This window comes from Dentiradicibacter hellwigii (assembly GCF_041770905.1).
In the GTDB taxonomy this organism is placed as follows: domain Bacteria; phylum Pseudomonadota; class Gammaproteobacteria; order Burkholderiales; family Rhodocyclaceae; genus Propionivibrio; species Propionivibrio hellwigii.
The window spans coordinates 514,553-745,238 of the sequence record NZ_JBEUWX010000002.1 but is presented as its reverse complement, the minus strand read 5'-3'; the positions used below and the strand labels follow the sequence as shown (position 1 = coordinate 745,238).

The 230,686-nt window shown below is 57.9% G+C and carries 199 protein-coding genes, 6 tRNA genes, 3 rRNA genes, 1 other RNA gene, 2 pseudogenes and 2 riboswitches; of the genes and pseudogenes, 132 read left to right on the top strand and 79 right to left on the bottom strand.

Annotated features, from left to right (window positions below; translation table 11 throughout):
* The first annotated feature begins 278 nt into the window (after window positions 1-278).
* From ABCS64_RS05720 to ABCS64_RS05695, 6 genes are all read left to right on the top strand, one after another.
* Window positions 279-1,816, top strand: a 16S ribosomal RNA gene (locus tag ABCS64_RS05720).
* A 59-nt stretch (window positions 1,817-1,875) separates the two neighbouring features.
* Window positions 1,876-1,952: transfer RNA gene (locus ABCS64_RS05715), tRNA-Ile, on the top strand.
* 17 nt (window positions 1,953-1,969) lie between these two features.
* Window positions 1,970-2,045, top strand: a tRNA-Ala gene (locus tag ABCS64_RS05710).
* A gap of 247 nt (window positions 2,046-2,292) precedes the next feature.
* Window positions 2,293-5,178: ribosomal RNA gene (locus tag ABCS64_RS05705) — 23S ribosomal RNA — on the top strand.
* A 97-nt stretch (window positions 5,179-5,275) separates the two neighbouring features.
* A 5S ribosomal RNA gene (rrf, locus tag ABCS64_RS05700) occupies window positions 5,276-5,389 on the top strand.
* The 16S, 23S and 5S rRNA genes sit together here with 2 tRNA genes alongside, the layout of an rRNA operon.
* A 188-nt stretch (window positions 5,390-5,577) precedes the next feature.
* Window positions 5,578-6,540, top strand: a complete 963-nt coding sequence (locus tag ABCS64_RS05695) for an MBL fold metallo-hydrolase (RefSeq protein ID WP_418890929.1) — start codon at window positions 5,578-5,580, stop codon at window positions 6,538-6,540.
* Here ABCS64_RS05695 and ABCS64_RS05690 read toward each other — a convergent pair.
* Window positions 6,492-7,313 carry a tRNA threonylcarbamoyladenosine dehydratase gene (locus tag ABCS64_RS05690; protein ID WP_418891891.1) on the bottom strand — a complete coding sequence of 274 codons (822 nt, stop codon included), beginning with the start codon at window positions 7,311-7,313 and terminating at the stop codon, window positions 6,492-6,494. The genes ABCS64_RS05695 and ABCS64_RS05690 overlap by 49 nt on opposite strands.
* A gap of 192 nt (window positions 7,314-7,505) precedes the next feature.
* On the opposite strand from ABCS64_RS05690, the gene ndk reads away from it, so the two are divergent.
* From ndk to recN, 20 genes are all read left to right on the top strand, one after another.
* Window positions 7,506-7,934, top strand: a complete 429-nt coding sequence (gene ndk / locus ABCS64_RS05685) for a nucleoside-diphosphate kinase (RefSeq protein ID WP_418890928.1) — start codon at window positions 7,506-7,508, stop codon at window positions 7,932-7,934.
* Between the two features lie 31 nt (window positions 7,935-7,965).
* A complete protein-coding gene (gene rlmN / locus ABCS64_RS05680; RefSeq protein ID WP_418891890.1) occupies window positions 7,966-9,066 on the top strand; it encodes a dual-specificity RNA methyltransferase RlmN in 1,101 nt (366 codons plus the stop codon).
* A gap of 8 nt (window positions 9,067-9,074) precedes the next feature.
* A complete protein-coding gene (gene pilW / locus ABCS64_RS05675; RefSeq protein ID WP_418890927.1) occupies window positions 9,075-9,881 on the top strand; it encodes a type IV pilus biogenesis/stability protein PilW in 807 nt (268 codons plus the stop codon).
* The gene (locus tag ABCS64_RS05670; RefSeq protein ID WP_418890926.1) at window positions 9,878-10,858 is read left to right on the top strand and encodes a RodZ domain-containing protein; all 981 of its coding nucleotides are present in this window, start codon (window positions 9,878-9,880) and stop codon (window positions 10,856-10,858) included. The genes pilW and ABCS64_RS05670 overlap by 4 nt, the downstream gene beginning before the upstream one ends.
* A complete protein-coding gene (ispG, locus tag ABCS64_RS05665) occupies window positions 10,855-12,108 on the top strand; it encodes a flavodoxin-dependent (E)-4-hydroxy-3-methylbut-2-enyl-diphosphate synthase (protein WP_418890925.1) in 1,254 nt (417 codons plus the stop codon). The genes ABCS64_RS05670 and ispG overlap by 4 nt, the downstream gene beginning before the upstream one ends.
* 8 nt (window positions 12,109-12,116) lie before the next feature.
* Window positions 12,117-13,430: a histidine--tRNA ligase gene (gene hisS, locus ABCS64_RS05660; protein ID WP_418890924.1), complete on the top strand. Its 1,314-nt coding sequence runs from the start codon at window positions 12,117-12,119 to the stop codon at window positions 13,428-13,430.
* Entirely contained in the window at window positions 13,417-14,097 is a 681-nt protein-coding gene (locus ABCS64_RS05655; RefSeq protein ID WP_418890923.1) for a YfgM family protein, read from the top strand. The genes hisS and ABCS64_RS05655 overlap by 14 nt, the downstream gene beginning before the upstream one ends.
* Window positions 14,098-14,099: 2 nt before the next feature.
* A complete protein-coding gene (bamB, locus tag ABCS64_RS05650; RefSeq protein WP_418890922.1) occupies window positions 14,100-15,233 on the top strand; it encodes an outer membrane protein assembly factor BamB in 1,134 nt (377 codons plus the stop codon).
* Window positions 15,230-16,759, top strand: coding sequence for a ribosome biogenesis GTPase Der (gene der, locus ABCS64_RS05645; protein WP_418890921.1), 1,530 nt, complete (start codon window positions 15,230-15,232; stop codon window positions 16,757-16,759). The genes bamB and der overlap by 4 nt, the downstream gene beginning before the upstream one ends.
* 160 nt (window positions 16,760-16,919) lie before the next feature.
* Entirely contained in the window at window positions 16,920-17,168 is a 249-nt protein-coding gene (gene hfq / locus ABCS64_RS05640) for an RNA chaperone Hfq (protein ID WP_418890920.1), read from the top strand.
* A 109-nt stretch (window positions 17,169-17,277) separates the two neighbouring features.
* Entirely contained in the window at window positions 17,278-18,525 is a 1,248-nt protein-coding gene (gene hflX / locus ABCS64_RS05635; RefSeq protein WP_418890919.1) for a GTPase HflX, read from the top strand.
* Window positions 18,526-18,548: 23 nt separating this feature from the next.
* Window positions 18,549-19,862, top strand: a complete 1,314-nt coding sequence (gene hflK / locus ABCS64_RS05630; protein ID WP_418891889.1) for an FtsH protease activity modulator HflK — start codon at window positions 18,549-18,551, stop codon at window positions 19,860-19,862.
* A 62-nt stretch (window positions 19,863-19,924) separates the two neighbouring features.
* Window positions 19,925-20,755: a protease modulator HflC gene (hflC, locus tag ABCS64_RS05625; RefSeq protein WP_418891888.1), complete on the top strand. Its 831-nt coding sequence runs from the start codon at window positions 19,925-19,927 to the stop codon at window positions 20,753-20,755.
* A complete protein-coding gene (locus ABCS64_RS05620; protein WP_418890918.1) occupies window positions 20,745-20,930 on the top strand; it encodes a DUF2065 domain-containing protein in 186 nt (61 codons plus the stop codon). The genes hflC and ABCS64_RS05620 overlap by 11 nt, the downstream gene beginning before the upstream one ends.
* Window positions 20,927-22,075, top strand: a complete 1,149-nt coding sequence (locus tag ABCS64_RS05615) for an ATP phosphoribosyltransferase regulatory subunit (RefSeq protein ID WP_418890917.1) — start codon at window positions 20,927-20,929, stop codon at window positions 22,073-22,075. Before ABCS64_RS05620 ends, ABCS64_RS05615 begins: the two co-directional genes overlap by 4 nt.
* A gap of 111 nt (window positions 22,076-22,186) precedes the next feature.
* Window positions 22,187-23,494, top strand: a complete 1,308-nt coding sequence (locus ABCS64_RS05610; protein WP_418890916.1) for an adenylosuccinate synthase — start codon at window positions 22,187-22,189, stop codon at window positions 23,492-23,494.
* A gap of 56 nt (window positions 23,495-23,550) precedes the next feature.
* A complete protein-coding gene (locus ABCS64_RS05605; RefSeq protein ID WP_418890915.1) occupies window positions 23,551-23,922 on the top strand; it encodes a hypothetical protein in 372 nt (123 codons plus the stop codon).
* 121 nt (window positions 23,923-24,043) lie between these two features.
* Complete coding sequence (locus tag ABCS64_RS05600) at window positions 24,044-25,078, top strand: hypothetical protein (RefSeq protein WP_418890914.1); 1,035 nt, start codon at window positions 24,044-24,046, stop codon at window positions 25,076-25,078.
* Window positions 25,079-25,137: 59 nt separating this feature from the next.
* Window positions 25,138-26,106, top strand: coding sequence for an NAD(+)/NADH kinase (locus ABCS64_RS05595; protein WP_418890913.1), 969 nt, complete (start codon window positions 25,138-25,140; stop codon window positions 26,104-26,106).
* 2 nt (window positions 26,107-26,108) lie between these two features.
* Entirely contained in the window at window positions 26,109-27,776 is a 1,668-nt protein-coding gene (gene recN, locus ABCS64_RS05590; protein WP_418890912.1) for a DNA repair protein RecN, read from the top strand.
* A gap of 110 nt (window positions 27,777-27,886) precedes the next feature.
* Here the strand turns inward: recN and ABCS64_RS05585 are convergent.
* The 5 genes from ABCS64_RS05585 to ABCS64_RS05565 form a co-directional block, all read right to left on the bottom strand.
* Window positions 27,887-27,961: transfer RNA gene (locus tag ABCS64_RS05585), tRNA-Arg, on the bottom strand.
* 164 nt (window positions 27,962-28,125) lie between these two features.
* Complete coding sequence (gene folE2 / locus ABCS64_RS05580) at window positions 28,126-28,935, bottom strand: GTP cyclohydrolase FolE2 (protein WP_418890911.1); 810 nt, start codon at window positions 28,933-28,935, stop codon at window positions 28,126-28,128.
* Between the two features lie 11 nt (window positions 28,936-28,946).
* The gene (gene dxs, locus ABCS64_RS05575) at window positions 28,947-30,806 is read right to left on the bottom strand and encodes a 1-deoxy-D-xylulose-5-phosphate synthase (RefSeq protein WP_418890910.1); all 1,860 of its coding nucleotides are present in this window, start codon (window positions 30,804-30,806) and stop codon (window positions 28,947-28,949) included.
* A gap of 107 nt (window positions 30,807-30,913) precedes the next feature.
* Window positions 30,914-31,843 carry a polyprenyl synthetase family protein gene (locus ABCS64_RS05570; RefSeq protein ID WP_418890909.1) on the bottom strand — a complete coding sequence of 310 codons (930 nt, stop codon included), beginning with the start codon at window positions 31,841-31,843 and terminating at the stop codon, window positions 30,914-30,916.
* On the bottom strand, window positions 31,843-32,130 hold the full coding sequence (locus ABCS64_RS05565; protein WP_418890908.1) for an exodeoxyribonuclease VII small subunit: 288 nt from the start codon (window positions 32,128-32,130) through the stop codon (window positions 31,843-31,845). Before ABCS64_RS05565 ends, ABCS64_RS05570 begins: the two co-directional genes overlap by 1 nt.
* A gap of 289 nt (window positions 32,131-32,419) precedes the next feature.
* Between ABCS64_RS05565 and ABCS64_RS05560 the strand changes: the two genes are divergently transcribed.
* Together ABCS64_RS05560 and ABCS64_RS05555 are read left to right on the top strand one after the other, a co-directional pair.
* Entirely contained in the window at window positions 32,420-32,767 is a 348-nt protein-coding gene (locus ABCS64_RS05560; protein WP_418890907.1) for a SpoIIAA family protein, read from the top strand.
* A 1-nt stretch (window position 32,768) separates the two neighbouring features.
* The gene (locus tag ABCS64_RS05555) at window positions 32,769-33,707 is read left to right on the top strand and encodes a sulfurtransferase (RefSeq protein WP_418890906.1); all 939 of its coding nucleotides are present in this window, start codon (window positions 32,769-32,771) and stop codon (window positions 33,705-33,707) included.
* Window positions 33,708-33,791: 84 nt separating this feature from the next.
* Here the strand turns inward: ABCS64_RS05555 and queG are convergent, their stop codons facing one another.
* The gene (gene queG, locus ABCS64_RS05550) at window positions 33,792-35,132 is read right to left on the bottom strand and encodes a tRNA epoxyqueuosine(34) reductase QueG (protein ID WP_418890905.1); all 1,341 of its coding nucleotides are present in this window, start codon (window positions 35,130-35,132) and stop codon (window positions 33,792-33,794) included.
* A gap of 472 nt (window positions 35,133-35,604) precedes the next feature.
* On the opposite strand from queG, the gene tsaE reads away from it, so the two are divergent.
* Together tsaE and ABCS64_RS05540 are read left to right on the top strand one after the other, a co-directional pair.
* Window positions 35,605-36,156: a tRNA (adenosine(37)-N6)-threonylcarbamoyltransferase complex ATPase subunit type 1 TsaE gene (gene tsaE / locus ABCS64_RS05545; RefSeq protein ID WP_418890904.1), complete on the top strand. Its 552-nt coding sequence runs from the start codon at window positions 35,605-35,607 to the stop codon at window positions 36,154-36,156.
* Window positions 36,111-37,511, top strand: a complete 1,401-nt coding sequence (locus tag ABCS64_RS05540) for an N-acetylmuramoyl-L-alanine amidase (protein ID WP_418890903.1) — start codon at window positions 36,111-36,113, stop codon at window positions 37,509-37,511. The genes tsaE and ABCS64_RS05540 overlap by 46 nt, the downstream gene beginning before the upstream one ends.
* Before the next feature lie 93 nt (window positions 37,512-37,604).
* Here ABCS64_RS05540 and ABCS64_RS05535 read toward each other — a convergent pair whose 3' ends face one another.
* Window positions 37,605-38,294 (bottom strand): RluA family pseudouridine synthase, encoded by a 690-nt coding sequence (locus ABCS64_RS05535; protein WP_418890902.1) that lies wholly within the window; start codon window positions 38,292-38,294, stop codon window positions 37,605-37,607.
* On the opposite strand from ABCS64_RS05535, the gene ABCS64_RS05530 reads away from it, so the two are divergent.
* The gene (locus tag ABCS64_RS05530; RefSeq protein WP_418890901.1) at window positions 38,269-39,483 is read left to right on the top strand and encodes a DUF6892 domain-containing protein; all 1,215 of its coding nucleotides are present in this window, start codon (window positions 38,269-38,271) and stop codon (window positions 39,481-39,483) included. The genes ABCS64_RS05535 and ABCS64_RS05530 overlap by 26 nt on opposite strands.
* A gap of 467 nt (window positions 39,484-39,950) precedes the next feature.
* Here the strand turns inward: ABCS64_RS05530 and ABCS64_RS05525 are convergent, their stop codons facing one another.
* On the bottom strand, window positions 39,951-42,059 hold the full coding sequence (locus ABCS64_RS05525) for a TonB-dependent siderophore receptor (protein ID WP_418890900.1): 2,109 nt from the start codon (window positions 42,057-42,059) through the stop codon (window positions 39,951-39,953).
* A 38-nt stretch (window positions 42,060-42,097) separates the two neighbouring features.
* Window positions 42,098-43,732, bottom strand: a complete 1,635-nt coding sequence (locus ABCS64_RS05520) for a PepSY-associated TM helix domain-containing protein (protein ID WP_418890899.1) — start codon at window positions 43,730-43,732, stop codon at window positions 42,098-42,100.
* 463 nt (window positions 43,733-44,195) lie between these two features.
* Between ABCS64_RS05520 and greB the strand changes: the two genes are divergently transcribed.
* The 3 genes from greB to htpG all read left to right on the top strand — a co-directional run bounded on the left by greB (window position 44,196) and on the right by htpG (window position 47,817).
* Window positions 44,196-44,774 (top strand): transcription elongation factor GreB, encoded by a 579-nt coding sequence (gene greB / locus ABCS64_RS05515; protein WP_418890898.1) that lies wholly within the window; start codon window positions 44,196-44,198, stop codon window positions 44,772-44,774.
* Window positions 44,775-44,783: 9 nt separating this feature from the next.
* Complete coding sequence (locus ABCS64_RS05510; RefSeq protein WP_418890897.1) at window positions 44,784-45,671, top strand: DMT family transporter; 888 nt, start codon at window positions 44,784-44,786, stop codon at window positions 45,669-45,671.
* Between the two features lie 217 nt (window positions 45,672-45,888).
* Window positions 45,889-47,817, top strand: coding sequence for a molecular chaperone HtpG (gene htpG, locus ABCS64_RS05505; RefSeq protein ID WP_418890896.1), 1,929 nt, complete (start codon window positions 45,889-45,891; stop codon window positions 47,815-47,817).
* Between the two features lie 154 nt (window positions 47,818-47,971).
* On the opposite strand, the gene ABCS64_RS05500 is transcribed toward htpG, so the two are convergent.
* Window positions 47,972-48,316, bottom strand: a complete 345-nt coding sequence (locus ABCS64_RS05500) for a hypothetical protein (RefSeq protein WP_418890895.1) — start codon at window positions 48,314-48,316, stop codon at window positions 47,972-47,974.
* Between the two features lie 274 nt (window positions 48,317-48,590).
* Here ABCS64_RS05500 and tfpB point away from each other — a divergent pair, with 274 nt between their 5' ends.
* Complete coding sequence (tfpB, locus tag ABCS64_RS05495; protein WP_418890894.1) at window positions 48,591-50,420, top strand: type IV pilus assembly ATPase TfpB; 1,830 nt, start codon at window positions 48,591-48,593, stop codon at window positions 50,418-50,420.
* A 1,547-nt stretch (window positions 50,421-51,967) separates the two neighbouring features.
* Here the strand turns inward: tfpB and ABCS64_RS05490 are convergent.
* Complete coding sequence (locus ABCS64_RS05490) at window positions 51,968-53,389, bottom strand: ATP-binding protein (RefSeq protein ID WP_418890893.1); 1,422 nt, start codon at window positions 53,387-53,389, stop codon at window positions 51,968-51,970.
* Window positions 53,386-54,171 (bottom strand): response regulator, encoded by a 786-nt coding sequence (locus ABCS64_RS05485; RefSeq protein ID WP_418890892.1) that lies wholly within the window; start codon window positions 54,169-54,171, stop codon window positions 53,386-53,388. The genes ABCS64_RS05490 and ABCS64_RS05485 overlap by 4 nt, the downstream gene beginning before the upstream one ends.
* 250 nt (window positions 54,172-54,421) lie before the next feature.
* On the opposite strand from ABCS64_RS05485, the gene ABCS64_RS05480 reads away from it, so the two are divergent.
* From ABCS64_RS05480 to lipA, 6 genes are all read left to right on the top strand, one after another.
* Complete coding sequence (locus tag ABCS64_RS05480; RefSeq protein ID WP_418890891.1) at window positions 54,422-55,054, top strand: Spy/CpxP family protein refolding chaperone; 633 nt, start codon at window positions 54,422-54,424, stop codon at window positions 55,052-55,054.
* A 347-nt stretch (window positions 55,055-55,401) separates the two neighbouring features.
* Window positions 55,402-56,532: a D-alanyl-D-alanine carboxypeptidase family protein gene (locus ABCS64_RS05475; protein ID WP_418890890.1), complete on the top strand. Its 1,131-nt coding sequence runs from the start codon at window positions 55,402-55,404 to the stop codon at window positions 56,530-56,532.
* Window position 56,533: 1 nt separating this feature from the next.
* Window positions 56,534-57,439 (top strand): D-amino acid aminotransferase, encoded by a 906-nt coding sequence (locus ABCS64_RS05470; RefSeq protein ID WP_418890889.1) that lies wholly within the window; start codon window positions 56,534-56,536, stop codon window positions 57,437-57,439.
* Window positions 57,440-57,464: 25 nt separating this feature from the next.
* The gene (locus ABCS64_RS05465; protein WP_418891887.1) at window positions 57,465-57,785 is read left to right on the top strand and encodes a YbeD family protein; all 321 of its coding nucleotides are present in this window, start codon (window positions 57,465-57,467) and stop codon (window positions 57,783-57,785) included.
* Window positions 57,786-57,859: 74 nt separating this feature from the next.
* Window positions 57,860-58,519 (top strand): lipoyl(octanoyl) transferase LipB, encoded by a 660-nt coding sequence (gene lipB / locus ABCS64_RS05460; RefSeq protein WP_418890888.1) that lies wholly within the window; start codon window positions 57,860-57,862, stop codon window positions 58,517-58,519.
* A 332-nt stretch (window positions 58,520-58,851) separates the two neighbouring features.
* Window positions 58,852-59,817: a lipoyl synthase gene (gene lipA / locus ABCS64_RS05455; RefSeq protein ID WP_418890887.1), complete on the top strand. Its 966-nt coding sequence runs from the start codon at window positions 58,852-58,854 to the stop codon at window positions 59,815-59,817.
* A gap of 189 nt (window positions 59,818-60,006) precedes the next feature.
* Here lipA and ABCS64_RS05450 read toward each other — a convergent pair whose 3' ends face one another.
* Window positions 60,007-61,029, bottom strand: a complete 1,023-nt coding sequence (locus ABCS64_RS05450; protein ID WP_418890886.1) for a TRAP transporter substrate-binding protein — start codon at window positions 61,027-61,029, stop codon at window positions 60,007-60,009.
* Between the two features lie 151 nt (window positions 61,030-61,180).
* Here ABCS64_RS05450 and ABCS64_RS05445 point away from each other — a divergent pair, with 151 nt between their 5' ends.
* A complete protein-coding gene (locus ABCS64_RS05445; protein ID WP_418890885.1) occupies window positions 61,181-63,403 on the top strand; it encodes a RelA/SpoT family protein in 2,223 nt (740 codons plus the stop codon).
* Window positions 63,404-63,734: 331 nt separating this feature from the next.
* Here the strand turns inward: ABCS64_RS05445 and arsC are convergent, their stop codons facing one another.
* Window positions 63,735-64,100, bottom strand: a complete 366-nt coding sequence (arsC, locus tag ABCS64_RS05440; protein WP_418890884.1) for an arsenate reductase (glutaredoxin) — start codon at window positions 64,098-64,100, stop codon at window positions 63,735-63,737.
* 167 nt (window positions 64,101-64,267) lie between these two features.
* Window positions 64,268-64,903: a TetR family transcriptional regulator gene (locus ABCS64_RS05435; RefSeq protein ID WP_418890883.1), complete on the bottom strand. Its 636-nt coding sequence runs from the start codon at window positions 64,901-64,903 to the stop codon at window positions 64,268-64,270.
* A gap of 289 nt (window positions 64,904-65,192) precedes the next feature.
* On the opposite strand from ABCS64_RS05435, the gene ABCS64_RS05430 reads away from it, so the two are divergent.
* From ABCS64_RS05430 to trmB, 7 genes are all read left to right on the top strand, one after another.
* Window positions 65,193-66,473, top strand: a complete 1,281-nt coding sequence (locus tag ABCS64_RS05430; protein WP_418890882.1) for an efflux RND transporter periplasmic adaptor subunit — start codon at window positions 65,193-65,195, stop codon at window positions 66,471-66,473.
* A 29-nt stretch (window positions 66,474-66,502) separates the two neighbouring features.
* Window positions 66,503-69,736 (top strand): efflux RND transporter permease subunit, encoded by a 3,234-nt coding sequence (locus tag ABCS64_RS05425; RefSeq protein WP_418890881.1) that lies wholly within the window; start codon window positions 66,503-66,505, stop codon window positions 69,734-69,736.
* A 28-nt stretch (window positions 69,737-69,764) separates the two neighbouring features.
* Window positions 69,765-71,327: an efflux transporter outer membrane subunit gene (locus tag ABCS64_RS05420; RefSeq protein ID WP_418890880.1), complete on the top strand. Its 1,563-nt coding sequence runs from the start codon at window positions 69,765-69,767 to the stop codon at window positions 71,325-71,327.
* Window positions 71,328-71,413: 86 nt separating this feature from the next.
* Window positions 71,414-71,764 (top strand): DUF3147 family protein, encoded by a 351-nt coding sequence (locus tag ABCS64_RS05415; protein WP_418890879.1) that lies wholly within the window; start codon window positions 71,414-71,416, stop codon window positions 71,762-71,764.
* 75 nt (window positions 71,765-71,839) lie between these two features.
* Entirely contained in the window at window positions 71,840-72,040 is a 201-nt protein-coding gene (gene thiS / locus ABCS64_RS05410; protein WP_418890878.1) for a sulfur carrier protein ThiS, read from the top strand.
* A gap of 44 nt (window positions 72,041-72,084) precedes the next feature.
* Entirely contained in the window at window positions 72,085-72,879 is a 795-nt protein-coding gene (locus ABCS64_RS05405; protein ID WP_418890877.1) for a thiazole synthase, read from the top strand.
* On the top strand, window positions 72,880-73,686 hold the full coding sequence (gene trmB / locus ABCS64_RS05400; protein WP_418890876.1) for a tRNA (guanosine(46)-N7)-methyltransferase TrmB: 807 nt from the start codon (window positions 72,880-72,882) through the stop codon (window positions 73,684-73,686).
* A gap of 91 nt (window positions 73,687-73,777) precedes the next feature.
* Here trmB and ABCS64_RS05395 read toward each other — a convergent pair.
* The 6 genes and pseudogenes from ABCS64_RS05395 to ABCS64_RS05370 form a co-directional block, all read right to left on the bottom strand.
* Window positions 73,778-73,945 (bottom strand): annotated as a pseudogene (locus tag ABCS64_RS05395) (IS1595 family transposase); the annotation flags it as partial.
* 49 nt (window positions 73,946-73,994) lie between these two features.
* Window positions 73,995-75,071: a TolB family protein gene (locus ABCS64_RS05390; RefSeq protein WP_418890875.1), complete on the bottom strand. Its 1,077-nt coding sequence runs from the start codon at window positions 75,069-75,071 to the stop codon at window positions 73,995-73,997.
* Between the two features lie 939 nt (window positions 75,072-76,010).
* Window positions 76,011-76,430, bottom strand: a complete 420-nt coding sequence (locus ABCS64_RS05385; protein ID WP_418890874.1) for a hypothetical protein — start codon at window positions 76,428-76,430, stop codon at window positions 76,011-76,013.
* Window positions 76,427-76,615 carry a hypothetical protein gene (locus ABCS64_RS05380; protein ID WP_418890873.1) on the bottom strand — a complete coding sequence of 63 codons (189 nt, stop codon included), beginning with the start codon at window positions 76,613-76,615 and terminating at the stop codon, window positions 76,427-76,429. Before ABCS64_RS05380 ends, ABCS64_RS05385 begins: the two co-directional genes overlap by 4 nt.
* On the bottom strand, window positions 76,612-77,271 hold the full coding sequence (locus ABCS64_RS05375) for an SEL1-like repeat protein (protein WP_418890872.1): 660 nt from the start codon (window positions 77,269-77,271) through the stop codon (window positions 76,612-76,614). The genes ABCS64_RS05380 and ABCS64_RS05375 overlap by 4 nt, the downstream gene beginning before the upstream one ends.
* Before the next feature lie 1,050 nt (window positions 77,272-78,321).
* Window positions 78,322-79,017, bottom strand: coding sequence for an energy transducer TonB (locus tag ABCS64_RS05370; RefSeq protein ID WP_418890871.1), 696 nt, complete (start codon window positions 79,015-79,017; stop codon window positions 78,322-78,324).
* A 130-nt stretch (window positions 79,018-79,147) separates the two neighbouring features.
* Here ABCS64_RS05370 and ABCS64_RS05365 point away from each other — a divergent pair, with 130 nt between their 5' ends.
* Window positions 79,148-80,407, top strand: coding sequence for an ankyrin repeat domain-containing protein (locus ABCS64_RS05365; protein ID WP_418890870.1), 1,260 nt, complete (start codon window positions 79,148-79,150; stop codon window positions 80,405-80,407).
* A 147-nt stretch (window positions 80,408-80,554) separates the two neighbouring features.
* On the opposite strand, the gene hemW is transcribed toward ABCS64_RS05365, so the two are convergent.
* From hemW to ABCS64_RS05340, 5 genes are all read right to left on the bottom strand, one after another.
* The gene (gene hemW, locus ABCS64_RS05360) at window positions 80,555-81,856 is read right to left on the bottom strand and encodes a radical SAM family heme chaperone HemW (protein WP_418890869.1); all 1,302 of its coding nucleotides are present in this window, start codon (window positions 81,854-81,856) and stop codon (window positions 80,555-80,557) included.
* Window positions 81,857-81,999: 143 nt separating this feature from the next.
* Window positions 82,000-82,590, bottom strand: a complete 591-nt coding sequence (gene rdgB, locus ABCS64_RS05355; protein ID WP_418890868.1) for an RdgB/HAM1 family non-canonical purine NTP pyrophosphatase — start codon at window positions 82,588-82,590, stop codon at window positions 82,000-82,002.
* Window positions 82,587-83,303: a ribonuclease PH gene (gene rph, locus ABCS64_RS05350; RefSeq protein WP_418890867.1), complete on the bottom strand. Its 717-nt coding sequence runs from the start codon at window positions 83,301-83,303 to the stop codon at window positions 82,587-82,589. The genes rdgB and rph overlap by 4 nt, the downstream gene beginning before the upstream one ends.
* 31 nt (window positions 83,304-83,334) lie before the next feature.
* The gene (locus ABCS64_RS05345) at window positions 83,335-84,252 is read right to left on the bottom strand and encodes a PP2C family protein-serine/threonine phosphatase (protein ID WP_418890866.1); all 918 of its coding nucleotides are present in this window, start codon (window positions 84,250-84,252) and stop codon (window positions 83,335-83,337) included.
* A gap of 6 nt (window positions 84,253-84,258) precedes the next feature.
* Entirely contained in the window at window positions 84,259-85,206 is a 948-nt protein-coding gene (locus tag ABCS64_RS05340) for a serine/threonine protein kinase (RefSeq protein ID WP_418890865.1), read from the bottom strand.
* 105 nt (window positions 85,207-85,311) lie between these two features.
* On the opposite strand from ABCS64_RS05340, the gene ABCS64_RS05335 reads away from it, so the two are divergent.
* The 15 genes from ABCS64_RS05335 (at window position 85,312) to ABCS64_RS05265 (ending at window position 103,295) form a co-directional block, all read left to right on the top strand.
* Window positions 85,312-86,178: a YicC/YloC family endoribonuclease gene (locus ABCS64_RS05335; protein WP_418890864.1), complete on the top strand. Its 867-nt coding sequence runs from the start codon at window positions 85,312-85,314 to the stop codon at window positions 86,176-86,178.
* Window positions 86,179-86,359: 181 nt separating this feature from the next.
* Window positions 86,360-86,606, top strand: a riboswitch (cobalamin riboswitch).
* Between the two features lie 643 nt (window positions 86,607-87,249).
* Entirely contained in the window at window positions 87,250-89,583 is a 2,334-nt protein-coding gene (locus ABCS64_RS05330) for a TonB-dependent receptor plug domain-containing protein (protein WP_418890863.1), read from the top strand.
* The gene (locus tag ABCS64_RS05325; RefSeq protein WP_418890862.1) at window positions 89,583-90,353 is read left to right on the top strand and encodes a cytochrome C assembly family protein; all 771 of its coding nucleotides are present in this window, start codon (window positions 89,583-89,585) and stop codon (window positions 90,351-90,353) included. The genes ABCS64_RS05330 and ABCS64_RS05325 overlap by 1 nt, the downstream gene beginning before the upstream one ends.
* The gene (locus tag ABCS64_RS05320) at window positions 90,350-91,141 is read left to right on the top strand and encodes a hypothetical protein (protein ID WP_418890861.1); all 792 of its coding nucleotides are present in this window, start codon (window positions 90,350-90,352) and stop codon (window positions 91,139-91,141) included. The genes ABCS64_RS05325 and ABCS64_RS05320 overlap by 4 nt, the downstream gene beginning before the upstream one ends.
* 13 nt (window positions 91,142-91,154) lie before the next feature.
* Window positions 91,155-92,339 carry an ABC transporter substrate-binding protein gene (locus ABCS64_RS05315; protein ID WP_418890860.1) on the top strand — a complete coding sequence of 395 codons (1,185 nt, stop codon included), beginning with the start codon at window positions 91,155-91,157 and terminating at the stop codon, window positions 92,337-92,339.
* Window positions 92,336-93,385, top strand: a complete 1,050-nt coding sequence (locus ABCS64_RS05310; protein WP_418890859.1) for a FecCD family ABC transporter permease — start codon at window positions 92,336-92,338, stop codon at window positions 93,383-93,385. The genes ABCS64_RS05315 and ABCS64_RS05310 overlap by 4 nt, the downstream gene beginning before the upstream one ends.
* Entirely contained in the window at window positions 93,382-94,575 is a 1,194-nt protein-coding gene (locus ABCS64_RS05305) for an ABC transporter ATP-binding protein (RefSeq protein WP_418890858.1), read from the top strand. Before ABCS64_RS05310 ends, ABCS64_RS05305 begins: the two co-directional genes overlap by 4 nt.
* Window positions 94,572-96,635 carry an ATP-binding protein gene (locus ABCS64_RS05300; RefSeq protein WP_418890857.1) on the top strand — a complete coding sequence of 688 codons (2,064 nt, stop codon included), beginning with the start codon at window positions 94,572-94,574 and terminating at the stop codon, window positions 96,633-96,635. The genes ABCS64_RS05305 and ABCS64_RS05300 overlap by 4 nt, the downstream gene beginning before the upstream one ends.
* Entirely contained in the window at window positions 96,632-97,651 is a 1,020-nt protein-coding gene (locus ABCS64_RS05295; protein ID WP_418890856.1) for a magnesium chelatase ATPase subunit I, read from the top strand. The genes ABCS64_RS05300 and ABCS64_RS05295 overlap by 4 nt, the downstream gene beginning before the upstream one ends.
* Window positions 97,652-97,812: 161 nt before the next feature.
* Entirely contained in the window at window positions 97,813-98,652 is an 840-nt protein-coding gene (locus tag ABCS64_RS05290; RefSeq protein ID WP_418890855.1) for an ABC transporter ATP-binding protein, read from the top strand.
* Window positions 98,649-99,395 (top strand): ABC transporter permease, encoded by a 747-nt coding sequence (locus ABCS64_RS05285; RefSeq protein ID WP_418890854.1) that lies wholly within the window; start codon window positions 98,649-98,651, stop codon window positions 99,393-99,395. Before ABCS64_RS05290 ends, ABCS64_RS05285 begins: the two co-directional genes overlap by 4 nt.
* Window positions 99,396-99,420: 25 nt before the next feature.
* On the top strand, window positions 99,421-100,521 hold the full coding sequence (locus ABCS64_RS05280; RefSeq protein WP_418890853.1) for a radical SAM protein: 1,101 nt from the start codon (window positions 99,421-99,423) through the stop codon (window positions 100,519-100,521).
* Between the two features lie 49 nt (window positions 100,522-100,570).
* Window positions 100,571-101,791, top strand: a complete 1,221-nt coding sequence (locus ABCS64_RS05275; RefSeq protein WP_418890852.1) for an adenosylcobinamide amidohydrolase — start codon at window positions 100,571-100,573, stop codon at window positions 101,789-101,791.
* The gene (locus tag ABCS64_RS05270; RefSeq protein ID WP_418890851.1) at window positions 101,788-102,534 is read left to right on the top strand and encodes an ABC transporter ATP-binding protein; all 747 of its coding nucleotides are present in this window, start codon (window positions 101,788-101,790) and stop codon (window positions 102,532-102,534) included. Before ABCS64_RS05275 ends, ABCS64_RS05270 begins: the two co-directional genes overlap by 4 nt.
* Window positions 102,535-102,536: 2 nt before the next feature.
* On the top strand, window positions 102,537-103,295 hold the full coding sequence (locus ABCS64_RS05265; RefSeq protein ID WP_418890850.1) for an ABC transporter permease: 759 nt from the start codon (window positions 102,537-102,539) through the stop codon (window positions 103,293-103,295).
* Between the two features lie 19 nt (window positions 103,296-103,314).
* Here the strand turns inward: ABCS64_RS05265 and ABCS64_RS05260 are convergent, their stop codons facing one another.
* Complete coding sequence (locus ABCS64_RS05260) at window positions 103,315-104,202, bottom strand: LysR family transcriptional regulator (RefSeq protein ID WP_418890849.1); 888 nt, start codon at window positions 104,200-104,202, stop codon at window positions 103,315-103,317.
* A 131-nt stretch (window positions 104,203-104,333) separates the two neighbouring features.
* On the opposite strand from ABCS64_RS05260, the gene ABCS64_RS05255 reads away from it, so the two are divergent.
* A complete protein-coding gene (locus ABCS64_RS05255) occupies window positions 104,334-104,558 on the top strand; it encodes a hypothetical protein (protein ID WP_418890848.1) in 225 nt (74 codons plus the stop codon).
* A 246-nt stretch (window positions 104,559-104,804) separates the two neighbouring features.
* Here the strand turns inward: ABCS64_RS05255 and cobN are convergent, their stop codons facing one another.
* The 3 genes from cobN to ABCS64_RS05240 form a co-directional block, all read right to left on the bottom strand.
* Complete coding sequence (cobN, locus tag ABCS64_RS05250) at window positions 104,805-108,626, bottom strand: cobaltochelatase subunit CobN (protein WP_418890847.1); 3,822 nt, start codon at window positions 108,624-108,626, stop codon at window positions 104,805-104,807.
* Window positions 108,627-108,716: 90 nt separating this feature from the next.
* Window positions 108,717-112,343 (bottom strand): cobaltochelatase subunit CobN, encoded by a 3,627-nt coding sequence (locus ABCS64_RS05245; RefSeq protein ID WP_418890846.1) that lies wholly within the window; start codon window positions 112,341-112,343, stop codon window positions 108,717-108,719.
* A 113-nt stretch (window positions 112,344-112,456) separates the two neighbouring features.
* A complete protein-coding gene (locus ABCS64_RS05240; RefSeq protein WP_418890845.1) occupies window positions 112,457-114,466 on the bottom strand; it encodes a TonB-dependent receptor plug domain-containing protein in 2,010 nt (669 codons plus the stop codon).
* Between the two features lie 78 nt (window positions 114,467-114,544).
* On the opposite strand from ABCS64_RS05240, the gene ABCS64_RS05235 reads away from it, so the two are divergent.
* The 5 genes from ABCS64_RS05235 (at window position 114,545) to ABCS64_RS05215 (ending at window position 119,418) form a co-directional block, all read left to right on the top strand.
* Entirely contained in the window at window positions 114,545-114,910 is a 366-nt protein-coding gene (locus ABCS64_RS05235; RefSeq protein ID WP_418890844.1) for a hypothetical protein, read from the top strand.
* Between the two features lie 312 nt (window positions 114,911-115,222).
* Window positions 115,223-115,470, bottom strand: a riboswitch (cobalamin riboswitch).
* Between the two features lie 279 nt (window positions 115,471-115,749).
* Window positions 115,750-116,058, top strand: coding sequence for a hypothetical protein (locus ABCS64_RS05230; RefSeq protein ID WP_418890843.1), 309 nt, complete (start codon window positions 115,750-115,752; stop codon window positions 116,056-116,058).
* Between the two features lie 288 nt (window positions 116,059-116,346).
* An RNA gene (gene ffs / locus ABCS64_RS05225) (signal recognition particle sRNA small type) lies at window positions 116,347-116,444 on the top strand.
* 154 nt (window positions 116,445-116,598) lie between these two features.
* The gene (gene rimO, locus ABCS64_RS05220; protein ID WP_418890842.1) at window positions 116,599-117,954 is read left to right on the top strand and encodes a 30S ribosomal protein S12 methylthiotransferase RimO; all 1,356 of its coding nucleotides are present in this window, start codon (window positions 116,599-116,601) and stop codon (window positions 117,952-117,954) included.
* 30 nt (window positions 117,955-117,984) lie between these two features.
* The gene (locus ABCS64_RS05215; protein ID WP_418890841.1) at window positions 117,985-119,418 is read left to right on the top strand and encodes an FAD-binding oxidoreductase; all 1,434 of its coding nucleotides are present in this window, start codon (window positions 117,985-117,987) and stop codon (window positions 119,416-119,418) included.
* On the opposite strand, the gene ABCS64_RS05210 is transcribed toward ABCS64_RS05215, so the two are convergent.
* Both ABCS64_RS05210 and ABCS64_RS05205 read right to left on the bottom strand, forming a co-directional pair.
* Complete coding sequence (locus ABCS64_RS05210) at window positions 119,366-120,241, bottom strand: M90 family metallopeptidase (protein ID WP_418890840.1); 876 nt, start codon at window positions 120,239-120,241, stop codon at window positions 119,366-119,368. The genes ABCS64_RS05215 and ABCS64_RS05210 overlap by 53 nt on opposite strands.
* 142 nt (window positions 120,242-120,383) lie before the next feature.
* Window positions 120,384-121,160 (bottom strand): SDR family oxidoreductase, encoded by a 777-nt coding sequence (locus tag ABCS64_RS05205; RefSeq protein WP_418890839.1) that lies wholly within the window; start codon window positions 121,158-121,160, stop codon window positions 120,384-120,386.
* A 128-nt stretch (window positions 121,161-121,288) separates the two neighbouring features.
* On the opposite strand from ABCS64_RS05205, the gene ABCS64_RS05200 reads away from it, so the two are divergent.
* Entirely contained in the window at window positions 121,289-121,465 is a 177-nt protein-coding gene (locus ABCS64_RS05200; protein WP_418890838.1) for a hypothetical protein, read from the top strand.
* A 19-nt stretch (window positions 121,466-121,484) separates the two neighbouring features.
* Window positions 121,485-122,465 (top strand): YihY/virulence factor BrkB family protein, encoded by a 981-nt coding sequence (locus tag ABCS64_RS05195; protein ID WP_418891886.1) that lies wholly within the window; start codon window positions 121,485-121,487, stop codon window positions 122,463-122,465.
* A gap of 628 nt (window positions 122,466-123,093) precedes the next feature.
* On the opposite strand, the gene ABCS64_RS05190 is transcribed toward ABCS64_RS05195, so the two are convergent.
* From ABCS64_RS05190 to ABCS64_RS05160, 7 genes are read right to left on the bottom strand one after another with little or no spacing between them, the layout of a single operon-like run.
* A complete protein-coding gene (locus tag ABCS64_RS05190; RefSeq protein WP_418890837.1) occupies window positions 123,094-124,017 on the bottom strand; it encodes a dihydroorotate dehydrogenase in 924 nt (307 codons plus the stop codon).
* 12 nt (window positions 124,018-124,029) lie between these two features.
* Window positions 124,030-124,854 (bottom strand): dihydroorotate dehydrogenase electron transfer subunit, encoded by an 825-nt coding sequence (locus ABCS64_RS05185; RefSeq protein WP_418890836.1) that lies wholly within the window; start codon window positions 124,852-124,854, stop codon window positions 124,030-124,032.
* Between the two features lie 17 nt (window positions 124,855-124,871).
* Entirely contained in the window at window positions 124,872-125,198 is a 327-nt protein-coding gene (locus ABCS64_RS05180; protein WP_418890835.1) for a hypothetical protein, read from the bottom strand.
* A complete protein-coding gene (locus ABCS64_RS05175; RefSeq protein ID WP_418890834.1) occupies window positions 125,195-125,914 on the bottom strand; it encodes an orotate phosphoribosyltransferase in 720 nt (239 codons plus the stop codon). Before ABCS64_RS05175 ends, ABCS64_RS05180 begins: the two co-directional genes overlap by 4 nt.
* Window positions 125,915-125,974: 60 nt before the next feature.
* On the bottom strand, window positions 125,975-126,214 hold the full coding sequence (locus ABCS64_RS05170; RefSeq protein ID WP_418890833.1) for a M20/M25/M40 family metallo-hydrolase: 240 nt from the start codon (window positions 126,212-126,214) through the stop codon (window positions 125,975-125,977).
* Window positions 126,199-127,233 (bottom strand): M20/M25/M40 family metallo-hydrolase, encoded by a 1,035-nt coding sequence (locus ABCS64_RS05165; RefSeq protein ID WP_418890832.1) that lies wholly within the window; start codon window positions 127,231-127,233, stop codon window positions 126,199-126,201. Before ABCS64_RS05165 ends, ABCS64_RS05170 begins: the two co-directional genes overlap by 16 nt.
* 11 nt (window positions 127,234-127,244) lie before the next feature.
* Window positions 127,245-128,495, bottom strand: a complete 1,251-nt coding sequence (locus ABCS64_RS05160) for an MFS transporter (RefSeq protein WP_418890831.1) — start codon at window positions 128,493-128,495, stop codon at window positions 127,245-127,247.
* A gap of 681 nt (window positions 128,496-129,176) precedes the next feature.
* On the opposite strand from ABCS64_RS05160, the gene ABCS64_RS05155 reads away from it, so the two are divergent.
* Window positions 129,177-129,608 carry a hypothetical protein gene (locus ABCS64_RS05155; RefSeq protein WP_418890830.1) on the top strand — a complete coding sequence of 144 codons (432 nt, stop codon included), beginning with the start codon at window positions 129,177-129,179 and terminating at the stop codon, window positions 129,606-129,608.
* Between the two features lie 29 nt (window positions 129,609-129,637).
* On the opposite strand, the gene ABCS64_RS05150 is transcribed toward ABCS64_RS05155, so the two are convergent.
* Window positions 129,638-130,576 (bottom strand): DMT family transporter, encoded by a 939-nt coding sequence (locus ABCS64_RS05150; RefSeq protein WP_418890829.1) that lies wholly within the window; start codon window positions 130,574-130,576, stop codon window positions 129,638-129,640.
* A 236-nt stretch (window positions 130,577-130,812) separates the two neighbouring features.
* Here ABCS64_RS05150 and ABCS64_RS05145 point away from each other — a divergent pair, with 236 nt between their 5' ends.
* A complete protein-coding gene (locus ABCS64_RS05145) occupies window positions 130,813-130,995 on the top strand; it encodes a hypothetical protein (RefSeq protein ID WP_418890828.1) in 183 nt (60 codons plus the stop codon).
* A gap of 273 nt (window positions 130,996-131,268) precedes the next feature.
* On the opposite strand, the gene tpx is transcribed toward ABCS64_RS05145, so the two are convergent.
* The 3 genes from tpx to ABCS64_RS05130 form a co-directional block, all read right to left on the bottom strand.
* A complete protein-coding gene (gene tpx, locus ABCS64_RS05140) occupies window positions 131,269-131,772 on the bottom strand; it encodes a thiol peroxidase (RefSeq protein ID WP_418890827.1) in 504 nt (167 codons plus the stop codon).
* 1,591 nt (window positions 131,773-133,363) lie between these two features.
* On the bottom strand, window positions 133,364-133,627 hold the full coding sequence (locus ABCS64_RS05135; RefSeq protein ID WP_418890826.1) for a hypothetical protein: 264 nt from the start codon (window positions 133,625-133,627) through the stop codon (window positions 133,364-133,366).
* Window positions 133,628-133,980: 353 nt separating this feature from the next.
* Complete coding sequence (locus ABCS64_RS05130) at window positions 133,981-134,376, bottom strand: hypothetical protein (protein ID WP_418890825.1); 396 nt, start codon at window positions 134,374-134,376, stop codon at window positions 133,981-133,983.
* A gap of 1,805 nt (window positions 134,377-136,181) precedes the next feature.
* Here ABCS64_RS05130 and ABCS64_RS05125 point away from each other — a divergent pair.
* Entirely contained in the window at window positions 136,182-137,696 is a 1,515-nt protein-coding gene (locus ABCS64_RS05125; protein WP_418890824.1) for a BCCT family transporter, read from the top strand.
* 475 nt (window positions 137,697-138,171) lie between these two features.
* On the opposite strand, the gene ABCS64_RS05120 is transcribed toward ABCS64_RS05125, so the two are convergent.
* The 6 genes from ABCS64_RS05120 to ABCS64_RS05095 form a co-directional block, all read right to left on the bottom strand.
* Window positions 138,172-140,472: a CHASE2 domain-containing protein gene (locus ABCS64_RS05120; protein ID WP_418890823.1), complete on the bottom strand. Its 2,301-nt coding sequence runs from the start codon at window positions 140,470-140,472 to the stop codon at window positions 138,172-138,174.
* Window positions 140,473-140,675: 203 nt separating this feature from the next.
* The gene (locus tag ABCS64_RS05115) at window positions 140,676-141,269 is read right to left on the bottom strand and encodes an OmpA family protein (protein WP_418890822.1); all 594 of its coding nucleotides are present in this window, start codon (window positions 141,267-141,269) and stop codon (window positions 140,676-140,678) included.
* A 3-nt stretch (window positions 141,270-141,272) separates the two neighbouring features.
* The gene (locus ABCS64_RS05110; protein ID WP_418890821.1) at window positions 141,273-141,746 is read right to left on the bottom strand and encodes a FecR family protein; all 474 of its coding nucleotides are present in this window, start codon (window positions 141,744-141,746) and stop codon (window positions 141,273-141,275) included.
* Between the two features lie 129 nt (window positions 141,747-141,875).
* Window positions 141,876-142,805 (bottom strand): hypothetical protein, encoded by a 930-nt coding sequence (locus ABCS64_RS05105; protein ID WP_418890820.1) that lies wholly within the window; start codon window positions 142,803-142,805, stop codon window positions 141,876-141,878.
* Window positions 142,805-143,230, bottom strand: coding sequence for a DNA polymerase III subunit chi (locus ABCS64_RS05100; RefSeq protein WP_418890819.1), 426 nt, complete (start codon window positions 143,228-143,230; stop codon window positions 142,805-142,807). The genes ABCS64_RS05105 and ABCS64_RS05100 overlap by 1 nt, the downstream gene beginning before the upstream one ends.
* Entirely contained in the window at window positions 143,227-144,792 is a 1,566-nt protein-coding gene (locus tag ABCS64_RS05095) for a leucyl aminopeptidase (RefSeq protein WP_418890818.1), read from the bottom strand. The genes ABCS64_RS05100 and ABCS64_RS05095 overlap by 4 nt, the downstream gene beginning before the upstream one ends.
* 176 nt (window positions 144,793-144,968) lie before the next feature.
* Between ABCS64_RS05095 and lptF the strand changes: the two genes are divergently transcribed.
* The 3 genes from lptF (at window position 144,969) to ABCS64_RS05080 (ending at window position 149,234) form a co-directional block, all read left to right on the top strand.
* Window positions 144,969-146,051: an LPS export ABC transporter permease LptF gene (lptF, locus tag ABCS64_RS05090; RefSeq protein ID WP_418890817.1), complete on the top strand. Its 1,083-nt coding sequence runs from the start codon at window positions 144,969-144,971 to the stop codon at window positions 146,049-146,051.
* On the top strand, window positions 146,048-147,121 hold the full coding sequence (gene lptG, locus ABCS64_RS05085) for an LPS export ABC transporter permease LptG (RefSeq protein WP_418890816.1): 1,074 nt from the start codon (window positions 146,048-146,050) through the stop codon (window positions 147,119-147,121). Before lptF ends, lptG begins: the two co-directional genes overlap by 4 nt.
* Before the next feature lie 268 nt (window positions 147,122-147,389).
* Window positions 147,390-149,234 carry an assimilatory sulfite reductase (NADPH) flavoprotein subunit gene (locus ABCS64_RS05080; protein ID WP_418890815.1) on the top strand — a complete coding sequence of 615 codons (1,845 nt, stop codon included), beginning with the start codon at window positions 147,390-147,392 and terminating at the stop codon, window positions 149,232-149,234.
* A 589-nt stretch (window positions 149,235-149,823) separates the two neighbouring features.
* Here ABCS64_RS05080 and ABCS64_RS05075 read toward each other — a convergent pair.
* The 3 genes from ABCS64_RS05075 to ABCS64_RS05065 all read right to left on the bottom strand — a co-directional run bounded on the left by ABCS64_RS05075 (window position 149,824) and on the right by ABCS64_RS05065 (window position 153,992).
* Entirely contained in the window at window positions 149,824-150,933 is a 1,110-nt protein-coding gene (locus ABCS64_RS05075) for a transaldolase family protein (protein WP_418890814.1), read from the bottom strand.
* A gap of 206 nt (window positions 150,934-151,139) precedes the next feature.
* Window positions 151,140-153,092 (bottom strand): bifunctional 5-dehydro-2-deoxygluconokinase/5-dehydro-2-deoxyphosphogluconate aldolase, encoded by a 1,953-nt coding sequence (locus tag ABCS64_RS05070; RefSeq protein ID WP_418890813.1) that lies wholly within the window; start codon window positions 153,090-153,092, stop codon window positions 151,140-151,142.
* A 30-nt stretch (window positions 153,093-153,122) separates the two neighbouring features.
* Window positions 153,123-153,992, bottom strand: a complete 870-nt coding sequence (locus ABCS64_RS05065) for a MurR/RpiR family transcriptional regulator (protein ID WP_418890812.1) — start codon at window positions 153,990-153,992, stop codon at window positions 153,123-153,125.
* A 342-nt stretch (window positions 153,993-154,334) separates the two neighbouring features.
* On the opposite strand from ABCS64_RS05065, the gene ABCS64_RS05060 reads away from it, so the two are divergent.
* Entirely contained in the window at window positions 154,335-155,852 is a 1,518-nt protein-coding gene (locus ABCS64_RS05060; RefSeq protein ID WP_418890811.1) for a CoA-acylating methylmalonate-semialdehyde dehydrogenase, read from the top strand.
* A 296-nt stretch (window positions 155,853-156,148) separates the two neighbouring features.
* Here ABCS64_RS05060 and ABCS64_RS05055 read toward each other — a convergent pair whose 3' ends face one another.
* From ABCS64_RS05055 to ABCS64_RS05045, 3 genes are all read right to left on the bottom strand, one after another.
* Window positions 156,149-157,444 carry a TRAP transporter large permease gene (locus ABCS64_RS05055; RefSeq protein WP_418890810.1) on the bottom strand — a complete coding sequence of 432 codons (1,296 nt, stop codon included), beginning with the start codon at window positions 157,442-157,444 and terminating at the stop codon, window positions 156,149-156,151.
* Window positions 157,441-157,974: a TRAP transporter small permease gene (locus ABCS64_RS05050; RefSeq protein ID WP_418890809.1), complete on the bottom strand. Its 534-nt coding sequence runs from the start codon at window positions 157,972-157,974 to the stop codon at window positions 157,441-157,443. Before ABCS64_RS05050 ends, ABCS64_RS05055 begins: the two co-directional genes overlap by 4 nt.
* Before the next feature lie 89 nt (window positions 157,975-158,063).
* Window positions 158,064-158,984: a TRAP transporter substrate-binding protein gene (locus tag ABCS64_RS05045; protein WP_418890808.1), complete on the bottom strand. Its 921-nt coding sequence runs from the start codon at window positions 158,982-158,984 to the stop codon at window positions 158,064-158,066.
* Here ABCS64_RS05045 and ABCS64_RS05040 point away from each other — a divergent pair.
* Both ABCS64_RS05040 and ABCS64_RS05035 read left to right on the top strand, forming a co-directional pair.
* Window positions 158,983-159,210, top strand: coding sequence for a hypothetical protein (locus tag ABCS64_RS05040; RefSeq protein ID WP_418890807.1), 228 nt, complete (start codon window positions 158,983-158,985; stop codon window positions 159,208-159,210). The genes ABCS64_RS05045 and ABCS64_RS05040 overlap by 2 nt on opposite strands.
* A 435-nt stretch (window positions 159,211-159,645) precedes the next feature.
* Window positions 159,646-160,089 (top strand): LapA family protein, encoded by a 444-nt coding sequence (locus ABCS64_RS05035; protein WP_418890806.1) that lies wholly within the window; start codon window positions 159,646-159,648, stop codon window positions 160,087-160,089.
* 83 nt (window positions 160,090-160,172) lie between these two features.
* Here ABCS64_RS05035 and ABCS64_RS05030 read toward each other — a convergent pair whose 3' ends face one another.
* The 3 genes from ABCS64_RS05030 to earP all read right to left on the bottom strand — a co-directional run bounded on the left by ABCS64_RS05030 (window position 160,173) and on the right by earP (window position 162,691).
* Entirely contained in the window at window positions 160,173-160,565 is a 393-nt protein-coding gene (locus ABCS64_RS05030) for a lysozyme inhibitor LprI family protein (protein ID WP_418890805.1), read from the bottom strand.
* A 357-nt stretch (window positions 160,566-160,922) separates the two neighbouring features.
* Entirely contained in the window at window positions 160,923-161,480 is a 558-nt protein-coding gene (gene efp / locus ABCS64_RS05025; protein ID WP_418890804.1) for an elongation factor P, read from the bottom strand.
* A 47-nt stretch (window positions 161,481-161,527) separates the two neighbouring features.
* Complete coding sequence (gene earP / locus ABCS64_RS05020; RefSeq protein ID WP_418890803.1) at window positions 161,528-162,691, bottom strand: elongation factor P maturation arginine rhamnosyltransferase EarP; 1,164 nt, start codon at window positions 162,689-162,691, stop codon at window positions 161,528-161,530.
* A gap of 151 nt (window positions 162,692-162,842) precedes the next feature.
* Between earP and uvrC the strand changes: the two genes are divergently transcribed.
* From uvrC to ABCS64_RS04910, 22 genes are all read left to right on the top strand, one after another.
* Complete coding sequence (uvrC, locus tag ABCS64_RS05015; protein ID WP_418890802.1) at window positions 162,843-164,705, top strand: excinuclease ABC subunit UvrC; 1,863 nt, start codon at window positions 162,843-162,845, stop codon at window positions 164,703-164,705.
* A complete protein-coding gene (pgsA, locus tag ABCS64_RS05010; RefSeq protein ID WP_418890801.1) occupies window positions 164,705-165,289 on the top strand; it encodes a CDP-diacylglycerol--glycerol-3-phosphate 3-phosphatidyltransferase in 585 nt (194 codons plus the stop codon). Before uvrC ends, pgsA begins: the two co-directional genes overlap by 1 nt.
* A gap of 66 nt (window positions 165,290-165,355) precedes the next feature.
* Window positions 165,356-165,431 (top strand) — tRNA-Gly (locus ABCS64_RS05005).
* A gap of 47 nt (window positions 165,432-165,478) precedes the next feature.
* Window positions 165,479-165,552: transfer RNA gene (locus ABCS64_RS05000), tRNA-Cys, on the top strand.
* A 4-nt stretch (window positions 165,553-165,556) separates the two neighbouring features.
* Window positions 165,557-165,632: transfer RNA gene (locus ABCS64_RS04995), tRNA-Gly, on the top strand.
* Window positions 165,633-165,778: 146 nt separating this feature from the next.
* On the top strand, window positions 165,779-166,381 hold the full coding sequence (locus ABCS64_RS04990) for a restriction endonuclease (RefSeq protein WP_418890800.1): 603 nt from the start codon (window positions 165,779-165,781) through the stop codon (window positions 166,379-166,381).
* A 102-nt stretch (window positions 166,382-166,483) separates the two neighbouring features.
* The gene (locus ABCS64_RS04985; RefSeq protein ID WP_418890799.1) at window positions 166,484-167,311 is read left to right on the top strand and encodes a mechanosensitive ion channel family protein; all 828 of its coding nucleotides are present in this window, start codon (window positions 166,484-166,486) and stop codon (window positions 167,309-167,311) included.
* Between the two features lie 259 nt (window positions 167,312-167,570).
* On the top strand, window positions 167,571-170,291 hold the full coding sequence (gene ppdK / locus ABCS64_RS04980) for a pyruvate, phosphate dikinase (protein ID WP_418890798.1): 2,721 nt from the start codon (window positions 167,571-167,573) through the stop codon (window positions 170,289-170,291).
* 211 nt (window positions 170,292-170,502) lie between these two features.
* Entirely contained in the window at window positions 170,503-171,819 is a 1,317-nt protein-coding gene (locus ABCS64_RS04975; protein ID WP_418890797.1) for a putative DNA modification/repair radical SAM protein, read from the top strand.
* Window positions 171,816-172,805 carry a TIGR03915 family putative DNA repair protein gene (locus ABCS64_RS04970; RefSeq protein ID WP_418890796.1) on the top strand — a complete coding sequence of 330 codons (990 nt, stop codon included), beginning with the start codon at window positions 171,816-171,818 and terminating at the stop codon, window positions 172,803-172,805. Before ABCS64_RS04975 ends, ABCS64_RS04970 begins: the two co-directional genes overlap by 4 nt.
* A gap of 326 nt (window positions 172,806-173,131) precedes the next feature.
* Window positions 173,132-173,359, top strand: coding sequence for a phage virion morphogenesis family protein (locus ABCS64_RS04965; RefSeq protein ID WP_418890795.1), 228 nt, complete (start codon window positions 173,132-173,134; stop codon window positions 173,357-173,359).
* Window positions 173,360-173,429: 70 nt separating this feature from the next.
* Window positions 173,430-173,642 (top strand): hypothetical protein, encoded by a 213-nt coding sequence (locus ABCS64_RS04960; RefSeq protein ID WP_418890794.1) that lies wholly within the window; start codon window positions 173,430-173,432, stop codon window positions 173,640-173,642.
* Between the two features lie 451 nt (window positions 173,643-174,093).
* Window positions 174,094-174,561, top strand: a complete 468-nt coding sequence (locus ABCS64_RS04955) for a hypothetical protein (RefSeq protein ID WP_418890793.1) — start codon at window positions 174,094-174,096, stop codon at window positions 174,559-174,561.
* Between the two features lie 224 nt (window positions 174,562-174,785).
* A complete protein-coding gene (locus ABCS64_RS04950; RefSeq protein ID WP_418890792.1) occupies window positions 174,786-175,871 on the top strand; it encodes a hypothetical protein in 1,086 nt (361 codons plus the stop codon).
* Window positions 175,868-176,428, top strand: coding sequence for a GTP-binding protein (locus ABCS64_RS04945; protein WP_418890791.1), 561 nt, complete (start codon window positions 175,868-175,870; stop codon window positions 176,426-176,428). The genes ABCS64_RS04950 and ABCS64_RS04945 overlap by 4 nt, the downstream gene beginning before the upstream one ends.
* Window positions 176,425-177,066 carry a hypothetical protein gene (locus ABCS64_RS04940; protein ID WP_418890790.1) on the top strand — a complete coding sequence of 214 codons (642 nt, stop codon included), beginning with the start codon at window positions 176,425-176,427 and terminating at the stop codon, window positions 177,064-177,066. Before ABCS64_RS04945 ends, ABCS64_RS04940 begins: the two co-directional genes overlap by 4 nt.
* 37 nt (window positions 177,067-177,103) lie before the next feature.
* Entirely contained in the window at window positions 177,104-177,466 is a 363-nt protein-coding gene (locus ABCS64_RS04935) for a roadblock/LC7 domain-containing protein (protein ID WP_418890789.1), read from the top strand.
* Between the two features lie 109 nt (window positions 177,467-177,575).
* Window positions 177,576-178,064 carry a PAS domain-containing protein gene (locus ABCS64_RS04930; RefSeq protein WP_418890788.1) on the top strand — a complete coding sequence of 163 codons (489 nt, stop codon included), beginning with the start codon at window positions 177,576-177,578 and terminating at the stop codon, window positions 178,062-178,064.
* The gene (locus ABCS64_RS04925; protein WP_418890787.1) at window positions 178,061-178,807 is read left to right on the top strand and encodes a PhnD/SsuA/transferrin family substrate-binding protein; all 747 of its coding nucleotides are present in this window, start codon (window positions 178,061-178,063) and stop codon (window positions 178,805-178,807) included. The genes ABCS64_RS04930 and ABCS64_RS04925 overlap by 4 nt, the downstream gene beginning before the upstream one ends.
* 437 nt (window positions 178,808-179,244) lie before the next feature.
* Window positions 179,245-179,961 carry an osmolarity response regulator transcription factor OmpR gene (ompR, locus tag ABCS64_RS04920; RefSeq protein WP_418890786.1) on the top strand — a complete coding sequence of 239 codons (717 nt, stop codon included), beginning with the start codon at window positions 179,245-179,247 and terminating at the stop codon, window positions 179,959-179,961.
* Window positions 179,962-179,978: 17 nt separating this feature from the next.
* The gene (locus ABCS64_RS04915) at window positions 179,979-181,349 is read left to right on the top strand and encodes an ATP-binding protein (RefSeq protein WP_418890785.1); all 1,371 of its coding nucleotides are present in this window, start codon (window positions 179,979-179,981) and stop codon (window positions 181,347-181,349) included.
* A gap of 346 nt (window positions 181,350-181,695) precedes the next feature.
* Complete coding sequence (locus ABCS64_RS04910) at window positions 181,696-181,998, top strand: hypothetical protein (RefSeq protein ID WP_418890784.1); 303 nt, start codon at window positions 181,696-181,698, stop codon at window positions 181,996-181,998.
* Between the two features lie 276 nt (window positions 181,999-182,274).
* Here ABCS64_RS04910 and ABCS64_RS04905 read toward each other — a convergent pair whose 3' ends face one another.
* Complete coding sequence (locus ABCS64_RS04905; RefSeq protein WP_418890783.1) at window positions 182,275-182,943, bottom strand: trimeric intracellular cation channel family protein; 669 nt, start codon at window positions 182,941-182,943, stop codon at window positions 182,275-182,277.
* Window positions 182,944-183,286: 343 nt separating this feature from the next.
* A complete protein-coding gene (locus ABCS64_RS04900) occupies window positions 183,287-186,169 on the bottom strand; it encodes an adenosylcobalamin-dependent ribonucleoside-diphosphate reductase (protein ID WP_418890782.1) in 2,883 nt (960 codons plus the stop codon).
* 351 nt (window positions 186,170-186,520) lie between these two features.
* Here ABCS64_RS04900 and ABCS64_RS04895 point away from each other — a divergent pair, with 351 nt between their 5' ends.
* From ABCS64_RS04895 to lexA, 3 genes are all read left to right on the top strand, one after another.
* Window positions 186,521-186,724, top strand: coding sequence for a hypothetical protein (locus tag ABCS64_RS04895; protein ID WP_418890781.1), 204 nt, complete (start codon window positions 186,521-186,523; stop codon window positions 186,722-186,724).
* Window positions 186,684-187,892 (top strand): acetate kinase, encoded by a 1,209-nt coding sequence (locus ABCS64_RS04890; RefSeq protein WP_418890780.1) that lies wholly within the window; start codon window positions 186,684-186,686, stop codon window positions 187,890-187,892. The genes ABCS64_RS04895 and ABCS64_RS04890 overlap by 41 nt, the downstream gene beginning before the upstream one ends.
* Window positions 187,893-188,164: 272 nt before the next feature.
* Complete coding sequence (gene lexA, locus ABCS64_RS04885) at window positions 188,165-188,770, top strand: transcriptional repressor LexA (RefSeq protein ID WP_418890779.1); 606 nt, start codon at window positions 188,165-188,167, stop codon at window positions 188,768-188,770.
* Window positions 188,771-190,156: 1,386 nt separating this feature from the next.
* On the opposite strand, the gene ABCS64_RS04880 is transcribed toward lexA, so the two are convergent.
* The 7 genes from ABCS64_RS04880 to ABCS64_RS04850 all read right to left on the bottom strand — a co-directional run bounded on the left by ABCS64_RS04880 (window position 190,157) and on the right by ABCS64_RS04850 (window position 197,593).
* Entirely contained in the window at window positions 190,157-191,410 is a 1,254-nt protein-coding gene (locus ABCS64_RS04880; RefSeq protein ID WP_418890778.1) for an MFS transporter, read from the bottom strand.
* Window positions 191,411-191,500: 90 nt separating this feature from the next.
* Window positions 191,501-191,824: a YnfA family protein gene (locus ABCS64_RS04875; RefSeq protein WP_418890777.1), complete on the bottom strand. Its 324-nt coding sequence runs from the start codon at window positions 191,822-191,824 to the stop codon at window positions 191,501-191,503.
* Between the two features lie 2 nt (window positions 191,825-191,826).
* Window positions 191,827-192,567, bottom strand: a complete 741-nt coding sequence (locus tag ABCS64_RS04870) for a DUF4184 family protein (RefSeq protein ID WP_418890776.1) — start codon at window positions 192,565-192,567, stop codon at window positions 191,827-191,829.
* Between the two features lie 51 nt (window positions 192,568-192,618).
* Window positions 192,619-193,464 (bottom strand): DUF817 domain-containing protein, encoded by an 846-nt coding sequence (locus ABCS64_RS04865; protein ID WP_418890775.1) that lies wholly within the window; start codon window positions 193,462-193,464, stop codon window positions 192,619-192,621.
* 92 nt (window positions 193,465-193,556) lie between these two features.
* A complete protein-coding gene (locus ABCS64_RS04860) occupies window positions 193,557-195,233 on the bottom strand; it encodes a formate--tetrahydrofolate ligase (RefSeq protein WP_479686650.1) in 1,677 nt (558 codons plus the stop codon).
* Window positions 195,223-196,368 carry a lipopolysaccharide heptosyltransferase II gene (waaF, locus tag ABCS64_RS04855; RefSeq protein ID WP_418890773.1) on the bottom strand — a complete coding sequence of 382 codons (1,146 nt, stop codon included), beginning with the start codon at window positions 196,366-196,368 and terminating at the stop codon, window positions 195,223-195,225. The genes ABCS64_RS04860 and waaF overlap by 11 nt, the downstream gene beginning before the upstream one ends.
* Before the next feature lie 304 nt (window positions 196,369-196,672).
* Window positions 196,673-197,593 (bottom strand): branched-chain amino acid transaminase, encoded by a 921-nt coding sequence (locus ABCS64_RS04850; RefSeq protein WP_418890772.1) that lies wholly within the window; start codon window positions 197,591-197,593, stop codon window positions 196,673-196,675.
* 173 nt (window positions 197,594-197,766) lie between these two features.
* Between ABCS64_RS04850 and ABCS64_RS04845 the strand changes: the two genes are divergently transcribed.
* The 9 genes from ABCS64_RS04845 to corA all read left to right on the top strand — a co-directional run bounded on the left by ABCS64_RS04845 (window position 197,767) and on the right by corA (window position 205,555).
* Complete coding sequence (locus tag ABCS64_RS04845; RefSeq protein WP_418890771.1) at window positions 197,767-198,219, top strand: NUDIX hydrolase; 453 nt, start codon at window positions 197,767-197,769, stop codon at window positions 198,217-198,219.
* 159 nt (window positions 198,220-198,378) lie between these two features.
* Window positions 198,379-199,575 carry a tRNA 2-thiouridine(34) synthase MnmA gene (gene mnmA / locus ABCS64_RS04840; RefSeq protein ID WP_418890770.1) on the top strand — a complete coding sequence of 399 codons (1,197 nt, stop codon included), beginning with the start codon at window positions 198,379-198,381 and terminating at the stop codon, window positions 199,573-199,575.
* Window positions 199,576-199,642: 67 nt separating this feature from the next.
* Window positions 199,643-199,843, top strand: coding sequence for a hypothetical protein (locus tag ABCS64_RS04835; protein WP_418890769.1), 201 nt, complete (start codon window positions 199,643-199,645; stop codon window positions 199,841-199,843).
* Window positions 199,844-200,056: 213 nt separating this feature from the next.
* Window positions 200,057-200,284 carry a hypothetical protein gene (locus ABCS64_RS04830; RefSeq protein WP_418890768.1) on the top strand — a complete coding sequence of 76 codons (228 nt, stop codon included), beginning with the start codon at window positions 200,057-200,059 and terminating at the stop codon, window positions 200,282-200,284.
* A 43-nt stretch (window positions 200,285-200,327) separates the two neighbouring features.
* The gene (locus ABCS64_RS04825; protein ID WP_418890767.1) at window positions 200,328-201,623 is read left to right on the top strand and encodes an FAD-binding oxidoreductase; all 1,296 of its coding nucleotides are present in this window, start codon (window positions 200,328-200,330) and stop codon (window positions 201,621-201,623) included.
* 28 nt (window positions 201,624-201,651) lie between these two features.
* The gene (locus tag ABCS64_RS04820) at window positions 201,652-202,392 is read left to right on the top strand and encodes an SDR family oxidoreductase (protein WP_418890766.1); all 741 of its coding nucleotides are present in this window, start codon (window positions 201,652-201,654) and stop codon (window positions 202,390-202,392) included.
* Window positions 202,393-202,495: 103 nt separating this feature from the next.
* Window positions 202,496-203,761: a chloride channel protein gene (locus ABCS64_RS04815; RefSeq protein ID WP_418890765.1), complete on the top strand. Its 1,266-nt coding sequence runs from the start codon at window positions 202,496-202,498 to the stop codon at window positions 203,759-203,761.
* Between the two features lie 87 nt (window positions 203,762-203,848).
* Window positions 203,849-204,487 carry an FABP family protein gene (locus tag ABCS64_RS04810; RefSeq protein WP_418890764.1) on the top strand — a complete coding sequence of 213 codons (639 nt, stop codon included), beginning with the start codon at window positions 203,849-203,851 and terminating at the stop codon, window positions 204,485-204,487.
* Between the two features lie 102 nt (window positions 204,488-204,589).
* Window positions 204,590-205,555 (top strand): magnesium/cobalt transporter CorA, encoded by a 966-nt coding sequence (gene corA / locus ABCS64_RS04805; protein ID WP_418890763.1) that lies wholly within the window; start codon window positions 204,590-204,592, stop codon window positions 205,553-205,555.
* 361 nt (window positions 205,556-205,916) lie between these two features.
* On the opposite strand, the gene ABCS64_RS04800 is transcribed toward corA, so the two are convergent.
* Window positions 205,917-206,525, bottom strand: a complete 609-nt coding sequence (locus tag ABCS64_RS04800) for a glutathione S-transferase (RefSeq protein WP_418890762.1) — start codon at window positions 206,523-206,525, stop codon at window positions 205,917-205,919.
* A 285-nt stretch (window positions 206,526-206,810) separates the two neighbouring features.
* On the opposite strand from ABCS64_RS04800, the gene purB reads away from it, so the two are divergent.
* From purB to ABCS64_RS04780, 4 genes are all read left to right on the top strand, one after another.
* Entirely contained in the window at window positions 206,811-208,178 is a 1,368-nt protein-coding gene (purB, locus tag ABCS64_RS04795; RefSeq protein WP_418891885.1) for an adenylosuccinate lyase, read from the top strand.
* A gap of 95 nt (window positions 208,179-208,273) precedes the next feature.
* Complete coding sequence (locus tag ABCS64_RS04790) at window positions 208,274-208,621, top strand: DUF2322 family protein (RefSeq protein ID WP_418891884.1); 348 nt, start codon at window positions 208,274-208,276, stop codon at window positions 208,619-208,621.
* A gap of 39 nt (window positions 208,622-208,660) precedes the next feature.
* Window positions 208,661-209,302, top strand: a complete 642-nt coding sequence (locus ABCS64_RS04785) for a GDSL-type esterase/lipase family protein (RefSeq protein ID WP_418890761.1) — start codon at window positions 208,661-208,663, stop codon at window positions 209,300-209,302.
* A gap of 109 nt (window positions 209,303-209,411) precedes the next feature.
* Window positions 209,412-210,167 (top strand): SDR family NAD(P)-dependent oxidoreductase, encoded by a 756-nt coding sequence (locus ABCS64_RS04780; RefSeq protein WP_418890760.1) that lies wholly within the window; start codon window positions 209,412-209,414, stop codon window positions 210,165-210,167.
* Between the two features lie 27 nt (window positions 210,168-210,194).
* On the opposite strand, the gene ABCS64_RS04775 is transcribed toward ABCS64_RS04780, so the two are convergent.
* The 3 genes from ABCS64_RS04775 to ABCS64_RS04765 form a co-directional block, all read right to left on the bottom strand.
* Window positions 210,195-210,419, bottom strand: a complete 225-nt coding sequence (locus ABCS64_RS04775) for a hypothetical protein (RefSeq protein ID WP_418890759.1) — start codon at window positions 210,417-210,419, stop codon at window positions 210,195-210,197.
* Between the two features lie 391 nt (window positions 210,420-210,810).
* Window positions 210,811-211,638 (bottom strand): ankyrin repeat domain-containing protein, encoded by an 828-nt coding sequence (locus tag ABCS64_RS04770; RefSeq protein ID WP_418890758.1) that lies wholly within the window; start codon window positions 211,636-211,638, stop codon window positions 210,811-210,813.
* Window positions 211,639-211,674: 36 nt separating this feature from the next.
* Complete coding sequence (locus ABCS64_RS04765; RefSeq protein ID WP_418890757.1) at window positions 211,675-211,839, bottom strand: hypothetical protein; 165 nt, start codon at window positions 211,837-211,839, stop codon at window positions 211,675-211,677.
* A gap of 172 nt (window positions 211,840-212,011) precedes the next feature.
* On the opposite strand from ABCS64_RS04765, the gene rpsD reads away from it, so the two are divergent.
* The 9 genes from rpsD to ABCS64_RS04720 all read left to right on the top strand — a co-directional run bounded on the left by rpsD (window position 212,012) and on the right by ABCS64_RS04720 (window position 220,484).
* Window positions 212,012-212,623, top strand: coding sequence for a 30S ribosomal protein S4 (gene rpsD, locus ABCS64_RS04760; protein ID WP_418890756.1), 612 nt, complete (start codon window positions 212,012-212,014; stop codon window positions 212,621-212,623).
* A gap of 226 nt (window positions 212,624-212,849) precedes the next feature.
* A complete protein-coding gene (locus ABCS64_RS04755) occupies window positions 212,850-214,493 on the top strand; it encodes a CTP synthase (protein WP_418890755.1) in 1,644 nt (547 codons plus the stop codon).
* A complete protein-coding gene (gene kdsA / locus ABCS64_RS04750) occupies window positions 214,490-215,326 on the top strand; it encodes a 3-deoxy-8-phosphooctulonate synthase (protein ID WP_418890754.1) in 837 nt (278 codons plus the stop codon). The genes ABCS64_RS04755 and kdsA overlap by 4 nt, the downstream gene beginning before the upstream one ends.
* Window positions 215,327-215,435: 109 nt before the next feature.
* The gene (gene eno, locus ABCS64_RS04745) at window positions 215,436-216,719 is read left to right on the top strand and encodes a phosphopyruvate hydratase (RefSeq protein WP_418890753.1); all 1,284 of its coding nucleotides are present in this window, start codon (window positions 215,436-215,438) and stop codon (window positions 216,717-216,719) included.
* A gap of 61 nt (window positions 216,720-216,780) precedes the next feature.
* Window positions 216,781-217,152, top strand: coding sequence for a cell division protein FtsB (gene ftsB / locus ABCS64_RS04740; RefSeq protein WP_418890752.1), 372 nt, complete (start codon window positions 216,781-216,783; stop codon window positions 217,150-217,152).
* A 233-nt stretch (window positions 217,153-217,385) separates the two neighbouring features.
* The gene (locus ABCS64_RS04735; RefSeq protein ID WP_418890751.1) at window positions 217,386-217,877 is read left to right on the top strand and encodes a peroxiredoxin; all 492 of its coding nucleotides are present in this window, start codon (window positions 217,386-217,388) and stop codon (window positions 217,875-217,877) included.
* Window positions 217,874-218,365, top strand: coding sequence for an FKBP-type peptidyl-prolyl cis-trans isomerase (locus ABCS64_RS04730; RefSeq protein ID WP_418890750.1), 492 nt, complete (start codon window positions 217,874-217,876; stop codon window positions 218,363-218,365). The genes ABCS64_RS04735 and ABCS64_RS04730 overlap by 4 nt, the downstream gene beginning before the upstream one ends.
* Before the next feature lie 265 nt (window positions 218,366-218,630).
* A complete protein-coding gene (locus ABCS64_RS04725; RefSeq protein ID WP_418890749.1) occupies window positions 218,631-218,891 on the top strand; it encodes a hypothetical protein in 261 nt (86 codons plus the stop codon).
* A gap of 321 nt (window positions 218,892-219,212) precedes the next feature.
* A complete protein-coding gene (locus tag ABCS64_RS04720) occupies window positions 219,213-220,484 on the top strand; it encodes a putative Na+/H+ antiporter (protein ID WP_418890748.1) in 1,272 nt (423 codons plus the stop codon).
* A gap of 328 nt (window positions 220,485-220,812) precedes the next feature.
* On the opposite strand, the gene ABCS64_RS04715 is transcribed toward ABCS64_RS04720, so the two are convergent.
* From ABCS64_RS04715 to ABCS64_RS04700, 4 genes are all read right to left on the bottom strand, one after another.
* Window positions 220,813-221,817: a metal ABC transporter substrate-binding protein gene (locus tag ABCS64_RS04715; RefSeq protein WP_418890747.1), complete on the bottom strand. Its 1,005-nt coding sequence runs from the start codon at window positions 221,815-221,817 to the stop codon at window positions 220,813-220,815.
* 95 nt (window positions 221,818-221,912) lie between these two features.
* The gene (locus ABCS64_RS04710; RefSeq protein WP_418890746.1) at window positions 221,913-222,788 is read right to left on the bottom strand and encodes a metal ABC transporter permease; all 876 of its coding nucleotides are present in this window, start codon (window positions 222,786-222,788) and stop codon (window positions 221,913-221,915) included.
* The gene (locus ABCS64_RS04705) at window positions 222,775-223,614 is read right to left on the bottom strand and encodes a metal ABC transporter ATP-binding protein (RefSeq protein ID WP_418890745.1); all 840 of its coding nucleotides are present in this window, start codon (window positions 223,612-223,614) and stop codon (window positions 222,775-222,777) included. The genes ABCS64_RS04710 and ABCS64_RS04705 overlap by 14 nt, the downstream gene beginning before the upstream one ends.
* A 9-nt stretch (window positions 223,615-223,623) precedes the next feature.
* Window positions 223,624-223,776, bottom strand: a complete 153-nt coding sequence (locus ABCS64_RS04700) for a hypothetical protein (protein WP_418890744.1) — start codon at window positions 223,774-223,776, stop codon at window positions 223,624-223,626.
* Window positions 223,777-224,415: 639 nt separating this feature from the next.
* On the opposite strand from ABCS64_RS04700, the pseudogene tadA reads away from it, so the two are divergent.
* The 3 genes and pseudogenes from tadA to ABCS64_RS04685 all read left to right on the top strand — a co-directional run.
* Window positions 224,416-224,859, top strand: a pseudogene (gene tadA, locus ABCS64_RS04695) (tRNA adenosine(34) deaminase TadA); the annotation flags it as partial.
* Window positions 224,860-224,960: 101 nt separating this feature from the next.
* The gene (locus ABCS64_RS04690; RefSeq protein ID WP_418890743.1) at window positions 224,961-225,467 is read left to right on the top strand and encodes a L,D-transpeptidase family protein; all 507 of its coding nucleotides are present in this window, start codon (window positions 224,961-224,963) and stop codon (window positions 225,465-225,467) included.
* 30 nt (window positions 225,468-225,497) lie between these two features.
* Entirely contained in the window at window positions 225,498-226,994 is a 1,497-nt protein-coding gene (locus ABCS64_RS04685; protein WP_418890742.1) for a chloride channel protein, read from the top strand.
* Between the two features lie 159 nt (window positions 226,995-227,153).
* Here ABCS64_RS04685 and ABCS64_RS04680 read toward each other — a convergent pair whose 3' ends face one another.
* The 3 genes from ABCS64_RS04680 to ABCS64_RS04670 are packed head-to-tail and all read right to left on the bottom strand — an operon-like array spanning window position 227,154 to window position 230,340.
* Complete coding sequence (locus tag ABCS64_RS04680; RefSeq protein WP_418890741.1) at window positions 227,154-227,534, bottom strand: DUF2784 family protein; 381 nt, start codon at window positions 227,532-227,534, stop codon at window positions 227,154-227,156.
* Window positions 227,531-228,808, bottom strand: coding sequence for a DegT/DnrJ/EryC1/StrS family aminotransferase (locus ABCS64_RS04675; protein WP_418890740.1), 1,278 nt, complete (start codon window positions 228,806-228,808; stop codon window positions 227,531-227,533). Before ABCS64_RS04675 ends, ABCS64_RS04680 begins: the two co-directional genes overlap by 4 nt.
* Entirely contained in the window at window positions 228,805-230,340 is a 1,536-nt protein-coding gene (locus tag ABCS64_RS04670; protein WP_418890739.1) for an FAD-dependent oxidoreductase, read from the bottom strand. The genes ABCS64_RS04675 and ABCS64_RS04670 overlap by 4 nt, the downstream gene beginning before the upstream one ends.
* Between the last annotated feature and the right edge of the window lie 346 nt (window positions 230,341-230,686).

Sequence of the window (230,686 nt, the reverse complement as noted above, 5' to 3'; positions counted from 1 at the left end):
CGGCGTGAAAAAATGTTCTTCACTAGTTGACACATTTTTTTCTTGATGTAGAATTCGCTTTCTCACTTTTTGGTGGGATAAGCAGGTAGTCAGGCGGTAGTTTTTCTGGCGAAGCTCTTTAAAAACAGGACGATTGATAGGTGTGGGTTCTTGGTCTTTGGGCTGGTTGCTGCGCGGTTTGCAGTGCTGGCTAAAAAAGATGAAGCAACTCGCACGATGTATAAAAACATAAAGTTTTTAACTTTATGTCACGTCAAGCGAGAGTTTAAGCAGGAGTTAAACTGAAGAGTTTGATCCTGGCTCAGATTGAACGCTGGCGGCATGCCTTACACATGCAAGTCGGACGGCAGCACGGGTGCTTGCACCTGGTGGCGAGTGGCGAACGGGTGAGTAAAGCATCGGAACGTACCCGGGAGTGGGGGATAACGTAGCGAAAGTTACGCTAATACCGCATACCCTGTGAGCAGGAAAGCGGGGGCTCGCAAGACCTCGCGCTTTCGGAGCGGCCGATGTCGGATTAGCTAGTTGGTGGGGTAAAGGCCTACCAAGGCAACGATCCGTAGCGGGTCTGAGAGGATGATCCGCCACACTGGGACTGAGACACGGCCCAGACTCCTACGGGAGGCAGCAGTGGGGAATTTTGGACAATGGGCGCAAGCCTGATCCAGCCATGCCGCGTGAGTGAAGAAGGCCTTCGGGTTGTAAAGCTCTTTTGTTGGGAAAGAAAAGATTCGGGCTAATACCCTGGATTAATGACGGTACCCAAAGAATAAGCACCGGCTAACTACGTGCCAGCAGCCGCGGTAATACGTAGGGTGCAAGCGTTAATCGGAATTACTGGGCGTAAAGCGTGCGCAGGCGGTTGTGTAAGTCAGAGGTGAAATCCCCGGGCTCAACCTGGGAACTGCCTTTGAGACTGTGCAACTAGAGGATGGCAGAGGGGGGTAGAATTCCACGTGTAGCAGTGAAATGCGTAGAGATGTGGAGGAATACCGATGGCGAAGGCAGCCCCCTGGGCTATAACTGACGCTCATGCACGAAAGCGTGGGGAGCAAACAGGATTAGATACCCTGGTAGTCCACGCCCTAAACGATGTCAACTAGATGTTGGGCGGGTTAAACCGCTTAGTGTCGTAGCTAACGCGTGAAGTTGACCGCCTGGGGAGTACGGCCGCAAGGCTAAAACTCAAAGGAATTGACGGGGACCCGCACAAGCGGTGGATGATGTGGATTAATTCGATGCAACGCGAAAAACCTTACCTGGTCTTGACATGTACGGAACCTTCCAGAGACGGAAGGGTGCCTTCGGGAACCGTAACACAGGTGCTGCATGGCTGTCGTCAGCTCGTGTCGTGAGATGTTGGGTTAAGTCCCGCAACGAGCGCAACCCTTGCCACTAATTGCCATCATTTAGTTGGGCACTTTAGTGGGACTGCCGGTGACAAACCGGAGGAAGGTGGGGATGACGTCAAGTCCTCATGGCCCTTATGACCAGGGCTTCACACGTCATACAATGGTCGGTTCAGAGGGTAGCCAAGTCGCGAGGCGGAGCCAATCCCAGAAAGCCGATCGTAGTCCGGATTGCAGTCTGCAACTCGACTGCATGAAGTCGGAATCGCTAGTAATCGCGGATCAGCATGTCGCGGTGAATACGTTCCCGGGTCTTGTACACACCGCCCGTCACACCATGGGAGCGGGTTCTGCCAGAAGTGGGTAGCTTAACCGAAAGGAGAGCGCTTACCACGGCGGGGTTCGTGACTGGGGTGAAGTCGTAACAAGGTAGCCGTAGGGGAACCTGCGGCTGGATCACCTCCTTTCTAGAGAAACAAAGCCTAGAACCCACAACCTATCAGTTGTCCGAAGCCATAACAGACAAGGGTCTGTAGCTCAGTCGGTTAGAGCATCGTCTTGATAAGGCGGGGGTCGTTGGTTCGATTCCAACCAGACCCACCAGTCTCATATTATTTCAAGGGGGATTAGCTCAGCTGGGAGAGCACCTGCTTTGCAAGCAGGGGGTCGTCGGTTCGATCCCGTCATCCTCCACCAAATAATTTTATTTCTGATCAGGTTTTAGAAGAAAACGCCTGTTCTGGCGCTTTCTTCTGATTTTTTGTTCAGAAAAAGTCTGTTAGCTCTTTAACAAAATGGAAGAAGGTTGTATCGCTGGTTGCCGAGAAACCAAAGCCAGCGATACGGTTGTGATTGCATCGAATTCTTGTTACAGCTAGCAAGAATTCAAACACATGAGTTGCCTGTAATTACTGGGTTCTTGATCAAGAGCTCAAGGTTATAGGATCAAGCGACTAAGTGCATGTGGTGGATGCCTTGGCGATGTCAGGCGAAGAAGGACGTGCAAGCCTGCGATAAGCTCCGGGGAGCTGGCAATGAAGCTTTGATCCGGAGGTTTCCGAATGGGGAAACCCACTCCGTAAGGAGTATCGTTATCTGAATCCATAGGGTAACGAAGCGAACCGGGTGAACTGAAACATCTAAGTAGCCCGAGGAAAAGAAATCAACCGAGATTCCCAAAGTAGTGGCGAGCGAAATGGGAAGAGCCTGCAAGTGATAATGACTACGTTAGTGGAAGCGTCTGGAAAGTCGTGCCGTAGAGGGTGAAAGCCCCGTACACGAAAACCTGGTCATGGTACTAAGCTTGCGACAAGTAGGGCGGGGCACGTGAAACCCTGTCTGAACATGGGGGGACCATCCTCCAAGGCTAAATACTCGACATCGACCGATAGTGAACCAGTACCGTGAGGGAAAGGCGAAAAGAACCCCGGGAGGGGAGTGAAATAGATCCTGAAACCGCATGCATACAAACAGTGGGAGCCTCTTAATGGGGTGACTGCGTACCTTTTGTATAATGGGTCAGCGACTTACGTTCAGTAGCGAGCTTAACCGAATAGGGGAGGCGTAGGGAAACCGAGTCTTAATAGGGCGATTAGTTGCTGGGCGTAGACCCGAAACCGGATGATCTATCCATGGCCAGGATGAAGGTGCGGTAACACGCACTGGAGGTCCGAACCCACTAGTGTTGAAAAACTAGGGGATGAGCTGTGGATAGGGGTGAAAGGCTAAACAAATCCGGAGATAGCTGGTTCTCTCCGAAAGCTATTTAGGTAGTGCCTCACGTATCACCTTCGGGGGTAGAGCACTGTTTAGGCTAGGGGGTCATCGCGACTTACCAAACCTATGCAAACTCCGAATACCGAAGAGTGCGAGCGTGGGAGACAGACATCGGGTGCTAACGTTCGGTGTCGAGAGGGAAACAACCCAGACCGCCGATTAAGGTCCCCAAGCCATAGTTAAGTGGGAAACGAGGTGGGAAGGCTCAGACAGCCAGGAGGTTGGCTTAGAAGCAGCCATCCTTTAAAGAAAGCGTAACAGCTCACTGGTCGAGTCGTCCTGCGCGGAAGATGTAACGGGGCTTAAACTATGCACCGAAATCGCGGATATGTACTTGTACATATGGTAGGAGAGCGTTCCGTAGGCCGTTGAAGGTGGCTTGTAAAGGCTGCTGGAGGTATCGGAAGTGCGAATGCTGACATGAGTAGCGATAAAGCGGGTGAAAGGCCCGCTCGCCGAAAGCCCAAGGTTTCCTGCGCAACGTTCATCGGCGCAGGGTGAGTCGGCCCCTAAGGCGAGGCTGAAAAGCGTAGTCGATGGGAAACTGGTTAATATTCCAGTACCTCTATGTAATGCGATGGGGGGACGGAGAAGGTTAGGTCAGCCGGGTGTTGGACGTCCCGGTTCAAGCGTGTAGTCGTGCCTGGTAGGCAAATCCGCTAGGCTAAGATGAGGCGTGATAACGAGTGGTCTTGTACCGCGAAGTGATTGATACCCTGCTTCCAAGAAAAGCCTCTAAGCTTCAGTTACATAGAGACCGTACCGCAAACCGACACAGGTGGGCAGGATGAGAATTCTCAGGCGCTTGAGAGAACTCGGGAGAAGGAACTCGGCAAATTAGCACCGTAACTTCGGGAAAAGGTGCGCCCCGGTAGGTTGTAGCAACTTGCTTGCGAAGGCCGATGGGGTTGCAGTGAAAAGGTGGCTGCGACTGTTTAACAAAAACACAGCACTCTGCCAACACGAAAGTGGACGTATAGGGTGTGACGCCTGCCCGGTGCCGGAAGGTTAAGTGATGGGGTGCAAGCTCTTGATCGAAGCCCCGGTAAACGGCGGCCGTAACTATAACGGTCCTAAGGTAGCGAAATTCCTTGTCGGGTAAGTTCCGACCTGCACGAATGGCGTAACGATGGCCACACTGTCTCCTCCCGAGACTCAGCGAAGTTGAAATGTTTGTGAAGATGCAATCTCCCCGCGGCTAGACGGAAAGACCCCATGAACCTTTACTGTAGCTTTGCATTGGACTTTGAACCGATCTGTGTAGGATAGGTGGGAGGCTTTGAAGCGAGGACGCTAGTTCTCGTGGAGCCATCCTTGAAATACCACCCTGGTTTGTTTGAGGTTCTAACCATGACCCGTGAATCCGGGTCTGGGACCGTGCATGGTAGGCAGTTTGACTGGGGCGGTCTCCTCCCAAAGTGTAACGGAGGAGTACGAAGGTACGCTAGGTACGGTCGGACATCGTGCTAATAGTGCAATGGCAAAAGCGTGCTTAACTGCGAGACCCACAAGTCGAGCAGATACGAAAGTAGGTCATAGTGATCCGGTGGTTCTGTATGGAAGGGCCATCGCTCAACGGATAAAAGGTACTCTGGGGATAACAGGCTGATACCGCCCAAGAGTTCATATCGACGGCGGTGTTTGGCACCTCGATGTCGGCTCATCACATCCTGGGGCTGTAGTCGGTCCCAAGGGTATGGCTGTTCGCCATTTAAAGTGGTACGCGAGCTGGGTTCAAAACGTCGTGAGACAGTTTGGTCCCTATCTGCCGTGGGCGTTGGAAATTTGAGGGGGGCTGCTCCTAGTACGAGAGGACCGGAGTGGACATTCCTCTGGTGTACCGGTTATGACGCCAGTCGTATCGCCGGGTAGCTAAGAATGGAAGAGATAAGCGCTGAAAGCATCTAAGCGCGAAACTCGCCTCAAGATAAGATTTCCCGGGGACTCGATCCCCCTAAAGGGTCGTCGAAGACTACGACGTTGATAGGTCGGGTGTGGAAGCGCAGCAATGCGTTAAGCTAACCGATACTAATTGCCCGTGCGGCTTGATCCTATAACCTTGAGTCATCTATGTGTGTGTCACAACCTCAACCTTCTTCTCATTTTATGTTGCAGCGTAAATCTCATTTGGCTGTAACAGACAAGTTATGCTTGGCGGCCATAGCGCTTTGGACCCACCCCTTCCCATCCCGAACAGGACCGTGAAACGAAGTTGCGCCAATGATAGTGCACCCCGCGTGTGCGAAAGTAGGTCACCGCCAGGCCCCTTATTTACGCCCCTTCTACATGATCTCCGTGGAAGGGGCGTTTCCCTTTGTAAAATTAAAAAATAAACTTAATCATTAAAGGGAAGTTTAAAATACACTACACACTCAACTTCAACCCCTCCTCTATTTATATTTAACCTCACTTGGTATCTTCGTAACACCTAAAATAAGTTGAATAGACAGTTATGAGCGCATATCTTCAGTATGAGTCAGGTATAACACAGATTGATGCACGCTATATCCGTCCCGGACTTGCGGCCATTTTTTTGCTTGTCGAAAACGGTCGGGCCGCTTTGATTGAGACGGGATGTAATGCTTCCTTGCCATTCGTATTGAATGTACTTGCGCAACAAAATATTTCACCTGAGTGCATCGATTATGTAATTCCAACACACGTACATCTTGACCATGCTGGTGGTGTAGGAAGCATGATGCGTGCATTTCCTAATGCCAGGCTCGTCGTCCATCCGCGCGGGGCGCGCCATATGATCGACCCCTCAAAACTGGTCGAAGGGGCAACTGCCGTTTATGGGGAAGAGCAAATGGGGCTGTTGTATGGTGAAATACTACCTGTCGATGTAAATCGCGTCATCGAGGCGACGGATAATTTGGTATTGCATTTGTCTGACAGGCCATTGCTTTTTCTGGACGTGCCTGGTCATGCTAGGCATCATGTGGCGATTGTAGATGAAAAGTCTGATCATATTTTTACGGGCGACTCTTTTGGTTTGACATTTTCTGAATTGGATGGAGAACGAGGGCGTTTTGTTTATCTGACAACGACGCCGGTTCAGTTTGAACCTGATGCCATGCACACATCAATAGATCGGCTACTCAGTTACCAACCCTCAGGGATGTTTGTGACCCACTTTGGTGAATTGCGTGACGTTGAACGATACGGAGATGTTCTACATCATCAGATTGACGTCTTTGTAGATATTGCGCGTCAACATCGTGGCCAGCAAAGCCGCACTGAGCGGCACCGCGCGATTCGTAATGCCCTAGGTCAATTTGCTGTTGCGCAAGCACGCGCTCTGGGATGTACATTGGCCGAAGAGAAAATTCTCGAGATCTTGGCGCACGATCTTGAGCTCAATACTCAAGGACTGGGTGTATGGCTTGATACTCGGGATGTGGTGGCGAGCTGACGCAAGGCTTCTGCTGCAGCAAAAAAACCAAAAGATGCTGTAACGCAAACAGATGAACCATATCCTGCGCAATGCAGGCCGCTCAGCGTCGGCGTATTTTCACACGCCATACTATTTTCTGGATGTCTTACTGGTTCTGTTGAAAAAATGGCTCGTACGCCAAATTTTTTCTTGACTTCGCGTGGGAAACCGTATTCTTTGCGCAATCTTGCACGTACTTTTGATAGCAGCGGATCCTGAATCGTGCGTGACAGATCGGCGATCTGGATGCGTGTCGGGTCTGTTTGTCCGCCTGCACCGCCTGCCGTTATGATGGATATCCCCCGATTCAGGCACCAGGCGATCATCGCGGCTTTCATGCGTACTTGGTCAATGGCATCGATAACACAATTGAAACCTTTGTCTAGAACAGTGTTGAAGTTGTCCTGAGTAATGAAATCCTCAATTTCATGGATCTGGCACGCGGGATTGATGGCGCGAATGCGCTTGGCCATGGCCGAGGTTTTTGCCTGACCAAATATGCCGGTGAGTGCGTGGATTTGCCGGTTAACGTTTGATTCGGCCACCATGTCGAGATCGATTAAGGTGATTCTCCCAACTGCCGAACGCGCCAAGGCTTCGGCTGCCCAAGAGCCGACGCCGCCGATGCCGATGATGCAAACATGCGCATTTTCCAGGTGCTTGAACGCCGTGTCGCCATAAAGCCGCCGAATGCCGCCAAAACGGCGTGAACGATCTATATCTTCCGCATCGTTCAAAGAATCATTGCTCATTACTGTTGGGTGTTTCCAAGTTAATTGCCGCTTATCTTCAAATGCGGCTTTAGGAGAGTTAGGCATGGAGCCTTGGTTAAGGGTTTGATACAATAAAAAATTATCCGCAAGCCTGTTGGCGGGTGAATTTTGCCCGGACATTTTATCCGGATTACGATTCAAAACCGAATGGTTCTATAAGGAGATTATGACATGGCTGTTGAGCGTACCTTATCCATTATCAAACCGGACGCTGTCGCTAAAAATGTGATTGGTCAGATTTATGCCCGCTTTGAAAATGCCGGCCTCAAAATCGTTGCTGCCAAAATGGCCTGGCTGTCGGCGCAGGAAGCCGGAGAGTTCTATGCGGTGCACAAAGAACGTCCTTTCTATGCCGAGCTTGTCAAATTTATGACATCTGGCCCGGTAATGATCCAGGTGTTGGAAGGCGAAAACGCAATCGCCAAAAACCGCGACCTGATGGGCGCGACGGATCCTAAGAAAGCAGCGCCGGGGACGATTCGCGCTGACTTTGCCGAATCGATCGATGCTAACGCTGTACATGGCTCGGATGGCCAAGACACCGCTAAAGCCGAAGTGGCTTTTTTCTTTCCGGCAATGGCTGTTTACGCGGGGCGTTGATAGGCATCATACGTCTCCTACACATCAGATGATGACTGCTCAGGTCAATCTGCTTGATTACGACGCGGCCGCACTGACGGCGTTTTTTGCCGATCTTGGTGAAAAACCGTTTCGCGCCAGGCAATTATTGCGTTGGATACATCGTTTCGGGCAGAACGATTTTGCTGCCATGACGGATATCGCCAGGAGTTTGCGTGAACAACTGGTCAGCATTGCCAAAGTTGTACCGCCGGAGATTATTTCCGACAAACTTTCGGATGATGGTACACGCAAATTTCTCTTTGACGTCGGCGGTGGTAATGCTATCGAGACGGTATTTATTCCTGAAGACGATCGCGGCACACTCTGCGTGTCGACCCAGGCTGGGTGTGCGCTGGATTGCGCATTTTGTTCGACGGGAAAACAAGGGTTCAACCGTAATTTGACGGCGGGAGAAATCATTGGCCAGCTCTGGCAAGCCAATTGTTTACTTGGCGCCGACCCCAGGGGCGAGCGCATCATCAGTAATGTGGTGCTGATGGGCATGGGCGAACCATTGGCCAACTTCGACAATACGGTGATAGCGCTGCGACTGATGTTGGATGATCATGCCTATGGGCTATCACGGCGGCGCGTAACCGTATCGACCTCCGGGCTGACGCCGATGATGGACCGCCTGGCAGACGAATGTGCCGTTGCCTTGGCCGTTTCGCTACATGCTGCTGATGACGCCCTGCGCGATAAACTGGTGCCGATTAACCAAAAGTATCCGCTACGGGCGCTGATGACGGCTTGCCGCCGTTATCTGAATAAGGCGCCGCGTGACTTTATTACTTTTGAATACGTGATGCTTGATGGCGTTAACGATAGCGAGGCGGATGCGTACCGTCTGCTTGCATTGGTGCGTGATGTTCCGTGTAAATTCAACTTGATTCCATTCAACTATTTTCCCGGATCCCCTTATCATTGCTCTCCGACACATCGTATCCGGCGTTTTTCCGATATTCTGATGCGTGCTGGTGTGGTCACGACAACACGCAAGACACGCGGTGACGACATTGATGCCGCCTGCGGTCAGCTTGCCGGGAAGGTCAGAGATAAAACACGGCGTAGTCAGCGCCGTATCATTCAATTTCGTGAGGCCAGATTATGATGATTTCCATGAGTCGGCGTATCGTAGCTCGCTTGCTGACAGCGCTTTGCCTGGCGTTGCTGGGTACGGTTTCCCCGGCGATAGCGCAGGAGAATGACTCTTCTCAGTCGTCTGGCGGATTTGGTACGCCGGCCAGGCCCAAAGATGCCTTGACGCGGGCCAAGGCGCATACTGAACTGGCCTCACTTTATTTCCAGAGCGGAAACCTGATTGTTGCGCTTGAAGAGCTGACGCTGGCGACCTCGATCGACCCCGAATATGCGCCCGCTTTTGGCATGCGCGGCTTGGTGCTGTTTTACATCAAAGAATACGATTCTGCGGAAAAAGACTTTAACCGCGCCCTGAGCCTAAATGACCGGGATCCGGAACTGAACAACAACTATGGCTGGTATTTGTGCCAGACGGGAAAAGTGAGCGAATCAATCGCCTATTTCCAGAAAGCGATCAACAATCCTCTGTATCAGACGCCTGAAGTCGCTCACCTCAATGCGGGCGCATGTTATGCAAAACTTGGCGAACTTGATCAGGCCCAGGAATATATCCAGCGTGTGTTGCGATTTGACCCAGACAATCTCCAGGCCAAATTTCAGATGGCTGAAATTAATTATCGGCGTGGGAACTACGATGCCGTGCGTACACAAATGAGCAATCTGATACGTCAGACGGAACCAACTGCTGAAATGCTATGGTTACTGTTGCGTACCGAGCGACGCCTGGGTAATCGTTCAGAGGAAGAAAGCCTGACTGCGCAGCTGCGCCGCCAATATCCAGACTCTCCGGAATATCAGGCTTTGCGGAAAGGAAACTACGAATGAGCCCATCCTCAGAGATTCAATCAGTCGCTTCGGATCGGGCGAATGACTCCGACCAGGCCATGGAGGAATCAGATGGAATGCAGGACACCGGGCCCAGTGCCGGTCAGCGTTTGCGGGAAGCGCGCGAGGCCAGAGGGCTGACGATTGGTGATGTTGCCAGCCGGCTCAAGCTGAGTCCGGGTCAGGTTGCCGCTCTGGAGAATGATGAGCTTTCCCGCATGCACTGCAATACCATTGCCCGCGGTTTCATTCGCAACTATGCACGCCTGCTTGGGCTGGATGCAGCAGAACTGATGGGTGCGCTTGGTCAAAATGTGACTTTGCGGCAAAACGTTCTTACCGTACCTGGCAGTACCAATATTCCGATTCTCGTAGGTGACCAGCTCGTCAGTCACCGCAATCACATATGGATTGCCGCCGGCTTCGGCTTGCTCTTTGCGATGTTGCTCATCTATCTGTTTTTACCTGCGGATTTTGTTCAGACGATGACCTCATCGCTCAAAGGCGTTTTTGGCGCTACGGCTGTTCAGACGGAAACCGCACAGACGCTTACCATACCAGAGTCGTCGTCCTCGTCTTCACCTACACCGGCAACGTCCGCCGTTGCGGCGAATGGGGCGGTTATCAGCCCGCCCGTGATCATTGCGCCCGGCATCGCGCCGTCTGCTCCCGCTGCACCTGTGGATGGCGGTGAAGCAACGCCGGCTGCCCCGGCTGCCAGTGTTGCCGCCAATGTGGAAGACAATGTGCTCAGGTTTTCGTTTTCCCAATCATCTTGGGTGGAGGTCAAGGATCGTAGCGGAAAAGTCATTTTTTCTCAGCTCAATCCCCCGAACAGCCAGCGCGAAGTCAGCGGTCAACCGCCGTTTTCATTATTGATCGGTAACGCCGGCAGTGTCAGCCTGAGTTACCGGGGCAAGCCAGTCGATCTTTCCAAACGCAGCAAGGATGATGTGGCCAGGATAACGCTGGAATGAGTTCAGCGCGCGTAATTCGCCTCATCCGCCGCCGGTTGACACGAGCGGTCGACGTCGGCGGTATTGTCGTCGGCGGCGATGCGCCCATTGTCGTACAGTCAATGACCAACACCGATACGGCTGACGTGTCGCGCACTGCGGCGCAGTGCGCCGAATTGGCGCGCGCTGGGTCGGAGCTTGTCCGTATTACCGTCAATACGCCGGAAGCTGCGGCTGCTGTGCCGGCAATTCGCGCGCGGCTCGATGAACTAGGCGTCAGCGTCCCCTTGATTGGCGATTTTCATTTTAACGGTCACCGCCTGTTGTCCGAATTTCCCGACTGCGCGGCCACTCTGGCCAAGTACCGTATCAATCCGGGCAATGTCGGCCGCGGCAAAAAGCACGACGAGCAGTTTGCACAGATGATCGAGGTTGCCTGCAAATATGAAAAACCGATTCGTATCGGCGTCAATTGGGGTAGTCTCGATCCAGACATCATGACGCGCCTGATGGATGAGAACGCCCGTCGCCCGCAGCCGCGCGATACGGCGATCATCATGCGCGAGGCGATGGTTGCCTCGGCGCTTGAATCGGCCGCCAAGGCCGAAGCGTACGGCCTGCCGGGCGATCGCATCATCCTTTCCTGCAAGGTTTCTGGCGTACAGGACCTGATTGCCGTCTATCGTGAATTGTCGCGCCGCGCCAACTATCCACTGCATCTCGGGCTGACTGAGGCAGGTATCGGTTCAAAAGGCATCGTCGCTTCAACGGCCGCGATGGCTGTCCTGCTTCAGGAAGGTATCGGCGACACCATTCGTGTATCGCTGACGCCGGAGCCTGGTGGCGCGCGTACGCAGGAAGTCGTCGTTGCTCAGGAAATGCTGCAAACCATGGGGCTGCGCGCTTTTACCCCCATGGTAACAGCATGTCCGGGCTGCGGACGCACAACCAGTACTTTCTTCCAGGATCTGGCGCTCACCGTCCAGAACCATGTGCGCGAGTGCATGCCGCGCTGGCGTGAGATGTTTGAAGGGGTCGAAAACATGACGCTGGCGGTCATGGGCTGTGTCGTCAATGGCCCTGGCGAAAGCAAGCATGCCAACATCGGCATCAGCCTGCCGGGCAACGGTGAGGCGCCTGCCGCTCCTGTATTCGAGGACGGTGTGAAGACTGTCACCCTGCGCGGCGAAAACATTGCCGCAGAATTCGTCGCTATCGTCGATCGTTACGTAGCGCGCACTTATCCCAAAAAGCACCAGGCAACTTCATAGGCAAGCTCATGAGCAAAACTATCCAGTCCGTTCGCGGGATGAACGACATCCTGCCCGGCGAATCTGAATTGTGGGAACTGTTCGAGGAAACGATCCGTTGCTGGCTGAAAAGCTACGGCTACCGGCCGATTCGTATGCCCATCGTCGAGCCGACTTCTTTGTTTCGGCGCGCCATCGGTGAAGTGACTGACATCGTCGAAAAGGAAATGTATTCCTTTGAAGACACTCTTAACGGTGAGAACCTGACACTGCGTCCGGAAGGTACGGCTGGTTGCGTGCGTGCCTTGATTCAGCACAACCTTGCGGCACAACGTCCCCAGCGCCTGTACTACATGGGGCCGATGTTTCGCCATGAACGCCCGCAAAAAGGGCGTTACCGCCAGTTCAACCAGGTCGGCGTCGAAGCCTTTGGTTTCCCTGGGCCGGATATCGATGCCGAACTCATCCTCATGGGCGCGCGCCTGTGGGACGACCTTGGGCTGGACGGCATCCGCCTCGAAATCAATTCGCTCGGCCAAAGCGAAGAGCGTGCACAGTATCGCGCCAACCTGATTGCTTATTTCGAGAAATACCGCGATGCGCTGGATGAGGATGCGAGGCGCAGACTCTACACCAACCCTTTACGCATACTCGATAGCAAAAATCCAGACATGCAAGCGCTGATCGCCGAAGCGCCGAAACTCATGGCGCATTTGGGAGCAGAATCCATGGCGCATTTTGAAGGCGTGCAGCAGACGCTACGCGACGTCGGCGTGCCTTATACGATCAATCCCAGGCTGGTGCGCGGCCTGGATTACTACAATCTGACCGTATTCGAGTGGGTGACTGACAGGTTGGGTGCGCAAGGCACCGTCTGTGCCGGCGGACGTTACGATGGTTTAGTCGAACAACTCGGCGGTAAACCGACGCCAGGCTGTGGCTATGCCATGGGCGTCGAGCGGCTGATTGCGCTGATTCGCGATATGGGCGGCAATCCCGCACCGGCGGGCGTCGACGTCTATTTTGTTCACCAGGGTGAAGCTGCTTCGCGGTTGGCGCCGCGCGTGGCCGAGCGTCTGCGTGACCAAAGCATCGACGTACTTTTTCACTGCGGCGGCGGCAGTTTCAAGGCGCAGATGAAAAAGGCCGATGCGTCCGGCGCGCATTTTGCGGTCATCATCGGTGACGACGAAGCCGCAGCTGGTGAAGTGACATTGAAATACTTGCGCGAAACCTCGGCAGACGGTGAAACAGGGCGGCAACAGCGCGTTGCTGTCGACCGTTTGGGTGAAGAAATCATGAATGCACTTTTTGAAGGAGAGGAAACGGATGGCAGCTTATGATCTTGAAGAACAGGAACAGATTGCCGAATTTAAAGCCTGGTGGAAACAGTACGGCTCGCTGCTGACTTTTGTGGTCATGGCTGCGGCGGTTGTCGTGCTCGCCTGGCGCGGCTGGAACTGGTACCAGCGTAGCCAAGCCGAGCAGGCCTCGGATATCTATCAGGCGCTCCAGCAGGCGGTGCAGATTGGAGATACGCAGCGCGTCAAGGCAGCCAGCGGCGAGCTGACCGAGAAATTCAGCGGTACTCGCTACGCAACGCTTGGCGCGCTGGTAGCGGCCAAAGCCACGAAGGATGCGGGAGATACCAAAACAGCCAAGGCTCAATTGCAATGGGCCGTCGATAACGGCGAGGACGAAATCCGCGATCTGGCGCGTTTGCATTTGGTGACGCTGTTGATCGACGAGAAGGCTTACGACGAAGCGCTCAAGCTGCTTGAGGGCAGCGTGACGCCGGCGTTCTCGGCACGTTTTATCGATAGCCGTGGCGATGTTCTTAGCGCACAGGGCAAGAAGGATGAAGCGCGCAAAGCCTATCAGTTGGCGCTGGATACGCTGTCGGGGGCGCAAAATGGTGGTGCCAACTCGCAAAACTGGCAGCTACAGTCCAGCGCCGTATATCGTGAAATCATCCAGCAGAAACTTGATGCACTGGGCACAAAGGGATAAACATGAAGATGCGTGTACTGGCTATTGCGCTTACCGTATTGTCAGGGTGTTCGTCACTGAGTGCGCTCAATCCGTTCTCGTCGGACGACAAACCGCCCAAACTGCAGCCGATTACGGCATCGGCCACTGTCCGTGTTCTCTGGCAGGGAAGTGTTGGTAAAGCTGGGCTGTATGTCTTTACTCCGGCAGTCGTAGGCTCGACGGTTTATGCCGCCGCTGGCAACGGCAGCATTCTGCGTATCGACGCTGGCAAAGTGGCATGGAAAATCAATGCCGACCAGCCCTTGTCCGGCGGCGTTGGCGCCGATGACAATCTGGTTGTCGTCGGTACGCCCAAGGGCGAGATTTTGGCTTTTGCCGCCGCCGATGGGGCATTGCGCTGGAAGGCGCACGCCACGAGCGCGGTTCTGGCGCCGCCGGCTTTGGGCGATGGTCTCGTGGTCGTGCGCAGTGCCGACAATCGCCTGACAGCTTACGATGCCGCCGACGGCAAGCGCAAATGGATTTATCAGCGCCCGATGCCCGCTCTGGCGCTGCGTTCGACGGCTGGGGTGTTGATTGACGGGCCGTATGTATTTGCCGGCTTTCCCGGTGGCAAACTGGTAGCCGTCAGCACCAGTAATGGCGCTGCCGTCTGGGAAGGTACGGTGGCGGTGCCCAAGGGCGTGACCGAGCTGGATCGTATCGCCGATATCACCAGCCTGCCTGTGATCTCCAACGGTACGGTGTGCGCCGTTGCTTTCCAGGGACGTGTTGCCTGTTTTGAGCTCGGTAATGGCTCGCAGATGTGGACGCGCGATGTCTCCAGTGCGGTAGGACTGACGATCAATGACCGGCAGCTTTACGTTACCGACGATAAAGATACCGTGCATGCCTTCGACTTAAGCAGCGGCAGCAGCCTCTGGAAACAGAGTCGGCTGGCCAAGCGTCGCCTGTCGGCGCCTATTGCGCGCGGCGACAAGGTGGCCGTGGCCGATGCGGAAGGCGTTGTGCATTTCCTCTCGCGGGCGGATGGCGCGTTTTCGGCGCGCCTGGCGACGGACGGCAGTGCGGTCATCGCCGCGCCGCAGGCGCTGGGTGCGAATATGGTGGTGCAAACCCGTGGCGGCGGTGTGTTTGCCGTTGAGGTCGAATGAAGCCGACGCTCGTACTCGTCGGCCGTCCCAATGTTGGCAAGTCGACGCTGTTCAACCGTCTGACGCGAACGCGCGATGCCCTCGTCGCCGATATGCCGGGGCTGACGCGGGATCGCCACTATGGTCACGGCAAGCTTGGCGATCGCCCGTATCTCGTCGTCGATACCGGCGGCTTCGAACCGCTCGCCAAGGACGGCATCCTGCATGAAATGGCGCGCCAGACCGAGCAGGCTGTCGCCGAAGCGGATGCCATCGTTTTCATGGTCGACGGACGTGCTGGCATTACGCCGCAGGATAAGGAAATCGCCAAAAAACTACGCAGAAACCCGCGCCCGGTCGTCGTTGCTGTCAACAAGGCCGAAGGCATGGAGCGTGGTGTGGCTGCCGCTGAATTCCATACGCTGGGGCTGGGGGAACCGCTGGCGATTTCCGCTGCGCATGGCGACGGCGTGCGTGCGCTGCTTGAGCAGGCACTGGCGCATTTCCCTGAAGAGGAGGCCGCAGAGGCGGAAGATGAACGGGCGGCTTCACTCAAAGTAGCGATCGTCGGCCGACCGAATGTTGGTAAAAGCACGATGATCAATGCCTTGCTGGGCGAAGAGCGCATGATTGCCTTCGATCAGCCTGGGACGACGCGCGATGCTATCGGCGTCGATTTTGAACGCGGCGGCCGGCGTTATATGCTGATCGATACCGCCGGCTTGCGGCGCAAGGGGCGTGTGTTCGAAGCCATCGAAAAATTTTCCGTCATCAAGACGCTACAGTCGATCGAAGGCGCCAATGTCGTCGTGCTCGTACTGGATGCCCGTCAGGATATTTCCGATCAGGATGCGCATATTGCCGGTTTCGTCATTGAATCGGGACGTGCGCTCGTCATCGCCGTGAATAAATGGGATGGGCTGGATGCCTACCGGCGCAGCCAGATCAAATCGGCGCTCGAAGCCCGTCTGCGTTTTCTGGACTTTGCTGATTTCCACTATGTTTCAGCGCTCAAAGGGCTGGGACTGAACCTCGTCTTCCGCTCGGTCGATGCCGCCTATCGGGCAGCAACGGCCGATCTGTCGACACCGCGTCTGACACGGGTGCTGATTGATGCGGCAGCGCGCCAAACACCGCCGCGCAACGGCATCTTCCGCCCTAAACTGCGCTATGCCCATCAGGGCGGACGCAATCCGCCGGTGATCGTCATTCACGGCAATGCGCTCGATAAGCTCTCTGATGCGTATTCGCGCTATCTGGAGCGCGCTTTCCGTGATGCATTCCGGCTTAAGGGAACACCTTTGCGCATCCAGTACAACACGTCCGATAACCCGTTTGCCGAGCGCAAACCGGCGGAGCGCTCGCGCCGCCGCCCACGGGGCGAAGCGGCGCGTGGAGCGGTCGGGCGGCAGGGAGCGCCAAAGACGGACAGCGCGAAGGCAGGAAAAGTGGTAAAAGTGGCGGCAAAAGCGGTCAGTGGCGAATCCGGAAAATTTGCAAAATCCCCGGAGTCCGGTATCGGCAAGCCGCGGCGGGCGCATAGATAGCGTGTCTGTGATGGCCAGAATACAAGGCTGTATTTAGAAGGCTTGCAGGCAGTTTGCCAGAGAGAGTTGTTCGGAATAATTTTTCGTTTTCTGGCAAATCACTGAGAAATCCATTAAGCTAAGGCATCCCAAAACCAACAACGAGATGTGGAGTTAGACCATGAGCACTAATAAAGGGCAACAGTTACAAGACCCGTTCCTCAACGTTCTGCGCCGAGAACACGTACCCGTGTCGATCTATCTGGTCAATGGCATCAAGTTGCAAGGCCAGATTGAATCATTTGATCAGTACGTTGTTCTGTTGCGCAATACCGTGACTCAGATGGTCTATAAACATGCAATTTCGACAGTCGTACCATCGCGTCCGGTCAATTTCCATTTTCATTCGGAAGGCGACAACGGTTTCTGATCCATTGCATATCCGTTCGTACAAAACCCGTTCCTAGTCGCGGCCTATCTTTTGACCGCAGTGTTCTTTCTGCCCATGCTTTCTATCTGCTTCTACCTGCGGCATACCGATGTTTGAGCGTCCTGCGGCCGGGGGTGAGCGCACTGTCATCGTCCAACTCGATTTCGGTTCCGGTGATTTTGCCGATAGGCTGGAAGAGATCCGTCTGCTGGCCGAGTCGGCGGGTGCGCGTCTATGCGCCGAAGTACAGGGTAAACGCCATAGTCCGGATGCCGCCACCTTTGCGGGTAAGGGTAAGGTACAGGAGATTGCTGCGGAAGTGGCCGCGCATCAGGCCGATCTGGTCATTTTCAACCACGACCTTTCGCCGGCGCAGGAGCGTAACCTCGAACGCCTGTTGCAATGCCGCGTCATTGATCGCACCAGCCTGATTCTTGATATTTTTGCCCTGCGCGCACAAAGTTCAGAAGGCAAGTTACAGGTCGAATTGGCACAGCTCGACCATCTGGCGACGCGGCTGGTGCGCGGCTGGACACACCTTGAGCGGCAAAAAGGTGGGATCGGCCTGCGTGGCCCGGGGGAAACTCAGCTGGAAACCGACCGACGTCTGCTGGGCAAGCGAGTGCGACTGTTGCGCGAGCGGCTCGGACGCCTGGAGCGGCAGCGGGGTGTCCAGCGGCGGGCGCGGATGCGCGGCGACGTATTCAATATTTCACTCGTCGGTTATACGAATGCTGGAAAATCGACGCTGTTCAATGCGCTGACGCATGCCAGTTCGTATGCTGCCGACCAGCTTTTCGCAACGCTCGACACCACTTCGCGCAAACTTTGGCTGCCAGAGGCCGGTAACATCGTTTTGTCGGATACGGTTGGCTTCATCAGCGACCTGCCGCATGCGCTGGTTGCTGCTTTTCATGCGACGCTAGAAGCGACGGCGCAGGCCGACCTGCTGCTGCATGTCGTCGATTCCGCCAGCCCGGCGCGTGACCGGCAAATCGCCGAAGTCGACAAGGTGCTGGATGAAATCGGTGCCGGTCAGGTCCGTCGGCTGGTTATCCTGAACAAGCTGGATCTGACGGGGTTGCCGCCGTCTGTTGAGCGGGATGAGTATGATAGAATCGACCGCGTTCGGGTCAGCGCAAAATGTGGCGCTGGCTTGGATTTATTGCGCTGCGCACTGGCTGAAATTGCGCTTGAGAAACCCCGAACGCCGATGCGGATCGGAGCGCAGGCAGAGGGGGGCTCGCTACGGGTTTGCATACGGAGCGATCATAAAAATGACTGCGGTGCCATTCCTGCGGTCCATGCTCCGATGACAACGGATATAAATGATACCAACACGGATGCTTCCGCATGATTTCATCCACAATCGGACTTCTCATGTCGCTGAATGACCCGCAATGGGGTAAGCGCGGTAATAATAATCAGGGCGACGAAGGGCGCCAGAACCCGCACCAGAACTCAGGCCCCCCCGATCTCGAAGACCTATGGCGCGATTTCAATCGCCGCCTGAACAATGCGCTGGGTAAACGAAATTCGCGCAGTAATAACGATCAGGGCGGTGGCAATGGTGGCGGCCGTCCTCCTGTTGAAATCAGTCCACGCTTTCTCGGCGGTGGTATTACGCTGTTGCTGGCGCTTGGCGTACTAGTCTGGCTGGCCAGCGGGTTTTATATCGTCGATGCTTCGCAGCGCGGCATCCTGCTCCAGTTCGGTCGTTACAAGGAAAGTACAGAACCAGGGTTGCGCTGGCGTTTACCCTATCCGATCCAGTCGCACGAACTGGTCAACGTCTCGGGCGTGCGCACAGTAGAAGTTGGCTATCGCGGCAGCGAACGCAACAAGGAATTGCGCGAGGCACTGATGCTGACCGACGATGAGAACATCATCAACATCCAGTTTGCCGTGCAATATATTCTTAAAAATCCGGCCGATTATATATTTAACAACCGTAATCCCGACGAAACGGTGAAGCAGGCGGCGGAAACGGCGATTCGTGAGATTGTCGGCAAGAGTCGCATGGATTTCGTCCTATATGAAGGGCGTGAGCAGATTGCCGTCAACGCGTCGAATCTGATGCAGAGTATTCTCGATCGTTATAAAACCGGCATCTTGATTTCCAAGGTGACGATGCAGAATGCGCAGCCCCCGGAGCAGGTACAAGCGGCGTTTGACGATGCCGTGAAGGCCAGCCAGGATCGGGAACGCCAGAAAAATGAAGGCCAGGCCTACGCCAACGATGTCATTCCACGGGCACGTGGCACGGCGGCGCGGCTGGCGCAGGAGGCGGAAGGTTACCGGCAGCGCCTGATTGCCACGGCAGAAGGCGACGCCAGCCGTTTCCAGCAGATCCTCAGCGAATATGCCAAGGCGCCGGCAGTGACGCGCCAGCGTATTTATCTGGAAACCATGCAGCAGGTTTATGCCAATACCGGGAAAGTGCTGCTGGACGCCAAGGGGCAGGGCAATTTGCTCTATCTGCCGCTCGACAAGCTGATGCAGGCCGCGGGTGCAGTACCCGGCGGGCAGACGGATGAAACGACGAGTACCGCCGCATCGCCGGTTGAACACGCTTCCCAGCCTGCACCGTTACCACGCCTTACGCGTAGCACCAATAGCGGGAATAGTGCTGGAAATTATTCTGCGTCGCGTGACCGCGACGCCTTGCGCCTGCGCGATCGGGAGGGCAGATAATGCGCCAGGGAATCAATGCCGTTGCCAGTATTCTGGTTGTTGTGCTGGTGGTTGCCGCGTCGATGATTTTTACGGTCGATCAGCGCCAATACGCTATCGTTTTCCAGCTTGGTGAAGTCAAGAAAGTAATCGCCGATCCGGGGCTGTATTTCAAGTGGCCGCTGATCCAGAATGTACGCTTTTTCGACAAACGCATTCTGACGCTCGATTCACCCGAGCCCGAGCGTTTTATTACGTCGGAGAAAAAGAACGTTCTCGTCGACTCCTTCGTCAAATGGAAAATTGTCGATCCCAAGCTGTACTACGTGTCTGTGGGCGATGAAGCGGGTGCCAGGACGCGGTTGTCGCAGACGGTCAACGCCGGTCTGCGCGAAGAATTCGGCAAACGCACGGTGCATGAGGTCGTTTCCGGCGAGCGCGACAAGATCATGGAAGAAATGCGCGACAAGGCGGATCTCGATGCCCGCAAGATCGGCGTTCAAATTATTGATGTCCGCCTCAAGCGCGTCGATTTGCCAACCGAAGTCAGCGAGTCCGTTTATAGCCGTATGGAAGCGGAACGCAAGCGTGTTGCCAATGAATTGCGTTCGGAAGGTGCGGCCGAGGCCGAAAAGATTCGTGCGGATGCTGACAGGCAACGCGAGGTGATTGTTGCCGAAGCTTATCGCGACGCTCAGAAGGTCAAGGGTGAAGGCGATGCCAAGGCGGCGGCGATTTATGCGCAGGCATTCAGCCAGTCGCCGGAGTTTTATGCCTTTTACCGGAGCATGGAGGCGTACCGCGGTAGCTTTGGAAACAAGAGTGACGTGATCGTCGTCGAGCCGAATTCCGAGTTTTTCAAATACATGAAGAATGCCGGAGGTGCGGTGAAAAACCCTGCCAATGACCGATAGTCTGCTTACTGCCTGCGCCCTAATGTTGGTGCTCGAAGGCATCCTGCCGTTTCTTGCACCGACAACCTGGCGCGAGATGTTTCGCCAGCTGACTCAGATGCGCGACGGACAGATTCGTTTTATTGGACTGACCTCAATGCTGGTTGGCATTGTTTTGCTGATGGTGTTGCAATGAACTGGCTGCTTCCTGATTACATTGCCGATGTGCTGCCCAATGAAGCAGCCGCGATTGAACGGTTGCGCCGAGCGCTTTTTGATCTATTTCGCGGGCACGGTTATGAGCTGGTGCAACCCCCTTTGCTCGAATACCTTGATTCACTGCTGACCGGCACGGGGTCCGATCTCCGTCTGCGCACTTTCAAGCTCGTCGATCAGCTTTCCGGGCGTACACTGGGACTGCGCGCCGATATGACACCGCAAATGGCGCGTATCGATGCGCATTTGCTTAACCGGCAGGGCGTGACCCGGCTGTGTTATTGCGGCAGTGTCTTGCATACCTTGCCGGCATCGCAGGCAGCCAGTCGTGAGGTTATCCAGCTTGGCGCCGAGTTGTTCGGTTATGCCGGCATTGAGGCTGATCTGGAAATCATTCGTCTGCTTGACGCGGCGCTGGCCACTGCCGGCATTGCCGGGTCGCATATTGACATTGGCCACGTCGGTGTTTTTCAGGCACTGGCGGAGGCAGCCCGCCTTGACCATGTTGCCGAACATACATTGCTGCACCTGCTGCAAGCCAAGGATGTCCCCGGTCTGCACGATTATTGCGCACAGTTTGCTGAACCCTGGCGGTCGGCATTGATTCGTCTGCCCGAGCTTTACGGTGGCGACGAATTACTCGACCAGGCAGCCGGGCAGCTGCCGCCACTACCTGCGATCGGCGAAGCGCTGGCAACATTAAAGCGGCTTCGCACCGCATTGCCGTCGTTGGCGTTTTCGTTCGATCTCGCTGAGCTGCACGGCTACTATTATCACAACGGAACTGTGTTTACCGTGTATGCCCCTGCACACGCCGAAGTCATCGCGCGTGGCGGCCGGTATGACGGTGTCGGTGCGAGTTTCGGGCGCGCCCGACCGGCGACCGGGTTTTCGCTCGATCTGCGCCGGATCGCCCAGCTTTCCGATTTGCCGCGGCAGGCCGAGCCGGCGATCCTCGCCCCCCGGAGGCCGACGGATGCGGCGCTGGCGGCCAGCATTGCTGCCTTGCGGGCGCAGGGCGAAATCGTCATCGAATTATTGCCGGGGGAGCGTGCTGATGAGAGCCGCTCGTGCGATCGCCGGCTAGTCGAAGATGCCGACGAGTGGAGGGTAGTAGGGCTGTAGTAAAGTGTTAGTGGAAAAGTCGTTGGACTGTATGGTTCGGACGGTGGGTGGCTACACAGGGCAAATGACTCACCAGGCACAACTTAAGGCTTACGAATGGCGAGGAATGACATGGCAAAAAATGTAGTGGTCGTCGGTACTCAGTGGGGCGATGAAGGCAAGGGGAAAATTGTCGACTGGTTGACTGATCGTGCCAGTGGCGTCGTACGCTTCCAAGGCGGACATAACGCGGGTCATACCCTGGTCGTCGGCGACAAGGTATATAAGCTCAATCTCGTACCTTCCGGCATTGCCCGCGCAGGCATCACCTGTTATATCGGCAATGGCGTCGTTCTCGATATCCATCATCTGCTGAGTGAAATTGCCCAGTTGGAGGCGGGCGGCATCGAAGTGCGCTCGCGCCTGAAAATCAGCCCCGGATGCCCGCTGGTGTTGCCATATCACATCGCACTTGACCGGGCGCGCGAAGCCGCCAAAAGTGCCGACAAAAAAATCGGCACGACCGGCAAAGGTATTGGCCCCACGTTTGAGGACAAGGTTGCGCGGCGTGCATTGCGCGTATACGACCTTTTCCATCCTGAACGCTTTGCCGAAAAACTCAAAGAAAATCTCGAGTATTACAACTTCGTTCTGACACACTATCTGCATGCAGAAGCCGTTGATGGCGAAGCCGTTCTTAAACAGACTTTGCTCGATGCCGAGCAGATTCGCCCCATGGTGACTGACGTATCGGCTGCACTAAATGCCGCTTACAAGGCGGGTCACAACATGCTGTTTGAAGGAGCGCAGGGTTCACTGCTCGATATCGACCATGGCACCTATCCTTTCGTCACCTCGTCCAACTGTGTTGCCGGCCAGGCAGCGGCGGGCGCAGGCATTGGACCGGGCATGCTCAACTACATTCTCGGCATCACCAAAGCCTACTGTACGCGGGTTGGCGGCGGTCCTTTTCCAAGCGAGCTTGATATTGACACGGAAGGTACGCCGGGCTGGCAGATGTCGACCAAAGGAATGGAATTCGGTACCGTGACCGGGCGCAAGCGCCGCTGCGGCTGGTTTGACGTGCCGGCTCTGCGGCGTTCGGCCCAGATCAACGGTGTGACGGGGCTGTGCATCACCAAACTCGATGTGCTCGATGGCCTGACGGAACTGAAGATCTGCACCGGCTACCGGAAGGATGGCAAGATGCTTGCTATGCTGCCGATAGGTTCTGATGAAGTGGCAGGGTGTGAGCCGATATTCGAAACCCTGCCCGGTTGGAGCGAATCGACCTTCGGCGCCACCTCTTACGCGGCGCTGCCGAAAGCTGCTCAGGCGTATCTGGCGCGTATTGAAACTCTATGCGACATTCCGATCGATATCATCTCGACGGGGCCGGAGCGCAGCGAAACCATTCTGCGTCGCCACCCATTCGACTGAGCAATAGAATAGGCGGCATAGCGCAGGCGATTGTATGGCGCAGAGCCGGCCAGATTTTGGCGAACGACAACAAGATCTCGTGGAGAAGCAGGGGCGTTCAAATGGCGCGGGAGCGTGGGTGGAGTGGACGTTTTTTCACTTTAAACTGCTGGCAGATGCTCGGGCTTGTCGTATATGCCCTGCTTTTCCCTCTTTCGCAGAAACTTGGCGGACGTTTCGCCGATATTGGCCTTTTTGTTACGTTTCCATTTATACCTGTCGGCTATGTGATTGGCGGCCTTTTTGCACAATTATTGGCGACATCCAAAGCCTTTCTGCCTGGAATGGTTGCCGGTATATTTTTTCAAGCCTGGCTGTTGCTGATTCATGTGCTTGGCGGTAAGCGGTGTGAAAAAGCCGAAGACCCGCCGCTGATCGACCGGCGCTGAATAGGGTGATACTCCGTATATAAGGGGGGTGTCTGAACCAGCCTCGCTTTTTTCTGCGCATCGTGTGGGCAGCGTGACAAAAATCTGTTTTTATTACCGGCATCCGTATTGGTGAGTTGTGATGGGTACTTTTAGCTGGCTCAAGGGGCTTTTGGGACATCCGACAGATTCCCGTACTGGCGCCTCATTCGATGAGCGCCTGGCGCGCAATGTCGCAAAAACAGTAGATTTTGCTATTGCGCAGACCAATCCCCGCCTGAAATCAGTGGAAGCCTGTCGTGACCGACTGGATGCACCAGTGCGGCAGGCCGTCGATTATCTGGATGCGCAGATGCGTTTTCTCCCCGCCTGCATTGACGTGGTCGCAGCCGATTGGGCGGAAACGCCGCTATTGCGTGCATTTTTTGCGACGGCCGAGGATATGCCGCGTACGCTGGGTGCTTCCGGCAGCCTGCGCACCCTGTTCGACAAACACCCGGATCTGGATACGGCCTATTTCGCGCTCGGCGTGACCTATCGGGAGCGCAGTGCTGAGGGCATGTCGCCGCATGGTATAGAAACGCAGACCGATCTTTCCCGCCGGATTGCCTGTTTCGATTCACCCTGGGTGATGTCTTGCGGAGCCGGAGAACATGAGGTGCGGCAGCAGGTGTACGACGAGTGGCTGAATTATCTGATTGCACAGTCGATGACGGGAATTGGCGAACTGCGAAAAACGCGGCAGATACTGGAAGATCAGCACGCCTTGCTGCGCGAGCATTTGAAGCGCCAGCACAGCCAGCAGACAGACGATACCGATTCTGCGGCGGAGAACGTGTCGGATACTGCGCTGACGGCGCAATTTCAGGAGAGCGAGCAGCAGCTTGCAGGTTTGGGTGATGTGCAAGCACAGCTGGAAGCGGAGCTGACCTGTTTGTGTGAGGCATTTTCTTCGGTACAAAGCTACCTGGATTTTGAGCACAAACGCCTGCGCTTGAGTCATCTCAATGAAATTCTGGCCGAAGACAGCTTAACGGTCGGTCACAAAGTCGCCTTTACACAGGTGACTTTTAACGGCGTGCCCAATACTTCGCGCGCTTTTTTCATCGGCCGCGTCGCACGTTCAGAACTGCCCACAACGAGAATTAATTTTTCAGGCGCAGAACGCCTGCTGTAAATCTACCGCGTCGCTTGGGAGGGCCTTATTGCCGGCGGATTTGTGGTTTAATTGATCTCATGAATGCCAGCGCTATTTTTCCTCCAAACGGTGTGCGGACGATCGCCCTGATCGGCAAATACAACAGCCGGGATATCAGCGATTCCCTGTGTTTACTCGCCAACGATCTGCAACGGCGAGGCATGACCGTGCTGATTGAAAAAGCGACCGCGGAAAATTCCGGCAGCCCACAGATTTTGGCCTGGGCCTGTGGCGATTTCATCGCCATTGGCGAGCGTGCCGATCTGGCCATCGTACTGGGTGGCGATGGTACGATGCTCAATGCGGCCCGCCAGTTGGCGCGCTTCGGCGTGCCGCTGGTCGGTGTCAACCAGGGACGGCTCGGTTTCATGACCGATATTGCGCGCAGCGATATGCTGGCAGTGCTGGATGATCTTCTGGCGGGTCATTTCATCCCGGAAAGCCGCCAGCTGCTCGTCGCCAGCATTTTCCGGAATGGGCAGAAACTCAGCGAGCATCTAGCGCTCAACGAAGTCGTCATTGATAAAGGCGCATTTGGCCGGCTGATCGAACTGCAGCTTTTCATCGACGGTGAATTTGTCTTTAACCTGCGTGCAGACGGATTGATCGTCTCCACGCCGACCGGCTCGACCGCCTATTCACTCTCGGCCAACGGGCCGATTCAACATCCGCAGGTTTCCAGCATTGCGTTGGTACCGCTGTGCCCGCATGCACTGTCTAACCGCCCCATCGTGGTGAGCGATGCCTGCCAGATCGAAGTTCGCATCCTGCGCGCCATTGACTCACGGGTGCATTGCGATGGACAGATGGCCGTTGATCTACGCGTTGGCGACATCATATGTATCCGCCGGGCGGAATTTTCCGCCTGTCTACTGCATCCGCCCGGCTATAGCTATTTCACCATGTTGCGCGAAAAACTGCACTGGAGCGCGCAGCCCGACGTGCTGCCGCTGATGTCGGTTGAGGATCAGGATGATCTGATGGGCGGGGCGGACTGTTCCGGCTGATCATGCTGAATCGTTTGAGTATCCGGAATTTCGTCCTGGTCGATCGCCTCGAACTGGATTTTCAGCCTGGTTTCAGCGTGCTGACGGGGGAAACGGGTGCCGGTAAATCGATTCTCGTTGATGCGCTGGCCTGCGTGCTGGGTGAACGTGCGGACAGCGGACTGGTGCGTGTTGGCTGCGATCGCGCCGAAGTCAGCGCTGAATTTTCCATGCCGCAAGCCGGACTTCTCGACTGGTTGCGCGAAAATGATATTGCCGTTGAGGCAGAGGAGGGACTGTTGCTGCGGCGCGTCGTCGAAGCTGGCGGCCGTTCACGCGCCTACCTCAACGGTTCGCCGGTAACGCTCCAGCAATTGCGTCGAGCGGCGGAATTTCTTGTTGATATTCATGGTCAGCATGCCCACCAGTCGTTGCTGCGCGGCGATGCACAGCGCGATCTGCTCGATACGCATGCGCGCCTGCGTCCATTGGCTGATGAAGTGGCCACCAGCTGGCGAGCCTGGCGTAAAGCGCAGGAGCGGCTGGAAGCTGTACAGCATGGCGCGGAAACGGCGGCGCAGGAGCGCGATCTGCTCGCCCTGCAAATCCGCGAACTCGATATGCTGGGTTTTTCCGCGGGTGAATGGGAGGCGCTTAATCACGAACATCAACGCCTGATGCACGCAGCCCGCCTGATCGAAGGTGCGCGCCAGATTGTTGACCTGTTGGCCGAGGGTGATTCGGCCTGTTCGGCGCAGCTCGGCGCGGCGGCGCATACGCTTGATGAACTGACTGGTTATGACCCTGCGCTGACCGAAACGGCAGCGCTCGTTACCTCGGCACAAGCCGATCTGGACGAAGCGGCATCCGCGCTGCGCCGCTATGCCGAGCGGATCGACCTTGATCCACAGCGTTTATCCGAAGCGGAAAAGCGGCTCGAGGCTATTTTCAGTTGCGCCCGCAAGTTCCGGGTTTCGCCGGAAGCATTGCCCGGACTGCTTGCTGATTGGCGGCGACGCTTCGATGAAATTGCCGCCGACGCCGATATCGACGCGCTACGCATACAAACCGAGGCTGCCAGGGCGGCCTATCTGAAAACGGCCAAACGCCTGTCAGCGGAGCGCGCCAAGGCAGCCAAGACACTGGCCGGTGAAGTGAGCCGGCTTATGGGGCAGTTGGCGCTTGGCAGTGGGCGTTTTGAGATCGGCCTGATACCGCTTGACGTCGATACGACGCATGGTCTGCACGGCCTTGAGCAGGTCGAATTTCGCGTTTCCGGCTTGGCAGGCAACGAAACGCGCCCGCTTGCCAAGGTCGTTTCCGGCGGTGAGCTTTCGCGTATCAGTCTGGCCATCCAGGTCGTAACCAGCCAGGCGGCAAGCGTGCCGACGCTGATTTTCGATGAGGTGGATGTTGGCATCGGCGGCGGTGTTGCCGAAGTCGTCGGACGCCTACTGCACGAACTCGGGCGTGAGCGACAGGTATTGTGTGTGACCCATTTGCCGCAGGTAGCGGCCTGCGCCGAATGGCAATGGCAGGTGACCAAGCATCTTGAGGGCGATAGCGTCCGCAGCAGTGTTGATGCGCTTGATGAAAACGCGCGTATCGAGGAAATTGCCCGTATGCTTGGTGGTGTGGAGATTACCGATATCACCCGCCGGCACGCCAGAGAGATGCTCACTGGCTCCTGAAAAAGACAGAATGCGCGACATCGGCAATGCATTCTCATTGCCGCCTTACTGCCAGGGCGAGGGCGGCGCGTTCGAGCGGCGGAAAGCTGAAATCAAAAAGAAAAAGGCGTTGGCCTCCTCGACAGGAATCGAACCTGTATCGCACGCTTAGGAGGCGTGTGCACTATCCGTTATGCTACGAGGAGATGTCAGGCTGGCCAGAAGACGCCGTACTGCGGGCGCTATTCTAGCGTGATTGCACGTACTGCGCGTAGTTTGTGTAGCGCGCGACAATCGTTCGGTCCGTGCAGCGTTCAGTATTCCGATGGACGTGGATGCAGGCGGATCGTCGAGCGGTTTCATTTATGATTTATGCAGTCTGGTTTTTATCGTTCTCGATCATGGCGTAGGCCGAGTGGTTGTGGATCGATTCGAAATTTTCCGATTCGACGGTGTAGGCGTAGATGCGCGGCTCGGCGTTGAGGCGGGCGGCAACGTCGCGCACCATGTCCTCGACGAATTTCGGGTTGTCGTAGGCATGTTCAGTCACATATTTTTCATCCGGCCGCTTGAGCAGGCTGTACAGTTCGCAGGAAGCGACTTCCTCGACGAGGCGGACGATTTCCTCGATCCAGACAAGCTGGTCGATGCTGGCGGTGACGGTGACGTGCGATCGCTGGTTGTGCGCACCGCGCTCCGAGATTTTTTTGGAGCAGGGGCACAAGCTGGTGACGGGAACAACGACCTTGACCTGTGAGACGATCTTGCCCTGACTGATCTCGCCGATCAGCGTGACATCGTAATCCATCAGGCTCTGAACGCCGGAAACCGGCGCCGCTTTGCGGATGAAATACGGAAAATTCATTTCGATGTGGCCAGTTTCGGCTTCGAGCTTTTCCGCCATTTGATGCAGCATTGCCGGGAAATTCTCAATGGAAATTTCGCGTTCGTTGGTGTTGAGAATCTCGACGAAGCGCGACATGTGCGTGCCCTTGAAATTGTGCGGCAGATTGACGTACATGTTGAAGACGGCTACCGTGTGCTGCACGCCGCCCGAGCGGTCGCGTACGCGCACGGGATGGCGGATGGATTTGATGCCGACGCGGTTGATGGCGATATGCCGTGTATCGGCGAGATTCTGTACATCGGCGATCTTGTCTTTATTTTGTGCTGCGTTCATTGCGTGTCCTATTATTGGGAAGGTTGGAAATGCGCATTAACCGTGCGGATGATGCCGTCTGCGTCGAGACCGGCGTCGGCTAGTAGCTGCGCCTGGTCGCCGTGTTCAATGAAGCGGTCGGGCAGGCCGAGACGGAAGAAGCGGACTGCACATTCCGCATTTTCAAGCGTGCGTGCAACTTCGGCGCCGGCGCCGCCGATCAGCGCGTTCTCTTCGATGCTGACAAGCAGAGAATGTTCCCGCGCCAGTTCGATAATCAGCGCCTGATCGATGGGTTTGACGAAACGCATGTCGGCAACGGTGGCATCGAGCGTTTCTGCGGCCGTGAGCGCCGATGCCAGTACGCTGCCGAAAGCCAGCAGGGCGAACTTGTGCCCCTTACGGCGGATGAGTCCCTTGCCGAGCGGCAGTTCTCCGAGCGATTGGTCAATCGGCGCGCCGGTGCCGGCACCGCGCGGATAGCGCACAGCGCAGGGCGCATCCTGCCGATAGGCGGTGGTCAGCATGCGGCGGCATTCATTTTCATCGGACGGCGTCATGATGACCATATTTGGGATGCAGGTCAGATAGGAGAGGTCGAATGCGCCATGATGCGTTGGTCCGTCGGCGCCGACGAGACCGCCGCGATCGATGGCAAAGACGACCGGCAGGTTTTGCAGGGCCACATCGTGCAGCAGTTGGTCGTAGCCGCGCTGGAGAAAAGTCGAATAAATAGCGACGACCGGTTTTAGTCCTTCACAGGCCAGGCCGGCGGCAAAAGTCACGGCATGCTGCTCAGCAATGCCGACATCGTAGAAGCGTTCTGGATAACGGTCTGCAAAAGCCGTCATGCCCGAACCTTCGCACATAGCCGGCGTGATGGCGACGAGTCTCGAATCGGCTGCAGCCATGTCGCATAACCAGTCGCCAAAAATCCGGGCGAAACTCGGTTTAGCCTCTGCGGCGTTATCGACGATGCCGACCTCGGGCTGGAAGCGGGAAACGCCGTGATACAGAATTGGGTCGGATTCGGCCAGCTTGTAGCCTTGTCCCTTGCGCGTAAGCACATGCAGAAACTGCCGTCCCTTGAGCTTTTGCAGGTTTTGCAGCGTGGGAATGAGGGAGTCGAGATCATGCCCGTCAATCGGGCCGATATAGTTGAATCCGAGTTCCTCAAATAGCGTGCCCGGCGTCAGCAGGCCTTTGACGTGGCCTTCGACGCGATTGGCAAATTCGAGCAGCGAGGGTGAAACTGACAAGACCTTTTCGCCGGCGCGGCGGGCGGCGTTGAAGGCGTTGCCCGACAGGATGCGTGCCAGATACTTGTTGAGCGCACCGACCGGGCGGGAGATCGACATATCGTTGTCGTTGAGGACGACGAGCATGTCCACGTTGGCAATGCCAGCGTTATTGAGCGCCTCGAAAGCTTGTCCGGCGGACATGGCGCCGTCGCCGATAACGGCGATGGTGTGCCGTTCCTCACCTTTGAGCCTGGCGGCGATCGCCATGCCGAGCGCCGCTGAAATCGACGTAGAGGAATGGCCGACACCAAAGGCATCGAACTCGCTTTCGCTGCGCTTGGGAAATCCCGATACGCCGCCGTACATGCGCAGCCTGGCCATGCCTTCGCGGCGGCCGGTCAGCACTTTGTGCGCGTAAGTCTGGTGGCCGACATCCCAGACTAAGCGATCTTCCGGCGTGTTGAAGACGTAATGCAGCGCGATCGTCAGCTCGACAGTGCCGAGATTCGACGACAGATGCCCGCCGGTGCGCGAGACCGAGTCGACGAGAAAATTACGCAGCTCTTCAGCTAGCTGCGGTAGCTGCTTGCGATCCAGCGCACGCAGTTGCGCGGGGTGCCGGATGGTGTCGAGCAATGGATAGGCGGTCATGGAATCGATATCGGGCTGAAGGTAGGTCGTTAGTCAATCGGGTGATAGGGCAATGACGACTCGGTTTTGACGTAGGAAAGATGTTGGTCTGCCAGAAATTTAGAATTCTAGAATTCCCGGCGGACGAAAAAATCGGTCAGTTCGGTCAGCCGGCGTGCCTTTTCGCCAAAGGGCTTCAGCGCCGACACCGCTTGCGTTTGGAGTTGTTCCGCCAGATCGCGCGCGCCTGCCAGACCGAGTAGGCTGACGTAGGTCGGTTTGTCGGCGGCGGCATCCTTGCCGGCGGTTTTGCCCAGAGTCGTCGTATTGGCCGTACAGTCGAGCATGTCATCAATCACCTGGAACAGCAGGCCGGCCGAGGCGGCAAAACGATCGAGCCTCGCCAGCGCCGTTTCATCGGGCGGATCACCGCACAGTGCCCCCAGCAGGACGGCGGCGCGTATCAAAGCGCCCGTTTTGAGCGTATGCATCTGTTCCAGTTCCTGCGGGTTCAACGCCTTGCCTACTGCGTCCAGATCGATGGCCTGTCCGCCGGCCATGCCGCGCGAACCGCTGGCCTGCGCCAGAAGAAACGTCTGACGAAGCTGGATTTGCGGATCGTCGGACAGGGGGTGTGCCAGCAGTTCAAAAGCCAATGATTGCAGGCTGTCGCCGACAAGCAGTGCCGTTGCCTCACCGAATTTGACATGGCAGGTCGGCTGACCGCGGCGCAGTACGTCATCGTCCATGCAGGGCAGGTCGTCGTGTACGAGCGAGTAAGCGTGAATGCATTCGACAGCGCAGGCAACGGTTTCCAGCCGCGTTACCGGCGCGGCGGACAATTCGCCGGCGGCAAAGGCGAGCAACGGGCGAATCCGTTTGCCGCCGCCCAGGCAGGCGTAGCGCATGGCCTGATGAAGATGTGCGGGCGTTGTATCGGCCGTGGGCAGCAGGCGGTCGAGCGCGACCTCCGTCTGCGCCTGCACATACCGCATCCAGTCAGGAAAAGAAAGGTCGGAGAAAGAAAGATGGCCGGACGTGTTCACGGACGTATTCATTATGCCTCTCCGCGCGCATCGAAGTCGCGCAGCGCTCCGTTTTCAAGCACCTGGATTTTGTGTTCGGCATCCTGCAGAAGATGCTGGCAGTGATTGAGCAGTGTGCTGCCGCGCCGGTAAGCGGCGATGGATTCTTCGAGTGGCAGGCGGCCGTCTTCCATACTGCGCACCAGTTGTTCCAGTTCGGCAAGCGCTGCCTCGAATTTCAGCCCGGTGATGTCCGGTAAATCGTTGGCATCGTGCGTATCCTGGGGTTCTCTGGCGGATGCCGAAGTATTTTTTGCCATAAGCACACTCGAATGAATCAACACAAGGTCGTAGAAAAGCAGTGTTTATTGGCGCTGCCGTCCCTTTGTAAAATTGTATGGATATGCCGGTAAAACCAACGGAAAACGGGTGAAGTTTACACGCTTTGCGCGCTTTTTCCTCACGCATGTCTCATGATTCCGCGCGCTATCCCCCAAGCGCACCGTTTGCGTACTGTACGGCGATGCAATATGGCGCAAAGTGAGCAATCGGGAGGGTGCTAAACTTGATTCTGGATACGCAAGAAAATATGCGATGAAGGAGATCGCCATGATTGTGGTTCAGCATTCGCCAAGGTTGGTGCAAGTCAACATTTACGGAGAATTCACGCTGGCTGACTATCAGGAGTTCGAGGCGGCGGCACTGGCGGCCGTTCATGCTGAGGGGCCGCCCGATCTGCTTTTCGATCTGCGTGAAATGACCAGCGTGACGCTCGATGTGGCGTGGGAAGACATCGTTTTTGCGCGCGCCCACTCTGGTGATTTTCGGCGGATTGCTGTCGTGACGGACAGCCAGTGGGTTGCCTGGAGCGCCTGGCTGATAGATGTTTTTGTAGGTGCCGAAATGCGCGTTTGCAACGATGATGCAGAGGCTTCGGCCTGGTTGCAGGGGCTCTGAGATGACCGATTTCAAGAATGGTTTCCGCGAGGTCTCCGGTGCACATGGACAATGCCGGCCGGCGCCGGACTCGCCGCTGGTCGACTGCGCCACGCTGGCCGCGCATCTGAACGATACCGGCTGGCGCATCATTGACTGCCGCCATCAGCTTTCCGATCCCGACTATGGTGAGCGGGCGTATGCCGAGGGGCATCTGCCGGGTGCATTTTTCATGCATCTTGACCGTGATCTGTCCGGCGCGAAAAATGGCCACAATGGCCGCCATCCTCTGCCGGAACCGCAAACACTGGCGGCGAAGCTCGGTGCTATTGGGATTACGCGGCAGACGCAGGTTGTTGTTTATGACGATGCGGAAGGCATGGTCGCCGGCCGCTTGTGGTGGATGCTGCGCTGGCTTGGGCACGAGAAGGTCGCGCTGCTCGACGGCGGGTTCAAGGCCTGGATGGGCGAGGGGCTGCCGCTGACACGCACGCTTCCCGAGGCTGAGTCTGTGCGGTTCGAGTATGTGCAGCCTGAACCTAGCCGGTGGACGGTGAGTGCCGATGAGGTGCTGAGCAATATCAAGCGGCGGGATTTTCTGGTGGTCGATGCACGCAGCGCTGACCGCTTTCGTGGTGAGAATGAAACGATGGATCCCGTCGGTGGCCATATCCCTGGCGCACGCAATCGCTGCTTCAAGGAGAACCTCAATGCTTCCGGGCGCTTTCGCCCGGCCGCCGAATTACGCTGTGAATTTCTTGCCCTGTTTGCCAGTATGCCGCCCGAACAGGTCGTCATGCAATGTGGTTCGGGCGTTTCTGCCTGCCACAATCTGCTGGCGCTTGAAATTGCCGGTTTGCATGGCGCCCGCCTGTATCCCGGCTCGTGGAGCGAATGGTGCAGCGATCCGGCGCGGCCTGTCGCCACGATTGCGACAGATTCTGTTTCGATCAGCGCTTGAAGTTCTTTGCTCCGAGGGTAGTCGGGGCGTCTGCCCGTGGCTTCTACGGGCATCAGCTAGGCACGCGGGTCAGGGCGTCATTCCCTATCCTGAATTTTTTGTGCACTGCTGTCGCGCCAGCGCCCAAGCGACGTGTTCGCGGACCAACGGCGAAGGGTCGTTCTGCCGGCTGCGCAGGGCGGCTTGCAGGTTCGGATTGGGCGGCGCGTTGCCCATCGCGACGGCGAGGTTGCGCAGCCAGCGCTCGTGGCCTATACGGCGGATCGGGCTGCCGGCCAGCCGGGCTTCAAAGATTTCCCGGGTCCAGGCAAATAATGCCTCAAGCGGCGCGTCCGTCAGGCCTGTGCGCGCGGCAAAGGCCGGGTCGCCCTGGCGGGCAAAGCGGTTCCAGGGGCAAACGGTTTGGCAGTCGTCGCAACCATAGATGCGGTTGCCGATCAGCGGCCGCAGCTCGGGCGGAATAGCGCCGGAAAGCTCAATGGTCAGGTAAGAGATGCAGCGGCGCGCGTCGAGTTCATACGGTGCGGTAATGGCACCCGTCGGACAGGCGTCGAGACAGCGCCGGCAGTCGCCGCAGTGGTCGGCCGCAGGCGGGTCGGCCGGTAGCGGCAGGTTAGTATAGAGTTCGCCGAGAAAATGCCAGGAGCCGGTGCGCGTTAAAGTCAGCGTATGTTTGCCGCGCCAGCCAATGCCGGCGCGTTGGGCAAATTCGGTTTCCATGACCGGTGCGGAATCGGAAAAAACGCGGTAGATGAATGGGAATTCCGGCATCTCGGTGTGCAGCGCGGTGGCAATGAAGTTGGCCAGTTTTTGCAGACGCGCGCGCACGATCTTGTGGTAGTCGCGGCCGCGGGCGTAGCGGGAAATCCAGGCTGTTCGGGCAACCGGGTCGTTCGGAGCGTCTTCCGGGAAGTTCACTGGCGCGTTTCCCGACAGGTTCTTCCGTTCGCCTTGCGGGGGGAGGCATAGGGCGTTTCTTAGGCTGCCATTTGCATCGCCATCCATGCTTTCGCTTGTACCCTCGGGCTCGCCGGCATTACCGCGCCCGGTGGCTGCGCCTGGGTCGTTTTCCGTGAGTGCGCCGGATTGCGGCCAGTAAGGCAGGCGTAGGGAAATAACGGTCAGCGTGCCGGGTAGCAGTGCATTTGGATCGCCACGTAGCCCGGTGTGTCTGGCCATATAATCCATGCCGCCGTGGTGACCGCGCGCCAGCCAGTGCGCCAGTTGTTCCCGCGCCTGTTCCGGAAGGGAAGCGGGGGCGATGCCGACGCCGCTAAAACCCAGTACTTGCGCCTGTTTTTTGATGGCCTGCGCCAGAGCATCCCAACAAAATGCCGTGCGGATTTTGGCCGGTGCTGTGGCCGCTGGGTTTGCGCGGCGTGCGGCGTGCGGAACATCTGCGGGTGAGGCGTCGTTTTCATGCATAGGCGGCATCATAGCCCGGAAATGCTGAAAAAATAGAGGGCAATTTCTGAGAAAGACGATGAGGCAGCAATCCGGTCATTTGCGTGAAGGGACTTCGTTCCAGGCGGTACAAACTTGCGTGCAAAATGCTTGGGCATATGGCGTGCCGATTCATCTGTTGAACGAGATGATCGTTAGGTGATTAATGGCGCGCGCGGCTCAAAAATAACTTATCACCCAATGGTCGGCATGGCTGGCAAAATGGTTCTGCTTGGATCTGCTTAAAATACGCGGTTGCTGAAGGGGGAAGCGTCTGTTTGCTTTGATGGCATCGTCGATCTCAATGAATCGTCCCTTTACTGCCGAAACTCCGAAAAAACTCGTGCGGCTTCGTGTGACAATGGTGAGAATGGTAACAATGGGCTAAAAAGCCGATCATGTAATACCCGTGAGAATGGATAAAACCAGAAGGCAGGCGAAACGGTAAAAACAAATGAACGCAGAAACCAAGAGTGTGGAAAATGGACAGACGCCGGCAGCAGCATTAACGCTGCCTCTGCCGGATGAAGCGGCGACGCAGGCGTTCGGATGGGCATTGGGGCCGTTATTGACGCCGGGCATGGTGGTCTGGTTCGACGGCGATCTCGGCGCTGGCAAAACGACGCTGGCACGCGCCGTGTTACGTAGCCTGGGATACGAAGGACCGGTCAAAAGCCCCACTTACACATTGGTTGAATTTTATGTTGTTTCGAGATTATACTTGTACCACTTTGATTTTTATAGATTCAATGATCCAAGTGAGTTTGAAGATGCCGGCTTGGGTGAATATTTCCGCGACGATACCGTCTGTCTGGTCGAATGGCCGGACAAGGCGGCTGCTTACGTGCCTGCGGCTGATCTGCGCATTGCTTTCCATTTTGCCGGAGAAACCGTGCCGGAAAGCCGCCCGGCGGATGGGCGCCGGCTTGTGCTGCATGCCTATAGTACAGCGGGGCGGCAATGTCTGAGCAGCCTCCGTGCCGGTTACTCAAGCGCCGCGAGCTGATCAGTGAACTGCTGCATGTCGGCGGCGCGGCGCTCCTTTTTTCCGTGACGCCATTCGGCCGTGCGGCGGTTTCGCGCGGTTTCGGCGTCGTGGCTGTGCGCGTGTGGCCGGCGGCCGACTATACGCGGGTGACGATCGAACATCGTGCACCGCTTAAATTCACGCATTTCACGATCAAAGACCCGCACCGTCTGGTTGTCGATCTGGAGAATGTCGAGTTCAACAGTGTGCTGGAAAGCATGGCGGGCAAGATTTCACCGGATGACCCCAATATCAAACTGCTGCGTGCCGGCCGTTTTAAACCGGGCGTCGTGCGTCTGGTCATGGAACTGAAGAATGAGGTCAAGCCGCAGGTGTTCGTGCTGCCGCCGGTGGGTCAGTACGGCTACCGGCTGGTGCTCGACGTGTATCCCCTGGAACCGCCCGATCTCCTGTCGCAACTGATCAAGAAGCATGACACGCCGGATGATCTGGCGCCGGCGGAGAACACGGCAGGAGACGAAACGCTCGCCAGCGCCGGAACTGCGGGCGATTCCGCGACAGGGGAGAGAAAACCGGGCGTTCCGACCGATAAGGCCGGCGCATCGGGTGATGCGCCAAAAACCGTACGCCGCAAGAAAGGCGGCGGGCGGATGTTGACGATAATGATCGATCCCGGTCATGGTGGCGAAGACCCCGGCGCCGTAGGCAGTCGGGGCAGCTATGAAAAGCATGTGACGCTGGCCATCGCCAAGCGGCTTAAGTCGAAAATCGACGATGAGCCGAATATGCGCGCCATGCTCACGCGCGATACCGATTACTTTGTACCGCTGAATGTGCGTGTGCAGAAGGCGCGGCGTATTCGTGCCGATTTGTTTCTTTCCATTCATGCCGATGCTTTTATCCGTCCCGACGCCAACGGCTCGTCGGTTTTCGCCTTGTCTGAGCATGGGGCATCGAGTTCGGCTGCGCGCTGGCTGGCGCAAAAGGAAAATGAGGCCGATTTGATCGGTGGCGTCAACATTGCTGCCAACAGGGATCCAATGCTGGCGCGCACGCTGCTGGATCTTTCGCAGACGGCAACGATCAGTGACAGTCTCAAATTCGGCGGTGTTGTCCTCAAGGAAATTGGTCAGATTAACCGGCTGCACAAAAATCACGTCGAGCAGGCCGGTTTTGCCGTGCTCAAGGCGCCTGATATTCCGTCGATCCTCGTCGAAACGGCCTTTATTTCCAATCCGGAAGAAGAAAAGCGACTGAACGACAGCGCTTATCAGGAAAAAATGGCGCAGTCGATTTTCAACGGTATCCGCAAATATTTCGCCCAAAATCCGCCGCTGGCCAGATTGCCGGCAGCGCTTGCCGCGTTGGATTAGCCGGCGTTTGTTGATGGCGCCGGGGGCATCGCCTGGACTGGGTTAGATTGGACGGATGTGCCCCTGCCTCTACCGGCCCTGACGTTTAGGGCGTCAGAATCCTGCCGGACAATGAAAGCGCATCGGTTTATGCGTAACCGGATGCGTAAAAGCCAGAAACTCGGCGTGCAGCAACAGGCGGCTCGCCTTGGCTAGCGCGGCTGGGCCGGCATAGAGCGGGTCGCCGAGAATCGGATGGCCGATCGCCTGCATATGCACGCGCAGCTGGTGCGTGCGGCCAGTTTCCGGCGTCAGCACAAGGCGTGTAGCGTTGCCTTGCGCATCGTAGGCAAGCGTCTGGTAGTACGTCAGCGCGGCCTTGCCATTGACCGGATCGACGATGTGTCGTGGGCGGTTGGGCCAGTCAACGCAAAGCGGCAAATCGATGCGGCCATTTGCCGGGGTGGGACGGCCCTTGACGAGGGCGATGTAACGCTTTTCGACCTTGCGATCCTGGAACAGCCGGCTGAGCCGGCGATGCATATCGGCGCCGCGCGCCAGAACAAGGACGCCGGAAGTGTCGTAATCGAGGCGGTGGACGATCAGGGCGTCGGAAAATTCCTGCTGCACGCGGCGGATGAGGCAGTCCTGCTTGTCTTCGCCGCGCCCGGGTACCGACAGCAGGCGCGGCGGTTTGCTGACTGCGAGCAACGAACGGTCGGCGTAAAGGAGGGTAAAGCCCGAAGCGGGCGTGGCGTCGGCGGGGCAAATCGGCGGAGTGGGTAAGGGCGGCGTTGCTGGCATCGGCGGAGTGGTGGCGTTGACGTGTTGCGCGTATTGTCGCAAAGAAGCGCTGGAGAAAAAACCGTGCACTGCCCAAATGCCCCGCCAGAATTCAGATTTAGAATGCGGGCTTGGGAGCCAAATCGGACCCGGCGCCATTGACGAAATAGCTAAAAAAGGAAACCGCATGCTTTTTTTCAAGAACCTATTCAGCACCCAAAAGCGCAGCCAAAAAACCATTTTTGACTTCGATATCCGCAAAAACGGGATTTACATCAACGATGTCAAGTGTAAGTTCGATATAGAAAAACTGTGCGAAATCCTGGGCGAGCCGCGCATTATTGTTAATGATGCGGAGAACAGCCGCTATTTATGGGATGCAGCGGGAGTCGCCGCCTTTGTCAAAAATGAAAAACTCACCCAGATTGATTTGTTTATCGAAATTCCCCCGGATATTCGCTTTGAAATACCTGAAAACACATTTACCAGCCGGTTTATGCTCAATGGCGATGCGCCGCTCAAAGCGGTGAAAGAAAAAGATTTACGCAGTGCCTATATTTTTCTTGACGTAACTGTTGGCGGCTATGAGGTGAGTCTGAGGCTGAGCGAAGCCGTGCAGGCGCCAATTGCAAAAATGAGCTTTAACGAACGCTATGAAAAAAGCAAAACAGATGAAATTGCCAATATAGTGCGCGCGGCAAAAACGCCTGTTGACTGGGTAAGCATCACGCCTAAAAAGAAAAAGATTGAAAAAGAAATAAGCGCCAAGTATGCGCTTGTTAAACCCGAAGGTGAAACGCTTAAATTTACTAACTTTAATTTCAAACTCGCTATTCTCAATGATTTGATGTACGACCAGGAATTGCTGGAACCAAAATTTGACGTTTTTGAATTCTGCGAAGAACGCAAAATTGACCCTTACAAAAGAATCGGCGCTGTGCCGCAAGTAAAAAAATGGTTTAAGAACTATGAAATCCCCGCAGCTTTAGCCGATAAAGTCAGCGAACTCTATCTGGATGGCGGCAATGATATTTACCTGAATATCGCACCTAATTGGGACGGCGAAGACAGCCTGTTCGATATTAAAAATCTCGATGCCACCGAGCTGGCGCAATTTAAAAACCTCAAAAAAATTACTGCGGAAATGATAATTTCCAGAAAAGCCAGAAAGGTGCTGGAAGATTCTGGCGTGGAGATCGAAGATGAATAGCGAATGGCTTTTACCCGTGAACGCAATGCGGGCAGAGAGCATTTCAGAAGGGATGCTCTGAAGCCCGCGTAAACAGGGCATCTCCGAGGGGTGCCCTGAAACTCTTGCAAACAGGGAAGAAAACATAAAATGCCCTGAGGCGCCCTGTTTATAAGGATCTCCTGGCATCAAAAAACATAAACCGGAATATTGCGCCCGGCAGTCGTCTATCTGATTCTTTGTTGGCGTGAATGCCTGCCGCTCGGAAATCCTTTATCCGCGCCGGGTTTCGGCGCTGCGCGTCGTTCAGTGCCTGCAAAGCCCTTTGGACCGCAGCGGCGATTTTGTCGTCATCGCTTTGCGTGATTCACGCTGTTCCGGGTGGCTGGGGAGTATCAGCCACCTGGTTTCAGGCGCATTTCCTGGATGGGCAGGTGTGATGCCGCTCCTTATCCCATTCCTTGTTGGTGTACGTGATCACGCCTGCATCAGAAGTGCATGTTGAATCCGGCGTACGCCGTGCGTGGTGCGCCAACGCCAATCGTCGTCGAATTGATCGCGCCGGTGTAGTAGGTTTCGTCGAACAGATTGCGCACGTTGAGTGTGGCGTCGATGTTGGGCGTAACGGCGTAACGAAGGCCCAGATCGACCAGCGTGTAAGACGGCAGCGAGAAATTGTTTTCCGGCGTGATGAAACGGCGATCGACGTAGGTGACGCCCAGATTGGCCGACAGGCCGCGCAGCGTGCCGGAGAAGGCGTAATCAGCAAATAAACCCAGCGCGTGCTTGGGCACGTTGGCGATGGTGCGTCCGGCATAGCGGTTATCTTTGACGATCTGCGCCTTATGCATATAAGCATAATTGATCATGATGTTGAGATTGCGTATGGGTTTGGCGTCGAGCGTCATTTCGACGCCACTGCTGCGCTGAAGGCCTGACAGGCGCGAAAAAGCCGGATCATCCGGGTCGGTCATCTTGAGGTTGAAGCGTTCCAGGCGGAATGCCGCGAGAGAGAAGAACGCGCGTCCAGGCGAGAGGTCGAGTTTGACGCCGGCTTCGTATTGCTTGGATTTCTGCGGATCAAAAGCTTTTCCGGAGCGGTCGACGCCGTCTTGCGGGACAAAGCCGCGCGTAAAGCTGGCGTAGGGTGAAATCCAGTGCACAGGCCGCCAGACGAGGCCGATCTGCGGCGTCAGTCCGTCCGAGGTCTGGCGAATCTTGTCGTTGGCGCGAGGGTCTTTTTCACGCACGTGATCGTGGCGCAGGCCGGCGAGCAGCGTGAAGTGTTCGCCCAGGTTGACGATGTCCTGCACATAGAAACTGCGGCTGTTGAAATGGCTGGCATAGGGCGAATTGAGCGTTTGACGCCCGTTTCGCGGCCGTGAGGTCAAATAGTGCGGATGGTAGATGTTGATCGATGGGAAAGCGTAGCGGCGGTTCTCGCGATGATTGTCGAAATCTTCGAATTCCGCGCCGATGAGCAGACGATGCCGAGTCGGTCCGAGTGTGAATTTCCCGGTAGTTTCGAGCCGTCCCAGTTTGCCGCGCAGACGGGCTTGCCAGTCACCGATCTGACGGCGGAGTAGGCCGTTGGTGCCGACGATCTGATCGCTCGGCATGGCCCAGATATACGTCCGGTCTTCATCCTGGTGTGAATGCACAAGATCGGCGCGCACTTGCCAGTTGTCGTTGACTTCGTGGCGCAGTGACACTGAAGCATTGATGTCATCAAAATCATTGTAGGCAAACGGTTCGCCAAGAAAACGCGAGCGCGGCACTTCGGCGAAATTGATGTTGCCTTGCGCATCACGCGCCAACACCGTGCCCCGGTCGCCTGTACGGTGGTCGCGGAAGATGCTCGCGCGGGCAGTCAACAAAGTTTTCGGCGTAAGGTCAATGTCGATCTGCCCAGAAAAACCGGTAGATGTGCTCTTCGTCTGATCACGGAATTTCGTGCCATTCTCATGCATCGCCTGCAGGCGATAACGAATGCGCTCCGTGAGCGGACCCGTAATGTCGCCGATGATTTGCCGATAACCCTGTTCTCCGACGCGCATGTTGAGTTTCTGGCTGGCGATGGCTTCCGGCTTTTTGGTAACGATATTAACGACGCCACCCGGCTCCAGCGCGCCATAGAGGACGGAGGCCGGCCCGCGCAGGATTTCGATGCGCTCGATATCGTAGAGCGGCACTTGCCCGTATTTGCGGTAACGTAGGCCATCGCGGAAGTAGTTTTTGCCGGCGCTGAGCTGGAAACCGCGCGAGCTGAAGAATTCTCCGGCATTGCCGAAATTGTCGGTGCCGCCAACTGTGGCTGCGTAGCGCATGGCATCGGACAGGCGGGTTGCACCCGTTTCCTCGATAATATCGCCGGACACGGAAAGCACGGTGAATGGGGTTTCCATCGCTTCGGCCGGCAGACGAGTTGCGACATTCGACGACACCGTGTTGGCGCGTTCGATGACCGTGACCGTTCCAAGCGTGCGCGGTGCGTCTTCTTCGGCCGGGAGTGCGGATACACGCGTCGTTTCGTTGCCGAGTGCGGCGCTTGTGCCGCACATCGCCAGGGTAATACAGAGAATTTTCTTGTTGAACATGATGCCCTTCCTTTCCTTTCTTTATTGATGGTGAAAACTCATTGCCTTCGACTGGTAACTACCTTTTCAAGCTGGTACCGGCGCAAGGCCAGTGCACTCAGCAGGGCCAGAAACCAGGAACCCGCCGCGATGCCCGCGGCCTCACCGTTGCCGCGTTGCCAGTCGGACAAGAAGCCGCCTGCAGCTTGCGCCGAAGCGAACGGCAGCGCAGCAAGCGAGAGAGACAAGCCCAGTAGCATGGCCGGCCAAGCCGTCCGTATGGGGCAGGCGGCAAGTAGCCCGCCAATCATCAGCCAGGTGAAGATAAATGCGGAAAGTTGCCGGCTGAACCATGTTTCGTCCGGCAGACTGTGTGAGTGGGTGACAGGATGGTCTAAAGAGCGCAGGCGGAGAGGCGAAAGCGGAAAATCCTGCAAAAAGGCCAGCCAGTTCTCCGGTAGCGTAATTTGCGCGAGTGCGTTGAGCAGCGCAAACAACGCGAGTGTGAGCATCAAGCCGCCCATGATGGCGACGTTGCCGCGTTCGATGGCATTGCCGCGATCTGTTGCGGGAACAGGCCGATGCCGGGCTCCGCTTTGCGCTTTGGTACGCGCGGCCCAGATGGACAGGCCGGAGAAGAGGAGAAGGCAGGAGCCGATGCCGACGAAAAAATAAAACAGTTTGCTCCAGATCCCGCCGAAATAGCCGTAATGCAACGGGCGCATTGCCGCCAGAATACGTCGTACCCAGCCTTCGCGCGTACGGTCGATCGTTTGTCGTGGAACCGCAGATTCAGCATCGAGTACGACCATTGTCTGCCCGCGTTGTACCAAAGAAGATCCGGGCAAATCTCCTTGTACGCGCACTGTCGAGCCGGCAGCGCCAAATCCATCGAAACGAATGTGCGTTGGCGTGAATTCGGGTTGTGTTTCCCGTTGCGCCTCTTGCGCTGCCGTGAGCAGGCGCGCGATCGATGCCATTTCGGCAGTGGGCTTGGATTTTTCGCCTGTCATGGCTAAAGGATGCGGCCCCGGTGCGCGCAGCAGACTTTCCAATCCCAACCAGGCGCCAGTCAATGCCAACAAGAGGTGCATGAATAACAGCCATGTGCCGGTCAGCTTATGGATGTCCGACCATCGGCGGCGTCCTGCATGCAGCAATGGTTGAAGAAACAAGTCACGCCTGAGCCGTCGCCAATGCAGCGCCAGACCGCTCAGCAGACCCAGTGCCATCAGCAGACCCAATGCGCCGACGATCCAGCGTCCGGTACGACCCATCCATAGCCCGGCATGCAGGCGCTGGATGAAATCGGAAAGATCGGAAGGCAATGGCTCGATCAGGCGGCCGGTGGCAGGATTGAGCCAGGCGCGCGTTGCTTCGCCGGAGGGGCGACGAAACGCATAGGAATATAGATGTACCGAATAGGCGTCGACAGGAAACGCGAGCAGTGTTGGTTGCGTTTCTGGGTAGGTAGTGCGGAAGATAGAGAGCGCTTTGTCCGGGCCGTAATGATCGGCAGCCGGCGTCGAAATCAGCGTGGGATTGGCCCAGACTTTGAGCGGATGTTTGAATACGGCCAACGTGCCGGTCAGGCAAATGATGAACAGCAACCAGCCAAACAGCGCACCACACCAGCGGTGGATGAAATACAGCAGGGGTATCCAGCGAAATGAGTCCAGTGGCGTCGAGCGCATCGATATTTTTCCTCGTTGGCTTGCCTCCCCGCAAGCCAATAAACAAACATCGCATCGCTCTGCCGCACTGGACGACGGCGAGTTCGCGCGATTCCCAGGTTTATCTAGCGCGGTGGTTTGCTTTTTATACGCCAGAAAATTGGCCGGAATTCTCGTCGATTGTTGCGGCAATGTAAATAGAAATCGTCTCTGATCTGGTTTCATTCTCTTCCTGACCCTTGCCCGGGGTTTTGCCTGCGTTCATGTGAAATCAGGAGGATCAAGAGACCCGATACGGGCAAAATGCCAGTGAAACGGTGGCCAGATCAGGATAGAATCGTGTCCGCAGATTTGCCGGTCGTTGGCATGTCTGGGTTTGATTGGTAGATATTTCCAATTTTGAGCCATACTTTGCGCCGATGAATCGGGGGCGAGGTGGTGGAGTGCTGCGCATCACAGCAAGGGTCGATAGGGTATAAGAGGCATGAATAAAGCGTTTGTCCGGGAAAGCGAAGACGAAAGTGAGGACGAAACCGGCCTCGACCCCGCTCCCGGCTTGCCGCCGGGCACACGCAACTACATAACACCCGGCGGTTATGCGCGGATCAGGGATGAACTTGATCATTTGCTGCATACGGAGCGCCCGACCGTTGTCGAAACCGTGCAATGGGCGGCTTCCAACGGCGATCGGTCGGAAAACGGCGATTATCTGTACGGCAAGAAACGTCTGCGCGAAATCGATCGCCGCGTTCGTTTTTTGACCAAGCGGCTGGATCTGGCGGAAGTTGTCGATCCGGCGGCGCGCAAGGAAGGGACCGACCAGGTATTTTTTGGCGCGACGGTGACGATACGTGAAGTAGACGATGAGGCGGGCGAGACGCAGACCTACCAGATTGTCGGCGTCGATGAAACAGATTTTTCGCGCCACCGGATCAGCTGGATTTCACCGCTGGCGCGCGCGCTGCTCAAGGCGCGCGAGGGCGATACGGTGCGCTTCCAGAGTCCGCTTGGCTGGCGTGAGGTTGAAGTTGTCGAAATTGCCTACCGCGCCATCGAATCCTGAACCTTGCCGATGAACACTTTTTTCTCCCGGCTGTTGCCGGCGCAGCGCGGTATGTGCATGGTGCTCGGCATGGTCGTGCTGTTTACGCTGATGGATGTTCTCTCAAAATATCTGTCGCGTTTTTATCCCATCAATCTGATTCTCTGGGCACGGTTTTTCTTTCACTCTCTCCTGTTCATCGTTTTTCTCGGCCCGCGCATCGGCTTCTCGCTGATCCGCACCCGGCGGCTGCGCTGGCAGCTGCTGCGCGGTTTTACCCTGGCGGGCGCGTCCTATTGCTTTACGGCGGGACTCAAATATCTGCCACTGGCTGAGGCGACCTCGATCGCATACCTCAATCCGATTTTCATTGCATTGCTTGCGGTGCTTTTTCTAGGTGAGGAAATGCCGTTTGGCAGTTGGGTGGCGAGCTTTATTGCTTTTGCCGGCGTGCTGATCGTCGTTCGTCCCGGCAGCAGCCTGTTTACCTGGGCGGTGCTGCTGCCATTCGTGAATGCGGTTCTTTTTGCCTGCTATCAGGTGATGACCCGGCGTTTGGCAAACATCGAAAACCAGTATTGCCTGATTTTCTATCCCGGCCTGGTCGGCAGCGTCATCTACACCTTGCTCGTTCTACCGGAATGGGTAACACCGGGCCTGCTGCATTTCTGCATGCTGGTGCTCATCGGGCTGATCAGCGGTGCCAGCCATTTGGTCATGATTCGCGCACTCAAGCTGGCAACGGCGTCCTATCTGGCGCCATTCGGCTATACGCAGCTGGTTTGGGTATTGCTGGCCGGTTATCTGTTTTTCGACGATTTTCCGGATGCCTGGTCGCTGGCTGGCATTGCTCTGCTTATCGGCAGCAGCCTGTATTGCGCACGCAGTCCGCGGCAGCCGGGCGCGGCGGAAGAATAATCGAGTCGGGGAATGCTCTTTCTTTACAAGGCAAAGCGCGCTTTGCCGGAAAACTGGGTGCATCCGCGACTCTGCTTGAAAGCGCCGGATTTGCCCCCATTTGCAAACCGATCGCCATTTTTGGCGGCGCGCCCGTTTGATGTGCTTGTGCGATAGCGCCTCATCGCGGCGAGATCCGAACTACATTTAAATAAATCCTAATTAATGGAGTGACTGCATGAGCGAGAATAAGCAAACGCTTGGCTTCCAGGCTGAGGTCAAGCAACTGCTCAACCTGATGATCCATTCGCTGTACAGCAACAAGGAAATTTTCCTGCGCGAACTGATTTCCAACGCTTCCGACGCCTGCGACAAACTGCGTTTTGCGGCGTTGAACGAACCGGCGCTGCTGGGCGATGATCCCGATCTGAAAATCCACGTATCCTTCGACAAGGCGGCGCGTACGATTACTGTCTCGGATAACGGGATCGGACTCTCGCGCGAGGAAGCCGTCGAACATCTGGGCACCATCGCCAAATCCGGCACGCGCGAATTTTTCGCAGCGCTGACGGGCGATCAGACCAAAGATGCGCACCTGATTGGCCAGTTCGGCGTCGGCTTTTATTCCTCCTACATCGTTGCCGACAAAGTAACGGTCGTTTCTCTCCGTGCCGGGCTGCCGGCTGATCAGGCAGTCAAATGGGAGTCGTCGGGGGAGGGTGAATTTTCGGTCGAGACGGTCAAAAAGACTGGGCGCGGCACCGACGTGACGCTGCACCTGCGCGAGGGTGAGGATGAACTGCTCTCCAGCTGGAAACTGCGCCAGATCATTCGCAAGTATTCCGATCACATCACGCTGCCGATCCTGATGAAGCAGGAAAAGTGGGATGAGGAGAAAAAGGAACAAGTCGAGACCGGCGAAGAAGAGACGGTCAATCAGGCTTCTGCGCTCTGGGCGCGGCCCCGCTCGGAAATCAGCGATGAGCAGTACCAGGCGTTTTACAAGCACATCGCACATGATTTTGAAGATCCCTTGGCCTACGTACACGCCAGGGTTGAGGGGCGGCAGGAATACACGCAGCTGCTTTATATTCCGCAACACGCGCCCTTTGACCTGTGGGACCGCAACGCGCGCCACGGCATCCAGCTGTACGTGCGCCGCGTGTTCATCATGGATGATGCCGAAAAACTGATGCCGCTGTATCTGCGCTTCGTGCGCGGCGTCGTCGATACGAACGATTTGCCGCTCAACGTCTCGCGCGAAATTTTGCAGGAATCGAAGGACATCGAAGCGATTCGCGGCGGCTGCGTCAAGAAAGTGCTGGGCCTGCTTGAAGGATTGGCCAACAGTGAAGAGGCGGCCGAAAAGGAAAAATATGCCCGCTTCTGGCAGGAGTTCGGCCGTGTCTTCAAAGAAGGCGTCGGCGAGGATTTTGCTAACAAGGAACGCATCGCCAAACTGTTGCGCTTTGCTTCGACGCATACCGATACGCCGGAAGAAAACGTCTCGCTTGCCGACTACGTTGGCCGCATGAAAGATGGGCAGGAGAAGATTTATTACGTGACCGCCGAGACGTTTACCGCGGCCAGAAACAGCCCGCATCTGGAAATTTTCCGCAAGAAGGGCATCGAGGTGTTGCTGCTCTCCGACCGCGTCGATGAATGGGTTGTCGGCTATCTGACCGAATTTGACGGCAAGACCTTGCAATCGGTCGCCAAAGGCGGCCTTGATCTGGGCGGACTGGAAGATGCGGCGGAAAAACAGGAGGCCGAGCAAGCTGCCGGCGAATACAAGGCGCTGACTGAAAAAATCAAGGCGGTGTTGGGCGAAAAGGTTAAAGATGTGCGCGTGACCCATCGCCTGACCGATTCGCCTGCCTGTATTGTTGCCGACGAGCACGATATGGGCGGCAATCTGGCGCGCATCCTTAAGGCTGCTGGTCAAAAAGCACCGGAGATGAAGCCGATTCTTGAAATTAACCCAAAACATCCGGCGGTGCTGCGGCTGAAGTACGAAGGCGAGGGCGCGGATTCCCATTTCGATGACTGGGCCAATCTGCTGCTTGAACAGGCGACGCTGGCTGAAGGCGGCACGCTCGATGATCCGGCCGGTTTCGTCAAGCGCATCAATGAACTGATGCTGGCGCTATCGGGGAAATCGAACTAAATCGGGGATCAAAAAGACGCGTCGCCGGCAGACGCCCTCTGATACGAAACGGGCAAAATAAAAATGCCTCTCCGTCAGCAGGAGAGGCGTTTTTTTGTGCACTTTTTATGCGCGTTTAAGCGGCTGCTTTTAACAGCGCTCTGGTTCTCTCTGGTTACTTCTTCGCCTTTTTCTTCAAATAGCGATTGACGCAACTTTTGCGCTTGTGCTGTGGCTGCGCCTTGCAGGCGGCGCGTGCTTCGCGACGCGCTACGCGGCGGAAATGGCGCTCCTCGCATTGCTTGATGTTCTTGGCTTTGCGGCATTGAGGAACAGCGTGTGTTTTTTCGGCGCTGGGCAGCAACGTAGGCTGCGCTGTGTGCGGCGGCGGTGGGGGGGCGATTTCCGCGCCCAGCAGCGGTGCGCCCGGCACGCCCGCTGGGCCTTGCTGCGCTATGGCCGGCAACGCCAGGAATAGCGCCGAACTCAGGGCAAGAAGGGATAACCGCCTGGGTTTCATCGGATTTTCCTTTCAGAAGGTTTCAGAAGGTGGAAAAAGCATGCAAGAGCGTATGAAGGGTACGCGCGAATGCCCATCAATACATGGGTAAATTTTAATACCTTCATTTTCGATGTTCCACGCAATTTAACCAAATGAAACAGTTTTCTGCGCCCGTGTTGCGCCGGTTTTCGCAAGGCGCGCGGCCCTCATACGATGCCTTGCAATGTGCCGTTGGCATTGAGCCATCCGCGTCTTGTCGGGTATAGTGCCGCAGGTTGCAAGCCGGAAAACCATGATGAATGCACAACGCCATACAAGCCATAAAAAGACCGATCACACCGGGCCGGATCATCGCCTGACAGTGGCTGAAATTCTCGGCTTCCTGGTCAGCGACGGCTTGGTCGACCCGGAAGAAGCCAACGCCCTGCTGGCCGAAAGCCGCCTGAAACGCTTAACGGAACACCCGCTGGTCATCATCGCCGATCAGAAATGGAAGTCGCTGCGCGCGCCGCATGTACCGCTGACGCTCGAGGCGCTTGGCGAATGGTTTGCCGGACGTCTCGGTATGGAATATTTCCACATCGATCCGCTGAAGATCGATTTCACCGCCGTGACCGACGTGATGTCCAGCGCTTACGCGACGCGCTTTGGCATTCTGCCGGTGAAGGTGACGACGAGCGAGATCGTTGTGGCAACCATCGAACCCTTCCTGCGCGAGTGGGAAAAGGAAATCGAGTCGATCAGTAAAAAAAGCATTCGCCGCGTTTTTTCCAGTCCGCCGGACGTAGCGCGCTACCTCGTCGAGTTTTACAATCTCGCGCGCTCGGTCAAAAAGGCGGCCCAGCTTAAAGCGCAGGCGGGCGGGCCGAATACCGCGCTTTCCTCTTTCGAGCAGCTGGTGCAACTTGGCCAGGCCAACCGGCAATTCGACGCCAACGACCAGCACATCGTCAACATCGTCGACTGGCTGTGGCAGTACGCTTTTGAACAGCGCGCCAGCGATATTCACATCGAACCGCGACGCGAACTGGGCATCGTCCGCTTCCGCATCGACGGCGTCCTGCACCAGGTCTATCAGATTCCGATGAGTGTGATGACGGCCATGACCAGCCGTATCAAGATTCTCGGCCGCATGGATCTCGTCGAAAAACGGCGGCCGCAAGACGGGCGCATCAAGACGCGCACCGCCGCCGGACAGGAGGCCGAACTGCGTCTCTCGACGCTGCCCACGGCCTTCGGCGAAAAACTGGTCATGCGGATTTTCGACCCGGAAGTGCTCGTGCGCAATTTCAGCGAACTCGGCTTTAGCGACGACGACCGCGCCAAATGGCGCACGATGACGGAAAGTCCGCACGGCATCATCTTTGTCACCGGGCCGACCGGCTCGGGCAAAACCACGACGCTCTATTCCACGCTCAAGCAGCTTGCCACGCCTGCCGTCAATGTCTGCACCATTGAAGACCCCATCGAAATGGTCGAAGCGTCCTTCAACCAGATGCAGGTGCAGCCGGTGATCGACCTGGGGTTTGCCGAAGGCGTGCGCGCGCTGATGCGGCAGGACCCGGACATCATCATGGTCGGCGAGGTGCGCGACCTGGAAACCGCTGAAGTCACCATTCAGGCCGCGCTGACCGGGCATCTGGTGCTCTCCACGCTGCATACCAACGATGCGCCGGCGGCCATCACCCGCATGCTCGACCTGGGCGTGCCGCCCTACCTGCTCGGCACCACGGTGATCGGCGTCATGGCGCAGCGGCTGGTGCGCGTGCTCTGCCCGAACTGCAAACAGGCGCATCCCGCCACGCCTGAGGATGAAGCCCTCTGGGATCGCCTCGTCGCCCCGTGGAAAGCCAATCGCCCAGCGCAGTTCTATTCGCCGGTCGGTTGCCTCGACTGCCGCATGACCGGCTATCGCGGCCGCATCGGGTTATACGAAATCCTCACGCTTTCGCCGGACATCAAGCAGGCCATTGCCGACAATGCCGAAGTCGCCAAAATCCGTGACCTCGCTTATCGGGAAGGGATGAAGCCGCTGCGTATCTCGGGCGCCATGAAAGTCGCCGCCGGCGTGACGACGCTGGCCGAAGTCTTCAACGTCGCCCCGCCGTCCGAGCGAAACTGAGCTGAGCGCAGCGGTATCGTGCTGGAAGATACGGCGTAAGGGACGAGCTGGCGGCGCGCCTAGCAGATTTCTATCGCAACTTCCTTTGCAAAAAACTGCGTTGGCATCGCCTTGCCTTTTATAGCCTCTTCCTTTACCAAACTACGGCGTTGCGGTGTTGGCCTTGCCCTGCCGTATTGCTCAACCTGCTTCTGCCGCGCTCGCCGGAAGAAGCGCCCCGCACACCCGCGCAAACAGATCATAAAACATAAATCGCTCTGAAGCCCTTTAAACACAAGGGCTTCCGAGCATCAAAAAATATAACGACCGTTTCGCTCGCCTTTTTAAAGGGGGAGCTGCTTCAAAGGGCTGAGGGGCTAACAGCCTATTTTTCACATGGCAACGTCGAGTCATAGCGGCTTCCTTTGCCAAAATACGGCGTTACTGTGTTGACCTGTCTTTGCCGTACTGAATGGTCTGTCTGCGGCTCGCCGCCTTGTCTTTTGGCAAAGTCGAGCCGCTCTTTAAGCGTGCGAAACCCCTCTGAAATCCGTAAAAATAGGGCAGAAAACATAAAATGCCCGGAGGTCCGCGTAAATAAAGGGGTTCAGGGCATCAAAAAACATAAACCGGAACACTGTGCCCAACCAACCCTCTGAAACCATTTTATCCACGGATATCTCCCCGACAGGGGAAGAATTGGAAAAATGCGGGTGCGGAAGCGCAGATGCATCCCCAAAAATAGGTGGCCTGAAGCCCGTATATTTAGGGCGTTTCAGAGGGGGTGCCCGTAAACCCCTTGTAAATAGGGTATCTCCGAACGCCCTACCCGCAAACGCCCTATTTATAAGGGTTCCAGAGGTGCCTGTCCGGAAACGCCCTATCCACGCGGGGTTCCGGGCATGTTCCTTTGCGCATACGGTAACAATGGAGAATCCTAAAACCCCTTAGGCGCAGCCGCAGGCGCGGGGTAGCTTGGCGGAAGCAAGGGCTTGATTGTTTGAGCGCAGCGAGTTATCAAGCCCGCCGCCAAGCAGCCCGCGGCAAGGAGTTTTCTGCGCCTCGGGGTCGCCTTTCTTTGCTGACTTTCTTTGGCGAGGCAAAGAAAGTTAGCGGGGCGCGCTGCCGCTCAGCGCAACGGCATCAGGTGAAGCCTCGCGGGCGAAGCCAGCGCCTACAGTCAAACAATCCTTTTCAATCCTTGTTTTTAGGTTTTTCCGGGCACCTACCCGCTAGCCCGCGTATTTAGGGCTTCTCCAAGGAGGATGCTCTGAAGCCCTTATAAATAGGGCGTTTCAAAGGTGTCTATCCGGAGACGCCCTATCCACAACGGTTTCAGTGCCTCTCCCCGACAGGTGGGGAATTGGAAAAAAGCTGGAGTGGAAGCGCAGGCGCATCTCCAAAAAGAGGTGGCCTGAAGCCCGCGTATTTAGGGCGTTTCCGGGAATCCTACCCGCAAATGCCCTATTTATAAGGGCTCCAGAGGTGCATGCCCAAAAACGTCCAATCCACGCGCGTTTCAGAAGGGGCGGGCGGGTGTCGGGCGCGAAGCGCCTAATTTGCACGTTTCAGGCTTCTGGCGGCCGCGCCGGAAAACGCATGCTCACCGCCAGCCCGCCGGAGGCCGCTTCGCCAAGCGAAACTGTGCCGCCGCAGCCTTCGACAATGCGGCGGACAATCGCCAGCCCCAGTCCGCAGCTGCCGCGCGTGGCGCGCGCCGGGTCAATCTGGGCGAAAGCCTCGAAGGCGCGCCAGCGCTGCTCAGGGAGAATGCCGCAGCCATGATCGCTGATGCACAGTGTCACCGTTTCAGGCGCTTCAACTGTTTCCGCCGCCGGCATCGCTTTGCCTTTCCTGCGCTCCGCCATGCCTGCGGCTTCTGCCGTCAGCGTCACTTCAACCGGCGGTTCTCCGTATTGCAGGGCGTTGTCGATCAGATTGTCGAGCAGACGATGCAGACTGCCGTGGTTGATCGCTACGGCGCAGGATACGGCGGCCGCATCCACCTTCATCGTTACCGGACGCCCAAGTTCGCGCTGCCGCGCCACTTCATCGCTGACGGCGTCAGCCAGAACGAGCGGCGCACAATTTTTTTCTGCTGAAACCGCTGTATTCCCGTTTCCGTTGTGGGGTGGGGCGCTGCGTAGAAAAGACAGGCATTGGCCGACGATCCGGTCCATGTCCTCAATGTCGCGCTCCAGACCGGCACGTTCGCCGTCTCCCTCAAGCAGGGCGGCGCGCACGCGCATTCTCGCCAGCGGTGCGCGCAAATCGTGCGTCAGGCTGGCCAGCATTTCGCGCTGTTCGGCCTCGGCCTGCGTCAGTTGCGCCTGCATGGCGTTGTGATGCTCGGCCAGATGGCGCACTTCCCGCGGCCCCTGGGGGATGACCGTATGCGCCCGGCCATCGCCTGCCGCCGTGACCGCCGCATCGAGCCGGCGCAGCGGGCCGACAATGCCGCGCACAAACAGTCCGGCGATGAGCGATAGGGCAGATAACGCCACGCCCAGTTTCAGCCACAGGTCGGGTGGCATGCCGCGTGGCCGAAAGCGCGGCGGCGGCAGGATCAGCCACCAGCGCTCGCCGCCGGCCGCAAAACCGATCCACAGGTTGCCGCGCGCCTGCCCGGCCTGGCGCAGTTCGATAGGTTCGCCGAGAATCTGCCCGACGCGCTCGCCCAGCCCCTGCGCAAAGCCGAAAGCCGGTCTATTGGGCGGCACTTCCGTCCCATCGGGGCGCAACTGCAGCCATTGTTCACCAGGGGCGGCTGCCTCCAGGCGCTGCCGTGCGCGCACGTCCAGCCCCGGCAGCAGCGATTGCAACAAACGCACCTGACCGGCAACATTGCGCGCCGTCTGGTGACCGTGCGATTTTCGCCCCTGCTGAAAAAATAGCGAGAAGGTCGCAATCTCGGCGACGGCGACGACCGCTAGCACCAGTAATAGCGTGCGTCCCGCCAGCGAATCGAAGAATTGTCGTAATCCGTTCATGTGGCGGCCTCCGGCGCAGCGCCGTTTTCCACGCCGTCTTTGCCTTCGCCACGATTACCACGATCGCCGGCATCGCTGCCATCGCTGCAGTCGGGCATAAAGACATAACCGACGCCCCATACCGTCTGCAGGTAGCGCGGTTGTGTCGGGTCGGTTTCGATCAGGCGGCGCAGGCGATGGATCTGCACATCGATGGCGCGGTCGAACGAGGCGCTTTCCTCACCGCGCGTCATCTCCAGCAGGCGCTCACGCTTCATCGGGCAACCGGCGCGGCCGATGAGGACGTTGAGCAGGGCGAATTCGCCGCTGGTCAGCGCAACGGTCTTGCCCGCGCGTGACAGGCAACGCGCGGCGCGGTCGAATTCCCACCCGCCGAAGCGGAAAACGCCTGTTGCTTCGACGGGCGCTGCGGCTGGCCGGCTGCCGCGCCGTAGCACGGCCTCGATGCGCGCGACCAGTTCGCGCGGGTCAAACGGTTTGCCGAGGTAATCGTCAGCGCCGATTTCCAGCCCCAACACCCGGTCAACCGGTTCGGCGCGTGCTGTCAGCATGATGATGGGGGTCGCTTCCCCCTGCTGGCGCAGGCGGCGGCAAGCGGCCAGGCCGTCTTCACCAGGCAGCATCAGGTCGAGAACGATCAGGTGCGGCTGGTAGCGCGCCAGAAACGCGTCGAGCTGCTGCGTATTCGGTAACAGCAGGGTGTCGTAGCCATGCCGGCCGAGGAAAGTTGCCAGCAGCCGGCGCAGTTCGGGATCATCGTCGATGAGCAGGATTTTTTTCATACCTTGAATTGATGGCGCGGCACGCGGACGTGAGCAAGAAAAACATGGAAAACCCCGGAATGCGGCATGAGCCATAGGGCGTGTCCGGCATTGTATGACGCGGCGGAGTTTGCCAAAGGCATCCGAAACAATTTGAAACGTTCGCGCCCGGCCATGAAATCATTTGCAATGCCATTGTCCAGATAATGCCCTTGTCCCCGGCAACGGAATTTGCATATGCCGGCCAATCAACCTAAGGAGCCGAAAACGTATGAATACGAGACCTCGCAAACCTGGCTTTTCTGCCAAAACGCCGCAGCGGCTCGCTGCCCTGGCGCTTTCTCTCGGACTATCCACCGCTGTTTTTGCCGGCCCGCCCTGCGGTCAAGGCGAAGCCCGCTGTGACGGCGGTCCGGGCTTCCACCATCGCCACGACGGCCCGCGCCATCATGGCATGGGAGCGGGATTGAACTTCGGCTTCAGCCCGCGCCTGCATGACGAACTGAAGCTCGACGCCAAACAGGAGGCGCTCTGGCAGGAGGCCCTGAAATTTTCCAGAGAGAGCTTCGATGGCGGCCGCGAACGCTTCCGCAAGCATCATGAGGAAATTGCCGCAATGCTCAATCAGCCGGATGCCGACCTGCGCGTGATTGCCAAACGCATGGATGATCTGCGTGCAGAAGGGCGGAAACAGCACGAGGTTGTGCGCGAACGCTGGCTGTCGGTGTATGACGCGCTCAGTCCCGGTCAGAAAGAAAAAGTCCGACTCTTCCTCAAGGAACGCAGCGACCGACATGGCTCGGATTGCGATCGACCCGGCCGCCGTGACGGCGGCAAACCGGGCGGCAAAAACGGGCAACCGCCGCAGAAGCCGGCCGAAAATACGCCGCCTGCGCCGCGCTGATTTGTGCCGAACCGGAACATTCCTGAATACGCCTGAGTGACCCGCCCGGTTTTTCCCCGCAGACGTGGTGGAAGAATCGGGCGGGCGGCGTGATGTACAGGCGAAGCGCAAAATCCGGCCCGATTTATCGGCTTGACCGCCCAGCCAATGAAACCGGATATAAGCCGGATATAAACCGGATATCCGGTGCGCCGCTGCGGGGAATGCATCCTTTTCACTCGCTTGCCGAAAGCGGCGTCAGGCCGTATTGGCCGTTATGAAGACGATCAAGGGCGGCGCACAGTCAGACACAAAGCGGGCGCTTGGCTATAATCGGCGCTGTCTTTCAACCTGATCGAATCGTTCCCATGCGCATGCTTCGCCTATTTTTCTGCCTACTGTTTTTCCCCCTTCTTGCCGCCGCCCAGCAAGCGCCCGTCCCGCCGACGCTGGATGCCAAGGCCTGGCTGCTCGTCGAATATGCTTCCGGCCAAACGCTGGCCGCGCAAAATCCGGACGAGCGGCTGGAACCCGCTTCGCTGACCAAGCTGATGACGGCCTATCTGGTCTTTGCCGCGATCCGGCAAGGGTCGCTCAAACTCGACCAAAGCATCATGGTGTCTGAAAAAGCCTGGCGATCACAAGGCTCGCGCATGTTCCTCCGGGTCAATACGCAGGTTCCGGTGGAAGACCTGATCAAAGGCATGATCGTCCAGTCCGGCAATGACGCTTCCGTGGCGCTGGCCGAAGCCGTGGCCGGCAGCGAGGAAAATTTTGCCCAGAAGATGAATGAGGAAGCCAAGCGCCTCGGCATGACCGGCAGCAGTTTCCGCAACGCCGCCGGCATGCCCGATCCGCAGCATTACACGACGGCCAGTGATCTTGCCCGGTTGACGATGGCGCTGCTGCGCGACTTCCCCGAAGAATACGCCAAGTATTACTCGCTCAAGGAATTCCACTACAACAAGATCACCCAACCCAACCGCAACCGCCTGCTCTGGCTTGACCCCAGCGTCGACGGCGTCAAGACCGGCCATACCGACGCTGCCGGTTATTGTCTGATTTCCTCGGCCAAGCGCGATTCCCGCCGTCTGATCGCCATCGTGCTCGGCACGGCATCGGAAAAAGTGCGCGAGCGCGAATCGCTCAAGCTGCTCAATTTCGGCTTCCAGGCTTACGAAGTGGTGAAGTTGCAGGCCAAGGGCGAGCCGCTGGCGACGCCGCGCCTCTGGAAAGGCGCGCAGAACAGCGTCAAGGCCGGCTTTGCCGATGAATTCGTCGTCGCCGTTCCGCGCGGGCTGGCGCAGAAGCTGACCTCCGAGTTTGTGCCGCAAAAACCGCTGGTCGCTCCCGTCACGCAAGGACAAACCGTCGGCGTGCTCAAAGTCAGCCTCGATGGCAAACCTTACGGTGAATATGCGGTCGCCGCGCAGGAATCCGTCGAGCCGGCCGGTTTCTTCGGCCGCCTGATCGATGCCATTCTGCTCTGGTTCCAGTGAAATGCCGCCACTCGGACGGGCGGCGCCGGAAGCGCCGTGCTATCTGAACGGTGAGTACCTGCCGCTTTCACAGGCACGTATCTCGCCGCTGGATCGCGGGTTTCTTTACGCCGATGGCGTGTATGAACTCATTCCGGTTTTTGCGCGCCGCCCATTCCGGCTCGACGCGCACCTTGATCGCCTGCAGCGTTCGCTCGACGGCATCCGCCTGCCCAACCCGCATCCCCGCGCGGCATGGGTGGAAATCATCCGCTCTCTAGTCGATACCGCCCCCTGGGACAACCAGTCGCTTTATCTCCAGATTACGCGCGGCGCGGGCACATGCCGCGACATGCCGTTTCCGGAAGCATCATCGCCTACGGTGTTTCTCTTTGCCGCGCCGCTGGCCGAGCCGAGTGCGCGGCAGCGCGAAGCCGGCCTCAAGGCGATGACCGTTGCCGATATTCGCTGGGGACGCTGCGACCTGAAAACGCTTGCCCTGTTGCCCAATGTGCTGGCACGCCAGGCCGCCACCGAGGCCGGGTGCGACGAGGCCATCCTGCTTCGCGACGGTTATCTGAGCGAAGGGGCTTCTTCAAATATTTTTATCGTCCAGAATGGCATCATTCTGGCGCCGCCCAAGGATCACCACATGCTGCCCGGCACCACCTACGATGTCGTGCTCGAACTTGCCGCACAGCATGGCGTGCCCCACCAAATCCGCGCCATCAGCGAAGCCGAAATGCGCACGGCCGATGAACTCTGGCGCACTTCGTCCAGCAAAGGCGTGCTGGCCATTACGACGCTCGACGGGCATCCGGTCGGTCGGGGCGAGAATGCCGGCAAGCCAGGGCCGCTGATGCGCCGGATGCACGCTTGGTACGATGATTTTCTGAACGACGAGATTCGTCGGAATCCATTGCCCTGAATAGTGTTTCCGTCCCCTCATGACCATGACGACCGATACGACGACCCCTGCGAACCCTGCGAATCCTGCGAAGCCCGACCAGGCGCCGGCAGATACCCTGCTCGAATTTCCTTGCGCTTTTCCGCTCAAGATCATGGGACGTGCCGACGACGCACTGGCGCCCGCCGTGCTGGAGATCGTGCGGCGCCATGCGCCGGATTTCGACGGGAAAACGATGGTGACGCGCGCCTCTTCCGCAGGGAACTATCTCAGCCTGACCTGTACGATCAACGCCACGTCAAAGGCGCAGCTCGACGCGCTGTACCGCGAGCTGTCCGGCCACCCGCTGATCAAGGTCGTTCTGTAGGCGAACGTCGTTTCCGCCGGCGATCCACTATGTTCGCCATGTCCGCCACTTCTGCCACTCCTACCACTCCCGCCATGTCTGCCGCTCCGCTGACCTGCCTGCCCATCAGGGTGCGCAGGCTGGGGCGCGTCGAATACCGGGACGCCTGGCAGTCGATGATCGACTTCACCGCCGCCCGTGTGCCGCAAACCCCCGATGAACTCTGGCTCTGCGAGCATCCGCCGGTCTATACCCTGGGGCGTGCGGGCAAACCCGAACACCGGCTGTTTGATAACGGCATCGAAATGATTCGTGCCGATCGCGGCGGCCAGATTACCTATCACGGTCCCGGTCAGGCCGTTATTTATCTGCTCATCGACCTGAACCGGCGCGGTCTGGGCGTCCGCGATTTCGTCAGTCGTATCGAGCAGGCGATGATCGACCTGCTGGGTGAATACGGTATCCATGCCGGACGGCGGCAGGGTGCGCCCGGCGTTTATCTCAATACGGAAAACGGGCCGGAGAAGATCGCTTCGCTCGGCCTGCGCATCCGGCACGGTTGCAGCTATCATGGTCTGAGCCTCAATGTGGATATGGATCTGACGCCCTTTACGGCCATTAATCCCTGTGGTTATGAAGGGCTGAAAGTGACCCGAATTGCGGATCATGCCGATCCTTGTCCTACATGGAGCGAAGCCGCCGAGCGGCTCGCCGCGCACTTGCAGTGCGAACTGATGGCTGAACAGACTGTCTGAAGGTCAGGCTTCACGATCGAACTCCGCCAAAAACGAAATGTGAAATGTCCGAAAATCCGTACCGTCAAATATCTCCAGCGCTGTAGCACACTGCCAATGTCGACGGATACATCTTCGCCACACAGACAGAAACCACAACAGATCTACATCACGATGATTGCGCAAACCGCAACCGAACGAGACCGCCGAAATGCACGAGAAAGTGCATGGGCAAGCGCACGAGAAAGTGCACGAAATAAGGGCGCGGCGCCCCACATTACGCCGGCTTTAGTTCAAGTCGTATTGTACGAACCGCGAACATGGCAAAAGCGGCAAAACCCCCAGGAAGCGGCATGAACGAAAACATTCTCCCTGCGCCCGTCAAAGAGCGGCGTGAGCAAAAGCTGGCGCGCATTCCGGTCAAAGTGGTGCGCACCGGCGAGCCGCTACGCAAACCGGCCTGGATTCGCACCAAGGCCGGCAACGATGCCGGCCGCTTCGGCGAAATCAAGCGGATGCTGCGTGAGCAGAACCTGCATACCGTCTGTGAAGAAGCCGCCTGTCCGAATATCGGAGAATGTTTTGGGCGTGGCACGGCGTCCTTCATGATTCTCGGCGACATCTGCACGCGTCGCTGCCCGTTCTGCGATGTCGGCCACGGTCGGCCGCTGCCGCCCGATCCGCAGGAACCGGCCAGCCTGGCGCGCAGCGTGGCGCATCTGCGACTGCGTTACGTCGTCATCACCAGCGTTGACCGCGACGATCTGCGCGACGGCGGCGCCGGCCATTTTGCCGATGTGGTCGCTGCCGTGCGCGGCGCATCGCCGGAGACGCTGGTCGAAACGCTGGTGCCCGATTTTCGTGGGCGGCTGGATACGGCACTTGAGGCGTTAAGCCGCAGTCTGCCCGATGTCCTCAACCACAATCTCGAAACCGTGCCGCGCTTGTACCGCCAGGCGCGCCCCGGCGCCGACTATGCGCATTCGCTGCGGCTGCTTCAGGCATTCAAGGCGCGCTACCCACAGGTCACTACCAAGTCTGGGCTGATGGTCGGGTTGGGCGAGACCGACGAAGAAATCCTCGAAGTGATGCGCGATTTGCGGGCGCATGATGTTGAGATGCTGACGATCGGCCAATACCTGGCGCCTTCGCCGCACCATTTGCCAGTGCTGCGTTATGTGAGGCCGGAAACCTTTGCCATGTACGAAGCGGAGGCTATGAAAATGGGCTTTTCCGGCGCCGCCTGCGCACCGCTCGTGCGCTCCAGCTACTGGGCGGACAAACAGGCGCATCAGGCGGGCGTGGCCGAATCGGCGTAAGTTCTGCTCCGGGCCACCGCGTGGCCGCCGGTTTTCGTTGCGGGGTTTCTTTGCGCCGCTGATCAGGCTACTGGCGGAGTCCGTGTGGATAGGGCATCTCAGAGCGCCTGCCCGGAAATGCCCTGTTTACAAGGGCTTCAGGGCATACTCATCGGAGATGCCCTAAATACGCGGGCTGGTGGGGCTGGGTTATTGGGCCTGCCGGGCTTTTTCGACTTCCTTGTAGAAGCGCTTGACATAGTCGCTGCCGATACTCGATGAGAATTTTTCGATGACCGGCTTGACCGCCTGCCGCATTTTTTCCAGTTCCTGCGGCCCCAGTTCGGTAACGGTCATCCCCTTGGCCTGCAACTGGCTGACGGCATCTTTGGTTTGCCGGATTTCTTCGGCGCGCTGAAAGTCGCGTGCGCTGATCGCGGCTTTGCGGATGGCGGCCTGCTGATCGGCGGTCAAGGTGGAAAACCATTTCTTGGAGACGACGAGCGAGACAGGTGTGTAGACGTGGTGCGAAATGGCGAGGTATTTCTGCACTTCAAAGATGCGGTTCTGGAGCATATCGACAGGCGGATGCTCCAGTCCGTCGATGGCATGGATTTCCAACGCAGTGAATACTTCGGCATAAGCCATCGGCGTGGCGTTAACCCCCATGGCTTTAAAGCTTTCGATCGCAACGGGGCTTTGCATGACGCGGATTTTTAGCCCTTTGAGATCTTCAAATTTTGTGATCGGGCGTTTGCTGTTGGCGATATTGCGAAAGGCGCCGCCTGCCCAGCTCAGACCGATCAGCCCGGTATCGGCCAGGCTGTCAAGCAGTTTTTGGCCGACGGGGCCGTCGAGCACTTTGGCGACTTCGGCGTCAGTCGAGAAGAGGAAAGGGAAATCAAAAATTTGCAGTTCCTTTTTGCGCACGGAGAAGGGTGCGAGCGAACCGAGGTAGAACTCCTGTACGCCGCTTTGCACGGATTGCAGCATCTTTTCTTCGGAGCCGAGCGAGGAGTTGGCGAAAACTTTGATTTTGACCTGGCCGTTCGTCGCTTTTGCGACGTCGGCGGCAAAGCGTGCCATTGCCAGTCCGCGCGGATGCTGTTCGGTGAAGCCGTGCCCGAGGCGTGCTTCGGCGGCAAAAACCGACCACGGTGCAAACAGGCAAAGACCGCCAAGCAGGGCGGTGAGCAGTGTTTTACGTTGCGGAGCGAAAGAATGCGCTTTCATGGTGTCTCCTTGATGGCGGATCGGGTGGATAAAGCGGATTCGGAAAATTCTGCCGGATTTCTGCCGGACAGAAATGAAGTCCAGCATTGATGGTGTTGGGTTTGCCCGTGTTGCATAGCATTATAGTAAGCGGCAACGATATAATCGTTGCATGGTTTCCGTCACCCATTCCGTTGCCGCGCAGAGCGATTTTGAGCATTCGTTGCAAACCCTGAGCGATGGTTTGCCGGATGAGGATGCCGCGAGAGTGCGTGCGGCAGCCGAGTTTGCCCGCTCGATTTACCAGGAACAGACGCTCGGCAGCGGCGAAGGCGCCTGGCGCCATGCGCTGGGGATGGCGTTGATTCTGGTCGGCCTGCGGCTCGATGCCGATACGCGCATCGCCGCGTTGCTGTTTGCCGTGCCGGCGTACCAGGCGCAGGGGTTGGAGGAGGTCGGTGAGCGTTTCGGCGCAGCCGTCGCCCAGCTCGTCGGCGGCATTTCCCAGCTACATCGCTTGCGGCCGATTACCCATGGATTCGTTGCGCATTCGCAGGAAGACGGCGCGCAGAATACGGCTGAACTGAAGGCGCAGGTCGAGGTATTGCGCAAGATGCTGCTGGCGATGGTCGAGGATATCCGCGTTGTTCTGCTGCGGCTGGCTTCTCGCACGCAGACGCTGCGGTACTATGCGGCCGCGGCGGATCCTTTGCGCGTGCAGGTAGCGCGCGAGACGTTGGCGCTCTATTCGCCGCTGGCCAATCGTCTCGGGGTCTGGGAGCTGAAATGGGAACTGGAGGATTTGTCCTTCCGCTTCCTGCATCCCGATATCTATAAAAAAATTGCCAAGCAGCTCGATGAGAAGCGTGCCGAGCGTGAGCAGTTCATTGTCGATGCCATTGCGCGCCTGCGGCATGAGCTGGCGGCGATGGGCGTCGAGGATGTCGAGGTATACGGCCGCCCGAAGCATATTTACAGCATCTGGAACAAAATGCGGAAAAAGAGCCTCGATTTTTCCGAGGTGTACGACGTGCGCGCGCTGCGTGTGATCGTTCAGAGCGTCAAAGACTGTTATACGGTGCTCGGCCTGGTGCATAACCTGTGGTCGCCGATTCCCAAAGAGTTTGACGATTACATTTCCAACCCCAAGGCGAACAACTATCGTTCGTTGCACACCGCCGTGCATTGCCCGGACGGGCGGGCGCTGGAAGTGCAGATCCGTACGCAGGAGATGCATAAACACGCCGAGCTGGGTGTGGCGGCGCACTGGCGTTACAAGGAAGGCAGCAAGTCGGGCGGGCAGGGCAGTTACGACGAGAAGATTGCCTGGCTGCGGCAACTGCTGACCTGGAAGGACGAAGTTGCCGACGCTTCCGATTGGGTGCGCCATTACAAGGAGGCGGCGCTCGACGAGACGATTTATGTGATGACGCCGCAAGGCCGTGTCGTCGATTTGCCGCGCGGCGCAACGCCTGTCGATTTTGCCTACCGTGTTCATACCGACCTGGGACATCGTTGCCGCGGCGCCAAAATCAACGGCGCCCTGGTGACGCTCAATACGCCGCTGGAAACCGGCCAGCGGGTCGAAGTTATTGCTACCAAACAGGGCGGGCCTTCGCGTGACTGGCTCAACCCGGCGCTCGGTTACCTGCTGACGCATCGGGCGCGCGTCAAGGTGCGTCAATGGTTTTCCGCGCGCGAATACGAAGAGACGCTGACTGAGGGACGCGCTATTCTGACGCGCGAGTTGCAGCGCATGGGCAGCACGAACGTCAAGCTTGATGAACTGGCGCAGAAGCTCGGGTTTGCCAAAACGGACGATCTGCTTGCCGGCCTGGCGCGCGGCGATCTTGGCCTGCGCCAGCTCCAGACGGCCGTGCGCGGCGAAGCCTTGGCGGGCGATGAGGCGCCGGATGAAGTTGCCGTCAAGAAGGCCAAAGCCAAGGGGATTGCTGATAAAGGCATCCTGATTGTCGGCATTGACCGGCTGATGACGCAAATAGCGGGCTGCTGCAAGCCAACACCGCCGGACCCGATCGTGGGCTTTGTGACGCGCGGCAAGGGCGTATCGATCCACCGTGCCGATTGCCCCAATTTTGCGCATATGGAGGCGATGCATCCGGAGCGTGTGATTGAAACGGAATGGGGCGGCGAGACCGGCCATCTGTTTGCCGCCGATCTCATCGTCGAAGCCGGCGATCGGCAGGGGCTTTTGCGCGATGTTTCGGAAACCTTTATGCGCGAGAAAATCAACGTCATCGCCGTAAATACCCAGTCCAGACGCGGTGTGGCACGTATGAAATTCACCGTCGAAATCAGTCATGCCGGCCAGTTTCCCCGCCTGCTGGCGGCTTTGCGGGACGTGAAAGGCGTGAGCGCAGCACGGCGCGCCTGAAGCGCCTGAACCGGGTGGCAGCGGGTACGGCATGCCGTCGGGGCATGCCGCTGAAACCCGCGTGGATAGGGCATTTCCGGGCACTCCCTTCGGAGACGCCCTGTTTATAAGGGTTTCAGGGCACCCCTCTGAAGATAGCGCCTTCCTTTGCCAAAACACGGCGTTGCTGTGTTGGCCTGGCCTTGCCGTACTAGGGAGCATTGCTTGCCGCTTGCCGCCTTGTCTTTTGGCAAAGTTGAGCTGCTACTAAGCTTTTGCAGCGCCCCGCTGAAACCCGCGTGGATAGGGCGTTTCCGGGCACCCCTTCGGAAATGCCCTGTTTACAAGGGCTTCAGGGCAGCACTTCGAGAATGCGCTCCAGCGGGCGGCCGAGACGCGCTCCCTTGGGCGTGACGAGGATGGGGCGGTTGATGAGCACCGGCGTAGCCAGCATGGCATCCAGTAATTGCGCTTCGCTCAGCGCCGGGTTATCTAGTCCCTGCGCCAGATATTCAGGCTGCTTGGTCCGTAGCAGGGCGCGCACGCGCATTTCCGGCGGGCCGTCCATTGCGGCGGCTATGGCTGCCAATTCTGCGCGGCTGGGCGGCGTTTTCAGGTATTCGACGATGACCGGCTCGATGCCGCGTTCGCGCAGTAGCGCCAGTGCCTTGCACGAGGTGCTGCATTTGGGGTTGTGGTAAAGGGTAATGGTGTTCATGGGCAGAAACTCATAGGGGTTGGCGGGGTGATCTATGCCTTGATCTTTGCCTTGTAAGGGGCATTTTGACAACCGTTGCAGGCATCTTGCAGCCGGTGGATTGCTGGAAAAACCGGCTTCGTCTGGCCCTCCGGCGCATGGGGCGGGAGGGCTTGCTCCATTCGGGTTCATTCGGGCCGGCGTAAGGCGAGGCTGTTTTGCAAGGTGTCGATGGTGGCGTCGGTGATGCGGGCGGCGGTAATGTCGAGGCTGAATCGCTCGGGCGCCAGCAGCCATTGGTGCGTCAGTCCGAAGACGGTGGATTTGAAATACACGGTCGCCAGATCGACATCAAGATTTTTGGGCAACGAACCCTGTGCGACGCAAAGCTTCAGGGCGTCGTGGATGAGTTGCCGCCACATCTGCTGGTAACGGCGCATCAGCGTAATGATGCTCTCGTTCTGTACGGTGTGCTCGCACATCAGGTGCAGAATATGGCAAAACTTGCGGTGGTTTTCATTGTGCAGAATGCGCTCGAAGTGATTGATCAGCGCCAGGCGCACATTTTCCAGCATATTGGGTGTGCTGTGGCGAATATCGGCATCGAGTTTTTGCCCCAAGTCGTCAAAAAGATGCTGAAAAAGCGCTTCGAACAACGCTTCCTTGTTCTTGAAATGCCAGTACAGCGCGCCGCGCGTCATACCGGCCGCCTGCGCAATTTCGTTCAGCGATGCGCGTGAGACGCCGTGGCGATGGAAGACGTCAAGGGCGGCCAACATCAGATGCTCTCGGGTCTGCAAGGCCTGGGCTTTGGTTCGTTTCATAGCGTCTCGTGTGTGGCTTTTTCCTGTAAAAAACGCCGTGATTATAGAAAAGAATGTACGCAACATACAAGCATGAATGTATAATTGCGACCGTTTGAAAAAATGATCGCCTCGTCGTATGTTGTTTGCGGAGTTCCGATATGCCTGTATTTTTCAGTGAATTCTGTCTGGGAATTCGGGTCTGCAAAGCGTGATGGACGGCGCGCATTGGCCGTATCGGTTCTGCGGGATGCTTGTCCGGCGGACAGCTGATTACGAAATATGGATTGATGGATTGGAGACAAGAAAAATGAATTTGCATGCTTCCCGGACGCTCTGTGCAGCGGTGCTGGCTGTTGCGGCGGCACTGGCTTTGTCGGCCTGCGGTAAGGACGGAGGTTCCGCGCAGAAAGCGGGCGGCGGAGGCGGCCACGGTGGCGGCGGTCAGGCGCCCGCGCCTGTGGTGGGGGTGGTGACGGTGCACCCACAGGACATTCTTGTCAGCGCCGATCTGCCGGGGCGTCTGGAATCCTTCCGTTCTGCCGATGTGCGCGCGCAGGTTGGCGGCATCCTCAAAAAACGCTTGTTCAAGGAAGGCAGCTACGTTCAGGCGGGGCAGGCGCTGTACCAGCTGGAAGATGCCACCTACCTCGCCAGCCTGGAAAGCGCCCGCGCACAGTTAGCCAGCGCGCAGGCATCACTGGCCAAGGCCGGTGCCGACATATCCCGTTACAAACCGCTGGTCGAGGCGGATGCCATCAGCAAGCAGGAATACGATGCGGCGGTTGCGACCAAGCGTTCTGCTGAAGCGGCCGTCAAATCGGCCAATGCGGCCGTCAAATCGGCGCAGATCAATGTGAATTACTCGCGCATTTCCGCGCCGATTTCCGGTTACATCGGTCAGTCCAAGGTTTCCGAAGGGGCGCTGGTCAGCGCGAACAGCGCGACGGTGCTGGCCAACATCCAGCAAACGAGTCCGATGTACGTTAACCTGACGCAGTCGGCCAACGACGTGATGCAACTGCGCCAGGATGTGGCGGACGGAAAAATGAAAGCGGTCGATGGCGGCGTGGAAGTCAGCATCAAGCTGGAAAACGGCAAGGAATACGCCCATAAAGGGCGCTTGCTGTTTGCCGATCCGACGGTGGATGAGTCGACCGGACAGGTAACGCTGCGTGCCGAAGTGCCTAATCCTGATAACGTGCTGCTGCCGGGACTCTACGTGCGCGTCAGCCTGCCGCAGGCGAGCATTGCCAACGCCTTCTCGGTGCCGCAAAAGGCGGTTACGCGCGGCCAGAAAGATACCGTGCTGATCGTCAATGCCGAAGGCGGCATGGAGCCGCGCGTGGTTAAAATCTCGCAGCAGCAGGGGAACAACTGGATCATTTCCGACGGCCTCAAGGATGGCGACAAGGTGATTGTCGATGGCACCATGATTGCCGGCATGATGGGCGCGAAAAAGGTGACGCCGAAGGAATGGACGCCGACGGGAACACCGGCCGCCGCGCCGGCGGGTGCGGCTGACTCGGCTCACGCCGGTTCGTCTGGCGGGGCGGCCGGATCTACCGAGGCCTCTTCTAAAAAACAATAAGAAACATAAGATAAGGAAGGATGCGCTAAATGGCCAGATTTTTTATTGACCGCCCGATTTTTGCCTGGGTGGTTGCCATCTTTATTATGATTGCCGGCGGGCTGGGCATCGCCAAACTGCCGATCGCCCAGTATCCCAAGGTGTCTGCGCCGACCATTACGCTGACTGCGACGTACCCCGGGGCTTCCGCACAGGTGATGGAAGACAGCGTGCTGGCGGTCATTGAACGCAATATGTTCGGCGTGGATGGACTTGATTACATGTCGACGTCCGCCGATTCAAGTGGGCGCGGCACGGTGACGCTGACCTTTACGCCGGAAACCAACGAAGATCTGGCGCAGGTGAATGTGCAGAACAAGCTGTCGGAAGTCACGCCGCTTTTGCCGTCCATCGTGCAGCAATACGGCGTGACCGTCGCCAAGGCGCGCTCCAACTTCCTGATGATCGTCATGCTCTCTTCCGATACGCAGAGCGTGGCGGACATGCTGGATTACGCCCAGCGTAACGTCGTTCCCGAGATGCAGCGCATTGACGGTGTGGGCGACGTCAACCTGTTCGGTGCGCAGCGCGCCATGCGCGTGTGGGTAGATCCGCAGAAGCTGAAAAATTACAACCTGTCATTTGCCGATGTTTCCTCGGCGATTTCCGCACAAAACGCGCAGATCTCGGCCGGTTCGCTAGGCGCACAGCCCGCCCATGCCGGGCAGCAGATCGCCGCGACCATCACGGCGGAAGGGCAGTTGAAAACGCCTGAGGAATTCGGCGAGATCATGCTGCGTTCGACGGCGGGAGGCGCCAACGTCTATCTGAAAGACGTGGCCCGTATCGAGCTGGGCAGTCAGGCTTACGGAACCTCTTCGCGCCTGAACGGCAAGCCGAATGCGGGGATGGCTATTTTGCTATCCAACAGCGGCAATGCGCTGGCGACGGCAAAAGCGGTGGAAACCAGAATGAATGAACTGAAGCCCTTCTTTCCGGAAGGGGTGGAATGGACATCGCCCTACAACACCTCGCAGTTCGTGGCGCTCTCCATCAAGAAGGTGGTCAGTACGCTGTTTGAGGCTGTCGGACTGGTGTTCATCGTGATGTTCGTCTTCTTGCAGAATTTCCGCTACACCATCATCCCGACCATCGTGGTGCCGATCTCGCTGCTTGGCGCATTCGCCGCCATCTCTTCCCTGGGTATGTCGATCAACGTGATGACCATGTTCGCCATGGTGCTGGTCATCGGCATCGTCGTGGATGACGCCATCGTGGTCGTGGAAAACGTCGAGCGGATCATGTCTGAGGAAGGACTGCCGCCGAAAGAAGCAACCAAGAAGGCGATGGGGCAGATTTCCGGTGCGGTGGTTGGCATCACGGCGGTGCTGATTTCCGTCTTCGTGCCGATGGCGATGTTCAGCGGTGCGACCGGCAATATTTATCGCCAGTTTTCGCTGACGATGGCGTTTGCCATCGGATTTTCCGCTTTTCTGGCGCTGTCGCTGACGCCGGCCTTGTGCGCGACCCTGCTCAAGCCGGTCGCAAAAGGCCATCATGAAGAAAAGAAGGGTTTTTTCGGCTGGTTCAATCGCGTTTTCGGAAAAAGCACGCATGGCTACTCATCGACGGTCGGCAAGGTGGTGCGCAAAGCGTTTTCGATGAGTCTGATATATATCGCTCTGACAGCGGGCGCGGTGCTCCTCGTCATGCGTTTGCCGACCGCCTTTCTGCCGGGAGAAGATCAGGGATTCATCATGGTCAGCGTGCAGTTGCCGGCCGGCGCGACGAAAGAGCGTACCGATGCCACGCTGGATGGCCTGACCAAGGTCGCGCTCTCCATGCCGGAAGTCAAGGACATCATCACCGTGTCGGGATTTAGCTTCTCGGGGAATGGCCAGAACATGGCGATGGGATTTGCCATACTCAAGAACTGGGATGAACGCATGGCGCCGGGCAGCGATGCGCAGTCGGTGGCCGGCAAACTGACCGGTGCGCTGATGGGGACGGTGCGCGATGGTTTTGCATTTGCCATCAATCCCCCGCCAATCATGGAACTGGGGAACGATTCAGGGTTTAGTTTTTATCTGCAGGACCGCAACAGCCAGGGGCATGAAGCCTTGCTTGCCAAACGCAACGAACTGCTGGGCAAGATGCGCGCCAATTCCGCCATGTTTGATCCGCAGAACACGCGCGCCAGCGGGCTGGAAGATGCGCCGCAGCTGAAGATCGAGATTGATCGCCCAGCCGCCGCTGCGCAGGGCATCAGTTTTGCCAGTATCCGTTCCGTACTGGCGACGGCGCTGGGGTCCTCGTATATCAATGACTTCCCGAACAAAGGCCGCTTGCAGCGCGTGATCGTACAGGCCGAAGCCGGGGCGCGTATGCAGCCTGAGGATGTGCTGGCCTTGACCGTGCCGAACAGCCAGGGCGTTGCCGTGCCGCTGTCTACCATCGCTAGCGTCTCCTGGTCGCTCGGAGTCGAGCAAAGCGAGCGCTTCAACGGCTACCCGGCCATGAAGATCACCGGCGCGCCGGCGGCTGGCAAATCGACAGGGGAAGCGATGGCCGAAGTAAAACGTCTGGTCGATGAAATGAAGGGCTACAGCCTGGAATGGGGCGGCCAGTCGCGTGAAGAGGCGAAAGGCTCTTCGCAGACGGTGATGCTCTACGCTTTTGCCGCCGTGGCCGTATTTCTTGTGTTGGCGGCACTGTATGAAAGCTGGTCGATTCCGTTCGCCGTGATTTTGGTCGTGCCGCTGGGCATTCTCGGCGTCGGGCTGGGCGCGTTGATGCGCGGTTACAGCAATGACATCTACTTCACCATCGGGATGGTGACGGTGATGGGACTGAGTGCAAAGAATGCCATTCTGATCATCGAGTTCGCCAAGGATTTGCAGACCGAAGGCAAGAGCGCCATTGAAGCGGCGCTGGAGGCCGCGCACCTGCGCTTCCGCCCGATCCTGATGACTTCGTTCGCCTTCATTCTCGGCGTAGTGCCGCTATATATCGCGACAGGCGCCAGTTCCGCCAGCCAGCGTGCCATCGGTACGGCCGTGTTTTGGGGCATGTTGGTCGGCACATTGCTGTCGATCTTCCTGGTGCCGCTTTTCTACGTGGTCGTGCGCAAATTCTTCAAACCCAGCCAGCACGAGCTGGAATTTGCCGCCGAACACGGATCGCGCGTCCATAACACGAAGCCTTCGCCGATGACGCGGCAGGTGCGGGTGGCGGTGAAACGCCTGAGAAACAGGCTGAAGTATTCTAAAAACCAGGAATCTTGACGCTCAGCGCAGCCAGAGGATACGAACAATGAAAACCGTTAAATTCAAACCTACGGCCAGGCCTGTCGCAACACGGCTGGCCGGCCTGGCATTGCCGCTGATGCTGCCTGTATTTCTGTCGGCCTGCGCGATGATCCCGGGTTACGAGCAGCCGAAAGTGAACGTGCCGGAAACCTTCAAGTACGACACGTATCCGGGCAAGGGCATTCAGGCGGCTTCTCTGGGCTGGCAGGATTACTTTGCTGACCCGCGCCTGCATCGCCTGATCGAACTGGCTTTAGAACGCAATACCGATTTGCGTAGCGCCGCCCTGAATGCAGAGGCCGTGCGCAAGCAGTACATGATTGCCCGTGCCGATCTGCTCCCCGCCGTCAATGCCTCCGGCAGCGGCACGCGGGCGCGGGTAGCGCGCGACCTGAGCGCGACCGGCAAATCGTATGTTGCCCAGTCCTACACCGTCGGGCTGGGCATTACCGGCTACGAGCTGGATCTGTTCGGCCGTGTTCGCAGCATGGCGGAGGCCGCATTGCAGAGCTATTTCAATAGCGCGGCAACCCGCGACGCCACTCATCTGTCCTTGGTGGGCAGTGTGGCAAAAGCCTATTTCAATGTGCGCTATGCCGAAGAAAAGATGAATCTGGCGCAGAACGTACTCAAAACGCGCGAACAGACCTACGAACTCTCGCGCCTGAAACACCAGGCGGGCGTGGCTTCTGCCGTCGATCTGCACCAGCAGGAAGCCTTGATCGAGTCGGCCAAGGCCGACTATGCGGCGGCTGTGCAGGCTCGGGAGCAGGCGGTCAATGCGCTGGCGGTATTGATCAACCAGCCGCTGCCCGACGATTTACCCGAGGGGCTGCCGCTGGATAAGCAGTACAAGCTCGATCACCTGCCCGCCGGGCTGAGTTCCGAGGTCATGCTCCAGCGCCCCGACATCCGGGCTACCGAACATGCCTTGAAGCAGGCCAACGCCAATATCGGGGCGGCGCGCGCCGCGTTCTTCCCGAGCATCAGCCTGACCGGAACGATCGGCACGGGATCGACGGAGCTAAACCGGCTGTTCACGGGCGGCAACCGTACCTGGTCGTTCGCGCCCAGCATCAACCTGCCGATTTTCAGTTGGGGCAGCCAGGTCGCCAATCTCGACGCGGCCTGGCTTCGCCAGCAAATTCAGATCGTCAATTATGAAGCCGCGGTGCAGGCGGCTTTCCGCGATGTTTCCAATGCGCTTGTCGCACGCGAGCAGCTGGATAAACGCTACGACGCGACGCTCAAGCAAAGCCGCGCCTACGCCGAAACCCTGCGTCTGGTACGCCTGCGTTACCGGCACGGCGTATCCAGTGCGCTGGATTTGCTCGATGCCGAGCGCAGCAGCTACAGCGCCGATACGGCACTGCTCGCCAACCAGCTGACCCGTCTGGAAAATCTGGCCGATCTGTACAAGGCGCTGGGCGGCGGCCTTAAGCGCCAGACGGCGGAGGAGGAGACGAAAGCGGATGCGCAAGCGGATACACAGGCAGCGGAGGCAGCAGGGCGTGCGACAAATGCTCAGGCGCCGGAAGCAAAGCAAGCGGCCGGAACGCAGGAATAAAGCCCCCTGCGCTGCGGCCGCGGCATCGGGCGTGCGGCGCTGCATGTGCAGACTTGCCCGCGGCCGGTGAGGGGTGAGGGCGCGCCATGGGGTATTACATCGTCAAAATCTTCATTTCCGCGCTGCTGATCGTAGCCATCTCGGAGATTGCCAAGCGGCACAGCGCGCTCGCCGCGTTACTGGCCGCTTTGCCTGTGACAACCCTGCTGGCGTTCATCTGGATGTATCTCGAAACAGGAAAAACCGAGCCGATCGCCGCCTTGTCTGGCCAGGTTTTCTGGCTGGTCATTCCTTCCCTGGCGCTTTTTCTGAGCCTGCCTGTTTTTCTGTCCCGCGGCTGGGGCTTCTGGCCGTCCTTGCTGGCCTCGTGCGCGCTGACTTCCGGAACGTATTTGCTCATGTTGCCGCTCCTACATCGCCTGGGCATTGCCCTCTGAGCGCGCTTGCGGATGCGGGCGGGCTTTCCGGATCGGCCTGTTTGCCGGATATTTCAGCATGTTAGAATGCCCGGCATGGAAATTTCACTTAATGGCGAATCTCGCCGGTTTGCTTCTCCCATAAGCATTGCCGTGCTGGTTGACCAGCTGGGTTATGCCGGCAAACGCATCGCTGTCGAGCGCAATGGCGAAATCGTGCCGCGCAGCCGTCATGCAGAAACGCTGCTCGATAATGGCGACAGGCTGGAAATCGTCGTTGCCGTTGGCGGCGGTTGATGGCCGGCAAGCGATTGGCCGCCACCTAGCCTTTCATTCATACCATGGACACGAACCCTCATACCCTGACGATTGCCGGTAAAACTTACCGTTCGCGCTTGCTGGTCGGTACCGGAAAATACAAGGATTTTGCCGAAACGCGCGCAGCGATCGATGCCTCCGGTGCGCAGATCGTGACTGTTGCCATCCGGCGCATGAATATCGGCCAAAATCCGGATGAACCCAATCTGCTCGATGCGCTTCCGCCTGCGCAATTTACCATTTTGCCCAATACCGCAGGCTGTTACACGGCCGAAGAGGCGGTGCGCACGCTGCGTCTGGCGCGCGAACTGCTCGAAGGGCACCCGCTGTGCAAACTGGAAGTGCTGGGCGACCCGCAGACCCTGTTCCCGAATATGCCGGAAACGCTGAAGGCGGCGCAAACGCTCGTCAAAGAAGGTTTTCAGGTGATGGTGTATTGCGCCGACGACCCGATCCAGACAAAGATGCTCGAAGAAATCGGCTGCGTCGCAGTCATGCCGCTGGCTTCGCTGATCGGCTCGGGCATGGGCATTGTCAACCCCTGGAACCTGCGCCTGATCATCGACAACGCCAAAGTGCCCGTACTCGTTGATGCCGGTGTTGGCACGGCCTCGGATGCAGCGGTGGCGATGGAACTGGGCTGCGACGGCGTACTGATGAATACCGCCATTGCTCACGCCAAAAATCCCGTATTGATGGCGAGCGCCATGAGAAAGGCGGTCGAAGCGGGGCGTGAGGCTTTCTTCGCCGGACGCATGCCGCGCAAATACTATTCGGCCGATCCATCCTCGCCGACCAGCGGCCTGATCGGTTCCTGAATGGGCGGCGCACGCAATGATCGCGGCGCGCCCGATGGCGCGGCTGGCGGCGTGCGGGCGGGCGAACCGCAGGAGGCAAGGGCGCCACAAGCGCAGGATGATCGGGGAGAGCGGGATACCGCCCGCCACCGCCCCATCCGCAGCTTCGTACTGCGCCAGGGGCGCGTCTCCAACGCCCAGCAGCGCTATTACGACGAGATGATGCCGAAAGTCGGCATTCCCTATGCCGATGCGCCGCTCGATCTTGACGCCGTCTTCGGGCGCACCGCGCCCAAGATTCTCGAAATTGGCTTTGGCATGGGCGAAACGAGCGCCGCCATTGCGGCCGCACATCCGGAAAACGACTACCTCGGCATCGAAGTACATGCCCCGGGTGTCGGCAGCCTGTGCAAGCTGATTGCAGAAAAAGGGCTGACTAACCTACGCATCATTCGACACGACGCAGTCGAAATCTTGCGCACGATGATTGCGCCGGCGTCACTGGCGGGCGTGCACATTTTCTTTCCCGATCCCTGGCCAAAGGTGCGTCATCACAAACGCCGCCTCATCCAGCCGCCGCTTGTCGCGCTGCTCGCTGGCCGGCTGCAAACAGGGGGCTATTTGCACTGCGCCACCGATTGGGAGGATTACGCCATGCAGATGCTCGCCGTACTTTCCGCCGAACCGCTGTTGGAGAATACGGCGGACGGCTATGCGCCGCGCCCCGATTATCGGCCGCTGACCAAGTTTGAACAACGTGGCTTACGGCTTGGGCATGGGGTGTGGGATGTGATCTTCCGGCGCAAGGTCATCGATACGCAAACGTAACCCGCGCCAGGGATCAGGCGTTCCCATTTTCCGCTGCACTTGCGAGAGTTTCTGGCCTGTCTAAAAGCAATAAGCTTCAAAAGCCATCATTGGCAAGATGGCGCTCAATAACTACCATGATTTTATGGTAAAACAACGCCGCAGTATTAGGCTGTATTTCGAGTAAATCAACTGCTATTCTGGCGGTGGTCTCAGTGACGAAAAAATCAATAAGATTTAATTTGGGTTTCTTATTTAATTTATAATAAGTTGGCTTTATCTCTATAGATTGGCATAATTGCTAATCTAGTACAGCCCCAATTGTTTTACTATAATTTCTTTATTACTATTTCCTCTCCAATTTTATCTATGATAAAGATATCGCCTGTTTCTTGGGCAATATCAAATCCACCTACAATAGATACTTCTTGCAAAACCTTGGGATTGCTCCCATCCTGGTCAGCCTTTGATAAAAACCACTCCGATTGAAGCGATTTTCTTTTAGAAATAAAATAAATTTCTTTTGATCGGTGGTATCTGGGAGAGCGAAATTCAAAGAAATTCTCCGGGTCATGAACATCAATCATTGATATGGCCTTTGTCTTTTTATCTATCCGATACAACTTTTCCCAGCTAAGGCTCTCTAAGAGTTTGTTGTAAGAATTCTTGTGCCCGTCAGACTTCTTGTGTTCTATAAATATATTCATTATCGTAATGATCTCTTTAATGAAATATTGAAAAGGCATTTCTAATAAACTTACTATTGGAGAACGTTTTCGTTTTTGCTTTTCCAATTCCATTCTTTCGCCTGTGATAACGATATTATGGCCATTGTCATCGCCACGGTTTACTTGATGAAACTCTTTATAAGTAAGCCGTGTTTCTTGATAGCTGTCTAAATCAATACTGTAAAGGTCATAATCTGTGGCAGGCGTTTTTCCTTCTTCACGCTTCTTGCCTTTAAAATAATAAACCTGCTTGCCATCTTGCGAGAAAAATGGAAAGATATTTACTCCCTGGCTCGCGCTAATTATTTTTTCATTCCAGTTTTTTGTATCAAGTAAAACAATTTTCATATCGTCCAGATTGAAGTAATTATTTTCTATGGCAGCAGAAACAAGTACAATACGGCTGCCATCGGGCGACCATCTAGGATGTCCTAACGTTCTTTCCGTATTTTGCGGAATGACGCTGATTGTTTTTGTTTTGGTATCGAGCAAACGTAATCCATGCGAAAAATAGTTGGTTTCAAAGACAACTTTTTCTCCATCGGGAGAAACGGCAAGGTATCCTTTGTTTGCTTTCAAGCCTGTTGGGTAAATTGTTTCAGCCTGAACTTGCATCAAGACAAACAATCCCAGAAATATCCCAAGGACTAGCTTGAACAGGAAGCTTCTTTTTCCCATTTTGACTTTCCTTATATTTCAGATTTCTGAATATTTAGATTGCGCCCAATTGGGCATCATTTCTTCCGCTATTTTTCTATGAGACGATGGCGTCAGGTTACACAGGCATTGAGTCGGGAGTCTCAATGGCGGAATATTATTGTTATTGCCAGATGCCCTGCATGTTCCCGTCGGCATGGCTTAAACAAGCGCGGCGTGTGGGGAGGAGATAAGCGCCGATATATGCGATCAATTGCATGAATGCAGTGGTTCGCGTCTTGTTCATGAAGATTTCTCCATCAACAATGAAGATCAACGTCTGCAGGCTAGTCTTTTGCTATGCGGCTGTCAATAGGTGGTTTAGATGAATGTGCGGAAAGATGCAGTGCTTCTTAACTATATGGAAAGAGGCAGCGATGCGCTGGTGGTGCGCGGCCGGCTAGCCGCAAAGAGCGCGATTTGTTTTCTACTGTGGCTTTCTGAGTTGTTGTCTGCGTCTTTCAGATGTGCTCGGCTATCTAAATCGGCTGGCCGCCAGCCCGCGTCAATAGGGCGTTTGCGGGTAGGCTGCCCGGAAACCCGCGTAAATAGTGGGCTAGCGAATAGGCCGCCCGGAAACCCGTGTAAACACTGGGCTGGCGGGCAGCCCCTCCGGAGATGCCCGTTTTACGCGGGGTTCGGGGCAGGCGTGGTGACGGGGGCAGGTGTTGTAGTGGGTCTGCGGTTGCCGGCGGTAATTCAGCCGGTGATGCTTCCTTACAGCGCGGCCGATGGTTCGCAGGCAGCTGGCTGCGAGGCGGCGGCGTTGCTGTTTGCGTATTCTGGAGGTGATGCGTGGTTATCTAAATTGGCTGGCCGCAAGCCCATATCCTGATTCTTTCCCATTTTCATCAGTTACTACTAAAAATGTATGAGGTATCCCGTCCTTACCACCAACATCTACACGAACTTCAACGCTAGTTATTTATCCCTCCTTTTAAACTCGATTTCATTAAAAGGTACTTCTGTGCTGATCCATTTTTTCAATTCTTCCTGTTTTGAAATTTCATAATTTTCTATTATTATTCCTATATTTTTTGAATAAAATACTTCCATGCACTTTTGGGTAATTTTTGAAAGAATATCCGGGTTTTTAATTGAATATGTTATGACTCCAAGCCCGTTTCTTGCAGGGCTGACAAAAAATAACTGTTTGTTAGAACATAAGTTCTTTGTCTCGCACAGCCCTGCATCTACCAGTATTGAATCGATTTCATCTACCAGTTTTAACCGGCTACTATTATGCTCTGTATTTTCACCTGCATTTATATTTAATGAAATCAGGGTCGAACATATAATAAAAGCTGCGCGTGCCGTATTGTGTATTACATGATTTTTCATCCTGCCATCCTCCATTGCTCTTCATTACACGCTTTTGATGCGCCCATGCCGGGGACGAGATAGACGAGTTTGAAGTGTTTTTCTTCGGCGGCCTGAACGGAGGTTTTGTAGACGGCGGTGCCGCCCCAGCCATAGGTGTATCCGGCATTCCTGTACGCTTGCGTTTGATTCAGAATCGAGCTCATTTTTTCACTCCTTCAACACATATTTCGTCCGTTTCAAGTTCTGCGGCTTCGTACTGCCTTTCCAGCCGCCGTTTAGCACTTTCAGCAAAATTGTCGCCAGAGCGGCTGCCCAGTTCATAGCACTTGTACGCCCGGGCAATATTCTTCTCGCCCAGCTTTCCCTTTTCAAGCAAGGTGGCAAGATAGTAGGCGTAATCTTTCGCATAGCCTTCCTGAATCAGTTTCACCAGGGTGGCTTCCGATTTTTCCGGGTGGAGACACTTGCTTCTTTCGTTGCAATCATCTCCTACTGTGATGCAACGCGCCTCCGGAACACCTGCATCGACCGCCTGCGCCATCAACGCTTTTTTGGTTTCTTCAGGCAAGCCCTTGGATTGGCCGGATTCGGAGAGAATTACCGCCAGATAGGCAGAGCGGGCATGCCCGTTTTTTGCCGCGCACAGGTAGGCATCGAGCGCTTGGTTGTACTGCCTGCCGGCATTTCTGTTGCCTTTATCCGCTTTGGCCTGGAGTCTGGCGGCTTTTTCGTAGCAGGCCTGACCTAAGTCGCGGGGCTTTTTGGCCTCACTGTGCGTCGGCAGAAGCAGCCCTAAGCCGATGATTCCCGAAAGGAGGAAAACTGCCCGTTTTCCCCAAAACATTCTGTCCGTTTTCATCGCCTGTTTCCTTTTCTGTCCGGGAGGATTAGATGAATAAAGGAAATCGCTAAGCCACAGAGAATGCGGGCAGGCTAGTCCTCTGCCATGCGGCTGTCAATGGGCTTAGATATGGATTGTGGAAAGATGCAGTGGCGTGCCGGCGGTGCGCGGCTGGCTGCGGGGCGTTCAAAACGGAAAACCAAGATTTATCTGTGCTTTGGGGAAACTTCGTTTTTCGTTTTTTCCGCTGCTGTGGTGCTGAGTTGGGTTTGCGGCGACGGGGCGCTACTTATTTTCCGTAGCGGCATTGCCGGCTTGTAGCTCGCGGTGATGGCGATGAGGCGCGATACTCATTTGCTACTTTGGCTTGCAGATTTGCTGTCTGTGTCTTTCAGATGTGCTCGGTTATCTAAATCGGCTGGCCGTAAGCCCGTGTCAATAGGGCGTTTGCGGGTAGGCTGCCCGGAAACCAGCGTAAACAGTGGGCTAGCGAATAGGCAGGCTGGAAACGCCCGTAAACAGTGGGCTGGCGGGCAGGGGCTCCGGAGATGCCCGTTTTACGCGGGGTTCAGGGCAGGCATTGTGGCGGGGTTGTCGTAGGTCTGTGGCGGTGTTGTGGCAGGTCTCTGCCGCCGGCAGTGGGGTGATTCAGCCAGTGATGCTTCCTTCCCGCCCGGTCGATAGTCATGCCCGCACTCTTGTGATGCCTGTTGCACCCGCTGCACCAAAAAATAAGTATTTCCGTAAATCCCAAAAATTTTTATCGCCTGAATTTTGTATTCGATATGTGCTGTCTATATAGCAATTTTTAGGCAATCTTTATTTGGTTAGGTAGATAAGGTTAATGCTGTTTTTTTAATTGTTGGGCGTTATAAAACTATCAGTAATTAATTTTCTCTTTATTCCCTATTTGATTAGGGTATTTGGCAAGCTAAAATAAAATCCAGGTGGATTGATATAAAAATTGCGCTTGCTTTAAATAAATGGAATAGGCGCTTTTATGGTTATTTGTAGGTTGTTAATAAGCTTTTTATAAAAATCATCTGATTCCCTTTTTATTGCTTTCTGTTAGTCGACAAGCCGGAATATGTAGGGATAGACGCCGGAGCGGCAGCCCGGTAGTTGGTGTATTGCCCATGCGCCTTTTTCGGCAGCCTTGTCGAGCAGCCGCGAGCCGCTACTGCCGTCGATGCGGACATCCTCGACCGTACAGTCGGGGCCGAGCTGGATGAACAGGTAGACCGTGCCTTCGATGCCCTGGATGCGCGCTTCTTCAGGATAGAAGACAAACTCGGAAAGTTTGCGCTGTACGGCGGCGAGTGGCGGGGTGCCGGTAATCTGCCAGCTGCCGGGGCGCGGATGCGGTTTGTCGGGTTGGCGGACAGTGCGTGCAGGCGGCCTTTTTTCTGGGGAAGGCTTGTGAAGGTCGGGGCGCGGTGCGGGCGGGGTGACTTTCGGCGTTGGCGTTGGCTTTGGTATCGGCGTCGGCTCCGGGGGCGTAAGGTCCGGCGCCGGCTTGATTTCCGGTGTTTCTTCCTTCGCTGCTGTCAGCGTGTTTTTCAGCAACATTTCCGGGGCGGGTTCCGGCGTTGGGAGAGGTACGGGTTCCGGTGTGCGCAACATCACCTGCAACGGGGGCGGTGACGGCCGGGGGGGCAGGCGCCGGAAAGCGTCCGAAATCAGCAGGCTGCCGTGGAGAATGAGCGACAGCGCGAAGGCGATAATCAGACGAAAAGGCGGATAAGGTGAAAAATAAGCAGGCATTGAGGTGATATTTTCCTATAATTTCCCCCATTAATTGACGGATTTGAAGAAAAGGCGCCGTCTGGCGCGCCAATCTGTCAGAAAACGGTATCGTAATTGAGCAGAAGCGGGACGGGTGGAAGGACAAAAAATGTGCGGGACGGTTGTATGGGGGCGGCTGACGCGCTGCGTGTTGTTTTTTGTGTTGTTGATATGCCGCACGGCATATGCCGCCTTGCCCGATGCGGCCGAATTCGCCTGGGCAGTTGAGCGCAATGATATCAAGCAGGTGCGTGCCTGGCTCGACGAAGGGTTGAACCCGGAATTTCAGGGCAAGGAAATCGGCACGGGGTTGATGATCGCCGCCTGGTATGGGCATGTCCCGATGATGGCACTGTTCGTTGAACGCGGCGCCAATCCGCGGCGTTCCAACCGTCACGGCGAGCAGCCGCTGCAACTGGCCGCGTGGAACAATCATCTTGAGGCCGTCAAGTGGCTGCTTGCACACGGCGCAACGATCAATCGCGACGGTAACTATTGGAGTGCCCTGCATTACTCGGTTTTTAACGGACACAGCGAACTGAGCAAATACCTGATTTCCCAGGGGGCGAATATCAATGCCCGTTCGCCCAACTATTCGACGCCGCTGATGATGGCTGCGCGCGAAGGGCATGACGATCTGGCGAAAATGCTGATCGACGCCGGCGCGGATACGCGGGCGCGGAATGACTGGGGGGATAACGCACTTGCCTTCGCCATGCGCAACGAGCATTACAAGATCGGCAAGATGGTTTCTTCGCCGGAAGAGTTTGCCGCCGCCATCAAAGCGCCTAAAGAAAGCTTCGGCGATGCGCCGCGTTCGGCGGCGCTGCCCAATGAAATCCAGACGCTGCTGCGCAATATCCGGGAAGCGCAAGCCAAAGGCCAGCCGGTAGATGCAATGCGCGTCGAATTGATTCAAAAAGTGATGGCCTTGCGCCCAGGGACGACGATCGTCAGCAACCGTGATACGCCGCCACAGCAGCAGGAGGAAATGGATTCGGTGGTCATCACCGCCAAACGCAATCAACCGGGGGAAGAACAGGCGCGGTTCGTCTTTTTCCGGGCGGGCGACGCGGAGGAACCCGCTCCGGCGTCTGCGACGCCGAAAAAACCGGGTGCGGCGGATAAAGGAGCTGCAGATAAAGGAGCCGCGAATAAAGGAGGCGCAAGTAAGGGCGCCACGAACAAGGCGGCGACACGCCCGTCGCAGTCCGCTGCCGTGTCACAAACGCAGCGTGCGCAATCGACTTTCGATCAGATGGCTGACCTGATGCGCCAGATTAATCTGGCCGAGGCGCAAGGCAAACCGGCGGATGATTTGCGTCGGCGCCTGGATCAACTGATCGAACGGACAAAACGGAAAAAATAGCGTCGGCAAAACGGATGGCCTGTCCAAAACGAGCAGGTATACAGGCTGGATGCGTGCGTCCATGCCGGATGCGGCAGGGCAAAGCAATGCCGTAAAGCCTCAGGCTGACTGGCACTCGCTGAGTAGCGCCGATGGCAAAAGTCCCATTCAGGGCAAAAACAGCGCCAGAAGACGATTGAGGAAGCGCTGGCCGAGCGTGGTGGGCACAATGAGGCTGGAAATGCCCGCCTGGTCTGGTTTGGCCTGGGCTGCCGGGGCAGGCGGACTGTCGGGTCGAGTTTGTGTGGCCGGGGCGTTTACATCTGAAAGCGTCGGGGCGGCGCGCCATTCAATCAGGCCTTCGGCCACGGCCTGTTGCAGCGGTGTTTCGATGCAGGTGAGCGGCAGTCCGGTGCGCTGGCTAAACAGCGCCGCATCGAACCCCTGGTTGAGGCGCAGCGCGTTCATCATGAATTCGCCGGGCAACTCGCTATCGTCGACGCCCCATATTTCCTGGCAGGCATGACCCGCGGCGGCTTGTACTATGTAGCGTCCGGGTTGTGCCCAGCGCACCTGGCGGAAGATTCTGAACGGGTTTTGCTGCACACCTGCGGATAAAGAGGCGCCGGCAGGCGCATCGAATGGCGAAGACTGGCTGGAAGTCGTATCGGTGCAGGTATTGGGCAACTGCGTCAGCTTGCTGTGCGCTCCTGCGCCAATGCCGAGATAGTCGCCGAACGTCCAGTAGTTGAGGTTGTGCCGGCATGACCGGCCGGGCAGGGCAAAAGCCGACGTTTCATAATGCAGGTAGCCGGCTGCGGCGAGCCGCTTTTCGATGGCTTCCTGCATATCGGCGGCCAGATCAGCGTCGAGCGCGGGCGGCCGGGCAGCAAACGCGGTGTTCGGTTCGATGGCAAGCTGGTAGCAGGAAAGGTGCGCGGGCGCGTAGCGCATTGCCTGCCCGAGATCGGCAAGCGCCTGGTCGAGCGTCTGCTGCGGCAGGCCGTACATCAGGTCGAGGTTGATGGCGTCGAAATGGCGCAAAGCGATCTCGATGGCGCGGCGGGCTTCGCCGTCGTCGTGAATGCGACCCAGCGCTTGCAGATGCGCCGGATTGAAGCTCTGGATGCCGAGTGAAAGCCGGTTGATGCCGGCGGCGCGGAAAGCGGCGAATTTCTCCGCTTCTGCGGTGCCGGGGTTGGCTTCCAGGGTGATTTCGGCATCCCGCCCCAGCGGCAAGCGGGCACGGATGGCGGTGAGTATGGCGTCGATGGCGTGCCCGGAAAAGAGGCTGGGGGTGCCGCCGCCGAAGAAGATGCTGACGATCTCCCGTCCCGCAATGTCCGGCAAGGCGGCATCAAGATCGGCCGTCAGCGCTGCAACGTAATCCGCTTCCGGCAGCGGTTGGCGCTGGCCGTGCGAGTTGAAGTCGCAGTACGGGCATTTGCGTACGCACCAGGGAATGTGCACATAAAGGGAAAGCGGCGGGAGAGAGTGGAGGGGTTGGTGGGGCTGGGGGGGCGGAAGAAGCGGCCGCAAAGGCGCGGGGAGAGAGGCCGGCAAGGGAACCTGTGTTGGCGCCTGGGGGTGCGATGCCGCGCCGTTCGGCGCGCTCATGCCTGACGGGCGCGCAGGCGTTCGATCAGTTGCTGCAGCGCCAGGCCGCGGTGCGAACGGCGGTTCTTTTCTGCGGCGTCCAGCTCGGCCGCCGTTTGGCCAAGATCCGGTAGCAGGAAGTAGGGGTCGTAACCAAAGCCGCCAGCGCCGCGCGGCGTGTCGATGATTTCCCCGTGCCATTCGCCTTCGGCAATGATCGGCTGCGGGTCGTCGGCCTGCCGGAGGAAGACAAGAGCGCAGACGTAATGACCGCGTTTGTCGGCATGTGCGGCCAGGTCGGCGATGAGTTTTTCGTTGTTGCGGGCGTCGGATTTGGGTTCTCCCGCGTAGCGGGCCGAGTGTACGCCCGGTGCACCGCCGAGCGCTTCGACGCAGAGGCCGGAATCGTCAGCCAGCGCGGGCAGGCCGGTATGGCGGGCGGCGTGGCGCGCCTTGGCCAGCGCATTTTCGACGAAGGTGCAGTGCGGTTCGGGACATTCGGGAACGCCCAGTTCCTTTTGCGGGACGATTTCCCAGCCGAGTGGCGAGAGGAGTTGGCCAAATTCGCGCAGCTTGCCGGGATTGCTGGAAGCGACGACGAGCTTCATGCGGCCACCGCCGTTTTCTGATGGGTGATCAGCGTCTTGATGCCAGTTTCGGCCAGGTCGAGCAGTTGCAGCATTTGCGCGCGGGTGAACGGTTCGCCTTCGGCCGTTCCCTGGATTTCGACAAGGCCGCAGCGGCCGGTCATGACAACGTTCATGTCGGTGTCGCAGGCCGAGTCTTCCGGGTAATCGAGGTCGAGTACGGGCGTTCCCCGATAAATGCCGACGGATACCGCGGCAACGTGATCGAGCAGCGGGCTGGCGGCTAGTTCGCCGCGGGCGACGAGCCCGGTGCACGCATCGTGCAGGGCAATCCAGGCGCCCGTGATCGCGGCGCAGCGCGTGCCGCCGTCGGCTTGCAGGACATCGCAATCGAGCGTGATCTGCCGTTCGCCCAATGCTTTGAGGTCGGTAACGGCGCGCAGGGAGCGGCCGATCAACCGCTGGATTTCCTGCGTGCGCCCGCTCTGCTTCCCTTTGGCCGCCTCGCGTGCCGTGCGCGTATGCGTCGAACGGGGCAGCATGCCGTATTCCGCCGTGACCCAGCCTTGTTCTTTCCCGCGCAAAAAGGTGGGGACGCTAGCTTCGACGCTGGCGGTGCAGAGCACGCGCGTGTCACCCATTTCAATGAGAACGGCGCCTTCGGCGTGGCGGGTGTAGTGGCGGGTAATGCGGATCGGGCGCAGTTCATTGGGCTGTCGTTGGCTGGGGCGCATGGCAGTTCCTTGGCGTGGGTAATCGGTGAGGTTATTTGGCGTATTTCTGGATGGCGTGGCGGATTTCTTCAATTGCCTGTTCAATTTCCTCTTCGCTCAGTTCGCTTTTGTAGCTGGTGCTGTGCCCAAAAGCGTCGAGTGCGGTGGTGATACTGTCGATAGGCATACTCTGCGTGGAGATGGAAAACAGACTGTCGGGCGCTTCGATGTAAGCATCTTCCCAGCGCACGGCAATGATCGAAAAATTGTCGGCGTTGCTGCCGCTGTGTTCATCTATATCGTCGAGCAAGGCGGATGCGGTGTGGATCAGATTGTCCGAATAAAGCGCCTTGGCCAGCGCCTCGTCGGAAACGGCGTTCCAGATGCCGTCGGTACAAAGTACCAGCACGTCGCCTTCCTCCAGCGGCGTTTTGTGCGAAAACTCAATTTCCGGCAGTCTGGGACCGCCCAGGCAGCTATAGACGCGGTTGCGTTCGGGATGAACGGCGGCCTGCGCCTCATTGATGACGCCCTGGTCGAGCAAAAGCTGTACGCGGGAATGATCGCGGGTATGGGTCAGTACACGGCCGTCGCGTATCAGGTAAAGGCGTGAGTCGCCAGCGTGCGCCCAGTAAGCAACGTTGTTCTGAACGATGCAGGCAACGCAGGTCGTGCGCGGCGAATCCTCAAGACGATGCTGTTCGGAAAAATCGCTGATGGCGTAATGTCCGTTGAGAATCGACTGTTGCAGAAACAGGAACGGGTTGTCGAGCATCGGGCCGGCCTGGCGCTGGAAGCTCTCGATCAGCGTCTGTACGGCGATCTGCGCGGCAACCTCACCGTAGTAGTGGCCGCCCATACCGTCGGCGATGACCATCAGCAGGGCATCGCGTGAATAGCAATGCGCCAGCCGGTCTTCATTATTGCGCCGTTTTCCCAGACGACTGTCCTGATAAATGGTGAACTTCACGGGCTTTTACCTTTGTACTGTTCTTTTGATGCGCTGCGCCATGTGGGCAAGCCATGATTTTCCCGCAGTTCGCGGCTGCGCCACACCGCTCGTCAGCGATTTTTGCAATGTAAAAGCGCTCTGCGGGCGGCCCAGAGGGTCCAGATGCAGGCACCAGTCGATGGTTTCCAGCAAGTGCCGTGAAAAATGACCCACGCGCAGCGAAACCGCCGGGATTAACTGATCTGCCTTGATCCGGCTGTCAGCGGCCTGCGGGGCTTTTTTGGTCAGGCAGGCATACATGCATGCGCCGATGCTGTAAAGATCGCTCCAGGGGCCGAGCGTATCCCGTTGGCCGTAAAGTTCCGGCGAGGCGAAACCCGGCGTATACATCGGCTTGAGCATGTGCGCCTCGCCAATCAGCGTCTGCCGTGCCGCGCCAAAATCGATGAGTACCGGCGCATAGTCGTTGCGCATGTAAATGTTCGACGGTTTGATGTCCAGATGCAGCAGCTTGTTTGAATGCACCTCGCGCAGACCGTTGAGCAGCTTGGTGAACACGTTGCGGATGAAGTTCTCGGTGATGAGCGCGGGGTTTTTCTGGATGAATTCCTGCAAGGTACTGCCGTGCTCATATTCCATGACCATGTAGACGGTATCGTTGGCGCGGAAAAAATTCAGGACGCGAATGATATTGGGGTGGGAAAGCCGCGCCAATGTCCGCCCTTCCTCAAAAAAACATTTCATGCCGTAACGGAACGCCGGCATGTTCGTTTCGTCGATGATCGGCTTGATTTCTCCCGGCGGGCGGAGCGCCAGGCTGTTCGGCAGATATTCCTTGATGGCGACGGATTCGCCATTAGCGCCGGTAGCCAGATAAACGATGGAAAATCCGCCCAGCGACAACTGACGCTCGATGCGGTATTCATCGAGCTGAAATCCGGCAGGAAGCGGGTGATTTGCTTGTTGAGCCATCGAAATCGCAGCTATCATTCAAAACGTTTGGCATTTTCAGGCTTTGCGTGATAGCTGTAAAGTTTGCGCAGGGATTTTCGGAATTTTCTTCGCTTCAGGGGAAATATGATCTTCAGCATGACCGGCTATGCCGCCAGAACGCTCGATGTCGGGCAAGGCGTCCTGCATCTGGAACTCAAAAGTGTCAATTCGCGCTATCTGGACTTTCAGTTTCGCGTCTGCGACGAACTGCGCGCCAGCGAACTGGTATTGCGCGAACTGTTCAGCGCGCGGCTTTCGCGCGGCAAGGTGGAATGCCGCATCAGCCTGTCGGCAGCTGGCGCGGCCGGTTCGGCGCCGGCCTTGAACCTGGAACTGCTGTGCCGCCTGCGGGATCTGGAGGCACAGGTTCGCCGCAGAATGCCATGGGCACACGCTTTTTCCGTCAACGATCTGTTGCAGTGGCCGGGGATGCTGGACGAGCAAACGCCTGACGCCGAAGTCCTGTCAGCACGTTGCCTGGAGCTGGCGGGCGCGGCGCTGGAGGATTTTATCGCCAGCCGTGCGCGCGAGGGCGAAAAGCTCGCCGCCGTGATTCTTGAGCGCGTAACCCGTATGCGTGCTTTGATCGAGGAAGTGACGCCGTCAATTCCGGCAGCCCAGGCCGCTTTTCAGGAAAAACTGAAACAACGGCTGCTTGAGGCGCTCGGCAGCGTCGATGATGAGCGGATTCGTCAGGAAGTCGCTGTTTTTGCCGTGCGTATCGACGTGGCCGAGGAACTGGCGCGCCTGAGCACCCATCTCGACGAGGTGGAGCGCGTGCTGCAAACCGGCGGTGCCTGCGGAAAGCGCCTTGATTTCCTGATGCAGGAACTCAACCGCGAAGCCAACACGCTTGGTTCCAAGTCCGTGACCAGCGTCGTATCGCAGACAGCGATGGAACTGAAGCTGCTGATCGAGCAGATGCGGGAACAAGTGCAGAATTTGGAGTAATAAAATCGGGTCACTGTGCGCTATGAACCGCACTATGGTGAAGAAATCCGATAACGCATTGATCAGACAAAATCAATCTGATGGCATTCGACCAATGAGCGCAAATGAGGCTTGCCTTCAGTGCGCCGCATTGCTGCCAGAAAGCCTCCAACCTTCTTGAATGAAGGGTGATTTCAGCTTATGATTCGGGCTGCATTCAGGTGCCTCGCTCCCATGAGAGGGAGAAGGTGAAACGGGAAACCGGTGCCCATATCACGATTCAACATCCGAAAGGATTGAATGATATGGACAGACAAGCCGGTGCAGCCCCCCGCTGCTGTAAGCCAGACGAAACCGACAAGAAGCCACTGTGCGCGGAAAGGCGCATGGGAAGGCGTTGGTGGAGGAAGAAGGCGAGCCAGAAGACCGGCCTGAAGCAGGCGCAGTGCCAATCCTCGGGGTGAGGGGAAAGGTTCTGACGGAAAGCGCTGAAAGCTTTTAAATTGCCATCTGTTCCGGCGTAGCGTCGGGGCAGATTGAACTGACAAGCACATGCATGAAGCCTCTGCTCAGGGACGCATGGGTTTTTCAGTACCGCCTTGTCGATTGCCCTTAACACGCTTATCGATCCTCCTGATCGATAAAATCTCGAAGAAGCCTCGAAGAAACCAGGGCATCGACGGACAGAAAGCACCGGCGAGCGCACGAGCCTTTCCGAATCCGATTCCCAACGCCACATCCCGAAAAAACGCTGCCCGCACCTCTTGTGATCGCGTCAGCCGGACGCTTGCACTTGTAGTTCGCGCAGATCAGTTTCCCCCATCCAGGAACGCGCCCAGGCGCACGTACAAAAACGTACGTCCAAACGCAGCCAGGCCGGCAAGGAAAGCCTGATTGCCTGGTCATTAGCGATACGGTGAAGCCCTACGGTGCTGTAAAACCTTGCCGCTGCCGAAACAAGCGCAGCGCAAGGAGAACTCACCCGTATCGCAAGCAACCGTCGGCGAGATTGCGCCAATAAATTTTGGACACGATTTACATCAGGATGAAACAAGCAGACATATTGACAGAGAAATGATAGGGAGGCAGAACATGACCGCATATTATTTATCCAAAGTTTTCAATATTTTGCTCGAAGAGCCGCATCGAAAAAACGATCGACAACGTCCTTGGCGCCTGTTGTTTCCGAACGCCATTGCCGTTGCGTTGGCATTGATCGGTACAGGCGTACACGCTGAAGAAAAGGAAAGCTCATTGGGGACGGTCGTCGTATCGGCGTCGAGAATTGAGCAAAACACGCTGGAGGCGCCGGCCAACGTATCCGTCGTCAACCGCGACACCATCGAAGCCACTGGCGCCGTGCGCGTCGGCGACGCGCTGACGGCCAAGGTGCCGAGCCTGTACATGCGCGGCAGCCTGGGCACCTCGACGCGCATCAACGGCGGGCCGATTCTCAGCCTGCGCGGGCCGGGCGGCGTGCGTGTCATGCTCGACGGCATCAGCCTGAGCGACGGTAACGCCGGATCATTGAGCAGCCTGATGAATATCAACGTCAGCGAGATCGACCGGATCGAGGTCGTGCCCGGCGCCTCATCGGCGCTCTACGGCAGTGAAGCGGTTGGCGGCGTGATCAATGTCCTGACCAAGATGCCGACCAAGGAAGAATATCGCCTGAGATATCTGCGCGGCTTCAACGATGCCGAGCGAAACATCGCCGAGGCGAGTTACCGCAACCGCTGGGAGAATGGCCTGGCTGTCATCCTGGCTGCCGGCTACGAGGACATGGCCGGCTTTGCCGCGAACAATCCGGTCATTCTGCAAGTCACCGGCGCGGGCAACGGCCGCAACGCCGTACAGGGTGGCAAGCGCACGACGACAACGACGGGCCGGCCCGCCTATGAAGTCGGCGATCGCGGCGCAACGCCTTCGCACGCCGCCTATGTCAACGCCAAGCTGTACTATGCGCTGGACGCAAAGTCCCGTTTCTTTGCCAGCTTTGCGCACCGGAAGTCGTATGTTGGCTTCAACGATTTCCACAATTACCTGACGCGTAACGGCCAACCGCTCAATCTGCCGGCCAACAATGTCTCGATCAACGGCGATCGGCTCGGTACGGTGCGGCCAACCAGCTTCTGGGATACGAGCAACCCGAACCTGCGCAAGGAAAGCCGCTATATCGTCGGCTACGACGGCAAACTGGGAGAAAAATACGACCTCAAGGTCAATCTCGGTTATTTCGACCGTGACAACTATTACGTCGCTTCAGACACGGGCGCAAGCTTCCGCCATGGGCCAGGGCGCGTCACCACGACGCCAAACACCACGCTCGACGGTTCGGTGCAGCTGGGCACGGCGATCAGCGAAAAACACTATCTGATCGGCGGCTACGCGCTCACGCGCGGCACGCTCGACCGCAAGGTCTACCAGCTCTCCCGCTGGCGCGACCCGGAAGGTTCGCGCACGCGGGTCAATGAAGAATCCTCGGGTACGAGCACGAACCACGCGCTTTTCCTGCAAGACCAGTTCTTCCTCAACGATGCGCTGACGCTCTACCTCGGCGGGCGTTACGACCGCTGGACGACACACGGCGTGGCGAAAAAATACGTCGGCTCGCCCACCGGTGTCTTCGATTCACCAGCGCGCACGCACTCGGCCTTCTCGCCAAAATTCGCTGCTGTTTATCGCTGGACGGATACCTTGACCGTGCGCGGCTCGGTGGGCAGCGGCTTCAACGCGCCAAGCAACTACAATCTATACGCAACGCCGAACCAGAGCGGCCAGTTCCGTTTGATCGTCGCCAACCCCAACGTCAAGCCGGAGCGCTCGCTCTCCTGGGATCTCGGCATCGAGAAGGCTTTGCCCAATGAGGGGTTCCTGAAAGCCGCTTATTATGAGCAACGAATGAAGGACATGATCTACAACAAGATCAGCCCTTATACCGGGACGCACCCGACCATCACGACACTCGTCACACCAACCAATACAGGAGAAGCCTATGTGCGCGGTCTGGAGCTGAGCGGCGAAATCCCGCTGACGAAATGGCTGCGTGCCTCGGCCAGCTATAGTCGAACCGATACGCGAATCACCAAGGACGAAAGCGGTTCCGGTCTGGAAGGCAAGAAACTGCGTTACGTGCCGCGCGATCTGGCCAGTTTCGCGCTCGACGCCAAGTGGCAAAACTGGCGCGCCAACCTGAGTACGACGTATACCGGCCTGCAGTTCTCCAATGAAGATAACAGCGATGTCGTCAAGAACGTCTATGGCGGTACCAGTAAATACTGGCTGACCAACCTGCGCGTCAGCTATGCCTTCGACAAGTATCTGAAGCTCTCCGCCGGCATCAACAACCTGTTCGACAAAGAATATTACGAGTTTTACCGGATGCCGGGACGTAATGCTTACGTGGAAATGGAGGCAAGCTTCTGATGATATTGAGCCGGCAAATACTGGCCGCCGAAGCGATTTTGCTGATACTGGCACTGCTTGCTTCATGCCTGCCTAGTCAGGCAAGGCGATTGACCGCGCCGTTATGGTGGAGTGCGGCGATTGCCGGCTTCGTCTATGCCGGTATGCGTTACTGGATGACCTGGCCGATGACGCCGATGTTTTCCGGCAGCATTCTTTATCCGCCGCTGCTCGTCGTCTTCGGTGCGCTGTCGCTGCGCGGCAGCCGTCCAGAGGTTGCGGCCGTTGTACGTCGCTGGCTGATCGCGTGCGCTTGTCTCATCGTTTTGATCGGCCTGTGTTTCCCCAAAGATTTCTATCTGCCGATCATCAAAACGACTTCGCTTTACGCGCATGGCGTGCTCATCTTTGGTTCGCTCGGCCGCGCCTGCCTGTTCGTTGCCGCAGGCTGGGGATGTGCGGTGCTGCTTGGCTACGAGGGCATCATGCGGCGCATGTTCTACTGGATGATCTGGGGTTTCGGTTGTTGGACGCTTTCGCTGTTTTCGGGCGAGGTCTGGTCGTATTCTGGCTGGGGAGTGCCAATGGTCTGGGAAGATGCCTCGACACTGACCGCCATCGCCACGTGGCTGTTCTACGTCGGCGTTATGCATATGCATCTCGGCGGTGTTTGGAACCGTCGTGCACGCGCCGCAGCATGCGTGTTCGGTACCTTGCTGGTCATCGTGCTGAATGGCGGACCGGATATGGGACCTTTCCGTAACCCGCTGCTGATCGTGGGGTGGGCATGAGCGCGCTGCTTCTTCGCTGTTGGCGCGCACTGGGCAATATCCGCATTACCGTGATCGTCTGTTTTCTGCTGACCGCGAATCTGGGACTGGGGTATTTTTCTCTGCGCAATAACCTGGAACTGTTTGTGCCGATGAGCAATCTGGGCCTGTCCCGCTGGATTAACACCTATGGCGTTGCCAACCCCAGGCATGCCGCCTGGTTTTTCGCCATGATCATTCTGCTGGGCACATTGTCGATCAATACCTTTGTCTGTACGACCGAACGCGTGTTCCAGATTTTGGCGCGCCGCTATCCAGTGCGCGAGCTGCCTTTCCATTTTGCGCCGCACTTGATGCATTACGCCGTGCTGATCATTCTTGGCGGCTATTTGTGCAGTTATCTGTTCGCTACCAGCGATACCGGGCATGCGCTGCGTCCGGGCCAGATGCTTCGCCTGGAAAACGGTCGCGTTACGCTGCGTTTTATTGATTTCAAGCCGGAAATCCTGCGCAGCAAACGGGTCGACTCCTTTGATGGTTATGTCATTCGGCCGAACGCCCAGCTGACGGTCAACGACGGCGGTCATGAATATCTGGCTGTGCTTAATTTCAACGCGCCGCTGCGGGTCGCGGGATACGGTATTTACCTGAGCGAGTTTCAGCCACGACGGCCGGGCGGCGGTATGGGACGTTCGTATATCAATCTGACAGTGCGGCGCGATCCTTCGGCCGTTATCTACCGTTTTGGCATGGCGGTCTTTGTGCTTGGCCTCGGACTGTATGTATTCGGCCGTAAATTTAGTAAATAGGAGCAGAAAATACATGATGGAAAGATTTGGATTTTATAAATGGTTTACCGGCCTGGTCATTGCCGCTGTGCTGGTAGGGCTTGGCGGCTGCCAGGACGAAGCTGGCGATGCGGCGCCAAAGCAGTCGTTTATGAACGTCGGCCAATTTTCGGTGACGAAAAAGGAGGGCTATACCGAGGTGCTTGATGGCGCCGGCCGCAAATTGGCGCTGATTCCGCGCGGCGGTAAGGCGCCGGAGGGTTTTTCTCCAAGCAGCGTTGTCGAGGTGCCGGTACAACGTGTCGTCGCCTATCGGGCGTTTGAAGTCGGCATCCTGGCAGCGCTCGGCGTTGCCGATACGCTCGTCGGCGTCACCGATCCGCTGGAAAAATGGCAGCGCGACGACGTCCGGCAGGGATTCAAGGCCGGTCGCATCGCCTATGTGGGGCAAAGCACAAACGTCGATTTCGAGCGTATCAAGGCGCAGCGCCCTGATCTGGTGATGACCTGGGATCCGTCGATCATCCCGATGCTCGACAGCCTGGGCATCCCCGCCGTGGTGACGACGACGCCGGTCGCCAGCTGCCTCAACACGCATATGCGTTTCGTCGAATTCATCGCACCGTTTTTTGGGCGCGAAGCGGAAGGGCAGGCCTATTACGCCAAGGTTGCAGCCGCTTTGCAGGATATCCGCGAGCGTACCAAGGGGATGCCTCAGCCCAAGGTGATGTGGGGCGACATTTATGAGAAACGTGTCCTGGTCGAGCCGGGCAACGCCTGGGTTGCCGAACTGATCGGCCTGGCGCAGAGCGATTATCTGTTCAACGACATCTACGGCACTTCATGCATCGAAATTTCCACCGAGCGCTTCATCCACAGCGGCAAGGACGCCGATCTTTACTTCACCTACCGCACGCCCGACCGCGGCGCGACCTCGAAGGCGGCGCTGGCGCGCTATAACCCGCTGATTGCGCAGATTCGCCCGCTGGGACCGGAAGGGCATGTTTATGCACCGTTGCCGCTGTACATACAATCCTCCGACCGGCTCGACCAGATTCTTGTCGATATTTCGGCGATCCTGCATCCTCAGGCCTTCCCGCAGCACAAGATGCAATTTTTCGTCGAACTGCCGGATACGGATCCGAAAAATGATGCCAGCCCGGGGGAAACGCAGCGTACATCCGAAAAAGCCCGCCAGGTTAGGGGAGCCGAATCATGAGTGCGCCCCTTTCGGCTGCGCATTCGCCACTGCTTGCCTCCTCCAGCCGCCGTACCGGCGTATTTGCCGTCCTCGCGGTTCTGCTTGTCGTGTTCATGATCCTTAATCTGCGTATCGGCTCGATTTCCTACCCGACGAGTGAGCTGCTGAATGCCTTGCTGCACCCGGGCGCAAGCGGCGATATCCACTACATCGTCTGGAACATTCGCCTGCCGCGTACGCTTTCGGCAGCGCTGGGCGGCGCTTTTCTGGCGGTGTCCGGCCTGCTGCTCCAGGTTTATTTCCGCAATCCGATCGTCGGGCCTTTTATTCTCGGCATTTCCTCCGGCTCGACGGTGATGGTTTCGATTGTCATGCTGACCAGCATCGGGCTGGGTTTTTCCGGTTTCGCGCCTTATCTCAATACGCTTGCTGCGTGCATTGGCGCCTATGCCGTCACAGCGATCATCGTTGCCATTGCCGTGCGTGTGCGCAGTGGTGTGACGCTTCTGATCGCCGGCCTGATGATGGGTTATCTGTGCGGTGCCTTTACTTCGATTCTTACGGCACTCGCCGAGAAGGAAAGCATCAAAGGGTTCGTGCTCTGGCAGATGGGCAGCTTTTCGGGCATGAAATGGGTTGAAGTCTGGGTCATGTTCATCTTCGGCGGCGCCATGCTGGTCGGCGCCTATTTGATGAGCAAGCCGCTCAACGCGCTGCTGCTCGGTGAGGACTACGCCGCGTCGATGGGCGTCAATATCCGCCGCTGCCGCCTGCTGCTGCTTTTCCTCTCCTCCTCGTTGGCTGCCCTGGTGACGGCGATGGCCGGCCCGGTTGCCTTCATTGGCCTGGCCGTGCCGCACATGGCGCGGCTGAGTCTGGGTACGTCCGACAATCGCCTGCTGGTGCCCGGCGCCTGTCTGCTCGGCGCGCTCGTCACCAGCCTGTGCGACCTGATCGCGCGCATGTGGCTCTCGCCGGTCGAATTGCCGCTGTCCGCGATCACCGCTTTCTTTGGCGCGCCGATCGTCATCTATCTGCTGCTGAAAAGGGGGATGAAATCGTGAGCGGCGAAAGTATCTTGCATAGCGAGGGACTGTCTGTCGGCTACCGCGCGCCGGTGCTGCGTGAAGTCAATCTCGATTTTGGGAGCGGGCAGTTCATCGCCTTGCTCGGCCCTAACGGCGCCGGCAAGACAACGCTGCTGCGTACCTTGTCCCGTCATCTGAAGCCGCTGGCCGGGCGGGTCGAAGTGCTCGGACGCGACCTCAACACGCTATCCGCTTTGGAGCTTGCCCGGCTGGTCGCCGTCTGCCTGACCGACAACGCCAAACCGCCGCTGCTCTCGGTCGATGAATTCGTCGCTCTGGGTCGTTATCCACATACTGGCATGATGGGCCGTCTATCGGTGCACGACGCCGAAATCGTCGAGCGTTCGCTGGCTGCGGTGACCGCCAGCGGACTGTCTGGTCGTCTGGTAGAACAGTTAAGCGACGGCGAACGGCAAAAAGTCGTGCTTGCCCGCGCGCTGGCGCAGGAACCGAAGCTGATGCTGCTCGATGAGCCGACCGCCCATCTGGATCTCAAGCATCGCATCGAAGTCATGGGCATCCTGCGTTCGCTGTGCCGTTCGCACGGCCTGACCGTGCTCGCTTCGCTGCACGACATCGATGTCGCCGCCAAGGTTTCCGACCGTGTGTTGCTCGTCCAGAATGGTGGCATCCGCGATTACGGCCTGCCCGAGACGGTGCTGACCGGCGAAACAGTCGCCGAACTTTACGGTTTTGGCGATGCCGACTTCAACCGCCATCTCGGTAGCATCGAATTCCGGGGCGATGGCAAGGCTGGCCGGGTTTTCGTGATCGCCGGCCGTGGCCGCGCCGCACCCGTATTTCGCCTGCTGAGCAAGAAAGGGCTGGCGATCGAAACCGGCTTGCTGCGTGACGGCGATCTGGATGCGTTTGTTGCCGCCGCGCTTGGCGCAAAGACCTATGTTCGCGCCGAGTCGGACGAACTGCCGGCCAATGGCAACGGTTCGTCGCTGGAGGAAGCGGCGCAGGCGCTAACTGCATGCGATTTCATCGTCGACAGCGGTGTGCGCGATGCGGGGGCCGAGGCACTGCGTCAGCGAGCTGCCGCCAGTGGCTTGCCCGTCTTCCGGGTCGCCGGCGGCGCAGAGAAAGGCGGCATCACGTTGTCCGAGCTGTTGGCCGCGATTGACCGCTTACCCCCCTTTCCGCGGCAGGCCAGTCAATGACTGCCTTGTTGATTAAGTCGGAAAAGGACGATTCCTGGAACAACGCCTTGAGCAAAACGGCGGCCTTTTCTGCGCCTGCGCGGTGTGGCTACCCCTTCTCGGCCATTCTTGCGCAGGAGGAGATGAAACTCGCATTGCTGCTCAATGCCGTCAATCCGGCGATCGGCGGTGTCGTCGTGCGCGGAGAAAAGGGCACAGCCAAATCAACGGCGGCGCGTGGGCTGCGTGAACTTCTGCCGGCGCGTGCCGACGGCAATTTACCCGCCTTCGTTGATTTTCCGCTGGGTGCAACCGAGGACATGGTGATCGGTTCGATCGATTTCGAGGGAGCGATCCGCGACGGTGCGGTGCGTTTCCAGCCCGGCATCCTGGCGCGCGCGCACGAAGGCGTTCTTTACATTGACGAAGTCAATCTGCTCGACGATCACCTCGTCGACAGCATCCTCGACGCTGCCGAAAGTGGTGAAAACATTGTGGAGCGTGAAGGGCAAAGCCTGCGCCATCCTGCACGTTTCATTCTGGTGGGCACCATGAATCCCGAGGAAGGCGAACTGCGGCCGCAATTGCTCGATCGTTTCGGCCTGGCCGTGTCCATTGTCGGTGAGCACGATGCGGCCTTGCGTGTCGAGCTGTTGAAAAGGCGCGAGGCCTTTGACGCCGATTCGGAGGCTTTCCGCGCTGCCTACAAAGAAGCGGAAAGTAGGCTTGGGCAGCGTATTGCCGATGCGCGCGAGCGTTTGGCCGAAGTCGCCATTGCCCGGCATCTCATGGGCTTTATCGCTGAAATCTGCACGCGCAACCATGTGGCCGGTCACCGCGCCGACATCGTGATTGCCCGTGCCGCCTGTGCCTTTGCTGCCTGGGAAGGGCGCAGCGACGTCAATGCCGACGATATTCTGAAAGTGGCGCCGATGGCGCTGCTGCATCGCATGCGCGCCGGCGCACCGGACATGCCGCCTCCGCCACCCCCGCCGCCTCCGGAAACAGAGGCGCAGCCGGAAGAGGAAAACCAGGAAGAACAGAACGCAGATACACAGGGCGAGCAAAGCCCGGAAGAAGCGCCGCCTGAGGAAGCCTCGCCGCCGCCGGACGGGGATACGTCGGCGGAAACCTCTCCGCCGTCTGATGCGCCACCCGATGCCCCGGATGACGGTAAAGCGGCGCAGGATGCTGGCGCTGACGATTCGTCTGACGAGGTGCAGGAAGTCGGCCAAACCTTTTCCGTGCGCCAGATTCGCCGGGCCGTGAAGGATCAGATCCTGCGCACCGGCTCGGGGCGCCGTTCGCGGACACGTTCGGCCAGCAAGCAGGGGCGTTACATCAAGAGCACCGCGCGCCGCCAGGGGCGCAACGACCTGGCGCTCGACGCCACTCTGCGCGCCGCCGCGCCGTACCAGAAAGCACGTCGGGCAAGCGCCGATGGCCAAGGACAGGGCATGGCTGTGCTGGTCGAAATGGATGATATCCGCGAAAAAATCCGCGAGCGGCGGATCGGCAACTTCTTGCTTTTCGTCGTCGACGGTTCCGGCTCGATGGGCGCGCAGCGCCGCATGGTCGAAACCAAGGCGGCGATCATGAGCCTGCTGCTCGACGCCTATCAGAAGCGCGACAAGGTGGCCATGGTCATCTTTCGCGGCCGTACTGCCGAGGTTGTGCTGCCACCGACCAATTCGGTCGAACGCGCCGCGCGCCTGCTGGCCGATCTGCCAATCGGCGGCCGCACGCCGCTTGCCGCCGGATTGGCCGAGGCTGCCGGTGTCCTGCGTCGGGTATTGCGCAAGGAACCGAACATCATGCCGCTCGTCATCGTGATGACCGACGGTCGCGCCAATGCCGCGCTGGGCGAGGGGGTGCCGCGTGACGAGGCGCTACGCATTGCGCTGGCGCTGCATGAACGGTTTGAGACCACACAATTCGTCGTCGTTGACACCGAAGCGCCAGGCGTCGTGCGCCTGGAACTTGCCCGGCAACTGGCCGGCGTGCTGGGCGCCTCGTATTTCAAAGTCGAGGATCTTCGCGCCGAAGATCTTGTTTCCATTGCAAAGGAGCATCGCGCGTGAGTAACACGGAACCTGTCCATAAAACCTTGTATCCCTTCGTCGCCATTGTCGGCCAGGAAGCCCTCAAGAAGAGCCTGATCCTCAACGTCATCAATCCCGGGCTTTCCGGGGTGCTCATCCGTGGTGAGAAGGGCACGGCCAAATCCACGGCCGTGCGCGCACTTGCCGAACTGCTGCCGGAAATCGACGTGGTCGACGGTGATCCTTTTCAGAGCGATCCGCACGATCCGCGCGCTATGGCGCCGGAGGTCTATGCCCGTTACCAGGCCGGCGAGACGCTGCCGGTACGGCGGCGCAAAGTACGCGTCGTCGAACTGCCGGTTTCGGCCACCGAGGATCGCGTCATCGGCACGATCAATCTGGAAACGGCGCTCAAGGAAGGGCGGCGGACAATCGAACCGGGACTGCTGGCCGCCGCACACCGCGGCATCCTCTACATGGACGAAGTCAATTTACTCGACGATCATGTCGTCGACGTACTGCTCGACTCGGCGGCGATGGGCGTCAATACCATAGAGCGCGAAGGCGTGAGCCTTTCGCATCCGGCGCGGTTTACGCTGATTGGCACGATGAATCCGGAGGAGGGCGAGTTGCGCCCGCAATTACTCGACCGCTTTGGCCTGTGCGTGCACGTCGAAGGGCTGAATGATCCGGCGCAGCGCGTCGAAGTCGTCAAGCGCCGCGCGGCTTTTGAGGACGATCCGGAAGCCTTTGCCGCACGCTGGGCAGATGAAACTGAAAAGATGCGCACGGCGATCGCCGCGGCGATTGCGCGTTATCCGCGCGTGCAGGCCGACGACGCCATTCTTTACGCCATTGCCGAGCGCTCGCTGAAACTCGGCGTCGATGGCCATCGCAGCGATATCATCATGCTCAAGGCGGCCAAGGCGCTTGCCGCCTGGGAAGGGCGAGAGCAGGTGACGGAGCAGGACGTCGACGGCGCTGCTGCGCTGGCTTTGGCGCATCGCATTCGTCGCAAGCCGTTCGAGGACATCAGCGGCAGCTCGTTCTCCTGAGTAGCCGCGTGCAAGATAGGGGCAGGCATGAAGCAACGCAAATGCGGAAGGGCAACACGGCGACACAGCGCCGGACACAATCCGCGCGCCTTCCATAATCCGTTATCGTATTCATCGTGCTACGGTGCTTGTTGCTACCCAGCTTAAGCAAGGGCCTGCGTGTGATCATCCTGGAGAATCTGCAGAAACGCTACGGCACGCGCGAGGCGCTGGCCGGCGTCAGCCTGCACGTTCGCCCCGGCGAACTGTTCGCCTATCTTGGACCGAATGGCGCCGGGAAATCGACCACCATCCGCATTCTCAGCGGTTTGGCGCGCGCTTCAGGCGGTAAGGCGAGGCTCAGCGGTTTCGATATCGAAAGCGAGCCGCTGGCGGCCAAACGGCAATGCGGACTGGTCGTCCAGCACGTCAATGTTGACAACGACCTCAGCCTGGCCGAAAACCTGGATATCCATGGCCGGCTGTTTGGCATGGGGGCTGCCGACCGCCGACAGCGCGCCGAAACGCTGCTGGCGACCGTCGATCTGGCCGATCGCCGCGATCAGCGCGTCGGTACGCTGTCGGGAGGGATGAAGCGCCGGCTGATGATTGCCCGGGCGCTGATGCACCGACCGCGCATCCTCTTTCTTGATGAGCCGACGGCGGGACTCGACGCCGAAGTGCGGCGGCGACTGTGGGGGCTGATCAAAACGATCCAGGCCGAGGGAACGACGATCTTCCTGACCACGCACTATATCGAGGAAGCCGAATTTCTTGCCAACCGCGTCGCTTTCCTTGACGCAGGCAGGCTGCGTGCACTCGATACGCCGCACGCCCTGATGGCACGGATCGGCGAATGGGCGCTCGACCGTATCGTCGAGGGGGGAATCGAGACTGAATACTTTCCCGACCATGACAGTGCCCGGCAGGCGGTCGCCCGACAGACCGGTTCTGTCAACCTGCGCCGCGTCAATCTGGAAGATGCGTTCCTGCGCATGACAGGCAAGGGCGTAACGCCATGAAGACCGGGCTGCGGGGAACTGGCGCAGTCTATCTGCGCGAGATGCTGATCCTGAAGCATCGTTTTTTCCACCATCTGGCGTCAATGATGGTGCTCCCTTTCCTGTACCTCGTCGCCTTTGGAACGGCGATGGGTGGGAGCGCGCCGCTCGCCGGCCATTCTTACCTCGAATTCCTCCTGCCCGGCCTCATCGCCATGACCTGCATGACGCAGAGTTACGGCATCGCCACCGAAATCAACATCGCCCGTTTTTATCTGCACGTCTTCGAGGAATTCCAGGCGGCGCCGATTTCCAACGCGGCGCACGTGCTGGGCGAGGCGCTCTCCGGCATGACGCGCGCCGCGCTGGGCGTTGCGGTCATTTTGCTGATGGGACTGGCCTTTTCCGTTCGGCTACATATCGGTCCGTATTTCCTGCTTGCGGCGGCGCTCAATGCCTGGGTTTTTGCCTCGCTCGGTGTCCTGCTGGCGATGCTCGTCAGGTCACACGCGGATCAGTCGATGGTGTCGTCTTTCATCATTACGCCGATGTCTTTTCTCGGCGGTACCCTGTTTCCGCTCGACCGCCTGCCCGAGTGGGCGCAAACCCTGCTTTCCCTGCTGCCGCTGACGCACGCATCACATGCGATTCATGCCGATGCGCTTGGCCTGCCGCCCGAACCGATGGATTTCATGATTCTTGCCAGCGCCGGTGCGCTGCTCTTTTTTCTGGCCTTGCGCTCGGTCGGCCAGGCACGCGACTGAGGCGGCAGTGAGGCCCGCAAACGCCATGTCCGCGCACCTTGCAAAAACATCCGCCGCTGACGTACTCCAAAACGTAAGGGGGCTGAAGCTCCTCGTCGTCTGGGCGACGACGCGTTGCCAGTTGCGTTGCCGTTACTGCTACATGAGCGCCGGCGATGTGCATGAAATCGATCTCGATCCGGAAGTTTTTGCCACGGCCGCAAGCAATCTTGGTATGAATGCCGGTACCGAAATCCAGATTGCCGGTGGCGAGCCGTTACTCGTCCCCGATATCGTCGAAGCGATCGTCGAACAGGCGCATCGTCTGGGCAGCGCCCGCATCAGCGTACAGACTAACGGCCTTGCCATCGACGAACGCTTTATCGCCCTCGTCAAGCGCTACCGGCTGGGGGTTGGCGTCAGCCTTGATGGGCCACCGGCCATCAATGAGCGTGTGCGCGGGCGCAGCGCCGATGTGCTGCGCGGGCTGGCGCGCCTGGAAGCCGCCGGCATTCCCTTTGGCGTGACGGCGGTGGTCAGCCGCGACAATGTCGACGCTTTGCCCGATCTTGGCCTGCTGCTTGCCGGATTTAGCCAGGCGCGTTCATTGGGTCTGGATATTCTGCGGCTGGCCGGGCGCGCCCGCGAAGAAGACCTCGCCGCGCCGGCGGCGCTGCGGAACGCGTTTCTCGCACTCTCCGAGCGGCTGGCCTGGGTCAATCGCCATCGTCGCACGCCGATTCGGCTGCGCGAACTGGCGGCTGCCGACTGTGGGGGTGGCGCTGGCTACTGCCCAAGCGAATTCGGCCTGGGCGCCGCACTGACCGCCGACGGCGCGCTATACCCATGCGCATCGCTGGTCGGTCGTCCGGAGTATGATTGCGGCACAGCGGCGGCGCCGGATTACGCCCGCCTGCGTCTCGGTTTGCCCGCCGATACCTCGGCCTGCGGCAGTTGCGCGGCCACCGGCTGTCGCGGCCGTTGCCCCTCACTCGCGCTACTCTCGCCACGCGCCGGCAAGCTCGACTGCCTGATGCGCCTAGCCGTCAGCCGTCAATCGAAATTTACCGCGTCAACGACAAGCACGATTGGCACGACGGGTCGGCGCGTCATCCCCATCGAGAACCGGCCCGCCCACACGTCCTGAATGGCGACGCACGGGAACAATGTCACCCGAACACAAAGGAAAACGGAGCATGCTGTTAAATACCTATTTCGATGCCATCGAACTGCACCGCAATGACAAGTTTGTCGCGCTGCGCTTCCGCACGCCGCACCGCGTGATTTCGACAGGCCTGGACAATGGCGGCATCATGGACGATCTCGATCTCGTCTATAACCACCAATCCTGCGAGCCGGCCGGGCCGTTGTCCCGCCATCCCTCGCGCGCCGTGCTCGACCGGCCCGATCTGTATGCCGCCGCACTGCTCGAACGCAATGGCCTGGGCGGCCTGCGCGCCGCACAACTGGGCACCGCCGCCAACATGAGCAACCTTGCCGTTATGTTGGAAACGTATCGCGACATCGCCGTGCTAGCGGTGGCGACCGGCGGCGTCGAGGGTAACGCTGCACGCGCTGGTGATCCGGCGTCCGGCTACGAGTTTGACGGACGTTACGAGCCGATTACGCGCGAGCAGCCGCCTGCACACGGAACCATCAATGTCATGATTGCGCTCAACCAGCCAATGCTCGACGGCGCCCTGGTGCGCGCCGTGATGACGGCGACGGAAGCCAAGACGGCGGCTTTGCAAGAGCTGTCGGTGCCTTCACGCTATTCGCCCAGCCTGGCGACCGGCACCGGCACCGACCAAATTGCCGTCTGCGTCCCGCGCAACGGACGTGCCTGCCCGCTGCGCGGCGCCGGACACCACACGAGTGCCGGCGAGCTGATCGGCAAGGCCGTCCGCCAAGCGATCAAGGAAACGCTGATCTTCCAGAACGGAATGCATCCAGCCGAGCGCTGTTCCTGCGCGCGGCTGATGGAGCGTTTCGGCTTCTCCGGCGAGGCGCTGATCGAGGCGACGTTGCCGCTGCTTTCCGAGGACGCCCGTGCCAGCCTGCGCCTGGCGCCGCAACTGCTCGACCGCGATCCGCCGGTGGTGCTCGCAGTGGCTGCGCTGGTGCATATCTACGACCAGATCGGTTGGGGCATAGCGCCCGCGCCCTGCCAGCGCGAGGCGGTGATCGGCCAGGGCGCGCAGATCGCCGTTGCCGCCTCGGGTCGGCCGGATCGCTGGCATCATTTCCACGACGCACTGGCCGAGCGTTGCGATGCTTCCGGACGCGACGACCCGGCATTTGTCGCGCCCTTGGCGCTGGGCCTCGGTTATGCGGAGAAATGGGATCGTCAGCAAACCATGCTGGCGGAAGTCGATGCGCAGATCAGTGCCTTGTCGACAGATCGCGCCGCCTCATGAGCACCATCGACCCACATACCCGCGAGACGATGATCCGGATCGAGCGGATCTGCAAACGCTACGGCACACAATTAGCGCTCGACAACGTCGACCTGACCATTGGCGCTGGCGAAACATTCGGCCTGCTCGGCCCGAACGGCGCCGGGAAAAGCACGCTGATCGGGTTGCTGGCGACGCTCAAGCGCCCCGATTCCGGGCGCATTTCCATCGGTGGCCACGATGTTCTGCGCGATCGCGATCGCGTCCGCCAGCAGATCGGTCTGGTCTTCCAGGAAAACAATCTCGACCGGGAATTGACCGCACGGCAGAACCTCGATTTTCAGGCGCGCCTGCACCGTCTGGATAATCCGTCCGCGGCCGTTGCCGCCATGCTCCGGCGTCTGGAGCTGGAAGCGCACGCCGACCGGCCGGCGGAAGAGTTTTCCGGCGGCATGCGGCGACGCCTGATTATCGGCCGCGCTCTGCTTTCTGCCCCACGTGTTCTGCTGCTCGACGAGCCAACGACCGGCCTTGACCCCGCCATCCGCCACGCGCTGTGGTCACTCATCCATGAAGCGAGCGAAGGCGGATGCACGATTATTCTGACCACGCATTATGTCGAAGAGGCGGAAACGCTGTGCGACCGTGTCGCCCTCATGCAGCGTGGTCGCATCGTCGATTGCGGCGCACCCGCCGCGCTGTGCGAGCGTCATGCCAAGCACAAGCTTGAGGATGTCGTACTGGCGCTGAACGCAGGAGGTTAACGATGTCATCGCGTTCATTCCTGAGCGGCGCAATGGCGATTTTTCTGCGCGAGATGCAGATCTTCCGGTTGCGGATTGTGCGCCCGACCTATGCGCTCTCCTCACTGATCACTCCCTTGATGTATCTGCTTGTGTTCGGCCTCGGGCTGGGCCGGCAGGTACGCATCGACGGGAGCGACTATCTGTCGTTCCTCATTCCCGGACTCATCGGCATGACGGCGATGAGCAACGCCTTTTCCTGGGTCGCCGGCGCCATTAATTTCTCCCGCTTCTATTATCGGACCTGGGCGCTGGTGATTCTGGCGCCGGTCAGCCCGTTCGCCATCTGCGCCGGCAACATCGCCGCCGGCCTCGCCCGCGCGCTCATTGCGACGTCGCTGATCGCCCTCACCGGGCTGGCGGCCGGCTGGCGCCCCATGCTGACGCCGGTTTTTCCGCTGGCGCTACTCGTCGAAATGGTGTGTTTTGCTGCATTGGGCGTCCTGGTTGGCGTTAAGACAAAGACCTCCGAGGAGCACATGGCTTACGCCAACTTCCTGATCACGCCGATGGGATTTTTCTGTGGCACGTTTTTTCCGCTCGATAACCTGCCGATCTGGCTGGCTTACCCTTTGCGTGCGTTGCCACTGACGCAGGCGACGATCGCGCTGCGTTCGCCCGGCTTTACCGCTGAAGCCTGCCTGGCGCTGGGCGCGCTGGCGTTGATCACCGGCGTCGTGCTTTTCCTCGCCGTCCGCGCAGTAGCCGACTACGCCGAATAACGCCCGCGGCAAGCGCAATTCATGCCATGTCGCCCTTGAGCGGATAGCTCCGGATGGCATCGATAAAAGCTTGCGCCGACTGTGAAAGATAACGGCTTTTATTCCAGACTAAGCCCGCTTCGAGGTACAACGGTCTGGCCAGACGCAATGCCTTGATTCTCGGTTTGCCCTGCGCCAGGTGTTCGAGTAAAAAGCCGATACCGACACCACGCTCGATCAAGCTAATGATCGTCGCAATCTGGTTCGACGAAAACACGATATTTGGCGTCATCTGATGCCGGGCGCATTCCTGGAGCACCAGCCGCCGCGACAGAAAATTTTCCTTGAACAGAATGAATGGCTCGTCTTTCAGCTTCGGGAAAGCAATGCGTTCGCGCTCGCTCAAGGGATTGTCCGGCGACATGCAGACATGGATCTCGCTACGCAGGATCGGTGATACCGCCAGTTCGGGCGGCGTTTCCGGGACAAACATCAGCGCGACATCCAGCTCGCCCTGTTCGAGCAGCGATTCGATCGTCAAAGCGCCTTCTTCGACGACGATAAGCTCCAGCGCTGGATGATCTGCACGAAACTTGCTGAGCACATAAGGAAAAATAACCGCGCCCAACATCGGCGTAATGCCAACCCGGATGACACCGCGTCGCAGATCGGCAAAATCCTCCATTTCCTTGATGGCGCTGTCAACGCGATTGAGAATATCCTCCCCCCGGCGCAGGAGCACTGCGCCGGCAGGCGTCAGTGAAATTCGCTTGTGATAGCGCTCGAACAACTGGACGCCCAATTCTTCTTCCAGATTGCGGATAGCAACGGAAATCGCCGGCTGCGCAATATGGCACTGTTCCGCCGCTCGCGTCACACTACCCAGCCGGCTGACCGCCAGGAAATACCTAAGTTGCCTGAGTTCCATCGCCAAGATTTGGATATTAATAAATTATCAAAACATCAAAAAGTAATATTTTATTTATATTCATCAGAAACGTACACTACGTTTGCGCATACGACATGTCGAAACCATCGTTTTTTCAAAGGAAATCAAACATGAACGCCCACGTAAAAAGCAATGTTTTTGAGGAGCTCAGATACGCCTACCGTGCGCTCGACTACGCGCGCTACGACGCCTGGGATATCTTCCTGGAACCATTCCGCGCAAAACACGAAGCGGCGATGCACAACGCCATCGAGATTCTGCTTGCCGAATATCCTACATATGCCAGCCAGGCTCAGGAAATCCTCGCCCGGGCGAAGATACGCACATCGCATTAATCATTAATGTGTAATGTGCAAGTCAGGGCAGGCCTGATTTCATGAAACATAAAGCCAATAAGCCCGGCTTCTGTAAATCTGTATCGATAGTGAAGAGTCAGTAATAGATACTATTTTCTAACACGTAGTATTTCTGCCGTATTGAACGTAAGTATCAAATGCCCGTTATACGCTGACACAGGCCGGCCGGCTGGTATTCATAGATGCTTAACCTGATTTAAGCACTTTCAATGCCGTAAAGATTTTTTATGCGCTTGCCTTTATGGCTTCGCGCATGCCGGTTGCCAGCGAATCCTCAATGTCGCCTTCCGCATCAAGCAGCAGTGCTTCCAGTTTTTCCTTATCCTCGCCGGGGTTTTCCCAAAGACCGCGCGAGATCGCTTCCAGCAGGCGCTCGGCAATATTCTGCAAAGCGTAAGGGTTGTGTTCCTTGAAGAAGCGTTGCATTTCCGGATCGAAGGCGTAGGTTTTCGCCATCTCTTTGTACTGCCAGTCTTCCAGAATGCCGGACGAAGCATCCCAGTGATAGCAGATATCGATCAGGAACGACATATCGCCGGCACCCTTGTAACCGTGGCGTTTCATGCCTTCGATCCATTTTGGATTGAGCACGCGTGTGCGGAAAATAAAACGCCCTTCCTCATCCGTAGAGCGGATGCGCGGTTTGCGCGGGTCGGATGAATCGCCCGAATAGCTGGGGACGTATTTCCCGCTCGCGGCCTTGACCGCCGCGTTCATACCACCGTGGTAGTTGTTGAAATCGACACAACTGAAAATATCGTACTCGCGCGTCGACTCGTTTTTCACCGTCAGATCAAGCTTGCCCATACGCTTGCGGAAATCGTCCTGTCGCGCTTCGCCATAGACGCCTTCGCCATAGGCATAGCCGCCCCAGGCGATGTAAATCTCGCCCAGGTCAGCCGTCTTCTCCCACTGCCCGCTGAAGAGGAGATCGGCCACGCCGGCGCCATATGTGCCCGGCTTGTCGGAATAGACGCGGAAGGCGGCGCGCTTCTCGGCTTCTTCCGGGGAGAGGCCGGCCTTGATCAGCTCCTCGCGTTCGACGGTGACGTTGTGCGCCAGCGGATTGACTTCCGGCGGCTCCTTGAGCGCAGCGATCATGCGCGCCGCGCTGTCGATAGTCTCCATCAGATTGGGGAAGGCGTCGCGGAAAAAACCCGAGGTGCGCACGGTCACGTCGATACGCGGGTATTTGCGCTCTTCCAGCGGGATGACTTCAACGCCGTCGACGCGGCCGCTATGCCGGTTCCAGACCGGGCGCACGCCCATCATGTAGAAAATCTGCGCCATGTCGTCGCCGCGCGTGCTCATTGTCGGCACACCCCAGAGCACCATGCCGACTTGGCGCGGCACTTTGCCCTCATCCTGCGTGTAGCGCTCGACGAGCGCATCGGCCTGGCGCACGCCCACTTCCCAAGCCTCTGGGGTGGGAATCTTGAACGGATCGACGGAAAAGAAGTTGCGCCCGGTCGGCAGAATGTCGATGCGCCCGCGCGTCGGGCTGCCGGAACCGCCCGGCGGCACAAAACCGCCATCCAAGCCGTGCAGCGCGTATTTGATTTCATCGGTGATCTGCTGCAACTTCGGGCGGATGCCATCGTGCACGAAATGCAGCACATCGGCGACCCGCTGCGAGCCGTTGAAACGCGCCTGCGTTTCATGACGGATGGCTTCGTCCGACCATCCTGCCTCGTCGAGCGCATCGTAGGCGGCGCGCACATCGATGAGAATCTGGCTGAGCACCTGGCCCTTGGTTTTGCCGAGCGCCGGCACCAGCTCGCCGGGATGGTCGCGTAGATCCTCGCCGTCGAAACCGCGCGCGGCGGCAACCGCATCCCAGAGCGAGGCGACTTCGCCGTTAGGCAGGCGCGTCAGATGAACCATCGTCTCGTTGAAGCGTTCCGGCGGCGGCACCTGCCCGAAGGTATGCAGGCCGTCGTTGATTGAGGTGACGTCAACGGTTTCTAGATAGCCGTGCAGTTTGCCGAAGAAATCGAAAGGGCTTTCTTCCGCGGCCTCACGCGTCATGCCGATATCGGCGTCCAGATGCGCCTCGGCTGCCAGCGCCCAGACTTTCTCAAGAATCAGCGTGATTTTAGCCGGATCCTCATGCTTGGCGTAATAAGCCGCCTCCAGCAGATCCTCAATCTTCTCGAACTCCTCGGTTTTTCCGGCATTCGTCTGCGGTGGAATCATGTGGTCGAGAATCACGCAGTATGAACGGCGCTTGGCCTGCGTGCCTTCGCCGGGGTTATTGATGATGTAGGGGTAGAGGTGGGGAATGTCGCTGATCGCCGCATCCGGGTAGCAGTCGCGCGAAAGCCCCGTGCTCTTGCCCGGCATCCATTCCAGCGTCCCGTGCGTGCCGACGTGGATAACGGCATGCGCGCCGAATTCTTCGCGTAGCCAGCGGTAATAGCCCAGGTAATGGTGTGTCGCGGGCAGATAGGGGTCGTGAATGGTTTGTCCGTCAGGTTGCAGAACCGGTTGATCCGCTTCTTCCATGCGTGCGCGTGGCGGCTGCACACCGAGGAAGACATTGCCGACAACCATGCCGCCAACGAGCAGCTTGCCGTCGTGATAGAAGGTGACACCGGGCGCTGGTCCCCATTTCTCATCCATTTCCCGCTGCATTTTCTCGCTGCGCTCGGCATGCCAGCGCAGTGCGGTCGGCGTATCGATTGTGCCAACCGCACGTTCGGCCATCTGCGCCGGCTGCAGGTAGCGCCGGTCACTGGTCAAACGATCGATCATCTCGAAAGCGATCGCCTCGCCGTTCTCGAAGCGGCGGTCGATACGATATCCCTGCGCCGCCATGCTTTCCAGAAGGACGTTCACGCTCTCGAACGAATCCAGCCCGGACGCGCAGCCCAGGCGGTCATTGCGCGGCGGGTATTGGTGGAAAATGATCGCTACCTTGCGTTCGTATGGCGGTGTACGGCGCAGCTTCGCCCAGTTCATCGCCCAGCGCACGACATGGCGGCAGCGGTCGGGCACTGGTTTCCGAACCAGCAGGCGGGCGCCAGTTGCCGGATCGACACCAATATCGTCGCGCGTTGCCACGACAGTGCCGATGATCGCGCCGTCGAATTCAGGTTGTGCGATGTTGACCGAGACATCCATCGGCGATACGGCCTGCGTGGTTTCTTCCCATTGCGCGCGCGGGTTGTAGGTCAGGATCAGTTGCAAGGTCGGCACGTCGAGTTCCGGCAGCACCTGATCCGAGCCGGGGGTGGCCTGCGTTAGCGAAAAACTCATCGGCGAGAACAGGGCTTCGATCAAGGTCTTGCCTTCACGCTTGAAAAAATGCTCCGTCACTTCTGCGACGCTCATATTGCCGACCTCGGCATCGCGGAAGCGGCTGTGGAAGACGGCCAGCGGTATGCCGCCCTGCGCCTCGATTTCCGCAATCAGTGCGTCGTAAGTCGCCAGGTCACCGTTCTGCCAGGCGTAATTGCCGAACCACATGCCGATCACCGGCGCATCCTCACCAACGCGCGCACGCGCCCAGTCGAGGTAAGCGTCGCGGTCGAGCAGGCCGCCGCGCCAGTCGGGGTGGTAGAGGCCCTCGCGCGGCAGCTTTTCCGGCGCGGGTGGCTCCGGCAGATCGCAGCCCAGTTCGCGCGCCAGCGTCAGCAGCATGCCGCGCAGATTGTTAAGTCCGCCTTCGCGGAGGTAGGCGTGGCGACGCTTGTAGGCCTCCGATCCAAAATCGGATCCGATTTCCCGCGCCAGTTCGACATCCTCCGATGACATACCGCCGGCCTGAACGTGTATGAGTTTGCCGGCCGCCGCTTCCGCCAGGGCGTCGATGCCTGGAATTGAACGCGCACCGCCGTGCGGCAAGAGAACCAATGCCGACGACGAACGAATCGTTTCGGCCATTGCCGCGATGCGCTTTGAATCAAAGAGATCGTCTTTGCCTGCAGCGGCGACGCGCAGACAGGCCGTTTCCTCCGGCGAGAATGCCGCGACGGCTCGGCCAAGGAGGGGCAGGTGCGTCGCAGTAGCATCAATAACGACGACCGTATGTTGTGCTGGGTTCATCTTCGCTTCCTTTTCAAGAATGCTTCGGCATCGCATCCGCTATGTTGAAACTTCGTTCAGACGATTGTCTGTGCACCTGATCGTTCGCCGTTATGATGGCTTGACGGTGAAGGTATAAGTCCATTCCTTGACGGCGCTTCGGGTGATGACGTCGACAGCCGTGCCCTGATGTTCACCGACGTGTGTATCGCCCATCGCCTCTTCAAGATCGCCCTCGACATCGAGTACTGCGTCGCGCAGTTCCTGAAGGCGATTTTCATCGGCTGCCCAAAGGCCACGTGCCTGGGCTTCCAGCAGGCGGCGGACGATTTCCTCGAAAGCATGCGGGCTGGTTTCGCGTAGCCAGTTGCGCATTGCCGGGTCAGAAACAAGACGGTCATGTACGGCGTTGAACTGCGAGTCGGTAATCGCATGCGTTGTCGCCGACCAGCCGAACAGCACATTGACACGGTTGGAAATACCGCTGGCGCCGGTATAGCCCTGTGCCTGGACCGTCGCCAGCCACTCCGGGTTGAGCACCGTTGTAGCAAGGCTCTGGGAGAGTTCCTCGGCGAGTGTGCGTACCTCGCCCGCGCGCGTGGTTTGCGTATCGCCCCAGTAAAGGCGCATTGAGCCACCACCGAGACCGCGGCGCGCAGCGGCATTGCCACCCTGTACGGCAAGATAGCAACTGCTCGACAGAAGGTCTGCTTCCGGCCATGAGGCGCGTTGATAGGACAGGTCGGTTTTACGCAGCAGGTGCGCGTATTGCGCCATCTGCTGCGCAGCGGGTAATGCGGCTGGCCGTCCATCCGCACCGAAAGCGGTGCCCGATGTGTTGATCAGCACTTCGGCCAGATCGCCATCATCCTCCCAGGCCGAGGCGTCGAGCGCGACACCGATGCCGCCGCCGTAGCCACCATCGGCGTTGGCGAAACAGCGGTAGGTTGCCAGGCGACGTAATGCCGCCTCATCGCTGTCCTGCATCTGCGTGCGCAATTCTGCCAGGCGCGCGTCGACATGGGCACGGACGAAGTTGCGGTCAGGCGGCTCGTCGCGTTCGGTGACTGCCAAAACGGCGCGGTCGAAGAGCGCATAGATTTCCGGCAACAGGTCGCGGACGACGCTGCTCATCTGGACAACGACATCAATGCGTGGGCGGAGCAAGGTTCGTCCGTCAGATGCAATCATCGTTAATTCGTCGAGCGGTAGTACCGTTACGCCCGTCACTTTGCCGTTGGCTTGCCGCTCTGGCGCACAGCCGAGCAGCCAGAGAATCTGCGCGGTGAGTTCGCCGTCAGCCTGAAAAACATCGGTCGACCAGAGCGTGATCGCAATCGTTTCGGGAAATCGCCCTTCATCGGCGAGGTAGGCATTGAGCAGTTTTTCGCCCATGCGCGCGCCGACCGTCTGCGCCGCCGGCGTTGGTACGCAGGCCGTGTCGGTGCCGTAGAAATTGCGTCCGGTCGGCAGTACGTCGGTTTTGCCGCGCGACAAGTGCCCGCTTGGCCCGGGTGCAATGAAACGACCATCCAGTGCCCTCAGCACGGCATCAAGTTCGTCGCTGCAACCCGCCAGATCTTTGCGTAACCCGGCTTCGCCCGTTTCGTCCAGGCCGCCGCGGCGTGCTTCATCGATATAGCGCAGTGTGTCTTCTTCGCCGGGTGCGCGACCGAGTACGTGTAATCCGGTGCTGAGCATGCGTCGCCGCAAGGCGTCGAGACGGCGCGGTAAAAGTTCGATGGCCAGCCCCAGGGCTTCATCGTCCTCGACGGCTTGACCCATGCCGGTCAGTTCGCTGCGCAGTGTTTCGCGTAAAGCGTCACGTCGGGCGCCCGCTGTTGCCGAACGATACTGGCGCAGCAGCTCCTCCAGCGTATCCCAGTGGTTGCCGAGCGTATCGGCGCGCGCAACGGGTGCGCTCAGGTGGTCGACGATGACGGCGCGGCCGCGACGCTTGGCCATCATTCCTTCGCCGGTGACCGACATCAGGTAGGGATAGATGACCGGCAGATTACCGAGCGAAATGTTTGGAAAACAGGTTTCCGAGAGTCCAGTGCGCTTGCCCGGCAGAAATTCCAGCGGTCCTTCGGTGCCCATCATGATGAGCGCATCGACATGCCGTTGCAGCCACCAGAATGTCGCCAGCCATTGGTGCGAAGGCGCAATGGCCGGGTCGTGCAGGATACGGCAGACTTCGCCGTCACAGCGCGGTCCCCAGCAGCCGCGCTTTGGATCGGTCATGACGAAAACGTTGCCGAATGAAAGGCCGGTGACGATCAGTGTTGGTTCTGGGCCGTCCGGGTGATGCACCATCGATTTTCCCGGGAAGACGCCCCAGGCTTCATCAACGGCGCGGCGTATTGTCTCCGGTTGGCGATCAAAGTCGGCGCGGAAGGTGGCTTCGTCGATTTCAGCAAGAACGCCGCCCTTGGCGACGATTTCCTCAACTGAAGTCCAGCGGAATTCGGAGATCGCCTTGTGCCTCAGAATCAGGTCGAGAAGGGCGCGGCCATCGGCCGGAATATTCTGGACCTGGTATCCCGCCGTATGCAGGCGATTCAGGAGGTCGACGACGCTTTGCAGGGCATCGAGCGCTGCGGCGTTGCCGATCGTCGCTTCAATGCTCTTGCACGGCGGGTTGTGCAGCATGATCGCTATACGCTTGTCGGCATTGGCTTTATGCCGCAGTTCGACCCAGGCGCGGGTGCGGCTGGTAAGTCTGGTCAACTGATCGTCGAGCAGCTGGACGATACGCCGTTCGTCTTCTGTACCTTCGTCAACGCGTGGCGAACAGGCAATGACCGTTGGGTCGATGCAGCCGAGCATTTCCGGCCGCGACAGGCTGAAGGAAAGCATCATGGGACTCAGTCCCTGCGCATCGTTGCGCCATTCCGCCGCCGAGCCGGACCAGTGGCGCACCAGCTGGAAAACCGGCACGTCGTGTCCTGCGAAAGGACCGCCGGGGGTTTGTGCCTCGCGCCGGAAAACTACGGCGAGATTCCAGATCGCAGCCAGTCGTTCACCGCAGCCATCGAGAAAGCGCCGCAGGGGATTATCCGGCGCACCGAGCGGTGCGACGCCTTCCCAGTCACAAAACATCGGCATTGGCGCAAACCCGGCCGATTCGAGATGTTGAATGCAGGCATCGACAATCTCCGTCTCTCCGCCAAGCCAGGCGTTGCGGTCAAAAAGTATCGCTACGATAGGCGGTTCCCGATTGTCTGGCGCAGTGATGCGTCCCTTCATCCAGGCCAGGTAGCTTGCCACCTCGTGCCACAGCTGCGGCGATTCGGCATGGTAGATGCCCGATAGTATCGGTTGTCCGGCTGCTGCCGGCGCTTCGGCCAGTACGCCGGCGCGGTGCAGCAGATAACGTGCAGCGTTGGCGAGGTCATTCACCGTTCCCGCCTTGCAATAGGCGGTGATGCGCTGTTGTGCGTCGCGGTCGATTTCGCCCGCCCAGTCGGCTTCCGTTTCAAGCCCTGCCGGCAGGGCGTAGCGTACGCCTCGCGCCGTTTCCAGCAACTGAGGGAAGGTGCTGAAATGGCGGGTGATGTCGAAATAGATGGCATCGGCAGCGGGCATTTCCTTTTCTAGGAACGATTCCCAGTCGATGGACTGCATCTGGTTGAGCACCTTCAGCTCTATGCCTTCACCGGCAAGCACCGCCGCTGCACGCGCCCATATCCGGCCAAGTACGGTATGGGTGAACAGAAAAATGACTTTTCGCATCATGGTTGTCCGCGACGGGCAGAAGTGCCGGTTGCACGATGGGTGCGCCATGGACATAGGCCGAAATATCTATCGAACATCGTTTTCCTTTACTTCAGACCATTAACGCTTGCGCATCAGAAATCATAACGATAGGCAAGCCTGCCGTTGCGGCCGGGCAGGGGATAACCGCCTTTTTCTTCATAGTATTTATCGGCCAGGTTTTCAATGCTAAGCGAGAGCGAATGATGTTTGTCGAAACGGTAACGCACGAACAGGTCCATGGTTGTGAAGCCGGGGAAGCGGACGACTTCGGCGGTGTTGCCAACCCAGTTGTTGTCGTACCATTGGCCAACGCGGCGCAGACCGAGGCGGCCGTCCCACGCGCCGTAGTTGGCTTCGACGGCGGCGCGCAACGTCGTGCGCGGGACATTGTGGATGTCGGTCCACTTGCCGTTGTTTTCCTCCTGGCGCGAGAAATAGTGCGTACCGGAAAGAGAGAGACGGATGATTTTGTTAACATCCCAACGCCCTGTCCATTCCAGCCCGTGCATGCGCGCTTCGTTGGCGTTGTAATAGGTCGAGAGGTTGGTGAGCGGCGATCTATTGATCGTCGTGATCCGATTACTGATCTTGTCGGTCACTTTGGTGTGGAACATCGTCAGGTCGGCGTAGAACGTTGGGTTGCTCCATTCGAGACCGATATCATAGGTCAGGCTGCTTTCCGGCTTGAGGTCCGGGTTGCCGCGCGTGATTTGAATGCTTCTTCCCTGCGTCGAGACGGTATAACCGCTGACATTGGATGCGCTCGGCGCGACGAAGCCTTTGCCGACTGTTCCGTGCACGCGAAAGCCATGGCCGATCAGATGCTTGAAGCCGGCGCTGGGACTGGTGTTGCCGAACTCTGCCGTCGATGGCGTAAAGCCGGTCTTGAACGGCGTGTCGAGCGATTTGGTGCGAATCTTGTCGTGCCGCACGCCGACATAGACGGTGCTGTTGTTGTCATTTAGGTACCAGGTGTTCTCGGCATAGATACCAATTGTGCGCTGCTCATGGTCGGCGGAATACGGCCCCTTGCGTTTGCCGTTGGCGGCCCAGCTACGCGATTCGACCTTGGCCTTTTCATGATCGACGCCGAAAACCAGGCTCGCCGATTCGCTCCAGTTCCAGGTGTCCTGTAACTGCGCGCCCGTCCATTGAATGTCGGATTCGAAACTGCGGAATGGCAGGTAAGGGCGGTCAGCCGCCGAACGCGAAGTCTTGTTGTAAAGCGTGTACGCTTCCTGCCCCATGAAAGCGCGCGCCAGCAGGCGGTGATTGCCCATCTTGCCGGTCACGGACAGGTCGGTGCCGTTGCGGTCCATGTCCTTGTTGCTCTGACTGTTGGTTCCGTAAGCGATGTCACCGGGCGTAGCGATGTCGCGGCCAATGTAAATGTCGGTTTTCAGATTGGCGCGCCAGTCTTTATTGAGATTCAGGCCAAGTCGCAGCGCGTGATATTGTTGCCCGTAACTGGTGCTTGGGCGCAGCACGCCGCCACCGGCTTTGAAATCGTCGCCACGGTCGAGATAAGACCCGGAATAGTCGAAATCAAAGAATTCGTTGAGCGCGCCACCAATGGCGCCCTTGAGTTGCTTGGTGTCATAGCTGCCGTAGGCGATCTGGCCAAAACCGTTCAGCGGGCCTTTGCTTTCGCGCGTAATCACGTTGACGACGCCGCCCATCGCCTGCGAGCCGTAGAGTGCGGAAGCCGGCCCCTTGAGTACTTCGATGCGCTCGACCCGGTCCATGTTGATCAGCGACAGGTTGGTGCCCATCGCCGGCCGCCCGTCGATCAGCAATAGCGAATGTTTGTTGATGCCGGAAAACTCGGGGCGAAAACCGCGGATGCCGATGCCCGAGAGGTTGCCGGGATACTGGATGACATCGACGCTGCTGTTTTTCTTGAGCGTATCGGTCAGATCAAGGCTCGGCGTGCTCTCAATCTGCTCCGTACCGATGATTTCGATGCGTTGTGGCGTCTCCTCGATTTTCGCCTCGGCGCGGCGGGCGGTGACGACCATTGTGCCCAGCGCAACGTCTTCTGCCATGACAGTCACTGGAACGGCTAACGTACATAAAACCAATAGCGGCTTGCTGTTTTTCATTTATTGACTTCTCCACTGAGTAAAAATATGTCGTGAATTGCCAGTCAAGGCTGTTTTCCCGACACAAAAGGCGCCGCCGTGGCCTGCCTGGCGGTCATGTCCAGTGAAAGCGCGACAGGCCTTGGCGACATTGATCAAAGAGGCTGCTCGTCCGTAATGAACGAGCAATGCCAACCAGAAGGTGATTCGGCAGATAGTGACTCTGAGCAGAGAATGCGTTCGAAACCAGCGTCTATCTGCATATCGGAAAAAGGCTTCCCGTCGATGGGAGATAGGCACCTCAGCAAGACAAAGCGTTTATCGATATGTTGTTTTATCGAAAACAAAGGCTTTGCCATTATGCTGCTGCGGATATGGTTATATTTTTTGCTTTCCGCGCGTTTCAGCATTCCCGGCATCGGCACGCTCTCTGCCAAATCGCTTGCCGCACTGCCTGCGTATTGATCGCAAGAGGTGCGGGCAGCGTTTTTTTCGGGATGTGGCGGTGGGAATCAGATTCGGAAAGGCGCCCGTGCACTTGCCGGTGCTTTGTACTCGTCGATGCCCTGGTTTCTTCGAGGTTTTATCGATCAGGAGGATCGATAAACGCGTTAAGGGCAATCGATAAGGCGGTACTGAAAAGCCGATGTGTCCCTAACAGAGGCTTCATGCACGTGCTTGTCAGTTCAATCTGCCCCGACGCTACGCCGGAACAGATGGCAATTCAAAAGCTTTTAGCGCTTTCCGTCAGAACCTTTCCCCTCACCCCGAGGATTGGCACTGCGCCTGCTTCAGGCCGGTCTTCTGGCTCGCCTTCTTCCTCTACCGACGCCTTCCCATGCGCTTTTCTTCGTACAGTGGCTTCTTGTCGGTTTCGTCTGGCTCACAGCAGCGGGGGGCTGCACCGGCTTGTCTGCCCATATCATTTAATCCCTTTGCATGTTGAATCGTGATATGGGCACCGGTTTCCCGTTTCACCTTCTCCCTCTCTCGGGAGCGAGGCACCTGAATGCAGGCCGAATCATAGGCTGAAATCGCCCTTTATTCAAGAAGGTGGGAGCGGTTTGCCTCAGTATTCCGGCAGGTTGCTGAACGTATACCTGTTCCTGTGTGTTGGCGCGCTCTACCGGGAGACGTGAGACGGTTTAATTACGCTAGAAAAAAGGGCGATGCCGTACGTAGGGATCGTGGAATGTATGCATACGACAGGCGTCATAGTCTGAAGAAAAATAGGGCATAGAAGGGATTATGCTAGTATCCCTGCGCTCGTTCCTGATGGGACGATTCAACAAAGGAATGTCTCTATGAAGAAAACCTTGTACGTCAGCCTGATTGTCGGAGTTTGTTGCACTTTTTCTGCGCTCCCTGCGTTTGCCGAGCCTGCTATTTGTGCCCAGTATTACAAGGAAATGCAGGCCGCGCTGAAGAGGGATGGCAACGATACGGCGGCGGCGATGAAAATCGTCAGGGAACAGGTGGCTGGCGTGCCGGCCGGACGGCAGGCAGAATTTTGCAAATCATCCCTCCAGGGCATGAAGGATGCCGAAGCGCATACTGCCCAGGCGGAGAGTGATGATGACGGCGGTAAAAAAGCGCGCGATAAAAAACGGTAAGCGGGCAGGGGAGAAGCCCTACATCCCATACACCCCGCATAGCCCCAGGAGCCGCATGCGATTCGTATAAACCGTGTTTTCGGGCAGCGGTCTGTTGCGCTATCCAACAATCCAGGTACTGTGGCATGAATGAAAGCCGAACCGGCCGGTTCGGCTTTTTTGCTTATCTTGGTTGTGTGTGCCGTGTGGCTGGCTTTGTCGGTGGGGTGATCTGACGCCTTTCATGAATACGGCGGAAAATGCGCCGATGCCCGCTGATGGGGGGTGGGCTGTGATAGTATTCGCCTCGGCGGGTCCCCCCGCATCGCAGAGTGGTGAACCTGGTCAGGTCCGGAAGGAAGCAGCCACAGCCATTGACTACGAGTGCCGGGGTCAGGCTCGCCACTTTCTTTTCCGGGAACCGCTTCCGGGTTGTCTCCGGCGCTTTTGTCGTGTTTTTAGGCATTCCGGCGGTTGCCGGTTATATCCCGTGACATTCCTGATTGTTCGCTATGGTCGCTTGCCGTGCACCGGAATGCGTCCGGATGCATGCGGGTAAAAATGGGTAGAACGATGCTCAACACTGTCAATGAGGGAAGAAAAGTCCCGAATGTCGGCTTCATCAGTCTTGGTTGTCCCAAGGCGCTGGTCGATTCGGAGCAGATTCTGACCCGCCTGCGCGCTGAAGGATACGATATCTCCGGATCCTACGAAGGCGCGGATCTGGTGGTGGTGAATACCTGCGGTTTCATCGATGCGGCCGTCGAAGAATCGCTGGATGCGATCGGCGAAGCGCTGTCCGAAAATGGCAAGGTGATCGTGACTGGCTGCTTGGGGGCGCGCGAAGAACTGATCCGTGACTTGCACCCCAGCGTACTGGCGATTACCGGGCCGCATGCGGCCGAGGAGGTCATGCGGCATATCCGCACGCATCTGCCGCAGCCGCACGACCCGTTTGCCAGTCTGGTACCGCCGCAGGGCATCCGGCTGACGCCGCAGCACTATGCCTATCTGAAGATTTCCGAAGGCTGCAACCATCAGTGCACCTTTTGCATTATTCCTTCGCTGCGCGGGCCGCTGGTCAGCCGCCCGATCGGCGACGTGCTGCGCGAGGCCGAACGCCTGGCTGCTGCGGGTGTGCGTGAGCTGCTGGTCATTTCACAGGATACGGGCGCATATGGCGTCGATCTGAAATATCGCACTGGTTTTTTTGGCGGGCGGCCGCTCAAGACGCGCCTGAAAGAGTTATGTATGGCGCTGGCCGAATTCGGCGTCTGGGTGCGCCTGCATTACGTCTATCCGTATCCGGCGATCGATGAGCTGATCCCGCTGATGGCGGAGGGCAAAATCCTGCCGTATCTCGATGTGCCGTTTCAGCACGCCAGCCCGCGTATCCTCAAGGCAATGAAGCGTCCGGCAAGCAGCGAAAACACGCTGGCGCGTATCCGTGCCTGGCGCGCCGTCTGTCCGGAGCTGACGATCCGCAGCACTTTCATTACGGGATTCCCCAGCGAGACGGATGCGGAATTTGAGGAACTTTTGGCCTTTCTGGAGGAAGCCCGGCTTGACCGTGTCGGCTGTTTCGCCTATTCGCCGGTTGCCGGGGCGGCGGCCAACGCGTTGCCGGGCGCGCTGCCGGATGCCGTTCGTGAGGAACGTCGCCGCCGTCTGATGGACGTGCAGGCGGATATTTCGGCCGAGCGTTTGGCGGCCAAGATCGGGCAGCACATCCGGGTCATCGTCGACGAGGTTGATGAAGATGGCCTCGTCGCACGTTCTGCGGCAGATGCGCCGGAAATTGACGGGCAGGTGTTTGTCAATGGCTTTTATGATGCTGCGCCGGGCGATTTCCTCGACGTGCAGGTGGTCGATGCCAGCGAGCACGATCTGTACGCCGAGATACGGACAGCACGGTAAACATGGAAAGAAAATGAGGATGCAGCGCCTATGACCGCAACATTGATTGAACGACTGAGCGCCATCGTTGGGGCGGAAAACGTCCTGACCGACGCGGTGGCGATGGCGCCCTATCTTGTCGACTGGCGCGGACGCTATCATGGTGCGGCGCGCTGCATCGTGCGTCCGGACAATGCTGAGGAGGTCGCCGCTATCGTGCGTGTGTGCCTGGCGGCGGGCGTCCCCATCGCGCCGCAGGGCGGCAATACCAGCCATTGCGGCGCCAGCGTGCCGGATACGAGCGGCACGGCGGTGATCGTCAGCCTCTCGCGCATGAACCGGATTCGAGAGGTTGATGCCGCAAACAACACGATGACGGTCGAAGCGGGTTGCGTGCTGCAAACGATTCAGGCGGCGGCGCGGGCGGCTGGACGCCTGTTTCCGCTGTCGCTCGCTGCCGAAGGCAGTTGCCAGATTGGCGGCAATCTGTCGACCAATGCCGGCGGCGTGCAGGTGCTGCGTTACGGCAATGCGCGCGAACTGGCGCTCGGGCTGGAAGTCGTGCTGCCTTCCGGCGAAATCTGGCATGGTCTGCGCGGCCTGCGCAAGGACAATACGGGTTACGACCTCAAGCAGTTGTTCATCGGCGCGGAAGGCACGCTGGGCATCATTACCGCCGCCGTCATTAAACTGTTCCCGCTGCCGGGCACCGTGGCAACCGCCTGGCTGTCCATCGACTCGCCGGCTGCTGCCGTGCGTCTGCTCGGCGAATTGCAGGCGCGTTTTGGCGCGGCGCTAACCGCGTGCGAGCTGATTTCTGACATTTCGCTCGGCTTGGTGCTCAAGCATATTCCGGGCGCGCAGCCGCCCCTGGCGGCCAGTCCGGATGATCCGCACGCTTTGCGTACGCCCTGGCACCTGCTCATTGAACTGTCGGGTACGGGCGAAGAGGCCGATCTGCGCGCGGCATGCGAGGAGTTTCTGGGCGCAGCGCTGGAAAAGGGCTGGATCGACGATGCCGTACTGGCGCAGAGCGGCGAACAGGCGGCGCGGCTGTGGGATTTGCGCGAACGGCTCAGCGAGGCGCAGAAGATCGAAGGATTTAGCATCAAGCACGATGTATCCGTGCCCGTATCGCGGATCGGCGAATTCGTCGAGCGTGCCGGCGCCGCCCTGCAAGCCGCGTATCCCGGCATCCGCATCGTTGCTTTCGGCCATGTCGGCGACGGCAACCTGCATTACAACCAGTCCAAGCCGGAAGCGGCTGAGAACGCCGAATTTATGGCCGCCCAGCCGGACGTCAACCGCATCGTGCACGACATCGTCGATGCGCTGGGTGGCAGTATCAGCGCCGAACATGGCATCGGCCAGCTTAAACGCGGCGAGCTGGCGCATTACAAGAGCGCGGTGGAAATGGAGATGATGCGGGCGATCAAGCGGACGTTCGATCCGCTCGGCTTGATGAATCCGGGCAAGGTTCTGTGAGCGCCGCAAGTTGGTGGGCGCGCGGGTTTTGCCGGTAAAAGGTGGCAAAAGCGCCGTATAGCGCCGGATATTCTGCGTACAGAATTTCCGGCGTTTCAAAGAAGGTTTCGCTCATGACGGCGAAAAATTCCCCCGGATGTTCTGCGGCGTATGGGTCGAACAGCGTTTCTTCGCCGCGTGCCTCGGCTTCGTCGGCCAAGGCACAAAAATCCTCGTAAGCGGCGGTCAGGATTTGACGCCATTCTCGGCGCACGATATTCGGTGCGGCCGGTTTGTTCGATGGGTCGGGAGGCTTCGAAGCCCTGGATGGCAATGGCGGAATCCCGTCGATGACGCCGTCGAGCATATCCAGCTTGTGTACAAACTCATGGATGATGACGTTGTAGCCGTCGCCGGCCATCTGCACGTCGCGCCATGAAACCAGCAGCGGCCCGTCTGTCCACGCTTCGCCCGACGCGACTTCATCGTATTCATGGACGACGCCGGATTCATCCTCAACGATGCGCGGAATGACGAATTCGTCAGGGTAAACGATGATGCCGACCCAGCCGCGGTAATAGTCAAGCCCCAGGTTGAGGATCGGCAGACACCCCTGCGCGGCGATTGAAACGCACATGGCGTCAGTCAGCGCCAGTCCGCCCGCACCGGAGAACGTTTTTTCAGCAAGAAACGCTTCGGTCAACATGCGCAGGCGCTGTCTTTCCTCGTGGTCAAGCCGTATCAGGAAAGGGAGTGCGGCGATGGTTTCCTGCCATAGCGCATCCGGCAACGGCGCGGGGGCGCGGCGCCTGAGCCAGCCAAAGACTTTGCTAAGAAGCATCATGCGCAAGCAACGGCATACTGGGGCGGCATATCGGAGCTAGATCCCGCATAAATCAAAACGGTGTGCGTAGATTTTCACGGGAAGGCGCGCCGCCTTTTTCGATGGCTGAGTCGATGGCTGGGCGGCGCGTACCGATCACGCGTCAGACGCAGGCGGTGATGCCGCCGTCGACGTAGATGATCTGCCCATTGACGAAGTTGGAAGCATCAGAGGCCAGGAAGATGGCGGCGCCATGCAGTTCCTCAAGCTGGCCCCAGCGGTTGGCGGGCGTGCGTTTGCACAGCCAGGCGGAGAATTCTTCGTTTTCGACCAGCGCCTTGTTCATTTCCGTCACGAAGTAACCAGGCGCCAGCCCGTTGGCCTGGATGCCGTATTTTGCCCAGTCGGCGCACATGCCTTTGGTCAGATTGGCGACGCCGCCCTTGGCGGCTGTGTAGGGGGCGATGGTCGGACGGCCGAGCTGGCTTTGCACCGAGCAGATATTGATGATCTTGCCGCTGCCGCGTGCGATCATATGCCGGGCGACAGCCTGCGAAACATAAAAAATGCTGGAAAGGTTCGTGTCGAGAATGGCCTGCCAGTCACCAGCAGGGAAGTCTTCCAGCGGCGCGCGGCGCTGAATGCCGGCGTTGTTGACGAGGATATCGATGGGGCCGATATCCTGTTCAATGCGCGCGATGCCAGCGGCGACGGCGGCTGGATCGGTCACATCGAAAGCAACGCCGTCGGCGGTAAAGCCGTCGGCGATCATTTTTTCGGCAGCGTTGCGCACGCGGGTTTCGTCGCGGCCGTTGAGGACGATGGAGGCGCCGGCGCCAGCCAGTGCGTAGGCGAGCGACAGGCCGATGCCCTGTGTCGAACCGGTGATCAGGGCGCGCCGTTGGCGCAGGTCGAACAGTGTGTGGGTGGTTTGGGTCATGATGGTGGCGTGTGTGAATGAATGATGGATGCCGGGGCGTATTTCAGCGCACGGACAGGGTTTGGATGAAAGAATCGTCTCGTAAGATGATGTGTGCGTTTCTTGCGCGAACCTTGTATGAGTCTTGTATGAATCGAGAAATTTGGGAAAATCCGGGAAATCTGAAAAATCCGAGAAATCCGGCGGATCTGCATGGAAGCGCACAAAACCGGGCGATCGCTTACCCGGATGGATTCTACCGCCCGGAAGAATGCGCTTTCAACCCGCAGGAGCAGCCTGCCGGATTGGATGAAATCGAGAAATGACGAATGATGGTTGAACAAGATGTCCCCGATCGAACCTGATTTTTCCCATGACCAGGATGCCGCTTCAGCAGCGCATACGGTGCAGAAAACGAAAACATTGCCTGTGCCGGTTGGTTTTTTTCGCCGCGTCTGGGCGAGGGCTGCGGGAACGCTGCGGATTTTTCTGGACGCGGACGGTATCCGCGCCGGCGCGGCGACAGCGTTTTACGGCGCTTTTTCGGTCGCGCCGCTGCTTGTCATCCTGACCAGCATCGCCGCCTGGATTTGGGGCGATATGGCAAACATGAGCGGCGAGGTTGCCGGCGATCAGGCGGCCCGGGCGATGATCCTCGATACCTTGCGCAGCCTGCTCGGCGAGCGCGAGGCGGAAACGCTGGCCGGCATGCTCAATCGTGGTCTGGCCAGCATCACTGCCGGCAGGGCGATTTCCAGCACGCTGTTTGCCGTGGCGACGACGCTGATTGGCGCCAGTGGCATGTTCATCGAACTGCGCACCGCCTTGCAGGCCATGGCCGAGCAGGCGGCGCCGCGCCGCTTTAACTGGACGCGCTTTGTGCGTATGCGCATCGTCGTTATCGGCGTAGTGCTCGGCTGCGCCTGTCTGGTGGCGGCGGTCATGCTGCTCCAGACGCTGGCGCTCGGTTTCGTCAAGTGGGTGACGTTCATGTGGCCGGCGCTGGCCGGCATTGTCAGAAGCCTTGAATTATTCTGGTCGTGGACGGTGATCGTTGGCTTGTTCTACATCGTCATGCACTGGCTGCCCGACCGGCGCTTCCCTTTCCGGGCGACGCTGGCGGGGGCGGCGCTCGGCGGCGTGTTGTTCATGGCGGGGCGTATCGCCATCAGTTATTACATCGCCACGACGGTGACGCGCTCTTCATTGGGCGCGGCGAGTTCTTTCGCGGCGCTGCTGGTCTGGATTTTCTGGTCAAGTCTGGTGTTTCTGCTCGGCGCGGCTTTTGCCGGAGAACTGACGAAAAGCGCCAACGCCCGGCGGTAAGCGCCAATGCCCGGCCAGCCCTTTATTTATCAGGATTCCCAAACACCTGCCCGGAGCGCCTGTATTTATCGGAGTTTCAGCGGGTGGGCATGAATGAATGCCCGACAAACGTAAACGACCGTCGGGCACAATATTCCGGTTTATGTTTTTTGATGCCCTGAGCCCCGCGTATTTAGAGGGCTTCAGGGCATTTTATGTTTTCTGCACTATTTTTATAGATTTCAGAGGGGACTTCGCAAGCTTAAAGAGCGGTTCGACTTTGCCAAAAGACAAGGCGGTAAGCCGCAGACAGACCACTCAGTACGGCAAGGCCAGGTCAACACAGCAACGCCGTATTCTGACAAAAGAAGGCGCTATCTTCAGAGGAGGCGCCCTGAAGCCCTTTATTTATAAGGGTTCCAGAGGCGACTACCCGCAAATGCCCTATCCACGCGGGTTTCGGAGGGGCCTACCCGCAAACGCCCTGTTTACGCGGACTTCAGCGGCGCTGCTGGTCTGGGTTTTCTGGTTGAGTCTGGTGTTTCTGCTCGGCGCGGCTTTTGCCGGAGAACTACAAAAAGCGCTGCGGAAAGACGACAGGCACAGTTCAAAACCCACGGGTAGGCCGCCGCGGCGCGACCTCATCCATTCAGGTTTTGAGCGCGCCGATCAGGTTGCGCACGTCGTTCTCGCCGTGCGCGCGCAGCCAGGCTTCCATCTCTTCGGCGATGCGTTGCGCGCTGTCCGGCGCGATGAAGCTGGCGGTGCCGATCTGGACGGCGCTGGCGCCGCAAAGCATGAATTCAAGGGCGTCCGTCGCGCTCATGATGCCGCCGATGCCGATGACCGGCAGGCTGACGGCGCGGGCTACCTGCCAGACCATGCGCAGAGCGACCGGCTTGACCGCCGGGCCGGAAAGGCCGCCGGTGATGTTGGCGAGCACCGGGCGGCGGCGCTCCAGATCGACGGCCATGCCGACCAGGGTGTTGATCAGCGACAGCGCATCTGCGCCCGCGTCAGCGCAGGCTTTAGCCATGACGACGATGTCGGTGACGTTGGGCGAGAGCTTGACGATCAAGGGCTTTTTCGTGGCTTGACGGCAGGCGGAAACGACGCTGGCGGCGCTGGCCGGGTCAGAGCCGAAGGCGATGCCGCCGTGCTTGACGTTCGGGCACGAGATATTGACTTCCAGGCCGGCGATTTCAGGCAATGCGTCGAGGCGCGCCGCCATTTCCGCGTATTCGCCAATATCGTTTCCGAAAAAGTTGGCGATGCAGGGCGTATCAATGCTGCGGATGAACGGCAGCTTTTTTTCGATAAAGGCATCAATGCCGACGTTTTGCAGGCCGATGGCGTTGAGCATGCCGGCGGGCGTTTCGGCCGTGCGCGGCGTCGGATTGCCGGGACGCGGGCGCGGCGACAATCCCTTGGTGATGTAGGCGCCGATTTTATGCAAGTCGACGTAGTCGGCGAATTCCTCGCCGTAGCCGAAGGTGCCAGAAGCGGTCATCACCGGATTGCGCAGGCGGATGCCGGCGAGATCGACGGCCATGTTGAGGGTTTGCGCGTTCATACATTCATCTCTCTATGACGGCCATTGCAGTTCACCGGCCGGAAAAACCGGGCCTTCGGCGCAGACGCAGCGATAGTCCGGCGTTTGCGGCGAGTGGCGCCGTCCCGGCACGACGCAGGCCAGACATGCGCCAACGCCGCAGGCCATATGCGCCTCCAGTGAAACCTGACAGGGCAGTTCGCGTTCGGCGGCGATCCGGGCGACGGCGCCTAACATGCCTTCCGGGCCGCAGGCGTAGAGTGCGGCCTTGCCCGGTAGGGCATCGAGATAGCGGGTCAGGGCAAGCGTGACAAAACCGCGTTCACCGTGTGAGCCGTCCTCGGTGGCGGTGTGGCAATCGACGCCGAGGCGCTGAAAGTCTTCTAGACAAAGCAAATCGGCGTGCGTGCGCCCGCCGGCGAACAGCCGGACCGGCGCCCGCTGTTTTTTGACCAGATCGGCGGCAAGCAGGTAGAGCGGCGCCAGACCGATGCCGCCGCCGACAAGCAGGTGTTCCTCTTTTTCATCGCCGCGGCACTGGAATCCCGTGCCAAGCGGGCCGAGAATACCGATTTCGGCGCCTTCGCGTTGTTTTGCCAGCAGCGCCGTGCCCTTGCCGACGACTTTGTAGAGCATTTCGAACCAGGCGCGCGATCCTCCCGCCGCCTCATCCGGCGTGTCGGAGACGCCCATGTCAAAGACGGCAAATGGGCGGCGCAGCAGCGGGTCGCTGCCGACACGCGCCATGACGAACTGGCCGGGCTGGGCGGCGGTGAAGGCGGGCGGCGCGCTCAGGCGAATCCGCCGGTAGCCGGGCGAGATTTCGGCGTTGGAGAAAATTGTCGCAGTAAATAGCATGGCGCTCGTCCCAGAGCCTAAAAATCGGTGATGTCGAACTGGTATTCGGCAGCGATCTCACCGAGCAGCGCCAGGCGTTCGGCGGGCGGCGCAGCCAGCGCCTGGGCGGCCTTGCGGCAGAAGCGGACGAGCGCGTTCTTGGCGGACTCGGCGCGTTCGGCCGTCACTGCCTGGTCTTCATACTGGAGAACGTAGCCATGCGCGGCGACGCCGATGACGAAGTAGATGGCCGCGTTTTCCGCGTCGCTTTTCATCAGCGCAAAGGCGTCCCGGTAAAGGCGCTTGAAATCGTCCGTGCCGCCGGCGGATTGTTCAAACTGTGCGGCTGTGGCGGAAAAGGTCATGTCAATCCTTTCGTTTCGGCGTGGACGGCGGATTTGCCGCCGTGGAGATGCGACCAGCGTGCCGGGTCGGCGAGGAAGGTTTCCAGCTCGGCGAGCGCCGGCGTTGGCAGGGTGGATTGCTCGCGTGCGGCGGCCAGGATGTCCTGCCAGGTGGCCAGCGAATGTACGCTGACGCCGAGCATTTCGAGGGCGTTTTGTGTGGGGAAGGTCGCGTAATCGAAGATGACGAAGGCGTTCTTCGCTTTCAGGCCGGCTTCGGCGATCGCCAGGCAGCAGTTGAAAATCGAGTGACCGCCCGACATCAGATCATCGACCAGAAGTACGCTATCGCCGGGGTGAACGACGCCGACAACCTGCCGCCCCGGGCCCAGCCCTTTGCGCTGCTTGCGCACGTACTGCATGGGCAGGTCGAGCGCCTCGGCAATCCAAGCGGCCAGCGCGATGCCGCTGGCTTCCGCGCCGGCAATGGCGGCCAGATTGTCGAGGCAGTGGCGCTTGCGCAAGAGGTCGAGCGCATGCCGCATCAGCATGCGCCGGATGTCGGGGAAGGAGATCAGGCGGCGGCATTCGATATAAACCGGGCTGGCCCAGCCGGAAGGCAGGCGGAACGGCTCGTCGGCCTGAAACTCGATGCAGCCGCAGGAGAGCAGGGCGAGCGAAACCTCGCGGGCGATACGCGCGTCGTCGGCGTCGCGTTGTGAAATGGCGGTGGTCACGGGCAAACTCCGGTCAGTGCGAAGTGGGTGGAAAGCGGAGATTTTTCTTTCCGCTGCATGTCAGCGGATTTCATGGATGGCCTGATCGAGCGCTGCTGCGCCCAGCATGAAGTCGTCGAGATCCATGGCTTCCTCCGGGTTGTGAGAGCCGTGCTGGTTGCGTACGAACAGCATGGCGCTGGGAATGCCGGCATTGGCGAACATGGCCGAATCGTGTCCGGCGCCGCTGGGAATCAGTTCGCAAGGAATATTCTGGCTGGCGCAGACCTTGAGCAGCAGATCGCTCAGCGCCGTATCCATCGTCGCCGGGCTGGAAAGGATGCGGCGACCAAACTCGAAACGCACCTGCCGTTCGCGTGTGATGGCGGCGCATTCGGCGCGCGCATCAGCTGATAAAAGGCTTCCAGCGTGTCGAGGCTCTTGCTGCGCGCCTCAAAGCTGAACGTCACCTGGCCGGGAATGCGCGAGGCGGCGTGTTCGGCCGCGTCGGTCGACAACATACCAACGGTGACAACGAGATCGGTGCCGCGTTCGAGCAGGTCGCTCCAGTGCCCGTCCAGTCGCATGATCAGGTCGGAGACGGCAAAGACGGCATCACGCCGCAACCAGCGTGGAATTGTCCCCGAATGCCCGGCTTCGCCGAGGCATTGCATGCGGCCATGCCGGATGTTGCCGCGAATGCCGGAGACCACGGCCACCGGCAGTTTGCGCGCTTCCATGACCGGCCCCTGTTCAATGTGCAGTTCGAGGAAGGCGCGCACTTTTTTCGGGTCGAACAAGCGCTGTTGTTCGCGGATGGCGTCGATGTCCGCACCGACGCGCTGCATCGCTTCGCCCAGCGTTTCGCCGTTGCCGCGCCGGCGCAGGGCGAGATCCTCCGCATCGAGTTTGCCGAGCAGGGCGGAAGAACCCATGTACGCTTTGCCGAACCAGGCGCTTTCCTCGCCGCGCAAACCGATGACCTGGAGCGGCAGCGGCGAGCGGCGGCCGCTGCGCTGTTGCGCAAGCAGGCAGAGCAGCCCGGCGGTGACACCCGCCAATCCATCGAAATTGCCGCCTTGCGGCACCGAATCGATGTGCGAACCGCACCAGATGACCGGACTGTCGGCAGGGGTGTCGGGAAAGCCGATTCTCAGATTGGCGGCGCGGTCGCGCCAGGTTTGCAGACCGTTTTCCTCGGCAAAGGCGCTCAGGTAATCGGCCGTTGCCGATTCTTTATCGCCGTAACTGTCGCGCGAGATGCCGACGCCGTCGAAAGACAGCGCGCGGATTTCGGCAAACAGTTTTTCCGCGATTGGGCGAAATTCGTCGATTTTCATGGAGGAATAGCCTATTTCAGCTCCGTGCCCTTCAGTTCCGGAATCAGGAACATCGTCGCCAGCATGTCGAGGACGTAGATGGCGGCCAACATGCCGATGGCGACCGGGAAGGAGTACGACTGGGCGAGCGCGCCGACGACGATCGGGCCAAAACCGCCGACGCCGCGGCCGATGTTGAACAGCGTGTTTTGCGCCGTGGCGCGCGCCTCCGTCGGATAGGCTTCGGCCATGATGGCGCCGTAGCCGCCCATCATGCCGTTGACGAACATGCCGAGCAGGGCGCCGGCCCAGAGCATGGCCGTCGGATCGGTCAGGTTGGAGTAGAACAGCACCATGATCACCGCGCCGGCCTGGAAGAGCAGGAAACTCGGCTTGCGGCCAATGCGGTCGGCAAGCTGGCCGAAAGCCCAGATGCCGATCATCATGCCGAGAATGGTGACGGCCGTCCACATCGAGGATTTGGTTAGGTTGAAGCCGAGTTGCTTGGCAAGGAAGTTCGGCATCCAGATCATCAGGCCGTAGTAGCCGAAGTTCTGCACCGAGCAGAGCACGATGATGCCAAGGCTGACCTTGGTGGTTGCCGTATCTTTGAACAGCAGGCGGAAGGACTCGCCCATCGTCTTGCGTTTGGCGGTGCTTTTGACGAAAACCTCCGGCTCGTGCAGATGGCTGCGGATGGCCCAGGCGACGAGCGCCGGCACGACGCCGACCATGAACATGCCGCGCCAGCCGATGTGCGGCAGCAATGCCGGCGTGACCAGCGCCGCACCGAGGACGCCAAGCTGCCAGCCGAGCGCGACATACGAGGTGGCGCGGGCGCGCAGGTTGGCCGGCCAGGCTTCGGCTGCCAGCGCCATGCCGATGCCAAATTCGCCGCCCAGGCCGATGCCGGCAATGGTGCGGTAGATAAGCAGATCCCAGTAACCCTGAGCGACGGCGCACAGGCCGGTAAATACGGCGAAGAGAACGATGGTCCAGGTCAGCACGCGGATGCGGCCGTAAATGTCGCTCAGTGCGCCGAAAATCAGGCCGCCGGCAACGGCGCCGACCAGCGTCCAGGTCACCAGCGAACCGGCCTGCGTCGCTGACAGTTGCAGGTCGGCGGAAATCGCCGAGAGCATGAAACCGAGAATCAGCAGGTCGAAACCATCCATCGCATAGCCGACTGCCGAGCCGATCAGCGCCTTCCAGCCATAGCTGCTGACTTTGTCCTTGTCCGCCGATAGCGTTTGCCGGGACGGGGCGTCCTTGGTTTGGTTCATTTTTCTATGATCTCCAGGAAAGGAAGCGGGCGCGTCCGGAAGGGCGGAATGAGCGGAACGAGCAGAGCGAAACCGTGCATCCTTATCTGTCCGGCAACGTCGCAGCGTGGTTACAAATCAGGTGTGAATCGTAACACCTCGCTCCTGGCACGGAAAGGGCGGCCGTATTTTTCGATGGGATCGGCAATCTCTGCCGCCATGCTTCTGGGGGCGGGATGGTTTGCGCAAAGCTTGCGGCGGCTTTGCCCTTTACGGCATGATTCATCCATTGCCGGATGCCGGTGAGATGGCGTGAGCGATGATCGAAACTGGCCGGCCGGCCTGTTTTTTGGCAAGCAATCTGGCAAAAAATACTGTGGCAGTGGTGAAGCGATTCGTGCGGCTTTTTGCTCAGCCGTGCGCTGGATGGGGCGCTGCACCATGTGCCTGATACGTTCAGTGTAAAGTTGCCGCCGACAAGGGACGCATGGTTGTTCGGCAGCCTGGCGGCGGGCAGAGAGCAATAGGGCAAGAGAGACGATAGAGACAATAGCTCGGGGCGGTTGGCGAGCGTCGGCGATGCAGCCCTATTCCCGCAGGCGAAGGCGTGCCGGGGCGATTGATGCGGCGGGCGGCCAGGATCATCGGCCGGTAAATACATCGCCGATCGGTTTTATGGGGAATATTTCGATGATTTCAGAGATGAAAAAACAAGGGCTTGTATGGGTTGCGTCGGCGGCCATCCTCACCGCGCCGGCCGCGCTCCATGCCGCACCGGAAATGAAACGGCAGCATGTCCAGGCGGTGGAAATGCTGGACAAAGCGACGATGTACAGCAAAACGCCGAGGTTTCTTGGCGTGACCTGCCGCACGGCGCCCGTGGGTGAAGTCGCCGGGCTGAAGCAGGTCAAGGTCGGCGATACGGTGTCTCTCGGCGATTTCTCGATCAAGGTCGGCGTGATCGAGGCGGTATCTTTTTCCGAGGATCTGGTTGCCAAGGACGGCCGGGTGCTGGTGCGCAAAGACGAGGTGCAATGCGCCGTCGCCGCCAACGAGCGGGCCTTGCCTTATGACCAGAGGCGCTGCGATGCGCTGTGGGTTTTCGCTTCCCGCTGCCGCATTGTTAATCCCTAGTGAGCCCCATTGCCTGGCGCTCTGCTGGCTCAAGCAGGCCGGGTTTCACGTGTCACCAGCCAGATGCCAAGGCAGACGAGCGTCAGCGCTGCAAGATTTTTCCACTCCAGGATGGTTTCGCCGAGAAAGGCGGCGGACAGCAATGCCCCGAAGACCGGAATCAAAAAGGTGAAAACGGCAACAAGTCCGACACGGTTATGTTTAAGCAGCGTCGTCCACAGGCTGAACGCCATCGAGGAAAGCAGGATCATGTAGATCAGTAATGCCGATGATTTGAGCGTGAAGCCTGACAGCGAGCCGCCAAAAAAGAATCCCAAGGCAATGAGCATGAAGCCGCCAATGGCAAGCTGGTGGCCGGTGAGAACGACAGCGTCCATCCGTTGCGAGAGTTTCTTGCCGTAGATCGAAGAAGCAGAAAGCACGAACGCCGAGATGACAACGAAACCGTCCCCCAGCAGGGAAAAACTGAAATCGAACAGCCCCTGGCCGAAGTTGACGGCCAGCACGCCGGTGAAGCCGATCAGGCAGCCGAGGAGCTTGCGCGGACTCAGACGGTCGTTCCGATAAATGAAATGAGCGAGCAGAACGCTGAAGAAAACGCCGCTGGCGTTCATGATGGAGCCTTTGACGCCGGTGGTATTGGCCAGCCCGATGTAAAAGAAGATGTATTGCAGACAGGTCTGGGTCAGACCAAGCAGCGCTAGCGACCCGGGTTTCTGGCGGAGCGGCGCCAGAACCTTGCGTCTGGTGACGAGCGCCATGGCCAGCAACAGCAATCCGGCAAACAGGAAACGGTAGCCAGCAAAAAGCAGTTTCGCCGGAATATCCGCCGGTGCAATGCCAAAGAGCAGGTAGCCGTTCTTGATTGCCGGGTAGGCGCTGCCCCAGAGCAGGCAGCAGAAAGATGCGGATAAAAAGACGACCTTACGGTTGGAGAAAAATCGGGAACCAGGTGGCGAGGCGTTCAAGTAATGTTTCCTGAGTAAAAAGTGCTGCGGGCGATGTGGCAATCCGGCAGTTCGATGAGATGAGGCCACGTTGTCCGCGTACAGGATGACCGGCAAGGCGCGGGGGCGAATTGTGCCTTGGAATGCAGTGGAATACCAGGAATGGTGTCGTAGTCCTTTTTCGCCGGCGATGGAATATGGGTTAAAACCGTCAGCTAACGAAAAACCGTACGGTGTGCGGCCTGCGAGGTCTATCAGTGCGAATTGGCGAAAATTGGCGCAGGATGCGACAAAGATTTGCCGCGACCACGTTCGACGGAGCGCTGGCAAAAGCGCTGTTTGCCAAATTAGGAATTGAAAAATCCGTTCAGGAAAGTGACATTGCTGAAATCGCTGAAATGGCGCGGAAAAAGTACTGCCTAATCCGTCGGCTTGCTTGAACGTATCCTGGCCGTCGTTTTTGCTGCCTTTCCGATACCTGTTTGGCAATGCTTCCAGATAGCTTCGCGCCGGATATTGCCGAAAGCGCCTGCCAACTGAGCGCTTACCCCAACTGCGCGTCTACCAATTGCCAATAGAAAAAAACAACCCGCTGAAGCGGGTTGTTTTGCTAACCGGCGACCAGCCGGATCAATCGTTCGATGGGAATAAACGACTCAATGAGAAACACCAGTCGGCGGAGGGTGGAACAACACGCAGATCGCCTGGCAGTTTTACTTCAACGCGGCCAGCGCCGCATCGTAGTTCGGCTCGTCCGCGATTTCGCTGACCAGTTCGCTGTGCAGGACAGTATTGTTCTCGTCAAGTACGATGAGGGCGCGCGCCGCAATGCCCGCGAGTGGGCCGCTGGCGATAGCGACGCCGTAGTTTTCCAGAAACTCCCGGCCGCGCATGAGCGAAAGCGTGATCACATTTTCCAGCCCTTCCGCGCCGCAGAAACGCTTTTGCGCAAACGGCAGATCGGCGGAAATGCACAGGATGACGGCATTCTTAATACTGTTGGCCGCCTGGTTGAACTTGCGTACGGAAGTCGCGCAGGTCGGCGTATCGATGCTTGGGAAAATATTCAAAACCTTGCGCTTGCCGGCAAATTTGTCCAGTCCGACATCGGCCAGATCGCCGTCGACCAGCGAAAAAGCCGGCGCTTTGCTGCCAGTTTTCGGGAACGTGCCATGAACCTGAACGGCGTTGCCGCCCAGCGTCACTGTATTTGCCATGATGCCTCCTTATCAAAACGGTTGGTTGGTGTGTGCTGCAATAAAAATACTAACGGAACAAATCCGAATAAGTTCAGCGATAAGGTCTAATTTATTTTCATGATCCTTGATTAAATAAAAAGTATCCAAGAATTATCAATATGATTAATACGATTAAACCCAGAAAAGAAACAGCATCAGGGTAAGAGCAATTATTCATTGAAACCCGATAACGACCAAATGTAATAATAAATAAAAAAACAGAACCTATCTTGAATAGGATAATATCAATAAATAAGTCGATTAGAAAATCTAACATCCAAAATAAATTAAACGAGCCAATAAACAATAACCACACCCTAGTCTCGTGCTACACAGTTGTCAAGAGATCTAAAATAGATAATGTTGAAAAAGGTTGCAGCGAGCCGGTGGTGCATTGGCCGCCAGCCGCCAGCCACCAGCCACCAGCCACCAGCCACCGGCCACAAAAGGCACTGCGCGTTTCCTGCGGTCGCGTCGCTGAGTTGCTGTCTGCGTGTTCTGGATGTGACGCTCGGTTATCTAAATCAACCGGCCGCAAGCCCGCGTCAATAGGGCGTTTGCGGATAGGCTGCCCGGAAACCCGCGTGGAATGGGCGTTTCAGCCAAGGGCGTCCGGAAACCCGCGTAAACAGTGGGCTGGCGGGAAGGCGCTCCGGAGAAGCCCATTTTACGCGGGGTTCGGGGCGGATACTGTGGCGGTGTTGTGGCAGGTGTTGCCGTCAGTCTGCGGCTGCCGGCGGCGGGATTCAGCCGGCGATACTTCACCCTCCTTATTCTCCTCGTGCTATCTCGTGAGCGGCGCTTTGACTGGGGGCTTGCAACGCTGTGTGTTGCTCCAGCCGCCGCGCCGGTGCGATAAAAAATGGGCACAGCACGCGCTGAAACGGGCGCAAACCGTGGAATGAACGTTGGCCGCAATCCCGCGTGGAATGGGCGTTTCAGCCAGGCGTGGCCGGAAATGCCCGTAAACAGTGGGCTAGCGGGCAGGTGCTCCGGAGAAGCCCGTTTTACGCGGGGTTCAGGGCAGGTGTGTGGCGGGGTGTCGTAGGTCTGTGGTGGTGTTGTGGCGGGTCTGCGGCGGTTTCTGGACGTTACCGGTGGTGAGTCAGCCGGCTGATGTTTTCCTTTCCTTATTCTCCTCGTGCTATCTCGTGAGCGGCGCTTTTCCTGGTGGCTTGCAACGCTGTGCGTTGCTCCAGCCGCCGCGCCAGTGCGAAAAAATGGGCGCAGCACGCACTAAAACGGGCAAAGCCGTGGAATGAACGTTGGCCGCAATCCCGCGTGGAATGGGCGTTTCAGCCAGGGGTGGCCGGAAACGCCCGTAAACAGTGGGCTAGCGGGCAGGCGCTCCGGAGATGCCCGTTTTACGCGGGGTTCAGGGCAGGCGTGTGGCGGGTACTGTGTGTGGGTTGTCGTAGCTCTGTGCCGGTAGTCGGCCGCAATCCCGCGTCAATAGGGCGTTTGCGGGTAGGCTGGCTGGAAATGCCCGTAAACACTGGGCTAGCGGGCAGGTTGGTCTTCTGCGATGCGGCTTCTGCTACGGCTTCCCTTTTATCCGTTACAGGCATCGCTATTCGCCAAAGACTAAAGAAGCAATACAAATAAATACCCCAATCAATGCGATATAAATTCCAGCTTTATAACAACAATATGTATGGTAAGCACTCTTATGTTCTAATGTTAGATTGCCATTTTCTTTTTTTAAAATATGGTATTCTTTCAGTAGTTTTAAATATGAATTTATTCCTTTTGGAGGGAGGCCGCCGCCACCTATAAAGATACATATACCTAAAATTAACAACCCATTTCCAATTTTTAGCAAAATAAAATTCATTGGATTTATTTAACTATTTAAATAAGTATAAAAACAAGAAGCAATCTAACAATAGCAAACCAGTCTTTTCTTATATACCTACCAACATGCTGAAGTGCTTATAAATAGTATTTATAAAATCATGCGCAGCTATTTTTTCCATTTCAAAGCCCACTTAATAAAGAGAATTAACGGGCCAAAACAAAGTGCAAATAGAAAAAATATATAAATTCCTATTCCGCTAGTTAAAATAGCGCCACAAAAAGCCAGCCAATAGCGACTTGTAAGCATCGCATTCATAACATGACAGCCCCAGTTGCATGGCGACTCATTGAGCTCCCAATCAAATGAAAATTTATAAATAAGCCATGACATCATAAAAAAACAAAAGGAAATGCCAGGTATCCCATAAAAAAATTTTCTATTCTTTCCCTCCAATTCTTTTTATAAAAAGCATTTTTAATTCTCTCCGCAGGAGCGCCATATATAATCATGAATATGCTAAGTATTATTGAGACAATAACACTCATGCCGAGAAACCCGCGAACAAGCTCCGGAATAGTTGATGCTTGAGCCAAGTTTTCAATTACTACAATGTATTTTCGCATCAAGATAATCGGCTCTGCCAAATAACCAAATTTGGTTTCCCAGCCCTGGGGGAGCAGAAGACCATAAATGAACATCACTATTGATGTAATTATTATGTAACGCTCGGTACACTTATTGGATGCATCAATAGTCGCTTTTATATTGTCTTCTTCAATATTCATGGGATCTATGGCATCTTAGTATCTTAGTATTATTGGCGGGTGGGCTTTTATATGGGTATTTTAAATAGTATTTAAATTGATTTAATTGCCTCGTAATAATTCAGGTTTGGATAAATACACGAGAACGTATGGTGGATTCCCTTAAGGGATTTGATAAAACTTTTTAAATAATTTGGTAAAGGGGGGTAATAAATGGGGTTGGTAATATTCCTGCTGAGGAAATACCCAAGCCTCACGATATAACAACGAAGAAATAGAGAACGGGGGCTGAGTTTTGCCCGGAATGTCGTTTGAGCGCTTGGAATGCTCATCAACGACGATGTGGCAATGGACCATGCAGCATCTCCTTGGGCGAAGTGCCTTGAGAGTCAGGCATTGCGAGCGGAAACGAGGCGCCGTAAGCGGGTGGGGAAATCTTGTTCATGCAGTTTTCTCCATTCAAGAAGAAGCCAAGAAGAGCGGCCGTCATGTAAACTAATGAACAATGCGGGCAAGCTAGCCCTGCTTTATTCAGTTGTCAATGGGTTTTAATGCAAATTGTGGAAAGATGCAGTGTCGCGCCGGTGATGCACGGGCGACTGTCTGGGAAGGGCACTACTCATTTTTTGTAGCAGCACTGCCGATTTACTGCCTGCGCATTCTGGATGTAACGCCTGGTTATCTAAATCGGCTGCCCGCAAGCCCGCGTCAATAGGGCGTTTGCGGGTAGGTTGCCCGGAAACCCTCGTAAACAGTGGGCTGGCGGATAGGCAGGCCGGAAACCCTCGTGGAATGGGCGTTTCAGCTGTGGGTTGCCGGAAACGCCCGTAAACACTGGGCTAGCGGGCAGCCCTTCCGGAAATGCCCGTTTTACGCGGGGTTCAGGGCAGGCGTTGTGGCGGATATTGTGGCGGGGTTGTCGTGAGTCTGCGGCTGTCGGCGGAAATTCAGCCGACGATGCTTCGCCCTCTGCTTTTTCTGCGGCGGTATTGCTGAACCGTGGTTTGCAGTGGCGGTGATTCAGCTGGCGTGTTTCCTTCCCGCACGGCCAGCGGTATCGCGGCGCTTTGCCGTGCCGCCGTGTCCGGAAAACAATTGGGTGTGTTATTGGGCGTCGGGGGGTTGGGGGGATTCGGTCGGGGCAGGCGCTGCCGGGGGGTCGGCCGGGCGTTGGATTAGGCGGTGCAGTAGAAGAAGCTGGTCGAAGCGGGTGGCGGCTGATCGGCGGTGTTCTGTCTTTCCAAGAAGCCGTGGAGGAACCGCGGAGCGTGATTCCTAAAAACAATTACTATAATAATCAATGGTTTGCAATTATGTTAGACTAATAAGCCGGATTTTCCGTACAGGCATGTTGCGAAATCAGTTTGTGCCGTCGGCAAGCGCGATACGGAATTTTGCTGTTCGGGCGCTTTGTTCGGGCGTTTTAATAATCGCGGAAGGCATGTGCTGCCCAGATGTGCCAAGGTGGAGCCGGCCCAAGGCGCAGCCGGTGTGTCTTAGTGTCTTATTAAGGCGCTTTCCGGCGTGCGTCTTTCTGGCGCGGCACGTTGCTTGTACGCATTTTGGCCGGCTCGGTTTGTTTTTATGCCGGCCCGATTTTTCACCGCTTGTCCGGCCGGTGTCGTGTGTTTTTGGCATGCCGGCAGGTATGCGGTGGTGAGGCGGTTCGCGTGTGTGCCAACCGCGGCGGGCACAGCGGGGCGGAGGCCTGTGCTTGTCCGTCAGTATTTTTGGGCTGTGTTGCGCGCGCCGTTTTTTGTCCTTTTGGGCGTGCGCTGCGGCAGATGCCGGAATGGCGTAATAACGATAAAGAAAGGAGTTTTCCCATGCAAACGCGGATTTCAGCCGGGCTGATTGCCTTGGTCGTTTTGTGGGGATTGGTTTCTCCCGCGACGCTGGGGAGTTGCTTCAATACGATGCTGGCAGTGGCAACGCGCAATTTCGGCTGGTTTTATCTGTGGGTGGTGCTGGGGCTGGTGGTCTTGGCTTTGATGCTGGCCGTGAGCCGGTATGGCGATCTCAAGCTGGGTACAGATGACGACGAGCCGGAGTTTTCGCTGTCGTCCTGGTTTGCCATGCTTTTCGCCGCCGGCATGGGCATCGGCCTGGTCTATTGGGGCGTCGCCGAGCCGCTTTCCCATTTCACCGTGCCGCCGCCCGGCGTCGCGCCGCATACGCCGGAAGCCGCCAATACGGCCATGCGTTATGCCTTTTTCCATTGGGGGCTGCATCCGTGGGCAATCTACGGCATCGTCGCGCTGTCGATTGCCTATTTTCATTTCCGCCGCGGGAGCGTCGCGCTGATTAGCTCAGCGACTGAAACTTTGCCGTGGCCTTGGGTGCGCCGGCTTTCTCCCGTATTCAATGTGATGGCCGTCGTGGCGACGGCTTTTGGCGTCGCTGCCTCGCTCGGCATCGGTGCGGCGCAGATTAATAGCGGTTTGCACAGCGTTTTCGGTATGCCGATGGGGAATGTCTGGCAGGCCGGCATCATTCTGGTGGTGACGCTGCTCTTCATGACCTCGGCCGTCAGCGGCGTGGAGCGCGGCATCAAATGGCTGTCGCAGGCCAATCTGCTGGCCGCCATATTATTGGCGATGGCGGTATTTTTTCTGGGGCCGACAGTGGCGATTCTCGATACGTTCTCCAACACGCTGGGTAGCTATCTTTCGGAAGTCGTGCGCATGAGTTTGCGCCTGACGCCTTTTCGCGACTCGGACTGGATCGGCGGCTGGACGATTTTTTACTGGGCGTGGTGGATTTCATGGTCGCCGTTTGTCGGCCTGTTTATCGCGCGCATTTCTAAAGGGCGCACCATCCGCGAATTTCTATTTGGCGTCGTGATTGTGCCGACGCTGGTAGGGTTCATCTGGTTTTCGGTATTCGGCGGCACGGCGCTGAATATGCAGATTTTCCAGGGCGCGCAGCTGACCTATGTGGCGACCAAAGATTCCTCGCTGGCTTTGTTCGAGGTGCTTAACCGGCTGCCGCTGAGCGCCGTGACTTCGGTGGTTGCCACGTTGCTGGTCGTGATTTTTTTCGTGACCTCTGGCGATTCGGCGACCTTGGTGCTGGCGACCATGAGCCAGAACGGGAATCCCGCTCCGCCCAACCGCAGCAAGATTCTTTGGGGGATTCTGGTTTCCGGGATTGCTCTGGCGCTGATGATGGCGGGGGGGTTGAAAGCGGTGCAGACGGCGGTGATCGTTTTTGCGCTGCCCTTTGCCTTGGTGCTCTCGCTCATGGCGCTGGCATTGCTGCGCGCCGTCCGGCGCGACTGGAAGGACGAGCAGCGTCAGCAGCGCGAATGGCGGCGCAAGATGCGCACACTGGTGCAGTAAACCGCGTGGATAAAAGAATTCCGGGCAGGCGCCCGGAATTCCGCGTGGATAGAGATTTCCGGCAGCCACCCCTGAAACCCGCATGAATAAAGCGTTTCAGGGCAGGGTGTCTGGAGACGCCCTGTTTACGCGGGGTCCAGAGCATACCCCTCGGAGAAGCCCTAAATACGCGGGCTAGCGGGCAGTCTCTCGGCAGAACCTGAAAACAAGGATTGAAAGAATTGTTTGACTGTAGGCGCTGACTCCGCCCGCAAGGCTTCTTTTGATGCCGTTGCGCTGAGCCTAAGGGGGGTTTTAAGTGCTTCGTAGTGATCGAATACGCAAAGAGATATGCCGTAACCCCTTATGGATAGGGCGTTTTCGGGCGGGCACCTCTGAAACCCTTATAAATAAAGGGCTGGCGGGCAGGGCGTCCGGAGATGCCCTAAATACGCGGGCTTCAGGGCGCCTTCTATTGGTAGTGATGAATGCCGGGTTACTTTGCGTCCAGGACGATCAGCGCGCCGCATGCGCCATGTTGCAGGCGGTTGAAGTGTAGCGCCACCAGCGGGTCGTCCGGAAAGCGTTCGGCCAGCTGCCGGAAAGCCTGCAAGGCCGGCGAGTCATGTGACGCCTCATGCGATGCGTGCGTTTCCTGCGGTTCATGGGCGAGCGCCGTTGTGCTTGCGGGGTAAGGCGTCATATTGTCCGCTGTTCCGCGATCGCTATCGGTGGCCTCATCCGTTGCGGAATCGACCATCAGGGCGTAGGCGGCGCAGTAGTCGGCCAGCGGTGCATAACCGGTGGCGCGGAAGGCGGCGATGGGTTCGTAAACCTGTAGGGACTGCGTTTTGCCCTTCAGTAGCAGCCTGCCGATGGGGCGGATGTCGCAGATCGGCGCTGCATGGCTGGAGTCCTTGCCGCTATTGGGCAGCGCGGCGGCTGAGAGGCAGAGGTTGGTGCCGAGGTATTTATTGGCGCCCTCCAGGCGCGATGCCGTTGATACCGGGTCGCCGAGCGCCCGGTAGTCGAACATGGTTTTGCCGCCGAAGTTGCCGACGACGACGTCGCCGGTGTGGATGCCGATGCGCGTTTTGCCCCAGGCGATTCCTTTTGCGCGCAGGTGCTTTTCGTAGCGGCAGGCAAAATCGTCCATTTCCATCGCGCAGGCCAGTGCACGATGGCGATGGTCGGCCTGCGGCAGCGGCGCGGAAAACATGATTGCCACGGCATCGCCGACAATGCGGTCGAGCGTGCCTTCGTAACGGAAGGCGATGGCGATCATCTCGTCCAGGTAGCCGTTGAGAAACTGGACGGCGACGGTCGGCTCGGTGTTTTCCATCAGGCCGGTAAAACCTTCGAGGTCGGTGAATACGAAGCTGCATTCGCGCTTGCTGCCGCCCAGCGCCATTGATTCACGGTGATTGATGAGGTAAGTGACGCGGTTCGGTGAGACGTAGCGCGCAAAGGCGGTTTTCAGCCAGCGCTGTTCGCGTTCGCTGACAAAAGCGTGAATCAAGCTGCCGGCGATGAAGGCCAGAACGACGGACAGCGCCGGCGTGACGGTGTTGAACAGCAGCCCGTATGTGCGAAAAGCCAGCCAGCCGCCGCCGAGGATGCCGGCCAGAATCAGCGCGCTGGCGCTGGCAGCCAGCAAGGCGCGGCAGCGCAGGGCGAGGAGGCTGACGAGCGCGACGGCTGCTAGCAGTATGACGGCTTCCAGCCCGAGCGCCCATGAGGGGCGAACGAGGAAATGCCCTGTGAGGATCTGTTCCAGCGCCTGGGCGTGGATCTCGACGCCGGGAATAATGCGGCCCAGGGCGCTGAAGCGCAGGTCGAGCAGGCCTTGCGCCGAAGTGCCGATCAGCGTCAGCGCGCCGGAGAGTTCTTCGGCTGGCGCGTCCCCCGTCAACACTTTCCAGGCCGGGATATAGCGTGCCGGAACGGGCTGTGTGTAATGCACCCAGAATTCGCCATGCGCGTCGGTGGGAATCGTCAAATCGCCGATGCGGATCTCGCTAATGCCGGCATGTTCATCGGTTCTGAAATAGATGTTCCTGGTGTTTTGCCCGACGCGCAGCAGTTCGGCGGCGAGTGTCGATACCGGTTCGCCCGACAGGTTGAGCGCTAGGGGAACGCGCCGGACGATCCCATCGTTATCCGGCAAAAAACTCAGCGCCCCATTGCCGTGCGCAGCGCGTTGCAGGAGAGGCAAGGCGGCGACGGCGAATTCAAAACGGGACAGCCAGGGCGCGGGGGATGCGCCGGAGTTGATGTAGCGGTATGGGCGTATGAGCTGGTTTTCCGGCGTTTCCAGCGCTAGTTGCCCGCTCCGGTGCGTGCGTTCGAGGGCAAAGCCGAGCACCGTCGGCGCGCGCGCCAGGCTTTGCGCAAAGGTCTGATCGTGGTCAGGCAGCGCGCGTAGGCGCTCGCGCATCAAGGCGTCGACTTGCCAGAGGTCGGCCATCGGTAGGGGCGAAGTCCGGTCGCTTTCGGCAAACACGACGTCGAAACCGATCGCCGCGGCGCCTGCGGCCTGGAGCGCATCGACAATCTGCGCCAGGCGGGAGCGTGGCCACGGCCATTGCCCAAAGCGTTCCAGGCTGGCTTCGTCAATGTCGATGATACGTACCGGCGCCGCCTCGTAAACGCGCGGCGAACTGCGCTGGTACTGGTCGAACAGGTTATTGCGCAGCCTGTACAGGCTGCTCGGCTCGGTCAGCAGCAAAAACAGGCCGATGAGACCGACGAGTACGGGCAGAATGACGTGGAGGAGTTTCAGCGCCTTATCGTTCATGGCTCATCGGGCATGGTCGAAAAATATAGCAAATCCGCGTAAATCCGGGCAAATCCGGTGGGGTGAAGCGTTTTACCAGACAGGGAAACCGATACGCGCATCCGCCTGCCGGCAGGTGATTACCGTGTGCGGCCTGAAATGCGTGGGATAGTGGGATAGGATGCGCGGCGGCGCTAAGACCGTTATTCGGGGGCGGCCGGCGTTCAACGTACCGAAACTTCAACCCTGCGGTTGCGCGGTTCGGCTGTTTCGTCGGGCGTTTGGATCAACAGATTGCTTTCGCCGTGCGATTCGACGGTCAGTGCGTGCGCCTTCATCCCTTTTTGTTTGAGCAGGTCGGCGACGATGCTGGCGCGCGCGCGCGCCAGTTTTTCATTCACCGCGGCATTGCCGAGCGTATCGGTGTGCCCGATCACGGAAACATCGGCTGCCGGACGCTGGTTGACGACGGCGATGATCTTGTCCAGTTCAATGGCTGACTCCGGCGTGGGTTCCGATCCGCCGGTTTCGAAATAAAGCAAAAACTGCTGCGGCAGCGCCGGCCGTGCCTTCATGGCGGCGCCGAAGTCATGGGCGATTTGCTGTGGTGTAACAGGCGCCGGCGGCGCGGAACCATCGAGCGGCGCGCCTTCCCCTGCTTTGTCGATGATCTGTTCGCCCTGGTTGCCCTGGACGACGACTTTGCCGGCCGTGCCGTCCGGGTTATCGAGCAGGACGACGTAGGATTTTCCGGTGCAGCCGGCAAGACAGACGGCGCAGACTGCGGTCAGACCGGCCAGAACTCCCCTGATTTTCATGGCTTACTCCTCGACTTTGACGACGAACTGCGTACCGCGCGTGCCGATCGTCCCGGCCGGTGTCTTGATAGTGACGGCTTCGGGACGCAGACGCGAAATGACGCCGGAAACGTAGTTCATAGTGCCCCGGCTGAGTCGGCTATCCAGCTTCAGCTTGCCTTGCGCCGGCGCGTAGAGGTATTCGTCGACCGTCAGTTCGGTGTCAGGTCCGAAGGACATCACGGTGCTGTCCTTGAAGGTGACGCCCATGCTGCCTTGGCGGCCGGTGCGCAGCACGCTGCCGATATGTACGGGCAGGCCGGTTTCCGCCTTTTGCGCGTGTCCGAGGTGGGTGACAAAGGCTTCGCCTTCGGTATTTTTGACATAGCCGATCGGCATTTCCTGATCCTCGGTTTCCGCGCCCCATGCAAATGTTGCGCTCGTCATGCCCAGTACAAATGTGGTCAGCAGGGTAGGTAATTTCAATGGAGTACGCATTGTGCATTCCTTCGGAGACAATGAAACTGGCGCTGATTTTATGGGCGAAAGCGGCAAACTTCAACCGCTTGGCTGCGATCGCCCGATGAACGGCGCTTCCTCCGCCGGCAGGCCGGCAAACAGGTTTGATTACGCCGCCTCGTCGTTATCTTCCGGAGCGTGAGGCGTCAGGGTCGGGTATTGATGCCGGGTCATCGCTTCTCGCAGGGCATCATCGACGATGGCGGCGATGCCGGCACGCAGTTCTTTTTCTGCCGCATTGAGCAGGTTTTCAAGCAGGGCGGGAAGCTCGCTGGCAAGCCGTTCGCGGCATAGGCGGGTGATGTCGGCGGCCAGGTCAGCAGCCGCTTCATCCGCCGGCATTTCGCCGGTAGGCGATGCCGGATACGCCTCTTCAATGTCCCCGGGGCTATCCGCGGCGATATCGATCGTGCGGACAGTGGGGACTTCTTCAGCCGCTTCGCCAAAGACTTCTTCTTGTTGATGGTCGGGCGATGGCGGCTGCGTGGTGCCCGCCGGCGCGGCGTCGATCAAAATCACATCGGTCAAAATGGGCAGGTCGTCGTCTTCCGTCGGTGATTGTTCCGGTGGAGCGGAGATGGGCGAAGCGTCTTCTGTCAGCGCTGGCAGGAAGGACTGTTCAAGTAGCTCGGCATCTGGCGGGGTTGCCCATGCTGCAGGGTCGTCCTCCGGTGCGGTTTCCGGCGTGATTTCCTCTATGGCCTGTACGGTTTCCGGTGTCGGGTCCGGCTCGGATATCAGCGATGGCTCGGCAGGCGATAGCGGTGAGACGGCACCACGCCGGCGCATCATCAGCGAATCGACGCGGCTGAGAATTTCGGGCGTTTCATCAGCATCTGACGCATCCGTGAAATCTGTTGAGACGGCCTCTGCGGCATCCGGCAAGATGCCGGGGTCAAACGTATCGAAGACATCGAACGCTTCCGGCGCTTCGTACATATCCGCTGCATCCGCTGTGTCCGACATGTCGTACAGACCGTAGATGTCCCGTTTTTCCGGGGCGTCGGACGCATCGGTATGTGGGGACGTTTCTGGCATCAGCGCTTCTCCGCGAGATTGATCAGCCGGATCTCGTAGCCGCGATCCTTATAGAACCTGACGCGCTCGCGACCGTCGCTGCGCTCTTGCGCATCCTGCCCGACAATTTCGACCAGGCTGGTGAAGCGCGAAAAACCGGGCGGAACCTCGGCCGAGAGGTTGAGCAGGCGCTCGTGCTGTGTGGCCGTTTCCGCATCATGGGTGATGATGATCGGCGTTTCCGCAGCCAGCGGCGAGTCGCTCCGCACATGCGGCACAAAGCCGGTTGGCATTTGCGTCCATAACTGACGATCGAGGGTGTCGGCGATTTCGCGGTCGGGCGCATAGACGAGCATCGCCTTTTTTTGCCGAGCAACCTTGCCGATCAGTGCGGTTGCGGCGCTCAGTCGATTGTCGGCGTTGTAGTAGAAGAAAATTTGCGTCAATCCCTTCTCCCGGCGCGCTGGAGGAGATAGTGCGCGAGCAGGGGAACCGGCCGGCCGGTGGCGCCTTTGTCTGCGCCGGATTTCCAGGCCGTGCCGGCGACATCGAGGTGTGCCCAGTCGAATTTTTCGGCAAAGCGCGAGAGGAAGCAGGCGGCGGTGATGCTGCCCGCCGGACGGCCGCCGATATTGGCCATGTCGGCGAAGTTGCTCTTGAGCTGCTCGCGGTAATCCGCCCAGAGCGGCAATTGCCAGGCGCGATCGAGCGCGGTTTCGCCGGCTTCAAGCAGCTCGCCGGCCAGCGCCTCATCGTTGGCGAACAAACCGCTGGCGACATGGCCGAGGGCGATGATGCAGGCGCCAGTCAGCGTGGCGACATCGATGACCGCATCCGGTTTGAAGCGCTTGGCATAGGTGAGCGCATCGCACAGGATCAGGCGGCCTTCGGCATCGGTGTTGAGAATTTCGATAGTCTGCCCGGACATTGAGGTGACGATGTCTCCCGGCTTGCTGGCATTGCCGCCAGGCATGTTCTCGCAGGTCGGCACGAGGACGACCAGTTCGATCGGCAGGCGCAGCAGGATAGCGACCTTCAGCGCACCAAGTACGCTGGCGGCACCGCACATATCGAACTTCATTTCATCCATGCCTTCGCCGGGTTTAAGCGAAATGCCGCCGGAGTCAAAGGTGATGCCTTTGCCGATCAGCACCAGCGGCCTAGCGGGGGCGCCGTTCTTGCTGCGCTTGCTTGCCGGGTGTCCGCTGCCGTTGTTTGTGGCCTGTCCACGGTAATGCAGTACGATGAATTTAGGCGGTTGCCGCGAGCCGCGTGTGACCGAGAGCAGGGCGTTCATGCCGAGCTGCTCCATATCGGCGCGTTCCAGGATCTGGCAGTCGATATCGTACTCATCGGCCAGTTGCAAGGCGGTATCGGCCAGATAGGCGGGCGTGCAGACGTTGCCGGGCGTGTTCGCCAGATTTTTGGCGAGAGCCATTCCTTCGGCGATGGCCAGACCTTCGGCCAGCGCGGCCTGCGCCGCTTTCCGGTTTTTCTCGCTTTGTGCGGCGTTTTTCGCTGCGTCGATGGCAAGGGAAATGTGCTGTAAAGCGACCTGCGGCGCAGCCGGCTGGCTCTTGAAGCTGTCAAAGCGATAGGCCGTCTCCAGTGCCGCGATAGCTGCCTGCCGGATTTTCCAGGCCGTGCCGCGCCGGCGCACGGGCAACGCGCTTAAAGTCAGGTGGGCGGCTTCCGCACCGGTATCACGCACGGCTTTGAATGCGTGCCGGATTGCCGCGTAATAGGCGTGTTCGCAAAATTCCTTTTCCTTGCCCAGACCAACCAGAAGGACGCGCTGGCTGCCGGCGCCGGCAGGCGCGTGCAGCAACAGGCTGGTGCCGGATTTTCCGGTAAAGTCGCCTTGCGCGACGATGCGCTCAATCAGTTTGCCGATTTTCCGGTCGACAGCGGCTGCGGGCGGTGTGAGTTGGCCGGCTTCAAAAATACCGACGATGATGCATGCGTGCTGCGCTTTGTCCGGACTATTGCCTTTTATGCTAAATTCCACCGCTTGACTCCTTTGGCTGACGGGTTTTCGGGGTTGTTTCCATGCTTTGATGCCGGTTGAAGTTTCCGGAGCGAAGCTGGCATGAATCTCCGGCGGGTTTTGGGGCGGTTTGCAGTATTTTTCCGGCATTTCCGCCCGGTCCCGATTATCCGCGCCGTTTTTCGTATCGTCAAAAAATGATCTTTCAACGCGCAACACGGCGTGAATTCACGCAGGCGACGGCAGGCATCTTTGTGGCCCTGTTCGCTATCCTCGTTTCCACGCTGATGATCCGCCTGCTCGGCGACGCGGCGCGCGGATCGATTCTGCCTGAGGCCGTGGCGGCACTGCTCGGTTTTTCGGCGCTCAATTACATCCCGCCACTGCTCTCGGTTTCCACCTTTATCGCCATCCTGCTCTCGCTCTCTCGCAGCTACCGGGATTCGGAGATGGTTGTCTGGTTTGCCTCCGGTATTTCTTTGGGCGCCTGGGTGAGACCCGTGCTGGTATTTATAGCGCCATTGATCATCGTCATTGGTGCCCTGTCCCTGTTCGTTTCGCCGTGGGCTTTGTCGAAAAGCGCCGAGTACCGCGGCCTGCTGGAAACGCGTAAGGATACCGGGCAGGTACGGCCGGGCACGTTCCAGGAGTCCTCATCCGGCGACCGTGTCGTGTTCGTCGAGGCGATTTCGGAGGACGATATGCGGGTCAAAAACGTCTTTGTCAGCGCGTCAAAGAACGGGCGCGTTGATGTGACCATGGCGGCGACTGGCTACCAGGAGTTCGCCGAAAATGGCGATCGCTTCGTCGTTCTGGAAAACGGCAGCCGTTATGAACTCATGGCCGATTCGCCGGAATTCCGTGTGCTGGAGTACGGGCGCTACGCCATCCGGCTCGAAACCAAGGAAGCGCGCCGGATGGAAGAGATCAAACCTAACCAGATGCTGTTGCAGGATCTGATTAAAGGCGAGCATCGTTCTTTGAAGGCCGAGTTACTGTGGCGCATCAGCATGCCAGTGTCGGCCATCATCCTGGCGCTGCTGGCGATTCCGCTGTCCTTTGTCAATCCGCGCGCCGGCCGTTCGGCGAATCTGCTCTTTGCGCTGTGCGTCTGTCTGCTCTACAACAATCTGATCACGATCGGCCAGTCCTGGATTGCGGGCGGCAAGATTTCTTTTCTGACAGGGCTGTTCGGCGTGCATTTAACGATGCTGGCATTGTTGCCGCTGCTCTTTTTCCGGCGCATTGCCGTATTTTCTTTTTCCCGATTTTTCCAATGAGCGTCTATCGTCGCTATCTGATGCGCGAGGTGGCTGCGGCGATCTTGCTGGTGTTTGCTGGTTTTCTGGCGCTGTTTGGTTTTTTCGACATGCTGGGTGAAATCAGGAATGTCGGCGAGGGGGGCTACCAGTTTCGCCATGCACTGATGTTCGTCATCCTGCGTCTGCCGGGGCGTATTTATGAGCTGATGCCGGTTGCCGTACTGATCGGCACGCTGTATTCACTTTCCGCACTGGCGCGCCATTCGGAAATCACCGTATTCCGTGCTTCGGGAATGTCCACCGCGCGGCTGCTGGCCGTACTTTTTCAGGTGGCGCTGCTCTTTGGACTGCTGACTTTTGTCATCGGCGAGGCCGTGGTGCCGCCGAGCGAGCGAGCGGCGCAGTCGCTCCGGCTGCGTGAGCGCGGGCGCACCGTCGGCCAGGATCTGCGCAGCGGACTGTGGGTTAAGGATGAAGGCAGCTTCATCAACGTGCGTACTGTCTTGCCGGACAACCGGCTGCAGGGCATCCGCATCTACACTTTCGACCAAAAATTGCATCTGCAGTCGATTACCGAGGCCAAGGAAGGGCAATTTCGCATGCCCGATGGCTGGATGTTGACCGACGTGGCGCAGACGACTCTGTACGAAGACCGCTCGGAAACGGTTAAACAGCCGGAAATGACCTGGAAGTCGGCGCTCAATCCCGATCTGCTGTCGGTGCTGATGATCGCCCCGGATCGCATGTCGGTCATGCATCTAATAACCTATGTTCGCCATCTGTCCGAAAATGGCCAGCAAACGCAGCGCTACGAGATCGCCCTCTGGAAGAAGCTGATTTATCCCCTGGCGGCGCTGGTCATGGTGGCGCTGGCCCTGCCTTTTGGTTATACGCACAACCGCTTGAGCAACGTCAGCCTGAAAATCTTTGCCGGGGTGATGATCGGTGTCTTTTTCCACCTGCTCAACGGACTATTCTCCAATCTCGGCGCGATCAATAGCTGGTCGCCTTCGCTGAGCGCTGTGGCCCCCTCGGCGTTATTCCTCCTGGCCGCGACGGCAATGATCTGGTGGGTTGAGCGACGGTAATTTTCGGGTTGTGATCCGATTGGGCGGCTAGGCGCTATGTTTTCGGAATGGCCGGCGCCGGATGCGGAGAGAGGCAGCGTATCGACCCTGAATGGGCGGCGGCGCAGGCTCGATAATCGGCCGTGCGGTATGGTATGGCGCGGCATCAGCGATTCGTACCGCGGAGATTTTGAATAGCGCGGCAAAGTAGGCCGGCGAGCGTGATGAGTCTATGGATATGCACGGTATGTAATATGTACGATATGCATGGTCTACGAGGAAAAAGAAGATGAGCGATTTACCTATACCGCCTGATCTGAAGGCACGTCTGGATGTGCTTTCATCCGCCGAATTGGCGCTCGTCGCCGGTTATGCCTGGGCGAAAAGCCAGGCCGCTGGCGCAACGGCGGTTCCTGCTGCCGCATCGGCCGCAGCGGAAAAAGATCCGGCAGCCGCCTTAACAATTTCTGCGCCGCGCCGCGTGCAGATTCTTTCCGCCTCGCAAACCGGCAATGCACGGCGCGTGGCAAAAGCCCTGCACGAGCGCCTGACGGCCTCCGGCCTGGAGACACATCACAGCCCGATGGGCGATTACAACGCCCAGCAGATCAGCGACGAAGACATCGTGCTGCTGATCACCTCGACCTATGGCGATGGCGAACCGCCGGAAGAGGCTTTGCCGTTGTACAAGCTGCTGCGCGGAAAAAATCCGCCGCGCTTGGATGGCGTGGATTTTGCCGTACTGGCGCTGGGCGATAGCCTCTTCCCCAAATTCTGCCAGGCCGGCAAGGACTTTGATGAAAGCCTGGCCTTGCTCGGCGCCCGGCGGCTGCGCGATTGCGGATATTGCGATCAGGATTACCGCGCGGCGGCGGAAAGCTGGTCGAAAGACATTGCCGAACGCCTGCAAACGATGCCGGCGCGGAGCGGAGATAAAAGCGGGGAGAACAGCGGAGAAAGGCGGCCGGCGGCTTCCGATGCGGTCAACGCGGCCGCCGCCACGCCGGCTGCCTACGATAAATTCAATCCTTACGCCGCCCGCCTCCTGACGCGGCGGCGGCTGACCGCGCGTACGGCCGAAAAAGATGTCGAACACCTCGAAATCGACCTGGGGGATTCTGGACTGCGCTATCAACCGGGCGATACGCTCGGCGTCTGGTACGAAAATGCGCCGCAACTGGTCGCCGACATGCTTGTCTGCCACCAATTGCGCGGTGAAGAACGCGTGCAGATCGACGGGCAGGAAATCCCCATTGCCGAAGCGCTGATCCGCCAGCTTGACATCACGACATCGACGCCCGTGCTAGCCCAGTATTACGCCCAGCTCAGCCAGAACAGCGACTTACAGGCCGCCCTGGCGGCAGCCTCGGCGGATGAGGCTGCCCAAACGGCATTCTTGCGCGCCAACCCGCCGATGACCCTGTTCCGCGATTATCCGCACCCACTCGACGCACCGACGCTGGCCCGCCTGTTTCGCCCGCTGACCCCGCGCCTGTACTCGATCGCCTCAGCGCAGGCCAAGGTCGGCGAAGCGGCGCATCTGTGCGTCGGCGTCGTGCGCCACCGCCACGGTCAGGCGGCTTATGTCGGCGGCGCTTCCGGCTTTCTCGGCGAACGCCTGGCGGAAGGCGAGGCAGTGCGCATCTTCATTCAGGACAATCCGCACTTCCGTCTGCCGGCGGACGGCAACACGCCGATCCTGATGATTGGCGCTGGCGTCGGCGTAGCGCCTTTCCGCGCCTTCATGCAGCAGCGCGAGGCCGACAAGGCGCGCGGCGAGAACTGGCTCGTCTTCGGCAATACCCGATTTACCCAGGACTTCCTCTACCACGCCGACTGGCTCAAATGGCGCGGCGACGGGCTGATTACGCGCGCCGATCTGGCCTGGTCGCGCGACCGCGCCGAAAAAGTTTACGTGCAGCATAAATTGCTGGAAGCGGCCGCTGATGTCTGGGCCTATCTCCAGCGCGGCGCGCACGTCTATGTGTGCGGGGACGCCTCGCGCATGGCCAAAGGCGTCGAAGCCGCGCTGCGCGAGATCGCCCATCTGGAAGGCGGCATGGATGAAGAAGCGGCCGAGGCCTGGCTGGAGACGCTGCGCGAAGCCGGCCGCTACCAGCGTGACGTGTATTGAGCGCATCGGGCCAGGGATTGGTGCGTCGGACAATAAATTGGCGCGTGGTCTGCGCCGGGTAGCCTGACTGCCGAAGCCGGCCGGAAACGCCTGAAAAGCCGGTGTGCTGGGCACATCGCTGAAAGCCCCGTAAACAGTGGGCTTCAGCGGCGCGCTAGCCCAGGTAAAACGGGGCTTTCCGGGCAGGGCGCATAAATGCTGAAGCTGCTGACCACCGGCTTACGCTTGCATGCGTCGAACCGAAGGATTTAGGCGCCGGATTGAAGGCTTGAATGGGTCGGATCGGGATTGATGCGTCGATCGAGGTTGGTGCGTCGGACAATAAATTGGCGCACGATCTGCGCTGGGCAGCCTGACTGCCGAAGCCGGCCGGAAACGCCTGAAAAGCCGGTGTACTGGGCACATCGCTGAAAGCCCCGTAAACAGTGGGCTTCAGCGGCGCGCTAGCCCAGGAAAAACGGGGCTTTCCGGGCAGGGCGCATAAATGCTGAGAATGCTGGCCGCCGCTTTTTCCGGGCGGTCTACATGACGGCCTGTAACGGGTGATGAAAAGCTGTGCGTCGGCCCCGGCGGGTGCCGGGGCGATGCTTCAGTGTTTTTTGTCCGGATTCGGAATCATGACATCGCGCACGATGCCTTGCAGTTCGTGGTAGTGCTCGCAGAAAACGCGCAGCGTGCGGGCGGTGGCGCCGAAGGTGTCGAATTCTTCGATGCGCATGCCGTCCTCGTCGTAAGCGCGGCGGAAATCCGGAACCATGGTGTATAGCTCGTCGATAATGTGCGGGGCGACGGGATCCTGCATGCGCGGCTTGACTTCCACCGATGAGGTGTTGAAGAGTTTTTGCCATTCGTAGGGAATCGTCAGGATGACATCGCCGCCGATGAATTGCGACCAGTGCAGGTGGTTGCGGTAAGCAGCGGAAAGCAGGCGGGTGCGGTAGCCGCGCGCCTGGTAGATGCCGTAGGCTTTTTTGAATGCGGCGACGCCGGCCCAATCGGCCACGCCGGGCGTCAGCAGAACGCCGTCGTGGCTGGCGGCGATCTTGATCCAGTCATCAAGGCGGCCGACCATGATCGTGCAGGCCGGGAAGAGATGATCGACGGGTTTGCCTTCTTGTTCGCGGCGGCGCAGGCCGCGCTCGACGGCTTCGGCGACGGCGATTGCCTGCGGTACGGTGAAAGAGACGGTGGCGTTGATGGTGACGCCGCGGTAGGTCGCTTCCTCGAACGCTTTGACCCCCGCCGCCGTCACCGGTATTTTGACCTGGATGTTCGGCGCCAGTCCGTCAAAATGGACAGCCTGTTCGACGAGCGCCTGCGTGTCGCGGTAGAAGGTCGGGCTGGTCTGCATCGAGAGCCGCCCTTTGCGGCCTTTTTCGCGCTCGAAGATCGGCAGGAGCATGGCCGCGCCTTCCAGCCCGATCGCTTCGATCAAATGCCAGGCGATTTTGTCTTCCGCTTCGCTCGGGTGGGCGGCGATGATGTCAAGCAGCGTCTTTTTCCAGTTGGCAAATTCTTTTTTGAGTACGTTGAGTACGATGCTGGGGTTGGTCGTTGCGCCGACTGCGCCGTTGCGAATGGCGTACACCAGTTCTTCACGCGAGCAGGAGTCGTTCCAGTAATCGGTCGGCGTGGTGCTGACGGTGCGGTACAGCGGGCTAGAGGTGTCGTATTCCTGCGGTTTTGCGGTAGCGTTCATCGTCTTGCCTTTCAGGAGGAGTTGAGGGCTGGATAACAGGCATCCGGCATGCGCTTCCATGATCGATGGCGGCCGATGCGCCGGGTGCGCACCGAGATGTCGATTAGACAATAGATATTCTAAAACTAAATGTCAATAGAAATTAAATTCTATTTTTGGCGTTGACCGTCATCGCGCCCGGCATGATTGGCATGTGCCAAACCGGTTCAGTGATCGGCGTGAATGGCCTGCCAGGCGCGGATTAAGCGTTCAAAACTCGTACAGCAGCGCCGGATGAGTTCGGCATCATCGATGCGGCCGTGCAACCAGTCCTGCGCGGGCGCGTGGAAGATGCTGCGGCCGACGGCGAAACCGCGGCAACTGCGGCTGTGGCGCGCTTCGGCGAAGGCCGTGATCAGCCGTTCGATCGGTGCGTTGAGGCCGAGCATGACGACGCCCCGGCTGTAGGGGTCGCGCTGCGCAATCAGCGTGTCGATGCGTTGCCAGTTCTCGGCGCTTTGCGGCGGCAGCTTCCACCAGTCGGGGCGGATGCCGAGATCGTAAAAACGGGTCATGGCGCGGATGACGCTGTCGTCGTTGCCGGGCGCCTCGTGGCTGGGATCGCCGGGGATGGCCGGGATCAGTTCGAGCAGGAGTTCATGACCGCTGCTGGTGGCGGCCTCGCTCAAGGTGCGCATTTGATTTTCCTGCGCCTGCCGGCGCGGGGCGGGGTCGTCAGGATGGTAAAACACCAGGCATTTGACGATCTGTTCTTTGGGCCAGTGTTCGAGTACGGCGGCGATGGGGCCGACGGCCTCGAAAACGACCGGGTTCGATTCCGGCCGTTCGACCGGCCGGCCGATCCACCAGCCACGGCCCGTGGCGGCATGCAGTGCGTCTTCGCCGTACAGGTCGTCGATCAGCGCGCCGATGCGGCCTGCCAGGCCAAGCCGTTCTTCCGTCAGCGCGACGGTATCGACCAGCAGTTTTTTCAGATGCGGCAGCCGCTTTTCTGAAACGCCCGCCTGGCGCGCCAGTTCATAAAGCTGGCTGCGATGGTCAAAAGCGAAGATGAAAACCTCGTTCCAGATGCGCCGTTTGGGCGTGACATGGTGCAGCCAGTTCAGAGTGAGGTCGTGCGCCGGTTCGGTCAGGCAATCGGCATGCGCGAGAAAATAGTCCAATTCGGCTTCGGTCGGCATGGCGGGCGCGCAGGCATGACGCGCGACGACCAACGCGCCGCTGGCGTTGCCGCGCCGGCAGCAGACGCCGTAGTCCGCCCCGCGCAGCCAGCCGGAGAGGAAGCCGGCGAGAAAGGCGTCGCCAGCGCCGAGCAGGTTGAGCACTTCGACGCGCGGGCTGGGGACGGAGAAAACCTGGTCGAGACATGCCGGGATCTCGCCTTCGATAACCGCACAGCCCCGCGCCCCCAGTTTGATGACGAGGGTGGCCGGCGTCAGCTTGCGCACGGCTTGCAGGGATACGCGCAGATCCTGGGCGCCGCCGGCAATGTTGAATTCTTCTTCCGTGCCGACGATGAGGTCGAAATGCGGCAGAATTTCCTGAAAATGGCGCGTGACCGCCAGGCTTGGGATATAGCGCGTTTCGCCGTCGCCCGGTGTTGTCAGCCCCCATAAAACGGGGCGGAAGTCAATGTCGAGCAAGGTGCGGACATTGTGCCGGCGGGCGTATTCCAGCGCCAGCAGGCTGCCGGAGCGCACGCGCGGCGTCGAAAAATGTGTGCCGGTGATATGCAGCGCCATGCAGTCGGCGATGAAGGCTTCGTTGACATCTTCCGGACCAAAAGCCATGTCGGCGCAGTTATCGCGGTAAAAGAGCAGGGGGAAGGTCTGCCGATCCTTGATGCCGAGGATGGCGAGCGCCGTCATCCGTTCCGGATCGACCTTGATCTGCGAAACGTCACAGCCTTCATCAGCCAGCGTTTTGATGAGGAAGCGCCCCATCTGCTCGTTGCCGACGCGGGTAATCATCGCGCTACGTAAACCAAAGCGCGCGCAGCCGAAAGCGACATTGCCTGATGAGCCGCCCAGGTATTTGGCGAAGGTGGAGACGTTTTCAAGGTCGCAGCCGTACTGGTTGGCGTACAGATCGACCGCAAGACGGCCGATCGAGGCAATCTCAAAGCGGCGTCCCGCGGCAAATTGTGTTTTGTTTTTCATCGCAGCCCTCCTGCTTTGGGATGCAACGGACTAGGCGCCGGTTTTTGCCGGCATGGCGGGCGGTGCGTCCAGGTCGAGTTCGAGCCGGTAGGCGAGGGCGATGAACAATGATTGCGCCAGGCACATCATGCTGGACAGTGCCCGGAAGAAGTAGGTTTCTGGTTCTTCCACCCTGAGCGTCGCGGTGGCGAGCCGAGCAATCGGCGAGAGCGAGCTGTCGGTAATGGCGATAATGTCGGCGCCGCGTTCTGCGGCCAGTTCGGTGCAATGGCGGGTTTCTGCGCCATAGGGCGCGACGCTGATGGCAATCAACGCATCTCCCGCGGCCAATGCGCCTACCTGTTCCCGAAACATGCCGCCCATGCCGTCGATCAGGGCGACGCGCTTGTTTGTATGCGACAGCGTATAGCTCAGATAGGCGGCGACGGGGTACATCCGGCGCACCCCTATGATGTAAATGTGATGCGCTTCCTGAAGAATGCTGACCGCGCGTTCAAAGGCGGCTTCGTCAAGTTCCTGGCTGAGCGCGGCGATGCCATTCTGGCAGCTTTGCATGAAACCGCGCGCCAGTTCGGCGCTGCGCATCTGCGCCGTATGTTCGCTGATGACGGCCTGAATGCGCTGCCGGTATCCCGCTTCCGCAGCGCCGCTGGCGTAGGCGTCGCGGAATACCGCCTGCAATTCGGAGAATCCGGAAAATCCAAAGCGCTGGGCGAAGCGCACGACGGCCGACGGTTGTACGTCGCAGGCATGGGCGACGTCGAGAATGCGGGCGATGACCATATTCTGGCGATGCTGCGTGACATATTGCGCAATCGATTTCAATTGCTTGGGAAGGCCATCGTAGGCCTGCGCAATGTGCTGGATCAGGTCTTCGATGCTGTTTTCTTGTTGTGCCATAAGCGTATTTATGCGCGTGTGCGCGTCTCATGCCAAGGATGGAACGGCAGAGCAATGCGGTAATGGGGCGATGAAATGCCGGCTGCTCATGCGGTCAATCTAAGGAAGCCGGGCGCGTCTGTCAAACAGAAAAAGCGAGAAAAAGCGGAAGAGAAGGGCGCTGAGATGCGGCTCAGGCATTGTCGATGCATCGGAACAGCAGCGAAATAGAAAAAATATTTTATTTTGTGTGTATAGAAAGAAAAAAAGTTGCAATCCAACGTGAAGGGCGCTATGTTTGAAAAAACCGCCTCTCTTTCGAGACTTATCCCACCGTGATTTTTTCAAGCGAGGAATATCAACATGGCCGAAATCAAGCGACTCAAATATTGCATCAATAACGAATGGCTGGCGTCCGCAACGGGAAAATACATGCCCGTGATGAATCCGAGTACCGGCGTGCAGATTGCCGAAGCGCCCTGCTGCACGCAAGCCGAGGTCGATGCGGCGGTCAGCGCCGCCGCCGACGCTTTCCCGGCCTGGGCGGAGACACCGATTCCGCAGCGGATTCAGTTGATGTTCCGCTTCAAATCCCTGCTTGACAGGCATCTCGATGAACTGACAGAGCTGCTGGCTACAGAAATGGGCAAGGTTGTCAGCGAAGCGCGCGGCGACGTGCTCAAGGCGATCGAAGTCGTCGAATGTGCCTGCGCGACGCACTACCTGATGCAGGGCGATACCTGCATGAACGTCGCCAGCGGTTACGACACCGTCTCCTACCGTGAGCCGCTGGGCGTTTTCGTCGGCATCGCGCCGTACAATTTCCCGGCCATGATTCCGATGGGCTGGATGCTGCCTTTCTGCATCACGACCGGCAACACATTCGTGCTCAAGGCGGCGTCCATGGTGCCGCAAACCTCGATGCGCATGCTGGAATTGCTGATCGAGGCCGGTTTGCCCAAGGGCGTTGTCAATCTCGTGACCTGTTCGCGCGTCGAGGCCGATTCGCTGCTCGCCAACCCGCTGGTCAAAGGCATCTCCTTCGTCGGCTCGACGTCGGTCGGCCAGCATATCTACGGGACGGCCGCCGCCGCTGGCAAGCGCGTACAGGCTTTGTGCGAAGCCAAGAATCATGCGCTGGTGCTTGAAGACTGCGTGCTGGAACGTACGGTCGCCGGCGTGATCAATTCGACCTACGGCTGCGCCGGCCAGCGTTGCATGGCGTTGCCCGTCGTCTGCGTGCAGGAATCGATTGCCGATGATTTTGTGGCGCTGCTCAAAAAGAAAGCCCTGGAACTCAAACTGGGTGCGGCCTACCTGCCGGATTCGCAGCTGGGGCCTTTGGTTTCGGCGGCGCAGAAGCAGTCAGTAGAAAACTGGATTGCCCGTGGCGTCGAGGAAGGCGCGAAGCTGGTACTCGACGGCCGCGGCGTCAAGGTGCCGGGCTGCGAGAACGGCTATTTCGTCGGTCCCACCATCTTCGACCATGTCAAGCCGGAGCACGCCGTTGGCAACGAGGAAATCTTCGGCCCTGTGACTTGCGTCAAGCGTATCCGGGACTTCGAGGAAGGACTGGCGATCATGAACGCCAATCCTTTTGCCAACGGTTCCTGCATCTATACCCGTTCCGGGCGTTATGCGCGGGAATTTGCCAGACGCACGCATGGCGGCATGGTCGGCGTCAACGTCGGGATTCCGGTGCCGTATTCGATTTTCCCGTTTGCCGGCCATAAAAAATCGTTTTTTGGCGACCTGCACGCGATGGGCAAGGACGGCGTGGCCTTTTATACCGAAACGAAAACGGTCACTTCCGTCTGGTTCACTGAAGAAGACGCCCAAAAGGCGGTGTCCACCTGGGACGGCACGCTGACGCGCAGCTAAACGTTCTGGCATGCGGCGGGCAGGTCAGGCCAGAGGTTGCAGCCGCCTGCCTGAACGCACCACCGATGCACGGCGTATGGGCCGTGCAGGAATGTAGAAAAATGAAAGGCGCACTGCCGGTAATCCGGTGGTGCGCCTTTGGTCTATTGGGGAGTGGTTTTGGAATGAGCGAAATCGGCTGAATGGGCTTTGATGTGGTTTTGAGCGCGCTGCCCGCAATGCCCCGTGTTTATTGGGCTAGAGGGCCGCGCAAGCCCGCGTATTTAGGGGCGCGCAGGCTTGCCCGCATCAGCCGGTCAGTTGAAACCGAGCCAGGTTGGGATAATCGTCGAAATCGGCTCGCAGAATACGGTCAACAGAATGACCAGCGTCATGGCGAGGATGTACGGCAGCACGGAGATGGAGAGCCGTTCGACCGACACGCCGCTGAGCCGCGAGGCAACAAACAGGTTGACGCCCATAGGCGGCGTCAGCAGGCCGACCTCGTTTGCCATGACCATGACGACGCCGAAGTGGATCGGGTTGATGTCGAGCTGCGCCAGTACGGGCACCAGTACGGGCGTGACCAGGATGACCGTCGCCAACGTTTCCATGAACATGCCGAGTACGTACAGCAGGGCGACGATGAGCAGCATGATGAAGTGCTTGTTGTCGGTGATTGAGACCATGAAGGCGGCGAGCCGCGTGGGCGCTTCTTCGTAGGTCAGGATTTTGCCGAACAATGTGGAAGCGCCGACGATGATGGTAATGGCGCCGCAGAGCATGACGCCTTCCATCAATGAATCGTAAATATCCCGCAAGGTCAGGCTGCGGTTGACCACAAAGCCGACGAATAGCGCCCAGAGCACGGCGACGATGGAGGCTTCGACAGGCGTGGCCAGGCCGGAATAGATGGAGCCGAGCACAATGACCACGGTGGCGAGCGAGAAAAAGGACTGGCGGCAGATGCCGAGAAACGCCTTCAGGGAAAAACTCTCTACCGATTCGTCCGCCTTGAAACCGTTGCGTTTGGCCAGCAGCCAGGCCGTGAACGAAAGCGCGGCCGCCATGATGGCGCCCGGCAGGAAGCCGGCGGAGAACATGCCGGTGATGGAGACGTTGGCGATGATCGCGTACAGAATCATCGGGTTGCTCGGCGGAATCAGGATGCCGATGGTGCCGCCCGTCGCCGCGGCGGCGCCGGCGTAACGCGGGCTGTAATTGTTGCGCATCATGGCGGGGACCATGATGGCGCCCACGGCGGCTACCGTACTGGTCGCCGAGCCGGTAATCGAGGCAAATACGGCGCACGCCAGGATGGTGGTGATGCCGATCCCGCCGTACAGACGCCCGACCAGGGCGCGCACGACATTGATGATCTGGTTGGTGATGTTGCCGCGTTCCATCAGGCCGCCGGCAACGATGAAACAGGGAATCGCCAGGAGCGGAAAGATATTCAGGCCGTCGAACAGCGAGGAGTGGATGACCGAGAGAGGCAATATGTCGCTCGTCAGCAATGCGATGGATGCCGCAATAGTCAGCGCTGCGTAGATGGGCAGTCCGAGCAGGAAGAGGACAAACATGGCAATGAGGGCAATGGAGAGGATACTCATGATGCGTTCTCCTCGGCGGGAATGCCCATTTCCGTTTCCAGCGCCACCAGTTCATAGAGCCGCCCGTTTTTCATACGGATGAGGTAGCTTTCCACGATGCGCCACGACATGAGCAAGGCACCAATGGGGATGACCGCTTCCACATAAGCGATGTTGATGCCCAGTGTTGCCGAAATTTCGCCGAACTCCACGGCTTCGGCGACGAAGCCCGCGGACAGGTAGGCGAGCGAGAGGTTAAATCCGATCAGGATGAGGTCTGCAAAGATGCGGAAAGCCAGCCGTGCTTTGACCGGCATCAGCATGAACTGTGCGGTGACACGCACATGCGCCAGCCGTTGCGCCGCCACCGCCGTGCCCAGATACACCGTGCCAATGAAGCAGAAACGGCTCATTTCTTCGGCCCAGGCCAGGGAACCGCCGGAAACGATGCGGATGACCACTTGCAAGGTCAGGCAAAGAATCATGACGGCCAGCAGGATGACGCAAATATAGGCCTCGAAATTGTCGTACAGTTTCCGCATGAAGCGCATGGCAGATCTCCGGTTCGCGGCAGAATTTCCGGTCAATGGTTCCATGGCTCCCCGGCCGGCATGGGCCGGGGAGAAGGGGGTTCAGGCGCTTATTTCTTGGGCAGTGAGCCGATGATGGCAAGCGCTTTGTCCGTGAGCGCTTTCATTTCCGGCGTTTTGATGAACTCCGGCCAGATGGCGCGGGCTTTTTCCTTCCACTTGTCTTCGTCCGTCAGGTAATCAACCTTCATGCCGTTGGCGATGCTTTCTTTTTTGCATTCTTCTTCATAGGCGGCGGCAAACTGCCAGTCTGCCTTCTGCGCTTCCTTGGCGGCGCGAAGTACCAGCGCCTTGGTGTCGGCATCGAGCTTGCTGAACCAGCGGTCGCTCGCGAGAATGGCGCCGGTCCAGAGCATGTAGTGGATTTCGGTCATGTATTTCTGGATTTCCCAGAACTTGTGGTCACGGTTGGTGGCGTACATGTTTTCCTGACCGTCGATGACGCCCTGCTGGAGCGCATTGTATGTTTCTGACCAGGCCATAGGATGCGGCTCGATGCCAAAAGCACGGAAGGCGGCAAGCTGAATGGCCGAGGGAGAAACGCGCAGTTTCAGCCCTTGCAGATCTTCCATTTTCATAATCGGTTTCTTGTTATTGGTAATGCTCCGGTAACCGCCGATCATCCAGCCCAGCGGGCGCGTTTTGGATTCCTTGGCGACCTGATCGGCGAGCATGTTGGTAAACGATTCATCACTCAGCACGGCATAGGCTTCGTTCAGGTTGGAAAAAAGGTAGGGCAGAACAAGCGCATTGACCGAGGGGGCAAACGGCGTCAGGTTGCCGTTGAAGAGGGTGGCGATATGCAGCTCGCCATTGCGCAGTTGCTTGACGTTGGCGGTTTCATCGCCCATGGAGCCGCCCAGGAAGAGTTTCACCTGAATGGCGCCTTCCGATTCCTTTTCTACGATTTCCTTGAATTTGTTCAGCGTGACCGCATGTGCGCTGGTCAGGCTGTTGGCGGAGGCCGTCATGATGGTCTGCTTCTTATATTTCGCGGCAAATGCCGTTGTCGGCATCAGTGTGGCACTGGCGATAGTGACGGCGGCGAACAGAAATGAAAACCCAAGTGTTCCAATGGCGCTTCCCTTGCGTAAAAACTTCCCCCACCGATTAGCGGGAACTGTTGATGCGGCAGATACCGTAATGCTGGATGACAGAATCGTTTTCATACTGTTTTTCCTCTTCATGCTTTCGTGAATGCTGCTCTGACATTGGCTGTTTGCCAAAGCGTGTGGTGATCTATGCTGCCTGACGTTGTTGTGGGCCTCCTTTTCATAAATGGAAGGGTGAGTGCTGCTTTCGGGTACGGGAAAAATCGGCGTTCCGTCCCCTTTTCTGGCGTTTTGCCGGCATTTTACGCAAAATATCGCCCGCATCCGCTCAGGAAGACAATAATTTTTCCAAAAATAAAAGTCAATAGAAAATTGTTTCTATACGGCGGGTAGGCTTCGCATATTTTTGGATTTTCAAGGTGATACCAGGCGCGGCTGTCCGGCAAAGTATCAATCAATGGCCGGAATTCCCTGAACCTGGGTTCAGACTTGATTACAAAATAGAGTAACTTGGCATACCGGAAATTGCACCGTTGCTTGGTACTATCGGACTTTCCGATTCATTTGTTTGGAGATTTTCATGCAAAGACTCGTAAACTGGTTCGTATGGTTGATTGTGGCCGCGCTCGTGGCGTTGTCGATAATCAATTGGGAAACCCTGGCGATTCCTGCGCGGCTCGATCTTCTGCTGTTCAGCATTGATGCGCCACTCGGCCTGGTTCTGGTTGGGGCGCTGGGGATCCTGACAGTTTTATTTTTTCTGGCGACATTGCATAACCAGATTGGCGCATTGCGTGAGACAAACCGTTTGAATAAGGAGATCAATCGTCTCCAGGCACTGGTCGATCAATCGCAGCTGTCCATGGTCGATACCATGCGCGCGGAACTGAAGGATGAATTTGCCGCGCTGCATCGTCGCTTTGACCTGTTGCCGGAGGTTTCAAAAACACTCTCGCAACCGCCGGAAACACACACGCCGCCAACGGCGCCCGCCGAAAAGACGGTGGTCGTCGATTATATTTGAGGCGACAAGCATCGGCCGGGAAACCGGCAAGCGGCCGGCCGGGTGGCGAACCGATCCCGGCCGTTTGCTTTAGTGAGTAGGGCTTATTGCGCCAGTTTGCTGTTCTGGCAGCCGGCGCTGATGCATTCCCGATAACGATCTTGCAGGAACTGCGCGCGTTGGATGGTTGTTTGCGTGGCGCAGTTGAGATCGACAAGAAAATTATCGCCTTCATGCCGGCTGCAGTTGTTGTTGCGCGTTTTGATCCAGTCGATCTGCCCGGCTTTTAGCGCGGTCTTGCCATTGGCGTCCAGCTTGTCCATCAGCTTTTTGTAATTCTTGTTCAGTTCTACATCGGCCTCTTGGTACACCTTGCTGAGGCAATACATATCGTCGAAATTGTTGCGCGGTTTGTCGCAGGCGGAATTGGACAATGCGCTGCCAGCAAAACTCATCAAGCCGCTTGCGGCAAGCATCAGGGTGATGACTTTTTTCATAGGGGTTCCTTTGTCGATGGGGTTGGGCCGATAGGTGAGGCGTTAATTGATTGGGATTGGGAATGGGAATTTAACGGATGGATTACCTGCCGCACACTTTTCGGAGCGAAGCATTCTATACGCCCGCAACCCCTTGTGGATAGGGCATCCTGGAAAGGGCGCCCGGAAGTCCTTTATCCACGGGCATCTCCGGGCGCCTGCCCGAAGCGCCTTTATCCATGCGGGTTTGCGAAGGGGTGGCCGGAAATGCCCTATCCACAAGGGGGTGCGGGATGCCGTTTCTGGGATGCACTTTGGCTGGCGGTAAAAACAAAGGCGGCCGAAGCCGCCTTTGTTTTTGATGTACGAGCCAAAGGATTACTTGACGCGAGCGCGGTATTCATCCGTACGAGTATCAATTTCGATTTTATCGCCGATTTCGACGAAGGCCGGTACGGGAAGCTCATGACCAGTGGCAAGGCGTGCCGGCTTCATGACTTTGCCTGATGTGTCGCCCTTGACAGCCGGTTCGGTATAGACGACTTCGCGCACGAGGATCGTCGGCAATTCGACGGAAATGGCTCTGCCATTGTAGAAGACGGCTTCGCAGGTCATGCCGTCTTCAAGGTACTTGAGCGCATCTTCCATGTATTCGGCTTCAATTTCGTACTGGTTGTATTCGGCGTCCATGAAGACGTACATCGGGTCGGCGAAGTAAGAGTAGGTCACTTCCTTGCGGTCGAGCTGAACGGTGTCGAACTTGTCATCGGCGCGATAAACGGTTTCGGAAGGGGTGCCTGTGAGCAGGTTTTTCATCTTCATCTTGACGACCGAGGCGTTGCGGCCGGATTTGCTGTATTCGGCCTTGAGGACGACCATGGCGTCGTTGCCGACCATGAAGACGTTGCCAACGCGGAGTTCTTGAGCGGTTTTCATAAAATTAACCTGTATTCAGAGAATTATAAAAATTACGAAGAAAAATTTTAGCCGCGCATTATAGCCTTGGATTGGTAGAAATACACGAGGGCGCTGCATAAATCCTGCTGTTTTGACAGATTTTTCTGCCATTCTTGTGCGTATTGGCGCAATTCCGACAGGCTTCCCAGCCAGTCGTCGATGCAATGCGCGGTGAGCGTTTCAAATCCGTTCCATGCCAGATGGAAGCGACGCAGGCGGGCACCGGTTTTGGTATCCAATAAGGCTGTGTAGCGGTCAAGGAAGGCGTCGAGTTTGGTGCGATGCGCGTGATCGCTTTGCAGATAAATTTGCCAGACCAGCGGGCGGGCGGCCCATTGCGCACGGACAAAGGAATCCTCGCCGCGTACAAAATTGATGTCGCACAGCCAAAGCAGACGGTCGTAATCCGGCTGATCAATCCAGGAAAATGTGTAGATTTCTAGCGCGCCGCGCCGGTAGCATGCGCCCGCCTGTATCGGCTCCCCGAGAAATGCCTCGATGTCCGTCTGCGTGCGTGTCATCGGTGCCAGACAGTAGATGGGGGCATGGCTGTTCGCTCGCTGCTCTAGGCGCTTCAGCAGCATCGGTAGCGCCGGATTCTCATAGGCAAAGAGAGAAATCAGAAGCGGTGTATTCCGCGCATTTTCGGGCATCGAAAAGCCGAGCCTGCGCCAGAATGATGTGCGTTGGGCCGTTGAATCAAGGAATTGTTGGCGATGTACATCCAGATGATGTTCGCGCAGTAGTCCGCCCGTGGTTTCATCGAAACCGGGAAAAAAGAAGAATTTGGTGAGCGGCAGGCGTGGATGGGGTGAAGGCAGTGTGTGGTAGCCGCTGACCCAGGCTTCGGCGCTTAGGTAATCGAGATTGATCCAGACCGGCGGTACGGGCTTTTTTGCCATGGCTTCGACAAAACTTTCCGGTAAATGGCAGGCAAAGGTCTCGATAACAAGATCACCCGGTTCGATCGTTTCGCCAGCGGTATCGAATGGATCCTGCCAGCGGAAAATTTCGATTCCGGCAAATATTTGCGTATGCCGCCGTGGGTCGATGTCATGGCAAATACCGGCAAAAGCCGCTAGGTCATCGACCCATAGGCGAACAGCCAGACCATGTTCGCCAGCTAGCTGCTGCGCCAGCCGCCAGCAAACACCAATATCACCGTAATTATCGATGACGCGGCAGAACATGTCGCACCGTTGTACGTATACGGGGGCAGTTGTTGTCATCGAAGAGAACGGGCGGTGTGAAAAAGGAGGCATGGGGAAGGCATGGGAGAGGCGTGATACTATCGAAAGCCATATCGTAACAGCGTCAAGAAGATGATAAGGCCAGTATTCCATGGATGAGGAGCCGCATACGCCAGCTGCAACCGAAGCCGAGGCGTTCGACGTCAAGTCGTTCCTGGCGAGGCTGACCGATTTGCCCGGCGTCTATCGTATGCTCGACGCCAAAGGCGAGGTGCTGTACGTCGGCAAGGCAAAAAATCTCAAGAAGCGCGTTGCCTCCTACTTCCGGGAAAACCTGCCGAGCCCGCGCACAGCCCTGATGGTGGCCCAGATTGCCCGTATCGAGACGATGACGACGCGCTCGGAGGCGGAAGCGCTACTGCTTGAAAACAATCTGATCAAGCGTCTTTCTCCGCGTTACAACATCCTTTTTCGTGACGATAAATCTTATCCTTATATCGTCGTAACGCGCGATGCCTTTCCCCGGCTTGCCTTCTATCGTGGCAGCACTGATCGCCGGGCCGATTTTTTCGGGCCGTTTCCTTCTGCCGGTGCGGTGCGGGAGAGCATCGCGCTTTTGCAAAAAATGTTTTGCCTGCGCACCTGCGAGAATTCGGTGTTCAACAACCGTTCCCGACCATGTCTGCTGTACCAGATCAAGCGATGTTCGGCGCCCTGCGTTGGCTTAATCGAAGCGAAGGACTATGCGCGGGACGTCCAGCTCGCCGCCCTGTTTCTGCAAGGGCGGAATCAGGAAGTACTGGGTCATCTTGAGCAGATGATGGATGCGGCGGCGGCGGCGCTCGATTTTGAACAGGCGGCGCGTTATCGCGATCAAATCCAGTCATTACGGCGGGTGCGAGATAAGCAGTTTATCGAGAGCACGCGTGGCGAAGATGCCGATATTGTCGCCGTTGTTGTCGAAAATGGCATGCTCTGCATCAATCTGGCGATGGTGCGCGGCGGGCGGCATCTTGGTGATCGTCCGCAGTTTCCTGAGCATACGGGTGACCATTCGCCGGAGGCTGTTTTGTCGGCCTTCTTGGCCCATCACTATGCAAGCCATCCCGTACCGGGGCGGATTTTTCTCAATCGACTGCCAGGAGATGCCGATATCGCAGAAAATCTGACCCAGCTTGCCGGTCAGCCCGTTGTGCTGGCCAAGCCAAGAACGACGATGCATAAGACCTGGATGGCAATGGCCGAGCAAAGCGCTCGTTTGTCAATTGCCAGCCGTCTTGATGTCCATTCACGGCAAAGTGCGCGGCTGGCCGCGTTGCTGGACTTTCTGTCCATTGAGATCGACCCGGTGGGGCAGGGGATGGAAGAAGCGCGTATCGAATGTTTCGACATTAGCCATACGCAGGGCGAGTCGGCCGTGGCTTCTTGCGTTGTTTATCGGGGCAAAGGCATGAGTCGCCAGGATTACCGGCGTTTCAATATTACGGATATTCAGCCAGGCGATGATTATGCGGCGATCCGTCAGGCCGTGCGGCGCCGTTACGAGAAAGTTGCGAGCGGCGAGGGCATTGCACCCACGCTGGTTCTGATTGATGGCGGAAAAGGGCAGTTAGCTGTGGCCGTTGAAGCATTGAACGATCTGGGGCTGGGGATGCTCCCGATCGTCGGCGTTGCTAAGGGCGAGGCGCGCAAACCGGGGCTGGAGTCCCTGATTTTTCCGGATGGACGGGAACCTGTACAATTGTCACCCGAGCATCCGGCGCTTCATTTGATCCAGGAAATCCGTGATGAAGCGCACCGTTTCGCTATTTTTGGGCACCGCGCACGACGCAGTAAATCTCGCCAGGGGTCGCAGCTTGATACGATCGAAGGCATCGGCCCAAAACGGCGAAAAGCCCTGCTGGTGCATTTCGGCAGCCTGCAAGGCGTTCGGAATGCAGGAATCGATCAGCTCGCATCGGTGCCTGGCATTCGCCGAGAATTGGCCGAAACAATTTTCAAGGCGCTGCATTGATGCTATCGAATTTGCCGATGTTTTTGACCTGGCTCCGAATCATTCTGATTCCGCTGCTGGTCGCCATTTTTTATCTTCCCAGCACTTGGCTTCAACCCATTGGCCACGACCTGGCAGCGACGGTTATTTTTATCGTTGCTGCCGCGACTGACTGGCTTGATGGTTATCTTGCGCGTCGATGGAATGAAACCTCCGCCTTTGGCGCTTTCCTAGATCCTGTCGCCGACAAACTGATGGTAACGGCTGCCCTGATTATTTTAGTTTGGCTCGACCGCGTCGATGCTATTTTTGCCATCATTATCATCGGACGCGAGATCACGATTTCCGCATTGCGCGAATGGATGGCGCAGATTGGCGCACACAAGAGCGTTGCCGTGTCGATGATCGGCAAAATCAAAACCTTTGCACAAATGCTCTCGATTCCTCTCCTGCTATACCATATGCCGATCGGTACCTTCGACGCACATGTCTGTGGTACATGGCTGATGTATGTCGCTGCTGCGCTGACGTTGTGGTCGATGGGTTATTACATGCGCATGGCATGGCCGCATCTGACCGGCGATCATGCATCCCTTGAAAAATAGCGGAGAATACGCGGAAATGCGCTTGACACCGGAATTTCAGACTATATAATTCGCTCTCCGCTCGGGGCGGGAATAGCTCAGTTGGTAGAGCGCAACCTTGCCAAGGTTGAGGTCGCGAGTTCGAGACTCGTTTCCCGCTCCAGTTTCAAATTTTTGGTTTCTAGCGCCTGTCAAAGGATGGGGGCTCCGGGCGCGATAGCAAAGCGGTTATGCACCGGATTGCAAATCCGTGTAGGTCGGTTCGACTCCGGCTCGCGCCTCCAGCTTGCGGGAATAGCTCAGTTGGTAGAGCGCAACCTTGCCAAGGTTGAGGTCGCGAGTTCGAGACTCGTTTCCCGCTCCAGGTTATTGGGGGAAAGCGCCAAAGCGCTTTCCCCTTTGTTTTTTGCCGGTTCTCGTATCCGCTATACTTTTTATTCTTTTGATGGTTGTGTATCTGCGCGATTTTTTCTGAAAGCAATAGCAATTTGGGCTTGATCGAGTAATTTTATGAAACTGAAAATGGCGGAAAAATCCCTGTTTGCTTATCTGCTCCGCTCGCCGTGGTGGGTCAGTATTCTTGCTGCGTGCGGTATCGGGCTACTGGGCAAGATTATGTTTCATGGGGACTATTTTTCCTATGCCTTAACATTGACCTTGCCTTTTGTCGTGATTGCCATGATTGTCGCGTGGCGGCAAAAAGACGTGCCCAGCCAGTCACGCGTAAACGATACGGTTGAGGCGGTGATAGCGATGTCTTGGCGCGAATTTTCAGCTCTCATGGAGCAGGCATTCCGGCGCGACGGGTTTGAAGTTAGGCGTATAAATGGCGCGGCGGATTTTCTCCTGACCAAGGAAGGGCGTGACTCGCTGGTGTGCTGCAAGCGCTGGAAGGCTGCCAGCCAGGGCATAGAGCCGCTGCGTGCCTTAGTGGCAGCGCAAGAGGCGCAGGAGGCACGCGAAGCCCTTTACGTTTCCGTGATTGACCTGAGCGATAAGGCCCGGCAGTTTGCCAGGGATAACCGGATTGCCTTGATGCTTGCGCCGCAGCTGACCCGGTTGTTGCGCTTGCCGAAAAAATCCCTGCCGCGCACGCCGATCGGCACCAAATAACGGGCGTGCCGGAACGGCGAGCAGGCCACTGACGCTGCGTGTCATAATGGTTTGCTTGTGAGTGCCGTATTACATACAGGCGTCCTGGCCAAGGAGACAGCGATGAATGAACAGTTACGAATGATCGACCACCTCAAAGAAAATATGCTGGACAAGGCAATCGGGTTCGGGCCAAAACTGTTTGTCGCGCTTGTCATCCTTGTGCTGGGTTACATGGTCAGTGGCTGGGTGATGCGCCTGTGCGATCGGGTTTTGCAGCGCTTTCATCTTGAACCGCCCGTGCGCTTGTTATTAGTGCGTATCGCACAATTATGCGTGTTGTCGCTGTTCGTCATCATTGCTTTACAGAATCTCGGTGTCGAGCTTTTGCCTCTCGTTGCCGGGCTTGGCGTGGCAGGGGCAGGCATTGCTCTGGCCATGCAAGGCGTGCTCAGCAATGTGGCGGCTGGCTTGATTATTATCTTTACCCAGCCGTTCCATGTCGGTGATTATCTTTCTATCAACAATGAGGAAGGCGAGGTTCTCGATATTACGCTGTTCAATACGACGCTGGGCCATCCCGACCGTTCTCGCGTCATCATTCCGAATCGTAAGATCGTAGGAGAAATCCTGCATAACTACGGCAAGATCCGCCAGCTCAACCTCCTAGTGCGTGTGGCCTATGGTACGGATCTGGCACTGGCGTTCAGTCTGATCGAGAGCGTCTTGCAAGCCAATCCGCGCGTTCTGGCAGAACCCAAGCCGGTGCTGGGCGTCAGCCAGTTCTTTGATTCAGGCGTAGCTATTAATGTTAATCCTTGGGTAAATGTACCGGACTATGTACCGTCGATCGCCGAAGTAAATCGGGCGATTCTTGAATCTTTTCGTGAGCACGGTATCGCGATCTCTCTTCCGCAGCGTGAAATTCGCATACTGACTTCGGCTGCCTGAGCATGGCTTGCTAGCGTAATGGCGCTAGCTACTCGCCTGTGATTCAAAACGTGCTTTACGCTGTTTGCGCATGATGCTTCGATATACCTCCTTGCATGCGGATGTTTTTATTGAAAAAACGCTTCCTGAAGAAAGAATTAAGATAAAATCGCGGCTTTCGTTTTATCGGCCGATTTGATCGGCAAAATTTATTGCTTTTTTGCTTTTGGAATTTATTTTGGTTTGTTTTAATTTCATTCTTTTACGCGTGGATTGATATATGGCAAATAAACTGGTTTACTTATTTGGCGCATCGCAGACAGATGGCGCCGCCGACATGAAAAATACGCTGGGCGGTAAGGGCGCCAACTTGGCGGAAATGTGCCGTCTGGGCATTTCGGTTCCGCCGGGATTTACGATCTGTACAGAGGCTTGTAACGTCTATACCGAAAAAGGCGGTGATACTGTTCGCCAGATGATTGAGGCTGAAGTCAGACAAGGTATTGCCTTCATCGAAAAAGAAATGGGCAAAAAATTTGGCGACGCCAATGATCCGCTGCTGGTTTCCGTGCGTTCCGGCGCACGTGCTTCAATGCCCGGCATGATGGACACTATCCTCAACCTTGGGCTCAACGATGAAGCCGTCAACGGTCTGGCAAAAAAATCGGGCAACGAGCGTTTTGCTTGGGATTCCTATCGCCGTTTCATTCAGATGTACGGCGACGTCGTTATGGGACTCAAGCCCGAGAAAAAGGAAGATCACGACCCGTTTGAAGTCATCATCGACAAGATTAAGGAAAAGAAGGGCGTCGAACTCGATACCCAGCTGGGTGTTGATGATCTAAAACATATGGTCGATGAATTCAAAGCGCTGGTGCGCAATCGCCTCGGCCGTGACTTCCCGAACGATCCTTGGGAGCAGTTGTGGGGCGCCATCATGGCCGTCTTCCAGAGCTGGAACAACGACCGTGCCATTTTCTACCGTAGGATGAACGAAATCCCCGATGCCTGGGGCACCGCCGTCAACGTACAGTCGATGGTGTTCGGCAACCTGGGCGAGACAAGTGGTACGGGGGTCGCCTTTACGCGCGACGCGGCGACGGGCGAAGACGTGTTCAACGGCGAATTCCTAATCAATGCGCAGGGCGAAGACGTCGTGGCCGGCATCCGCACGCCGCAACAGATCACCCTGGAAGGTTCGCGCCGCTGGGCGCAACTGGCGCAGATCAGTGAAGAAGAGCGCCGTGCTAAATATCCTTCGCTCGAGGAACTGATGCCTGAGGTTTACCAACATCTCGTTAAGACCGAGACGGCACTGGAAAACCACTATAAGGATATGCAGGATATTGAATTCACCATCCAGGAAGGCAAACTCTGGATGCTGCAGACCCGTTCCGCTAAGCGCACTGGCGCCGCACTCGTGCGCACGGCGATCGAGATGATGGAGCAAGGCTTTATCGATGAAAAAACCGCACTGCTGCGTGTTAATCCCGATCGTCTTAATGAATTGTTGCACCCGGTGTTCGATGGTGCCGCCATCAGCAAGGCGAAGCCGATCGCCAGCGGTCTGCCGGCCTCGCCGGGCGCTGCCACGGGCCAGATTGTTTTCTTTGCTGATGAGGCGGAAGAATGGGGTGCCAAAGGCAAGCAAGTCATTCTGGTGCGTCAAGAAACCTCGCCGGAAGACCTGCGCGGCATGGCCGTTGCCGAAGGTATTCTGACCGCGCGTGGTGGCATGACCTCGCATGCGGCTGTTGTGGCGCGCGGTATGGGCAAATGCTGCGTTTCTGGTGCGGGCGCCGTGCGTGTCGATCCGAAAGCACGCACGATGAGCGTCGACGGCATCGTATATAAGGAAGGCGACTGGATTTCGCTTGATGGCTCGAAAGGCCAGGTCTATGCCGGCCAGATTCCGACCCAGGATGCCGATCTATCTGGTGACTTTGGCAAATTGATGGAATTGGCCGACAAGTACAAGAAACTTGAAATCCGCGCCAATGCCGATAATCCGGAAGATGCCAAGGTGGCGCGTAATTTTGGTGCCGTCGGTATCGGGTTGTGCCGCACTGAGCACATGTTCTTTGAAGGCGATCGTATCAAGGCTGTGCGCGAGATGATTCTGGCGCATGACGAAGCGGGCCGCCGCAAGGCGTTGGCCAAACTGCTGCCGATGCAGCGCGGTGACTTTGAAGGCATTTACAAGGCCATGGATGGGCTGCCCGTAACCGTTCGCTTGCTCGATCCGCCGCTGCACGAGTTTCTGCCGCACGATGAGGCAAACCAGCGTGATATGGCCAAGGAATTGGGATTGTCTTTCGAGGAAATCAAGCATCGTGTCGACGAGCTGCACGAAGCCAACCCAATGATGGGGCATCGCGGCTGCCGCCTGGGGATCACCTATCCGGAGATTACCGAAACGCAGACGCGCGCCATTATCGAGGCGGCGCTCAATGCTAGGGCGCAGGGCGCGACGCCGAAGGTTGAGATCATGATTCCGCTGGTCGGCACCGTGCGCGAATTCAATGCGCAGGCCAAAGTAATTCGCGATACCGCCGAGGCCGTCTTCGCCGAACGCAAGGAGAAGATCGATTTCATGTTGGGCACGATGGTTGAAACGCCGCGCGGTGCGCTGGTGGCTGACAGCATCGGCAAGCAGGCTGAGTTCTTCTCTTTTGGCACGAATGATCTGACTCAGATGACGCTGGGCTTTTCGCGTGACGATATCGGTAAATTCCTGCCAAGCTACATCGCGGATGGTATGTATGAGCACGACCCATTCCAGTCGATTGACCAAAAAGGGGTTGGCCTTCTGGTGCGGATCGGCGTTGAAAGGGGACGTTCCGTGCGGCCAGACATGAAGATTGGCGTGTGCGGCGAACATGGCGGTGATCCGGCATCTATCGCTTTCTTCCACAAGGTTGGTTTCACCTATGTGAGTTGCTCGCCGTTCCGTGTGCCCATCGCACGTCTGGCTGCGGCACAGGCGGCGATCAGCAACTAAATCGCGTCTGATTTGTAGGATTCGTAGCGCGTGTAACGCGGTTTCATCACATTGATCTATATATCCGCCGGCTCAGCGATGGGTCGGCGGATTTTTTTGCGCCTTGCTGCTGTATTGATCCGTGTAGACCATACGTTTTATTACTGATAAACTGTACAAATATACAGTAAAATATTTCTATAGTTTGTTTTACTGATTTGGGCAGTTCATCATGGCAGCGGTCAACGTTGAGCGGATTCTTAAGAAAATCATGATATTGGCTGATGCAGCCAAGTATGACGTGTCTTGTGCATCTAGCGGTGTAGTACGTACGGGTGTGCTTGGTCATAAGGCGAAAATTGGCAGTACTTTCCGGCGCGGTATCTGCCACAGCTTTACACCCGATGGGCGATGCATCTCGCTGCTGAAAATCCTGCTGACCAATCAATGCCGTTACGACTGTCTGTACTGCATTAACCGGACAAGCGGCAATGTGCCGCGCGCCCGTTTTTCGCCCGAAGAGATCGTCTGGCTGACGCTTGATCTTTATCAACGCAACTGTATCGAGGGGTTGTTTCTAAGTTCGGGCGTGATGCGTAGCCCGGATCATACGATGGAACAGTTGGTTGCCGTGGCGCGCAGCTTGCGCGAGCGTCACGGTTTCATGGGGTATATTCATCTGAAAACCATTCCCGGTGCCAGCGCGCTGCTGATCGATATGGCCGGACGTTATGCTGACCGGATCAGCGCCAATGTCGAATTACCAGACCGGGCAAGCCTTTCACAACTTGCACCGGATAAGAATGCGCGAGCGATTCACGCTGCCTTGCATCTGGCGCATGCAGGAATTACCGAAGCACGCACCGAGCGTCGTTTGGCCGAAGGGCGTATTCGCGCTCTGCCCAATACAGCCGCACGTCCGGCGCTAGTCCCCAGATTTGCGCCTGGCGGGCAAAGCACGCAGATGATCGTTGGCGCGGACGCAAGCAACGATGCCATAATCCTTTCGTTCAGTCAGCGGCTGTATCAGCGCTACGGTCTGCGGCGCGTGTATTACTCAGCGTTTTCTCCCGTACCGGGTGCGGCGTCTTGTCTGCCGCATTCACCGCCGCCGCTACGCCGTGAACATCGTTTATATCAGGCCGACTGGCTGATGCGGTTTTACGGTTTTTCTGCTGATGAAATTCTTGACGCCGCGCCGGATGGCATGCTCGCTACCGAATGCGACCCCAAGCTGGCCTGGGCGTTGCGCCATCGAGAGTTTTTTCCCGTTGACCTGCAAAGTGCACCACGCGAAGCATTGTTGCGCGTACCCGGGCTGGGAACGCGCATTGTCGGTCGCTTGCTGGCTGCGCGCCGTGTACGTACCTTGAGGCTTGCCGATTTGATGCGGCAGAAGACCAGTGTCACAAAAATGCTGCCCTTTATTTGCGTGAGCGACCACCATCCCGGTAAATCGCTTGATTGCCTCAATCCTTACCGTGCGTATCGCACGGCGTATGCCGGGCGGGTGCCTGAGCAGCTCGTACTTTTCGATCTGCCACCATGAGTTCTGGGCAAAAGAAGAGGGCATTGAGGACGGTCATACTTGCCCATGCCGATGATTGGGAGGGGTTCAGAAGCGCTGCCCGTAATCTACTGCGCGCCGATGTACCCCCAGAATCTGTCCATTGGCGGATTGCCGACGATGCGCAGGGCCATCTCGATTTATTCGGAACTGCGGGAGATACCGGAGATGCCCATTATTTGGCGGAGTTGGGGGATCAAGCGGAAAGTGGGGCAGGGAGAGAGAGTAGGGCTAGGACAGAAAATAAGGCGAAAAACAGAATAAACAACGGAGTAACGAGCGAAGCGGGTGACAGCGTAGTCATGCGGAACGCCCCGCATAAGGCCGGTAATTCCACGGGCTTACGTTTACCACGTACCTTGCTGGAGGCGTTGTCTTTGGTCATATTGCATCGTGCGCCTGAGCGGTTACATTGTCTGTATCGTTTTCTCTGGCGCTGGCAGAGAGAACCGGCATTGCGCTGTGACCCGCTCGATCCGGACATGAAAGCAATCAACGACTATTACCGCGATGTCCGCCATGATGCTTGCCGTATGCTTGGTTTTGTCCGTTTTCGTCCGTGGATGGCACAGCGCCGTACGATGGCCGGATGTCTGGAGAGCGAGTCAGAACGATGGCGGCACCAAAGTCGTCAGGAGGCGTGGCACGTCGCCTGGTATGAACCACGTCACCGGGTGCTACACCTGGTGGCGCCCCATTTCGTACAACGTTTCCCCGGGCATTGCTGGGCAATTGTGACGCCCGATGCCTGTGCAATATGGGATATGGCGCATCTCGAATTTCATGACGGAGCGGTTGCTGTAAATGCGCCGCCGCCCGATGCGGGCGAAGTTCTTTGGCTGACTTATTACGCCAATCATTTTAATGCTGCACGTCGTAATCCCGCTGCTTTGCGGCGTTGTATGCCCGTAGATTACTGGAAGCATTTACCCGAGGCCAGGCTGATTGCGGCCTTGTTGGCAGAGTAATAAATGAACCCGATACGCCTGACACGGAAGCCATTCCGGTTCGTCAAGTTACTGCCATTGACGGATTGATGCAGATTGAGTTTTCCATCTGCCATTGCCTTAACTTGCCGTACACCCGGCCTACTATGCAGTGCAGCGCGAATACATCGAGAAGCAGCGCGATGGTTTTTTGTTCTACCGCCGCATGCCAAAACCGCCAGAGCAATAAAAAACCCCCGGCGCCGACTCACCGGGTTTTATTGTGCAGCTCTTTTGGACGCGTCAGGTTCGGAAGCGCTTGTACGGCCGCAATCAGCCTGATCACGGCATAGGACATAATCCAAATTATGGCAACCATTGTCGTTACATTGGAAGATAGAAGCATTATCGATGCTTTTAATCGCCTACAGGCTGTCTCGCGCGACATGACACCAGCGATGAATGCGATTGCCGGCGTGCTAAAACACTGGACGGTCAGCAACTTTGTCGAGCAGCGCGGCCCGACGGGCAAGTGGAAACCCTTAAAGCGCCCGGGCAAAAAGCGCGGCAGCAACCCGCACATCCTGGTCGATTAAAGCCACCTTAAAGACAGCATCACAATGCGGCTCGGTGCCGACTTTGCCCGCATCGGCACGAACGTGGAGTATGGTCCGACTCACCCGTTCGGCGGCCAAATCAGCATCGCCGTGCGTAGCCGCTCGATGTTTTTTAAGCTCCACCGAGGCGGTGAGCAAGCGCTTTGTCGCGCGCGAAAAATCAAATTTTGAGCAGCTTAACGCCCGCACCTACACGATCAACATCCCAGAGCGGCCGTATCTTCCGTTTGTCGGTGGTAAACTCAAACCCGCTTTGCAATAGCTTAAATACTGCGCCACTCACTTTGTTTGGCGGATTTTTTAAAAACTGCCGGACTGTGTCTAGAACCTGACCGGAATATCGGCTCCGATTTCATTACGGAGTGCTTTCCGTTTTATTCCGGTGCCGTTTTTCTGTATCGATCTTAATTTTCTCGTTTGTTTCTTTCGTACAGGGCTTTAATTTGCCGCTTTGTTTGGGATGCTGATTATGCGTACACCTTTGCCTTGAAGGCTTTCCAAGATAGGTATTTTGGCATTTTGTGGAGAATTGAGAAGCCATTGTGAAAAAATTCATGGTTCTTGCTAAAAAGAAATGATATTGTCTCCCTCATATCATCAACAATTTTGTAAGATATCGGCGGTAGTATTCTGATTTATTTCAAGGTTATTATCCAAAAAGTTCTGCAGAAAACTATGCTTATCCCTTCGATCAATGCATTGGCTGTTTTCTTATGACTGATTCGTCTTTTGCTGACGAAGCTACTGTTGCCCGTATCGGTAGTCCTGAGCCTGCTTTTTATCCGTTTGCCGGTTATGATCTACGCCTTGGGCGTTCTGGTCGGGCGATGGCCGACTTTCTGGCGGCGCGTATCGAATTGGCTCCCAAAGATTTGCTGTGCCATACACGGCGGATATTTATTGCAATGGCACTGGATGATCCGGAAGAGTTGTTTGGTGCGCTGGTTGATCTGTTCATTGCCACGGGGAACGAGGCCCTTGATTTACGCACCAATTTGTTACGCCAGTCGTTGATCTTCCTGTCGCCCGCTCAACAGGTGTTTCTGTCAAGGCGATTGGAGAAGGGGCTGTTCACGCAGACGCCCGCGCCCGCGCCGCGCAGCCGACTGACGGCCGGGTTTATCGGCACAGGAGCCGTTGTTGTCAAACAGTCGGCACTCTCCGGGAGGAGTCCTTCATAATGGATATCTCAATCCCCCAAGGCGCATTTAAGGTCTATACGCTGGGTATGAGTGAACGCGGCCGGCAGACCATGCGGATATTTTTTGACCGCCATCTGGCCAATCTATGCCAGATTGCGCAGGATGCAGCTGAAGCGCACGCCGTCATCATCGACATTGACGGCTATCATGCGGACGATCTGCTGAAGAAACACTTGGCTGAATTCCCCAAGCATCAAGTTATCATGCTGACGATGACGCCGGAAAAGCACGCGCCGGAGAATGGAATCGCCATCCGTAAACCAATTGATGTAACTGCATTTGCCGGAGCTTTACGTAAGTTGGCGGATCGCTGCCTGACACAGCCTGTAGCCGTGTCCCCACCTACCTCTGCTTCTGTAGATAAAACGGCGCCTGCCAGGTTTTCCGTCGCCAGTGAAAGTGTGTTGAAGGAGAAACTGACACGCCTTTCTGGCGCCAGCGCTTCCAGTGCCAATGCATTGGTACCTGTATCAATGGCGTCCAAAAAAACGGATAAAAACTCAAATGACGCAGAAAACGCGATACCGCCTAAGGGTATTGCCGCACCGCCCAGTCTGAGTGCCGGGGAATTTGATTTCTATATCGGCTCCTCGCCCGATGTCGATCTGAGAAACAAGAGCGCACGCGAGGGAGTTTTTTACCGTCCCGACAATTTCCTTCAAGGACACGTTCAGCGCGTCCTGGCGATGGCAAAGGAACGCTCCGTTTCTTTGCGCATGTCGGGGCTTGGATTCCAGGCACTTATCGTCGATCCGGCAAAACAGCGCATTTTTGCTGTCGTGCCGCTATCCAAGCTGCTTTCCGCCGGGCGTATTCCCTTGGCTTATAAAGATTTGCGTATCGATCAGGTTTCAGACAGGGAAATTGCTTCACTACCGTCGACAGCCGAGCAGCACGGCATGAATAGCCTGATCTGGCGTTTTGCCCTGTGCGCCTCGCGTGGACGTCTGCCAGAAGGTACGTCGCTGGATGCTTCTATTTCTCTGGTGCACTGGCCTAACCTGACCCGTTTGCAAACACCGCCGCATGCGGCGCGGATTCTCGGCCTGTGGGCGCGTTACCGTACTTCGCTTGAACAGACGGTTGAATCTCTGGAGGTGCCGCAACGCTATGTTTTTGCACTCTACAGCGCGTGCAATTCAATTGGGCTGGTGAATGTTCAGGAAAAACATACCCCATCGGTAGCAACGGTTGAGCCCCCTGTAGAAACACATCAAAAACAAGGCCTGTTCCGTATGCTGCTCAGAAAATTGGCCGGGTATACGGATTTGGCGAGACCTTCATCATGAACATGGTACATAAAATTATTTTTACCGGGCCGGTGGGTTCCGGGAAAACTACAGCAATCAACGTGATTAGCGACATCCCGACCGTGCGCACTGAAAGCATGGCTACCGACATGACGCGTACGATGAAGGCGGAAACTACGGTAGCCATGGACTACGGCCGGATCAACCTGCCTAATAATGCAGCGATCCACCTATATGGCACACCGGGGCAGGAACGCTTCGATTTTATGTGGGATATTCTGATCGAAGGGGGGATTGGCCTGGTTCTTCTGGTCAATAACGACCGTCCGAATCCTGTTCGGGATCTGCGTTTTTTCATTTCGGCCTTCAAAGACTTCATCCAGCGTACCGCGCTTGTAATTGGCGTGACGCATAGCGACTTGCGGCCACGTCCTTCGACCGAAGATTATCAGCAAGAGCTGGCATCGCTGGGCCTGCGGGGCGTGCCCGTATTTGAGGTTGATGCCCGTGAACGGCGGGATATCGTTCTCCTTATCGAATCCCTGTTATGTTCCATCGATCCGATGGTTGAAAGGCGTAAGGCGGCCAGATCATGAACGATACATCACATAGGCTTATTCCAGGCATGTACCTTTTGCCTTCGCCCGCCGGTGCCTTCAAAGTTATTTCTGAGCCGGAGAGCAATCGCTTACGTAATTTTTTGCTGGCTTTGCTTGACCAGCAGGGTAAGGCGCAGGCCAATGACAGCAATCTCTGCCAATGGAGTGGTTTGCCTTCCATCGAAGAGGCACGCGAATTCGTCTGGCGTCTGCAATCGCTTGGCTGGATTCAGGCAATGCACGAGCCTTATCAATTTCCCTCCGAACCTTTTCAGGAAACTTTACCGACACTTCTACCGCCGCTGAGTCGGGAAGGGAAAATTCTGCTCGCCGATACGCAAGGCTTTTACCTGTATAGCAGCGGATTCCCGCATGAAACTGCTGAAGAACTCTCGGCGCTTTCTGCCGACTTGGCGAACATGCACGCCCGGCGTGCTGGGGCGCTTAACCGTAACCTGGGTCTGCCCGGCAGCGCCTGGGCGCTGACCAATGCCGCCGGCCATGCCCAGCTCGGCTTCTGGCCCGTTTTTGTCGGCCCGGAACGTTTCGTCCTCGTCATTGCTGGTGCACCGGCATTCAATCAACCACAGCTCGTTGAACTTGCTTTTGTTTTGCATCAACGTTTCGGCCGTTAATCGGCATTTTTCAATTTTTACCTAAGGAGGCATATCCATGCTTGCAGACATGCTTAAATCCGTATTGAATGACCTCAATGGCAGCTCTACCGATATTGAGGCTTCGGCTATCATTTCCATTGATGGTCTGATGATGGCTTCGCTGATGCCACAAGGGTTCGACGAGGATCGCATGGGCGCGATGAGTGCCGCCATGTTGTCATTGGGCGATCGCACCGCGCAGGAACTGGCGCGGGGGACCCTTGAACAGGTGCTGATCAAAGGCAGCCAAGGTTTCGTCATTTTGACTGGCGCAGGCAAGGAAGCCGTGGTTACCGTTCTCGCCAAACCGAACGCCAAGCTTGGCCTGATTTTCCTCGATGTCAGGCGTGCTTCTGAAAGTATTGCCAAGATGATCTAAAGACCCGCCTTATTGATGACCGATCTCCGGTTCGGATATGCGGCGAGTCTGCCGTTTATTGGTAGGTCTGACGCATGCACTCTGAATAAATGATTTTACGAGGACTATCATGAAAGACATGGAGCCTAGCCAGGTCGTTGGCTCTGGCAAGGAATATACGCTGGCGTATTACGATGGAAGTCAGCGCAAAATTTTCGTCACTGATATCGAAACGGATTTTCCGGAAGGCAAACTGATCGTTTCCTGTACCGACCCGGCGGGCATTATCACGCAATGTAATCAAGCGTTCGTCGATATGTCCGGCTATACGCGCGAAGATCTGATTGGTCAGCCGCACAGCATTCTGCGTCATCCGGATCTGCCCAAGGCGGCTTTTGCCGATTTGTGGACGACAGTTCAGTCGGGAAAAAAATGGCACGGATACGTCAAGAATCTGCGCAAGGACGGTGGATATTACTGGGTATATGCCGTCGTTGTTCCCAATATTCGCGGCGGCAAGATCGTCGGCTACACTTCGGTGCGCCGCAAGCCCTCGCGCACCAAGATTGAATCGCTCATCCCGGTATATGCAGATCTCAAGGCGAAGGAGGCGTCATGACATTCAACCTGTCCGTCAGTCCGGATTTTAGTCCCGACAAACTCGCTTCCTGGCATATCTTCAACACCTGGCTGCAAAAGAAGCTGGATATTGCCTGTCATTTGGCGCTCTACGACAGCTTTGAAAAGCAGCGCGAAGCCATCGCTGCCGATCAAATCGACCTGATTTACGCCAATCCGGCCGACGCTGCCATGCTTGTTCGAGAAAAGCAGTTCATTGCCATCGCACATCCCAGTGATTTGGCAGATGAAGCAGTCGTGGCCGTATCCGCCAGTTCGCCGGTCAAACGCATCGAAGACCTCAAGCCCGGAATTACCATAGCGTCAAGCGGGGACCCTGATGTGCTGATGATGGGCATGATTATGCTCGAGCCGGCTGACATTGCGCCTGCCGACGTGAAGCAAACGACTTGCCCGACGTATGTGCTGATTGCCAAGGCCTTGATGAGCGGTACGGCGGATGTCGGTATTTTCCCGGCGCATGGTTATGATGGACTGTCTGCCATTGTGCGCGGTTCGCTTCATCCCTTGGTCCGCAGCCAGATCAGCGTCGTTAAACACATGTTGCTGGCTGGCCCAAAATTCGCAGACCATGCCGCGCAACTGCAAGCGGCACTTGCCGGAATGGCCAATGATCCGAAAGAGGCCGCAATCCTCAAGGATTTGGGACTGGATCATTGGGAAGTGACACCGCAAGAAGACGTCGAGTTCATGATCGACCTGATGCATACCTTGATCGACTGAGCTACGCTCTTTCAACGCCCGTGATATTTATGGCGGGCGCCAAGCCCGGTGAAGCCGCAAGCCCGCCGGGCTTTTGCTTTTGGGCGCCCCGGAACCCCGCGTAAACAGGGCATCTCCGAAGGGGGGTCCTGAAACCCTTATAAACAGGGCGCCTCCAGGCAGGCGCCCGGAGTCCCTTTATCCACGCGGGTTTCCGGGGAGGTGCCGGGGAAACGCCCTGTTTACGCGGGGTTCCGGGGCGCCTGTCGACAACCCTCTTGGGTCTATTGCAAGGAATTTGACGCCGATTAATGCTTTACGGCATCAGGTTTGCAGCGATTTTTATTACCCAAACTTGCCCTTGAGTTTGCGCCGTTATCCGGCGAATAGCGCCGGCTTGCGGTATGATTCTGCCGGCTTTCATTCTTGGAAGCAGGCGCTTTCATCAGGAGTTGTGCATGGCCGATCGTAAAATTCTCGTCGTAGATGACGACAAACGTTTAAGGGATCTTCTGCAACGCTATCTCGGCGAACAGGGTTTTTTTGTGCGTACGGCAGAGAACGCTGTTGCCATGGATAAAGCCGTCTCACGTTATCGCTTTGATTTGATTGTGCTCGACCTGATGCTGCCTGGTGAAGACGGGCTGTCGATCTGCCGCCGTCTGCGTGCCGATGATCCGCAGCTGGCGATTATCATGCTGACGGCCAAGGGCGATGAAATCGACCGTATCGTCGGACTGGAAATGGGGGCGGACGACTATCTGCCCAAACCGTTCAACCCCAGGGAACTCGTTGCCCGTATTCAGGCGGTATTGCGCCGCCGAATCGACGTGGTGCCGGGAGCGCCGACCGTAGAGGATAAACGTATTGTTTTTGGCGAGGTGGAAGTCGATCTGGCGACGCGGGAACTCAAAAAGAACGGTGAAACCCTATCGCTGACGACCGGTGAGTTTGCTGTCCTGAAAGCGTTGCTTGAACATCCGCGGCAGCCACTCTCGCGCGACCGCCTGATGTCGCTCGCGCGCGGGCGGGAACAAGGGCCTTTTGACCGTACCATTGACGTTCAGGTGTCACGCCTGCGCAAGCTGGTTGAACCAGACCCGGCCAATCCGCGCTATTTGCAAACCGTTTGGGGATTTGGTTACGTATTCGTACCCGACGGCCAAAACCGCTGAAACCCAATGGTGCGGGAATGCTCAGCCGTTTTTATCCACGCACGCTGCTCGTCCGTACTTTTCTGCTGATCAGCATTCTGCTGGCTGTCTGCATTTCCATCTGGGCGACACTGATCACCCTCACTGAACACGCACCGCGCGCCCGGCAACTCGGCCAGCTCACGGTCAGTGTCGTCAATCTGACTCGGGCAGCCTTGGTTGCCGCCAACCCGGAGTGGCGCATGGCTTTGCTGCGTGATCTTGCTGAAAATGAAGGCGTGCAGATTTATCCGATTGAACCGGGTGATGTCGTTAAGGATTTGCCCGATACGCCATTTTTCCGCGATTTTATTGCGGCAACGCGCGCCGAACTGGGGACTGAAACACGGTTTGCGGGCGCAGTCAACGATCAGCCCGGCATCTGGGTCAGCTTTCCGCTCTATGCCTCTGAGGAGGCCGAATACTGGCTCATGTTGCCGGGAAAACGCGCCGAGAGCGAGTTTCCGTTGTATTGGCTGGGCTGGGGATGTCTCGCCCTGTTGCTGGCGATGTTGGTGGCTTGGCTGATCGTTTCCCGCATTACACGGCCATTGCGGAAGTTGATGGAAGCGGCGCAAGCGGTGGGGCTTGGCCTGCATCCTGAACCGATTCCCGAAAATGGCGCCTGCGAATTGGCGCGATTGGCCGCTTCATTCAACCGTATGTCGGAAGATCTCAAACGCATAGATGCCGAACGTACCGAAGTCCTGGCAGGTATTTCGCACGACCTGCGCACCCCGCTGGCACGTTTGCGGCTGGAATCGGAAATGTCGATTGCCGATGAGGCGACGCGCCAGGCGGTTGCTAGCGATATCGAGCAGATGGATGCCATCATCGGCCAGTTTCTCGATTATGCACGCGGTAACGATGAGCTGGCCGAGCCGTGCGATATCGGTGCCCTGATCCGGCAGGTCGCCGAATCTGTTCGTCGCATGGCGGATTGCCATCTGACGGTGCATCTCGACGCTTTGCCGCCGCTGACCGTTCGGCGCAAAGCGCTGACCCGCGCCTTGACCAATCTGATCGACAATGCCCGGAAATATGGCGGCGGCGAGATTACGATTACCGCTTGCCAGACAAATGGTCATCTTTGGGTTGATGTCATGGATCGCGGGCCGGGAATTCCGCCTGAAGAGCTGGAGCGGCTCAAACGCCCCTTTACCCGCCATAACACTGCCCGTAGCAATGTCGACGATGGCACGGGTCTGGGATTGGCGATCGTCGAGCGCATCGCACGCTTGCACGGCGGCTCTCTGCACCTGTGTCCACGTGCGGGCGGCGGCCTGCTGGCCCGCCTTGATCTGCCGCTTTCATTATCGCGATCGGCAAGTCCGCTTTCTGACGACCCCAAAAAAAGCCATCGTACTTAAGCAGTACATTTTATGGCCGGGTCGGTTCTTATATTGTTTATTTTCTGCTCGAGATTATTGGAGAGCCGGCTTAGGGAGAGTGGAAAAATGAAGAGAAATGGAGAGCATGGATTCACGAAGAATAGAGGAAACAAATCATTACATCTTTGTGTGAGCCTAAAAATCAGATGATCTGTATCATTGTGTTCGCTTTCTCGTAATCTCGGAACTCACAGAAAAGCATACCCTGCCTAGTGAATTCACAATCTTTATCTTTACAATGCGCCCACGGAGTTTCCGAGTACAATTTCCGCATCCGATACCCCGTGTTTTTTATGCCCGGTAAAATCATTTGATGGATAACACCATGAAACAGCGCTTTCGTTTCATCGCAGTATTGGCGGTGTTAGTGGGGCTGTCTGCGCCATGCGCTCACGCAAGGCGCGGGGAGGAGGGCGACTCACCGCGCGGTCAGCGCCCGGCCGCCTGGGTATCGCCACAAGGAGAAGATTTTGGCGAGCGCGCGCCTTCACAAGCGCATGGGTATGAACATGCCGGGGAGCCGCCTTTCGAAGTGCAGCATTTTCGTCGCCTGTCGCCAGAAGAGCGGCGACAATTGCGCCATGACATCCGCAATGCCGGGCGCGAGGTTTACCGGACGCGGCCGTAAATCGTCGGCTGGGTAAGGCGTTTCCGGGGAGGCGCCAGGAAGCCTATGTGGATAAAGGGTTTCCGATGGGGTGCCCGGAGATGCCCGAAATACGCGGGCTTCAGGCCAGACAGTTGTAGCCAGTCCGCTATCGCCAGCCGGCCAGATACCGCCGGAGCCCGCAACAACAGGGCGATTCCAGCTCCTCTGAAACCCGCGTGGATAAAGGATCTCCGGGCGCCACCTCTGAGATGCCCTGTTTACAAGGGCTACAGGGCAGGCGCCTTTGATGCGCTTTTACCGTGTTGGCTCCTCATCTTCGGTACGGGAAAGCGGCAGATGCCAGCCATATTTCAATGACAGCAGGCGAATGAGAATACAGGCCGAAGCGCCGAGCCAGGGGGTAAAAGTCGCCGACCAGCCGAGCGTGTTGCCAAGCACCTGAATGCCTGCGCCGGTCAGTGCCGCGACGGCATAGATTTCCTTACGGAGAATATTGGGAATGCGGGCAAGCAGGATGTCACGGACTACACCGCCACCGACTGCCGTTGCTGTGCCCAGCAGGATGGCGACTTGGGCGTTATGGCCGTAAAAAAGCGCTTTTTGCGCTCCGACGACGGCGTAAAAACCGAGTGCCAGCGCATCAAAAAAAGCCACAGGATGTTTGAAGCGGTCAAACCATTGCGGCGCATAGAGCACGATTGCGCCGCCGGCCAGTGTCGCGCAGAGGTAGCGCCAATCGGCCAGTCCGATGGGCGGCAGGGCGCCGATGCAGAGGTCACGAAAGATTCCGCCCGCCATGGCCGTGAGATAAGCGATGATGATGAGGCCAAACAGGTCAAGCCGGCGTTGCCGCGCGGCCTGGGCGCCGCTGATCGATGCGACGAAGGCCGCCGTAATGTCGGCTGAGGCATAAAGCGTCCGCTCGATGCTATCAAGAGGAATGGCAGGAATAATCGGCAGCATGGGATGTACAAAGACAAAGTGATTCGTAATGGTAGCGTACAGTCAGGAAATCCAATTATTTACGAAATCCTTTGCCAATAAAAGCCATTGTGATGGGTCGGACGGCTGTACGGCGTGCCGATAATTGTGATGCGCGCTGCCAAACCCGGCGTACTGTACCTGAAAATGCTTTCAGATGACTCGTAGATGTTTGACACGATCTGCCAAAGACGGGTGGTATGGCGGATGATCTACGTTCGCGGATAAAACTGAGGAGTTTTGCCTGTAAGAGATATTTACATTGCGCTATTCATGCAGCGCCGCGCGGATGACGCGGCGCTGCAATCGCTTGGCTTCGATACCCTTAACCGCAGGTGCCAACAGCGCCGCAGGCCGTGCAGAAGTCACAGCCATCCTTGCGGATCATCGTGTAGTTGCCGCATTCGGCACATAATTTGCCCGCAGTAGGTTTGGGCGAGGTACGGCTGGCTGGCGCCTCCAGAATTCCCATCTGCTGCAAAGGCAGTCCGTTTTCGTCGAGGATGCCAAGCATCGCGTAGCGGTGGATGATGAGCCGTGCGATGTAGGCAACGGTTGACGGATAGGTCTGCTGTTTGCGCGTACCTGGAACGAAAGCCATAAAGTCGCCGAGCGGTTCCGGGTAATCAAGCAGCTTGCGCAGCTTCATGCCAATCCAGGCCGGATCGAGCACGCGCATATCGAGCGAAAGCAGTTTGGTCAGACCGTCAAGCGCGCGCGGGTAATTGCCGGATAGCCAGACCGAGTAAGGACGTGTGACGCCATCAGGCAAGGTGATTTCCTTGAGGCCCAGAACAAAGTCTTCCTCGGTCGCCGGATTATAGATGTCGACTGTCCAGGACAAGGTGCCGTCGGTTCCGGTCTTCGGCTCTTTGAGGCTGAACAGTGCGTCGAGCACGGGGGTTGGTCCGGACTTGTTGAAAGCGTCGAGCTGCTTGACGCGGTATTCAATCAATCTGGCCATGGCCGAAACGACAGAAGGCATGCGTTTGCGTTCGCCATACGGCGGGAAGGGCATGTCGAAGCCTTCGCCATCGGGCGTGCGCGCAAGCGATTCGAGCTTGAGTTTGAGCCAGCCGTGGTCGTCGGCACGCATGTCCATTGACAGCGTTTTCGCGACGGCGCCCAGGCCGCGGGGCTGTGCGGGGCCATTAACCCAGGCCTCGAACGGCCAGACGCGTCCTTCTTGTTCGACATGACCGACGAACAGCGCAAATTTACCGAGTTCGTGCTCAATCATATACGTCCAGGCCAGGTTGCCTTCCGGCAATTCGGGGCGCCCCGGCCAGCGCAGGCTGGCAAGTACGGGCGCGGGCAACGTTTTGATCGACAGGCGTCGGTTGGCATCGCCATTGACGAAATCTTGTGGCTGCTTCTTCTCGTCGGCCTTTTTCGGCTCGACCGAGAGGACTGAGCCGAGCACGCTGTTGGGGCGATAGGTCGCCAGCCCTTTCAGTCCGGACTTCCAGGCCGACATATACAGATCCTGAAAATCTTCGTAGGGATATTCGGCCGGCACGTTGACTGTTTTCGAAATCGACGTGTCGATGTAGGGGGCAACGGCGGCAACCATGTCTTTGTGCGCTTTGGCCGAAATTTCCAGCGCAGTGATGAAGTAATCCGGTAGGTGCTCGACATCGCCACCAAGATGGCGGAACAGACGCCAGGCATAATCTTCCACCGCGTATTCCTTGAGCGTGCCGTCCGGCATGCGTTTTTTGCGGTTGTAAGTCCAGGAGAAGGGCGGCTCGATGCCGTTTGAGGCGTTATCGGCAAAGGCCAGCGAGATGGTGCCGGTGGGCGCGATCGAAAGAAGGTGTGAATTGCGCAGGCCATGCTTGCGGATTTCGGCCTTGATCGCAGCGGGCAGGCGCGAGGCGAAATTGCCGCCGGAAAGGTACAGCTCGGCGTTGAACAACGGAAAGGCGCCGCGCTCCTTGGCCAGCTCAACCGACGAAAGATAAGCTGTATCGCGCATGAATTCGGAAATACGCGCCCCCATCGCGGTTGCCGCCGTGGTGTCGTAACGCAGCCCCAGCATGCACAGAGCGTCGCCCAGGCCGGTGAACCCCAGGCCGATGCGGCGCTTGCTGGCCGCTTCCTGGCGCTGGCGTTCCAGCGGCCAGGCAGTGACATCCAGCACATTGTCGAGCATGCGCGTTGATACTTTGATGACTTCGCCGAAGGACTCAAAGTCGAATTCGGCACGGTCGGAGAACGGGTGCCTGACGAACAAGGTCAGGTTGACCGAACCAAGGCAGCAGCAACCATACGGAGGCAGGGGCTGCTCTGCGCAGGGGTTGGTCGCCTCGATCTGCTCGCAGTAATAAAGGTTGTTATCCCTGTTCATACGGTCCAGGAAAAGGATGCCTGGTTCGGCGTGGTCATAGGTGGATTTCATGACCTGATCCCAGAGATCGCGGGCGCGGACCTTGTGATAGACCCACATTCCGTCGTCGCGCTGGTAGGCGCCGCCCGCTTTCATATCGGCGTTCGGTTCGGCGCGGTGTACGAGTTCGACCTCGCCATCTTCCTCGACAGCCTGCATAAAACTATCGGTCACGCCGATCGAAATATTGAAGTTCGTCAGATCGCCTTTATCCTTGGCGTGGATGAAAACCTCAATATCCGGATGATCGCAGCGCAGGACGCCCATCTGTGCGCCGCGCCGCGCGCCGGCGGATTCGACGGTTTCGCAGGAACGATCGAACACGCGCATGTAGGACACCGGCCCGGATGCGCGCGATTGCGTGCCTTTGACCTGCGCGCCTTGCGGGCGGATTGAAGAAAAATCATAGCCGACGCCGCCGCCGCGCCGCATGGTTTCGGCTGCTTCGGCCAGCGCGCTATAAATGCCGGGGCGGCCATCGACGAATTCGACGATCGAATCCCCCACCGGCTGCACAAAACAGTTGATGAGCGTTGCCGCCAGCGGCGTGCCGGCGGCTGAATTGATGCGTCCGGCCGGGATAAAGCCGTTTTCCTGCGCCCACAGGAATCGTTCTTCCCATTTGGCGCGCATCTTTTCTTCTTCCTGGGCGGCGAGCGCCCGGGCAACGCGGCGACGTACGTCATGAACGTTGATTTCGGTGCCCTTGGCGTATTTTTCAGCGAGCACTTCGCTGGAAATTTCCTGCTCGGTTAAGGGCGGGATTTCTGGTGCTTGGGCGACTTCGGAGAAAGACAGTTGCTGTTCACTCTGGCTCATGGGGGTTTCCTTGAATTCTGGGTAGATTCAGACAAATTTGGATGAAATGTCGTCGATAGCTGACCAACTAGGTGGCCAGGCAGGAAAATTATGCACCGGGTCCGGATCGCGGCGGCCGGTAGCGTTCGCCATGACCTAAAAACATCGCACAGGCGATGTGGCGATGCCCTGTAAATTACTACATCTAGTATGTGAATGCAAAAAATCGACTATATTTAGTTTTCAGCAAGCGGCTATTTGTCTTAAAAGCCGGCTTGAATCATGGGGTTATAAAAACCTTTCGGCGGACGCATCCATTCTGGATTCAGTTTTTTGTTGCCTGCCTGCCTGGCTTGGGTAGAATGCAATCGAATGGGCTTAATTGCTGACGGACAGGTGGAATTACGCGCGAATTATGCGCTTGAAAATGGCGTGCCTGGCGTTGAAAGTGTCACAAAGGTGAAGCAGGACAAAACAGTAAAAGGCGGAAAATTCAGAAAAACGCGCAAAGGTACGGAAAGGCAGGGTAAACATCATGTTCGTTTTTGTATTGAATTGCGGCAGTTCTTCCTTTAAGTACCAGTTGCTGGACATGAGCAACGAGCGGCGGGTCGCGAGCGGCCTGGTTGAGCGCATCGGCATGCAGGACGCGGCGCTCACCTACGAGCCGGTCGGCGGCGAAAAAATACGCGAGGTGCTGCACGTGGCCGACCATGCCGCGGCCATTGCGCACATTCTCGAGCTGCTGGTCGATGCCAAAACCGGCGTCATCGGGTCGCTCAAGGACATCACCGCCGTGGGGCACCGGGTCGTGCATGGCGCGGAAAAGTTCTCCAAATCTGTGCTCGTCGATGAGAAGGTGATCGCCGTGCTCCAGGAAAACATCCCGCTGGCGCCATTGCACAATCCGCCGAACATCACCGGCATCAAGGCCATGATGCAGGACCTGCCGGGCGTGCCGAACGTTGCCGTCTTCGATACCGCCTTCCATACCACAATGCCGCCCGAATCCTACCTGTATGCCGTGCCTTACGAATGGTATGAAAAGCTCCACGTCCGCCGCTACGGCTTTCACGGCACCTCGCACCGCTTCGTTTCCGAGCGCGCCGCGCAGATTCTCGGCATCGCCCTGGATCGCTTCAACTGCATTACCTGCCACATGGGCAACGGCTCGTCGTTTACCGCGATCAAAAACGGCAAGTCCTACGATACCAGCATGGGCATGACGCCGCTCGAAGGCATGGTCATGGGCACACGCAGCGGCGACATCGACCCCGGCGTGCTCCGCTTTCTGGCCGACACCAGCAGTTTGTCGATTGACGATATCGACGTCGTGCTCAACAAACAATCCGGGCTACTCGGCATTTCCGGCGTCAGCTCCGATATGCGCGACGTCGAAATAGCGGCCGCGCAAGGCAATGTTCGCGCCCAACTGGCGCTCGACGTTCTGTGCCATCGCAGCCTGAAATACATTGGCGCTTACGCCATCGAGCTGGGGCGTGTCGATGCCATCATTTTTACCGGCGGTATTGGCGAGAACGGCGCCGATTTCCGCGCGACGGTCGTTAACCGGCTCGCCCTGCTCGGCATCAAACTTGACGCCGATGCCAACAATGTCCGCGGCAAGGAAGCGATCATTTCGACGGCCGATTCTGCGATCAAGGTCATGGTCGTACCGACGAATGAAGAATTGGAAATCGCACGCGATACGCGCGATATCGTCGCCGCATTGCCGGGGCGCTGAACGACCTGCGCTTTTATCAAGGCTATCCTCCGGTCAGCGTATTCGGGGTGGCTGCCCGGAAACCCTTATAAACAAGCTTTCTCCAGCGAGGGCACTCTGAAGCCCTTGTAAACAGGGCCTCTCCGGGGAGGGCGCCCGCCAGCCCTTTATTTACGCGGGTTCCGGCGGGGCTATCTGGAAAAGCGGCGTCATTGGCGCAAATTTTCCGTATCGGCTTGCTTTCTAAATAATAACTGTATATAAATACAGATATTTAATGCGTCGGAAGTATCATGACAGCCAAACTCACACCGCGCCAGCAGGAAATCCTCGACTTCATCCGGAACTCACGGGAAGTGTTGGGGGCGCCGCCGACGCGCGCCGAAATCGCCCGCGCTTTTGGCTTTGCTTCGCCCAATGCTGCGGAAGACCACTTGCGCGCGCTGGCTAAAAAAGGGCTGATTGTGCTCGAACCGGGATCGGCGCGCGGCATCCGTCTGGTTGAACAGCTTGGCTTGCCGCTGATCGGCAGTGTTGCCGCCGGCAGCCCGATTCTGGCCGTGGAAAATGTCCAGGCGCGCTATCCGCTCGATGCTTCGCTGTTTAGTCCGCGCGCGGATTTTCTGCTGCGCGTACGCGGCCTGTCGATGCTCAATGCTGGCATCCTTGATGGCGACCTGCTGGCGGTACACCGCTGTGCCGAGGCGCATAACGGCCAAATTGTCATCGCGCGCCTGGATGATGACGTGACGGTCAAGCGCTACCGCCGCAAGGGCGAAACCGTCGAACTGATTGCCGAAAATCCGGACTTTTCGCCCATCATCGTCGATACGCGCGTACAGGCGCTGGCGATCGAGGGCATTGCCGTTGGCCTCATCCGCACCGGTGACGCGTTTTAACACCGCGCCCCGAACAAAGCGCCGCCGAAGCCCTTATTGGATAGGGCGCTTCCAGACCTCCTCTGAAATAGCGGCTTCCTTCGCCAAAATACGGCGTTGCTGTGTTGACCTGGCCTTGCCGTATTGAATGGTCTGTCAGCGGCTTACCGACTTGTCTTTGGCAAAGTCAAGCCATAGCGGCTTCCTTTACCAAAATACCGCGTTGGCTCGCCTTGCCGTACTACTCGTACTGTCTGCGGCTCGCCGCCTTGTCTTTTGGCAAAGTCGAGCCGCTATATTTGGGGCGTCTCAAATATGGGTGCCCTGAACCCCGCGTAGATAGGGCGTTTGCGGGCAGGCACCTCTGGAACCCTTATAAATAAAGGGTTTCAGGGTAGGGTGCCCAGAGATGCCCTAAATACGCGGGCTTCAGGCCACCTCTTTTTGGAGATGCGCCTGCGCTCTTTTTGTCTTTTTTACCCTTTTCCAAAGGGCGGGGGGATTTTCGAGGGCTCCGAACCCCGCGTGGATAGGGCATTCCCAGGCATCCATTCTGAAACGCCCTAAATACGCGGACTAGCGGGCAGGTACCCTGAGACACTTTAACTATAGGAATTGCCAAGGCCTGTGCGCTGACCTTCCACCCACGGAACTCCTCTTGATGCCGTTGCGCTGAGCGGCAGCGCGCCCCGCTGACTTTCTTTGCCTCGCCAAAGAAAGTCAGCAAAGAAACGCGACCCCGAGGCGCAGAAAACCCCTTGCCGCGGGTTGCTTGTCGGCGGGCTTGATTAACTCGCTGCGCTCAGACAATCAAGCCCTTGTTCCCGCCAAGCTGCCCCGCGCCTGCGGCTGCGCCTAAGGGGTTTCTGGGTGCTTCGTAGTGATTGAATGCGCAAGGGGATATGCCCGCAACCCCGTATAAATAAAGGGTTTTAGGATAGGTACCTCTGAAGCCCTTATAAATAGGGTGTTTGCGGGCAGGGTGCCCGGAGATGCCCTAAATACGCGGGCTTCAGGCCACCTCTTTTTGGAAATGCGCCTGCGCTCTTTTTGTCTTTTTTACCCTTTCCCAAAGGGCAAAAGGCTTTTGGGGTGCTCCGAACCCCGCGTGGATAGGGCGTTCCCAGGCATCCCTTTGGAAATGCCCTGTTGACGCGGACTCCGGCGGCGGTCTGGTTGGCACGGCGGCATGAATGTGGAGATGTGGGTGCGCTGGGGGATTGCCGCTTTTGGCTTTCGACTTTCGGTTTGGTGGATGGCCGGCCTTCCAAACCCACTGCCCTGAAGCCGGCGTATTTAGGGCTTCTCCGAGGTGGGTGCTCTGAAACCCTTGTCTTTAGGGCATCTCCGGGCACCTGTCTGGAAGTCCTTTATCCACGCGGGTTTCAGCGGCGCCTGCTTTTTCTTTTATGCGGCCAGCCCGCGCGTTTCGCGCCCCAGCAGTGCCACAGCCAGCGCCCCCAGGGCAATGGCGGCGGCAAACAGCGCAAAGATACCGCCTGTGCCCCAGCCATGCGCGCCAAGAAACGGGATAGCCAACGGCCCCAAAATACCACCCACACGACCTATGGCGGCAGCTGTGCCGACACCGCTGGCGCGGATGGGAGCCGGGTAGTTTTCGGGCGAATAAGCGTATAACGCGCCCCATGCTCCCAGGTTGAAAAACGATAACAGCGCGCCCGACAGCAACAATGCCGTCTCGTTGCTGGCATTGCCGAAGGCCCAGGCACTGGCGGCCGTTCCCAGCAGGTACAGGATCAGTACGGCCTTGCGCCCGATGCGCTCGATTAGCCAGGCGGCGGTGAAATAACCCGGCAATTGCGCCAGCGTCATCAAAAGCACGTATTCGAAGCTTCGGATCAGGGCAAACCCTTTGGCGATCATCACGCTGGGCAGCCATAGAAACATGCCGTAATAGGAAAACACCACGGTGAACCACAAGACCCACAGCATCAGCGTGGGGCGGCGGTATGGCGCGGACCACAGGCGTGCCAGCCGCGCTGTCCACGACAACGTCGCGGGGGCAGCGGCGTCCGCATCTTGTCTTGCCGCAGCGGGCGTGTCGTCGGGTAGCCCGCAGCGCAGATAAAGCGCGTAGATCGCCGGCAGCGCGCCCAGTAGCAGGGCGATGCGCCAACCCATATCGGGCGCAAAGCGCGGCATGACGAAATAAGCGATCAGTGCTGCCAGCAGCCAGCCAACGGCCCAGAAACTCTCCAGAAGCACGACGATCCGCCCGCGTTCATGCGCCGGCACGCGCTCGGAAACATAAGTGGCGGCTACCGGCAGTTCACCGCCGAGCCCCATTCCGATAAAAAAGCGGAGTGCCAGCAGGATCGCCAGCGTCCCGGCCAGCGCCGATAGTCCGCTGGCCGTAGCGAATAACAGCAGGGTGATGATAAAAACCTGTTTGCGTCCAATGCGGTCGGCCATCATTCCGAACAGGAGGGCGCCTGCCGCCATGCCGACTGAATTGACAGCGCCCAGCCAGCCCATCTGCGCGGGCGACAATCCCCAGTCGGCTTTGAGTGCGGCCAGAATGAACGAGAGCAAGCCCACGTCCATCGCATCGAACATCCAGCCCACTCCCGAAAGTGCGAGCAGCCGGGTGCGAGAAACGGGCGGCGCAACATTGCCTGGCGGTATGACAGTACGGGTCATGATCTTCCTGGGTGTAACAACGAAAAATGCGGGCAGACATTGTACTCCGCAATCGTTTGCAGGGTAATTCCCTGAAAAATGCTTAAAAAGCTATGATCTTGCGCCCCACATAATGATCGTCATCCCGCTCAGGCACAGGGCAATGCCGATCCAGTCCGTCCATTGCGGTCGAACGCCATCCGCCAACCAGAGCCAGAGCAGTGCGACGCTGATATACACGCCGCCGTAAGCCGCATAAATACGGCCGCTGGCGGCGGGATGCAGCGTCAGCAGCCAGGCAAACAGTGCCAGCGAAAACGCGGCCGGAACAAGCAGCCAGGCCGATCCGGCCTGGCGCAGCCAAAGATAGGGGAGCCAGCAGCCGGTGATTTCGGCCAGCGCGGTCAGGATAAAAAGCAACAAGGTTCTGAGCATGATTAATCAGTCTGTCGGTCGGGCTTGCACAAGATTTTCAGCGAGTTTTTCCATAAGCCGGCAAACGCCAGCGCCAGAATGCATGCATCGACCAGGCGGATGACCCATATTGCCGCCGCCTTCGCGGCGATCGGCACGATCAGCTGCCACGCCAGTAATAATGCGCAGACACTGGCGCCGATCCGTAGCCAGAATTGCCATTTCTGCTGTCCGTTTTTGTGGGAAACAGCGGGGAAGCGTCGCGCCATCCGGCGCTGATACCAAAGCAGCACCGCCAGCCCGCCGATACCGCCGCCGTATTGCAGCCATTTGAACAGCGCCAATCCGCCGACAGGCTGGCGTAGCACCTCGAAATGCAGTACGAAGCCGCCGTTCCCATGCGTAAATGCATCCAGCACGATATGCGAAAACGCCCCGAGCGCGGCAGACAGGGTAAAGCAAAGCACATGCTGCCAAGACCGTTTGAAACGCGGCGTTGGGGGATAGGCGGCATTCAGGCAGTCAGGCAGGTTTTCGTGCAGAACTTCCGCCAGCAGGCGGCGATAAAACAGCCAAAACAGCGCTGTCAGCGGAACGTCGAGCCAAAAAATATCTTCCCAGCCGTGCCCGCAGTTCACTGGTTTGCCGTAAAGGAAATAGGCGAAATCGGGCGACATTGCGCCCAAAACCAGTGCGGGAAAATGCAGAAAGCGGCAGCGTGCCAGCGGCAGAATGAATGCGGGATGGGCGAGGGTAAAAGGCATGGCGTGGGCATGGCGTCGATCGGGAACGATGGGCGAATCTGTCTGTCCGCCCTAATCGCGTGATATGGCGATGGTGTGCTTGATATGTTTCAAGTTGGCGACGATGACAAAAGTCATAATGACCAGCAGCGACCATGCGCTCCATTTGCTGATGTGAACCGCTGACCAGGCGCCGAGCTGGTTGGGGTATTGCCACACACCCGCGAAGGTGCCGATGTTTTCAGCCAGCCAAATGAAAAAACCGATGAGCACGAAAGCCAGCAGCAACGGCATTTTGCGGACACGGTCGTAAGGGGTGAAGTACACGGTGGTACGGGCATAGAGACCGAGGATGAAGGCGCCGATATACCCACGGTAGTCGCCGATATAGTGGTGGGTAAAGAAGTTAGCATATACCAAAAGCGCGGCAAGGGTGGCGAGCCAGTAAGGCGGATGGCTCTGGATTTTGATGTTGAACAGCCGCCAGGCCTGGATGATGTAGCTGCCGACGGCGGCGTACATGAAGCCGGTAAAGAGCGGCACGCCGAAGAGTTTGGTATAGCCTGCGCCCGGGTACGCCCACGACTGGATGCTGCCGGAAGTTTTGAATACCTCAAGCGCGAAGCCGATCACATGAAATAGCGTGATCGATTTCACTTCGTCCCATGTTTCAAATCCATACGCCAGCATCGCGGCCTGCACAACCAGCGCAAATATTAATAACAAATCATAGCGCGCCATGCCTGCCCAGCCTTCGCGCGGTACGACGAACATGGCGATAAAAAACAGCCCTGCAAACAGGCAGGCGCGAGCCTCTTTCAGGCCGAAAAACCAGAATTCGGTGAGAAAACGCCTGCCGCCGCGCAGATCGGGATGATCGGAATGATGGGTGAGCCAGTTATCAAGTCGGTTGAGCATTTATATTGATACACATCGGCGGGTCGTCGCTCCCCACATCGTTTGGGGATGTCCAGACAGCCCGCCTGATTATTAACAAGCAAACCGAAACGTCAGAATAGCCCGACGATGTTGCCGTTTTCGTCCACGTCGATTTTTTCGGCGGAAGGCACTTTTGGCAGGCTAGGCATTTTCATGATTGCGCCGCAGATGGCGACGATAAAGCCTGCGCCGGCCGAGAGGGTCAGGTTGCGCACCGTGATGTTGAAACCGCTTGGGCAGCCCAATAGCTTGGCGTCGTCGCTGAATGAGTATTGGGTCTTCGCCATGCAGATCGGCAGTTTGTCCTGGCCGGATTTTTCCAGCGCGGCAATCTCGGCAAGCGCCTCGCGGCTGAAATCCACATCGGCGGCGCCATAGATGCGTTGGGCGATGGTGCGGATTTTGTCTTTGATGCTGTTGCTGACCTCGTAGGCATAGGCAAAATTGTTCGGTTGCTTGTCTATTGCCGCCAGCACCTTATGTGCCAGATCGGCGCCGCCTGCGCCGCCTTTGCCCCATACCTCGGTCAGTGAGACATCTACGCCGTGCTCAGCGCAGGCCGCCTGAATCAGGGCAAGTTCGGCCTCGGTGTCGGACACAAAACGGTTAAGTGCGACGACGACCGGCAAGCCGAACACATTTTTCAGGTTGCTGATATGACGCAGCAGATTGGGTAAGCCGCGTTGCAGTGCGTCGAGATTTTCCTGCCCCAGGTCTTCCCGCGCGACGCCGCCGTTGTATTTCAGGGCGCGCACGGTGGCGACGAGCACGGCGGCATCCGGTCTGATTCCGCTCAAACGGCATTTGATATCGCAAAATTTTTCCGCCCCAAGATCGGCTCCGAAACCGGCCTCGGTCACGGTGTAATCCGCCAAATGCCGCGCTACGCGGGTTGCCAGGACGGAATTGCAACCATGCGCAATATTGGCGAACGGGCCGCCGTGCACGAATGCGGGTGTGCCGGCAATGGTCTGCACCAGATTGGGTTTGATCGCGTCTTTCAGCAAAGCCGCCATCGCCCCGTGGGCGTTCAGATCCCTGGCGTAAATCGGGCGGCCGTCTTTGGTGTAAGCGATCAGAATATTGCCCAGGCGGGTTTTCAGGTCGGTCAGGTCATTCGCCAGACAGAACACCGCCATGACTTCGGAAGCTACGGTGATATCGAAACCGTCGGGGCGCAGTACACCGTCGGTCGGCTTGCCCATGCCGCTGACGATATTGCGCAGCTGGCGGTCGTTCATGTCTATTGCGCGCCGCCACAAGATGCGCTTGGGGTCGATGCCCAGCGCATTGCCTTGATAGATGTGGTTGTCGAGCATCGCTGCCAGGAGATTGTTGGCCGCGCCGATGGCGTGGAAGTCGCCGGTGAAGTGCAGATTGATGTCTTCCATCGGCAAAACCTGCGCATAGCCGCCGCCTGCCGCACCGCCTTTGATGCCGAACACAGGGCCAAGCGAAGGCTCGCGCAGGGCGACAACCGCCTGTTTGCCGATGTGGTTCAGCGCGTCGGCCAGACCGATGGTTACGGTGGTCTTGCCTTCGCCTGCCGGCGTCGGGTTGATGGCGGTGACCAGAATCAGATGTCCTGCCTTTTGGGGCAGCCTGAAGGCATCGGCGGGATTGATTTTGGCTTTGTAATGGCCGTATGGCTCAAGCTGCTCGTGTTTCAGTCCCAGCTTGCCGGCAATGTTGGCAATCGGCTGCATGATGGATTCCTGGGCGATTTGGGCGTCTGTCTTATGGTTCACGGTCATTTCCTTTACAAAAAAGCGGGCGATTTACCTGCTGGTTTGGGGATAGTGGGGCAGAAGATGCAGCCGGTGTGGCGGCGAAGACGCGCTGCGGATCAAGCTGGTTCAGGCAGTCCAGATGTCCCAGCGGGCATTCGCGCTGAAAACAGGGGCTGCATGCGAGATTGAGGCTGAGCACCCGCGCATGCGGCGAGAGCGGCGGCGTGAAAGCGGGAGATGACGATCCGTATAGCGCAATCAGCGGCCGATCCAGGGCGGCCGCGACGTGCATCAGTCCAGAGTCGTTGCAGACGACGAAATCGGCGCAGGCAATCAGATCGATGGCCTCGGTCAGCGAAGTCTGCCCGCAGAGATTGCGCAGCGCAGTATTTTCGTGACTATCGGCAGCGATAGCATTCGCGGTATCTGGGCCAGCCAATGCGCTGCGGGCAAGGATTTCGTCGCCAATTGCGCGATCTTTGGCCGAACCGAGCAGCCAGACCTGGTAGCCGCGCACCATCAGTTCATCCGCCAGCGCCGCAAAATGGCGCGCCGGCCAGCGTTTGGCCGGGCCATATTCGGCGCCGGGGCAGAAGACAGCGATTTTTTTTGGATGGCATGAGAGATTCAGCGCCGCCAACGTCGTTTTTTGCTGCGCATGTTCCGAAACGAGGCGCGGATTCGGCAAGGGACGGTGCAGGGGCGCGCCCGGTGCTTCGGCAAGCTGCGCAAAGCGCTCGACCATTTTGGGGAGCGCTGCCGGGTCGAGCGTGTGGCGTTGGTTGATGAGGCCATAGCGTGATTCGCCGGTAAAGCCGACACGTTGCGGAATGTCAGCCAGCCAGGGGATCAGCGCCGACTTGAGGGAGTTGGGCAGCACATAGGCGCGTTGGTAGCCGCGTGCCGATAGTTGGCGCGCCAGCCGGTAGCGGGCGGAGAGGGCGAGTTCGCCGTGGGCGAACGGGTTGTCGATGATTTCGCTGATTTCCGGCATGCGGCGCAGAACAGGCGCGACCCAGGCAGGGGCAAGCGCATCAAGCGTGAGACCCGGGGATCGCTCTTTCAGGCGCATGAACAGCGGCTGCGCCATGACCGCATCACCAATCCAGGCGGGAGCAACGATCAGCGCGCGTTCATGAATCGGCGTCGGCATGGCGTAAAGGCGAAGGGAATAAAGCGTCCGCTAGGAAAAATTAATCAGAATGAATCCGGAAAGTGGCCAAGAAAACGGATTGACCAGGAACATTCTCCGCTCTGTGCCATGAGGCGAACGCCTGGCGTGATGGCGTTATCTTGCGCTCAGGCGTGCTTCTCACATGGCTTAGGAATACCGGGCGTTTTTTCCCCTGATTGATGGGCACTTCATGCCTGCACTTGCCGGGCGCTCATAAAGGCGCCCGCCATAAGCCATGTAAGGAAGCGGGCGGGAAGCGAATTGGCGTCCGGGAATCTTGTGGCTAGACGTAGCTAAGCCAGTCAACATACTGCGGCAGACGGCCGTTGACGCAGTCGAAATACCGTTGTTGCAGCTGTGCCGTGATCGGCCCGCGCACCCCTTCGCCGATCTGGCGGTTATCAAGTTCGCGAATCGGCGTAACCTCGGCGGCCGTTCCGGAGAAAAAGGCTTCATCGGCGATGTAAATATCGTCGCGCGTTAGGCGACGGGTGCGGACTTCCAGGCCGAGATCCTTGGCCAGCGTAATGATGGTGTCGCGCGTAATACCGACCAGCGCGGAGCTGAGCTCCGGTTCGTAGAGCACGCCCCCCTTAACGATAAACAGGTTCTCGCCCGAGCCTTCGGCAACGAAGCCGTCAACGTCGAGCAGCAGCGCTTCGTCATAACCATCGTCGGTGGCTTCCATATTGGCCAGGATGGAATTGGCGTAAGTTGCGGCGAACTTGGCGCGCGCCATCGTCACGTTGATGTGGTGGCGGGCAAAGGAAGCCGTTTTGACGCGGATGCCTTTTTCCATGCCATCGGCGCCCAGGTAAGCGCCCCACGGCCAGGCGGCGATAGCGACGTGTACCGTGACTCCCTTGGGGGAAACGCCCATTTTTTCCGAACCATAGAAAGCGATAGGGCGGATGTAGCCGGATTCGAGCTGATTGGCACGCACGACTTCCTTTTGTGCTTCGATCAGTGCAGATCTATCGAAGGGGATTTTCATCATGTAAATATGCGCCGAATTGAACAGGCGTTCGGTGTGCTCCTTGAGCCGGAAAATGGCGGTACCGGATTCGGTTTTGTAAGCACGCAGCCCTTCGAAGACAGACAGGCCGTAATGCAGGGAATGCGTGAGAACGTGCGTATTCGCTTCGCGCCAGGGGATGAGTTTTCCGTCTTTCCAGATAAAACCGTCGCGGTCGGCCATTGACATGATGTTTTCTCCCTTTGCTACTACAGATATGGCTGGAATGTCTGGCTATGAATGCAAAAGCCTTGCGTATGCTCAGATACTGCAAACTTCTGTCAATGCCAGAAAGCGGCCATTTTAGCCGATTTCATGGTGGCTTGGCGGTAAAATGGCGCTTTCAGACCGATCTCTGACCCATGACCCGGAATCTGCATGTAACCATTGCCGCCATCGCCGAACGCGATGGCCGCTTTTTGCTTGTCGAGGAAGAAACCGACGCTGGAATCCGCTACAACCAGCCCGCCGGACATCTGGAACATGGCGAATCGCTCACGGACGCCGTCGTTCGCGAGACGCTGGAAGAAACCGGCTACACCTTTGTTCCGGACGCATTGGTCGGTGTTCACCACTGGCATAAACCAGACAGTGAAATGACGTATGTACGCTTCGTCTTTGCCGGCGTGGTAAACGGGCACGATGCGGCGCGACCGCTCGACCAAGGCATTATTGCCGCGCACTGGCTGGATTTTCAGGAAATCCGCGCACTCGAGCGGGATGGACGCCTGCGCAGCCCGCTGGTTATGGGCGCTCTGGACGACTGGTGTGCAGGCCGACGCTACCCACTGGCAGCAGTGAAATTTTACGGATGAAGCGACGGATCAGCGGATCATCTTATCGGAGCCAATGCCGCGCGCAGTACCGGTGGCGGGCGCAACGGAGATGGCGACGCATAGCAACGAATTGCAACGAATAGCAAAGAATGGTGGCGAACAAGGCGGCAGATAAGATGATGATGGGTGAAAAACGTCATGGGTGAGAAAACGTATACGCAATTGCTGGCAGAGGCTCGTCAATGCGCGCCGGCAGAACTGCGGGAAGGCGATGGGCGCACGGTCGTCGTTGGTCTGTCCGGCGGTGTCGACTCCTCGGTCGCCGCACTTTTACTCAAACAGTGGGGCTGGCACGTTATCGGGCTGTTCATGAAAAACTGGGAAGACGATGACGACGATGAATACTGCTCGTCGCGCCAGGATTTGATCGACGTCATGAGCGTGGCCGATACGATCGGCATCGATGTTGAAGTCGTCAATTTCGCCAGTGAATACCGCGAGCGCGTATTCTCGATTTTTCTCGATGAATATCAGGCCGGGCGCACGCCCAATCCCGACGTGCTGTGCAATTCAGAAATCAAGTTCAAGGCCTTTCTCGATCATGCGATGGGGCTGGGCGCCGAAAAGATCGCTACCGGCCATTACGCGGGCGTCCGTCAGGTGGATGCCGTGCATGGCGCGGACAGTAAATTCCAGCTGCTCAAGGCGGCGGATGCGACGAAGGATCAAAGCTATTTTCTGCATCGCCTCAATCAGGCGCAGCTCGCGCGCACCCTGTTTCCGCTGGCCGGGATGCTCAAACGGGATGTGCGCGCCCTGGCTTCGGCGGCAACGCTGCACGTCGCACTCAAGAAGGATTCGACCGGCATCTGTTTCATCGGCGAACGTCCTTTCAAGGAATTTCTGATGCGTTACCTGCCGCCGTGCAAGGGTGAGATTCGCAGCCTTGACGACGGCCGATTGCTGGGCGAACACGACGGGCTGACCTTTTACACGCTCGGCCAGCGCAAAGGATTGCACGTCGGTGGCGTCAAAGGAGGCAAGGGCAGCGACACTGGCGATCATGCCGCCTGGTTCGTGGCCAAAAAGGAGATGGCGCGCAATATCCTGTATGTCGTTCAGGGGCACGATCATCCCGCGCTGCGGGCAACAGCGCTGCATGCCGGTCAGCTTTCCTGGATCGCCGGCGATCGCCCGGCGGACCGGCCGCAGACGGCGCATCCCTATACGGCCAAAACGCGCTATCGGCAGGCCGATGCCCCGTGCGTCATCGAGCAGATCGACGCAGCGGGCTGCCGCCTCAGTTTTGCCGAGCCGCAATGGGCTGTGACACCGGGGCAGTCCGTCGTGATTTACGAAGACCGTATCTGTCTGGGCGGGGGCATCATTACCTGAGAGGATCCGATCCGACCAGTGCCACAGCCAGGTTCCCGGTAGATTGGCGTTGCCGCCGTTGCGCCTTGTGTTCATCAGCATTGCGCTGGTAGAAGTCGGTTATTCTGGCCTGTCGCTCTGGGCAGGATGGCGTGAGACTGCAGTGGCGGTAGCTGGCGCCGGTTTTTTCGTGATTCTCGGTGTGCTTGCACTGTCGCTGGTCAATTATCTGTTTCGATTTCTGCGCTGGGCGCGCTATCTGCATCTGGCCGATGCGTGCCTGCCGTGACGCATTAATCTTGCCGCCTGTTTTTCCAGTTTTGCGCTGACGACCAGCCCTGGGAAGCTGGGCGAAAGCCTGCGTTCGGTGCTGCTCAAGCCGCGAGGCGTGCCGGTGCCAGCCAGCCCCCCGGCCTTTCTCGCCGAGCGTGTCAGCGATGGGTTGGCGGTGTTGTTGCTGGCCGGCATCGGTCTGTGAGAGTATGCACCGGCGCGGAGCCGGTTGTCGGCGGAGTGTTGCGAGTATTGCTCCTCGTTTTTACGGCATTGCTACCTGGCTGAAGGCATCGGCGTCTGGTGGCTGCTTGCCGCACTGGTGGGGCATTTGCTGCTTGTGGCGACTGCGCTGTTCGTCTACGCGTTTGCCCTGCTGGTCGGCGGACTGTTGTTTCTGCCGAGCGGCCTGGGGAGCCGTGAAGCGACGATGATCGGGCTATTGTCGTTGTACTAGGGGCTGTTTTTCTGGCGAGACAAAAAACGATGGGAACGGAATCATGAGTTTGCGTGCATGGGGACGTTTGCCGGTTATGCCGGCGGCGGAAGAAATCTGGTGGAATGACCGCACTGCGGCGCTGCCGCCGTTATCTTCCCTGATTTCCGCTTCTGGCGGGATGCTGGCGTATGGCAATGGCCGCAGTTATGGCGATGTTTGCCTGAACAGCGGCGGGGCGCTGCTGCATACGCGTGGTCTTGACCGGCTGATGGCGTTCGACGCAGTTACCGGCGTGATGACCTGCGAGGCGGGGGTGCTGCTTTCCGAAATCCTTGATGTCTTCGTTCCACGCGGCTGGTTTCTGCCGGTGACGCCGAGCACCCGTTTCGTCACCGTCGGCGGGGCGATCGCCAACGATGTGCACGGCAGGAATCATCACGGCGCGGGGACGTTCGGCTGCCATGTCCGCCGCTTCGAGTTGCTGCGCTCGGACGGTTCGCGCCACATTTGCTCACCGCAGGAAAATGCGGAACTCTTTTCTGCGACGATCGGCGGCATGGGGCTGACGGGGCTGATTACTTGGGTCGAGCTGGTGCTTAGGCCCATCCCGAGTGCGTATATCGAGGTTGAAAACACACGTTTTTCCGGCCTGGACGAATTTTTTGCCCTCAATGCCGAGGTCGAGGCCAAACACGAATACGTTGTCGCCTGGGTCGATTGCCTGGCGCCTTCGCTACGCGGTATTTTCATGGCGGGTGATCATGCGCCGGAGGGCGGTTTTGTGATGCGGGGCCAAACGCGGTTGGGCATACCGTTTACGCCGCCGTTCTCGCTGGTTAACCGCCTCTCGTTGCGCGCTTTCAATGCTGCGTATTACAACCGGCCGCTGGCCTTGCATCAGATCGTTCACTACGCGCCGTATTTCTACCCGCTTGACGCTGTTCAAAACTGGAACCGCATTTACGGGCCGCATGGCTTTTTTCAGTATCAGTTTGTTCTCCCGATGGCGGCGCGCGAAGCGGTCGGCGAGGTATTCAACGCGATTGCCGCCGACGGCCGCGGTTCTTTTCTGGCCGTACTCAAGACTTTTGGCGAGCGAACCAGCCCCGGCCTGATGTCGTTCCCCATGCACGGCCTGACGCTGGCGCTCGATTTTCCCAATAATGGCGCCCTGACGCTGGCGTTGTTCCGGCGGCTCGATGCGATCGTCGAGGCAGCCGGCGGGCGCCTGTACGCAGCCAAGGATGCGCGCATGAGCGGCGTTTTCTATCGCCGCAGCTATCCGCGCTTTGAGGAATTCATGCACCATGTCGATCCGGCCTTTTTGTCGGATTTCGCGCGGCGCGTGCTGTCATGATGGTTACAAGGACGGTGGGAAGGTAAGCATGCAAGAAAAAATCCTGATCATCGGCGCAACATCGGCGATTGCCGAGGCCGTTGCGCGCCTCTGGGCGGCGCGCCGTTGCGCATTATTTCTTGTCGGCCGCCGGGAGGAACGCCTGGAAGCGATTGCCGCCGATCTGTGCGTCCGCGGCGCGGCTTCGGTTGAGTGCTTTACGATGGATGCGTGCGATAGGGAACGCCACGCCGCCATGCTCGACGCGGCGCTGGCCTCGCTCGGCGGGCTGGATACTGTTTTGATCGCGCATGGTTCCTTGCCCGACCAGAAAGCCTGCGAGGCTTCCGTTGAGCAGACGCTGCACGAGATCGACAACAACGGCGTTTCGGTCGTTGCGCTGTCGACGCGACTGGCACAGCATCTGGCCGGGCAAGGGCACGGCTGCCTCGCCGTCATCGGCTCGGTCACCGGTGATCGCGGCCGACAGAGCAACTACGTCTATGGCGCGGCCAAGGGCATGGTCGATATTTTTCTGCAAGGCCTGCGCAACCGGTTGGCAAGAAGCGGCGTTCAGATCTTGACGATCAAACCCGGTTTCATCGATACGCCGATGACGGCGGCCTTTGCCAAGGGAGCGCTGTGGCGCACGCCGCAAGCGATTGCCGGCGATATCGTCGAGGCCGTTGAACGCCGGCGCGATGTCGTTTATTTGCCGGGATTCTGGCGCCTGATCATGTTTGCCATTCGCCATATTCCCGAATGTATTTTCAAGAAGCTGTCATTGTGAGCTGCAGGGGTAACGCGCAGACATCGGCGCCAATATGGCCGGCGCGGCAGCAGCGGCCGTCTGGTGAGCGGCTGGAAATGCGCTTTGCCGTGAGGCTGCGCGCGTGCCGTATCGTTGTGAGCGCGTTGGTCTGATGCGGCGGAAAATCGCGCTGATCGTTGCCGTGGTGCTGGTCGGCGTTGCCGCCGGCTTGGGCGCAGCGGCGCTGTCGGCGTTAATTCACGGCGTTGAAATTCTTACCTTCGGACAGGGAGAATCGGCGGCGCTGCGCATCGTGACCGACGGCACGACGCCTTTGCGGCGTTTGCTGGCGCTGATGGGCGGCGGGGCGCTGGTCACGCTCGGCTGGTGGTGGCTGCAAACGTGCGGCCGGCCTGTGGTGAGCGTCGAAGCCGCCGTGGTGGCGGAGACATCGGCGACGGCGCGGCCGCCGTTCCCCGAAGGCGTCATCCATGCATTACTCCAGATTGTGGCCGTCGGTGTAGGAGCGCCCGTCGGGCGGGAGGTGGCGCCGCGCGAACTAGGCGCGCTGTTCGCCGGCCGCATCGCCGATGCGCTGAAAATCGATGATGAAATGCGGCGCGTGCTGGTCGCCTGCGGCGCGGCCGCCGGGCTGGCCGGTGTGTATCATGTGCCGTTTGCCGGTGCGATCTTTGCCCTGGAAATATTGCTCGGCGCGTTTACCGTGCGCAATGCGAGTATCGCTTTGGCCGTTTCGGTTATTGCCACCGTGGTGGCGCGGATCGAGGTTTCGCCCGAAGCGTTTTATGCCGTCGGCCAGGTCAGCGTTTCGATTCCTTCCGTGCTGTGGGCGGCTGTCGTGGGGGCGCTGGTGGGGCTGCCGGCTGAAGGCTTTGGCCGTGCGGTTAAAGAAGTTGAAAGGCGCCGCTGCCGGAAACTTCAGGTGCTCTGGGCAATGCCTTTGGCGTTTTTATTGAGCGGCATCGTGGCGATCTGGTTGCCGCAAGTACTGGGTAATGGTCGCTCGGTGGCGCAGACTGCGTACTGGGGGGCATCGCTCGGGCTATGCGCGGCGTTGCTCATCGCCAAGGCGGCCGTGGTTTTGCTGACACTGCGCAGCGGAGTGTTTGGCGGTACGCTGACGCCGGCGCTGGCGCTCGGCGCAGTCGCGGGGCTGCTGGCAGGCTTGCTGGTGCAGCCGTTCTGGCCGTCCGTCGATCTGCTGACGGCATCCCTGGCGGGGTCGGCGGCTTTTCTGGCGGTATCGATGCGTGCGCCTTTGACCGCGCTGGCGCTGGTGATCGGATTTACGGCGCAGTCTGCGCCGGGGTATCTGACACTGGCGGCGGCTGTGGCTGCGGGCATGTTTGTCGCGGCGCTGTGGCCTGCGGCGCGCCGGCATAATTGATGCGTTTGCCTGATGGCGAAAGGGCAGGCGAAGGCGTGGGATAATGGACGCCCATCCAATGCCAGATTTACGAAGGAGCGCGATCTCATGAGCAATGCAGGCACTTTTCCCAAGGATATTTACACGGAACCGCAGGCCGATGTGCATACGCTGAAATGCCTGGGGCCGCTGACACGCATGGCTGGACTTTGGCAAGGCGAGCGCGGCATGGACGTTAAGCCCAAGGCCGAGGGGCCAAAGCAGCAGACTTATGTAGAACGCATCGAACTACAGCCGATCGATCCGCAGACCAATGGCCCGCAGCTGTTCTATGGCCTGCGCTATCACACGCACATCACCAAACCGGATCAGGTCAAGACTTACCATGACCAAGTCGGTTACTGGTTGTGGGAACCGGCGAACGGCACGGTCATCCACACCTTGACCATCCCGCGCGGGCAGGTGGTGATGGCCGGCGGCACGGTTGCGCCGGATGCCAATGAGTTTGAACTCACTGCTCGCCTGGGCGATCCGGTTTATGGCATTTGCTCGAATCCCTTTCTCGACCATGCATTTAAGACCGTTGAGTTTCGCATCCGGGTCCGGTTTAACGACGATGGCACCTGGTTCTACGATGAAGATACGGTCATGAAGATTCAGGGACAGGCGGAATTGTTTCACCATACCGACCATAATGTGCTGACCCGGATCGCTGAGGCGACGCCCAATCCGTTGGCGCGCGTCTGAGCGGTGATGGCAGGCAGGGAAGCCCGTCTGGTACTGCAACAGTCGAAACGAAAAAGCCTGTGGCAGGTGACTGCATAATCGGAGAAAAATGCGGAGGATGCCGTGCTCGTTAATTGTGTTGCCTATCTGAATGGGGCGCGTCTGGCGGACATTGCCGTTGAGGATATTGGCCGTTACCTCGGGCAGCCGGGATGCTTTGTCTGGGTGGCCTTGTGCGATGCGACGCCGGAAGAACTGGAGTTCATGCGCAAAGCGTTCGGACTGCATGAACTGGCGGTGGAAGATGCCAGGCACGGCGAACAACGGCCAAAAATCGAGGAATACGGCGATTCGCTGTTTTCCGTCATGCGGCTGCTGGATTTTAAGGAAGGCGAGTTCAGTGTCGGCGAACTGGACGTGTTTGCCGGGCACAATTATGTTCTCTCGATCCGGAATAACAGCGCGCGGGATTTCCAGGCCGTGCGCGAGCGTTGTGAACGCCAGGCGGGATTGCTCAGGCAGGGCGCCGGATTTGTGCTTTATGCCCTCATGGACGCGGTTGTTGATCGCTATTTTCCGATCATCGACGCGCTGGAAATGACGCTGGAGGAAATCGAAGAGCGGATTTTCGAAAAGGGCGCAGCCAATGCCAATGTCAGGCGGCTGTATGACCTCAAGCATCAAGCCATGCAATTGCGGCACGCCGTTGCCCCGCTGCGGGAGGCTGTCGGAAAACTCTCCGGTGAGCTGGTGCCTGAGTTATGCGCCAATTCCCGCGAATATTACCGCGATGTTTACGACCATCTGACGCGCATCAACGCTTCCATTGACGCCATCCGTGAAACGATCGGCACGGCCATTCAGGTGAATCTTTCGATGGTGACCATCGAAGACAATGAAGTCACCAAGCGCCTTGCCGCCTGGGCCGGGATCTTTGCCATGGCAACTGCTTTTGCTGGTATTTGGGGAATGAATTTCAAGAAAATGCCCGAACTGGGCTGGGCATACGGTTATCCGATGGCGTTGGGCGTCATCGTTTCCGCCAGCGTCATTCTCTATATCCGCTTCAAACGCGCGGGCTGGCTGTAGCGGAAGTATCTACCCGGGAGCGGTTGGGCGGCGGATTATGCGCCGCCTTGTCTTTGAGCAAAGTCGAGCCGCTATTGGCGCTTTTGGAGCGCCCCCAAAATCCAAAAAACAGGGCAGAAAACATAAATTGCTCTGAGGCCCTTTAAATAAAAGGGGCTCAGGGCATCAAAAAAACATAAACTGGAACACCGTGCCCGACCAACCCTCTGCAACCCTTATAAACAGCGCATCTCCGGGTAGGCGCCCGGAAACGCCCTATCCACGCGGGTTTCGGAGTATGTGCTCTGAGATGCCCTGTTTACGCGGGCTCCAGAGGCGCCTGTCGGTGAATGTGCTGCGTGTGGCCGCCGGCCGGCGCCGATCAGGCTTGCGGCACGGTGTCGATGAAGGCCGGGCGCTGCATCAGCTTGTCGTAAAGCCGGGCAAGGTTGGCGTACCGTTCACGCCAGTTGACTTCGGGCAGGCGAAATTCGAGATAGCCCAGCGCACAGCCGATGCTGACATCCCCCAGCGTGTACTGCTTGCCGATGCAATAGGCGCCGTTACCCAGGTCGTTCGACATGTATTCGCAGCCGCGGGCGATCTTGCCGTACTGGCGGTCGATCCATTCCTGGCTGCGCTGGAGAGACGGGCGCTTGCGTTCAAGGAAAATCTGCGCCGCCGCATCGCAGATGCCGTCAGCCAGAGCGGCCCAGCGCTTGACTTCGGCGCGCTCGCGATTGGATTCGGGCATCAGCTTGTTGTTCGGGGCAACGCTGTCAATGTATTCGACGATCACGCCTGAATCGAACAGCACGGTCGAATCGTCGAGAATCAGGACAGGAACCTTGCCGAGCGGATTGATGTCCGGAACGCCGGACGTTGCGTCCCACGGCGAATCGATGACAAATTCGTAATCGATCTTCTTCTCGGCGAGAACGACTCGTACCTTGCGAACAAAGGGGCTGGTAAGCGTGCCAACAAGCTTCATCTTTTAGCGTGAGGGGCAAAAATGACGCGGTCGATTATAGCATCGGCCGCAAGGATGCTGCTCAATAGTGTGAAATAGTGCACAAATTTCACGCCAATACAGGTCGCTGATGCTACACAATTTTTCTGGACGCACGTGCGCGGCCGCCACCGTTTCCGCTCAGGTACTCAGGTAGAATGGCGTCGGAACCGCACCGTTCGATCGGTGGCAGATGCGCTTCGCACCGGGCCGCTGCCTTGCGTTTTGACAAAAATGACAGGAATACAGGAATACAAGATGTCCGAAATGTCTTTTGAACCTATTGTTGCGCTGTCGCCGCTGGATGGCCGTTATGCTGGCCGGGTTGACGCGCTGCGTGCGCAGTTTTCCGAATATGGCCTGATTCGCCGTCGGCTGGAAGTTGAAATCGGCTGGCTCAAGGTGTTGGCGGCCGAGCCGCATTTCGCTGAGATTCCGCCGTTTTCGGCACAAACCAGCGCAGCGCTTGATGCCCTGGTTTCCGGGTTTTCTCCTGCCCAGGCCGTCGAGGTCAAGGCGATCGAGGCAGAGACCAATCACGACGTCAAAGCGCTGGAATACTGGGTCAAAAAAGCCTTGGCCGGCACTCCTGAAGTGATGCGCGTTGGCGAATTTATTCACTTCGCCTGTACTTCGGAAGACATCAACAATCTCTCGCACGCGCTGATGCTCAAGTCGGCGCGCGACGAAGTGTTGTTACCGGCGCTCGACCGCGTTATTGAACGCATGCGCGACCTGGCGCATATGCATGCCACCCTGCCGATGATGTCGCGTACCCATGGGCAACCGGCCACGCCGACGACGCTCGGCAAGGAAATCGCCAACGTCGTCGCCCGGCTCGATCGCGCGCGCAGGCGTATTGCGGGCGTCAGCCTGCTGGGAAAAATCAACGGCGCCGTCGGCAACTACAATGCGCATCTGGCGGCGTATCCGGACTTCGACTGGGAAAGCTTTGCGCGCCGTTTCGTCGAGGGGCTGGGCCTGGAATTCAATCCTTACACTATCCAGATCGAACCGCACGATGCTCTGGCCGAGCTGTTCGACGCCTTCGTCCGTGTCAATACGATTCTGATCGACTTTGACCGCGACGTCTGGGGCTATATCTCGCTGGGTCTGTTCCGGCAGAAGCTGAAAGCCGGCGAGATCGGTTCCTCTACGATGCCGCACAAAGTCAATCCGATTGATTTTGAAAATTCGGAAGGCAATCTTGGCCTGTCCAACGCACTGTTGCGGCATTTATCCGAAAAACTGCCGATCTCCCGCTGGCAGCGCGATCTGACCGACTCGACGGTACTGCGCAACATGGGCGTGGCGTTTGGCTACGCGCTATTGGCCTACGATTCGCTGCTGCGCGGCCTGGGCAAGCTGGAGGCGGATGCCGAGCGCCTGAATGCTGATCTCGACGCCAACTGGGAACTGCTGGCCGAACCCATCCAGACGGTGATGCGGCGTTACGGCGTGGCCAACCCCTACGAAAAACTCAAGGCGCTGACGCGCGGCCAACGTGTTTCGCGCGAAGATATGCAGGCATTCGTCCGCACGCTGGAGATTCCCGATGCGGCCAAGGCGGAACTCCTGGCGCTGACGCCGCAGACCTATCTTGGCAAGGCGGTCGAACTGGCGCAGCGTATTTGATGGAGGAAGCGCGCATGTCTGAAATACCAAAACCGTCAGAAACGCCAACATCGCCGGAATCGCCCGATTTACCTGCGTCGGCGGCCGGCGAAAAGATGGACGACGAAGCGGCGGCTGCATCTGCTGCCAGTTTCGCAGCCAATCTCAAAAAACTGCCCGGTATTTCGCATTTGGCAGCCATTGATCTGTTCGACGCCGAAGGTGATGCTGTGGCGCGTGTCGAAAATAAACCCGGCAGCCAAGGGGCGCTGGCAATCTACAACCACCTGGCGCAGACATATGGCGCGATTACGCCGGAAGCCGCGCGCAAAGGGCTGGATTTGTTTGCAGAACATGCTGTGGACGCCCGCGCGCATCCCGGCAAGCATCCCAACATCGACCGGCTGCTTACCCTGATCAAAGATAAAAAAACGCTGCGCATCAAGCATGTATTTGCATTCTGAAGGCATGCCTCGCTGAAGAACGGGAGAGGAGGAAATCCGATGAATATGACCCGACGACGTGCATTCGGCCTCATTGCCGCTTCCACATTACTGGCCGCGTGCGGAAAATCCGTCAAACTGGCCGCGATCGCCCCCGGCAAAACGGTACTCGCCTTTGGCGATAGCGTCACGTTCGGCACCGGCGCCGCGCCCGGTGAAGACTGGCCATCGCTGATCGCCGCACGAACCGGCTGGCGCGTGATCAACGCCGGCGTTCCGGGCGATACGGCAGAAGCCGGTAAAAACCGCCTGCCGGCGTTGCTGGCCGAACATCGCCCCGATCTGGTGATCGTGGAAATCGGCGGTAATGACTTTTTGCGCCGCCGACCAGATGAATTGGTCAAGGAAGACATTCGGCAGATGCTGCGCGAAATTCGCCAGCAGGGTGCTGCGGCTGTTCTGGTTGCCGTACCGGCATTTTCCCTGATGAGCGCCGTAGGAAAACCGGCGGATTCGCCGATTTATCAGGCATTGGGCAAAGAGGAAAAAATCCCCGTCATTGCCGATGTTTTTTCCGGTGTGCTCGGCCGGGCGGAGTTGCGCGCCGACCCGATTCACCCCAATGCCCAGGGTTACGCGCGTATGGCGGCAGAAATGACCGATCGCTTGCGGGAACTGGGGCTATTTTCCGGCAGCCGTTAGCGGACACCAATCCGTGGCCGCCTATCGATGGTTTGACACTACGCTGGAAAGTAAAGCGCTTTCTGACCAAGCGTGAGCATGTGAAAACATGAAAACACAGGAGGCAACTATGGAATTTGCATCGAAAACGGTTCTTGTTACGGGTGGCGGATCTGGTATTGGCAAGGCGGCGGCGCTAGCCTATGCAAAAGAAGGGGCGGCGGTGGCGCTGACGTACATTACCAGCGCGGAGGGGGCTGCCGGCGTGGTGCACGACATTCAGGCAGCAGGCGGCAGGGCGCTGGCTATTCGGGCCGATCTGACACGAGAAAATGAGGTGGAAAAAGTATTCGAGCAGACTGAAGGCGAACTGGGTGCGCTCGAAGCGGTATTTGCCAACGCGGGCGGCATCATCGGACGTCGCCCGACGACAGAGATGACGCTTGATTTCTGGCGCGAAGTCATCGATGTCAATCTGACGAGTACTTTTCTGACGGCGCGAGCGGCGTTTCAGCGTATGGCGCCGCGTCGCCGAGGCGCCATTGTGACGATGGCGTCACTGGCCGCTTTCAACGGTGCGGGGCCGGGTGCGGCCGCCTATGCGGCGGTAAAAGGCGCCATCGTGGCTTATACCCGCGCACTGGCGAAAGAAGGTGGGCCGCTCGGTATCCGCGTTAACGGCGTCGCCCCCGGGCTGATTGCCACGCGTTTTCACGAGCGCTTCAATACCCCGCAAGGGCGTCGGGCAGTTGTTGAGGCTACGCCGTTGGGCTGTGAAGGCGCGCCTGACGATGTGGCGCAAAGCGTGCTGTTCCTCAGCTCGGCGCGCTCGGCTTTCGTCACCGGCGAAATTGTGCAGATTAACGGCGGGGTGGGTTTTTTCTGAATTTTGTTGGGCGGGTTGGGCATCAAGCTAGGCCATGTCGTCTTGCGCCGGTTTCATTGCGGATGCAGAGCCAGCGTCAGTGGAAGGAGAATGAAGGCGGCGTGAAGGCAGCGTCATTGCCGGACGTGACCACGACCACGGCAAAAGTACAAGTCGTATGGGTGTGACGATGGCGGGAATGACCGCCATCGGTTCAATCATGGCATCTTCAAAGGCGAATATCGGCCGCTGTGGATTTATGTTGCCGAACATGGTCCACGGAAGATGAGCCGAGCACCAAAGCCGGATAGGCGCAGAACCAGGTGATGAAACACGGCCGGGCAGCAATGGGCAGCACACTGACAAGATGCCGAGGGGCATTTCCTAAAGCGCAGGACGTGCCAGCCAGCGTGCAATAAAGATCAGCCTGACAAGGCACGCGGGCATATTTATCCGTTGCTTGGCGATAATGATTACCGCGTGTTACCAGGGTTACCCATGGCCGGGAATGAGGCCGGTGGGAAAGATGAAAAAGAGGGGGCAAAAGGGTTCCCGATCTCGACGACGTCAGACATCAGGGCTTAATCATCATATAGTGCAGACAGGCACTGGCTTCGTAGGTCGAGACGGATGCCAATGGGGGTCAATGTATCGCGCGCCCAATTTATTCCGAAGTGTCGGGGGCTGACGCCGGTGGGGCGGGGAGTTGAGGCAGAACAATTGACGGTTCGGGAATCTCGGAATCTACGGGATTTTCAGGAGATGCAGCGGAGGATTCCGGCAAAACAGTGGTAGTGGGCGGCATGGAGGCTGTATCGCTTTGCTGCATGTCGGTTTTTTCGGCCCTCTCTTTTTCGGTCTTTCTTTTTACGGCCTTTTTTGTGTCTCCGGAAATCGCCTGACGAATGACGGCAGCCGTCTGGGGATGACTATTCTGGACAGCGTAAAAGAGCGGGTTTTTGCCCTTGCCATCTTCGCTGTTGGGGTCAGCGCCCCTATCGAGTAAAAGCCGGGTAAGCTTGGGCTGTCCTGTCGCGGCGGATAAATGCAGGACAGTTTGATTTGCCGCTGTCCTGAGGTTGATGTCGGCTTTTTCTTCGAGCAGCGCTTCTACTTCACGTATTCCACCAGAAATGACGGCAACGTGCAGCGGTGTCATGCCAATTCGATCCTGGGCGTTAACGTCGGCGCCCTTGGAAATCAGGAAAGCGCTGGTGCGGCTGTTACCGTAAAAGGCGGCGATATGCAGTGGGGTTCTGCCGAGCGTATCCTTGGCGTCGACTTCAGCGCCATCGTCAATCAGCTTGCCGATTGCCTTAATATCTCCGTGGGCAGCCGCTTTGGCAAGCGGTGTCTCGCCTGCTAGCACCATTTCCGTTGCGTCGATATCCTCCGTTTTTCTGCAAAAACCGAGACCGGCGATCAATACGGCGATCAGCAGCACGACGGCAAAGCGGCGGCCAAAGGCGAAAGCGGGACGGTCGGTTTTCATGGGGGATTGGCGTATCTGCGTGAAGATTGATATCAATCATACAGTGAAACCGCCGAAAAAGCGCTGTGCCTGGGCTATCTCATTGCCAGTGGTTTGGGCGAGTGCAAGGCGCCGGTCGTGTTGATTCGCGTTGATTTTCCCGCAATGATGTTGCGCTTTGTCGCCACTGATCAGACGCTGAAGCGCTTTTGCATTTTTCATTGTGCTTAGGTTGACGTTACAATCACGCTTTCTCCCTTGTGTTGCCGGGCTTCGTGGTCGTGGCGGCACCTCGGCTGTACCGGAATCCTCCCCGGTGCCGCTGGCGGCTGCAGGAGAATTTGCCTGTACTGTTTTGTATTTACCTTTTTAATTTGACAAGGAAATTCAGACTATGTCCCGTTACACCGGACCACGCCTTAAAGTTATGCGCGCCCTGGGCGTCGAATTGCCTGGCCTATCGCGCAAATCGATTGAAAAACGTCCGCATCCGCCTGGTCAGCATGGTGGCAAGATGCGCAAAAAATCAGAATTCGGCGCGCAACTCCAGGAAAAGCAGAAGATTCGCTATAACTATGGCCTGGGTGAAAAACAGCTGCGCCGTCTGATTGTAGAAGCAGAACGCTCGAAAGATCCGACCGGCGAAAAATTGATTGAGCTGGCCGAACGTCGTCTCGACAATGTCGTATTCCGCGCTGGTTTTGCACCGACCGGTATTGCGGCGCGTCAACTCGTTCGTCATGGACATATTCGGCTCAATGGCCGCCGGGTCGATATTCCCTCTGCGCGTGTCAAACCGGGTGATATTATTTCACTGAGCGAACGCGGTCAGCGCATTTCCATGGTGACGGAAACACTGGCCGAGCCGGCGCTGCGCCGTCCCGAGTGGATCAGCTTCGACGAACAGGCGCATACGGCAACCATTGCCCGGACGCCATCCGCTGACGAAGCGCCGTTTCCGATTGACCTCAAGCAGGTGGTCGAGTATTACGCCAATCGCCTGTAGTCTGGCAGACCGCTTACGCGGCGTGTTGTTTTTTCCGGCCTTGCTTTGGCAAGGCCGGTTTCGTTGACAGCCGCTGTTTTGGCATCGATGGGTATCTCGGATAACCAGTCTACGCAGAATGCGTATCATCCGTAGTCGCATATCCCGTAGGATTAATTTTTCTGATTGATTTCTGGGTAGCAGGCGTTTCGGCTACAATCGGGCTTTCCCGCTGCTGAGCATTTCCATGACTAAATACGTTTTTGTGACCGGTGGCGTCGTGTCCTCGCTGGGCAAGGGCATCGCCGCGGCGTCCCTGGGTGCGATTCTCGAATCACGCGGCATCAAAATCACGCATCTCAAGCTCGATCCTTATATCAACGTCGATCCCGGCACCATGAGTCCCTTCCAGCACGGGGAAGTGTTCGTGACGGAGGATGGCGCCGAAACCGATCTGGATCTCGGGCACTATGAGCGCTTTACCAGCGTCAAAATGAGTAAGCGCAACAACTTCACGACTGGTCAGATTTACGAATCAGTCATCAAAAAGGAGCGGCGCGGCGAATATCTTGGCAAGACAGTGCAGGTGATTCCGCACGTCACCGACGAAATCAAGGCGCATATCCGCTTGGGTGCAGAAGGCGCTGAGGTGGCGATCATTGAGGTGGGTGGCACAGTCGGTGATATCGAATCCCTGCCTTTCCTGGAAGCGATTCGCCAGATGGGGCTGGAAGAAGGGCGCGACAACGCCTGTTATATCCATTTGACCCTGCTGCCGTATATTCCGACGGCCGGGGAGCTCAAGACCAAGCCAACACAGCACTCGGTCAAGGAACTGCGCGAGATCGGCATACAGCCGGATGTGTTGCTGTGCCGTACCGAGCGTCCGGTACCCGCAAGCGAGAAAGAAAAAATTGCGCTGTTCTGTAACGTGCAGCCTGAGGCGGTGATCGAGTGTCTGGACGCCGATTCAATCTACAAAATTCCGGCGATGCTGCACAATCAGATGCTTGATGAAATCGTCTGCCACAAGCTGCATATTCTCGCCAAAGCCGCCGATCTCTCGGTATGGAAGCGGCTAGTTGAGGCTCTAGAAAATCCGGAGCGTACGCTCAATATCGCCTTTGTCGGCAAGTACATCGATCTGACCGAATCCTATAAATCGTTGATCGAAGCCTTGTCGCATGCCGGGATGAATACGCGCAGCAAGGTTAAGATTCACTACATTGATTCTGAAGAAATCGAACGCGCGGGATGTCGTCTGCTAGATGGTATGGACGCTATCCTCGTTCCCGGCGGATTCGGCCGGCGCGGCACGGAAGGGAAGATTCTTGCGATCCGCCATGCGCGCGAAAACAAGATTCCGTATCTGGGCATCTGTCTGGGCATGCAACTGGCCGTCGTTGAGTACGCTCGCCATGTTGCCGACATGGAGGGGGCGCACAGCACCGAATTTTCCCAGGCGACACCTTACCCGGTGATCGGTCTGATTACCGAATGGCAGGATGCTTCCGGCAAAGTTGAAAAGCGTGACGAGCGCTCTGACCTGGGCGGGACGATGCGTCTGGGCGGCCAAATCTGTCAGTTGCGCGAAGGGACGCTGGCGCGCGAAATTTACGGGCAGCCGACGATTGTTGAACGCCATCGGCATCGCTATGAAGTCAATAATGCCTTGCTTGGCGAACTCGAGGCCAAGGGACTGGTCGTCTCCGGCCGCGCACCGGGCACCGAGCTGTGCGAAATGATCGAATTGCCGCGTGACCAACATCCCTGGTTTGTCGGTTGCCAGTTCCACCCGGAATTTACATCGTCACCGCGTCTCGGACATCCGCTGTTTACAGCATTCGTCCGTGCGGCCATCGACTACCAGAATCGTGGAGGGCGCGCATGAAACTCTGTGGTTTTGACGTTGGCCTTGACAGGCCGCTGTTCCTTATCGCGGGTCCATGCACGGCTGAATCGCTCGAACTTTGTGTCGACGTTGCCGGAACCCTGAAGGAAATCTGTGCCGAGCTTGCCTTGCCTTATATTTTTAAAGCCTCTTACGACAAGGCAAATCGCAGTTCTGGACAGTCGCCGCGTGGCCCCGGACTTGAGGTAGGGCTACGCATTCTCGAGGAGGTTCGTCGCCAGACAGGCGTTCCCGTTCTGACCGATGTCCATGAAATCGCCGATATTACGGCAGTTGCTTCCGTGGTCGATGTGCTGCAGACACCGGCCTTTCTGTGCCGTCAGACGGATTTCATCCACGCCGTCGCAGCGACGGGTAAGCCGGTCAATATCAAGAAAGGGCAGTTCCTGGCACCGGGTGACATGAAGCACGTTGTCGCCAAGGCCAGGGAGGCCAACGGCAGCGCAGAGACTCTGATGGTCTGCGAACGTGGCGCCTCGTTCGGTTACAACAATCTTGTTTCTGACATGCGTTCGCTGGCGATTATGCGTGAAACCGGCTGTCCGGTTGTATTTGACGCTACGCACTCGGTGCAGTTGCCCGGCGGGCAAGGAAGCTCTTCCGGCGGGCAGCGCGAGTTTGTGCCGGTGCTGGCGCGTGCCGCTGTTGCCACGGGCATTGCCGGCCTGTTCATGGAAACGCATCCGTGTCCGGAAAAAGCCTTTTCTGACGGACCCAACAGCTGGCCGCTTGATCGCATGGCCTCGCTGTTGCGCGTAGTGACGGTGCTTGATGGCCTCGTCAAGGCGCATGGTTTTGAGGAAATGCACTGAGCATTGATAAAGACTGGAATTTTTGCCCGTTCCGGGCAGATCGGGAGTGTGCAGTTCTGGTAAAAACTCCGGCAGAGAAAATGAAAATTCTGACCAATGAAGGAAAGCCATGAGTTCAGTCGTTGATATCGTCGCCCGTGAAGTTCTTGATTCACGCGGCAATCCTACCGTCGAATGCGATGTCCTGCTCGAATCGGGCGTTCTGGGCCGCGCGGCAGTGCCTTCGGGCGCTTCGACAGGCACGCGCGAGGCCGTCGAACTGCGTGATGGCGACGCGGCGCGTTATACCGGCAAAGGCGTGACGCAGGCTGTCGAAAACGTCAATACCGAGATCGTTGAGGCGGTTATCGGCCTGGATGCGCAGGAACAGGCTTTCATTGACCAGACGCTGGTTCAGCTCGATGGCACGGAAAATAAATCGCGCCTGGGCGCCAATGCCATTCTGGCCGTTTCGATCGCTGTCGCCAAAGCTGCTGCAGAAGAGTCGGGCCTGCCGCTATACCGCTATTTCGGCGGTTCCGGGCCGATGCAGATGCCGGTGCCGATGATGAACATCGTCAACGGCGGCGAGCATGCCAATAACAATCTTGATTTCCAGGAGTTCATGATTCTGCCCATTGGTCAGAACTCCTTCCGTGAAGCACTGCGTTGCGGCGCCGAGGTATTTCACACGCTGAAAAAACTGATCGATAAGCGGGGGATGTCGACGGCCGTCGGCGATGAGGGTGGTTTTGCGCCCAATCTGTCCAGCCATGCCGAAGCCCTGAAGCTAATTGTCGAGGCGATCGAAGCGGCCGGCTATTTCCCGGGAGAAGACGTGCTGCTTGGGCTTGACTGTGCGGCCTCGGAATTTTTCAAGGAAGGTAAATATTATCTAACCGGCGAAGGGTTGCAGCTAACTTCTGCGCAGCTTGCCGATTACCTTGCCAATCTGGCCGACACTTTTCCCATCATTAGCATCGAGGATGGCATGGCCGAGGATGACTGGAGCGGCTGGAAGCTGCTGACCGAGCGCCTGGGCAAACGCATCCAGCTGGTCGGCGACGATGTGTTCGTTACCAATACCCGGATTTTCAAGGATGGTATCCAGCAGGGCATTGCCAATTCGATTCTCGTCAAGATCAACCAGATCGGTACGCTTTCGGAGACCTTTGCCGCCATCGAGATGGCTAAACGCGCAGGATACACAGCCGTTGTTTCGCACCGTTCGGGCGAGACCGAGGATACGACAATCGCTGATATCGCAGTCGGCATGAATGCGCTGCAAATCAAAACGGGTTCGCTGTCGCGTTCTGATCGTATCGCCAAATATAATCAGTTGTTGCGCATCGAGGAGGATCTTGGCGATACGGCAACCTATCCGGGGAGTGATGCGTTCTATAGCCTCAGATAACATGCGGCAATTTTTCATCACTCAAACCGATAGCCGGGCGCGCGGCTGATCCGGGGGTATCGTGCGCTGGCTTTCTCTGGCATTGATGGTACTGGTTGCGCTTTTGCAATATCCCTTATGGTTCGGCAAGGGGAGTTGGTTGCGCGTCTGGGATGTCGATCAGCAATTGCGGGCGCAGCAGGAGATTAATCGTAAGCTGCAACTGCGCAATGCGGGCCTTGATGCGGAAGTACGCGACCTCAAGCAAGGTTACGATGCCATTGAAGAGCGCGCCCGCTTTGAACTTGGGATGGTCAAGGATGACGAGGTTTTCGTGCAGATTCCAGACAAGCGGCCGGCAGCATCCGCCGTATCGAAAGCGCGTCAAAAAGAAGATCAAGTCAAACGCAGCACAAGTCAGCCGCCTGCTGAGGTAACTGAGGTAAAGCCCTAGCATTGCGCGTATGCCGGCTTTGGTTGTTTATGCCGTCTATCCGGAAAGCCTTATTTCAACGGATTTTTCTGTAGCACGTAGCTTCGCGCATATCTTTTTCTGGTAATGTGCGCCTGCCCGCGCCAGCAAACGTCGGAGCCTTTGATGCATGCGGCGTAAAGTGGCGCATAAAATAAACAGCACACAGGAAATAAAATGTCCGTCGGCGATCAACTTTTACTGAAGGAAAGCGCATGCTGAAACCCGGAAACACCGCACCGTTATTCACACTGCCGGATGCGGACATGGCGCCGGTCAGGCTTGCTGATTTTCGCGGCAAACATAATGTCGTACTTTTTTTCTATTCTAAGGATGGCACGCCGAGCTGTATTCTGGAAGCCACGGATTTTTCAGATCATGAGGAGGCTTTCCAGAAACATGACTGTATCGCGCTGGGCATCAGCCGCGACGATTGCCTGAAGCATGCTGAATTCCGCGACCAGCACGGCATATCAGTCCCATTGCTTTCTGACGCTGATGGCAGCGTGTGCCGGCAATACGGTGTCTGGCAGGAAAAAGAAGCAAATGAAACAGAGAAGGCAGCGGGTGGCCCCAAGCGTTTTGGGATTGTCCGCTCGACATTCATCATCGATAAGCGTGGCACATTGCTTGACGCTTTATATGGCGTTAATCCGAAAGGGCATGTTGCGGATATTCTGCATCGCCTCAAGGAGCTGAAACTATGAATGAAGAAGTCATCAAAAATACCGTAGTGACGCTCAATTACAGCGTTACCGATCCCGAAGGCACGCTGGTCGATGCCGGAAAAGATCCTATCGTTTATCTGCATGGCGGCTATGACGATATTTTTCCCATGATCGAAGAAGCGTTGCAAGGCAAAAAAATTGGCGAGTCGGTGACTGTCAAAATGCAGCCGAATGATGCATTCGGTGAATACGACGCCGATCTGATCGAGATTGAGCCGCGTAGCAGTTTTCCCAAGGAATTGCAGGTCGGCATGCAGTTTGAAGGTATTCCCGAACGCGGGAGTGAAGACGATATGCTGATTTACCGCGTAACCGAAATTGCCGATGACAGGGTCGTTCTCGACGGCAACCACCCGTTGGCGGGCACGGCACTGATTTTTACCTGTACAGTCAGGGCGGTGCGTCCGGCCAGTGATGAGGAAATTTCTCATGGTCACGTCCATGAGCACGGAGGGCAATGTGACTGAGTGCCAGATAGCGCAGTGGGAATAAAGAAAATGCGGCAGGCACACTGATAATGGACAGATAGCCGGCGTAAACCGCGTCATTATTGTATAATGCGCCATTATTACAAGCCCGGTAACTTGGCCGGGTTTTTTATTTCATATCGTTGCATCAGGCATGAAAGCGGTACGTATCGTGCAGAAACGTTGTACGTCGTACCTATATGCATAATGATGTCAACGAACGATGTATAAACCAATTCAATTCGATTGCGAACAGGGAGCGCGTATGGATGCGAACATTCTGAAGTACTTGAGAAGTAACGGTGAGCAACTCGATGCCGATATTTCCAAGGCGCTGAATGTGCCGATAGCGCGCCTGCAACCGGCGTTTGCGCAGCTTGCCGAATCGGGCGAACTGATCTGCTGCAAAGTGACGCGCTTTATCAACGGCAAAAAAATAGAAGGTACAAGTTACCGTTTATCCTGCGATCTGCCCGCGCCTGCGCGCGGCCGCAAGCCCGGCAGTACAAAAAATAAAACGGCGTAAATTGCTGCTCGGCCTTGTAGAAGTAGCGTAACGCTCAAACAGAATGTGTGGCGGTGACTGGGCGCTGTTGCACGAAAAGACTTCTCCTTACGTATTTCCCACATTGAACTGATGTAGAAATATCGTCAGAATCAAAGTGGGATCCCGATCATTTTTGCTGATCGGGGCAGTCATTCCAATCCATGAAATCAGGTTGGCAAAGCGGCGCGATATCTACGGATGCCCGCGTACAACAAGCCAAGCGGCATGCCGCGACGAATGCGGCAGGACGAACCGATATGGCCGGATGATTTTTATGGATGAATATAATCTGGAGAAATTATGGTTACTGCTCCATCACTGTTCGACATTTTTGCCGCGGTAATTTTTTGCATTGCGCTGTTGCATACGTTTTCCGCCAGCTTTTTTACCCGTCTGGCCCACCGATATCACACACATTCCGGCCTATTTCATCTGCTCGGAGAAGTGGAAGTGGTTTTCGGCTTCTGGGCGTTTGTTCTGATCTCCTCGATGGCCGTATATAGCGGAACAGAATCCGCCATCAAGTATATGGAAAGCCGCAGCTTCACCGAGCCGTTATTTGTGCTTGCCATCATGGTCGTTGCTGCCAGTCGGCCGATTTTGCACGCGGTAATGTCTTGGCTGAACGGCATTGCCAAGATATTGCCCCTGCCGAGCAATCTGGCGGTCTATTTTCTCTGCCTCTCCTTCCTGCCGATGACAGGCTCGTTTATCACCGAGCCGGGCGCCATGACATTGGCGGCGCTGATGCTCAGCGATACCTGTTTTTCCGAAAAGTTGAGCCTACGCCTGCGCTATGCAACGATTGGCGTCCTCTTCGTCAATGTCTCGATCGGCGGCACGCTGACACACTTTGCCGCACCTCCCGTACTGATGGTTGCTGCGCCCTGGGGCTGGAATACGCCGTTCATGCTGACCCATTTTGGCTGGAAAGCCGCCATTGCCGTCATAATTAACGCATCGATCGTGACCTGGATTTTCCGCCACGAACTGATGGAAAAAGCCAAAAGCATGAAAGCGGATGATGCCCAGAAACCCAATATTCCCCTCCCCATCATTATTGTGCACCTGGCGTTTCTCGCGGGTGTCGTGATCTTTGCCCACCATCCGGTCATTTTCCTCGGCTTGTTCCTTTTCTTTCTCGGCTTTGCCGAGGCTTACCGAGCCTATCAGGGGCGTCTTTACATCCGGGAAGGGCTGCTTGTCGCTTTTTTCCTTGCCGGGCTGATTACCTTGGGTGGTTTTCAGCAATGGTGGCTGGAACTCGTTCTGAGCGACCTCAACCCAACCTTGCTGTACTACATTGCCACGGCACTGACGGCCATCACCGACAATGCGGCACTGACATACCTTGGCTCGCTGGTACCCGGCGTCAGCGAGCAATTCAAGTATGCGCTCGTTGCCGGTGCGGTGACGGGCGGCGGCTTGACCGTTATCGCCAACGCCCCGAACCCGGCGGGATTCTCGATTCTCAAACGCTTTTTTCCTAACCAGACCGTCCGTCCCTTGCCGCTGTTTCTGGCGGCGAGCTTGCCGACTGGCGTCGCGATTCTGGCGTTTCAGTGCCTGTAGCGAAGCAGGGGGCCACTCCGAAATAACGTCTTCCTTACCAAAAAACGGCGTTGCTGTGCTGGCCTGGCCTTGCCGTACTGGTGTGTACTGCCTGCGGCTCGCCGCCTTGTCTTTTGGCAAAGTCGAGCCGCTATTAAGCTTTTGGAGTACCCCCTCGGAACCCCGCGTGGATAGTGCGTTTGCGGGCAGGCGCCTCTAAACCCCTTATAAATAAAGGGCTGGCGGGTAGGGGGCTCGGAGATGCCCTGTTTACACGGGCTACAGAGCATCCCTCTGGAGAGTCCCTAAATACACGGGCTTCAGGGCACCCCGTTGCGCTTGATTGTTTTCAGGGTTTTAACGCGGCGCTGAGCGTGTCGGCGTTGTAGCGCATCATCTTCAGGTAAGTCGGCGCCGGGCCGTTTTTGTCGGAGAGCGAGTCGGAATACAAGGTGCCGCCGAGCCGCGCGCCGGATTCCTTGCTGATGCGTTCGATCAGGCGCGGATCGGTGATGTTTTCCATAAACACGGCGGGAATCTGCTCTTGGCGAATCTGGCGGATCAGCCAGCCGACTTCACGGGCGGAAGGCTCGACTTCGCTATTGATGCCGAGCGGGGCGATAAATTTCATGCCGTAGGCGCGGCCAAAGTAGGCAAAGGCGTCGTGCGAGGTCACCACGCGGCGGCGTGCTTCGGGCAGCGCGGCGAATGCCTGGCGGATGGCGGCATCGAGCGCCTTGATTTCGCCTTTGTAACGCTCGGCGTTGCTTGCGTAGAACGCCTTACCGTCCGGATCGGCCTCACTGAGCGCGGCGGTGATGTTATCTACGTACTGCAAGGCATTACCGGCGTCCTGCCAGGCGTGCGGGTCGGAACCGCCATGCGCGTGGTTGTGGCCGTGATCGTGGTCATGATGGTGCGCATGGTCGTGGCCATGTTCCCCGTGATGGTGGTGGTGATGGCATCCTTCCGGCATGTCCAGCGCCTTGATGCCGGCGCTGGCAACGGCCACTTTGCCCGGATAGCCGGAAGCGCGCACGAGCCGTTCGATCCAGCCTTCAAACCCCAGCCCGTTGATGATGACCAGCTTGGCGCTGCCAAGACGTCGGGCGTCGGAAGGCGAGGGCTGGAAGGCATGCGCATTGCCGTTTTCGCCGACCAAGCTGTGCACCTGCACGCGCTCGCCGCCGATCTGGCGCGTCATATCGGCCAGGATGGTGAAACTGGTGACGACGGGCATCGGTTCGGCGCGGGCGCTGGCGGCGAACAGGGTGGATGCGCCGAGGAGGCTCAACGCGGCGAATGCGCCCGCGCGCAGGCGCCGGATCGTGGCATGTTGACGGAATATTTTCATGGCAACTGAACCTTTCTTTCTGGGTGATGAAATCTATAAATCTGCGCATCGCTACGCATGGGTACGACAGGCTGAAAATTTGCGGAACATTGAGGCTAACGTTCAAAATGCCAGCGCGGCCGCAACCGGTCGGCAACAGGCCCGTACGGCCCGGCAAGCAGCGACAGTAAATACACGCCGCCGAGTGCCAGCACAATCGTTGGGCCGGCGGGCAGGTCGGCATAATAGGAAGTCAGCAGGCCGGCCAGCGAGCCGGTCAAGGCGATGCCGCTGGCCGCCAGCAGCAGCGGCATGATGCTGGCCGCCCAGAAGCGCGCGGCGGCGGCGGGGAGAATCATGATGCCGACAGCCATCAGCGTGCCGAGCGCGTGGAAACCGCCGATTAAATTAAGCACCAGCAGCAGCATAAAGCCGTAATACGCCAGCGGCGCCAGCCGGCTGATGCGTGCCAGATGCGCAGGGTCGCAGCAGTCAAACACAATCAGCCGCAGTCCGGCCGCGACGCCAACGAGCGACACCGAAGCCACGACGGCCAGTAGCAGCAAGGTGGCATCGTCGAGCGCCAGTACGCTGCCGAACAGCACATGCAGTAAATCGACATTGTTGCCGCGCGCAGAAATCATCAGTACGCCGGCCGAAAGCGAAATCAGGTAAAACGTGGCGAGACTGGCATCTTCACGGATCACCGAATGCCGTGCGACGCCGCCGGCCAGCAGGGCAATGGCAACGCCGGCCAGTAGCCCGCCAAGCGTCATGGCGGGCAGCGACAGTCCCGCCAGCAGATAGCCTGCCGCCGCGCCGGGCAAAATAGCGTGGGAAATCGCATCGCCCGCCAGGCTCATGCGGCGCAACATCAAAAACACACCGATCGGCGTCGCCCCCAGCGAAAGCGCCAGACAGCCCGCCAATGCGCGGCGCATGAAGCTAAATTCGATAAACGGCGAAATTAGAGGAACATCAGCGAGGCTCATGCGCATTTCTCCGGTTTTCCAGGGGCGAATGTTCGCTGCCGACAACATTGGCACGGCAAATTTCCGCTTCACTGCGGCTGGCTGTTTCACTCGCCGTTTCGGCCAAACGGCGTGCCCGCGCCAGATGGGCTTCGCTGAGAACCTCGGCTGTCGCGCTCCAGGCGACCGCCTCGCGCGCCAGCAGCAAGGTTTGCGGATAATCGCGGCGCACGTGTTCAAGATCGTGCAGGACGCTGACGATGGTGCGCCCCTCGGCGTTCCAGCGTTGAATCAACGCCGCCAGATCGCGCGCGGAACTGGCGTCGATGCCGCTATAGGGTTCGTCGAGCAGCACCAACGGGGAATCTTGCAGTGTCAGTCGGGCAAAACGCGCGCGTTGCAGTTGTCCGCCGGAAAGATGTCCGATCGGCCGGTTTTCCAGCCCCTCCAGCCCAACGGCGGCAATGGCCGCTTCAATGCGTCGTTGCGCCGCTCGGTTAAGGCCGCGGAAAGCGCCGAATTCGTGCCATAGCCCCAAGGCGACGAAATCATGGACGACGATGGGGAAAGCCGTATCGACGCCGGATTGCTGGGTGAGATAAGCAATATTCCGGCGTTCGACGCCGTGTAACCTTACCCGCCCTTCCATCGGCGCAATATCGCCGACGATGCCTTTGAGCAGCGTCGACTTGCCGGCGCCATTTGGGCCGATGACAGCAAGCAGGCTGCCGGCGGCGATGTCGCCGTGCAGATGGTGCACCGCCGGATGCCGCTGATAGCCCAGCGTCAGGTTATCGAAACGCACAATAGGCGGCGCGGCCGGGGCAATCGTTGAGTCAGGTCTCATCGCCGCTCCTCAATCCAGTGCCCAGAAAACACATAACCAGAGCATCAGCAGTGCGCCGGCGCACCAGACCAGGCGCATTGCCGCGCTGGTACGGATCGCCGAATAAGGCAGGCGCCTGTCAGGCGACAGCGCGGACGGGCGAGCGGGAGGGTCTGCATCCATTCGCTTGGGGTTCATTCGATCAGTAGGTTTCGTTTGTGTTTATTTGTTTCTCATTGCTCTTTTGGCGCGCCCCGCACATTTTTCGGCGCAACGAATTTCCAGATCTTGGCCGAGATGAGTCTGAAAGATGGCAGTGCGACTCATCAACATCATGCCATACCTGTCAACAGCAAGTCATTGGTGTTTAGCTGGGCAAGCATTCAGCGGACACTGAGCATGCGGACATTAAGTTTATTGACAAGATGCTGCATCTCTTCTGACTGACCGCATCTGCGCCGTAAGGATCACGTCCGTAAGCGCCGTAAAAGGTGCGCGCGGCGTGAAACGAAGGACAGGCGGGGGCTGTATGGCACATCCCCGCTGTTAAAATAGCGCCGGTGAAATCAATGGCCCACCCGAAGCGGTGGGTCGAAAGCGGGGCGTGCTTTAACAGACGGCAGATGCGATGACGAATGGCGATAGGGCGAGCCAATGCTAGTGCAGAACGATAGCAACCGCCTTAACGACCGCCATAGGAAAAGTTGCGATTGATCGACGATAAACCGGATACACCGTATTGAAACTGAATATCCGCACAGTATTCTTTCTGAGGTGATTCAATTCCACGGTATTGCCAAAACATCAAGACAAAATTCGATGATGCACGACGATTTCTTTATGCGCGAAGCCATTTCCCAGGCGCGTGCCGCCGAGTGCCTGGGTGAAGTGCCGGTGGGCGCCGTGGTCGTGTGCGACGGTCAGATCGTCGGGCGCGGTTTTAACATGCCCATCGGCGAGAATGATCCGACTGCCCATGCCGAAATCATTGCCTTGCGCGATGCCGCACGCCATCTGGGCAATTACCGTTTGCCCGGTTGCCAGCTTTTCGTCACGCTCGAACCCTGCGCCATGTGTGCGGGCGCGATCTTCCATGCCCGCCTTGCCCGCGTCGTTTATGGCGCACGCGATCCCAAGGGCGGCGTACACGGCAGTGCGATTGACCTGTTTGCCGTCGATCGGCTCAATCACCATACCGAAATCACGGGGGGCGTGCTGGCAGAGGAATGTGGCCGCCTGCTTTCCGATTTTTTCGCCATGCGCCGTCATACCGACCATCAGGGTGAAACGCTTGCCAGCGCACTCAACGCCATGCTTCAGGGCATTGAAGAAATCGAGGATGCCGATGGAATCGAGGAAATCGAGCTATGAGAATCCTCGTCTCTCTGGCGGAGCAACATCTCACGCTGTTCGACGAGGCTGGAAGAGCAATCCGAAAATGGCCGGTATCGACCGCCCTGCGCGGTGCGGGTGAGCGGCAGGGCAGTTATTGCACGCCGCGCGGCCGGCATATCATCCGCGCCAAGATTGGCAGCGGGCAGCCGGAGAATGCGGTCTTCGTCGGTCGTCGCCCGACCGGGGAAATTTATACGCCCGAACTGGGCGCCGCCCATCCGGGGCGTGACTGGATTCTGACGCGCATCCTCTGGCTATCCGGCTGCGAACCCGGATTTAACCGGCTTGGCGAGGTCGATACCATGCGCCGTTACATCTACATTCACGGCGCCCCGCCACAAGCCCGAATGGGAACGCCCGGTTCGCACGGCTGCATCCGCATGCATAATGCCGATCTGCTCGAACTTTTTGCACTGACGCCGATATATACGCCGGTCGACATCATCGAAGGTGAAATTTTTCCTGGTGCGGAAAAATAGGGAGGCGTTGGCCGGAAATGAAAGCGCTTTATGAATGCCGACGGGCGTAAAAGCCAAGATCCGGACAGGGGCGCGGATCGTGCGGACGCCATGCGCGCCGAGGCGGAAACTGCCGAGACGGGCAATTCCGATGCAGAAAATACCGCCTCGTTCGACCCGGATGCCCAAGTGATGCGGGCGACGCCTTTGGCGCGGTACGTGGCGCTGATTCAGGCTGATCTGCGCCGGCGCTGGCCGTATCTGCTGGCGCAGTCGCGTGTCTGGCTGGGGCGCAGCGCATTCTGGCTGGCTTCGCTGGCCGTCGGTCTGGCGGCCGTTGGCTTTGCCCTGCTGACCGATAAAGCCGCCCATCTTTTCATCGAATTAACCCGCCGCTATCCGTGGGCCCCATTCCTGATCTCGCCGCTGGCCGGCGCGGGGCTGCTCTGGGTGACGCGGCGCTGGTTTCAGGGGGCGGAAGGTTCGGGGATTCCACAAGTCATCGCCGAACTGCGTCGGCCGTACGCTGTCGTTAATGTCTGGAGGCCACTGGTCTCGCTGCGCATCGCTTTCGGCAAGGTGCTCATTGGTGTTGCTGCGGTAGGCGCGGGCTTTTCCTTTGGGCGCGAAGGGCCGACCGTGCAGGTGGGCGCCTGCCTGATGGCGGCCGCCGAACGCTTTTTGCCGGCGACGCTGCGCATCCAGCGCCACCATCTGCTCGTGGCGGGCGGCGCGGCGGGCATTGCTGCGGCCTTCAATACGCCGTTGGCCGGCATTGCTTTTGCGCTGGAAGAATTATTCCGCAATGTCGAATCGCGCATGTCCGGCGTTCTGATTGCCGCCATTGCGCTTGCCGGAATGCTCGCCAAAAGTTTGCTCGGCGATCACGCCTATTACGGACACGTTTATCTGGCGGATGGCGGACTGCTGCTCGCCGTGCTGGTCTGTGCCGTCGTCAGCGGCGTGGCCGGCGGTCTGTTCGCCCGTATGCTGGTGCTCGGGGGCGCCGGCTGGCGCGGGCCGTTCGCCCGGCTGCGTGCCGAACATCCCTACGTTTTTGCCGCGCTGATCGGCCTGTTCATCGCTACGCTCGGCTGGGTCTGCGGCGGGCTGACCTGGGGCAGCGGCTATACCGAAACCCGTGCGATCCTTGGCGGCCACAGCGATATCCCATGGTTCTTTGGTCTGGCCAAGTTCGTTGCTACCGTTTCCGCCTATCTTTCCGGCCTGCCCGGCGGCATTTTCGCTCCGTCGCTGGCTATCGGCGCGGGACTGGGGCAGAACATCAGCGCGCTGTTTTCTGGCACGCTAATCGGCGCCGTGCTGCCCAGCGCCCTCATCGTTCTCTGCATGGTCGGCTTTCTTTCCGCCGCCACGCGGGCGCCGATCACCGCCTTCATCATCGTCATGGAAATGGTCGAGGGTTACCCCATCGTGTTCGAACTGATGGCCGCCGCCCTGATCGCTTCGACTGTTTCCCGCTTCATTTCACCGCCGCTTTATCTGAGTCTTGCCAACCAGATGATTGACCGCCAGCGCCAAGCCTGACACTTTGCCAATGTCACCGCACCTCGCCAGCCCGCGTATTTAGGGCATCTCCGGGGAGGGTGCCCTGAAGTCCGCGTCAATCGGGCATCTCCAGGCACCTGTCCGGAAACCCTTTATCCACGCGGGTTTCAGAGGCGGTGTCCACAAGCTATTTATCCGTTACCCCAGCAGCCACAGTGTGAGCGATAAGGCCGCAAGCGACAGCGTTACCCGCGTAGTCATTTTGTCTACGCGCGGAGAACTCAGTGTTTTGCCGGTTAGTTTCTGCAGTACGTAGTGGATGTACGTTCCTTCGGGGCGTCCTTCACCGAAGGATTCCTTAAGCTTCCAGTGCATATCCGAAATGGGGCAATAACCGATTCCCAGCCATTGCCCAAGAATAAACCATGAACCCAGGGTCAGTCCGAGCAGGGCAAGATGCAGTTGTCGCAGCGAGGGCAGCGCCCAGCCAAGCAGGGCGAAAAGGATGATCGAAATGTGCACCCCATGAAAGACGACATTCAGAAAGGGGTACAGCGCACGCCCTTTTGGCCGGATCATCTTTTTTCGTCGAAGTGCCGGGCGATTTTGTCAGCGTGCCGAATCACTTTCTCGAATGCCGTTAGATACTGATCCAGCAATTCACGTGAAGCCCAGGGAAAAGAAGGGAGTTTCATCATGCTATCGTTGGCGGCCTCGGTGACGGGAAGTGACACCGACGAATAATCCGGTGTTTGTCCGCCCTGGGGACGCATGACTGCCATGAATGCCCCTTCAGTGAAGAAGGGCTGCTGATGCAGCAGCGGGTAGCGGGGTAGGGCAGCCAGGCAGCCTTCCGCCTGTAGCGCTTTGATGAAAGATTGTTTCGACAAGCCAATCGAAGCGAAATCGGGCCTGACCAAATATTCAAAATAGACCCGTTCGACATGGGGCGGGGGGAGAAAGGTATGAATGCCCAAGGCTTCCAGCCCGGCTGAGAGGTATTGCAGATTGCTGTTGCGAAGTTGATTGTTTTCGGCAAGCCTGGCCAGTTGGGTGCGGGCGATGGCGGCGGAGACAGGCGCAATTCGCGTCTTGATGCCGAAGCTGGTGGCGGCAAAGCGGCGCGCGGGCGTTTCCAGTTCGATGATGCGGGTAATATCGCCAAAGCAGACCGCACGCTCCCAATAATCCCCATCCTTGCACAACAGCATGCCGCCTTCGCCAGCGGGCGCCAGTTTGCCGCCTTGCAGGCTAAACACGGCAATATCGCCCAGGGTGCCGCACGCCTGGCCCCGCCATGAGGCGCCTTGTGCGTGCGATGCGTCTTCGATGATTTTGAGGCGATATTTCTGCGCCAGGGCTTTGATTTCTGTCATTTTTGACGGCATACCCCACAAATGCACGACAACGATGGCCTTGGTGCACGCGGTGATCCTTTTTTCCATATCGACCGGATCGAGACCGAGCCGCTCGGGTTCGCTTTCGCAAAAAACCGGCACGGCGCCTAGCCAGACCAGCGGGAGAACGGATGCCCAAAAAGTGGCCGAAGGCACCAACACTTCATCTCCTGGCTGAAGGCCGATCGCCCAGAAGGCGGCCATCAGCGCCGACGTGCCGTTACAGTGTGCAAGCGCATAGGGCAGACCCGAAAATTCTCGGTAATCCTGTTCCAGTTGACGAATCACGGAATGAGTTGAAATGTCGCCATCACGCAGGATTTGGATGACCGCCCGCTCATCGTCCGTCGTCAGGACGGGCCAGCGGTTGGCGGCCTCCTGATCCAGTGTGACGGCCGGATTGCCGCCAAGAATGGCCGGTCGCTCGGCAGTCGGGGCGTTGGTTAGATGGTTCATGGGATGTGCCTCGATACAGTCTCAGGGAGTTTTGATTCGGTGAACAAGGGGGACAGACTATTCATCATCTTTTTGCGGTAATCGTCAAATAGCCGTGCAGCGCGTTGAGCCTCGCCGCCGGCAATTTCGAGCGCGATGTCTCTGAGTGTCCTGGCATACGCATCATTTTTGCCCAGACCGCCGCACGCCGTCCACTGCGCGATATTGGTTCTGCGCCGCAAGTAGTCCTCCAAGGTGCAACATTGTTCATGTTCAACACTCCAGGCTGGTGAAACAACCGGCTGATCAATGCACGGGAAGCGGGTTTTCCGGACATGCATCTCTCCGTCCGGAACACCGTTGCCGGCTTCCCCCGTCGGCGCAACCGAGCGTTTGATGCGCTGCAGCGCCATTTCTGCCATATGCATGCAACCGGTGAGTTTTCCGCCATAACAGGAAATCCAAGGCTTGTCATGATGCTGGACGATTTCTTGCCGACGCGATAAATCCAGCGGATAGCAATCCAGCGTGTACGATTTATCCACCACTAAAGGCCGTATGCCGCAGCGCACCGAGACAACATCGTCGGCGCCGATCGGTTCACGGTAACGCAAGGCGTATTGTTCCAAGAGAAAGTCGATGTCTTCGCGGGTTGTGGAAAAGCCTTCCTCAATGCCCTGTACGGGCGTTTCGGTCGGCCCCCACAGGGCAATTGGCCCCCACGGCACATGCGTAATGACATCATCCTGATCGTTAAGCTCGAAAAACAGGGAAGAATGATGTTCTCCGGAGCGGGGAAGCCCCAGATACACGCCTTTACTCAAAACGTGACGGAAAGGGGAGTCGATGCCGAACTCGGCGTTAACCCGATCTGTCCAGACCCCGGCGCAGTTGACGACCATTGCCGCCCGGATTTTATGTGTGCTGCCCGACAAAGCATCGGTCAGTTCCAGGTGCCACCGTTTTTCTTTGGTCGCATAGCTTCCATGAGCGTAGCAATAATTGAGGGCAATCTGGCCGGGGGTACGTTGCGCGGCAATCCAGCGAAAAACGAAGCGTGCATCCGATTCATTGAGGAAAGCCTCCTCATAACACAGCGATTTTTGCGCCACACCAGGACGAAGCATCGCCATTTCGGGAAAAGCTGCCTCAATGTACGGCTTGTGTCGACAGCCTACACCCATCAGCCAGTAAAACCATAGCCCGGAATACAGCCACCACGCAGCACGCCGATCTTTGGCCGAGGAAATGAGACGCATCATGGTCGGCTTCATCCAGCTTGCTTTCTGGGCAATCATCCGGTCGCGGTCGTGGGAGAGCTGCAAAACCGTGGAGAAATCAAAATTTTTCAGGTAAAGCAGACCGCCCCAGACCATCATCCCCGAGGACTGGCTCGATCCGGAAGCAAAATCGCCGCGTTCAATCAGCAGAACCTTATAACGATGGCGGCAAAGCGTGTCATACAGGCAAGCGCCATTGACACCGCCGCCAAGAATGGCGACATCGAAATCAGCTTCTTCCTGAAGTCGTTCCCACTGTTGCTGACGTGTCATGCGCTTACACTCCTTCCTGCTGCAGTACCAACAGTTGCAACGGTACAATTGATTTTTCGACTTTATTCGTCATTTTTGCGTAGCCTCTGAAGCTGCGTTTGATGATGTGTGTTTCATTACTACGCTCACCAGGGATTGCAGTAAGCTGACCTGGGACAGCGGTATGCCGAACTCCGTGCGATTCTCGAAAACAGATATTGAAACCAAACTCTTGATTACCTATTATCTAAATAAGTTGTGACAGGAAAAGATACTCATGTGAGATGGTGCATATAATGCAGGATAATCATCGGGAGCTGCGTTATCCCGATTTTTTCTAACTCTTAAAAGTAAGGATAGCAATGAG

Coding starts and splice junctions, on each gene's coding strand:
- ABCS64_RS05695 (WP_418890929.1), top strand. CDS start 5,578: ATGAGCGCATATCTTCAGTATGAGTCAGGTATAACACAGATTGATGCA.
- ABCS64_RS05690 (WP_418891891.1), bottom strand. CDS start 7,313: ATGAGCAATGATTCTTTGAACGATGCGGAAGATATAGATCGTTCACGC.
- ndk (WP_418890928.1), top strand. CDS start 7,506: ATGGCTGTTGAGCGTACCTTATCCATTATCAAACCGGACGCTGTCGCT.
- rlmN (WP_418891890.1), top strand. CDS start 7,966: ATGACTGCTCAGGTCAATCTGCTTGATTACGACGCGGCCGCACTGACG.
- pilW (WP_418890927.1), top strand. CDS start 9,075: ATGAGTCGGCGTATCGTAGCTCGCTTGCTGACAGCGCTTTGCCTGGCG.
- ABCS64_RS05670 (WP_418890926.1), top strand. CDS start 9,878: ATGAGCCCATCCTCAGAGATTCAATCAGTCGCTTCGGATCGGGCGAAT.
- ispG (WP_418890925.1), top strand. CDS start 10,855: ATGAGTTCAGCGCGCGTAATTCGCCTCATCCGCCGCCGGTTGACACGA.
- hisS (WP_418890924.1), top strand. CDS start 12,117: ATGAGCAAAACTATCCAGTCCGTTCGCGGGATGAACGACATCCTGCCC.
- ABCS64_RS05655 (WP_418890923.1), top strand. CDS start 13,417: ATGGCAGCTTATGATCTTGAAGAACAGGAACAGATTGCCGAATTTAAA.
- bamB (WP_418890922.1), top strand. CDS start 14,100: ATGAAGATGCGTGTACTGGCTATTGCGCTTACCGTATTGTCAGGGTGT.
- der (WP_418890921.1), top strand. CDS start 15,230: ATGAAGCCGACGCTCGTACTCGTCGGCCGTCCCAATGTTGGCAAGTCG.
- hfq (WP_418890920.1), top strand. CDS start 16,920: ATGAGCACTAATAAAGGGCAACAGTTACAAGACCCGTTCCTCAACGTT.
- hflX (WP_418890919.1), top strand. CDS start 17,278: ATGTTTGAGCGTCCTGCGGCCGGGGGTGAGCGCACTGTCATCGTCCAA.
- hflK (WP_418891889.1), top strand. CDS start 18,549: ATGTCGCTGAATGACCCGCAATGGGGTAAGCGCGGTAATAATAATCAG.
- hflC (WP_418891888.1), top strand. CDS start 19,925: ATGATTTTTACGGTCGATCAGCGCCAATACGCTATCGTTTTCCAGCTT.
- ABCS64_RS05620 (WP_418890918.1), top strand. CDS start 20,745: ATGACCGATAGTCTGCTTACTGCCTGCGCCCTAATGTTGGTGCTCGAA.
- ABCS64_RS05615 (WP_418890917.1), top strand. CDS start 20,927: ATGAACTGGCTGCTTCCTGATTACATTGCCGATGTGCTGCCCAATGAA.
- ABCS64_RS05610 (WP_418890916.1), top strand. CDS start 22,187: ATGGCAAAAAATGTAGTGGTCGTCGGTACTCAGTGGGGCGATGAAGGC.
- ABCS64_RS05600 (WP_418890914.1), top strand. CDS start 24,044: ATGGGTACTTTTAGCTGGCTCAAGGGGCTTTTGGGACATCCGACAGAT.
- ABCS64_RS05595 (WP_418890913.1), top strand. CDS start 25,138: ATGAATGCCAGCGCTATTTTTCCTCCAAACGGTGTGCGGACGATCGCC.
- recN (WP_418890912.1), top strand. CDS start 26,109: ATGCTGAATCGTTTGAGTATCCGGAATTTCGTCCTGGTCGATCGCCTC.
- folE2 (WP_418890911.1), bottom strand. CDS start 28,935: ATGAACGCAGCACAAAATAAAGACAAGATCGCCGATGTACAGAATCTC.
- dxs (WP_418890910.1), bottom strand. CDS start 30,806: ATGACCGCCTATCCATTGCTCGACACCATCCGGCACCCCGCGCAACTG.
- ABCS64_RS05570 (WP_418890909.1), bottom strand. CDS start 31,843: ATGAATACGTCCGTGAACACGTCCGGCCATCTTTCTTTCTCCGACCTT.
- ABCS64_RS05565 (WP_418890908.1), bottom strand. CDS start 32,130: ATGGCAAAAAATACTTCGGCATCCGCCAGAGAACCCCAGGATACGCAC.
- ABCS64_RS05560 (WP_418890907.1), top strand. CDS start 32,420: ATGATTGTGGTTCAGCATTCGCCAAGGTTGGTGCAAGTCAACATTTAC.
- ABCS64_RS05555 (WP_418890906.1), top strand. CDS start 32,769: ATGACCGATTTCAAGAATGGTTTCCGCGAGGTCTCCGGTGCACATGGA.
- queG (WP_418890905.1), bottom strand. CDS start 35,132: ATGCATGAAAACGACGCCTCACCCGCAGATGTTCCGCACGCCGCACGC.
- tsaE (WP_418890904.1), top strand. CDS start 35,605: ATGAACGCAGAAACCAAGAGTGTGGAAAATGGACAGACGCCGGCAGCA.
- ABCS64_RS05540 (WP_418890903.1), top strand. CDS start 36,111: ATGTCTGAGCAGCCTCCGTGCCGGTTACTCAAGCGCCGCGAGCTGATC.
- ABCS64_RS05535 (WP_418890902.1), bottom strand. CDS start 38,294: ATGCCAGCAACGCCGCCCTTACCCACTCCGCCGATTTGCCCCGCCGAC.
- ABCS64_RS05525 (WP_418890900.1), bottom strand. CDS start 42,059: ATGTTCAACAAGAAAATTCTCTGTATTACCCTGGCGATGTGCGGCACA.
- ABCS64_RS05520 (WP_418890899.1), bottom strand. CDS start 43,732: ATGCGCTCGACGCCACTGGACTCATTTCGCTGGATACCCCTGCTGTAT.
- greB (WP_418890898.1), top strand. CDS start 44,196: ATGAATAAAGCGTTTGTCCGGGAAAGCGAAGACGAAAGTGAGGACGAA.
- ABCS64_RS05510 (WP_418890897.1), top strand. CDS start 44,784: ATGAACACTTTTTTCTCCCGGCTGTTGCCGGCGCAGCGCGGTATGTGC.
- htpG (WP_418890896.1), top strand. CDS start 45,889: ATGAGCGAGAATAAGCAAACGCTTGGCTTCCAGGCTGAGGTCAAGCAA.
- ABCS64_RS05500 (WP_418890895.1), bottom strand. CDS start 48,316: ATGAAACCCAGGCGGTTATCCCTTCTTGCCCTGAGTTCGGCGCTATTC.
- tfpB (WP_418890894.1), top strand. CDS start 48,591: ATGATGAATGCACAACGCCATACAAGCCATAAAAAGACCGATCACACC.
- ABCS64_RS05490 (WP_418890893.1), bottom strand. CDS start 53,389: ATGAACGGATTACGACAATTCTTCGATTCGCTGGCGGGACGCACGCTA.
- ABCS64_RS05485 (WP_418890892.1), bottom strand. CDS start 54,171: ATGAAAAAAATCCTGCTCATCGACGATGATCCCGAACTGCGCCGGCTG.
- ABCS64_RS05480 (WP_418890891.1), top strand. CDS start 54,422: ATGAATACGAGACCTCGCAAACCTGGCTTTTCTGCCAAAACGCCGCAG.
- ABCS64_RS05475 (WP_418890890.1), top strand. CDS start 55,402: ATGCGCATGCTTCGCCTATTTTTCTGCCTACTGTTTTTCCCCCTTCTT.
- ABCS64_RS05470 (WP_418890889.1), top strand. CDS start 56,534: ATGCCGCCACTCGGACGGGCGGCGCCGGAAGCGCCGTGCTATCTGAAC.
- ABCS64_RS05465 (WP_418891887.1), top strand. CDS start 57,465: ATGACGACCGATACGACGACCCCTGCGAACCCTGCGAATCCTGCGAAG.
- lipB (WP_418890888.1), top strand. CDS start 57,860: ATGTCTGCCGCTCCGCTGACCTGCCTGCCCATCAGGGTGCGCAGGCTG.
- lipA (WP_418890887.1), top strand. CDS start 58,852: ATGAACGAAAACATTCTCCCTGCGCCCGTCAAAGAGCGGCGTGAGCAA.
- ABCS64_RS05450 (WP_418890886.1), bottom strand. CDS start 61,029: ATGAAAGCGCATTCTTTCGCTCCGCAACGTAAAACACTGCTCACCGCC.
- ABCS64_RS05445 (WP_418890885.1), top strand. CDS start 61,181: ATGGTTTCCGTCACCCATTCCGTTGCCGCGCAGAGCGATTTTGAGCAT.
- arsC (WP_418890884.1), bottom strand. CDS start 64,100: ATGAACACCATTACCCTTTACCACAACCCCAAATGCAGCACCTCGTGC.
- ABCS64_RS05435 (WP_418890883.1), bottom strand. CDS start 64,903: ATGAAACGAACCAAAGCCCAGGCCTTGCAGACCCGAGAGCATCTGATG.
- ABCS64_RS05430 (WP_418890882.1), top strand. CDS start 65,193: ATGAATTTGCATGCTTCCCGGACGCTCTGTGCAGCGGTGCTGGCTGTT.
- ABCS64_RS05425 (WP_418890881.1), top strand. CDS start 66,503: ATGGCCAGATTTTTTATTGACCGCCCGATTTTTGCCTGGGTGGTTGCC.
- ABCS64_RS05420 (WP_418890880.1), top strand. CDS start 69,765: ATGAAAACCGTTAAATTCAAACCTACGGCCAGGCCTGTCGCAACACGG.
- ABCS64_RS05415 (WP_418890879.1), top strand. CDS start 71,414: ATGGGGTATTACATCGTCAAAATCTTCATTTCCGCGCTGCTGATCGTA.
- thiS (WP_418890878.1), top strand. CDS start 71,840: ATGGAAATTTCACTTAATGGCGAATCTCGCCGGTTTGCTTCTCCCATA.
- ABCS64_RS05405 (WP_418890877.1), top strand. CDS start 72,085: ATGGACACGAACCCTCATACCCTGACGATTGCCGGTAAAACTTACCGT.
- trmB (WP_418890876.1), top strand. CDS start 72,880: ATGGGCGGCGCACGCAATGATCGCGGCGCGCCCGATGGCGCGGCTGGC.
- ABCS64_RS05390 (WP_418890875.1), bottom strand. CDS start 75,071: ATGGGAAAAAGAAGCTTCCTGTTCAAGCTAGTCCTTGGGATATTTCTG.
- ABCS64_RS05385 (WP_418890874.1), bottom strand. CDS start 76,430: ATGAAAAATCATGTAATACACAATACGGCACGCGCAGCTTTTATTATA.
- ABCS64_RS05380 (WP_418890873.1), bottom strand. CDS start 76,615: ATGAGCTCGATTCTGAATCAAACGCAAGCGTACAGGAATGCCGGATAC.
- ABCS64_RS05375 (WP_418890872.1), bottom strand. CDS start 77,271: ATGAAAACGGACAGAATGTTTTGGGGAAAACGGGCAGTTTTCCTCCTT.
- ABCS64_RS05370 (WP_418890871.1), bottom strand. CDS start 79,017: ATGCCTGCTTATTTTTCACCTTATCCGCCTTTTCGTCTGATTATCGCC.
- ABCS64_RS05365 (WP_418890870.1), top strand. CDS start 79,148: ATGTGCGGGACGGTTGTATGGGGGCGGCTGACGCGCTGCGTGTTGTTT.
- rdgB (WP_418890868.1), bottom strand. CDS start 82,590: ATGAAGCTCGTCGTCGCTTCCAGCAATCCCGGCAAGCTGCGCGAATTT.
- rph (WP_418890867.1), bottom strand. CDS start 83,303: ATGCGCCCCAGCCAACGACAGCCCAATGAACTGCGCCCGATCCGCATT.
- ABCS64_RS05340 (WP_418890865.1), bottom strand. CDS start 85,206: ATGGCTCAACAAGCAAATCACCCGCTTCCTGCCGGATTTCAGCTCGAT.
- ABCS64_RS05335 (WP_418890864.1), top strand. CDS start 85,312: ATGATCTTCAGCATGACCGGCTATGCCGCCAGAACGCTCGATGTCGGG.
- ABCS64_RS05330 (WP_418890863.1), top strand. CDS start 87,250: ATGACCGCATATTATTTATCCAAAGTTTTCAATATTTTGCTCGAAGAG.
- ABCS64_RS05325 (WP_418890862.1), top strand. CDS start 89,583: ATGATATTGAGCCGGCAAATACTGGCCGCCGAAGCGATTTTGCTGATA.
- ABCS64_RS05320 (WP_418890861.1), top strand. CDS start 90,350: ATGAGCGCGCTGCTTCTTCGCTGTTGGCGCGCACTGGGCAATATCCGC.
- ABCS64_RS05315 (WP_418890860.1), top strand. CDS start 91,155: ATGATGGAAAGATTTGGATTTTATAAATGGTTTACCGGCCTGGTCATT.
- ABCS64_RS05310 (WP_418890859.1), top strand. CDS start 92,336: ATGAGTGCGCCCCTTTCGGCTGCGCATTCGCCACTGCTTGCCTCCTCC.
- ABCS64_RS05300 (WP_418890857.1), top strand. CDS start 94,572: ATGACTGCCTTGTTGATTAAGTCGGAAAAGGACGATTCCTGGAACAAC.
- ABCS64_RS05285 (WP_418890854.1), top strand. CDS start 98,649: ATGAAGACCGGGCTGCGGGGAACTGGCGCAGTCTATCTGCGCGAGATG.
- ABCS64_RS05280 (WP_418890853.1), top strand. CDS start 99,421: ATGTCCGCGCACCTTGCAAAAACATCCGCCGCTGACGTACTCCAAAAC.
- ABCS64_RS05275 (WP_418890852.1), top strand. CDS start 100,571: ATGCTGTTAAATACCTATTTCGATGCCATCGAACTGCACCGCAATGAC.
- ABCS64_RS05270 (WP_418890851.1), top strand. CDS start 101,788: ATGAGCACCATCGACCCACATACCCGCGAGACGATGATCCGGATCGAG.
- ABCS64_RS05265 (WP_418890850.1), top strand. CDS start 102,537: ATGTCATCGCGTTCATTCCTGAGCGGCGCAATGGCGATTTTTCTGCGC.
- ABCS64_RS05260 (WP_418890849.1), bottom strand. CDS start 104,202: ATGGAACTCAGGCAACTTAGGTATTTCCTGGCGGTCAGCCGGCTGGGT.
- ABCS64_RS05255 (WP_418890848.1), top strand. CDS start 104,334: ATGAACGCCCACGTAAAAAGCAATGTTTTTGAGGAGCTCAGATACGCC.
- cobN (WP_418890847.1), bottom strand. CDS start 108,626: ATGAACCCAGCACAACATACGGTCGTCGTTATTGATGCTACTGCGACG.
- ABCS64_RS05245 (WP_418890846.1), bottom strand. CDS start 112,343: ATGATGCGAAAAGTCATTTTTCTGTTCACCCATACCGTACTTGGCCGG.
- ABCS64_RS05240 (WP_418890845.1), bottom strand. CDS start 114,466: ATGAAAAACAGCAAGCCGCTATTGGTTTTATGTACGTTAGCCGTTCCA.
- ABCS64_RS05230 (WP_418890843.1), top strand. CDS start 115,750: ATGAAGAAAACCTTGTACGTCAGCCTGATTGTCGGAGTTTGTTGCACT.
- rimO (WP_418890842.1), top strand. CDS start 116,599: ATGGGTAGAACGATGCTCAACACTGTCAATGAGGGAAGAAAAGTCCCG.
- ABCS64_RS05215 (WP_418890841.1), top strand. CDS start 117,985: ATGACCGCAACATTGATTGAACGACTGAGCGCCATCGTTGGGGCGGAA.
- ABCS64_RS05210 (WP_418890840.1), bottom strand. CDS start 120,241: ATGATGCTTCTTAGCAAAGTCTTTGGCTGGCTCAGGCGCCGCGCCCCC.
- ABCS64_RS05205 (WP_418890839.1), bottom strand. CDS start 121,160: ATGACCCAAACCACCCACACACTGTTCGACCTGCGCCAACGGCGCGCC.
- ABCS64_RS05200 (WP_418890838.1), top strand. CDS start 121,289: ATGAATCGAGAAATTTGGGAAAATCCGGGAAATCTGAAAAATCCGAGA.
- ABCS64_RS05195 (WP_418891886.1), top strand. CDS start 121,485: ATGTCCCCGATCGAACCTGATTTTTCCCATGACCAGGATGCCGCTTCA.
- ABCS64_RS05190 (WP_418890837.1), bottom strand. CDS start 124,017: ATGAACGCGCAAACCCTCAACATGGCCGTCGATCTCGCCGGCATCCGC.
- ABCS64_RS05185 (WP_418890836.1), bottom strand. CDS start 124,854: ATGCTATTTACTGCGACAATTTTCTCCAACGCCGAAATCTCGCCCGGC.
- ABCS64_RS05180 (WP_418890835.1), bottom strand. CDS start 125,198: ATGACCTTTTCCGCCACAGCCGCACAGTTTGAACAATCCGCCGGCGGC.
- ABCS64_RS05170 (WP_418890833.1), bottom strand. CDS start 126,214: ATGGATACGGCGCTGAGCGATCTGCTGCTCAAGGTCTGCGCCAGCCAG.
- ABCS64_RS05165 (WP_418890832.1), bottom strand. CDS start 127,233: ATGAAAATCGACGAATTTCGCCCAATCGCGGAAAAACTGTTTGCCGAA.
- ABCS64_RS05160 (WP_418890831.1), bottom strand. CDS start 128,495: ATGAACCAAACCAAGGACGCCCCGTCCCGGCAAACGCTATCGGCGGAC.
- ABCS64_RS05155 (WP_418890830.1), top strand. CDS start 129,177: ATGAAAAAACAAGGGCTTGTATGGGTTGCGTCGGCGGCCATCCTCACC.
- tpx (WP_418890827.1), bottom strand. CDS start 131,772: ATGGCAAATACAGTGACGCTGGGCGGCAACGCCGTTCAGGTTCATGGC.
- ABCS64_RS05135 (WP_418890826.1), bottom strand. CDS start 133,627: ATGAATTTTATTTTGCTAAAAATTGGAAATGGGTTGTTAATTTTAGGT.
- ABCS64_RS05130 (WP_418890825.1), bottom strand. CDS start 134,376: ATGAATATTGAAGAAGACAATATAAAAGCGACTATTGATGCATCCAAT.
- ABCS64_RS05125 (WP_418890824.1), top strand. CDS start 136,182: ATGCAAACGCGGATTTCAGCCGGGCTGATTGCCTTGGTCGTTTTGTGG.
- ABCS64_RS05120 (WP_418890823.1), bottom strand. CDS start 140,472: ATGAACGATAAGGCGCTGAAACTCCTCCACGTCATTCTGCCCGTACTC.
- ABCS64_RS05115 (WP_418890822.1), bottom strand. CDS start 141,269: ATGAAAATCAGGGGAGTTCTGGCCGGTCTGACCGCAGTCTGCGCCGTC.
- ABCS64_RS05110 (WP_418890821.1), bottom strand. CDS start 141,746: ATGCGTACTCCATTGAAATTACCTACCCTGCTGACCACATTTGTACTG.
- ABCS64_RS05105 (WP_418890820.1), bottom strand. CDS start 142,805: ATGCCAGAAACGTCCCCACATACCGATGCGTCCGACGCCCCGGAAAAA.
- lptF (WP_418890817.1), top strand. CDS start 144,969: ATGATCTTTCAACGCGCAACACGGCGTGAATTCACGCAGGCGACGGCA.
- lptG (WP_418890816.1), top strand. CDS start 146,048: ATGAGCGTCTATCGTCGCTATCTGATGCGCGAGGTGGCTGCGGCGATC.
- ABCS64_RS05080 (WP_418890815.1), top strand. CDS start 147,390: ATGAGCGATTTACCTATACCGCCTGATCTGAAGGCACGTCTGGATGTG.
- ABCS64_RS05075 (WP_418890814.1), bottom strand. CDS start 150,933: ATGAACGCTACCGCAAAACCGCAGGAATACGACACCTCTAGCCCGCTG.
- ABCS64_RS05070 (WP_418890813.1), bottom strand. CDS start 153,092: ATGAAAAACAAAACACAATTTGCCGCGGGACGCCGCTTTGAGATTGCC.
- ABCS64_RS05065 (WP_418890812.1), bottom strand. CDS start 153,992: ATGGCACAACAAGAAAACAGCATCGAAGACCTGATCCAGCACATTGCG.
- ABCS64_RS05060 (WP_418890811.1), top strand. CDS start 154,335: ATGGCCGAAATCAAGCGACTCAAATATTGCATCAATAACGAATGGCTG.
- ABCS64_RS05055 (WP_418890810.1), bottom strand. CDS start 157,444: ATGAGTATCCTCTCCATTGCCCTCATTGCCATGTTTGTCCTCTTCCTG.
- ABCS64_RS05050 (WP_418890809.1), bottom strand. CDS start 157,974: ATGCGCTTCATGCGGAAACTGTACGACAATTTCGAGGCCTATATTTGC.
- ABCS64_RS05040 (WP_418890807.1), top strand. CDS start 158,983: ATGATGGTCTGCTTCTTATATTTCGCGGCAAATGCCGTTGTCGGCATC.
- ABCS64_RS05045 (WP_418890808.1), bottom strand. CDS start 158,984: ATGACGGCCTCCGCCAACAGCCTGACCAGCGCACATGCGGTCACGCTG.
- ABCS64_RS05035 (WP_418890806.1), top strand. CDS start 159,646: ATGCAAAGACTCGTAAACTGGTTCGTATGGTTGATTGTGGCCGCGCTC.
- ABCS64_RS05030 (WP_418890805.1), bottom strand. CDS start 160,565: ATGAAAAAAGTCATCACCCTGATGCTTGCCGCAAGCGGCTTGATGAGT.
- efp (WP_418890804.1), bottom strand. CDS start 161,480: ATGAAAACCGCTCAAGAACTCCGCGTTGGCAACGTCTTCATGGTCGGC.
- earP (WP_418890803.1), bottom strand. CDS start 162,691: ATGTTCTGCCGCGTCATCGATAATTACGGTGATATTGGTGTTTGCTGG.
- uvrC (WP_418890802.1), top strand. CDS start 162,843: ATGGATGAGGAGCCGCATACGCCAGCTGCAACCGAAGCCGAGGCGTTC.
- pgsA (WP_418890801.1), top strand. CDS start 164,705: ATGCTATCGAATTTGCCGATGTTTTTGACCTGGCTCCGAATCATTCTG.
- ABCS64_RS04990 (WP_418890800.1), top strand. CDS start 165,779: ATGAAACTGAAAATGGCGGAAAAATCCCTGTTTGCTTATCTGCTCCGC.
- ABCS64_RS04985 (WP_418890799.1), top strand. CDS start 166,484: ATGAATGAACAGTTACGAATGATCGACCACCTCAAAGAAAATATGCTG.
- ppdK (WP_418890798.1), top strand. CDS start 167,571: ATGGCAAATAAACTGGTTTACTTATTTGGCGCATCGCAGACAGATGGC.
- ABCS64_RS04975 (WP_418890797.1), top strand. CDS start 170,503: ATGGCAGCGGTCAACGTTGAGCGGATTCTTAAGAAAATCATGATATTG.
- ABCS64_RS04970 (WP_418890796.1), top strand. CDS start 171,816: ATGAGTTCTGGGCAAAAGAAGAGGGCATTGAGGACGGTCATACTTGCC.
- ABCS64_RS04965 (WP_418890795.1), top strand. CDS start 173,132: ATGGCAACCATTGTCGTTACATTGGAAGATAGAAGCATTATCGATGCT.
- ABCS64_RS04960 (WP_418890794.1), top strand. CDS start 173,430: ATGGTCCGACTCACCCGTTCGGCGGCCAAATCAGCATCGCCGTGCGTA.
- ABCS64_RS04955 (WP_418890793.1), top strand. CDS start 174,094: ATGACTGATTCGTCTTTTGCTGACGAAGCTACTGTTGCCCGTATCGGT.
- ABCS64_RS04950 (WP_418890792.1), top strand. CDS start 174,786: ATGCTGACGATGACGCCGGAAAAGCACGCGCCGGAGAATGGAATCGCC.
- ABCS64_RS04945 (WP_418890791.1), top strand. CDS start 175,868: ATGAACATGGTACATAAAATTATTTTTACCGGGCCGGTGGGTTCCGGG.
- ABCS64_RS04940 (WP_418890790.1), top strand. CDS start 176,425: ATGAACGATACATCACATAGGCTTATTCCAGGCATGTACCTTTTGCCT.
- ABCS64_RS04935 (WP_418890789.1), top strand. CDS start 177,104: ATGCTTGCAGACATGCTTAAATCCGTATTGAATGACCTCAATGGCAGC.
- ABCS64_RS04930 (WP_418890788.1), top strand. CDS start 177,576: ATGAAAGACATGGAGCCTAGCCAGGTCGTTGGCTCTGGCAAGGAATAT.
- ABCS64_RS04925 (WP_418890787.1), top strand. CDS start 178,061: ATGACATTCAACCTGTCCGTCAGTCCGGATTTTAGTCCCGACAAACTC.
- ompR (WP_418890786.1), top strand. CDS start 179,245: ATGGCCGATCGTAAAATTCTCGTCGTAGATGACGACAAACGTTTAAGG.
- ABCS64_RS04915 (WP_418890785.1), top strand. CDS start 179,979: ATGCTCAGCCGTTTTTATCCACGCACGCTGCTCGTCCGTACTTTTCTG.
- ABCS64_RS04910 (WP_418890784.1), top strand. CDS start 181,696: ATGAAACAGCGCTTTCGTTTCATCGCAGTATTGGCGGTGTTAGTGGGG.
- ABCS64_RS04905 (WP_418890783.1), bottom strand. CDS start 182,943: ATGCTGCCGATTATTCCTGCCATTCCTCTTGATAGCATCGAGCGGACG.
- ABCS64_RS04900 (WP_418890782.1), bottom strand. CDS start 186,169: ATGAGCCAGAGTGAACAGCAACTGTCTTTCTCCGAAGTCGCCCAAGCA.
- ABCS64_RS04895 (WP_418890781.1), top strand. CDS start 186,521: ATGGGCTTAATTGCTGACGGACAGGTGGAATTACGCGCGAATTATGCG.
- ABCS64_RS04890 (WP_418890780.1), top strand. CDS start 186,684: ATGTTCGTTTTTGTATTGAATTGCGGCAGTTCTTCCTTTAAGTACCAG.
- lexA (WP_418890779.1), top strand. CDS start 188,165: ATGACAGCCAAACTCACACCGCGCCAGCAGGAAATCCTCGACTTCATC.
- ABCS64_RS04880 (WP_418890778.1), bottom strand. CDS start 191,410: ATGACCCGTACTGTCATACCGCCAGGCAATGTTGCGCCGCCCGTTTCT.
- ABCS64_RS04875 (WP_418890777.1), bottom strand. CDS start 191,824: ATGCTCAGAACCTTGTTGCTTTTTATCCTGACCGCGCTGGCCGAAATC.
- ABCS64_RS04870 (WP_418890776.1), bottom strand. CDS start 192,567: ATGCCTTTTACCCTCGCCCATCCCGCATTCATTCTGCCGCTGGCACGC.
- ABCS64_RS04865 (WP_418890775.1), bottom strand. CDS start 193,464: ATGCTCAACCGACTTGATAACTGGCTCACCCATCATTCCGATCATCCC.
- waaF (WP_418890773.1), bottom strand. CDS start 196,368: ATGCCGACGCCGATTCATGAACGCGCGCTGATCGTTGCTCCCGCCTGG.
- ABCS64_RS04850 (WP_418890772.1), bottom strand. CDS start 197,593: ATGTCAATGGCCGACCGCGACGGTTTTATCTGGAAAGACGGAAAACTC.
- ABCS64_RS04845 (WP_418890771.1), top strand. CDS start 197,767: ATGACCCGGAATCTGCATGTAACCATTGCCGCCATCGCCGAACGCGAT.
- mnmA (WP_418890770.1), top strand. CDS start 198,379: ATGGGTGAGAAAACGTATACGCAATTGCTGGCAGAGGCTCGTCAATGC.
- ABCS64_RS04825 (WP_418890767.1), top strand. CDS start 200,328: ATGAGTTTGCGTGCATGGGGACGTTTGCCGGTTATGCCGGCGGCGGAA.
- ABCS64_RS04820 (WP_418890766.1), top strand. CDS start 201,652: ATGCAAGAAAAAATCCTGATCATCGGCGCAACATCGGCGATTGCCGAG.
- ABCS64_RS04810 (WP_418890764.1), top strand. CDS start 203,849: ATGAGCAATGCAGGCACTTTTCCCAAGGATATTTACACGGAACCGCAG.
- ABCS64_RS04800 (WP_418890762.1), bottom strand. CDS start 206,525: ATGAAGCTTGTTGGCACGCTTACCAGCCCCTTTGTTCGCAAGGTACGA.
- purB (WP_418891885.1), top strand. CDS start 206,811: ATGTCTTTTGAACCTATTGTTGCGCTGTCGCCGCTGGATGGCCGTTAT.
- ABCS64_RS04790 (WP_418891884.1), top strand. CDS start 208,274: ATGGACGACGAAGCGGCGGCTGCATCTGCTGCCAGTTTCGCAGCCAAT.
- ABCS64_RS04785 (WP_418890761.1), top strand. CDS start 208,661: ATGAATATGACCCGACGACGTGCATTCGGCCTCATTGCCGCTTCCACA.
- ABCS64_RS04780 (WP_418890760.1), top strand. CDS start 209,412: ATGGAATTTGCATCGAAAACGGTTCTTGTTACGGGTGGCGGATCTGGT.
- ABCS64_RS04775 (WP_418890759.1), bottom strand. CDS start 210,419: ATGTTCGGCAACATAAATCCACAGCGGCCGATATTCGCCTTTGAAGAT.
- ABCS64_RS04770 (WP_418890758.1), bottom strand. CDS start 211,638: ATGAAAACCGACCGTCCCGCTTTCGCCTTTGGCCGCCGCTTTGCCGTC.
- ABCS64_RS04765 (WP_418890757.1), bottom strand. CDS start 211,839: ATGAAAAATGCAAAAGCGCTTCAGCGTCTGATCAGTGGCGACAAAGCG.
- rpsD (WP_418890756.1), top strand. CDS start 212,012: ATGTCCCGTTACACCGGACCACGCCTTAAAGTTATGCGCGCCCTGGGC.
- ABCS64_RS04755 (WP_418890755.1), top strand. CDS start 212,850: ATGACTAAATACGTTTTTGTGACCGGTGGCGTCGTGTCCTCGCTGGGC.
- kdsA (WP_418890754.1), top strand. CDS start 214,490: ATGAAACTCTGTGGTTTTGACGTTGGCCTTGACAGGCCGCTGTTCCTT.
- eno (WP_418890753.1), top strand. CDS start 215,436: ATGAGTTCAGTCGTTGATATCGTCGCCCGTGAAGTTCTTGATTCACGC.
- ABCS64_RS04735 (WP_418890751.1), top strand. CDS start 217,386: ATGCTGAAACCCGGAAACACCGCACCGTTATTCACACTGCCGGATGCG.
- ABCS64_RS04730 (WP_418890750.1), top strand. CDS start 217,874: ATGAATGAAGAAGTCATCAAAAATACCGTAGTGACGCTCAATTACAGC.
- ABCS64_RS04725 (WP_418890749.1), top strand. CDS start 218,631: ATGGATGCGAACATTCTGAAGTACTTGAGAAGTAACGGTGAGCAACTC.
- ABCS64_RS04720 (WP_418890748.1), top strand. CDS start 219,213: ATGGTTACTGCTCCATCACTGTTCGACATTTTTGCCGCGGTAATTTTT.
- ABCS64_RS04715 (WP_418890747.1), bottom strand. CDS start 221,817: ATGAAAATATTCCGTCAACATGCCACGATCCGGCGCCTGCGCGCGGGC.
- ABCS64_RS04710 (WP_418890746.1), bottom strand. CDS start 222,788: ATGAGCCTCGCTGATGTTCCTCTAATTTCGCCGTTTATCGAATTTAGC.
- ABCS64_RS04705 (WP_418890745.1), bottom strand. CDS start 223,614: ATGAGACCTGACTCAACGATTGCCCCGGCCGCGCCGCCTATTGTGCGT.
- ABCS64_RS04700 (WP_418890744.1), bottom strand. CDS start 223,776: ATGGATGCAGACCCTCCCGCTCGCCCGTCCGCGCTGTCGCCTGACAGG.
- ABCS64_RS04690 (WP_418890743.1), top strand. CDS start 224,961: ATGAGAATCCTCGTCTCTCTGGCGGAGCAACATCTCACGCTGTTCGAC.
- ABCS64_RS04685 (WP_418890742.1), top strand. CDS start 225,498: ATGAATGCCGACGGGCGTAAAAGCCAAGATCCGGACAGGGGCGCGGAT.
- ABCS64_RS04680 (WP_418890741.1), bottom strand. CDS start 227,534: ATGATCCGGCCAAAAGGGCGTGCGCTGTACCCCTTTCTGAATGTCGTC.
- ABCS64_RS04675 (WP_418890740.1), bottom strand. CDS start 228,808: ATGAACCATCTAACCAACGCCCCGACTGCCGAGCGACCGGCCATTCTT.
- ABCS64_RS04670 (WP_418890739.1), bottom strand. CDS start 230,340: ATGACACGTCAGCAACAGTGGGAACGACTTCAGGAAGAAGCTGATTTC.